Raw genomic sequence first — 230,686 nt, 5'->3', positions numbered from 1 at the left:
CTTACGCGTATGTAACCAGAGGCCCTATGCCTGGAGGTTTGGTGTGGATGCGTCAAGATAATTTGCGTTATAACCGCAATTTAAAGCCAGAAATCGGGCAAAATGTGGAATTTAATACCGAATACAGCAGTAAGTATTTTGATTTCAGGGCCGCAGGTTTTGTCCAACTGATTTCTAACTACATCAACCAATTTTCTTCAACGCTTTTTGTAACCAACTTGCCCGCAAAAGATATTATTTATGTGCCTGGTTATGAAGTTTCAGGGACGGCTAAATACAAGAGTTTTTCTTTAGGCTTGAGCGTGGCAAGATCATGGCCTTCTTTAAAAGGGCGCTTGATCGCTGATGTGTATGAATTGGCTGCCACAACAGGCAATGTGTTTATTTTAACGGCAAGCTATACAATCCCACGCACTGGCCTTAGCATCACTTGGCTTTCACGATTCGTTACGGATTTGAGTTATTGCTCTTATAGCCCCTATCGCAACGGCCCTACGGATATTGACAGACGGCCTAGCAATTGCCCTAAAACGCCCGGTATTTTTTATGTGCATAAGCCCGGCTATGGGGTGAGCAGTTTTTTTGTAACCTACAAACCCACCTATAAGAAGCTTGAAGGCTTGAGCTTGAATGCGGTGTTTAACAATGTTTTTAACCAACAATATATTGATCAAGCAAGCCCGGTGATGAGCCCTGATGAACCCAATCAAGACAAATACGCAAGAGGCATGGCAGAGCCTGGCTTTAACGCTAGGTTTGAAATTTCTTATAAGTTTTAATAATGGAGCTAAAAATGAGGGTTTCATGGGTGGCGAGTCTAATTAAAAATAAAACATTCTTTAGAAGTAACAAATATATGATTTTAATCCTTTAATTTTTAAACCAATTTACAATTAAGGGTTATTTTTTGTAAAATTTTGTAAAATAGGGTTGTGGATTTTAATTAATATTTTAACTTCATGCTGTTTTTTTTTTTTTTTGATTATAATTATAATCTCAACAAAAAAGATCATACAATTAAAATTAGGGAGAGTTTAGTGAGGCAAGAAAAATATTTTTTGACTTCTTCTTTATCGCTTTTATCGTTTTTGTTATGTCCTGCAGAAGCTTTTGATTATCGGTTTAGCGGTCGTGTGGAGAATTTTTCTAAGATTGGCTTTAACAATTCTCAAATCAATACTAAAAAAGGGATTTATCCTACTGAAAGTTTTATAGATATTGTAACTTTAGCGCAAGTCAAAGTCAATTTACTCCCTAAAGGCACCGAAAACCATAGGCTCTCTTTCTCTTTGGGTGGGGCGATTGCAGCCATTCCTTATGATAAGACTAAGAATGATATTAACCAAGCTAACGGGAAGATTTTTGGCTCAATTGTAGAGAATTTCATTGGGGGCTATCATGGATACTTTTTTAATAAATATCTTGGTCCTGCTTATGCGGGGACTTCTCAATCAGCGAGCTACCATGCAAGGCCTTATGTGGTGGATACCGCTTTTTTACGATACGATTACAAAGATGTTTTTGGGTTTAAGGCGGGGCGTTATGAAGCGAATATTGATTTTATGAGCGGTTCCAATCAAGGGTGGGAAGTGTATTATCAGCCCTATAAGACTGAAACGCAAAGGTTAAGATTTTGGTGGTGGAGTTCTTTTGGGAGAGGTTTAGCGTTCAACTCTTGGATTTATGAGTTTTTTGCGACAGTGCCTTATTTGAAAAAGGGAGGCAATCCTAATAACAGCAACGATTTCATCAATTACGGTTGGCATGGGATCACCACGACCTATTCTTATAAAGGTTTAGACGCTCAATTTTTTTATTATTTTGCACCTAAAACTTATAACGCTCCTGGTTTTAAGCTAGTCTATGACACGAATAGGAATTTTGAAAATGTAGGCTTTCGCTCTCAAAGCATGATCATGACAACCTTTCCTTTATACTATAGGGGGTGGTATAACCCAGAGACAAAAACTTATAGTTTAGAAGACAGCACGCCTCATGGCTCGTTGTTGGGGAGGAATGGCGTTACTTTAAATATCCGCCAGGTTTTTTGGTGGGATAATTTCAACTGGTCCATTGGCTTTTATAACACCTTTGGCAATTCAGACGCTTTTTTAGGCTCTCACACGATGCCAAGGGGTAATAACACTTCCTATATCAGTAATGAAATCTCCGTAACGACTAGGCATGCTGGAATGATTGGCTATGATTTTTGGGATAATACGGCTTATGATGGGCTGGCTGATGCGATCACTAACGCTAACACTTTCACTTTTTACACTTCTGTTGGAGGGATCCATAAGCGTTTTGCATGGCATGTTTTTGGGCGCATCTCTCATGCGAATAAAAATGCGTTAGGGCAGTTGGGGAGGGCTAATGAATACTCCTTGCAATTCAATGCGAGCTATGCGTTCACTGAATCAGTCTTTCTTAACTTTAGGATCACTTATTATGGGGCTAGGATCAATAAAGGCTATCAAGTAGGGTATTTTGGAGCGCCCAAATTCAATAACCCCGATGGCGATTTTAGCGCTAATTACCAAGACAGAAGTTACATGATGACCAACCTCACGCTGAAGTTTTGATTTTCAATCACAGCAAGTTAAAAACACTCCAAGGTATTTTTTAAAATCTGAATATAAAAGACTTTGTGCAAAGCTAGTTTTGTGAAGTGATCAAATGCTAAAGACGATTGGGCTTCCTAGGCTGATGTTGGGGGAGAGTTTGGTTCTTGTTCTGTGTGCCTAATGGATTTTACAGAGTTTGAGCTCCAACGCATTCCTTACAGCTCTCACGCATCATATCTATAAAGGCGTAACTTTGCACGCTTCCTACGCTAGATACAAATGTATGGTGGTATTATACTGCAAATTAGCGGCATTCACCCCAAACACTAAAGATGTTTAGGATTTCTGCTTGGGGGTTTTAAAAGCGGTTTTCTTGGGTTAGGGGGGATTTAGTTTTGGGGGGGTTCAAAATACTTCCTATCCCCTTAAAAAATGGGTTTTACCATAAAATTTAGAACCACAAAACAAAGTTTTAAACCACAGAAATCCTAAACGCCTTGAGCGTTTGATCACCTTTGCCATTAAAGCCGTTCTTGGGGGATAATCTCAATATTTGACAACATTTGATAAATATTTTGGGTTGTTTTTCTAAGTATAAAAATTTTGAAGCGCTAAAGCTTTTTAAAAGTTTTTAATCAAGCGTTTTAAAATCTCAATAAGCCTTGAATGTTAAGCTTTTTGTGAGTGGTAGCTTTTAATCAAGCGTTCTTAGGGGGTCAATTCCATTATTTGACTATTGGATAAGGGTTTTAGGGTTGTTTTAAAGCGGGAGTTAAAGGGTTCGTCAAAGCCTATAAAAGGCCTTGAGCTTTTTTAGAAGGCGTAGCCATAGACCCAATACACGCTATAAGGGCGGAAGTATTTCACTTCAGCGCCGCCAGCTTTATAATAAGTGTTGTAAATCGTAGGGATTTGCACACCGATTTCTATAGAATGCTGGTTATGGCTTTTCAAGTCTTTTTTCAAGATACCAAAGTTCATGCGTAACCCCACATCAAACAAGAATTGGAATTTTGTCGCTGTGGGTCTGCTCGCAAGCTGAGGGCTATTTCTTAGCGTGCTGATGTAAGTATCCCCTGCGAGTTGGATCCCCCCAAAGAAGCCCGCATTAAGACTTCGGCTACCAAAAGAGCGGCTAAACACATTGTAAAGCACATCAGTCCCCACCCCATAAGTGAGCAAATTGACTTGATTGTAAGTAGGACCATTACCCACGCCCGCACCGTTATAGCTGAAGAAGCCGTAGTAGCGTAAGCCCACATTCTTGTTTTCTCCAAAGAATTGCTTATAACCGATTTTAGTGATAAACCCGTTAAACGCATTCACTTGAGAGCTGTTACCGGCAGCAAAATTCCCAAGCCATGGGTTAGCTTTAAGCTCGTTATTCAAAGCGGTAACTTTAGCCAAAGTGTTTGTGGTGTTGTTTAATAGTTGGGTAGAGCGCGCTTGATCAATATTCCCGCCATAGCTCACTTGATAGCCTGTTGAATTGCTGATGTTAGCGTTGTTGGCCAGCGTTAAAGCGTTTTGAGAAGTATCAACGATATTTTGCACCAAGCTAGTAAATTCCTTAGCGCTCAAATCATTCCCAGCGTTAGCAGAGTTGAAAACATGTTGCGCTAAAGCGGCGTCCAAAAACGCACCGGCAACCCCACCATTACCGCTTGGCCCCATAGTGATTGAAGCTTGCTTTAGGACATAAGCGATTTGTTGGGCGGTAACACCATTTCCATAAGCTTGATTAGTGTTGTTTTGAAAAATCCCACCTGCTTGGTTATTGGCGTTTAAGAATGAGTTCATGTAAGTCAAATAAACGCTAGCGGTGTTAAGCTCACTGAGCTGATTGGAGAGGTTCGCACTCGTGGTGTTGTTGTTGCCTTGAAAGATATTGTTTTTGAGATCTTGACTCAAAGTTTTGATAGAGCTAACCATTTCGTTATAAAGACTCAGGTTACCTTGGAAACAAGAAGAACTACTAGTAGCAGCAGCAGTAGTTGCACCACCACTACCACTAGTAGTAGCACCACATTGATGAATGCTACTAGTGTTCAAAGTCGGATACAAATCAATCAAATTGCCTAATTGGTTCATAAAGAGGTTGCCTAAAGTCCCGGCGACATTGCCTCCTGTGCCTGCAATATTGATATTGGTGTTGTTTGTCGTGTTAGAGTTTAACAAGCCGGCTAATTCTTCGGCTTTGATTTTACCCGGGTTTTTCACTTGCTGGACTACCTGACCTAATTCATACCCAAAGGTCATAAAGCCCCCATCTTCTTCAGCGCCCACTTGATTGAAGCTCAAGCTTAACGCTAGGCTTAAAGGGGCTAAGAATCTTACTTTTTGAGATTGTGTCATTAAATTTTCCTTAATCATTTTGAATGGCTTTAAATTTTGTTTCATATTTGTCTGATCCCCCCTTTCTTAGAATGAATACCCATAAGACCAATAAACGCTATAAGGACGGAAATACTTCACGGTAGTCCCTGCTGATTTGTAATAAGTGTTATAAATCGTAGGCACCACGACGCCAAATTCCACCGTGTGCTGGTTGTGGCGGTTGGATTTCCCATCCAACTTACCGAAGTTCATCCGCATACCGAAGTCAAAGAGGAACTGGAAGTGCGTGTTATTGACTTTCCCATGCAATTTCACATTGGGGTCATCTCTGAGCGTGGATTGGAAGGTCTCACCGGCTAATTGGATACCGCTAAAAAAGCCCATATCCACAGAGCGGTTTTGATAGGAGCGACTAAAGATGTTATACAACACATCAGTCCCCACCCCATAAGTGTATAACCCTACATTATTTTGAGTGGATCTAAAGCCCACGCTCGCTCCGTTATAAGAAAAGAAACCATAATAGCGCAAACCGATATTCCTTTTCTTCCCGAAGAATTGCTTATAACCCACTTTAGTGTAAAACCCGTTTAAAATATTCGTCGCACGGCTGTTCCCGGCTCTGAATTGGGGCAAGTAAGGCATGCTTCTGACTTGATTATTGAGCGCATTGATTTTATCCAAAGTTACTTGCGCGTTATAAAGAGCGTTAGAGAGCTGATTAGCGCGCCCTTGCACAGCGTTAGCTTGGTTGCTATTTATCCCAGTGCTATTAACCGCACTCCCGCTAATGGGGTTTTTATTGAGTTCGTTATAAACCGATTGGGATTGATCAATAATGCCTTGCACCAAACCTGTAAAAACGGCTGAATTGAATTCCTTATTCCCAATGTTGGCGGCTACGGCAGAGTTGAAAGCTTCTAGGAGCAATTCATCTTGCTTGAGCAAGTTGGCTGCGTTATTGAGAATATTTTGTTGGCCTTGAAGGTATTGAATAGCTTGTTGGGAGTAAGTTTGACCATTTTGACCAGTCGCACCACTAGCTCCACTAGCTCCATTTTTGGCCTCTAAAGCCTTATTCATCGCATTAAAAAACACATTCGCCGCATTCAAGTAGGTGAGCTGTTGTTGCATGTTGGGGAAATTGGTGTTCGTGCCGTAGTTAGTCTGGCTGCCGATCGTGCTTAAAACCCTATCAGAAAGGCTAGGGAGCCAGTAATAGCCCGCAGCGGTGCAAGCGCTTTGGGTGTTAAGAGAGTTGCCACCAGCCGTCCCTGCAGCCGCACAAGTCCCACTGCCCACCGCACCCCCTAAAAGAGCGTTCGCAGACACATCGTTACCATTGAGTTTCTCTGGATACGCCCCTAAAAGCGAATAAAGGTATTGGGAGAAAGCGTTACTCAACGCCCCTGCGACATTGCCTCCGGTGTTGTTGTTTAAAATGTTGTTCGTTACATCAGCGTTAAGCTCTCTTGCGAGTTCATCTCTTTTAGTGCCGCCTGGGTTTTGGACATCTTGCATGACTTGCCCGAGCTGATAACCGACGGTGAAAAACCCTCCATCATCTTCGGCATAACTTATGCTAGCGCAAAGGGCTAGACTAAGAAACAGCGTTCTATTTTTCTTTATCATGATTTTCCTTATCAATGGGATGCTCCTTGATTGAGTTAAATTTGGGATTTAAGTTACATCAAAGCTTGTAAATAATGTTTAGTAATACAAATTGTTAGATGTAATTGTGATATTTTCACATAAGAAAAATTAAACTAACCTTAAAAATCCCCTTACAAACCCCTTATCAAGGAAATAAAGTTACAGCAATTGGAGCGTTTTTTACAAAAAAAAAACGGGATTTCATGGGGGGATTAGCCTTAAATTTTTGGGGTTTTAAAAACGCTTTTTGGCATTTTTGGGTTTTTTAAACTGTAATCATGCCAACGCAAATAATAATTTCTAGGTTTCTTTTTTGTTGTGAAAATTTGGAGCATGTTAGGGTCTAATAGTGGGCGGTTACCCCGAAAGGAGATAACCAACTATGAAATTACTATTAGCAATCATAGTTTTAATGGTTGCCACAATGCCATTATACTAAAATTTTAGCTCTAGCGCAAGCTAGAGCCAAAATCTGTGTTGCTAGCGTTTTAAACAAACAACACAAAAACCAATCTTATTTTAAATCAGGTTTCAAAAGCCCCGCTTCATACAAAAATACCGAGGGCTTATGCTCTTTAGGTTTGGCGTTTTCTCTCAATTCGTTTTTCGCATAAGAAAGCCATAAATTTTCCTTAGCCCTTGTGATAGCGACATAAAAAAGCCGCCGCTCTTCTTCAATGCCCCCACCGGTATTCATGAGCTTGTGGTTAGGGAAACGGCCCTCCATTAAATCTATAATATAAACATCTTTAAATTCTAAGCCTTTAGAAGCATGCACGCTCAATAGATTCACGCCCTCGCCTTGCGTGGCTTCACTAGAGCCTATTAAAGTGCCATTTAAAAAACGCCCTAAATTTTGGTAATTTTTCGCCAAAGAACTCAGCAAGTCCATTTTTTCATTGAAGCGTTTTTGCGCTTGGAGTTTTTTAAATTCGTTATAAGAGCCGTCCTTATTTTTGGAGCGTTCTTTTAAAAGGCGTGTTTTAAAGGTTTGAAAAAACGCGCTTTCTAGAATGTGTTTGATTAAAGTGCTAGGGGAATGAGTGGGGGCTTTGGTATAAAGAATGAAAAAATCGCTAAGCATTTTAGCCCCATTGAGTGAGATTTTAGGGTGCATCAACACCGGGTGCGAATGAAACGCTTTATTTATCACGCTATTAAACCTTGAGCTGTTTTCTAGGGCAAAAATTTCTTCAAAAAGCCCCATAGAGGTGATTTCTTTTTTCTTCGTGTAAATTTTAGCTTCTTTATTAGGCTGAATTAAAGCCGATTTGAGATCGCCATTGCCTAAAAGCATTAAGGCCTCATGAATGTCTTTAGCGGTGTTAGAGCCAATATCGCTGATATAGCTTAAAACATGGATTGCTGCCATAATGTCTTTAGGGTTAAAGATGAGCGCGCAAATGTCTAACGCTAACGCTACTTCTTTGGATTCAAAAAAGCTCGCGCTCCCTTTTCTTTTGCTAGGCACATTGTGGGATCTTAAAGCGGCTTCTAATTGATCCGCGCTCGCGTTATTCCTAAAAATCACTGCCACTTCTTTAAAATTCTTTCGCATGACAATGCGTTTAGCGATGTCTTGGCATTGCGCGATATTGTCGTTGTAATTTAAAAGCGCAGGTTTATTGAAATGCCCTGATTTCACCACTTCTAAATTTTTAGGGTAAATGCGCTCATTATGCTGTATCACTTGGTTAGCGAGATCTAAAATCTCTTTAGAAGAGCGGTAGTTTTTGGTGAGCGTGAAAACCTGGGCGTTTTTGTATTTTTGAGTGAAATTAGAAATGATAGAAATATCCGCCCCATTAAAAGCGTAAATGCTCTGATCGTAATCGCCCACGCAAAACAAACTGGGAGGGTTGATAGCGTCTAAAATGGATTCTTGTAAGGGGTTAGTGTCTTGAAACTCATCGCAAAGCACTTCTTTATAAGGGCTAGGTCTTTCTAGCATCGCTTGTTTAAATAGCAGCAGTAAGTCGTTATAGTCAATATAATTATGCTTTTTTTTGGTGTTTTCAAATTCGTCTAAAATGTTTTCATAAAAGGCGGCGTATGGCGTGTGTTCAGGGTTTTTATGAGAAAGCCATGCGCTAAAATCTTCTTGTTTTAGAGCGTTGGTATAAAGAGAATAGAGGGCGTAGAGATGCTGTGAAGTGTAGGGCTTTTTATCGTCATCTGTTAGCGCGTTTTTGGTATCCACAATGCTTTCTAAAAGTTTTTTTAATTCTTTAGGTTGCTTCAGGCTTAAATTGGGGTAATGCTCTTTTAAATAGCGATACGCCACCGCATGGAAAGTGCCCGCTTCAATTTTGGAGCTTGATTTAAAATATTTAGCCACCCTGGCAATCATTTCATTACTCGCTTTATTGGTGAAAGTCAAAAGCAAGATTTCTTCAGGCCTAATGCCGTTATCAAGCAGGTATAAAATGCGCCCCACAATCGTAGAAGTCTTTCCTGTGCCAGCGCTAGCAATCACTAAATTATACCCTTTCAAAGCCTTGGCCGCTTTGAGCTGCTCAGGGTTTAATCGCAAAGTTTCTAACAAGTTTTATCCTAATTGAAAAAGTCTTTAGGCAAAAGAGCGTTTTCTAAAGAGCGTTGCGAAAACAAAAAACGCCCATCGCACACAAAGCCTAATTCTTGCCAGTTGATAGCGTTGAGTTTGTCGCAGAGGTTTTGTAAATCTAGGTTTTGGTTATAAGGGAATAGTGCTAAAATAGAGCCGTCATAATTAGGGCATTGGTGGATGAAAAAGGGGTTTTTTTGGCGCGTTTTGGTGTTGACATAAATGCGTTTTTTAGGGGATATGTGATGCATCCTCCCCCATTGATACCAGTTGGCTTCATTGAATTTTTTAATCTTTCTTTGCATCAAGCTATCTTTATGCTGGAGTAAATAATCATTAGGCTCATTGACAAAAACCATTTTTTCTAAAACATTGGTTCTTTTCGTGATTGAGGTGACAAATTCTAAATTCCCGTATTTTTCATTTTTAAAAATCTTATCGCACCCGCTCACTGCCCCCACTTTAACCTTAAAAACCTCGCTTAATTTTTGCGTGTAAGATTGGTTGAGGAAATACAAAATGCCTTTTTTGCACACAAATTGCAAACCATCGTTGGTGATTCTACTGAAATTACCCTTACAAAAACGAAAAATCACGCAATTAGGCATGGCGTTTGGGAAAACCTTTTGATCGCCTAATTCAAAAAAATGCGTTATCGTGCCTTCTTTGTAAATCCATTCGTTTAATTTCACGCTAGAAGTGGATTTTAAAAAATCCCTTGGGGTGATGAAAATCAATTCGCCTTGAGGCTTTAAATGCCTGATCGCTTTTTCTATGAAAAACAAGTATAGATTGCTCCTTTCATCAAAAAGGCTGTAATGGAGTTTTTCTTTCGTGCTTGGTGCAATATCCTTGTGCTTGACATAGGGGGGGTTACCAATAATGGTGTCAAATTGATTTTCTAAAGGGTAGTCAAAAAAGTCCATGCAAAGGGCATTTTTAGGGCAGATTTTAGGATCGATTTCAATCCCTACAGCCTTTTTTAAGCGCTTTAAAAAACTCCCATCGCCCGCGCTTGGCTCTAAAACACTCCCTTGATTGTGTTTGAGAGTGAGCATGAAATCCACTATCTTTTTAGGGGTGAAAACCTGCCCTAAAGTTTTAATGTCTGATTGATACAAAAAACCCTCCAAAAAATTCTTTGAACGCTAAATAAACTCGTAACTTAACACTTTCAGCTAAAGCGCTTAAGATGAAGTTTTTACTCCCATCAAAGTCTCTTTGAACGATTTCTCTGTTGTTATCCCACTTGCATTGAAAAGGCAAGTTATTGCCATTTGGCTGAAGAGTTTGAATACCTTTTAAGGAATTGATAAAAATATCTTTAGGATCGTTTTTGTTGATAATTAAAAAATAATAGTCTCTATCGGTGTTTTTGCCTAAGCCTTTATGCAGTTTTTGAAAGTATTTTTCCCATGCAATTTCGTTATTAAATTCCGGTAATAAGCCGCACAACGCATAATAAATCCCTAATTTACCATTAAGATTGTCAGCGGTTTTTGTGGTGGTGATATTAACAGGATAAAAAATATCGTTTTCTTTAAAACTAAAATCCCACCACTCTCTGGCTTTTGGCAGTTGGATAGGAAAATGTTTGATGGCGTTTAAAATTTCTTCTTCATTGACAGATGGATTTAAACGCCCATCTTGTAAGGGTTGAGACAAATTATAAGGGTTTGTTTTTAAAAATTCTGCAATTTCATTAAGCTGTGTGGGTATCATTAAACATCCTTATTAAAAAGGATATTTTACCACACTCCTTATTTTAGCCCCTTATTTTTTCAAGCTAATGGCTTCTTTGATCATGTCATCGCCCGCGCCAAAGGCTCTAGCGTTCATAGAATAGCCTCTTTGCATTAAAATGAGATTGGTTAGGGCGTTCCCGGCATTCACATTGCTCGTTTCTAAATATTTATGCCTGATTTTCCCAAACTTGAGCTTGCCCTCTTCGTCCCACCCTAAAATGGGGTTACCGCTTAGGGGTCTGTTTTCGCCATTAATGGTGCCTCCTTGCATTTCATAGAGGTTACCGCCGATTTTCCTTAGGCCTTGATCGTTAGTGAAAGCTAAAATACCGATGCGAGCGACCGGCTCTACCACCCCATTACTAAAGGCCAGAGAAATCACGCCATTTTCTTCAATGCGCATGTCTCTAAAAATGCCCCTAGGCTTGCCGTCTTGACTCGCTTCTAAGAGTTTAGAATCTTGATAAGACAAATCGCTAGAATCATGGTTTTCGCTCTTGTCTAAAGAGTAGGTGAGCTTATTGCCCTTAAAATCCAAAGTCATGGGAGCGGATTTCATTTTATGCGTGGCTGAATCAAAGCCGACAATTTCCCAAGTAGGATCATTGATAGGGGTTTTGTTTTTGGGATCTGCGATGTAGCTTTTCACTTCCCAAGTTTGGTTTTTCCTTTTACTCGTGGGGCTTGATGTGGGATCGTTGGAATTGGTCATGTAATATTCGCTCTGGAGCAAGTATTTATCCCCGGCTTTATCATAAATATCCACTTCTGTGCTGTAATAAGGGATTTTAATTGCTACTGAATCCCTGCTAATGCCCTTTTTTAGTTCCATTCCGTCCGCGTTCAAGCCCAATTTATCCGCAATGCCCCCACTCAAGCTAAAGGTGATAGGCGTTTCGCTGGGATTAGCGATCTCTAATAAAAGGGGGGGGCTTTTGGCGTCTTTTTCGCTTTTGATGAGGTTTAAGTCTAGCCCGGTTTTTTCTTTAAGGAGTTTTTGCAAATCGCCTAAAGTTTTGAACTGGTTTTCGCCTTTTTCAGCGTCCCCGTAAGTGAAAACAAAATCCTCTTTTTTGCCATTTTCTTTTTGGATACTGATGTTTAATTTACGATTAGTGATCGCGTCTATGGGCTCGTTATCGTCATTCGCCAAAGCGTTAATATCCTGGTTTAAAAAACGCTCTTTAATGATTTCGCCCTTATCGTTTAAGAAAAAATCTTGCACGCCTTTTAAATGGTCTTTAGGGTTTAAATTCACGCTAATACCCACTTTCGTGCTAAGCACGGGCTGGTAAGTCAAATCTTGGGGGATTTGTAAGGGCGAAAGGGTGTTGCCATGCAATTTTTCAATATCTTCATCTCTAGCGGTGGAATTGAGCGTGCCGTCTTTGATTTTTTTCAAATCAATCCCATAAACATAATAGCCCTCAGGGGTTACTAAATAGCCATCAGCGTCTCGTGCGAAATTACCGGCGCGCGTGAGAAAATTATCCTGTTTTTTGCTAAAGCCGTCTTTATTAATGGTCATCTCTCCGTTTTTATTGGGCCCTATCACAAACCAGCCCTTGCCTTGATACGCCATATGAAATTCCCCCTCGCTTGGCATGTATTCCCCGTCTTTATTAGAAAGGACATTGCCTGAGCCTGTAACGCCGTAATTTCGGTCATTAGCCACAACGGATTTGGCGTTCAAAGCGTCTAAATGCGAAGAAAACAAGGTCTTAAACTCCGGATCATTAGAGCGATAGCCTAAAGTATTGACATTGGCGATATTATTTGAAAGGCTGTCAATACCAAACTGGTGGGTCTTAATCCCGCTATAAGCGTTTAATAAGGTGTCGTTCATGCTGTCTCTTTAGGGGGGGTTTGGGGTTTTTGATCAAGGGGTTTTTGATCAGAGAGTTTCTGTTCAAGCGGTTTTTGATCAATGGTTTTTTGATCAAGCGGTTTTTGATCAGAGAGTTTCTGTTCAAGCGGTTTTTGTTTAGAGAGTTTTTGATCAATCGGTTTCTGTTCAAGCGGTTTTTGATCCGGTTTGTAAAACTCTATCGCGCTGTCTATGGGTAAAATCATTTCGCCCATTCTTAGCATGGGCTTGCCTTTATCAAAAATCACGCTCTCCACTTCGCCCCTACCAATGCGCGTTTGCAAATACTGCTTGCTTTGAGAGTCTAAATTGTATTCAGCCTTGATCTTGTAATTGCCTTTAGGGACTTTTTCGCCCTTTTCGTTTGTGCCATCCCATTCAAAATTGATATACCCCTTTTGCCCGTTATAATCTTTTAAAGAAATCGTTTTGACTAACTCATTGTTTTCATTTAAGATTTGAATCGCTGGCACTCCTTTAGAAGCGTCAATTTTTTCATCAAAAAAGAGCGAAAAAGAAAGCTTGTTATTGCCATCAAAATTCGCCCCGCTCACATCGGTTTCAGCGATTTTGCCTATCATGCTCACAGAATTAAGCGCTGTTACTTCCCTTAAAGCGTTATTCGCTTTCAAGCTATCGTCCATGCCCTTATTCAAGTTTTCCATGGTGTCTTTTAAAGCGCCTTGAAAGTCTTTTAAAGACTCGTTAGTTTCTTTATTGGATTTCATCGCACTTGCGACTTCTTGCATGGTCTTTTTGTTTTCTTCTTGCATTTCCACTTGCGTGAGCTGCGCGGTTTGGGTGATGATTTTATCCGTTTCCATAGGAGCGGTGGGGTCTTGATTTTTCAATTGCTCTAAAAAGAGTTTCATGAAAGCGTTTTTATCCAACCCATTAGCGATGGTGGGCTGTTCTTTTTTCCTTTCTTGCGCGGCTTTAGCCCCTGTAACTTCTGCTAAATCAATGGCCATGATCTCTTCCTTATTAAAGATGTCTTATTATAGAGCAAACTTGCTTAAAATCACGCATAAAGAGTGATTTGCATGCTCGTTTCTTGGTTTTCATGGTCTGTATTCTCTTGGTAGCTTTTTAGGGCGTTTTCTTTTAAGGGGGTTAATTCCTGCTCTTTGAATGACTCTTTAAATGGCTCTTTTTCTTGCTCTTTAGAAGAATCTTGCGAAAAGCTCAAATCCACCCCTTCAAAGCCTAAAGCGTTCAGGCTGTTTTTGAGATCTTGTTGGTTGTCTAAAAAGGTTTGCAAGCTGTTGTTATGAGAAATCACGCTCACTTTAAGGTTTTTACCCACTTTTTGAATAATCACTTCAACCTTGCCTAATTCCTTAGGGAATAAATCCATAGAGATCCTACTCATGGGGGGTTTGTATTCTTGGATTTCTTGCTTTAATTGTTGGGTGAAATGCTTGATCGTCTCTTTAGGGGCAGTGCTTTTATTCTCGCTTGTCTTATCGCTAGCTTGGGCGTTTTGCGTGCTTTGAGCGCTGTTATTAGTTTCTTTAGTTTTTTCTTTATTGTCGCTTATTTCTTTAGTTGTTTCTTCTTTTTCTAGGGGCGTTGGAGCGTCATTATTATGGGGGTTAGCTCCTATTAAAGGCATTAAAGGGGGCGTTTTAAGAGGGATTTTAGGGGCATTTTCTGGCACTATGCTTGGGGCTGTAGTTTGGGCTTTAGTAGGGGTCTTTTCTGACTTTTTTTTAGAAAGCGTTTTATCCCTTTTAATAGCGTTCATTTGTAAAGCTTCCTTTAAAGGGGGCGTTTTTTTTTCGTTATTTAGGGGGTTTGCGTGTTCTTTATTGTGCGATTCTTTTTTTTCTAAGGATTGCAAAACGCTAGAAAGGTTGGCGGTGTTTTTAGCGTCGTTCTTTGCAAGGGTATTATTAATAGGCGCTTGCGTTGTTTTTAAAGCAAGATGATCGCTCGCGTTTAAGGGGGTTTCTTTTTTTTCTAACGGAGCGGTCGCTTGAATGTTGTTAGCATTTAAGTCATGCTTTTGGCTGAGCGTTTGGATGTCTTTAAGGGTTTTTGGCTCTTTAGCGTTATGAGTTGGGGCTGTGGGGTTTTTGTTAGCGTGGTTAGCATGATTAGTGGGGGTTAGTGGGTTTTTATGGGTTAAATTCGCTTGATGCGTGTTAGAAGTAACTCCATTAGGCTTTTTTTCATTCTTGTTTATTTCGTTAGGGGTTTTTGGGTTAGTTTCATGGTTCTCATGTTGAGCTTCATGCGAAGCGGTTGTTTTTGGGTGGTTGAGCAAATCTTTTAGAGTAGGGGCTTGTTGGTCTTTAGCGAGGTTTTGAGCGTGTTGGGGTTGTGGGGTAGGGGTTTTTTCAAGTTTGTCTTTTAGTGCGTTTTGTGGCGTGTCTTTTAAAGCACTAGGGTTTGAATTTTTAGGGGCGGTTTTGTCTTTAGAGATCTTTTGGTTTAAGATCTTACTGAAATCCTTTGATGTGCTTTTAGGGGCGTTTTTGGTGTCTTTGTTTTTCGCTCCGCTATTCAAAGCGTTTGCGTTGGCGCTTGCGTTGGTATGAATGGGATTAATAGGAGATGGCATGGTTATCCTTTAAAACAACTCTTTTATTTTACATGGTGGGAGTTAAGCAAAAAGAGTTCCTTAAGATGTGTGATCAAATCTAAAAATGCTAAAGGTGTTTTTTAAAACGAAAAACCCCATTTTTTAAAAATAAAAGTTGTCGTTATTCGCGCTTAATGAGAACAGAGATTTTCAAAACTATGGTTTCGTTTAGGTTTAATTAAATTTTGCTACAATTAAATAAAAACGATGATTTTAGGGAGATTGGCATGCAGGGTTTATGGATTTATCCAGAGGATACAGAAGTTTTAGGGGTTGCTTGCAGGAGCCTTTTAAAAGCGCTAACGCCACACTATCAAAAAATCGCCTTGTTTTCGCCCATTGATTGGGGGCGTGAGGGCTTGAACTCTTTAGAGTTTCATAGCGCCATAGACAAACAAAAGGCTTTAGAGCTTGCGAGCGCTGCTCAAGAAGAGTTACTCTTTGAAACGATTCTCAAACGCTATGATGAATTATAATCCACGCATGATTTTGTCATTAGTTTAGGGTATGCGCCGAAGTTTTTCTTAAATACTCTTTTAGATTTAAACACCATTTTAGCCAAGCATTTAAACGCTCCTATTGTGGCTGTCGTGCAAACGAGTTTGGAATATTTGAAAGCCATGCATTCTCATATCATTAAAAAAGAAGCCCCTTTCGCTGTAGGGCTATTTGTGGGCGAAATGCTTGAAAAAACCACATTTTTTGAGCGCGTCTCTTTGCAAGCAACAATGCGAATTAGAAGCGAGCGTGATTGAAAGCGTGTTGCAAACAAAAAGCGAGATTACCACTCCCTTAGCCTTTCAAAGGAGTTTGGAAAAAAAGGCTAAAAAACAGATTAAAAAAGTGGTTTTACCAGAGAGCGAAGATGAAAGGATTTTAAAAGCCGCGCATCGTTTGAACGCTATGGGCGCGGTAGGATTGATCTTATTAGGCGATAAAGAAGCCATTAATTCCCAAGCGAAAAACTTAAACTTGAATTTAGAAAATGCAGAAATCATCGATCCCAACACTTCTCATTATAGAGAAGAGTTCGCTAATCATTTGTATGAATTACGAAAATCAAAGGGCTTGAGTGAGCAAGAAGCTAAGCAATTAGTGTTGGATAAGACTTATTTTGCGACCATGCTCGTGCATTCAGGCTATGCGCATGCCATGGTTTCTGGGGTGAATCACACCACGGCTGACACCATTAGACCCGCTTTATAAATCATTAAGACTAAGCCCGGCGTGAGCCTGGTTTCAAGCGTGTTTTTAATGTGTTTAGACACTCAAGTGCTAGTTTTTGGGGATTGCGCGATTATCCCTAACCCTAGCCCTAAAGAATTAGCTGAGATCGCTATCACTTCCGCGCAAAGCGCTAAGCAATTCAATATCGCGCCTAAAGTGGCGATGCTTTCTTATGCGACAGGCAATTCCGCTCAAGGCGAAATGATAGACAAAATCAATGAAGCTTTAAAAATCGCTCATAGTATCGATCCCCAATTAGAAATTGATGGCCCTTTACAATTTGACGCTTCCATTGATAAAAGCGTAGCGAAGAAAAAATGCCTAACAGCCAAGTGGCCGGGCAAGCTAGCGTTTTTATTTTCCCGGATTTAAACGCCGGGAATATCGCTTATAAAGCGGTGCAACGGAGCGCTAAAGCCGTGGCGATAGGGCCTATCTTACAAGGTTTGAACAAGCCCATTAACGATTTGAGTAGGGGCGCTTTAGTGGAAGATATTATCAACACCGTTTTGATTAGCGCCCTTCAAGCGCAAGATTAATTGACTGGGAGAGATTATGGAAATTTTAGTGTTGAATCTGGGCAGTTCGTCTATCAAGTTTAAATTGTTTGACATGAAAGAAAACAAGCCCTTAGCGAGCGGTTTGGCCGAAAAAATCGGCGAAGAAATAGGGCAGTTGAAAATCAAATCGCATTTGCACCATAACGATCAAGAGCTTAAAGAAAAGCTTGTGATTAAAGATCATGCGAGCGGGCTTTTAATGATTCGTGAGAATTTGACGAAAATGGGGATCATCAAAGATTTCAATCAAATTGACGCTATAGGGCATCGTGTGGTTCAAGGGGGGGATAAATTCCATGCCACTATGCCCAGTTACGCTTACATGTATGCTTTACCTTATGAATTGTATGAAAAGTATCAAATCCGCCGTTATGGTTTCCATGGGACTTCACACCATTATGTGGCTAAAGAAGCGGCGAAGTTTTTGAATACCGCTTATGAGGAATTTAACGCTATCAGCTTGCATTTAGGGAACGGCTCAAGTGCAGCAGCCATTCAAAAGGGTAAAAGCGTGGACACTTCTATGGGGCTAACCCCTTTAGAAGGCTTGATCATGGGCACAAGGTGTGGGGATATTGACCCCACTGTGGTAGAATATACTGTGCAATGCGCGAACAAGAGCTTAGAAGAAGTGATGAAAATTTTAAATTATGAAAGCGGGCTCAAAGGCATTTGTGGGGATAATGAGAAACATAGAAGCCAGAAAAGAAAAAGGCGATAAAAAAGCCAAACTCGCTTTTGAAATGTGCGCTTATCGCATTAAAAAGCATATTGGGGCTTACATGGCAATTTTAAAAAAAGTGGATGCGATCATCTTTACAGGGGGATTAGGGGAAAACTACTCGGCTTTAAGAGAGAGCGTGTGCGAAGGCTTAGAAGATTTAGGGATCGCTTTAAACAAGCCCACCAACGACAATCCGGGTAGCGGATTAGTGGATTTGAGCTAGCCTGATTCTAAAGTTAAGGTTTTACGAATCCCTACTGATGAAGAGTTAGAAATCGCTTTACAAGCCAAAAAGGTTTTGGAAAAAACAGAATAAAGAATTGTTTAAGAAATCTATAAGAAATTTTTGGGTAAAAAATTAGCTTTCTTAAATTAAGTTCTAAATTAAGAAAATATCACACTAGGAGTTTTTGATGAAAGTGGTTCATTTTTTAGAGGGCGTTCATTTTGAGAAGCTCCACATTGAAACGCTGAGTGAAAATTCTTCTAATAAGGAAATACGCATTTGCATGCCCAAAGGAGCTGTCATGGACAAACACAAGGCCCCGGGAGCTATCAGCGTACAGGTTTTAGAGGGAAAAATCGTTTTTGAAGTGGGAGATGAAAAAATAGAAATGCTTAAGGGAGCGTTAATCAGCCTAGAAGCCCAAGTTTCGCATCGTTTGGACGCTTTAGAAAATAGCGTTATAAGGCTATCTTTAAGTAAAAAATAAGGAAAATGAAATGATGAAAGTTGTTTTTATGAATACTTGGTATTTGCTTTTAACCATCATTTTATTAATCATCATATGGAGGATCATTAAATTAGTGTTAAAAGATAAAAACGACAGCGACGATAAGGGGTTAGGGTAAAGCATGTTTCTGATCTAAAAAATGAGCCAAGAAGATAAAAAAGTTGTTGGATCACAGCCGTTTAATTAAGCACGCTACAATACGAAAATTTTAAAAGAAAGGAACAAGCATGAGCGAACAACGAAAAGAATCGTTACAAAATAACCCTAACTTGAGTAAAAAAGATGTCAAAATCGTGGAAAAGATTTTGAGCAAGAACGACATTAAAGCCGCTGAAATGAAAGAGCGCTACCTCAAAGAAGGGCTGTATGTGTTGAATTTCATGAGCTCTCCAGGCAGCGGTAAAACCACGATGCTAGAAAATCTAGCGGATTTTAAAGACTTTAAGTTTTGCGTGGTGGAGGGCGATTTGCAAACCAATAGAGATGCGGACAGATTGCGTAAAAAAGGCGTGAGCGCGCATCAGATCACCACCGGCGAAGCGTGCCATTTGGAAGCGAGCATGATTGAGGGGGCGTTTGATTTATTAAAAGATGAGGGAGCGTTAGAAAAAAGCGATTTTTTAATCATTGAAAACGTGGGGAATTTGGTTTGCCCTTCAAGCTATAATCTAGGAGCGGCGATGAATATCGTTTTACTCTCTGTCCCAGAGGGCGATGATAAGGTGCTAAAATACCCTACGATGTTTATGTGCGCGGATGCGGTGATTATCAGTAAAGCGGATATGATTGAAGTGTTTAATTTCAGGGTTTCTCAAGTCAAAGAAGACATGCAAAAATTAAAGCCTGAAGTGCCTATTTTTTTAATGAGCTCCAAAGACCCTAAAAGTTTGGAAGATTTTAAAAACTTCCTTTTAGAAAAAAAGCGTGAAAATTACCAGTCCACGCATTCGTTTTAATGTGTTTAGCGATCCCCTCTAAAGTCATAGCCATTAACGATAATGTGGCGCTTTTGGAAACTTTGGGCGTTCAAAGAGAGGCGAGCTTGGATTTAATGGGCGAGTCCGTTAAAGTGGGCGATTATGTATTACTCCACATCGGCTATGTGATGAGTAAGATTGATGAAAAAGAAGCCCTAGAGTCCATTGAGCTTTATCAAGAAATGATCGCCAAAATGAACGAAACGCATGAATAAACGCATGCATAAAAACAATGAGCGTTGATCACCTTATTTCGCCCTTTAGAGACAAGCAAACCCTTTTAGCACTCTCTAATGCAATCAAAAAACTCGCTTTTAAACTTGAAAAAAAATTAGTCATCATGGAAGTGTGCGGAGGGCATACGCATTCTATCATGAAATACGGGCTTTTAGATTTGATGCCTAACAATTTAGAGTTTGTGCATGGGCCAGGGTGTCCGGTATGCGTGATGCCAAGAGCGCGCCTTGATGAAGCTTATGAACTCGCTATGATCAAAGATAGCATTGTTTTGAGTTTAGGGGATATGATGAGAGTCCCCGGGAGCTATGGGAGTTTGATACAAGCCAGAGAAAAGGGGTTAGATGCGCGCTTTTTGTATTCGCCCATGCAAGCTTTAGAGATCGCTAAAGAAAACCCGCATAAAAAAGTTATTTACATTGCGATCGGTTTTGAAACCACCACGCCGATGAGCGCTAGCGTTTTATTGAACGCCAAAAAAGAAAAAAATAACAATCTTTTTTTCCACATCAACCACATTTTAGTGCCTCCCAGCGTGAGCGCGATTCTAAAAGATCCAGCATGCCAGATTAACGCCCTTTTAGCCCCTAGCCATGTGAGCGTGATCAGCGGCGCTCAAATCTACGCTCCTTTAGTGGATCGCTTTAAAATCCCTATTATCGTGAGCGGTTTTGAGCCGGTGGATATATTAGAAAGCGTGCTGATGCTTCTTAAACAAGCCTTAAAGAAAGAAGCCAAGCTAGAAATCCAATATAAAAGAGCGGTGAGTTTTGAGGGGAATGTGAAAGCGCAAGAATTAGTCAATGCTTGCATGGAAGTTAGGGAAAATTTTGAATGGAGGGGCCTAGGGAATATCAAACATTCCGCCCTCAAACTCAAAGAAACATTCGCCTCTTATGACGCTGAAAAAGTCTTTAAAGAACACTTAAGCCACAAAACCTCTAAAGAAAACAAGGCATGCAAGTGCGCCGAGATCTTAAAAGGCACCGCTAAACCCCTAGACTGCTCACTATTTGCCAAAACTTGCACCCCACAAAACCCGATCGGCAGTTGCATGGTCAGCTCTGAGGGGGCGTGCGCGGCGTATTATCGTTACAAGCGCGTTTGAGTTTGAGAAACTGCTTTTTAGTGAAATCGCTCAAACCTTCGCAATTGACATTCACGCTTTTAGGGGGTTTTTCTTTTTTTTCAACCGGTTTTTCATAAGCCCTTTTTTTCACGCCCGCTTGGATAGCCTTAAAATCAAAAGGGTAATCCAAGGCTTTTAGGGTTTTTTGCGTTTCTTTAAAATGGGCTTTCAGGTGGTTGGTGTAATGATCTTCTTCCATTTTAAAGGCTTTCAAATAGCTAGGGTGCGTGAAATAGATTTTTAGGATTTGATTCTCTATTTTAGCGTATCTAAACCCTTTTTTCAAATCCCCTAAAGCTTGAGAAACATAGCGCTTGATCGCTTCTCTTCGCTTGAGCTGGAGTTTTAAATTTTTAAACGCAGAAACTTGAGCGATTTTTTTAAAAAGCAAAAAGGTTTCTTTCTTTTTCAAATAGCGTTTGTAAATGAGGGGGTCAAATCCATTTTCCATGATGGAATTATAGCGTTTTAGCTTGACTTTTTTAAAAAGCTTTTGTATAATGCTTCTTTTATTTTATTGTTGGGGTGTCGCCAAGTGGTAAGGCACCAGGTTTTGGTCCTGGCATTCCGAGGTTCGAATCCTTGCACCCCAGCCATTTTTCCTTTATTAGCGTATTTTTTGGCGCGGAGTAGAGCAGTCCGGTAGCTCGTTGGGCTCATAACCCAAAGGTCAGTGGTTCAAATCCATTCTCCGCAACCATTCCCTTTTAAAAAATCCCCCCCTATCTTTTTAAACTATCCCTTTAAGAAAATGCTTTTTAACAAAATTCCAGCACCAACACCAAACGAACACCACCAAACGAAACAAAAAGCATTAAAATCAAAAAATGACAAAATTTTTAAGAAAATGACAAAAAAAAAAAAAAACGCTTTTATGCTATAATGCTTCAAATACATTCCAAATATCCAATGGATGTATGAAATCCCTAATATTCAATTCAATCTAAAAAGGAGAAAACATGAAAAAACACATCCTTTCATTCGCTTTAGGCTCGCTTTTAGTTTCCACTTTGAGCGCTGAAGACGACGGCTTTTACATGAGCGCAGGCTATCAAATCGGTGAAGCCGCTCAAGTGGTGAAAAACACCAAAGGCGTTCAACAGCTTTCAGACAATTATGAAAACTTGAGCAAGCTTTTAACCAGATACAGCACCCTAAACTCTCTCATCAAATTGTCCGCTGATCCGAGCGCGATCAACGCGGCGCGTGAAAATCTGGGCGCGAGCGCGAAGAACTTGATCGGCGATACCAAAAATTCCCCCGCCTATCAAGCCGTGCTTTTAGCGATTAATGCGGCGGTGGGGTTTTGGAATGTCTTAGGCTATGCTACGCAATGCGGGGGTAATGCCAATGGCACAAGAAGCACCCATTCAACCACCATCTTCAACAACGAGCCAGGGTATCGATCCACTTCCATCACTTGTTCTTTGAACGGGTATACGCCTGGATACTATGGCCCTATGAGCATTGAGAATTTCAAAAAGCTTAACGAAGCCTATCAAATCCTCCAAACAGCTTTAAAGAAAGGCTTACCCGCGCTCAAAGAAAACAACGGGACGCTCTCTGTAACCTACACCTACACATGCTCAGGGGAAGGGAATAATAACTGCACTATAACCGGGGTGGAACAACAAAACGGAAGCAAAACTGAAACCCAAACCATAGACGGCAAACAAGTAACCACCAAGATCAGTTCAAAAGTCGTTGATAGTAACGCATCAGGTAACACATCAAAGGTTTCCTACACCGAAATCACTAACGAATTAAACAGAGTGCCTGATAGCGCTCAAGCGCTCTTGGCGCAAGCGAGCACGCTCATCAACACCATCAACACGGCATGCCCGTATTTTAGTGTAACTAATACAAGTGGTGGCCCACAGATGAAACCGACTAGAGGGAAGTTGTGCGGTTTTACAGATGAAATCAGCGCGATCCAAAAGATGATCACAGACGCGCAAGAGCTTGTCAATCAAACGAGCGCCATTAACAGCAATGAACAAACAGCTCAAGTGGGAGGCAGTGGAGGCAAGCCTTTCAACCCTTTCACGGACGCTAGCTTCGCGCAAGGCATGTTCGCTAACGCTAGCGCGCAAGCCAAAATGCTCAGTTTGAGCGAACAAGTGGGGCAAACCCTTAACCCTGAAAGGCTTACCGGGGATTTTCAAAATTTTGTTAAAAACTTTTTAGCCACATGCAACAACCCCTCAACAGCTGGCACTGGTGGCAAACAAGGTTCAGCTCCTGGCACGGTTACCACTCAAACTTTCGCTTCCGGTTGCGCCTATGTGGAACAAACCATAACGAATTTAAACAACTCCATCGCTCATTTTGGCACTCAAGAACAGCAAATACAGCAAGCAGAGAATATCGCTGACACTCTAGTGCATTTCAAATCTAGATACAGCGAATTGGGCAACACTTATAACAGCATCACCACCGCGCTCTCTAAAGTCCCTAACGCGCAAAGCTTGCAAAATGTGGTGAGTCAAAAGAATAACCCCTACAGCCCGCAAGGCATAGAAACCAATTACTACCTCAATCAAAATTCTTACAACCAAATCCAAACCATCAATCAAGAACTAGGGCGAAACCCCTTTAGGAAAGTGGGCATCGTCAGTTCTCAAACCAACAACGGCGCGATGAATGGGATCGGTATTCAAGTGGGCTACAAACAATTCTTTGGGCAAAAAAGAAAGTGGGGCGCTAGGTATTACGGCTTTTTTGATTACAACCATGCGTTCATCAAGTCTAGCTTTTTCAACTCCGCTTCTGATGTATGGACTTATGGTTTTGGAGCGGACGCTCTCTATAACTTCATCAACGATAAAGCCACCAATTTCTTAGGCAAGAACAACAAGCTTTCTGTAGGGCTTTTTGGCGGGATTGCGTTAGCTGGCACTTCATGGCTTAATTCTGAATATGTGAATTTAGCCACCGTGAATAATGTCTATAACGCTAAAATGAATGTGGCGAACTTCCAATTCTTATTCAACATGGGAGTGAGGATGAATTTAGCCAGGTCTAAGAAAAAAGGCAGCGATCATGCCGCTCAGCATGGCATTGAACTAGGGCTTAAAATCCCTACCATTAACACGAACTACTATTCCTTTATGGGGGCTGAACTCAAATACAGAAGGCTCTATAGCGTGTATTTGAATTATGTGTTCGCTTATTAAAAGCTCGCATTAAACCCCTTTTGTGAAACTCTCTCTTTTAAGGGGTTTCTTTGAAGCCTTTCTTTTTTCTTTTTTTGAACTCTCTTTTTTAAGGGATTTCTTTTTGAACCCTTTGTTTTAAATTCTTTGTTTTAAATTCTTTTTTTGAAGTCTTTTTTTTAAATTTTTTTTTGGGGGGGTTTTGATCTTTTTTGCTGATCCCCACTGCTTTCGCTTTTTAATCTTTAGTTTTTTTGGGGGGTTTGATGCAAAACCCTTTTTAGTGTTTTTAGTTAGTGGAAAACTTCAGCGATAATTTTTAAAAAGCGCTATTTTATAGGGGGATTGATCTTTTTTTTACTGACTTTTTACTGATTTTTCAAAGCTTTCTTTTTAAACTCTTTCTTTTGGGGGGATTGATCTTTTTCTTTTTGCTGATTTTTTACGGATTTTTTCATTGACTTTTCAAAACGCTTTTTAATCTTTAAGTTTTTATTTCTAACCTTTCTCGCTCTATCGCTTGCGCTATAATGAAGTGGTATTTTTAATAAAGGATAAAGCATGCCTAATTCTCCCACCAAAAAAGACTACACACAATACAGCGAAAAACAGCTTTTTAATTTAATCCATCAATTAGAGCGAAAAATCAAAAAGATGCAAAATAATAGAGCTTCTTTTAAAGAAAAAATGGCTAAAGAATTGGAAAAAAGGGATCAAAACTTTAAGGATAAAATAGACGCATTAAATGAACTCTTGCAAAAAATCAGCCAAGCTTTTGATGATAAAAGAGATTGTTGTTTGGGGTATGAGATCCCAAACATTCAAACGCAACAAGCCATGAGAGATGCGCTTAACAAAGAAACCGATTTGATTATTGAGGATTTTTCTAGTTATAGCGATGAAAGAAAAAGGGCGTTAGGTGTTGAAACTCAACCTTAAAAAATCTTTTCAAAAAGATTTTGATAAATTACTTTTGAATGGGTTTGATGATAGCGTTTTGAATAAGGTCATTCTGTCTTTGAGAAAGAAAGAACCGCTAGACCCACAATTTCAAGATCATGCTTTAAAAGGCAAAAAGAAAGAACCGCTAGACCCACAATTTAAAGATCATGCTTTAAAAGGCAATTGGAAACCTTTTAGGGAATGCCACATCAAAGCTGATATTTTGCTTGTGTATTTAGTGAGAGATGATGAGCTTATTTTAGTAAGGTTAGGCAGTCATAGCGAGCTGTTTTAACCACCCGCACAACTTATAACGCTACCCCCTTTTTTAGGGATAAATTCATGGTTAAAACACCGCTTGTGCTTTTTAAATGCCCTCGTGCCTCCCGCTTTTCAAATACCCTCGTGTGCGCATTTCCTTACGCTTCAAAGCCCCTTCATAACGGCGGATTTCAACCTCTGTTTTAGGCTCGTATTTAGGCATGGGGGTGGGTTTGCCATTTTCTACAGCCACCATGGTGAAATAGCATGAATTGGTGTGCGTGATTTCACGAGTTTTAATATCTTCGCTCAAAACCTTAATCCCCACTTCGCACGAGGTGTTTCCTACATAATTGATGCTGGCTAAAAAAGTGAGCAAATTCCCTACAGGAATGGGGTATTTAAAAGTAACCCCATCCACGCTTAAAGTGACCGTTCCTTTAGCGCAATAACGAGTCGAACACACATAAGCCACTTTATCCAATAAATTCAATAATTCCCCCCCATGCATGACATTGTTGAAATTAGCGGTTGTAGGCACGACTAAATAGCTCATCAATAATTTAGTGCGATCCGCTGTGTCTAGGGTGAAATCAAAATGATTGGAATGCGATGATTGTATTTGAGGCATTGTTTCTCCTTAATTAAAATTGGTGTTAAAAATGTCTTTTGTAAAAAACATTCCAAGAACTATATATTAGTAAAAATTAAGTAATATTAAGTGAATATTAGAGGAATTATAAAAATAATAAGAGAGTTGGCGTTAGATAATGGGCGAGAAAAAAGAAAGCCAAAAGGTGGCGGTTATCACCGGGGCGAGTTCTGGGATTGGGTTGGAGTGCGCGTTAATGCTGCTAGATCAAGGGTATAAAGTCTATGCACTTTCTAGGCATGCGACTTTGTGTGTAGCGTTAAACCATGCGTTATGCGAGAGCATTGATGTTGATGTGAGCGATTCTAACGCTTTAAAAGAAGCGTTTTCAAACATCAGCGCTAAAGAAGATCATTGCGATGTTTTGATCAATTCCGCCGGTTATGGGGTGTTTGGGAGCGTAGAAGACACGCCAATTGATGAGGTTAAAAAACAATTTGGCGTGAATTTTTTCGCCCTTTGTGAAGTGGTGCAGTTTTGTTTGCCCTTACTAAGAAACAAGCCCCATTCTAAGATTTTTAATCTTTCTTCCATAGCGGGGCACGTGAGCATGCTCTTTTTAGGCCATTACAGCGCGAGTAAGCATGCCTTAGAGGCTTATAGCGACGCCTTGCGTTTAGAGCTTAAACCCTTTAACATTCAAGTGTGTTTGATTGAGCCAGGCCCGGTGAAAAGCAACTGGGAAAAAACCGCTTTTGAAAATGATGAGCGAAAAGATAGCCTTTATGCCTTAGAGGTGAATGCGGCTAAAAACTTTTATTCTGGCGTGTATCAAAAAGCCCTAAGCCCTAAAGCCGTGGCGCAAAAAATCGTTTTTCTTACCATGAGTCAAAAAATCAAGGCCCGCTATTTGATCGGCTTAAAAACCCAATTGTTGTTAGCGTTGTATCGAATCCTCCCGAGTAGTTGGTATGATTCTTTGTTCAGATTAATCGTTCTTAAAAGGAAGCGTGATGCTTAAAACCTATCATATTGCATTAGCTTGCATGATTTTAGCGGTAGTGGTGCTTTTGTTTGGAGGGGAGTCCTTGAGTTTGGAAGAGTGGAAAGAAGTGTGCCTTAATGTGAAAAACCACTTTTTGCACAATGAAGAACTGAGCTCTTTAAGTATTATTATTTTAGAAATACGACTACCACGAGTGATTTTAGCGCTCCTGGTGGGAGCGAGTTTGTCCGGGAGTGGGGTGGTGATGCAAACGATTTTTAGAAACCCCTTAGTGGATCCTTTTTTACTAGGGATTTCTAGCGGGGCGATGCTGGGCGTGGCGATGGCGATAGCGGTAGTGGAGTCTAATATTGCGATTTTAGCGTTTTTTGGAGCGATTTTAGCCAGCCTTGCTGTATTAGCGATGAATAGGGTTTTAGGCAATTCCGTCCTTTCATTGGTGCTTTCAGGGGTGGTGTTGAGCGCGTTTTTAAGTGCCTTAGCCGGAGCGATAAAATTCTTTGTGATCCCCCAAAAAGCGCAAGCGATTGTCGTGTGGCTTTTAGGGAGCTTGTCTTTGAGCAGTTATAAGGATTGCTTGATCGCTTTCATAGGGCTATCTTTAGGCTTTATCCCGCTTTTTTTGTTAAGGTGGCGTATTAATTTATTGAGCTTGAGCGATGCGCAAAGTTTGAGCTTGGGGATTAACCCGGTGTTGTTGCGATCGCTTTGTTTGGTGTGCGTGAGCGTGGCGAGCGCTTTAGCGGTGAGCGTGTCCGGCACGATTGGCTGGATTGGGTTGGTCATTCCGCATGTGGCTAGGTTGTTTTTTGGGGCGAATTTGCAAAAACTGCTTTTAAGCTCTTTGTTAATGGGGGCGTTTTTCTTGCTTTTAGCGGATGTGGTGGCTAAAACCATTACCCCCTATGATTTGCCGGTAGGCATTGCGACAAGCGTTTTAGGAGCGCCTTTCTTCTTGTGGCTTTTATTTAGGACTAGGGGGATGTGATGGTCTTAGAAGTTAAAAACCTGTCCTTTAAATATTCTCAAAAACTTATTTTAGATAAATTGAGTTTTAACGTGCCAAAAAACAGCATCACCAGCATTTTAGCGCCTAATGGCTCCGGTAAAACCACGCTTTTAAAATGCCTTTTAGGGCTTTTAAAGCCTTTAGAAGAAACCGAAATTAAAGCGTGTAACAAAGATATTTTACCCTTAAAGCCTTATGAAAAAGCCAAACTAATCGCTTATATCCCCCAAGTGGAATATTATGCGTTTAATTTCAGCGTGCTGGATTTTGTCTTAATGGGGAAGGCGACGCATTTGAATCTGTTCGCTATGCCTAAAGCCAAGCACATTAAAGAAGCCACTAGCGTTTTAGAGCGCTTGGATTTAGAGTCTTTAAAAGATCAAGGCATCAATGATTTGTCCGGCGGTCAAAGGCAAATGGTGCTTTTAGCCAGAAGTTTGTTGCAAAGAACGCCCTTATTGTTACTAGATGAGCCTACGAGCGCTTTAGATTTAAAAAACCAAGCCCTTTTTTTTGATGCGATTAAAGATGAGATGAAAAAACGAGAATTGAGCGTTTTAGTCAATATCCATGATCCGAATTTGGTTGCCAGGCACTCCACGCATGTGGTCATGCTCAAAGATAAAAAACTTTTTTTGCAAGCTTCCACGCCAATCGCTATGACTTCACACAATTTAAGCGCGCTTTATGACACGCCATTAGAAGCGATCTGGCATGATAATAAGCTTGTCGTGTATGCGTTGTAGGGGTTGAAAATAGGGATTTTGAGTTATAATGTCTCGTTTATTTTTATTTTCAAGGAGTTTGTATATGAAAATTAGTGCATCTGTGCAAGCTTCCACGCCAATCGCTATGACTTCACACAATTTAAGCGCGCTTTATGACACGCCATTAGAAGCGATCTGGCATGATAATAAGCTTGTCGTGTATGCGTTGTAGGGGTTGAAAATAGGGATTTTGAGTTATAATGTCTCGTTTATTTTTATTTTCAAGGAGTTTGTATATGAAAATTAGCGCATCTGTTACCCCCCCTCATTTCAAACTATCCCTATAGTAGTCGCTTTTGACAATAATTATTGCATCCCTGCGGGTGTGAGTTTATACTCCATGCTTTCTTCTTGCACACAAGAAAGAGATGGGGTAAAACTCTTTTATCAAATCCATTGTTTAGTGGATAGTTTGAGCGCTGAAAATGTAGAAAAATTAAAGCGAACTATAGCCCCCTTTAGCGCGTTTTCTGGTATTGAATTTTGTGATATTTCAAAGAATGACGCTTACCCTTTTAAATTGGTTTCTCAACTTTTCTTAAGACTCAATCCTTTCGCTAAAAAGCGTTTTTCTAAAATGATTTTATGCCGTTTGTTGCTAGCGAGTATTTTTTCTCAATATGAAAAAATTATCATGTTTGATGTGGATACCTTGTTCGTGGGCGATATTAGCGAGAGCTTTTTTATCCCTATGGATGGAGCGTATTTTGGAGCAACCAAAGAAGACTTCTCATTGATTGGCATTCATAGCGCTAATGATTTGTTTTCATCTCGCCTTAATTGGTCTAGGGGAATGGGTGTCAAACTCAATCATAAAAGCCTAACCTTTCAAGAAGTGGAAATTCTATATGAAAACCCTTTTAATGCAGGTTTTATGCTGGTCAATTTGGCGTTGTGGAGGGAGCATCATTTAGAAGAAAAGCTGATTGATTTTTTTAAAACAAGAGATGGAGGGCTGTTGCTACCAGAGCAAGATTTATTCGTGCTTGTTTGTCAAGGGTGTATTTTAGAAATACCTTGCAAGTATAATGTCCATCCACGCATGGTTGGGACAAGGATGATACCTAAAAAATCTGATGCTTGCATGTTGCATTTTTATGCTGATGAAAAGCCTTGGAAACATTTTCGCTACCCATATTCTAAAGAATGGCACCAAGTAGCTTTTAAAACTTCTTTTGACTCTTTAGTTTTTGAGAACTTAGTGGGTAAAATTGAAACTTTTACTGAACTCAATAACCACAACAAAAAGAGTTTTTTTGAATTTTTAAACACTAGGCTGAATAAAAAATTTCTTATACAATATGTTTTGTTTAAGATTTTTAAAAAGCTAGAGTCTTTTTGTTTGCGTTAGCGGAGTTTATTTTAAAGGCTAACCCCTTATTGGGGTTGGTTTGCTAACACGCTCCCCCTAATTATACTTTTTAAACCCATCACACCCCATGCCAAAGCATGGGTTTAAGAGCGGTATTTAGAGCGGTATTTAGAAACTATACCTCATTCCTAAATTGGAAGCGAAATGGCTTGCGTTGGAAATCAAATTGTGCAAATAAACAACGCCCAAATTCAAAAACACTTCTTTAGCCAATTGCAATTCCCCACCCATCATCACTCTCGCATGGGTATTTAAAGGGTTACGAGTGGCATTCACTTTAAAAGTGTTTAAAGACGCGGCGTTATTAGATCCAAAGCGAGCGAACTCTTGTAAAACTCCAGCGTTCATATAGAAGTATGAAGTGTCCCCATAATAATAGCGCGCTTCCATATTAGCGCTAGCGTTGAATAAATGCTGACTGCTAGAGCCATTACTCAAAGCCACTTTTTGATTGCTGTTGCTTTTAAAGTTGGTTGAGCCTAAATGGTTATAGCTCACGCCCACGCTTGGTTTTAACACTAAAGCGTTCCTAAAAAACGCAAAGTCATAACCATAGCTCGCTCTTGTTGCAGCGCTATAGGCTAAGTAATGATAGCTTTGATTCAAATCTTGCAGTAGAGTGCTTTTGAAATTCAAGCTTGATTGATCACTCCCTAGTGCCCCTTGAGCTTCAAAGTCAAATTCATGCTGGTTGGCAAAGAGACGGCTATACACGCCAAAATTAGTGTTATTGGCCCCAGAGTTAAGAGAGTTCGCTTGATTACTAAAGGAGCTATAACCATAGCTTCCAAAACCGCCCACAATGGCTTGTACTTCCCCGTTAAGGTAAGCATCTACGCCGGCGCTTGTGCCATACAATGAAGCGTTGGAGCCATTATTCAAGCTCGTTCCTCCAATAGCGTTAGCCCAAACATTGGTAGGTTTTTCATATTTGGGGGCAAATTGATACAACACTTCTGCCGCGCTTTCTAAAGAAGCGAATCTTTGGCCTTTTAAAGCTTGTAAGCGTTGAGCGAACGAGTCAATATGGTTGGTGTGCCTTCTAGAGAGATTGACTAAACGAGAATTTAAAATCATCGCATTACTCAAACTCAAAGTTTGTAAGCCGCTTGTCTTATGCTCTAAACTGGCTATGTTGCTTAAAGTGGTAGTGGCCGTATTCAATTGCTTGGTGATTTCATTAGCGCTTGTAGCATCAATCATTGTTCTGGCATAACCCGCATTATGGCTATCAATCAATAAGGTTTGTAAGAGATCCCTGCCTGTGCCGCCTGAGTTGGCATAAAGCGTGTCAATATCACTAGAGCGGTTAGCCAATTCAAACACGCTTTCAATGGTGCCAAAATCATGCTGATTGATAGCGACTAAATTAGGAGTAGCGCTATAACGAGCGAAAGGAGCGTTCTTTATGAGAGCGTAGCTAGCAAAACGCGCCTTGTTAGTGGTGTTTGTAGGTAAATTTGTGGTATTGCCACCATTCTCAGTAGGTGCAGAATTGTTGCCTAAATTGACAGCGATTGTGGTGTTGTTAGCCGTTTTATTGATCCCTGTATTTTTCCATGCCTTACCTTCAAGATACTTGTAATTTTCAGGGTTATTCACCATGCTTTGATTGCCGATAGCCATCCCGCATGCTTTAATATCATCGGTATTATTTTTTCGCACCACACAAATATCCATGCGGTTATTGTTGTTATAAAGGGCTAGGCGCTCTTTGAATTGATCTTGCAGATTGGTATTGCTTGCAGAAATATTGTCATAACTAGCGCCTTGCACTCCTACTAAATTATAATCAATGTTTCGCGCTTTCACTAAAACATGTTCTTTATTTTTAGTGAGGTTTTGAGCGTTATTGATCTTAATGAGTGGTTTGTAAAATCCGGTCGCGCTATCCACTACATTATTAAATATCATGCTTGCTTGATGGCCTGCATTTAAGGTCGCTACACGCCCATCTTGGACAAAAAGATTCATCGTGCCTTGATTATTGGTGAAATGCCCTTGAATGGTTAAATCCAAATCTTTACCATAATCCATGCTTGCGTTGCTGTTTAGGGTTAGGTTATTAAACATAAGCCCTGTTTTGCCAGCAATGTATCCTGGGGCTCCAAAAAGAATTTTTTTGTTGATTTCAACATCAGTAACATTCCTAGCGTCAAAATAATTCCAAGGGGCATGGTAAAGCTCATCTATAACCAGTTTTTTACCACCTTTAAAAGTAACGCCCCCAGAATAGGCCGGGCTATATCCCGTTTGCAAACTAACGACACCAATGCGAGACTTATCGCCTATATTTTCGCCAAAAATAGTGTATTGCCCAAAACTCTGAACACGGGTTGTAACCACTAATTCCTTAATGTCAAAGTTTTTAATGTTCACATTAGTGGCAGATGTAGTGAGCTTGTTGATATTGACTTTGTCTGTAACGCCGCTAAAATCCAAAGCACTAGTGTTTAGCCCGTTATCGCTCTTTGTGGCATCAATATTTTTAAAATGAGCGCTATGGCCATTCACTCTTAAATTCGTGGATTTTCCCAGATAAATATTGCCATTAAAATAAGCTGTATGAGCATCCACTCTTAAATTCACCGCTTTTCCTAGATGGATATCGTTATTAAAAGTGGCTGTGCCGTTGTTGGTATCAGCACCAGCCTTAAACTCAAAATTCGCGCTTGAGCCTGCCACAGCAGAACCGCCCACTTGATTATTCACCCTTAAAGCCCCCTCAACGGTGATATTCCCGGTTAGATTTTCCACTAAAAGGGTGCGCCCGCTCGCTTGATTGGACAGATTGACACCGCCTTCGCCGATATGCAAATGAGCCGCATTGGTGGTAAGAGAAGCTTTAAACCCTCCCACTCTAATCGTGCCATCAGCGTTAGTGTTCAAACGAAAAATATTGACCACCGTGTCTTTGGCGCCAGCAAAAGGCCCATCAATGACTTGCGTGGGCTCAGTTTCTGTTTTTTGCGTGTCATTTTTAGGGTTATTTTGAGGGTTATCTTTGTTTTTACTCTCATAACCGCCTTCTGGAGGAGCGATAATGTTTAACCCCGCACTTTGCCACAAATCTAACACACCAATATTAGTCTTTTTATTAGCGATAATGCCCGCTTGAGCGGCGTTTTGATCACCCACAGCGAGATGGCGAAAATTCATTTCCCCTTCTACTTTTGAAGTGTCTATCGTGCTGTATGAAGGGGCTAAATACGCTCCCACGTATTGCAAACGGCCCATCCACACCTTACCATAAAGATCAACGCTATGATTTGAGCTTGAAACCAAATTGAGCGTGGCACCATCATAAAGAGAAATTTCCGCGTTTTCACGGCTTGTAATTTTTTCTGAAGCTTGCAAAGTCAAAACCGTAGAGCTGGCTTTCCTCCCGGCTCCAGAACCCACACGATTATTGATTTCTACAAAATTATCAATTAAGATATTTTTAGCGTTAAAATCCACTCTCGTGGTGCGGTTAGCGCCATCCTTAAAGCTTGTGAAAGAATTGCCGTTGAATTGGCCCAAACGCAAAGTGGCTTTTTGCATATTGACATCTAAATCCCCACCGGTAAAGTTGATAAGGCCTGAGAGGTTATAAGTCCCTACAGCGTCTTTCATATCCACTTCAAGCTTGTTCCATTGCCCGTCTTTGACCCAATAATGCCTAGCGGCATTCCCCCAATCCCAACCTCCATCAATCTTACTGGATAAAAGGGATTTGTATAAGTCGTATTCCTTGTTAGGGAAATTATTAAAGCCTCTGCCTGCTTGAATGCGCCAAACTTTATCGGGTTTATCCGGGGTTTTATTGGCTTCTTCGGCTTGTTTTAGCCCCCAGCTAAGAAGCCCTGAGACCGTTCCTACAGCAGCGCCTGTAGCGATACCCCCAACAATGGCTGGAATGATCACGGTTGTGAAAAAGGCGGCATGACTTTGTTGCGGTGTGATGCTGACTAACGCTCCTACTAAAGCAAGAGAAACCAGAGGGCGATTGATTTTGCGGTGTGTTTGTTGTATTTCCATTTCTTTCCTTTCTTTTTTTGTAAAACGATTTTTGCACAAAGGGTGCGACTTTAGACTAGAAAATTTCTGTTGCATTTACGATTAAGGCTATAAATATGCAGTATCTACAACCGATGTTCAATTTCTATCAAGTTAAGATAAATGAATATAAAACCCATAGGATTAAAAAGTAACATGGCGGAAATTTGTGGCTGGAATGTGTAAAAAGGTAAAATTGGAGGCGTTTAAAAAAACTTCTCCCAAATCGTGCCTTGTGGGGTGTCCATCAAAGCGATTTTGTGGTTTAAAAGCTCTTCTCTGATGCTATCGGCTTTTAAAAAATCTTTTTGCTCTTTGGCGCGCTTCCTTTCTTCTATCTTGTTTTCAATTTCTTGTTTTTCGCTTTCACTCACGCCTAATTGGAAATAGGCACTAGGGTCTTTAAACCCGATGCCAAGCAGTTCTTCTATGAATTTCAAATTCGCTAAAATTTCGCCCTTTAGAGCCTTGTTTTTAGGGTTTTGATCCAGTTTTTCATTAGTAGAAGAAAGCATGCTTTCTAAAACGCTCAACGCTTTAGAAACGTTTAAATCATCTTGCATGCATTCTAAAATTTCTTTTTTAAAGTTTGGATTTATTCCTCCAAGAGTCCCTAAAACGCGCTGTTTTAAACGATAGATTTTATCCAGGCGTTTTTTACTCACCAACAAGTCTTCTTCATTGAAATTCAAAACAGATCGGTAATGCACCCCTAGTAAGTAATTGCGCAAAATTTCGCCATCATAGTTTTTTAGGGCGTCTTTAATAAAAAAGCTATTCCCTAAACTTTTAGACATTTTTTCATTATTGATATTCACAAAGCCATTATGCATCCAGTATTTGGCAAGCTCCACGCCAAAGGCGCAACGGGTTTGGCACGCTTCATTTTCATGGTGGGGGAATAACAAGTCCGCTCCGCCTGCATGGATATCAATTTGATAGGGGGTGTTAGTGAGCGCTAAAGTTTTAAAGATCATGCTAGAGCATTCTATATGCCAACCAGGGCGCCCTTTGCCTAAAGGGCTATCAAAGCCCACATCATTATCCCCCTTATAGCTTTTCCATAACACAAAATCCTGCTCAAGCCGTTTTTCTTGCACCAAACCAATACGGCCAAATTCAATGCTGCTATTATGCACGCTCAAAGAGCCGTAATCTTTATCCTTGCTCGTGTCTAAATAAATATCCCCATTAGAGACTCTATAAGCGATATTTTTTTCTAAAAGCGTTTCAATCATGTGCACCATAGCGTCTAAATACTCGCTCGCTTTAGGCTCTAGGCTGGGTTTTTTCATGTTCAAAGCGTTTAAATCCCTCGTGTAAGATTCAATATAAATGCTGCTTAATTCTTGAATGCTTTTGTTTTCTTTGAAGGCTTTGTTGATGATTTTATCGTCAATATCGGTGAAATTCCTTACTAGCATCACTTCATAGCCGCTTAATTCAAGCGTGCGCCTCAACAAATCAAAAGCAATCGCGCTCCTGGCATGCCCTAAATGAGCGTCATCATACACCGTAGGCCCGCACACATAAATATTCGCCTTATTTTGGACTAAAGGCTCAAAAGGGACTTTTTGTTTTAATTTGGTATCATAAATAAACATTTAAAAACCTTGAAAATAATAAAATAAATATAAATGTGTAACCCACGATTTGAACGCTAAGAGTAATAAGATTTCCACGCAAGCGAGGAAAAGGATTACAAGCCATGATTTTAAATTCTTGATTATACCCAAGAATAATTGAAAGCCAAACGCTTTTATCGTTAAAACAAATAAAAATAACCCGCTCAAACTATTCGCTAACGCTAAACCCAAAACCCCCAACAAAGGCATTAAACTCAAAGAAGCCACCAAACCTAAAAAAAGCGAAATTAAAGAGATTTTAGCCGCTTTTTTTTGCTCTAATTTCGCATAAAGCCACAAAGAAAAGAGTTTGGTTAGCCCAAAAGGGAGCAAGCCTAAAAGATAGAGCGAAAAGACTTGCGAAGTGATTAGGGTGTCTTTAGGGCTAAATTGCCCCCTTTCAAATAAAAGCTCGGTGATTTCTTTGCTTAACATTATCCCCCCAATGCTGCAAAGAAGCAAAACCCCCACCAAAAAAAACCACGCCTTTTGCAAGCGTTGCAAGATTAAATCCTGCTGATGGTTTTTAATGGCGATCGCAATGCTAGGGAAAAGGGCTGTGGATATGGCTATGGCAAATAAAGCTAAAGGGAGCTGGAAGACTCTATTAGCGTAATACAAATAAGACACGCTCCCGCTCGCTAAAAAAGAGGCGATCGTGGTGTCTAAAAAAGAAGCGATCTGAGCGCTAGAATTGCCTAAAACGCTGGGGAGGAATTGCTTGAAAAACGCTTTCAAATCCTTTTTAACTTGATTGAAGCGGTATTTTTTTTTGGGCGCGTTTTTAGTTTTAAAGCTCAACAACCCCTTAAATAATAAATTCAATAAGCCTAATTTTACTAAAGGATAAAAGTGCAATAAAATTTGAGCCACGCCCCCTAAAAGCACGCCATAGCTCAAATAATACAACGCTTCTAAATGCGTTTTTTCTTTAGAAATCAAAAGGGCTAAAATCATGCATAAATTGAGTAAGCTTGCACTATAAGCGCTGGCAAAAAAGCTGTGTTTGTATTGCAAAAGCGTTCCTAAAAAAGTGGTGATAAACACCAATAAAAGATACCAAAAATTGATCGCTACAATAGGGGCGCACAGTTTGAGTTTTTCTTCATCAAAGCCGTAAGCGAGAAGTTTAGTGAGCCATAAGGGATTTAATGCCACCAATAAGCACCATACCAATAAAACGCCACAAAAAATAAGCCCCACCAAACTCGCAAAGCTCCCTTTAATGGAACTCCGTATGAAGCTCGGTAAAAAGCTTTGTGAAAAAGAGCCCTCCGCAAAAATACGCCTGAATAAATTAGGCAGTTTGAAAGCCACAAAGAAAATATCGCTATACACCCCAGCCCCTAGAATATTAGCCATCATCAAATCCCGCAAAAAGCCAAAAATCCTAGAGCATAAAATCCCTAAGCTGTTGGTTAAAAATATTTTTTTTAGCATACTAGTTGTATTTATTACCTAATTTTCAGCGTTTTTTTGTTAGCATATTCCTTTTTTCAAATTCTTATATTATACCATTTAAGGATTAAAAAATGAGCTTGGAGCATTTTGCCCCTATAAAAGTTGAGCGGTGCAAAGACATTCAAAAAGAATTAAAAAAAGCGGCTGCTGAAAATAAATTGCAAACAGAAGATCTGTGGTTTGAGATTTTAAAAACTTCTATTTTTATCAAAAACAGTGCTAAAGACGATTTTAGCGAGGCTTTTGGTGGGGAATTGCAACAATTAGAAGAAGAGGAATACTATGAAAAAAAAGAGCTAACCCTTTATCAAACTCACGACATTAAAATCAAATCAAACGCTTACAAACGCTTTTTTGAGGTGGAAGTGGATGAAGATTTAAGCAAAATAGAAATTATTTTAGACGAGTGTTTTATTGTCCTAGACACTGAAGAGCATTACCAAGAAATGTTTGCGTATATTAAAGAGTGTTTAGCCTTTGAGGGCGTGGTGTTTCGCCACCTTTCACAAATGTATGAAAATTTAAAAACAGAATTAAGAAAATATCAAAAAGAAGCCCAAAACAAGCGCTTTATTTTATACGCTTCTTCAACCTTTATCCCTAATGTAGAAGAACAATCCCATTTTTTATTAGAAGAAGAATACCTTCCAACGCATACCATTTTTCTAAGCGATCAAGAAGAATCGTTTGTTAAAGAAAATAATTATATTGCTAAAGAAAACCAAAAAGTCGCTTGCGTGAATTACCCCAAACAAGGCAGAGACGGCCGTAACCTTAAAGGCCTTTATATTGAATTGCCTAAAGTTGCCCATTCGCCCACCCCCATAGGGCATGACAAAAACGCTTTTGAAGAGAGAGAAGAAAATAACGCTTTAGTGTATTACTCTAAAGCCTTACAAGGGGTTAAAATGGAAAAAGGGCGTTTGGTTTCTAAGCAAAATTTTATCTTTAAAAACGGGATCAAATCCATTGAAGTGCCTAATCTTTTAGGGGGAGTGGAGAGCGGGTTGGTTTTAGAGATTCAAGCTAAAGATGAATTGAGCGATGCGATTGATTCTAACCTCATTTTAGAAGCGAGCGCGATTAACATTAAGGGCAATGTGGGCAAGAATGTGATCTTAGTGGCTAAAGAAATTACTATAGAGGGGCAAATCCACCCTGAAAGCTATGTCTATGCCAATAAAGCGCGTATCACTAACCATAAGGGCGTGTGCTACGCTAAAGAGTTTGAGTGCAAGTATTTAGAGCGTGCTAAAGTGTATGCCAATAGCGTTAAAGTGGAAGCGAGTGCGGGGAGCGTGGTCTATGCGAAAGAAATCGCTTTAGAAAAGCTCAAAAGCGATAACAAGCTGTATTTTTCCAAGCAATGTTGGATTGATGAGGTGGATGGCAATGGCAACCGCTTTATTTTTTACGCTTTTGGGGGGCGAGAAAACCAAGAAGAATTGAAGATCGCTAAACAAAAACTCAATGCGTTAGGGTTAAAATCCAAAAAAATCATCGCTCAGCACCAGTCCTTAAACCATTTAGTCAAAAACCATCAAGCCATCATGGAAAAGCTTAAAAACGCCACTGAAGAAATCAAACGATCTTTAATGCAACAAGAAAGCGTGAAAGACGCTTATAGCGAGTTTATGTTTGCTCTAAAGCGTTTGAAAATCTTAAAAGCTCAAATGTTAGAATTGCAAAAAATCAATAACGAATGTTACGCTAAACTCATTAGCATAGAAAACAGCTTCCAGCATGCAAGCATTACGACTAAAAACCCTTTCAAGCAAGAAAATATCGTGATTTATCATCGCAATTACCCTAAAGTGAGCAACTTGAGCGCCATGTTAAGCCATAATGAAAGCGTGAATGTGATCTATGAAGACCATAAAATCAAAAAAGTCCCTAAAAGCGCTATAAAAGGCTAGAGCGAGAAATAAAAAAGGGATAAAATGATAGTGGGTTTGATAGGGGTTGTGGAAAAAATCTCTGCTTTAGAAGCGCATATAGAAGTGCAGGGGGTTGTTTATGGGGTACAAGTTTCTATGCGCACTTCTGCTTTGCTTCAAGCGGGCCAAAAAGCGCGTTTGAAAATCTTACAAGTGATCAAAGAAGATGCGCATCTTTTATACGGGTTTTTAGAAGAGAGCGAAAAAATCCTCTTTGAAAGGCTTTTAAAAATCAATGGGGTAGGGGGGCGTATCGCTTTAGCCATTCTTTCAAGCTTTTCGCCGAATGAATTTGAAAACATTATCGCCACTAAAGAAGTCAAAAGACTCCAGCAAGTCCCAGGTATAGGGAAAAAACTCGCTGATAAGATCATGGTAGATTTGATTGGCTTTTTCATTCAAGATGAAAACAGACCTGCGCGCAATGAAGTCTTTTTAGCCCTAGAGAGTTTGGGCTTTAAAAGCACTGAAATCAACCAAGTCTTAAAAACCCTAAAACCCAATCTCAGCATAGAAGCAGCGATTAAAGAAGCCTTACAACAACTGCGCTCTTAAAAAAAGCTTTTAGTTTAGCGGCTACGCTTTAAACGAAGCCACCGCAGGCGCAGCCTTAAAGTATCACATTAAAAGAGCGCTTGAACGAAGCCACACAATAAGCGATTTTAGTAAGAACTTAGAATTAAGCGCCAAAAACGCTAAATTTAGCAACAACACGCTTAAAATCATTGAAGAGCTTAATAACGGCGTTAAACAAGCGAGTGAGGAAATCAAAGAAGCCACTAAAACGAGTAATTTAGTCAAAAGCATAAGAGAGCAAGACACGCGCCCTTTTGAAGTGGTAGAAGCTAAAGACAAAGAAGCCTTTTTGCAAGGCATTGAAGAAAAGCTAAAAGATAGCGCCACACCATTACCTAAAGGCATGAGCGTTGCAGAGTTTAAACAAAGTTTAGAGAGCGTGGAAAACAAAGACAGGTTTTTAGAACATTTAGAAACAAGAGATAACTCACAAGACAGATTAAAATTTCTTAGCTTAATAGAACCTATTCTTAGAGAGCCTCACATTGAAATTTTTATTAAAGATAAAGATGGCACTCTTAAAAAAGAATATATCAAAGCGTTTAAAGATGAAAATAATACGCGCCTATATATGCTAATCACGCAAGATAACGATACGATTTTAAGGACTTTTATACCAAAATTGAATGAAAGGCATATGAGAAGTCATGTAAGAGATGCTGACATTATCCACTCTTTTATTCAGCCGAACAGAACCGCTAAGAGCGACAACGCGTTAAGCGATGTAGTGGTCTACGGAGAGAATAATACACCAAAACCGCTAAATAGTCAAGAGGATTTATTAAAAACAAGCGAAAATTTAAACGAAACCCCACCAAAACCTACCCATTTAAGCCCCTTAGAACAAGCCAACGCAAAAAATCTTCTTAAAGAACAACGCGCTACAACCCCACTCAAAGAGTTTGGCACTAATTACCCCGAGTTTGCCTTAAAGCCTAAGGAAGCGTTAGAGAAGTTATTACAAGAGAAAAACGGGCAAGTCGCAGGCGCAGCTTATAGGGAGGATTTAGGAGGGATTGATTTTGTGTGGGGAACGCCAAAGACTAAAGATAGCAACGGTTATGGGTTAGCACATATATTAGAAAAGAGAGAAAAACAATGCAAAAGGTTAGGATTAACAAACGAACAAGCCAAAGAAAGGACTAAAGAGTTATTAAAGCAAATACCGGAAGTTATAGAAAAAGGTATCAAAGATAATGATTATATAGGGCATGCAACTATAAGACATAATGGTATTGAAGTAGGTTTAAGTAGTCAAAAAGGAAATACACCTTTAAAAAATCATTATATGATTACAAGTTTTGAAACAGATGAAAAGGTTTTAAGGGAGTTAGAGACCATTGGGACACTCTCTAACAATTACAGAGATGGCATCAACTATAGCACCTCAAACCTTAACAATCCTAATCCTACCACAAACGCGCTAAAAACGCAAGAGCCTTTAAGCGAACAAGCCAACGCAAAAAAGCTTCTTAAGTTAGAAAGCGAGAAAGGGATAAAAGCTGAAGTGCTCAAAAAACTTGATTTTGATGAAATTAAAAAACTCATTGATGAAAGCCCACGAACTGGGAGCAGTATGCCTATTTTAGGAATGCAAAATTTAAACGCAGAAGCGGTTGAATACATTCAAAAAAATCATAAACGAATAGCTGTTGAAAAGATAGAGCCAAGTTTTGCTAAAGATTTGAAATTGAAATATCCAGATGATGTAAGAGCGGTTATTGACTATCAAGCTATTAACCATATACTAAAAGAACACAAAAACTTAGCGTTCGAAGACATAGCCAACTATAGAGAATTATCCAAACAAGCTAATGAAACTTTAAAACTAAAAGATAATCAAAACAGACCGGTAGTAGCGAGTTTTAATCAAATCAATGGATTTTTTGTAGTGGTGGAGCAAGTATCAAACGCTAAGAATGAACTAATGCTAAAAACAATGTATAAGGCAAGAGAAAATTATAAGGATAGTTTAATCTATAAAAAAACATTAGCAAAATCTCAGAATAGCAATTGACCATCAGTTATGAGCTGAGTGCTAGACATATTTGATAAAGCTAATGCGTTTTGAAACTATAAAACAAAAACTTGAAAAAGTCAAGGATTAAAAAATGATAATAAGAGCAATAGAAAAACCATTTGACATTATCTTAGAAGCGAGGGTCATGCTTAGCGAGAGAATGCTTTTTAGTTTTCTCTTTTTTTTAATGGTCAATAGAGAGCCAAACGAAAATAACCCTACCTTAAAGCGCTTGATAGAAGCCGTGAAGGACATGCAAAAAGAGAGCGAGAAAGGGAGTAAAAAACAAAAACTTGAAACGCCTAGCGAATGGGGACCTAATTATAGCGAGTTTAAAAATGATGGCTTAGGAGCGATTAACAAGCTATTAGAAACTAAAAAAGGTTTTGTAGCGGGAGCGTTTTATAAGGAAGGTTTAGGGGATATTGATTTAGTTTGGGGTAATAAAGATTACGGGTTAGAACACATTTTAAAACGCCGAGAAGATCAAGCGCTTAACAAAGGAATAAACGAAACAGAAGCCAAAGAATACGCCATGAGCGTAGTTAAAACGATACCGGAAGTTATAGAGAAAGGCGTTAAGGTAGAACGAAACGGCAGAATGGCTATTGAATACCAAAATATAAGAGTAGGTTTAAAAGATAAAAGATAATTGGAAAGGAGAAAAATTACCTAATCATTGAGTGATAAGTAGTTATGAATTGTATGATACAGAGAAGCAAGCGTTACGGTCTACTCCGCAAGCAATCACTAAAGAAAAGGCATTTAATTCTTTAAACTCCGTAGGACCTAATCCTACCACAAAAAACTAAATAAGGAATAAAATGAATTACCCCAATCTACCTAACAGCGCTTTAGAGATTACCGAACAGCCAGAAGTGAAAGAAATCACTAACGAATTATTAAAGCAATTACAGAGCGCTTTAAAATCTAACAGCTTTTTTACGGATCAAATACAGCTAAGCCTTAAAGGGATCGTTAGGATTTTAGAAGTGCTTTTGAGTTTGGATTTTTTCAAAAATGCGAATGAAATTGATAGCAGTTTAAGAAATTCCATTGAATGGCTGAGTAACGCCGGAGAGAGCTTGAAAGCGAAAATGAAAGAATACGAGGGCTTTTTTAGCGAGTTTAATACGAGCATGCATGCCAACGAGCAAGAAGTAACGAGCATTTTAAACGCCAACACCGAGAACATCAAAAGCGAAATTAAAAAGCTAGAAAATCAAATAATAGAAACCGCTACAAGGCTTTTAACGAGCTATCAAATCTTTTTAAACAACGCCAAAGAAAGCGCTAATAACCAAATCAAAGAAACTAAAACCCAAAGCCTTGAAGCGATCACGCAAGCTAAAACGCACGCTAATAATGAAATAAGCGAGAATAAAACGCAAGCGATAACTAACATTAACCAAGCGAAAAAAAGCGCTACAAATCAAATTAACACCAATAAGAAAGAAGTTTTAAATAATATCACGCAAGAAAAGCAACAAGCCACAAGCGAGATCACCGAAGCCAAAAAAACCGCATTTAACGAACTTTTAGAAACCTTGAAGCCGAAGTTTAGCACTCTATTCATAGGAGCTTATTATATTAGGAATGTGATCTATATTCAAGGCGGATGGGAGCAAAAGATCAAGGATTTGAGCGATTACACGCTAGAAAAAAGTAAGAAAGGAGAGTAAAATTTTAGGTTGGGAGATTGATGAAGATTTATTTTGCGCGGAATTTAGGGTAACGCTTCAAAAATGCAATGATTTAGGAAACCAACCACAGGACAAATTAAAACATGGTTTAAAATATTTTAAAAATCCTTTCAACAAAGAAGGCTTTAAAAGGGTTATAATTAACTCTCATTGAGCGTATGGGTGTGAGAAAAATAAGCCCAAAATCCGTTTAAATCTTGGATCGGTTCTCATCAAACATGAATGGCTAAAACTTTTTGACTAACGCCAAGCTCTTTGCTATTAATTATAAAAAATGTTTTTAGCATTTTAGATTTTATTATCCATATTTGATGAGAGCCAAGCTTTTTTATTTAAAAAGGGCTGTATCAATCACAAGGAAATGTAATCCACTTCTTTGGGTCTTTGATGGTTGGCAATGAGTTGCTTACAGGTCGCAACGCCTTCTGAAGTGCCAACCATTAATAGTTTGGATTCGCTTGCAATAATCGTTTCTCCATCGGGCATGGGGATGTATTTGCCATCTTTTTGAGTGATACCAATCACAAACGCTTTAGCGATCTCTCTAAAATGGGCTTCTTTTAATTTCCTTAACACAAGCCAGCTGGTTTTAGGGACAATCACTTCCTCTAAGTCTAAAAGCGTGTCTTTTTTATTGATAAAACGCTCTAAGATATTTTCCATATCCGGACGCACCGCCATAGCACTCACTCTCTGCGCCATGAGTTTTGTAGGGGAGACCACCATATCAGCCCCTAATTTTTTTAATTTTTCTAAGCCTTCATCGCTATGCGCGCTCGCAATGATGTAGTAAGGTTTGCGCTTTAATTCCTTTTCAAACAAGCGCACGCTCACCATTAACGCCACATTCACCGGTAAAATCTTAGACAAAGCCACAACACCCCTAGCGCTGCTTAAGTGGGTTTTTAGCATGGCTAAATTGGTTTGCGGATCGCCTATGATGTAGTAGGGGTATTTGTGCTTAATGGCTTCTTCTTCAAAACTAGGGTCATTATCCACGACCACAAAGGGGATTTGAGCGGAGCGGAACTGCTTGCTCAATTCAATGGTGTATTCGTTGTGGTAACAAATCACATAATGATCCTTAAGGCGTGCGATTTTATAAATCATACCTTTCTCCTTAATCAATCTGGTAAGCGTGCCTTTATTGACCACGCTAACTAAAATAGCCACGCTAAAGGCAATGATTCCTGCCCCAAAAAACATTAAAATGGAAGTTAAAAAAATACTTATAGGCCCGAACTGGCTTTCATTTAAAGCGCCAAACCCTGTAGCTGTCATGGTGTAAGTCGTTTGAAAGAAAGCTTGCATAAGGCTATAATTTTCTAGGGCGAAGTATCCCAGAGTGCCTAAAAGCACAAGCAATTGGATTAAAATAAGCGGGAGTCTAAAGACCTTAAATTGCTCATAGATTTCAGAATTTAAATTGACTTCTGGCTGGATTTCATCGTCTTTTTTGATTTTAAAAAATTTCAACTTTTCAAACAAAACCAATTCCTAGATCAAAATAAATTCTTTTGAAAGCGTTTCATTTTTAAACTCCCTTAAAATATCAAACCCGATCGCATAAAATTGATATTTAATAAAGAAGTTTAGTTTTAAGGGGAGTTTTAAAAAGGTTATCAAAAACACCAAAACCACCCCTACAATCAAAATGGACAGAAATTCTAAAAACTAAGCCCCTTTACGCATGGTTCTTAAAGTGGAAGCAGCCACTTTAATGCGTTTAGTCGTGCCGTCGTCTAATTGGATCTTAATCGATCGCAAGTTAGGGAGTAAGCGGCGTTTGTTTTTGTTGTTCGCATGACTGACATGGTTGCCTATCATAGGCCCTTTAAAAGTTAAAGCACATCTTTTTGCCATTGTGTATCCTTAATTATTGAAATAAATTTGGCATTATACTTAAAATAGCCTTTAAAAAGACTGATTTTAAGGCTAATTTTTAAATGGTTCGTTTAAGAACTACTTTTTTTGAGGCATAGAACTTTTAAAGCCTTTCATTCTATCAATAGCGTCTCGGTATTTGGCAATATTTTCTTTTGTAAGTTCTGTTACAGCTTTTTTCATGACAACCGCATACATTCTGTTTAAGATTTTATGTATCGCATCTTCTTTATTCTTTTCTAAATTTTCATGGATAATGCTGTTTGAAGAATTAAGCCCTCCAGAATTACTGTGTTTGTAAGTATAGGTCATTGCCTGAAAAGTCCCTACTTCCACAGCAAAATCATGGACTACACGATTGCTTTCTGGCTCATAAAAATTAAACCACACAGAGCCTGAGCTTTGATCCACTAGCGTGTCTAAATTAGGATTATTGGGATCTTTTAAATTCATTTTCAAATCTTCTAAGATTCCTACCCACCCTTTCAAATCCAAAACGGAAAAAATCTTTCTCTTATCTTGCGCATTTAAAGCTTTTTCATCTTGAAAACGCAACACTTGATAGCCTCTTTTTTCAAAAATAGTTTGGATTTGATTAATTAAAGCGTCTTGAAACTTATCAATATAGGGTTTTAGATTATCGCTCACTTGAATGCGTGGTGCTAAAATACCTACAACATGATGGTTTTGTGGGGCTTGAGCAATATGTATCGGATAATTAAAATCTAGCGGCGTAACATGTTCAGAGCTTGTTTTCATTCTTTCATGAGTTTGAACTTGATTTTTGGCGTCATTTGGTGTTTTTGTTTCAGCGTTTGGATTCATCGCACAACCGATCAACACGCTTGAAAGCCCTAAAGCCACTAACATTTTAGAATAAATTCTAACTTTTTTAAAAATAAGCGAACGCTCCATAAAAGACTCCTAAAAATTAAAATAAACTCCTATCTTACCCTATTTTCATGCTATTTTTAAGTAAATCAATTTGTGCTACAATTTTCTTTTTTCTAAATTTCAAGCATGGCGATTTTAGGGGATTTTATGCTCTATTCTTTACTATATGGCTATTTCAATATCAATCTTTTCCAGTATTTGACTTTTAGAGCAGGGTTAGGGTTTTTTATAGCCTTTTTCCTCACGCTTTTTTTAATGCCTAAATTCATTCTATGGGCCAAGGCTAAAAAGGCTAATCAGCCCATTTCTAGCTTCGTGCCAAGCCACCAGAATAAAAAGGATACCCCTACGATGGGGGGGATTGTGTTTGTTTTTGCAACCATTGTTGCGAGCGTGTTGTGCGCGTCTTTGGGTAATCTTTATGTGTTGTTAGGGATAATCGTGTTAGTGGGCTTTAGTTTTGTGGGTTTTAGAGACGATTACACTAAAATCAACCAACAAAATAACGCCGGGATGAGCGCGAAAATGAAATTTGGCATGCTTTTTGTCCTTTCGCTTGTGGTGTCTGTTTTATTGAGCCTTAAAGGGTTAGACACTTTTTTATACGCGCCTTTTTTGAAAAACCCCTTGTTTGAAATTCCAACGATGTTAGCGGTTGGTTTTTGGGTGTTGGTTTTTTTATCCACGAGCAATGCGGTGAATTTAACCGACGGCTTAGACGGCTTAGCGAGCGTGCCTAGCATTTTCACCCTTTTAAGCCTTTCTATCTTTGTGTATGTGGCAGGGAATGCGGAATTTTCTAAATACTTGCTTTATCCTAAAGTCATAGATGTGGGGGAATTGTTTGTTGTCTCGCTAGCGTTAGTGGGATCACTCTTTGGCTTTTTGTGGTATAACTGCAACCCGGCAAGCGTGTTTATGGGCGATAGCGGGAGTTTGGCTTTGGGAGGGTTTATCGCTTATAACGCTATCGTTTCGCACAATGAAATCTTACTCGTTTTAATGGGATCTATTTTTGTGGTAGAAACTCTGTCGGTGATCTTGCAAGTAGGGAGTTATAAAACCCGCAAAAAACGCCTTTTTTTAATGGCACCTATCCATCATCATTTTGAGCAAAAGGGTTGGGCAGAAAATAAGGTGATCGTGCGTTTTTGGATCATTTCTATGCTGAGTAATTTAATCGCTCTTTTAAGCTTGAAGGTGCGTTAAAATGAAAATCTCTTTATTGGGGCATGGAAAAACCACTCTAGCTTTGGGGCGTTTTTTTAAAAAAAACCATAACGAAGTCAAATTTTTTGATGATCAATTCACCTCATTTTTTAAGGATAGAGAGGGTTTTCTTTGCTACCCCAGTAAGGATTTTAACCCTAATGATTCCCAACTAGAGGTAGTCAGCCCTGGCATTAGTTTCACGCACCCTTTAGTCATAAAAGCCAAGCATTTAGTGAGCGAATACGATTATATTGATAGCTTGTTTGATTCTGTTTTCACGCCCACTATAATCAGTATTAGCGGCACTAACGGGAAAACCACCACGACCGAAATGCTCACCATGCTTTTAGAAGATTTTAAGGCTGTGAGTGGGGGGAATATCGGCACGCCCCTGATTGAATTGTTTGAAAAACAATCGCCCTTGTGGGTGCTAGAAACAAGCTCCTTTTCTTTGCATTACACGAATAAGGCTTACCCTTTAATCTACTTGCTCATCAATGTCAAAGCCGATCATTTGACTTGGCATTGCAATTTTGAAAATTATTTGAACGCTAAACTCAAGGTTTTAACATTGATGCCTAAAACTTCGCTCGCTATCCTCCCTTTAAAATTCAAAGAACACCCCATTATTCAAAACTCGCAAGCGCAAAAAATCTTTTTTGACACAAGCGAAGAGGTTTTAGAGCGTTTAAAAATCCCTTCCAACGCCCTTTTTTTTAAGGGAGCGTTTTTATTAGATGCGGCTTTAGCCCTTTTAATTTATGAGCAATTTTTAAAAATAAAGAATTTAAAATGGCAAGATTATAGAGAAAACGCCTTTAAAAGGTTGAACGCTTTTAAAATCGGCTCGCATAAAATGGAAGAATTTAGGGATAAAGAAGGGCGTTTGTGGGTAGATGACAGCAAGGCCACGAACATTGATGCCACCTTACAAGCCCTAAAAACCTTTAAAAACCAAAAAATCCATTTGATTTTAGGGGGCGATATTAAAGGGGTCAATTTAACCCCCCTTTTTGAAGAGTTTAAAAACTATAAAATAAGCCTTTATGCCATAGGATCAAGCGCTTCTATCATCCAAGCTTTAGCGTTAGAATTTAATGTTTCTTGTCAGGTTTGTTTAAAGTTAGAAAAAGCGGTTCAAGAAATTAAAAGCGTTTTATCGCAAAATGAAATCGCTTTGCTTTCACCCAGCGCGGCCAGCTTGGATCAATTTTCTTCGTATAAAGAAAGGGGTGAAAAATTTAAAGCGTTTGTTTTAAAGGATTAAAGCGTTTGAACCACTCCGTCCAATTGTGAAATTTTTTGAAAAATCTCGTTCCGTTCTGATTCGTTTGAAACTTCCATAGAAACATTAAAGCTATAAAATTTAGCGTTTTTAGAAGTGTTTTTAAATTCCAATTTAAAGGGGCGTTGGTAGGTTTCTAAAAGTTCTTTTAACATGCTTGTATCGTTAGTGGTCATAATCACCCTATAATCCCAAAGACAAGGGTAAATGATAGTGGGTTTTTCTGAATCAGACGGCACTAAGAAGCTCCTTAAATAATTTAGGAATGGCAATAGGGCTGTATGTAGAGCGATTGACAAAGCCAAACTTGATTTCTGAAGCAAAAACTTTAAAAGGCTTCATAGGCTCTAAAGAAGCGTTTTGGATGCAATAAATTTCTTGAAAAAGCACCACAAAAACCTTTCTTAATTCTTTAATTTGTGTTCTTATTTCTAAGACCTGCCCAAGACTCGCAGGGGTGAAAAAATCCGCTTTGATGGAGCGGATGACAAACACGCCTTCTTCATTTTCGGGTAAGACCTTTTGTTTAAAAAAAAACTCGCTCCTAGCCCTTTCGCAATATTTCAAATAATTCGCATGATAGACCACGCCTTCAGAGTCGGTATCTTCGTAATATACCCTACAGCGCATTAATTCCCCTTACTTGAATAATGAATTTTTCTTAAAATTATACAATATGTAACTTAACTATAGTATAATCTAGGGGCATTGCTCTATATTTTTTAGGTATTTTTGAAGTGGGTTTTTCCTTAAATCTTAAGATCTTTAAAGATTTTAAAAAACTAATACAGCAATAGTTGGGCGATTAAGGACATAGCTCCTTAATTTTAATCATTGATAAGGAGTTTGATAGTTAAGAATGGGTAATCATTTTTCTAAATTAGGATTTGTTTTAGCGGCTTTAGGGAGCGCGATAGGTTTAGGGCATATTTGGCGCTTTCCTTACATGACTGGGGTGAGTGGTGGGGGTGCTTTTGTTTTATTGTTTTTATTTTTATCTTTAAGCGTTGGCGCGGCGATGTTTATCGCTGAAATGCTATTAGGACAAAGCACGCAAAAAAATGTAATAGAAGCTTTTAAAGAGCTTGACCTTAACCCTAAAAAACGCTGGAAATACGCAGGGCTTTTGCTTATTTCTGGGCCTTTAATACTGACTTTTTACGGCACGATTTTAGGCTGGGTGCTTTATTATTTAGTGAGTGTTAGTTTTAATTTGCCTAACAATATCCAAGAATCTGAACAAATTTTTACTCAAACTTTGCAGTCTATAAGGTTACAATCCATAGGGCTTTTTAGCGTTTTATTCATAACCGGATGGATTGTTTCTAGGGGGATTAAAGAAGGCATTGAAAAACTCAATTTGGTTTTAATGCCCTTACTCTTTGCTACTTTTTTTGGTTTGCTTTTTTATGCGATGAGCATGGATTCTTTTTCTAAAGCTTTTCATTTCATGTTTGATTTCAAACCAAAAGATTTGACCTCTCAAGTGTTCACTTATTCCTTGGGGCAGGTTTTCTTTTCTTTAAGTATCGGTTTAGGGATCAATATCACTTACGCTGCGGTTACTGATAAAACGCAGAATTTGCTTAAAAGCACGATTTGGGTGGTTTTATCAGGGATTTTGATTTCTCTTGTGGCAGGGCTTATGATTTTCACTTTTGTGTTTGAATATGGGGCGAATGTCTCACAAGGCACAGGGTTGATCTTCACTTCTTTACCGGTGGTTTTTGGCCAAATGGGAGCGATAGGCATTCTTGTTTCAATTCTTTTCTTGCTCGCGCTCGCTTTTGCTGGTATCACTTCTACGGTGGCTTTATTAGAGCCAAGCGTGATGTATCTTACCGAAAGGTATCAATATTCTCGTTTTAAGGTTACTTGGGGTCTTGTAGCACTAATTTTTATCGTAGGCGTGTTGTTGATTTTCTCGCTCCATAAGGATTATAAAGACTATCTCACTTTCTTTGAAAAAAGTCTTTTTGATTGGTTGGATTTTGCCTCAAGCACCATTATCATGCCTTTAGGCGGGATGGCAACCTTTATTTTTATGGGCTGGGTTTTGAAAAAAGAAAAATTGCGTCTTTTGAGCGTGCACTTTTTAGGCCCTAAATTGTTTGCAACTTGGTATTTCTTGCTTAAATACATCACCCCTTTAATTGTGTTTTCCATTTGGTTGAGCAAGATTTATTAAAATATTCGGCATGGGAAAATTTTCTAAATTAGGCTTTATTTTAGCCACTTTGGGTAGCTCTATCGGTTTAGGGCATATTTGGCGCTTTCCTTATATGGTAGGCCATAATGGGGGGAGTGCGTTTGTGCTTTTATATCTGGTGCTAACCTTGAGTTTAGGCATTGCTATGCTTTTAGTGGAAATGCTGATTGGGAATTTGGGTAAAAAAGATGTTGTTTCTAATTATCAAATCTTAGATCCTAAAAGGAAAAAATACTACCCTTTCACTTCTTTTTTTATTTTAGGCGGCCCTCTCATTTTATCCTTTTATGCGGTGGTGTTAGGCTGGGTGCTTTACTATCTTTTTGTAGTAACTTTTGATTTGCCTAAAGATTTAGAGCAAGCTAAAATGCAATTTAGCATGCTCCAAAATGGCAGTTTAATCTGGCCTGTTATTGGCTTTAGCACATGCTTATTGCCGACAATATGGTTTGTTTCTAGGGGGATTGAAGAGGGGATTGAAAAATTAAATGTCGTGCTGATGCCGTTATTGTTTGTGATTTTCATAGGGCTTTTAATCTATGCGATGACTTTAGAAAGCATGCCTAAAGCTTTGCACTTTTTATTTAATTTTGAGATTCAAAAGATTGATTTTAAGGTTGTTATGGACGCTTTAGGGCAGATGTTCTTTTCTTTGAGTTTGGGGGTCGGCACGATTATTACTTATTCAGCTTTCACGCCCAAAAAAGAAAATCTATTCAAAAGCTCTTTATTTATTGTCTTGCCCGGTATTTTAATCTCTTTGATTGCCGGGGTGATGATTTTCACCTTTGTGTTTGAATACCATGCAGATGTGTCTCAAGGGCCGGGGCTTGTTTTTATTTCTTTACCTTTGACTTTTGCTAAAATGGGCATGAGTGGGCAGATCGTTTCGCTCTTTTTCTTTATGGCACTTGTTTTTGCCGGGATCACTTCTACGGTTTCTTTGATAGAGCCTTTAGCGCTTTATCTCATCAATCGTTTTAATTTCTCACGCCTTAAGGCGTCGCTATGGATAGGGGTTGTTGTGTATGTTTTAGGCGTTTTAGTCATTCTTTCTATGAATGAACGATACGCTAAGTTTTTGAGTTTTGCTCATAAGAGCGTGTTTGGGTGGTTAGATTTCATCACTTCTTCATTTTTAATGCCTTTGGGAGGCTTGTTTTCAGTCTTGTTTGTAGGATGGATTTTAAATAAAAAGCGCTCTTTTTTAGCCACGAAGCATTTCTTTAACGCAAACGCTTTTAAAGCGTGGCATTTTAGCGTTCGTTTTATCGCGCCTGTAGTGATTTTAGCGATTTTCATCTTGCAATTTAAGTGAAATAAAGATACTTGATGAAAAGCATTTTGCTCTTTATGATTTTTGTAGTTTGCCAATTAGAAGGCAAAAAATTTTCACAAGATAATTTTAAGGTGGATTATAACTACTATTTGCGCAAACAGGATTTGCACATCATTAAAACGCAAAACGATTTGTCCAATTCTTGGTATCTCCCTCCACAAAAAGCCCCCAAAGAACATTCTTGGGTGGATTTTGCTAAAAAATATTTAAACATGATGGATTATCTAGGCACTTACTTTCTGCCTTTTTATCATAGTTTCACCCCCATTTTTCAATGGTACCACCCCAATATCAACCCGTATCAACGCAATGAGTTTAAGTTCCAAATCAGTTTTAGAGTGCCTGTATTTAGGCATATTCTTTGGACTAAAGGCACGCTTTATCTGGCTTATACCCAAACTAACTGGTTTCAAATTTACAATAACCCCCAATCCGCTCCCATGCGAATGATGAATTTCATGCCTGAACTCATTTATGTTTATCCTATTAATTTTAAACCTTTTGGGGGTAAAATAGGGAACTTTTCTGAGATTTGGATAGGTTGGCAACACATTTCTAATGGCGTGGGAGGTGCGCAATGTTATCAGCCTTTTAATAAAGAAGGTAATCCTGAAAACCAATTCCCAGGAGGGCCTGTAATCGTTAAAGATTATAACGGGCAAAAAGACGTGCGCTGGGGAGGGTGTCGCTCTGTGAGCGCGGGGCAACGCCCTGTGTTTCGTTTGGTGTGGGAAAAGGGAGGCCTAAAAATCATGGTCGCTTATTGGCCCTATGTCCCTTATGATCAATCCAACCCTAATTTGATTGATTATATGGGGTATGGTAACGCTAAAGTTGATTACAGGAGAGGGCGCCATCATTTTGAATTGCAACTTTATGATATTTTCACGCAATACTGGCGTTATGATCGCTGGCATGGAGCTTTCCGCTTAGGCTATACCTATCGCATTAACCCTTTTGTGGGGATTTATGCGCAGTGGTTTAACGGCTATGGCGATGGCTTATATGAATACGATGTTTTTTCCAATCGTATAGGGGTAGGAATACGCTTAAACCCTTAAAAAAGCGTTCTTTTATGCTATAATTAAGACCAAAAATTCAAGGGGATTATTCAGCTATGAAAATCAGTGTTAGTAAAAACGAGTTAGAAAATGCTTTGCGCTACTTGCAAGCTTTTTTGGATAAAAAGGACGCTTCTTCTATCGCTTCACACATCCATTTAGAAGTCATTAAAGAAAAGCTTTTTTTAAAGGCTAGCGATTCCGATATTGGGCTAAAAAGCTATATTTTTACGCAATCTAGCGATAAAGAGGGCGTAGGCACGATCAATGGGAAAAAGTTTTTGGATATTATCTCATGTTTAAAAGACTCTAACATTATTTTAGAGACTAAAGATGACAGCTTGGTGATCAAACAAAATAAAAGCTCTTTCAAACTCCCCATGTTTGACGCTGATGAGTTCCCTGAATTCCCTGTTATTGATCCCAAAGTGAGTTTAGAAGTCAATGCCCCCTTTTTAATAGATGCGTTTAAAAAGATCGCTCCTGTGATTGAGCAAACCAGCCACAAAAGGGAATTAGCCGGTATTTTAATGCAATTCAATCAAAAGCATCAAACCCTTTCAGTAGTAGGCACGGATACCAAACGGCTTTCTTACACGCAGTTAGAAAAAGTCTCTATAAATTCCACTGAAGAAGATATTTCTTGCATTTTACCTAAAAGAGCTTTATTAGAAATCCTTAAGCTTTTTTATGAAAATTTCAGTTTTAAAAGCGATGGCATGTTAGCGGTAATTGAAAACGAAACGCACACTTTTTTCACCAAGCTCATTGATGGGAATTACCCTGATTATCAAAAAATCCTCCCTAAAGAATACACTTCTTCTTTCACATTAGGCAAGGAAGAATTTAAAGAGAGCATTAAGTTATGCAGTTCTTTAAGCTCCACCATTAAACTCACTTTAGAAAAAAACAACGCTTTGTTTGAATCTTTGGATTCTGAGCATAGCGAAACGGCTAAAACCTCTGTTGAGATTGAAAAAGGTTTGGATATTGAAAAAGCCTTTCATTTGGGCGTGAACGCTAAATTTTTCCTTGAAGCCTTAAACGCTTTAGGGACAACGCAATTTGTTTTAAAATGCAATGAACCTTCTTCGCCTTTTTTGATCCAAGAGTCTCTTGATGAAAAGCAAAGCCACTTGAACGCTAAAATTTCCACTTTGATGATGCCAATCACATTATAAAGGCTGATTTGAATGCAAAATTACCAGAGCCATAGTATTAAGGTTTTAAAAGGCTTAGAGGGGGTTAGGAAACGCCCTGGAATGTATATTGGCGATACTAATGTGGGTGGGTTGCACCACATGGTGTATGAAGTCGTGGATAACGCTGTGGATGAGAGCATGGCGGGTTTTTGCGATACGATTAATATCACTTTGACTGATGAGGGTTCATGCATCGTAGAAGATAACGGGCGAGGTATTCCTGTAGATATTCACCCCACGGAAAAAATCCCCGCTTGCACTGTGGTTTTAACGATTTTGCATGCGGGGGGCAAGTTTGATAATGACACTTATAAAGTTTCAGGCGGTTTGCATGGCGTGGGCGTTTCGGTTGTGAACGCTTTAAGCAAACGCTTGATTATGACCATTAAAAAAGAGGGTCAAATCTATCGCCAAGAGTTTGAAAAGGGTATCCCCATTAGCGAGCTTGAAATCATTGGCAAAACCAAAAGCGCTAAAGAAAGCGGCACGACTATTGAATTTTTCCCTGATGAAAGCGTGATGGAAGTCGTTGAATTTCAAGCGGGTATTTTGCAAAAACGCTTCAAAGAAATGGCGTATCTTAATGATGGCTTAAAAATTTCTTTCAAAGAAGAAAAAACCCAACTGCAAGAGACTTATTTCTATGAAGACGGCTTGAAACAATTCGTTAAAGACAGCGCTAAAAAAGAATTGCTCACCCCCATTGTTGCGTTTAAAAGCATGGACGAAGAAACGCGCACTTCTATAGAAGTCGCTCTAGCGTATGCTGATGATTATAATGAAAACACCTTAAGCTTTGTGAATAACATTAAAACTTCTGAGGGCGGCACGCATGAGGCGGGCTTTAAAATGGGCTTGTCTAAAGCGATTTTACAATACATTGACAATAACATTAAAACCAAAGAGTCGCGCCCCATCTCTGAAGACATTAAAGAGGGGTTGATCGCTGTTGTGAGCTTGAAAATGAGCGAGCCTTTGTTTGAAGGGCAGACTAAATCCAAACTCGGTAGCTCGTATGCGCGCGCGTTGGTTTCAAAATTAGTCTATGACAAAATCCATCAATTTTTAGAAGAAAACCCTAACGAAGCCAAAATCATCGCTAATAAAGCCCTACTAGCCGCAAAAGCCAGAGAAGCCAGCAAGAAAGCCAGAGAGCTTACAAGGAAAAAGGATAATTTGAGTGTCGGCACCTTGCCTGGAAAATTAGCCGATTGCCAGAGTAAAGACCCCTTAGAGAGTGAAATCTTTTTAGTGGAGGGCGATAGCGCGGGCGGGAGCGCTAAACAAGGGCGCGATAGGGTTTTCCAGGCGATCTTGCCCTTAAAGGGTAAGATTTTAAATGTGGAAAAAAGCCATTTGTCAAAGATCCTAAAATCAGAAGAAATTAAAAACATGATCACGGCTTTTGGGTGTGGCATTCAAGAGAGTTTTGATATAGAAAGATTGCGCTATCATAAAATCATTATCATGACCGATGCTGATGTGGATGGGAGCCATATCCAAACCTTGCTGATGACTTTTTTCTATCGTTATTTACGCCCGCTGATTGAACAAGGGCATGTTTATATCGCTCAAGCCCCTCTTTACAAATACAAGAAAGGCAAGACAGAAATTTATCTTAAAGACAGCGTCGCTTTGGATCATTTTTTAATTGAGCATGGCATCAATTCGGTGGATATTGAAGGGATTGGCAAGAACGATTTGATGAATTTGTTAAAAGTGGTGCGCCATTACCGCTATGCGCTTTTGGAATTAGAAAAACGCTACAATTTGCTAGAAATTTTACGCTTTTTGATTGAGACTAAGGACGCTTTAAGCCTTGATATGAAAGTTTTAGAAAAAAGCATTTTAGAAAAATTAGAGGGCTTGAATTATCAGATCTTACGCTCTTTTGCCACTGAAGAAAGCTTGCATTTGCACGCGCAAACCCCTAAGGGCTTGGTGGAATTTAACCTAGATGACAACCTCTTTAAAGAAGTGTTGTTTGAAGAAGCGCATTACACCTACCAAAAACTTATGGAGTATAATTTAGATTTCTTGGAAAATAAGGATATTTTGGCGTTCTTAGAAGAAGTGGAAAATCACGCTAAAAAGGGAGCGAATATCCAGCGCTATAAGGGATTGGGTGAGATGAACCCTAATGATTTATGGGAAACGACCATGCATAAAGAAAACCGCAGCTTAATCAAACTCAAAATTGAAGATTTGGAAAAAACTGATGCAGTCTTTTCGCTTTGCATGGGCGATGAAGTGGAGCCTAGAAGAGCCTTTATCCAAGCGCATGCTAAAGATGTGAAACAGCTAGATGTGTAAGGGATTTTAATCGCCACTCCTAAACATTTAAATCAGCGAGAGAGCGTGAATTTAGGGGCTTATTACACGCCTTGTTATTGAGTGCAGGAAACCGCTAGGCGATCATACCCCTTGATCGCAAGATACCCCTAGAGTATTCATCGGTGGGTTCGTAACCGCTTTCTAAAAGTTTGGTTGTGTATTGCTTGTTGTAGATAAATGCAAATACTATATTGGATAGAACAAAAGTAAAGAGTGTAACAACCACCATAACTATCGCCCATCTTGCATCGCCTCTGATAATGGGTACAAAAAAACCAAAAAATAAAGTTGTCCAAGAAAACCCCACCAATCCTTTTTTTAATGAGATGATCTTTTTTCAAACTGATAGTCGTAGCCACCATGCCTCCTTTTAATATTTGTTACATTATACGAGAGAGAGAAGTCAAGAGGTTTAATCAAAAAAGGCTTATTTTGATTGAATAAAATTATCGCTTGTCCACACAAGCTCTTTGATTATTGGATTGTAAAAAATACTAAAAAGCATTTTTTAACTTTTAGAAATGCTTAAAATTTTTGGACTTTTAAGTCAAGCGCACCATAACGATGTGTTAAAGATTTTAGAAAAAATACTTCAAAATTGACAATGATACGGATTGATTAAAAAGAAAATATCCAACGCTATAAGACGGGATAAAACCATTTATGAGAAACCACCATGCATCAATAAAACGTGCTTCATAAAGCTATAAAAACAAGGTTAGGCTTTAAACTTGTATCGTTTTTCTTTAATGGCTTATGTTATACTAATAAAATACAGATTCAATTGAAGGCATTAAACGACTGCATGGTATTTTTTCATAAGAAAATTATTTTAAATTTTATCTATTCTTTAATGGTTGCTTTTTTATTCCATTTATCCTATGGGGTTCTTTTAAAAGCCGATGGAATGGCTAAAAAGCAAACTCTTTTGGTGGGTGAAAGGCTTGTGTGGGATAAACTCACGCTGTTAGGGTTTTTAGAAAAAAACCATATCCCTCAAAAACTCTACTACAACCTGAGCTCTCAAGATAAAGAATTGAGCGCTGAAATTCAAAGTAATGTTACCTACTACACCTTAAGAGACGCTAACAACACGCTCATTCAAGCCCTTATCCCTATAAGCCAGGATTTACAAATCCATATTTACAAAAAAGGGGAGGATTATTTTTTAGACTTTATCCCCATTATCTTCACTCGTAAAGAAAAAACCCTCCTTCTTTCTTTACAAACTTCGCCCTATCAAGATATTGTCAAAGCCACCAATGACCCCCTTTTAGCCAACCAATTGATGAACGCGTATAAAAAAAGCGTGCCTTTTAAACGCTTAGCAAAAAACGATAAAATCGCTATCGTTTATACAAGAGATTATCGTGTGGGGCAAGCGTTTGGCCAACCAACCATTAAAATAGCCATGATTAGCTCTCGTTTGCACCAATACTATCTTTTTTCCCATTCAAACGGGCGCTATTACGACTCAAAAGCGCAAGAAGTGGCAGGGTTTTTATTAGAAACCCCGGTGAAATACACCCGCATTTCTTCGCCTTTTTCGTATGGGAGGTTCCATCCTGTCTTAAAAGTCAGGCGGCCTCATTACGGCGTGGATTATGCGGCTAAACATGGCAGTTTGATCCATTCTGCTTCAGATGGCCGTGTGGGTTTTATAGGGGTTAAGGCGGGGTATGGGAATGTGGTTGAAATCCATTTGAATGAATTGCGCTTGGTGTATGCTCACATGAGCATGTTTGCTAAGGGGTTGAAAAAAGGCTCGTTCGTTAAAAAAGGGCAAATCATAGGAAGAGTGGGAAGCACGGGTTTAAGCACCGGGCCGCATTTGCATTTTGGCGTGTATAAAAACTCCCGCCCCATTAATCCTTTAGGCTATATCCGCACCGCTAAAAGCAAATTACACGGCAAGCAAAGAGAGGTTTTTTTAGAAAAAGCTCAGCATTCTAAGCAAAAATTAGAAGAACTTTTGAAAACCCATTCTTTTGAAAAAAATTCATTTTATCTTTTAGAGGGTTTTTAATGTCTTATTTTAAGAACGCTTTCAACCAAAAATCTTTAATAGATGATTCTAGTGTGTATTTAGAGCCTTGTTCTAGCTCTAATTTCATAGAATTAAAACGCATGCATTATAATGAAGAGAATACTAAGAAAACATGGGATATTATTAAGTCTTTAGACAGCGTGGCGGTTTTACTCTATGAAAAAGAATCCGATTGCTTTGTGATTGTGAAACAATTCCGCCCAGCCATTTATGCACGCCATTTTCATTTTAAACATGAAATTGACGGATACACTTATGAATTGTGTGCGGGGCTTGTGGATAAAGCTAATAAGAGTTTAGAAGAAATCGCTTGCGAAGAAGCACTAGAAGAATGCGGTTATCAAATTAGCCCTAAAAATTTAGAAACCATAGGCCAATTTTATAGCGCGACTGGGCTGAGCGGGAGTTTGCAAACGCTCTATTACGCTGAAGTGCATAAGAATTTGAAGGTTTCAAAGGGTGGGGGGATTGATACAGAAAAGATTGAAGTGCTGTTTTTAGAGCGATCAAAAGCTTTTGATTTTATAATGGATTTTCAATACGCTAAAACCACCGGCTTGTCTTTAGCCATTTTATGGCATTTAAAAAAGTTTAAAAATGTTTAAAAGGAATTTTATGTTAAGGCTTTTGATAGGACTTCTTCTAATGAGTTTTATAAGCTTGCAATCAGCCTCTTGGCAAGAACCCTTAAGAGTGAGTATAGAATTTGTGGATTTGCCTAAAAAAATCATTCGTTTTCCGGCTCATGATTTGCAAGTGGGGGAGTTTGGTTTTGTCGTTACTAAACTTTCAGATTATGAAATCGTTAATTCTGAAGTGGTCATTATTGCCGTTGAAAATGGCGTCGCAACGGCTAAATTCAGAGCGTTTGAATCTATGAAACAAAGCCATTTACCCACTCCAAGAATGGTCGCTAGAAAGGGGGATTTAGTCTATTTTAGGCAATTCAACAACCAAGCGTTTTTAATCGCTCCTAATGATGAACTCTATGAGCAAATCAGAGCGACTAACACCGATATTAATTTTATTAGTTCTGATTTGTTGGTTACTTTTTTGAATGGGTTTGACCCAAAAATCGCTAATTTAAGGAAAGCGTGCAACGTTTATAGCGTGGGGGTGATTTATATTGTAACCACCAACACGCTCAATATTTTAAGCTGTGAGAGTTTTGAAATTTTAGAAAAAAGAGATCTGGATACAAGCGGTGTTACTAAAACTTCTACGCCGTTTTTTTCTAGGGTTGAGGGCATTGATGCAGGCACGCTAGGGAAACTTTTTTCAGGCAGTCAGTCTAAAAATTACTTCGCTTACTATGACGCTTTAGTGAAGAAAGAAAAACGCAAAGAAGTGAGGATTAAAAAGAGAGAAGAAAAGATTGATTCTAGAGAAATTAAACAAGAGTTCAAGCAAGAGGCCATTAAAGAGCCTAAAAAAGCCAATCAAGGCACAGAAAACGCTCCTACTTTAGAAGAGAAAAACTACCAAAAAGCAGAGCGCAAACTTGATGCTAAAGAAGGAAGGCGCTATTTAAGAGATGAAAGGAAAAAAGCCAAAGCCACCAAAAAGGCTATGGAATTGGAAGAAAGAGAAAAAGAACATGATGAAAGGGACGAAAAAGAGACTGAAGGAAGAAGAAAAGCTTTAGAAATGGATAAAGGCAATGAAAAAGTCAATGCCAAAGAAAATGAGCAAGAAATCAATCAAGAAGCCATTAAAAAGCCAAGTAATGAAAATAACGCCACCCAACAAGGCGAAAAACAAAACGCTCCTAAAGAGAACAACGCTTCTAAAGAAGAGAAAAAACCAAATTCTAAAGAAGAAAAACGCCGCTTGAAAGAAGAAAAGAAAAAAGCCAAAGCCGAACAAAGAGCGAGAGAATTTGAACAAAGAGCCAAAGAGCATCAAGAAAGAGATGAAAAAGAGCTTGAAGAGCGAAGAAAGGCACTAGAAGCGGGTAAAAAATAACATGTTAGAGAAGCAACACATCCAATATTTTAAAAACCTAGTGGGGGGAGAGGATTTTTTCACTGATTTAGCGCATTTGAACGCTTATTGTTATGACGCTACCAAAGAAAGGCATTTGCCTAGCGGTGTGATTTTCCCTAAAAACGAGCAAGAAATCAGCCAGATCTTAAAATATTGCAACGAGCATCGCATCATCGTTGTGCCTAGGGGGGCTGGGAGCGGTTTTACCGGGGGAGCGTTGAGCGTGAGCGGAGGGCTAGTTTTAAGCGTTGAAAAGCATTTGGATAAGATTTTAGAGATTGACACTAAAAATTTAATCGCTAGAGTTGAGCCGGGCGTGATTAACAAGTATTTCCAAAACGAAGTGGAAAAATTGAATCTCTTCTACCCCCCAGATCCAGCGAGCGAGAGTCAAAGCACTTTGGGGGGGAATGTCGCTGAAAATGCCGGTGGCATGCGCGCGGCTAAATACGGCATCACTAAAGATTATGTCATGGCTTTAAGAGTGGTTTTAGCGAATGGTGAAATCATAAGGGCAGGCAAAAAAACGATCAAAGATGTCGCCGGTTTTAATGTTGCAGGGCTGATGATCGCTAGTGAGGGGTGTTTGGGCGTGATTTCTGAAATCACTTTAAAGCTTTTAGCCAAACCGCCTCTAAAACAAAGCGCGATGGGGGTTTTTAACTATATTGAAGACGCCATGAACGCTGTTTATAAGACAATGAGTAGCGGCGTTACGCCTGTAGCGATGGAATTTTTGGATAATTTGAGTATCAAAGCGGTGGAAGAACGATTTTCTAAAGGCTTACCCAAAGACGCTGGAGCGATACTCATCACTCAAGTGGATGGCGTGGTTAAAGAGCAGATTGCATGGCAACTCAATGAGATAGAAAAGCATTTCAAAGCCAATGGGTGCGTGGATTTTAAGATCGCTCAAAACGAACAAGAAGAGCAGGATCTGTGGTTTTCAAGGCGTAACGCTTCTCAAAGTATTAGCGTTTATGGTAAAAAGAAATTGAATGAAGATGTAACCGTTCCTAGGGCGAGTTTGCCGAGTTTGTTGCAAGAAGTCGCTAAAATAAGCCAGAAATACGGCTTTAAAATCCCTTGCTTTGGGCATACGGGCGATGGCAATGTGCATGTGAATATCATGCTAGAAGATCCTAAAAGGGATTTAGAAAAAGGGCATCAGGCTATGGAAGAGATTTTTCAGGCCGCTATTAGTTTGGAGGGGACTTTAAGCGGGGAGCATGGCATAGGCTTGTCTAAAGCCAAATTCATGCCTTTAGCGTTCAATCATAGTGAAATGGAGCTTTTTAGGAATATTAAAAAAGCCCTCGATCCTAATAATATTTTAAACCCTTTTAAAATGGGGTTGTAAGGTTTAAAAGCAAGGAAAACGCATGAAAATCGGTGTTTATGGAGCGAGCGGTCGTATAGGGAAACTGCTTTTAGAAGAATTAAAAGAGGGTTATAAGGGATTAGCGCTATCTAGCGTGTTTGTCAGGCAAAAATGCGAAACAGATTTCAGCTCTTTTTTGCATGCCCCTTTAGTAACCAACGATTTAAAAGCGTTTGTGAGGGCATGCGAATGCGTGATTGATTTTTCTTTACCTAAAGGCGTGGATAATCTGCTAGAGGCTCTTTTAGAATGCCCTAAAATTTTAGTTTCTGGCACGACCGGTTTAGAAAAGGAAACGCTAGAAAAAATGCAACAATTAGCCTTAAAAGTGCCACTTTTGCACGCGCACAACATGTCTCTTGGGATTATGATGCTCAACCAATTAGCCTTTTTAACTTCTTTGAAATTAAAAGATGCGGATATTGAAATTATAGAAACGCACCACAATCTCAAAAAAGATGCCCCAAGCGGCACGGCGTTGAGTTTGTATGAAACTTGCGCTAAGGCTAGGGGGTATGATGAAAAAAGCGCTCTTACCACTCACAGAGGAGGTTTGCGCTCTAAAGAAAGCATTGGCATAGCCGCTTTAAGGGGGGGCGATGTCGCTGGGAAGCACACGATAGGGTTTTATTTAGAGGGCGAATACATAGAGCTTAGCCATACGGCGACTAACCGATCTATTTTTGCTAAAGGGGCTTTAGAAGTGGCCCTGTGGCTTAAGGATAAAGCCGCTAAAAAATATGAAATCAACGAGATGTTTGGTTGAATGTTTTAATTCTTTTTGTATAGATGCACGCTTCTATAATGAAATCACCGCCCTTTATTAGCCTTATTAAAGGGCTTTTACTGCTATAAGGGATATTGCTGACAATCAAGCTGTATTGGAAGGGTTTGTTTTTTTAAGGATTGATCTTGCCTTGTGTGGCTAAATCTTAACTATCCATAAATACATGATTAAAGTATTTGAGTTATTAAAAATTTTAAAACAAAAGGATATAAAATGAAAACCATTAGAAATAGCGTGTTCATTGGATCTTCTTTACTCGGCGGTTACGCTAGCGTTGAGACTTATTTTGACGCTTTGCGTGTTGCTTGCGTAAAAGACACTGTTATAGAGAAAGAAGCGCACCACACGCCCAAAGACTTTGATAGCCCTTACCACACTGACTAAACCGGCACTGGGTTTTAGGTGGGTTTCTTAAAAGATAAAAAATACTAAAAGCATTTTTATAATTAAGAATTAAAGAGCTTGATACCAAGTCAGGTGGTATCTTCTTAAGCGGTCTTGGGTTTTTAGGGGTGTTATTTTAGATACTCTCTGTTCCCTTAAAGAAAATAAATTTCTACCATAAAATAAAATTTTAAATTAAGGCGACTAAAACCCCACTTTTAAAAAATTAAAGAGCGTTAAGTAACTTATCCAAAAAACAAAGAAAATCAATTTTTCCAACCACTTTTTTGAGAACAAGGTATTTTTTCCTTATTCTAAACTTTTAGAGCGGGATTATTAACCCACTCATTGTTTTAGCATGAATAAGTGGTGATAAATTCAAAAGGATGGGGTTTGCTCTCCCATGGGAACACTTCAGCGTTGAATTTAAGAGACTGATAAGCTTGAATAAATTCTTCGCTAAAGACCTGACCCTCTTTTAAATACTGTTTATCGGCTAGCATTTCTTCTAACGATCGCCTTAAAGTGTGGGGCATTTGTTTGATACCCTTTTCTCGGATTTCATCTAAAGTCAATTTGAAAAGGTTAATATCCATCGCTTCGCCGGGATCAATCTTATTTTTAACGCCATCAATGCCCGCCATTAAAATAGCCCCAAAAGCCAAGTAGGGGTTTGATGAGCTGTCCGGGAATCTGAATTCAAACCTAGCACTATTTTTAGAAATCCCATAAGGGATACGCACGCTCGCGCTCCTGTTATTAGCCGAATAAGTTAAAATAGATGGGGCTTCATAGCCAGGAATTAGGCGTTTGTAAGAATTAGTGGAAGCGTTAGTGAAAGCGGCTAACCCTCTAGCGTGGCGCAACACACCCCCTAAAAAATGCAACGCCAACTCACTCAAGCCCTTGTAAGTTTCGCCGCTAAAAAGGTTTTCGTTGTTTTTCCAAACGCTCACATGGGTGTGCATCCCGCTCCCGTTATCCCCGTATAGGGGTTTTGGCATGAAAGTGGCGGTTTTCCCATTTAAATGAGCGACCATTTTAACCACGTATTTGAGTTTTTGGACATTATCAGCGGCTTCCACTAAATCCCCAAATTTCACGCCCACTTCGCCTTGCGCTTGCGCGACTTCATGATGGACGACAAAAGTTTCTAGCCCTACTTGGTTTAAGACTTTCACGATTTCTGTGCGAATATCCATCATCGTATCCGTTGGCGGCACAGGCATATAGCCTCCTTGCTTGCCTGGTCTATGCCCAAAATTCACGCCATTTTCAAAGCTCTTATCCCGATTCCATTCGCCCTCTTCGCTATCCACTTCGTAGTATTGGGAATTGGAAGCGTCTTTAATTTTAATGGAATCAAAGATGAAAAATTCGCTCTCTGCACCAAAATAAGCCACATCGCCCAAACCTGAATCTTTTAAATGCTGTAAGGCTTTTTTAGCGATACTTCTAGGGCATTTCTCATAAGGCTGGTTTTTATACACATCATACACATCGCAAAACACGACCACGCTCACATCCGCGCTAAAAGGATCAATGAAATAACGCACCAAATCGGGGGTTAAAATCATATCGGAGTGTTCAATGCCTTGCCAGCCTTTAAAACAACTCGCATCAAAAGGAATCCCCTCTTTAAACATGCCATGCGTTAAAGCCCCAAAAGAATAAGCAATGTGATTCCAAGTGCCTTTGATATCGCTGAATCTAAAATCCACAAATTCCACTTCATTTTCTTTGCAAAATTCAAAAAATTCTTTGATCTTGCTTTCACTATTTTGAGTTCTTACTATCATTAACTACCTTTAATTGTTATGAATTGAGTTTGATTGATAGGGGTGATTATAGCATTTATGGGGTAAAAAAGTAAAATCTGTATCAAGTTTGATTAAGATGCATGCGGTAAAATCCGCTAAATCAAGGAGTGTATTATGGAAGCAAAAGAAGCCACACTATTAAGATTTTTTGAAGAAAATCAAAACAATCAATTTGTCATTCCTATCTATCAGAGGTTGTATAGTTGGAAAAAGGAATAATGCGAACAATTATGGGATGATATTATAAAAATTGGTGGGAATGATAAGATGAACGGGCATTTTATCGGTTCTATTTTGTATGTGCTAGATGGTAATACGCACTCTAACAATCCATTACTCATCATTGACGGCCAACAAAGGCTCACTACTATCACGCTTTTGTTTATCGCTTTAAGGAATCACTTAAGCGATGAAGTTAAAATCTTGGAAAAATTTTCGCATAAAAAAATAGAGAGCTATCTTATCAACAGCGATAAGGACGGCGATAAGAAATTCAGACTCATCTTATCAGAGTCTGATAAAGACACCTTGCTGTCTTTGATTGATAAAGACAGAAGAAAACCGAGCGAGCCTTCGTTAAAAATAGTGGAAAATTTTAAATTATTTGAAGAATGGATCCGTAAAAACACCGACAAACTAGAAACGATTTTTAAAGGATTAGAAAAACTCATGATAGTTTGGATTGCTTTAAAGAAAGAAAAAGATGATCCTCAACTTATTTTTGAGAGCATGAACTCAAAAGGTATCGAACTCACGCAAACAGATTTGATCAGAAACTATATCATAATGGAAACAGAGGTTGAAAAACAAGAAGATTTTTATAATCAATATTGGAGGGCTATGGAGGAGGATTTTAAACAGAGTAAGAAACAGAGTGAGAAACAGAGTAAGAGAGAGGATTTGTTTAATAAATTTGTCCGGCATTATCTCACGATCAAAATAGGAAAGATTCCCAATGAGAAAAGAGTTTATGAAGCTTTCAAGGATTATCAGCAAAAAGAGGGGATAGAAATAGAGGATTTACTAAAAGATTTGCAAAAATATTGCGGGTATTTTTGCCAGATTGCATTCAAAAAAGAAGCCGATAAAGATTTAAACAAGGCTTTAAGTTTTTTGGTGGATTTAGAGATGGATGTGATCTATCCGCTATTACTAGAGCTTTATAGCGATTATAGCGATGGGGTTTTATCCAAGGCTGATTTTATCCCTACTATCTATTTAACAGAGAGCTATATTTGCAGAAGGGCGGTGTGCGGTATTCCTTCCAACGGACTCAATAAATTCTTTCCCTCTTTTACAAAAAAGATTGATAAAAAGCAATACCTTAAAAGCGTGGAGGAGCATTTTGGGTCGCTAACAGGGAATCAAAAATTTCCAAACGATTTTGAATTTAAAGATTCTTTTATTACGAAAGAACTTTATGGTCGAAATAAAACAAAGAAAAAGAAAACTAAATACTTTCTTGAAAGGTTAGAAAAATTTGACACAGAAGAGCCGGTCGATACTCAAGAATGCACTATAGAACACATCATGCCTCAAATACTCACAGAAGAATGGAAAAGGGATTTGGGTGAAAATTTTAAAGCAATACACGATAAATATCTCCACACAATAGGGAATCTTACTAAAACCGGTTATAACCAGGAGTATAGTAACAATTCTTTCCAAGAAAAAAGAGATATGGAGAAGGGCTTCAAACAAAGCCCGTTGAGACTCAATCAAAGTTTAAAAGATTTGGAATCTTTTGACGAAAAAAAGATTGAAAAAAGAGCTAATGATTTAGCGGATTGGGCTTTAAAGATTTGGACTTACCCCAATCTAGATGCAGAAACATTAGAGAAGTATAAACCCAAGAAAGAAAAAAAGGTTTATGATTTAAGCTCTTATAAGTTTGGTTCTCATTCAAGGGAATTATTTGATATTTTAAGCAAAGAGATTAAAGCTCTTGATGAAAAAAGGATCGTTGAAAATTTTAATCAAGATTATATCTCTTATAAGTTTGACAAAAATTTTGTGGATATTATTGTGCAAAACAAAGACTTAAAATTGTATTTAAATATAAAATTCAATGAACTGCAAGACGAAAAAAATCTGGCAAGGGATATGACTAATAAGGGTCATTTGGGGGAATGGGGACATAGAAGTCAAGCTAGAAACAAAAGAGGATATCCCTTATTGTTTGGGGTTGATCAAACAGGCTTTAGAAAAACAGATGGGTGGTAGGAACAGGCAATAAAAACCCAACTTATTAAAATAAAGAGTATAATCACAAATTACTTAAAACTTAAAGGGGATATGATGAAAGTTCTATTATTAGAAGATGTGAAAAATTTAGGCAAAGCGGGTGAAGTGTGTGAGGTTAAAGATGGCTATGGGAATAACTTTTTAATCGCTAACAAAAAAGCCAAACTCGCCACTAACGAAGTGATCAACAAATACAAAGCTGAAGTTAAAAAGAAAGCGGAAAAAGAAGCCCTAGAAAAGGCGCAAAAATTGCAAATGGTAGAAACCTTACAAACCATCACGCTGACTATCCACAAAAAAGTCGGCGCGAACGGCTCTTTATTTGGAGCGATCACTAAAGAAGAGATCACGGAGCGTTTGAAAGAACAGCATGCGAGTTTAAATTTAGATAAAAAAGACATTGAACTCAAACACCCGATTAAAAGCACAGGGATTTATGAGATTGAAGTCAAGCTTGGATCGGGGGTTGTGGGCGCGTTTAAAATTGATGTGGTGGCTGAGTAGAAAATGTTTGAAGCGACGACGATTTTAGGCTATAGAGGGGAGATGGGGGGTAAGAAGTTCGCGCTCATTGGAGGCGATGGGCAGGTAACTTTAGGCAATTGCGTAGTCAAAGCCAATGCGACAAAAATCAGAAGCTTGTATCACAACCAGGTTTTAAGCGGGTTTGCCGGGAGCACTGCGGACGCTTTTAGTTTGTTTGATATGTTTGAGCGCATTTTAGAGAGCAAAAAAGGGGATTTGTTTAAAAGCGTGGTGGATTTCAGTAAAGAATGGCGCAAAGATAAGTATTTACGCCGACTGGAAGCGATGATGATCGTTTTAAATTTGGATCACATTTTCATTTTGAGCGGAACAGGCGATGTTTTAGAGGCTGAAGACAATAAGATCGCTGCTATTGGGAGTGGGGGGAATTACGCCTTAAGTGCGGCTAGGGCTTTAGATAGTTTCGCTCATTTAGAGCCTAGAAAACTTGTAGAAGAGTCCTTAAAAATCGCAGGGGATCTTTGCATTTACACCAACACGAATATTAAAATTTTGGAGCTTTAATGTCTAAATTGAATATGACCCCACGAGAAATTGTCGCTTATTTGGATGAATACATCATTGGGCAAAAGGAAGCTAAAAAGTCTATCGCTATCGCTTTTAGGAATCGTTACAGGCGTTTGCAACTGGAAAAATCCTTACAAGAAGAAATCACGCCTAAAAACATTTTAATGATTGGCTCTACTGGCGTGGGTAAAACGGAAATCGCAAGACGAATAGCAAAAATCATGGAACTCCCCTTTGTGAAAGTGGAAGCGAGCAAATACACAGAAGTGGGTTTTGTGGGGCGCGATGTGGAGTCTATGGTAAGGGATTTAGTCAATAACAGCGTGCTTTTAGTGGAAAATGAGCATAAAGAAAAATTAAAAGACAAGATTGAAGAAGCGGTTATAGAAAAAATCGCTAAAAAACTCCTACCCCCCTTGCCTAGTGGCGTGAGCGAAGAAAAAAAACAAGAATACGCTAACAGCCTTTTAAAAATGCAACAAAGAATCGCGCAAGGCGAGTTGGATAGTAAAGAAATTGAAATTGAAGTGCGTAAAAAAAGCATAGAGATTGATTCTAATGTGCCGCCTGAAATTTTAAGGGTTCAAGAAAACTTGATTAAGGTTTTCCATAAAGAACAGGATAAAGTCAAAAAAACTTTAAGCGTTAAAGAGGCTAAAGAAGTCCTAAAAGCGGAAATTAGCGACACGCTTTTAGACAGCGAAGCCATTAAAATGGAGGGTTTGAAGCGTGCGGAAAGTTCAGGGGTGATTTTTATTGATGAAATTGATAAGATCGCTGTAAGCTCTAAAGAAGGAAGCCGTCAAGATCCCAGTAAAGAGGGGGTTCAAAGGGATTTGTTGCCGATTGTAGAGGGGAGTGTGGTGAATACGAAGTATGGCTCTATTAAAACAGAGCATATTTTATTCATTGCAGCCGGGGCTTTTCATCTTTCTAAACCAAGCGATTTAATCCCTGAATTGCAGGGGCGTTTCCCCTTAAGGGTGGAGTTAGAGAATTTAACCGAAGAAATCATGTATATGATTTTAACCCAAACTAAAAACTCTATCATCAAGCAATACCAAGCCCTTTTAAAAGTGGAAGGCGTAGGAATTGCGTTTGAAGACGATGCGATCAAAGAGTTAGCCAGACTTTCTTATAACGCCAATCAAAAAAGCGAAGATATAGGTGCTAGAAGGTTGCACACCACCATTGAAAAAGTGTTAGAAGACATTAGCTTTGAAGCGGAGGACTATTCTGGGCAAAAGGTTACTATCACTAAAGAGTTGGTCCAATCCAAGCTAGAGGATTTAGTGGCTGATGAAAATTTAGTGAAGTATATTTTATAATGAAAACTAAGGCGGGCTTTGTAGCTCTTATAGGCAAACCAAACGCTGGAAAAAGCACTCTTTTAAACACTTTATTAAACGCTCATTTAGCCCTCGTTTCACATAAGGCTAATGCGACAAGAAAATTAATGAAATGCATCGTGCCTTTCAAAGATAAAGAAGGCTATGAGAGCCAGATCATTTTTTTAGACACGCCAGGGCTTCATCATCAAGAAAAATTACTCAACCAATGCATGCTCTCACAGGCTTTAAAAGCGATGGGCGATGCTGAGTTGTGCGTTTTTTTAGCTTCTGTGCATGACGATTTAAAAGGCTATGAAGAGTTTTTGAGTTTGTGTCAAAAACCCCATATCTTGGCTGTGAGTAAGATTGATACCGCTACGCATAAGCAGGTTTTGCAAAAATTACAAGAGTATCAACAATACGATTCGCAATTTGTAGATCTAGTGCCTTTGAGCACGAAAAAATCTCAAAATTTAAACGCGCTTTTAGAATGCATCAGCAAGCATTTAAGCCCTAGCGCATGGCTTTTTGAAAAGGATTTGATGAGCGATGAAAAAATGCGCGATATTTATAAGGAAATCATTAGGGAGAGTTTGTTTGATTTTTTGAGCGATGAAATCCCTTATGAAAGCGATGTGATGATTGATAAATTTATAGAAGAAGAACGCATAGACAAGGTGTATGCGCATATTATCGTAGAAAAAGAAAGCCAAAAAAAAATCGTGATAGGCAAAAACGGGGTGAATATCAAACGCATCGGGACTAGTGCTAGATTGAAAATGCAAGAAGTGGGCGAAAAAAAGGTTTTTTTAAACTTGCAAGTGATCGCTCAAAAATCATGGAGCAAGGAAGAAAAGAACTTGCAAAAACTGGGTTATACCCATCAAAGGAATAGGGATTGAAAAAGGTATTACCGGCTTTATTAATGGGGTTTGTGGGCTTGAATGCTAGTGATCGTTTGTTAGAAATCATGCGTCTTTATCAAAAGCAAGGCTTGGAAGTGGTGGGTCAAAAGCTGGATTCTTATTTGGCGGATAAATCTTTTTGGGCAGAAGAGCTTCAAAACAAGGACACGGATTTTGGCTATTATCAAAACAAGCAGTTTTTATTTGTGGCGGATAAATCCAAGCCTAGTTTAGAGTTTTATGAAATAGACAACAACATGCTTAAAAAAATCAACAGCTCTAAAGCCCTTGTAGGCTCTAAAAAGGGCGATAAGACTTTAGAGGGCGATTTGGCTACGCCTATTGGGGTGTATCGTATCACGCAGAAATTAGAGCGCTTGGATCAATATTATGGCGTTTTGGCTTTTGTAACGAATTACCCTAATTTGTATGACACCTTGAAAAAACGCACCGGGCATGGCATTTGGGTGCATGGAATGCCTTTAAATGGCGATCGAAATGAATTGAACACCAAGGGCTGTATTGCGATTGAAAACCCTCTTTTAAGCTCTTATGATAAAATATTAAAAGGCAAAAAAGCGTTCCTTATCACCTATGAAGACAAGTTTTTCCCCAGCACCAAAGAAGAATTGAGCATGATTTTAAGCTCCCTTTTTCAATGGAAAGAAGCCTGGACTAGGGGCGATTTTGAACGCTACATGCGTTTTTATAACCCCAATTTCACTCGCTATGATGGCATGAAATTCAACGCTTTTAAAGAGTATAAAAAAAGGGTGTTTGCGAAAAATGAAAAAAAGAATATCGCTTTTTCTTCTATCAATGTGATCCCTTACCCCAATTCCCAGAACAAACGCCTATTTTATGTGGCGTTTGACCAAGATTACAAAGCCTACCAGCAAAACAAGCTCTCTTATAGCTCTAATTCTCAAAAAGAACTCTATGTAGAGATTGAAAACAATCAAGTGTCTATTATAATGGAAAAATAGGGTTTTGCTTTAATGAGGGCGGTCTAAACGGATTTTTAACCCATTCAGTCAAGCTTGATACAAATTTGATTAAAAAAATTACAGAGCTTCCATGGCTTTTTCATAGCCAAATTCTGCGGATTTTTGCAAGAATTTTTTAGCCCTACTTTTTTGTTTTCTGGTGCCAAGCCCTTCTTTATAAGCGATCCCAATTCTGTAAAGGATTTCCCCCATTTGTTGTTTGAGTAAAGTAATATTGCTTGAAATTTCAGCAATATCTTCCCAAAGAAGTGTCTTATCTTTGATTTGAGTGGATTTCTTAACAAGTATTCCAAATTTCTTTCCAAATTTTATAGGATTCGCGCTCAAACCTGAAAGATCAATGAATCGCGATCCAATAAGCATACTAGTGAACGCAAGGTTTGGTAATCTAAAATTGTTAGCAAAATAATTTGTGCTTTTATTAGAAAACATGCGAACCACATACCTGTAAGTCTTGAGCGCTTGTTTCAAATCCTTTTTCATCCCTAAGCCTTCTGCTTGCATGCGTCCTAAAATAAGAGCGCCCCCTAACAATCCGCTCCCATACCCTTTGATAGCGTTTTGTGCATAGAGTTGCGCTTTTTTGTAATCCACTTTCACGCCCTTTCCCTCCAAATACATTTTGGCTAAATAAACGCTGCCAAGCCCAATGCTGTATTCTTGCGCCAATTTAAAATCTTTAAAGGCTTGCTTGTATTGGCCTTGATTAAAATGGTCTAAACCATTTTCAAAATAATATGTCTTATGATTTCGCGCAATTTCATCCCATTGATTTCGCGCCCTTTCATCCCAATCATCACTTATGCTAATATATTCATCAGCTATACAAAGTGAAAACGGCAACAATAAAACTAGTAAAAGCAATAAAGGCTTTAAAAAAGAGAGGGTGGTGCGATAAAAATCTTTAAAAATGTCAGATCCTTTTACAATTTGAGCCATTCTTTAGCCTGTTTTTATCATCTTTTTTTAAATTACAAACAACAGCATAATGGCAACATGGAGATGGTTTTATATTTTTTGCTATAATAACATGGATTTGTTTCATAGTAACAAATTGAAAATATACCATTATGGAGGTAATGCTATGGCTGACACAATCAATACAACTGAAGCAACTCATGAAACAAAAAAACCAAACGCTTTTGTGATTTTTTTCAAAAACAATTTGACTGATAAGCGTTATGATGCATTAGGTCTCATTGGAGCAGGGGTTTTATGTTGTGTCTTGAGCGGTGCTATAGGGATTGTTGGGATAATCTTTGTCGCAATAGGAATCTTTTTGTCTTTTTCTAATATCAACTTAGTGAAATTAGTTGAAAAATTGTCCAAAAAACAACCTAAAGCGGCAACAACTGTCAATAACGAAACCCAAAAATCTCAAGCAACAAGCGTTACCAACAAACCAACTGAAGCTAAAGAGACGAAAGATTGAGGCAAAACAACGATTTTGACTAAAGAAAGAACAAGAGAAAATTTCAAAAATTTAGGTGCTCTAGTGGTTTATTACTCACTGCATGGCCCACACAAGTGGCCTATAAAATGATACAAAGAGAATTGAATAGTGTCTCATTTTATGGTTGCTCTAATTACATAAATAAAGGCGACTGTAAGGGCGTTTTACGAGAAATAAATGGCTTAATGAAAATGGTCTGCTTGGCTAGTGTAAAAGCTAATATTAAAGAAAATTCTTTTTTCTTAAGGTGTAAAAATTATCTTAAGTGCAAATGGATTGCTAGCGTGGATCCACAAGATCCTAAATATCCCAAATGCAATGGATTGATGAAAAGAAAAAAGAATTTCAAAAACAATGAGTTTTTTACAGCTGCATCGCTTACCTTAAATGCAATGGAATTTTGTCTCTATATCAATCTGAAAAAAAGGAAACTAATGTTTAGAAAACTAGCAACCGCTATATCGCTCATAGGCTTACTAACCTCTAACACTCTTTATGCTAAAGAAATAAGTGAAGCCGATAAGGTCATTAAGGCCACTAAAGAAACTAAAGAAACCAAGAAAGAAGCTAAACGACTCAAAAAAGAAGCCAGACAGCGCCAACAGATCCCTGATCATAAGAAACCTCAATATGTTTCTGTTGATGACACAAAAACTCAAGCACTTTTTGATATATACGACACCTTGAATGTGAATGACAAAAGCTTTGGGGATTGGTTTGGTAATAGCGCTTTGAAAGACAAAACCTATCTCTACGCTATGGATCTATTGGATTACAACAACTATCTATCCATAGAAAACCCCATTATCAAAACAAGAGCAATGGGAACCTATGCGGATCTCATCATCATCACAGGCTCACTAGAACAAGTCAATGGGTATTACAACATTCTAAAAGCGCTCAACAAACGAAACGCTAAGTTTGTCTTAAAAATCAATGAAAACCTGCCTTACGCCCAAGCGACTTTTTTGAGAGTGCCAAAAAGAAGCGATCCCAATGCCCATACGCTTGATAAGGGAGCGTCAATTGATGAGGATAAGCTTTTTGAACAACAAAAACGCGCGTATTTCAACTACGCCAACGATGTGATCTGCAGACCCAATGATGAAGTGTGTTCGCCCCTAAGAGATGAAATGGTAGCTATGCCCACTAGCGATAGCACTACTCAAAAACCTAATATCATTGCTCCTTATAGCTTGTATAGACTAAAAGAGACAAATAACGCCAATGAGGCTCAACCATCACCTTATGCCACTCAAACCGCTCCTGAAAACAGCAAAGAGAAGCTCATAGAAGAGCTAATCGCTAACTCCCAACTCATAGCCAATGAAGAAGAGAGGGAAAAGAAACTCTTAGCAGAAAAAGAAAAACAAGAGGCTGAATTGGCTAAATACAAGCTCAAAGACTTAGAAAATCAAAAGAAACTAAAAGCTTTAGAAGCAGAGTTGAAAAAGAAAAATGCTAAGAAACCTAGAGTAGTGGAAGTGCCTATTTCTCCTAGAACAAGTAATCCTGATGAAACAATGAGAGTTGTCAAGGAAAAAGAAAATTATAATGGATTGTTAGTGGATAAAGAAACCACGATCAAACGAAGCTATCAAGGGACTTTGATTAGTGAAAATTCTTACAGCAAAAAAACACCTCTCAACCCTAATGACTTGAGAAGCTTAGAAGAAGAAATTAAGAGCTACTATATTAAGTCTAATGGCTTGTGTTATGCTAATGGCATCAGTCTCTATGTCAAAATCAAAAACGACCCCTATAAAGAGGGAATGCTGTGTGGCTATGAGAGCATTCAAAATCTGCTCTCACCTCTAAAGGACAAGCTCAAGTACGACAAGCAAAAGTTACAAAAAGCGTTACTGAAAGATTCAAAGTAAGTTAAAGTTTTGTTTGAAAAATGGATTGGTCTCTTTTTACTTCTTAATTCTTTAGCCTATCCATGCCAAAAAGTAACCATTAGTTTCAAGCAGTATGAGAATCTTATCCATATTCACCAAAAAGGTTGCGACAATGAAGTGGTGTGCAGAACGCTCATCTCTATCGCTTTATTGGAAAGTTCTTTAGGGTTGAACAACAAGCGCGAAATTTCCCTAAAAGACACTTCCTATTCCATGTTTCACATCACTTTGAACACCGCTAAAAAATTCTACCCCACCTATTCTAAAACGCTTCTCAAGTTCAAATTGCTCAATGATGTGGATTTTGCGATTTCATTGGCTAAAAGAATTTTGAAAGAAAATTTTGATTATTACAAACAAAAACACCCTAATAAAAGCGTGTATCAAATAGTAGAAATGGCAGTAGGCGCTTACAATGGGGGAATGAAACACAACCCTAATGGCGCTTATGTGAAGAAATTCCGTTGCATTTATTCTCAGGTGCGCTATAACGGGTAGAGCATACTAATTTTACAAACAATCTTAGTGATACACTTCTACGATCTTATGAATTTATAATAATATCATTTACATCATTATCTTTTAATTTTTCTAAAATATATTTCGCTTCTTTTTGTTAAGATATTTTGTCTTAATCACAGTTCGCTTGAACCTACAGGCACTAAAGATTTATCATAGCTCAATTCACCTCTAGTTTTAGCGGCTTGCAAATCATCATAGAATGTTGCCTGATTAGGCACTTTCCCCAATTTGTATTTCTTGCTCAAGCTTGGACTCACCTTGATGAGTTCATCGGTGAAGAATGGATCATCATAGTAAAGCGCCTTGTGGCATTTGATGGGTTTGAGCGTATTCTCTAGAATGATAAGCTCATCGCCCATAGTCATCAATTCATCAGGGGTCATCAAAAACCGCTCTTTATTGCTGATAGAAGTGTTGGTCTTACCTGTATTGTCATCAATGCTTCGGCTCACATCTTGCCTTGTGTATTTCCCTAACACCTTAGAAAGTTTTTCAAAATGTTCATAGTAGTTATCGTTGTTAATCCCATAATACATATTCAAAGAAAGGTTGTCTAAAATAGTTTTAGCGCCATTCCTACCATAACCAAGTGGGGGGTCATTCTCTAGTTGCGCCTTACTTTGAAACACAAAAGCGGGGCGCATGTTGTATTCTGCCATAATTCCTACCGCTTTAACAAAGGTCTCTAAATAGCCACACAAAGTGAATTCGTCCATGAGCATTAAACAACTTCTTTTGCATTGTGGATCATGGATTGGCAGAATAAGGTTGCTATAAATCATCACATTGAAAAACAGCTCTAATATCGGCCCAACAATAGTGCTTTCTTTAGGATTAGCGATCACGCCAATACTCACTTCATCAATCCTTAAACGCCTGAAATCAAAATCATTAGCGCTCGTGAAATTTCTGATCATGGCGTTATTGTAGGGGGCAAACGCTGAAGTATAGACCCCTTGAACAGAGCTGTAAGTTTCTTTAGCACCACCCATTGTCTTGAAATTATTCCACATGTTTCTAGTGGCAGGACTAAGCACTCTTATATTATCGCCACTCTTATCTTCTTCACCTCCAAAAAATTCCATCAGAGACACGACTTTTTCCATGTTTGTGTCTTCATCAATCAAGTTGATACCGCTTGCCATAGAACCTATGAAAAACATCGTGGGGGTTTCAGGCATGATGATTTTTTTTCTTTTGACAAACTCAAGCCCCTTTTTAGTCCACATGAGATCCCTATAAATATTGCAATTGATGACAAAAAGGTTTCGCGCTTGATTGCTAAAAAAAGGATCTTTTTCATTAGGTCTTTCAGGGAACACGAGCTTTGCCAATCCAAAGATTTGAGTGGAAAAATCCCCCCCACTAGCCACCATGCCATGACCTTTTAGGCGTGTGTCAATTTGAGAGAGTATGTCTTCAGTTAAAACCACATCATTACCAAAATCCACATAAGCGAAAGGATTAAATCGGTGTGTTTTTAAGGAGAAAGGTTCATAGATGAACACTTTTTGGTTGAAGCGTTTTTCTCTGATTTTTCCGCAAGTTTCCATAGTGTCCGCCTTAGGGTCAAACACAACGATATTTTGAGGATAATTGATCATATTGGGCATGATGAAACCCACACCTTTACCGCTTCTAGTAGGAGCAATCAAGCCAATGAACGCCTGTCCTGCGTAAGCGATAAAATCCCCTAAACCACGCCTGCCTACAATAACCTCTCGTTTGTCAAAGGCGCGTTTTTTATTATTGGGTGTGATAAGTTTAGCTTTGATCATTTTCTCTTCAGTTTCCCAACTCGCGCTACCAAAGAGATCATCAACTTTTTTATTCGCTCCTATGTCTCTAGTCCGAGTTAAGTATTTTAAGAACCACACAAAAAAGGTAATGAAGATATAAGAGCATAAAATAGAACTATATACGACTAAGGATATATTGAACCCATAAATTTTGAGTGAACTAAAACAAAGTGCTTTAAAATAGTATGCAGGAAAATCTTGTATCGCATAGATCCATATATCAAAAAGATCATCATCGCTCTCAGGCAATCTATTTTCATCATAAAAATTACCTAAGAGAATCAAGAAAAATAACCCTGATGTGATAAAAGAATAGGATAGTAATAGTATAGCTTGTAACCAAAAGCCAAAGGTTTTAACCCTTTCTTTCAGCCCATCTATAATGATTTCTTTAAAGCTTTTTTTCTTTTGAGGTTGGTTAGCTTTATCTTTAAAAGCCTTTTTTTGAGCTTTTGTGAATTTGTAGAGAAAAAATAACGCTATTAACCCTATGAAACTAAAAATAACAACCAACTTATAATCCTCTATGAAATATAAGGTGTTATACAAAAAGTCTTCCATTGTGCCTGCTACCTATGTTTGATATAAAATTCATCACACTGTTTGTGGTGGTTGATATGGACAATCATATCAATTAAATCTTTAAAGCCCTCAATAAGACTTTCAAACTTGATATTCCTTGCTGCACTATTAGATGAACTCATGTTGGCTAAACGGATAAACGCCTCTTCACTGCTCCCTGCATGTAGAGTGGTTAGCGTGCCTTTATGACCGCTACAAAGCACATTATAAAAATCGTATGCCTCACTGCTTCTGAGTTCTCCTAAAATGATTCTATCAGGCCGCATTCTCAAACATGACTTTAAGCAATCAGCAGAGGTGATATTCCCCCCAAAAAAAAGCTGTGTGTAGTTCTTGTGGTGTTTGAATACAATCTCTTCGGTGTCTTCAATGGATATGATCCTTTCTTCTTTGGGGATAAACTCCATGATGCTTTTGATATAAGTCGTTTTACCGCTTCCTGTGCCACCACAAACAATCACATTCTTACCAATAGCAATACCATCTTTAATCGCACTGATCGCTTGTTCTTTGTTATCTAGTAGATTATAAAAACCCTGCTCTTCAAAGAAGCTATGAGGATAGGTTGTTTTGCTGGGTATCCTTATGGATATGGAAATGGTTTCATCATTAACTGTAACAGGGGAAAGGACAATCTGCACCCTTTCACCATTCGCTAAATTGCTGCTCAAAATAGGATTTTCATAGTTGTCTATTGTTTTTTTCTTAAAACTTGCACAACACCGAGCAAAATGCATTAAACGAGACAGACTAAAGGCTTTCCTATCTCTCACATCAAATGGTTGCCATTCGCCATTATTTTTTAAAACCCACACAACCTTGTTCCCATTGTAACAAATCTCAGTGATATTTTCCATTTTTAAAAAATCACCAAAAAGTTCTTCAGTAGCATGCCTTAAAGGATTTAATGCCGCTTCTTTTAAAGCTCTTTCTACTTCTAGAAATTTTTTATCTTCTGCACTCAATCTGTCTTCAGTCATGTTCTTATTCCAAATTTAATTTTAATTGGGTTATCAATTTAGCTCTTTCTAAAGAAGTGAGATAAGTCTTATTTTTGCTCAAAATAATATATTTAGTCCCTATATCTTGGACAATCTCATTGAGCTTTCTCCCAAAATCATCTATCCCTAGAATCTGAAACGCCACGCCCATCATATTGCCATCTATGAATGGCGGTAAATACTCTCTTGGCAGATAAGAAGCCACTAGGTCTGAAATTCTTGCCACTTCATCACACATAAAATTATTGAAGTTGTCAGAAATTTCTGCAACAAACTCCCCAAGCGTTAGTTCATTTTTGATCGTGCTTTCTGCAAAAGTCTTTTCTTGTTTGCAACGATTGTAACTGGCTAACACAAGGTTGTTCAAATAGTTGTAATAAGCATCAAAACTAATAAAATTCTTTTGCATATTGATTCTTAACTCTTGAACTCTTCTCAAAAAATCTTGCGGATCGTTGCTATCTTTTAAAGAAGAGGCGTAATTTTGAATAAACTTATCCCTTACTTCATTTGCATTTCCCATAAGAGATCTGTTGCTATCTAAGATCTTTTGCCTTTCTGCTTCATTGAAACCGAGTTCCATTGCTGTTTCCTTTCATTGTTTTTGCTTGGTTTTTTCCGCCACTACATCCTCTAGAAGAGCCTGTTGTTGGTTTTGTTTTTTATTTTGTAAAGAACCGAGTTTAATAACATAAATATATTTTATCCTTTCTCTTGAATTAATTGCCACCTTTGGGGCTTGTGGTGATTTCTTCATGTTCTCTAGACAAAGTTTTAGTGCTTTGTTTGATGATTTCATCTACCACAGATTTGTTGGTAATTTTAACATCATACACGCCACTAAAATCAATATCGTCCATTGTGAGAATCTTGATACTATCGCCCTCGTTTTTGTAAAAACTTGGGGGGATATTCATCAGTTGCCCTAGAATTTGATTAGACATTTGAGCTGAACTTTGCATACTACCATTGATAGCTTGACCCAAAGCGTAATTAAATTCAGGTGTCCTTTCACTTCTGCCTTTGCCAAGGCCTATGAGTTTATCTAGAGCTATGATAGGCGCAGTTTGTAAGAAGCTATTAACCACGCTTGCTATCACAGCAAAGCCTATGCGCTTCATAAAGTGATTATTCACATAGCCATCTACCCCTGCTTCACCCAACATGCCTGCTGCTTGAGCGTTTGCTAGAGGTATTATCACACCATCAGGCGTAATGGCTTTAGTAAAGACTATCATTAAGCGTGTCATAATGGGTGTGCCACCTTTCACGCTTTGATAATTCCCATACACCTTAGTGCCTTTGTCTAGTAAGATCATAGTGCCGTTCATGTTCCATACATCTTTGGCTACAACCCCACTCACTATACCTGTGAGAGTGGCATCTACTTTAGAAGTCAGAGTGATTTCAATGGGGGTGTATTGCGCTAAAACAAATGTGGGATCACTCTTGCCTATAAAGGCTTGTTTGACAGGGCTTGTTTCATCTTGTTTTTCTGCTTTCTTTTTGTCATCAATGGGATTACCATTTTCATCTACAAATTCCCCACTCTTTTCTTTTTTGTTCTTAAGAGCGATTTCACTGATATTCTTAGCAGTTTCTGCGACATCTTTGTCTATCTTATTGCTTTCTGCTTTAGCTTCTGCTGTGGATTTTTTACTTTTTTCTTTATCGTCATCTTTTTTATTGCCACCTAAAGCCTTAGCCAATTTAGCTTCTAAATTCTTATCCTTAATGGTTTTTTCTGTTTCGTATTGCTTGGTAATATCAGGCTCTATGGAAGCATAAATAGGATTATCGCTAGCTATTTTGTCCGCATCAACATTAGTAGCGTTAATAGTGGCAATATCGCCGCCATTTTTGAAATCCATTGGCAATAACGGATAACCTTTAGCCGCCATGTTATCAAAGGTTTTGCGGTTTCTTAGATCGCTATAAATCAGATCCACTTCATCAGCTTGTCGTTTAATTCCTAGAATTAGCGCCCTTTCACTATCGCTCAAGCCCTCTAAACATTGCTCTATGGCTTGCTCATCAGTAGGGTCATCTAAGTTATCCAAGCACTCGCTTGCTTGATGCAATCTTTCTGTTTTACTCAATTGATTTTGTTTATTTTGTGTCCTTTTATTTTGGATTTCTTGGATCAAATCGCTATAAAGGTTTTGGCATTTCCTTTTTTCTTCATCAGTCCTAGCCGTTTTCAAACAATCCAAGACGGCTTTTTCTCTAGCTTCTTGCAGATATTTGAGCTTCTCTTCATCGCTCAAACCATCCAAACACTTCATAATAGCCGCTCTGTCGTTAGGATCGGCGTTTTTCAAGCAATCTTTGATCGCTTTATCTTTTTGTTGGAGTTCTTTTGCTAAAAATTTCCTCGCTTCAGGGGTGAGTAATTTTTCGCATTCCTGTTTCTCTTTTTCATTCCTAGCTCTTGAAACGCAGTCCAAATAAGCCTTAACGCTCTTCTTAACTTCTTGCTCTAAGAGTTTTTTCGCTTCAGGGGTGAGCAATTTCTCGCAAGCTCTCCTTTCTTCTTCATTTCTAGCTTGAGAGAGGCAGTCTTTATAAGCTTTCAGACTCTCTTTGGCTAAAACATTTTCTTGTAAGTCTTTAGGGAGATTCTTAAGACATGCTTTTCTTTCTTCTTCATTCCTAGCTTTTTCCAAACAGCTTAGCACTTGCTTCGCTAAAAATTTCCTCGCTTCAGGCGTGAGCAATTTCTCGCATTCTTGTTTCTCTTTTTCATTCCTAGCTCTTGAAACGCAGTCTAAATAAGCTTTAACGCTCTTCTTAACTTCTTGCTCTAAGAGTTTTTTTGCTTCAGGGGTGAGTAATTTCTCGCAAACTCTCCTTTCTTCTTCATTTCTAGCTTGAGAGAGGCAGTCTTTATAAGCTTTCAGACTCTCTTTGGCTTCTTCTAAGAGTTTTTTCGCTTCAGGCGTGAGCAATTTCTCGCATTCTTGTTTCTCTTTTTCATTCCTAGCTCTTGAAACGCAGTCCAAATAAGCCTTAACGCTCTCTTTGGCTAAAACCTTTTTCTGCAAGTCTTTAGGGAGATCTTTGACACACCTTTTTTTATCAGCTTCGGTTTTAGCGTTTTTCAAACAATCTAGCGCTTGTTGCTCTAAAAGTTTTTTCGCTTCAGGGGTGAGCAATTTCTCGCATTCTTTTTTCTCTTTTTCATTCCTAGCTCTTGATACGCAGTCTTTATAAGCCTTAACGCTCTCTTTAGCTTCTTCTAAAAGTTTTTTCGCTTCAGGCGTGAGCAATTTCTCGCATTCTTTTTTCTCTTTTTCATTCCTAGCTCTTGATACGCAGTCTTTATAAGCTTTCAGGCTCTCTTTAGCTTCTTCTAAAAGTTTTTTTGCTTCAGGGGTGAGTAATTTTTCGCATTCTTTTTTCTCAGCTTCAGTTTTGGCTTGAGATACGCAGTCTTTATAAGCTTTCAGGCTCTCTTTAGCTAAAACCTTTTTCTGCAAGTCTTTAGGGAGATCTTTGACACACCTTTTTTTATCAGCTTCGGTTTTAGCGTTTTTCAAACAATCTAGCGCTTGTTGCTCTAAAAGTTTTTTCGCTTCAGGCGTGAGCAATTTCTCGCATTCTTTTTTCTCTTTTTCATTCCTAGCTCTTGATACGCAGTCTTTATAAGCTTTAACGCTCTCTTTAGCCTCTTCTAAGAGTTTCCTCGCTTCAGGGGTGAGTAGTTTCTCGCATTCTTTTTTCTCAGCTTCAGTTTTGGCTTGAGATACGCAATCCAAGTAAGCCTTAACGCTCTCTTTGGCTAAAACCTTTTTCTGCAAGTCTTTAGGGAGATCTTTCAAACACTTTTTTCGTTCTTCATCAGTTTTAGCACTTTTCAAACAATCTAGCACTTGTTGTTCTAAAAGTTTTTTCGCTTCAGGGGTGAGTAGTTTCTCGCATTCTTTTTTCTCAGCTTCAGTTTTGGCTTGAGAGAGGCAGTCTTTATAAGCTTTCAGGCTCTTTTTAGCTTCTTCTAACTTTTTTTTCGCTTCAGGGGTGAGTAGTTTCTCGCATTCTTTTTTCTCAGCTTCAGTTTTGGCTTGAGATACGCAATCCAAGTAAGCTTTAACGCTTTTTTTAGCTTCTTCTTCTAAAAGTTTTTTCGCTTCAGGGGTGAGTAATTTCTCGCATTCTTTTTTCTCAGCTTCAGTTTTGGCTTGAGATACGCAGTCTTTATAAGCTTTAAGACTCTCTTTAGCTAAAATATCGCTTTGTAAGTCTTTAGGGAGATCTTTCAAACACTTTTTTCGTTCTTCATCAGTTTTAGCGTTTTTCAAACAATCTAGAACCTGTTGTTCTAACTTTTTTTTCGCTTCAGGGGTGAGTAGTTTCTCGCATTCTTTTTTCTCTTTTTCATTCCTAGCTTTTGATACGCAATCCTTGTAAGCCTTGACGCTCATATCAGCTAGTAGTTCTTTTTGCAAGTCTTGGGGAATATTTTTCAAGCACTCGTTTCGTTCTTCATCGGTTTTAGCGTTTTTCAAACAATCTAGCGCTTGCTGTTTCAATCTTTCTATAGCTTCTTTAGACAAGCCTTTCAAGCATTCGTTTTTCTCAGCTTCTGTTTTGGCGTTTTTGATACAATCCTTATACTCTTGAATCTCTTTTTGAAGCCCTAATTCCTTACGGAATTTCTCTCTAATCTCAGGGTCATTTATGAGTTTTAGGCACTCGTTTCGTTCTTCATCGGTTTTAGCGTTTTTCAAACAATCTAGCGCTACTTGAACTTTTTGTTGGTTCAGTAAGCTTTTTTTTAGGTTTTCATCTTTGATTAAATCTAAACACTTGATCCTTTCTTCTTCAGTTTTGGCATTTTTGATGCAGTCATTATAAGCCTCTAAAGTCTTTTTCATTTGATCTTGAAGTTTTTTGTCTTTGATAAGCTTCAAACATTCTTCATAGTTGCCACCATTACTAATACATTCATAAAAGGCTCTCAATGGGTTTTTGTCCTCAATTTCTGCAATATTCAAATAGTTGTATAAGGTTCTATTGGGATCGTCATTGAAGAAAAGATTCTTATCGATCATATTGCCTTTTTCATTCCGTTCTTTCAGCAATCGGTTATACTCTTGCCTTATTTGGATTTCATCATTGACATAAAGATTCCTATCTTTGCTAAAACGAGAGCTTTTATCTTCCAAAGGTATGAAGTAATGAAAAATGCTTCTAGAAAATAAAATAATCAAGATAAGAACAGCGACTACAATGCCACCAATAATGTATTTCTTTTTGCTTCCTTTGATAATCTCTTGATCGTTAGAATCGTTAGTTATTTCTTCTGACTTGTCTTCATCAAAATTGGTTTTAGTTTCTGTGGGGTTGTCAAGATAATGATCTGATCTTTCTTCGGATTCTTTTGAAGAATCTTCAAAGCGATTGACTTCTGTCGCTTCTTCATTGGATAAATCTTGGGGTGAATGTTGTTGGGTTTTTTGAGAAGTTTCATCATCAATTAAGTCTATTTGAGTTTCTTCTTGATACCCATTATTTTCTTGATCGTCTTCTTCGTTCAGTTCTTGGGTTTCTTCATCTAAATTCTTTTGCTGAGTGAAAGGTCTTTTATTATCAACTAATTTTCTGGCTTTTTTGAATAACTTGTCTGCCAGACTGCCATTGCTAGATTCTGAAGTTTCATTACCTCCAGAATCCATTTGAGTTTGGGTTTCTTCTGACTCGTATTCATCAAAATTGGTTTTAGTTTCTGTGGGGTTGTCAAGATAATGATCTGAATTTTCTTCGGATTCTTTTGAAGAATCTTCAAAGCGATTGACTTCTGTCGCTTCTTCATTGGATAAATCTTGGGGTGAATGTTGTTGGGTTTTTTGAGAAGTTTCATCATCAATTAAGTCTATTTGAGTTTCTTCTTGATACCCATTATTTTCTTGATCGTCTTCTTCGTTCAGTTCTTGGGTTTCTTCATCTAAATTCTTTTGCTGAGTGAAAGGTCTTTTATTATCAACTAATTTTCTGGCTTTTTTGAATAACTTGTCTGCCAGACTGCCATTGCTAGATTCTGAAGTTTCATTACCTCCAGAATCCATTTGAGTTTGGGTTTCTTCTAACTCGTATTCATCAAAATTGGTTTTAGTTTCTGTGGGGTTGTCAAGATAATGATCTGAATTTTCTTCGGATTCTTTTGAAGAATCTTCAAAGCGATTGACTTCTGTCGCTTCTTCATTGGATAAATCTTGGGGTGAATCTTGTTGGGTTTTTTTAGAAGTTTCAAGTTTATCGTTTTCTTCATTCATGCCTTAACGCCTTTTTATTTATCTCTGACAAGAGGGAGCTTTTTAATCACACGCTCCAATTCACCATAGTTTTTGATATTGTAATTTTTTGTCAATGGATTTTTCCCATAGCCTTTATTTATCACTGTTACAAGGGCTTTGTCTTTAATGAGCTTAAATTTTTCTGCAATTTCATTAACTCTATACCATCTCAATCCTGAATTGGTCATGTTAGGATCAATGGCAGCATCAGTCATGCTTAATTTCCCATCAGGTTGAACCACAAAAATAGCAGGTTGGAGAGTGATGTTTTTGAAACCAAAATAAGTGAATGTGCCATCATCAAAAATTTCAGAGGGCATAATATGTTTAGAGCGTTTTTCAGGCGCTTGGTAGTAATTGTAGTTTCTAGGCACAGGGTTTCTTTTTAATGCATTATGCACATATTGAGTCTCTAGCGCCTTTGCTTGATCTAAGATAATTTTTTGTTTTTCTTCTCTTATTTTTTCTTTGTTGATAATCTGTTCATTGCTCGCCATCATTACTCTATTGATGTAGGCTGTGGTATTAAGATTTTCTTGCTTGATCAATTCTTTCTGCCTCTTTGCTTCTTCTCTCTTTTTTAGCTCCTCTTCAATAACGCTAGAAACTTCGTGTCTTTGTGGGTATTCTAGTTTGACTGTTAGATACGCCGAAGCAAAATTGTCTTTTTGAGCTATTCTCAAAATGAATTGATACAAGGCTTTATTAGTCCGCACAACAAGATTAGTTCTCCAAGCACTATCGCTAGGAGATAATTCTATGGAGTTATCCTCAGGGCTTTTTTGAGGCTTATCTGTCTTAATACTGATTTTATCTTTGGCTCTTTGCTTGATTGTCTCTTCAGCTTGTTTCTTGTTGAGTTCTTCAATTTGTTTGAGCGCATTAGCTTGAGCCTGTTCTTGCATGTCCTCTAGTCGTTCCATTTGGTCTAATTCATTTTCTCGTTGTTGCTTGATAAATTCGCTAAGATTTTTGTTATTGCTCAAATTTTGTGGGTTACTCATAGCGTTAGTGAGATTTTCTAAATTGGCTCTATTTTTCGCGCGTTCTTCCTTTCTTTTTTCTCTTTTATCTTTTTGCGCTTTTTGCGCCTGTTCTTTAGCTTCTTTTTCTTTTTCTAGAGCTTTTTTTTGTTCTTCTAATTCTTTAGGGTCAGGCGCATCTACGATAAGTTTTTTTGTTTTTAAAAATTCTTGGTAATCTCTTGTCATTAGGGCAAAATTCACTGCTTCTTTTTCAAACATGAGATTACTTTTTACCGATTTAGGTTGAATGAATATATGATTAGAATTAGGCACAATACTCCAACCTTTATTGAAACCTGTTGTGATGTAAGAAATAGTTTCATCTTTTTCAAGTTGGATCACAGTAACATTGTCTAATGAAGTCCAAATCGTAATAGGTTTTTCATCTCCCAAATAAGCAATCTTCTTATTCACCACTTTCACCCTACCACGATTAAAATTTTTAATGTCAGGTGCTGCTGCTTCTATTACGCTAGATAAAAATAAATAACTAAGACAGAAACAGCCAACAATTTTTTTAAAAAATGCCTGCTCCATCAACAATTCCTCTTAAAAAATATTTGTAATTGTAGCACAAGAATAAAGTGGCTTATCCTTTAAACATAGATCCACCAACTCTTCCCACCATTAAGGCATCTCTTTCTCTATCCATTCTGCTACCATCCATAGAAACAGAGCTGAAAATGGTATTAACGATCGCATTGACACTCTCAATAATTGTCTCTATGAAACCTTTTAAAATAAATAGAGTGATCAAACTCGCAATAGTTGAATCGATACCTAGTCCCCCTTGATTGATGTTTTGTATAGCAACAGAGGGCGTTATGGTCAAATTGAATGCCAATAATGCCAAAACACCAAAGAGCAAAATAGGAATAGCTAGAACCAGGATAAACAAATTATTAACAAACCATATCAATATGTTTTTCATAGAATCTTTGAACCAATCTAGCACGATCAAACATACCGCAATAGGGAACACAATACCGCTAAAAGCCCCCGCTATCAAAGGTTTCACAACCACAGTGCTTATTCTCATAATGATAGTTACTTGCATAAAAATAGCGAATAAAGAAATACCTGCCACTTGCAAGCCTTGTAACAAACTGGGAGCGTTGTTGCCAACATTAGAAAAAACAGCTCTTACCGCAGGTAAAATTGAATTAACAGTGTAATTCAGCACTAAATCTAAAGCCCAAAAAAGAACTTGATTCAGCCCAAAAGTGCCTGCTAAACCAAAATAAATAGAATAAGAGATTTTATAAAGATAACCAAAACCTGCATAGGCGATAAAAGAGACCATCGCCATTTTGAATAATGTCCCCCCAACAAATCGCATGTATTCAAAACCTATGTTAAGCTGAATGCCGTTTGAAATATCCCTCAATTTCATAAAAGAAATAAAAACAAAAATCCCAAAAACAATATAAATCAGGTAAGAAACAAAATCAAGATATGACCCTTGCCCTATGATAATATCAGGCAGATTGACTACACCATATGCAGGAAGAACAGCAGCGTCCGCTCCTTTGACAACAGATTCTAGTGCGGCAAAAGCGAGCATGGCTGTGGTGTTGTTTTGCAGTTTATTTGCAGTGAATTCTTTACCAATCAGCCAAATTAAACCATCAGCTGTAATATTCGTAGAAGCTTGAGCGGTTATTGAGCCAATTATTTGCAAAAGAATATTGCCTTTCACATTGTCCTCAACACCGCCTTTGGTAAAATTCTGAATCTTGTTGCTCAAATTGTCTAGCACGCTATCCATGGATACATCTATGTTTTTATTTATCAATGCGTTCCAACCAAAATTGCAGCCACTTGATGGCGTTAGAGCAAAACCTTGTATAGCTGTAGCAACACTTGCCCACGCCGATCCCCATAAAGGACCTAAAGTATTCAAATATTTCACCAGATTGCTAGCGGCTAAACTTGTGGCTAATGGTGTGGTAAGTGCTTCGATCACACCCTGCCCTGAACTCTTTCCACTCCCTGATGCACCAATAGATGTATAGCCTGTCAAAATATCTGCAAAACTTTTGTTGGTTAAAACATAACTCGGTATCAGCATGCAATAAACTGTTTGGTAAATTTTGAGATTTGAAACAATGGGCAAATCAATAGCTTTCAACCAATTAGGAACAATGAGAAAAAAACTTATGATCGTTACTAAAAAAGTCCTTTTAATATTAAACATGCTCTTATTGCTTTAATGCCTTATTTTTTGATTCCACTTCTTTAATCTTTCTCAAAATTTCGCTTACCGTCTGTTCGTTTTGTAAATCTGTGATTTGAATGTCAAACACTTTGAAGCCAAAAGGATTGATGATAAGATTTTCTTGAGAAGAGTTACCTCTAGCAAAATCATAATAAATAGTTACTTGTTTTTTAGTAATATATTCATAATTTTCCATTGTATCCGGTGTGATTTTGATGGTAATAAAAAATGTTAATCTCGTTAAGGGACTATTTTTGACTTTTTCTCTTTGTATGTTAGAGCTAATGATAGCTTCTGCTCGGACTTTATCTACGAATTGTCTGATATTTTCATTGAACATTCTCATTGCTTGGGTTTGGAAACTCACATCGCAATACTGCATTAGTTGATCCTTGCGATCCCTCAAAGAATTTTTGCTATAACCAAACAGCAATGAAATAAATTTTGAAGTTGCACTATCCACAACAGCTTCAGAATTGACAATTTGTCTAGCATCGGAGCGTTTGACAATTTTAAATTCTCCTGTGTATCGATCAATGCCATAAACAAATATATCCGTTTTCTTCAAAGGCATCATCATCACAATACTCGTTACAGCGGCGATATTGAGTGCCATAGAGAGATAAAAAGCCCTCTTGAAAGTCCTATTGGCCTTATTGAGTTTTGCCAATCTATCAAGGGCTATCACACCCCCAACCAAATTTTCATCAATCAAGACTTCCTCGTTTTTTTTCCCTAACATGCGACAGCTTTATTGTTTAATTATTGGTTTGTTGGTTGTAAAACTTGAGAGACTTTTCATTAAAAACTCCTTAAAATAACTCTAATTATAGCAAAATTTCTGTAAAAATATGTATTTGAAAAAACCTTATAATAAGAATCTTTTTGGATAAGGTGTTGAGCAAAGATTCCTTATAAGCAATGTAAGCAGCGAATTGCTTCAAATAAGAAGCAAGATGAAACACGATGCAACTCAAAAAGTAAGAGCAATGAGTAAGCAGTCGTAACTTAGTAATGAAATTTTAGAAGCGCCTAATTTAAAGAGATAAGACAATCGCAACCCAGAGAGAGAATGGTATAATATCAAAATAAGTTCTCAATTTAATTCTTGAAAGGAGCTTCATGAACGATACAACAGAGCATCATGGACCTAATCCGCTAAACGCCCCACCACCTAGCAACTCACAGAGCAATGATCTCTTAAATTTGCTAGACTCATTATATCCCAAAGGGAGTTTAGGGGAGCAAAGATTTCACGAAGCTTTAAAGAATCAAGAAGAGTTGAAAAATATCCTAATAGAAATAGGAAAGCTACCGCAAGAAAAAAGGTATGAACTTCTGATGCAGATAGGACAAGCCAAACAAAGAATAATGGAAGCATATGCTCATTCATTCTTAGGATATATAGGGGGACTAGAGCATCTGTTAGGATTATGTATGGGTGGGATATTTGTTTTGTTTGCAATCTATTTTGTATTTTTAAGAACTAGCAAAAATGTGGATTTGGTGGAAAGTCTAAAAACAAAACTAAAACTTCAGTATTTTTACTATGCCTTTGGTGCAGGTGCGGTTTTGTTTTTTGGATTAGAAACAATTAGATCTATTTATGAACTATATATATTAGGAATTGGTAGCACTAACGACAAGGTGCTCTTTGTTTTGAAAAACATTTGTTTTATAGGTATGGGCTATTTGATTTATAAAGTTATTAAGGTTATTGGTATAAAAAATTTTATCAATGGTCTTTTCACTTCAAAGAAACAAGAGCAATAAGGAGAAACAACAATGAAACTGAGAGCAAGTGTTTTAATCGGTGCGGCAATTCTGTGCTTAACTTTAAGTGCATGCAGTAATTATGCGAAAAAAGTGGTGAAACAAAAGAACCATGTTTATACGCCTGTGTATAATGAACTGATAGAGAAGTATAGTGAGATACCCTTAAATGACAAACTCAAAGACACACCATTCATGGTGCAAGTGAAGTTGCCAAATTACAAGGACTATTTGTTGGATAATAAACAAGTTGTACTAACTTTCAAACTTGTTCATCATTCTAAAAAGATTACGCTCATAGGCGATGCCAATAAGATACTTCAATACAAGAATTACTTCCAAGCTAATGGAGCGAGATCTGACATTGATTTTTACTTGCAACCCACTTTGAATCAAAAGGGTGTGGTGATGATAGCGAGTAACTACAATGATAATCCTAACAGCAAAGAAAAACCACAGACCTTTGATGTGTTGCAAGGAAGTCAGCCAATGCTAGGAGCTAACACAAAAAACTTGCATGGCTATGATGTGAGTGGAGCAAACAACAAACAAGTGATCAATGAAGTGGCAAGAGAAAAAGCTCAACTAGAAAAAATCAATCAGTATTACAAGACTCTCTTACAAGACAAGGAACAAGAATATACCACTAGGAAAAATAACCAACGAGAAATTTTAGAAACATTGAGTAATCGTGCAGGTTATCAAATGAGGCAGAATGTGATTAGTTCTGAGATTTTTAAGAATGGCAACTTGAACATGCAAGCCAAAGAGGAAGAAGTTAGGGAGAAGTTACAAGAAGAAAGAGAGAATGAATACTTACGCAATCAGATCAGAAGTTTGCTCAGTGGTAAGTGATTGAAAGAAAAGGAGAGAGTAGATTTTTCTAATGGTAGAGAGAAACGCCAACGGGCATTAGCCTTACTTGATGGGTAAGGCGATCAATTAGGTAATCTTTTTAAAGCACTCATCATTTTTTAATCCTGTCTCTGCCTGAGACGAATACTTTTCAAACTGAATTTTGTTAGTTACACCGAGATTTTTTGTTCGTTTTCCACATCAAGCATTTTGCACTCCTTTTTCTTTCATGTATTTTTCAAGATCAAATTTCATCAGCAAATCCCTAACATAGTCGTTATACTGTTCAATAGTTTTTAGATTAGCGTAGAAATTCACTTCTTCATCTGTCATCACAAACAATTTCAATAGTGGGAGCTTAGTGCCATACAATTCTATTTGCGAGTCCATTTCTCTAATACTCATCTTGAACATGATAGGCTTACTGAAGAAAGGCAGAAATATTCCAAGAATTGATCGATCAAATTTAGAGAATAAGAAATTAGGATTCTTTGCAATCGCATGCAACAGCTCCATAGTTTCACTCTCAAGCAATTGATAAACCTTTTTAAACTTATCAACACCAATGCTTTTGATAACAGCGCGATAATCTTTCATGTAATTTCTTAGAACCTTATCTAACGCTCCCTTGTTTGTATGCATCTGTTTGAAAAAATCATGCATGGTTTTTATTTGATCTATGATTTTCTTTTTTTCATCAGTGTTTAAAAGTTCGTTCTCCTGCAAACTCTCAATAAGTTTTTCTTTCTTATCTTTTGAGTCAGCAATCATTGAGAAGAGTTTTCGCATGTTATTACTCATATCGTTCTTGATCCCTTCAATGGATTTTGTTTCTCTTTAGATTGTTCAAATCGTAAAGTTTTATATTAAAATTATACAATATCTGTTGTGTGAAAATTTCAGAGCGGTCATAATTCAAAGAGCAAAAAACTATTTTTTAACCATAAAATATTGTTTCAATCACTCTTATATCTATTTTTCAAAACTTACAAAAAACGCTTTTACAAATAGCCCTAAAAACCGATTTAAAAAGTTTTAATATTATAATTATTTAAAAAAAGCAAGATCGGTCGTAAAAATGCGTTACAACTAAAATAAAGGGTCAAGATAACTCATTTTCAAAAAGGAGTCTTAAGTTACCATTATTACGATGTTAAACAAGTTTTTAATTAAAATGGATTAGAAAAATCCGCTTTAAGTTGTCTTGACACAAATTTTAATTCTGTCTTGTTACGAATATTTAAAAAGGCTTTGTAGCATTCTTTAATTTGAGCAAATAAAATACAAATTTTTTAGGGTATCGTAAATTTTCTAAACTTTCTTTATTTTTAAAAACCCATAGCAATTTTAATCCTAAACTCCATGATTTTAAATTTAAAGGAGCGTTATTTAAAAACAACTCTGCGTTCAGTGTGTTGACAATTTTGTTTTTGGTATGGTGGTGGTTTTCCAATTAATATTAAGAAATTTGCTATAATGGGAGATAAGAACAAAAAGAATATGAATGCTTGGTGGCAAAAAATGTTTGATTTGTTTGTGGTTGGTGATTATTATAGCACTTGATTTCGTGGATAATTTTAGGATTAAAGGATTTTCTTAGTGTTTTAGGTATACTGCTGTGGGATGCTCTCTGCTAAAACACGCATTAGAACTCCGAGCAAGCGAGAACTTGTGCAACCAAAAATAATAGGAATCCAAAAATAAAAGGACTGATTATGGGAAAAATTTTAGCTTCTTTGTTGGGTGGCGGAACAAATCTTTTTGCAGGTTTATCTAGTGATTTGTTTTCTATGGTATTAAATTTTTTGTTCTTTCTAATGTTAATGATGGGACTTAATGAAATATTAGAGAAGAAATTCAACTTGCCCATGGATAATATCAAGAATTTTATGACGGAAGTGCTAAAGAATGGATTTGGTAGTATGAAAAACATGGGATCTGCTTTGATTGGCAATGGTTTTAGCAGTAGCAAATCAGACAGAACCGCTAATAAAATGAGTGTCCCCCAAGTAAAACTTTAGTGGTGCATTAACCATCTAAAGATGGAATTTTTTCATCTTTCACGGAGAGATTTATTTGGTCAACAAGGTTTTTACTGTCCTTAATTTTCTACTCGCTTCAAAAGAAACTTTAGAACAACAAGACAAAGAATTTTCACTCAGTGGAATCAGAGAATTAAAAGAGAAGTGCTTGTATCCATCAGATAAAAACGATTGCAATATCAATAACTAAACCATCGCAATACCCACTAAAAAATCTGTCTTTTCACTACAAAAATCTTGAAAAACCAATGATTTCCCACCTAAAAACACGCTAAAAACACATACTCTTTTTATGATTTTAATCTTACTTAAACAACCTTTTTAATATGATTGATTTTTGCTATTTTGAAAAGCTCAATACCCATTGAAAAATATTGAATAATCCCTCTGAATTTGGTCTTGAAAATTTTAATTACGAACTTGTTTAACATCGTAATAATAGTAACTTAAGACTCCTTTTTGAAAATTGAATTATCTTGACCCTTTATTAAATGATAGGATTGGTTATAGACAAAAGGAGTGTTGTAATTTATACGGAATTTAAAACCTTTATTGGATTTCATAGAAGCATCTTAACACTTTTTAATTTAAATTGATCTATTGTTAGGAGTTGTGGGGGATACTCTATTGTTTAGCAGAATACACTAAAAATTAAATGGATTAGATAGAACGATACTAAAAATAGTCTAATGGGCTAGGCGCTTACATATGGTGCCTTAAAGGACGGGGTTTTTCGCTAGTGGGATAAAGTTATCATTAGAGCTTGAGATACTTACAAGAACCAATTTTGCCATTGAGTCATAAGCATGATTAGCTTCATTGTGAAATTTGCGTGGCTTAAGAGATAGTATTTGCTTATTACGCTGAGAGAAACGAGTAGCAAAAGATAAGTAGTGTAATAAAAAAAGCTAGGTTTTATTATAAGAGCAAATAAGAATAATATTGGATAAACTAAAATCACCCCTGCCCCATAAGAAAAAAGCCCTATTAAAAAACCTATAACGATAGAGCTGATATTGAACAGCTTATAATAAAGGCTGTACTTATCTAAATGTTTGTTGAAAGAATGTTTGAATTGTAAGAAGTTTTGTTTTAATTTGCTAATTCGGTTGTTCCATTTTGGTTTTTAAAGAAATAGTCCAGGGCGGTGAACTTACAAAGGAGCATAAAATAATAAATATTTTACAAAACCACCCTAATCTAACTCCAAATTTCAAAGAATACCCCACTTGCTGATACTAGCATGTGGTATAGCACAAACCAACGATTTGTTTGTTTATGCCAAAAAAAGAACAGAAAACATCTGTTAAAGAATAAAGGAGTTTTCCATCCAAAAAACACAGATCTATTGTATAAAAATAATCTTAAGAGAAACTTAAAAAATACCAATAAGCCGCATACAAGCAAGAAAAACATAACACTATAAGACCTAGATTTACTTACCTTATTACATGGAAAAATTTTGATTCATAGTTTTGTAAAAATTGTGGTAAAATGTGTTGATATTTTTTGAAATTAGGTTACAAAAACTATAAGATGCTTGCAAAAATCGTTTTTAGCTCATTGGTTGCGTTTGGAGTTTTGTCGGCTAATGTGGAGCAGTTTGGTTCATTTTTCAACGAGATAAAAAAAGAACAAGAAGAAGTGGCCGCAAAAGAAGACGCTCTTAAGGCTCGCAAGAAGCTCTTAAGCAATACGCATGATTTCTTAGAAGACTTGATTTTTAGGAAACAAAAAATCAAAGAGCTTATGGATCATAGAGCTAAAGTTCTTTTAGACTTAGAAAACAAATACAAAAAAGAAAAAGAGGCTCTAGAGAAAGAGACAAGGGGTAAAATTCTCACTGCTAAGTCAAAGGCTTATGGTGATCTAGAGCAAGCCTTAAAAGATAACCCTCTCTATAAGAAACTTCTTCCTAACCCTTATGCCTATGTTTTAAACCAAGAAACATTCACCAAAGAAGATAAAGAGCGTTTGAGTTATTACTACCCTCAAGTGAAAACGAGCAGTATTTTTAAAAAAACTACCGCTACCACTAAAGATAAGGCTCAGGCTTTGCTTCAAATGGGTGTGTTTTCTTTAGATGAAGAACAAAACAAAAAAGCGAGCCGATTAGCTTTATCTTATAAGCAAGCGATTGAAGAATATTCCAATAACATTTCTAATTTATTGAGCAGAAAAGAATTGGATAATATAGATTATTACTTACAGCTTGAAAGAAACAAGTTTGACTCTAAAGCAAAAGATATTGCTCAAAAAGCTACTAACACGCTTATTTTTAACTCGGAACGCTTGGCGTTTAGCATGGCGATTGATAAGATCAATGAGAAATACTTAAGGGGCTATGAGGCTTTTTCTAACTTGTTGAAAAATGTCAAAGATGATGTGGAATTGAATACTCTGACTAAAAACTTTACCAATCAAAAATTGAGTTTCGCTCAAAAACAAAAATTGTGTTTGTTGGTTTTAGATAGCTTCAATTTTGATACCCAATCCAAAAAATCTATATTAAAAAAGACTAATGAATACAATATTTTCGTAGATAGCGATCCTATGATGAGCGATAAAACAACTATGCAAAAAGAACACTACAAGATATTTAATTTCTTCAAAACAGTACTTTCTGCATACCGAAACAATGTTGCCAGGAATAATCCCTTTGAATAGGAAAGGAGACGCTCTTGAAAAGTATCTTCAAAAAACTAGGTTCTGTCGCTCTTTATTCTTTAGTTATTTATGGGGGCTTAAACGCTATCAATACAGCATTATTACCGAGTGAATACAAAAAATTAGTGGCTTTAGGCTTTAAAAAAATCAAAACACTCCATCAAAGACATGACGAAAAAGAAGTTACAGAAGAGGAAAAAAAATTCGCCACTAACGCTTTGAGAGAAAAATTACGAAATGATAGAGCGAGAGTAGAGCAAATTCAAAAGAATATTGAAGCGTTTGAAAAAAAGAACAACTCTTCTATTCAAAAAAAAGCGACTAAGCACAAAGGATTACAAGAATTAAACGAAACTAACGCTAACCCTTTGAATGACAACCCTAATAGTAATTCTTCCACTGAAACCAAATCTAATAAAGATGATAACTTTGATGAGATGATCAATAAGGTGAATGAAGCTTTTGTGAAACCTGCTACTCCGCTTGTGCCTAATGAGTGGAGAACACCTGAAATTGAAACCATTATCAATGAGTGTATTATTTCAAGCAACGATTACGATGGGTTAAGAAAGTGTTTGATCAAAGGCATCAAGGATCAAAAAATTCTTGCCCCATTATTAGAGAAAATTCAAGAAATAGAGACAGAAAATAACAAGTTTTCTAGACAACACTTGAGTGGTTTAAAACTTGCTCTTAATAACAGCAACAATAGAACCTTTCTTATAGCTTCGTGCGCTATTTGTGAGAAGAGAAAAAAAGAAATGGAGCAAGAAAACAACTACCAAGATACTACAAATGCAAGTGGGTTTGGAGCTACTGATACAAAAGAAAATGAAGCAAAAGATGCAACATTCTCAAACAATCGCTCTAAATCTGAATTGCCCAATAGCGTCATTAATCAAATAGAACAAAGCATCGCTCATGGAAAAAAATAGCGATCAAAATTATTAGATCAAAAAACAACTAGAGAAACAAATCCCAAAAGTTAGAAATCATAGCTTGTTGTCTCAGAAAAATCATTTAACAATGATCTTACTTGATTGCCTTTCTTGTAGGTATTGCTGCTTACTTTGTTCTAGGGATATTTCTAATGCATCCAACTTCTCTAAATAATTTAAAAAGACCTTGTTGTGAGCTAACATAAGCTTTTTGATTCCTTTGATGAAATTTTTATTCTTTAGGCTTTCTACAAGCGTCTGTGAAGCAGTGATTAAGGAAGTTGTACCTCCAATGTTGCTCTGATACGCCTTTAGAGAAGTTTCTAAGTGCTCTCTTATATTTTGTTTTTCTTGTTCGATTTTCAGCTTCCCCTCACAATAAAGAACTAAAACTTTATCGGATATTCCGCATTGTTGCTCAGCAGTGTTTTGGTCTAAGGGATTGATTTTCATATAGGTTAATAAAAGTTCAGGGTTAGACATATAAGTCTTGAAAATCACATCTTCTGAGATGAAAAATAACTCATTCGCTTCAAAATTGGCTTTCAATAACGCTAAATCTCCCCTCAAAGCAATGGCCGCTTTTTTGATGTTTAAAGCATCTTCTTTACCTATTTTATCATTAGCGCTAGGGCTAGTGGTTGAAAAAATCTCATCTAAGTTTTTGAGCACTTGTTGGTTGGTCTCTTTATAGGTGCTATCAAGTTGCTTTAAGCCGCTTGTTATATCTTCTGCCATCAAAACAGACAATAGTAAAAAAGAAGATATAGTATTTTTCACGAGTGTTTTCATTTGACAATAACTTTAGAGCTAGCAATGTTTCTTGCTGTCGTTTCTCTCTCTAATTTCAGTTGTTCTTCCCAAAGGTCGGCTTTTTTTTCAAGATTCTCTATATAGTTTAAATGATTTTCTGCGTTTAAGATCGCAACTTCTATGAGCGCGTTCAAATCTACTGATCCTTTTAAGGTTTTGATTTCTCCATTGATCCCATTCAAATAAGCGATATTTTGAAAATCTGCATCACTCAGTTTATTTTGAATAAGGGCTACAATCATTCTGTAATTCTGAATAACCTGTTCCATAAGGCATGCTGAAATTTTTAGCCCATCAAGATAGGGGCATTTTGTGGGTACTAGAGTAAATGTTTCAATGATTCCAAATGGTGCACCCATGCTTGAAAAAAAACTAAGAGCAGGCGCATAGATGGCGCTTTGAAACAAAGCCTGACCCGTTAGGGAATTATAATCAATAAGGGTCGCTTTTTGCATAGCCACTTTCAACCATGTTTCAAAACCTTTTAAGGTTTCTTCAAACGCCTTGATACCAATCGTATTGTAAGCGATGTATTGAGCATTGTCAGAAGAACTTCCCAGAGCTTGAGAAAGCATTTCCATTTGTGTTTTTAGGGTAACGCTTGGTTCAAAGCTGTTTTTTAGTGCTTCTAAGAGAGCGTTTTGCTGGTTCATTTTGAGCTTGATTATTTCGTTATTTTTTTGGAGCGCGATTTGCATGTTTTGGATTTCTGTTTGGGTATTAATTTTTTGTTTTTCCACGATCATTTTGACATTCCCCCCCAATGCGCTAAGCGCGCTTGAATACCCTTCCATGACGCCAAGCAAGATGTCTGAACCTGCAAAAAACCCCCCTGTCATGCTATTGACACCATTAATAACGCCATTAGCCCCTTTTAACATAGCGCTCATAGTTGCAAGCTGAGTTCTCAATTCTCCCTCTATTTGCGCTTGAATGGCTTTTTCTTTGGCATTAGATTGAGCCTCTATGACTTTTAATTCGGCTTGAGCGGTTTTTTGTTTGGCTTGTGCATCCGCCTGAATGGCTTTTAAGGCAGGTTCAAGCGTTATTACTGCCTCTGCACCATTCAGAGACAAGCCACAAAAAGTTAAGAAAGAAAATATGCTTAAAAAACATTTCACATCTCTTTCCTCACTTTATGATTATTTTAGTTTGCACCCTTTTTGTTAAGTAGCTATCTTTTTGCCCCTTAAGTTTGTCTTTGATGTAATCAAGATAAGTCAAATGCGATTTCAAAAAAGATTTATTCGCTATTATATTGTAATTATATAGCGAGCTTATGTTAGAAATCGCTTGAGTGTCATAGGTGCTAGTAGCTAATCCTGATTGATTAAGTATCATTTGAGAAGCGTTCTGCAACAAATTGGTATTGTTTTTCACAAATTCTATATAGTATTTTCTCAAAATTTCTGCTACTTTTTCAGCATAGCAATAAACGACAAGAACTTTGTCCCCAATAGGGCATGCAGGAGTGGTCATAGGATTAACGCCTGAAGTTAGGGCATTAGCGGCTAACGCTTGGTATTTGGCATAAACAGTGGGCATAGAAACACTCATAGGAGTCATAGAAATTTGCATGCAACTAAAAAACACTTTTGATGAGCCAACAAGTGCACCTAAAGCGGTACAGCTATCAAGGGAATCGGCTGTATCATTCATTGAGCTGTTGCTTGCTTGAGAACGCAGTTGCTCTTGTAGAGCTAGGGCGTATTTTGGTGTTGCACTTGTAATATTGCCTAATATACCGCTCATTATTTCAACCGTTGTTGGCACACTAGGAACAGCGATTTGATTCGTCGCATAAGCTTCAATAGCGCTGGGATTTTTAGGGGTAGTGTTACTCGCTAAAATGCTTGCAATCTGACTATTAACAGCACTAATTTGCACGCCTTGCGTGTTGCCTTGCGCGTTAAATTCCCCTGTTAATTTGCTGATATTTAGAATATTGTTCCCCACAGCCATGCTTTGATCGTTAAAACCTTGATACAATTGGTTGTATTGTTGGTTAGCGGCTTTCATAGGCATGCTTACGGCTTCAGCGATGCTCTGATTGTATTGGGTCATGATAGCGGTCATTTGCGGATTAGTAAATCCCACAACAATAGGAATAATCGCTGCTGACATAGCACCCGCTACTATTCCTGCAAATGGCCCTGCAACACCACTTGTGCTTGAGATGATTGAGGAGATTTCCGATAAGAATCCTGCGGAAGATGATTCATATATAGCTTGTGTACCTGCCATGTTAATACCTCCTAGTTAATACCCTAAGATCGGTGGTAAAAACGATGAATCTGAGTATGTTGGCGCATAGCCATACATGAAAGGATTGTTTGGACCGTAATCGCCCATCATTTGGCTCATGAGAAGATTTTGAATGCCCCACATCGCATTGATACCTAGATTATCATTAGGTTGAAAACTCCCTAAACTTATGTCGTCAAACTTGATATTAACATTCTTATCGTTATAGTCATTGAGTATGGCCACTTTTTGTTCTAGGGTTTCTTTAGGGATCTCTATTTTTAGTTGATCTCTAGAAACAAGCCCCACGCTATTTAGCGCCATATCTTCAGGACTAATATCTTTTATATCAGTGTTTTGGTCAGCGTTAAGCGGAGCGTTAAACATGCTAATGATAAGACACCAAGCAAATAGTAATTTAATTTTATAAAAATTCGTTTTCATACTTTTGACTCCTTTATTCTTATTTTTAGCACCATTCTAGCGCATTAACGCCACTCAATCGTTATTTTTGTTTTGATTTTTTTGATCGAGCATTTTGTTTGTTACTTCATCAATGTTTTGAAAATATTTTTCAAAAAGCTCTTTCTTTTTAGCTTCAACGCTCATATCAATTTGAATCCAATTAGGAACAATGGAGTCCATGATTAAATGCATGAAGTCATAGGCATGATTTGTTGGGTATATTTTGTTCTGAACATAGTATTCTAAAAAATTCGCTTGAACAAAAAAATTCTCTATATCGCTCTGCATATCCTCGCTTATGTTGTTATTGATAGGTTTTTCTAGTAATCTGAGAATCCTATACGACTGCATGATAGTTTCTAGCATGAAGTAAGCATAAACATAAACTAATGATACAAAAGAATTATTTGCTTTAAACGAGCTTGCGTCATTTTTCCCACTTTGAAGAGGAATCAATTTTGATAGTGTTTTCTGGGGATCTTGCCCATCGTTTATTTCTTTAAAAAAGCTGAAGTCTAAATCCTGATTACTGAGAAATGACTTGACAAAGTGAAGATTAGCATTGAGACTATCTATGAGACTTGAATAAAGGTGTTCTGTTTTGACATCATCTATATTCAAAACATTCTCATAAAACACATTGACATGGTCTTCTAAGAAATTAGAAAAATCATAAAGAGTGGTAAGGTTTTGTTCAGTGATTTCGCCTTCCATTTCTTCTTCTATGAAGTCCAATTCTTCTCTCAGTTCAAAAAGGTAATTAGAAAAACTATCCAAAATCGTCAAGACATCATTTTCTAAAATTTTCAATAATTTTTGTTCACGCAAATTTTGTTTCATTTTAATACTCCTCTATTTGTTGATACATTTGTCTCAAGGCCTGATATTTATCTATGATACTATGGTTTTGGATAATCTTATCAATTTCTTTGACAAATACAGTATCTGTGGATAAAATTTTCAAATATTCTTTAGGAATGCCTCTCAAATTAAAACTAGCGATAACGCTAGGGCTTCCATCCTGTTTGTAGAGAATTTTCCTATCTAGCCCTTTAGTGATGATTTCAAATTCTTTTTCTGTAACATTAGCCAATCTTTGGTAATCAGAAAGATTGCCCCCATCGTTTCTCAAAAAAATCTTTGTAGGGCATTGTTCTCTAATCGTATCAGCAATAGGGCAAGCCAAAAGATCAGTGATGCTTTGAGTCGCAAGTCTAACAATAGCGTTTCTTTTCCTTGCAGTTTTTAGCATGTCTCTTACAAAATAAGCGACCTTTGGATCGCCTAAATATTTCCAGGCTTCATCAATATCTAAGACAAATCTACGCCCATCCATTGCCTCTTGGATACGAGCGAAAAGGTAAAAACAAATAAAGGGCGAAACATCATTATTGTCTAAGAAACTTGACCCATCAACGCCAATAATCGTTTTTGAAAAATCTAAGCGATCCGTTGCTTTATTATCAAAAAGCCATTGAAATTCACCATTGGTTGATTTGCAAAAAGGCGCTAATCGCGCGACAAGCCCATTGGGATCATTGTGGTCTTTCCCGAAAGCATTAATAAGTTGAGTGATGGGATAATCTAGGTTCATATCTCCTGTGATAAGGTTGGTTACTGCCGCTGCAAGCGTATTAGAATCTGCTAGGCTAAAAGAGAGGCTGTTGCCATTTTCATCTTTTTCATCGCTTTTGGTTGCTAAGTTTTTCACAAGCTCTTTGACAACAGAAATAGCTGTTTGTTTTTGCTCCATTGTTGCATTGGATTTTTGCACACAAGCCGCCCAAGCAAAAGGATTTAATCCCGTATCTGTCCCTAGCTCAATCTTGACATACTCCCCACCCATTGCGACAATATTCCCATAAGCGCCATAATCTTTATCCATATAGACCATAGTGAGCTTTTGCTTGTCTTTGCTGACATTAGCAGGAAAATTGTGAGCAAATTGTCCCATAGCGTTCAAGGTCATTGACATAAACACTGTCTTACCTGAACCGGTTGAACCAAGTATCAAAGTGTGTCCCGCTGAAGCTGAACCAAAATCAGTAGGCATGTGGAAGTTCAGATAAAAAGGCGAATTGATCTCGCTTTTTAGCGTCATCACACTATTGCCCCAAGCGTTATTCTCTTGATTGCCATCAAAACTCATAGCCCTCATAGCGATGAAATCAGCAAAATTATTAGAGGTTACATCAAAAATAAAAGGAAGCGTGATAAAAGAGCAATGTTTGGCAAAAAAGTAATTTTCCATAGAGAAAGTCGCTGCGTTGGCTAAAAAACCTTTAGCGTTAAGACTAGAGACGCATTCCTTAACGCTTTGTTTCATTTTTTCAAAGCTATCAGCAAACAACACTAAAGAATTACCATAACTGCCTAGCGTAATATCACCATTACCCACTAATTCGCTCAAGCAACCTAAAGTCATGCCCTGCTCTTTAGAGCCTCCACTAATAATAATTCTTCTAGAGGTGAAAGCTAGTTTGTCCTTTAAAACCTGTGAGTTTTTAGGCGAATAAGCATGCATAAAGATGAATTCGCTGTCTAGAGCGTTGATTTTATCAAACAAATCGCTCTGTGATTTAGGGGCGTATTCACTAATCTCAATAGCGCTAAAATATTTTTCACTCAAATCGTCATTTAAGATTTTTCCATGCTTATTGGCAAAATAAACTTCTTTCACCCCACCATGCATTTTTTCCTTGAGATACAAGTCTTTTCTGTTGCAAATAAAAGGGGCTTCATTCATTCCCACAAGAAAATTGTAAAACTCGCATTGTTTGGAGTAAATAACCCCATCTTTGGTGTATTCTTTCAATCTGGTGGGGTGGTATTTACTCAATAGCTCTTCTATGAGCTCTATCCTATCCTTGAAGTTTTCAAGCTTGGCTCTAATAATCCTTTGAAACTCTTCAAAATTATTGTCTGCAAAATGCTTTTTATTCATAACGGGTTCATTGAGAGTGTCTAATAAATCTTGCTCTATGGTCAGAAAAAAACTAATGTCATAAAAACTTTCTCTCTTTTGCTTCTCATTATAGGCTCGCATAAAATCATTAGAAAAAGCAAGACTATAGTCCCTATTGGTTTCATCAATAACGATTTTCTTTTTAACAGTGTGAAAATAAAATTTGAATTCAGGGGTAACAAAATTCCTAAAAACGCTATAAATAGAAGCGTGTAACTCTATGAGATCTTTTTTGGAAGTGGTTAAAAAATCAATGCCCCCCAATTTGATTGTGCCTAAAAGAGAATAGTTGTTAGTAAGGATCACCCCATCATCTAAAAAACATTCATAGTTATTCGCTAGATAGGAGTTTGCAGCGCTCACAAGTCTGTCTTCTCTGTTTGGATTTAAGTGGATGTCATTAGCCATTTCTTTACTAGGCTTCATGGAAAAAATGCTCATGAATGCTTTGTTTTTCACGCCCTTAAACAAAAAAGGTTTTTTAAATTTCATCGCTCGCTCCATTCTTTGATAAAGCCTATAATCTTTCTTGAATCCAAGAGCTACAAGCACAATAACAATCGCTATAATCAAAACAGGTTCATAGGCTTGAAAAAGAATAACAGATAATACAATGGTTACAAACAATATAAATATAGAGGAATAAATAAAAGTTTCAGGGAAACCAAACAACCTATTCCCCCCATCAAACAAGACTTTAAAAAAGGGATTGACACCTTTTTGCATGTCTGCTTTAAGCTCTTCTATTTTTTGAAACTGCCGCTTTTGAACCTCTTGCTCTATGATTAGCTTTTTTTGTTCGTCAGCTTGTTTGCTTGCCACAAACACCCCTCTCTTTATAGATATACCGCTTCACATGTAATCGTATAAAAGATTTTTTTGAGAGACTCTATGGTGCTAATATGTTTCAAAAGATCATTAGGGTCATAAGAATTGAATACGGCCAATAAAACATTATATAGCTTATCATCGCATAAAATTTCTCTTGTTTCTCCGCGCAATGACAGAAAGCAGCGTTGTTTATTGGTCGTGCTGATGCTTTTAAAAGTAAAAAAGTCTTTTACTTCAGGATTGATCTGTAATTCTACATTCAGTCCCATTTCTTTACCCTTTTCATCAAAGATTTTTTCAATGATTGGATCGTAATGCTTCAAATCCTTTATTTTTTTAAGGACTCTATTGACAATCACGAAGTCAAAAACTTCATCTTTGATAATATCGGGATTGACTTCTTTGAAAGTTACTTTCTTGTCTTTCAAATTTTTGATAGTCGCCTTGAAACTATCAAAATCTAAATTCGTATAAACAAGCCCATTGGGAGTGTTTTTTTCTTTTTCTTGCACTTCTTTTTTGGCTTGATTATCGTCATTTGCTGACCCATACGAACTGAAAACAACGAGACTTAAGAGAACTTTCAAAAAAAAGCCTCTTAGTTTTTTATTACTATTATTGTTGATCAATTTAGCTAGCTCCACTTTCGCCAATATTGAAGCCAAACTTAGTGCTCAAATAGATAATACCGCCTGCCACCGCTAACATAGCTATGGGTTGCGCATAAGCAAAAACAGTCGCCTGACCTCTTTTGATGTCATCAGAGATTTTCCAAATATCTGCTATGCCTTTGACCCCTAGAGCGCAACCACCTACGATCGCTAGAACAGAAATGATCTGAATAACCAAACTTTTAGTTTCAGTGATGCCTGTTGTAGGACTGTTGACCGCCATTAAAGGATTGGTTGTCATCACTAGCCCTAAAGTTACTACAACTTTCTTGTAGTTGTCAGTGATTCTTGTAAAAAATTTCATGCGTTTCCTTTCAAATTGAAATCAATCGTTTGAGTATATCAAAAAAAAGTATTTTTATACTATTCATACAAGCACTACTTCATAATTTAAATCAAAACCGACGCTTTTGTTTGACAACTGACATAATTTAGGAACAATAAACCTACTTGTCCCAACCATTTTTCTTTCTCAAGTCGTTGTAGAATTGTAGATCTTTAGGATCTTTGATGTATTTTTTAATCGTCTCAGGTTGAAACCTAAAAACAAGCAGAAACAAACCCAAGCTGATCAGAGTGAGAATAAAGCTCCACTTTAAGCAACTCCATAGACCACTAAAGAAACTTTTTTTGAAGCTGTCTTTGAAAATCTGTCCTATTGATTTGTTTTCCATGTGAATCACAAACACTTAATTGCAAATACACACTTCATGGTAAGCATGACACACACAAACCAAACTATTTTTAGAACGCTTCATGCACTCACCTTGCTTCCAACCATAACTTTAGCATTGCATTTGATTTCTTCTTGAAGGCTCATTTCTTATTTCTTTATCTTGTTAAAATTTGTCTATTTTAACAAGTTTTTGTTAATTATGGGTAAAAATGTGAATCGTTCCTAGCCTTTAGATGCTTGCAACGACTGGAATTTTTCAATGTTATTAATGATTAATGAAAAAATGCCTAATATTGTAGTATAATAAGAATGTTCAAAGATATAAACTGACCACTCAAGCGTGTAGTGATTTTTAGCAGTCTTTGATACCAAATTTAGGTAAAGGAGAAACAATGGTTAACGAAACTATTGATCAAACACCAAGCCAAACAGCTTTTAACCCGCAGCAATTTATCAATAATCTTCAAGTAGCTTTTCTTAAAGTTGATAACGCTGTCGCTTCATTTGATCCTGATCAAAAACCAATCGTTGATAAGAATGATAGGGATAACAGGCAAGCTTTTGAGAAAATCTCGCAACTAAGGGAGGAATTCGCTAATAAAGCGATCAAAAATCCTGCCAAAAAGAATCAGTATTTTTCAAACTTTATCAGTAAGAGCAGTGATTTAATCAACAAAGACAGTCTCATTGATACAGGTTCTTCCATAAAGAGCTTTCAGAAATTTGGGACTCAGCGTTACCAAATTTTTATGAATTGGGTGTCCCATCAAAAAGATCCATCTAAAATCAACACCCAAAGAATCCGAAGTTTTATGGAAAATATCATACAACCCCCTATCTCTGATGATAAAGAAAAAGCGGAGTTTTTGAGGTCTGCCAAACAAGCTTTTGCAGGAATTATCATAGGAAACCAGATCCAATCAGATCAAAAATTCATGGGCGTGTTTGATGAATCTTTGAAAGAAAGGCAAGAAGCAGAAAAAAATGGAGGGTCTACTGGAGAGCCTACTGGTGGGGATTGGCTTGATATTTTTTTATCATTTGTGTTTAACAAAAAACAATCTTCCGATCTCAAAGAAACGCTCGATCAAGAACCAGTTTCTCATGTCCAACCAGATATAGCCACTACCACCACCGACATACAAGGCTTACCGCCTGAATCTAGGGATTTGCTTGATGAAAGGGGTAATTTTTCTAAATTCACTCTTGGTGATATGGAAATGTTAGATGTTGAGGGTGTCGCTGACATTGATCCTAATTACAAGTTCAACCAATTATTGATTCACAATAACGCTCTGTCTTCTGTGTTAATGGGGAGTCATAATGGCATAGAACCTGAAAAAGTTTCATTATTGTATGGGGGCAATGGTGGTCCTGAAGCTAGGCATGATTGGAACGCCACCGTTGGTTATAAAAACCAACAAGGCAACAATGTGGCTACACTCATTAATGTGCATATGAAAAACGGCAGTGGGTTAGTCATAGCAGGTGGTGAGAAAGGGGTTAACAACCCTAGTTTTTATCTCTACAAAGAAGACCAGCTCACAGGCTTGAAACAAGCATTGAGTCAAAAAGAGATCCAAAACAAAGTGGATTTCATGGAATTTCTTGCAAAAAACAACGCTAGATTAGATAACTTGAGCAAGAAAGAGAAAGAAAAATTCCAAAATGAGATTGAAGATTTTCAAAAAGACTCTAAGGCTTATTTAGATGCCCTAGGGAATGATCACATTGCTTTTGTTTCTAAAAAAGACAAAAAACATTTAGCTTTAGTTGCTGAGTTTGGTAATGGGGAATTGAGCTACACTCTCAAAGATTATGGGAAAAAACAAGATAAAGCTTTAGATAGGGAGACAAAAACCACTCTTCAAGGTAACCTAAAACATGATGGCGTGATGTTTGTTAATTATTCTAATTTCAAATACACCAACGCCTCCAAGAGTCCTGATAAGGGTGTGGGTGCTACGAATGGCGTTTCCCATTTGGAAGCAAATCTTAGCAAGGTAGCTGTCTTTAATTTGCCTAATTTAAATAATCTCGCTATCAATAGTTATATAAGGCGAGACTTAGAAGATAAACTGAGGGCTAAAGGATTGTCCCCACAAGAAGCTAATAAGCTCATCAAAGACTTTTTGAACAGCAACAAAGAATTGGTTGAAAAAGCTTTAAACTTCAATAAAACTGTAGCTGAAGCTAAAAACACAGGCAATTATGATGAAGTGAAAAAAGCTCAGAAAGATCTTGAAAAATCTATAAGGAAACGAGAGCATTTAGAGAAAGAAGTAATGAAAAAATTGGAGAACAGAAACGACAACAAAAATAGAATGGAAGCAAAAGCTCAAGCTAACAGCCAAAAAGATAAGATTTTTGCAATTATCAATGAAGAGGCTGGTAAGGAAGCAAGAGCGGCCACTTGCGTTCAGAATCTTAAAGGCATCAGAATGGAATTGTCTGATAAGCTTGAAAACATCAACAAGAATTTGAAAGACTTTGATAAATCTTTTGATGAATTCAAAAATGGCAAAAATAAGGATTTTAGCAAGGCAGAAGAAACGCTAAAAGCCCTTAAAGACTCGGTGAAAGATTTAGGCATCAATCCAGAATGGATTTCAAAAGTTGAAAACCTTAATACAGCTTTGAATGAATTCAAAAATGGCAAAAATAAGGATTTCAGCAAGGTAACGCAAGCAAAAAGCGACCTTGAAAATTCCATTAAAGATGTGATCATCAATCAAAAGATAACGGATAAAGTTGACAATCTCAATCAAGCTGTATCAATAGCTAAAGCAACGGGTGATTTCAGTAGGGTAGAGCAAGCGCTAGCCGATCTCAAGAATTTCTCAAAAGGACAATTGACTCAACAAGCTCAAAAAAATGAAGATTTCAATACTGGAAAAAATTCTAAACTATACCAATCCGTTAAGAATGGTGTAAATGGAACCCTAGTCGGTAATGGGTTATCTGGAATAGAGGCCACAGCTCTCGCCAAAAAATTTTCGGATATCAAGAAAGAATTGAATGAGAAATTTAAAAATTTCAACAACAATAACAATAATGGACTCAAAAACGAACCCATTTATGCTGAAGTTAATAAAAAGAAAACAGGACAAGTAGCTAGCCCTGAAGAACCCATTTATACTCAAGTTGCTAAAAAGGTAAAAGCAAAAATTGACCGACTCGATCAAATAGCAAGTGGTTTGGGTGGTGTAGGGCAAGCGGGGTTCTCTTTGAAAGGGCATACTAAAGTTGGTGATCTCAGTAAGGTAGGGCTTTCAGCTAACCATGAACCCATTTACGCTACGATTGATGATCTCGGCGGACCTTTCCCTTTGAAAAAGCATGATAAAGTTGGTGATCTCAGTAAGGTAGGGCTTTCAAGGGAGCAAGAATTGAAACAAAAGATTGACAATCTCAATCAGGCGGTATCAGAAGCTAAAGCATGTCATTTTGACAACCTAGATCAAATGATAGACAAGCTCAAAGATTCTACAAAAAAGAATGTTATGAATCTATATGTTGAAAGTGCAAAAAAAGTGCCTACTAGTTTGTCAGCGAAATTGGACGATTATGCTACTAACAGCCACACACGCATTAATAGCAATGTCAAAAATGGAGCAATCAATGAAAAAGCGACTGGTATGCTAACGCAAAAAAACCCTGAGTGGCTCAAGATCGTGAATGATAAGATAGTTGCGCATAATGTGGGAAGCGTTTCTTTGTCAGAGTATGATAAAATTGGCTTCAACCAGAAGAATATGAAAGATTATTCTGATTCGTTCAAGTTTTCCACCAAGTTGAACAATGCTATAAAAGACATTAAGTCTGGCTTTGTGCAATTTTTAACCAATACATTTTCTACAGCATCTTATTACTGCTTGGCGGAAGAAAATGCGAAGCATGGAATCAAAAATGCTAATACAAAAGGTGGTTTCCAAAAATCTTAAAGGATTAAGGAATACCAAAAACGCAAAAACCACCCCTTGCTAAAAGCAAGGGGGCTTTCTAACTAAAGCATTCCGTTGAATGCTAACAAGAAAGGCTTTATCCTTTAAAGTCTGCATGAATATTTCCTACCCTAAAAAGACTTAACCCTTTACTCAAAATGTTGTTCGCAGCGTTAATGTCTCTGTGTTCTTTATGCCCACAATCAGGACACAAATATTGCCTGTGATTCAATTTGAGCTTATGGTTGATGCTCCCACAATGATAGCAAGTTTTGCTGGTGTATTGTGGGGGAACTTTCACTAACAATTTGCCATTATGCTGTTGTTTGTAGTCTAAAAAGCTTGTAGATAGGTAATTCTTTTCCAAATATAAAAACGCTTTTCTAGATCTCTCTAAAGCGCTTTATAATCAACGCAATACCCTTATAGTGTGAGTTATAGCCCTTTTTTGGAATTGTGTTATTTTGACTCTAAATTTTTATTAGCGTTACAATTTGAGCCATTCTTTAGCCTGTTTTTCTAGCCAAACCACATCGCCGCTCGCATGAAATTCCACTTTAGGGAATGCGCATGCGTTTTTCTTAAGGGCGTATTTTTGGTGCAAATATTCCACAATAGCATCGCCAGAATGGATGAGTAGGGGAGGCGTTGAAAGGGCAAAATGTTCCATAAAATAGCCCTCAATTTGGTGAGCGATTAAGGGAAAATGCGTGCAACCTAAAATAACCACTTCAGGCAAGATCTTTAATGGAGTGAAATAATAACGCATGCAAGTTTCTAGCAATTCGCCCTCTAAAATATTTTCTTCAATCAAAGGCACAAAAAGAGAAGTGGCTAAATGCGAAACATTCAAATAGCCTTGTTGTTTCAGGGCGTTGTCATAAGCGTTGGATTGAATCGTCGCTTTTGTCCCTAGCACTAAAATAGGGGCGTTTTTATCTTTTACTTGTTGTTTGATCGCTAAAATGCTTGGCTCAATCACGCCCACAATAGGGATTTTGGAATGCTTTTGCATCTCTTCTAAAGCTAGAGCGCTCGCTGTGTTGCATGCCACAATCAATAATTCAATCTTGTGCGGTTTGAAAAAATCCAAAGCCTCTAAGCCAAATTGCTTGATCGTGGTGGGGTCTTTAGTGCCATAAGGCACTCTAGCGCTATCGCCATAATAGATGATTTCATCAAACAATTGCGCTTTTAAAAGGCTTTTTAAAACGCTAAAACCTCCCACACCGCTATCAAAAACACCTACTTTCATGACACTTTTTTAATTTAATGGGATTTAATAAGGGATTTTATTTTTCATTCATTAAATTTAAAAATTCTTCATTGTCCTTAGTTTGTTGCATTTTAGAATACACAAAGCTTAAGGCTTCTATGTCATCCATTTGTTGCATCACATTCCTTAAAACCCACACTTTAGTCAAGCGGTCTTTGCCAAGCAAGATATTATCTTTTCGTGTGCCGGATTTTAAAATATCAAAGGCCGGGTAAATGCGCCTGTCTGCAATATTCCTCGCTAAAACGATTTCGCTATTCCCGGTGCCTTTAAATTCTTCAAAAATCACCTCATCCATTCTGGATCCCGTTTCAATCAATGCAGTAGCGATAATCGTCAAGCTCCCGCCTTCTTCAATATTCCTTGCGGCTCCAAAAAAGCGCTTGGGCCTGTGCAAGGCGTTCGCATCCACGCCCCCACTTAAAACCTTACCGCTTGAGGGCGTTACAGCGTTATACGCTCTGGCTAAACGGGTGATAGAATCTAGTAAAACCACCACATCTTTGCCCATTTCCACTCGCCTTTTAGCCCTTTCTAGCACCAACTCAGCGATTCTTATGTGATTGTTTGCGGGCAAATCAAAAGTGGAGCTAAAAACTTGACCTTTAACGCTTCGTTGCATATCCGTAACTTCTTCAGGGCGCTCATCCACTAAAAGGATAATCAGTTCCACTTCAGGGTGGTTAGAGGTGATGCCTTGGGCGAGTTCTTTCATGAGCTCCGTTTTCCCAGTCCTTGGTGGCGCGACGATCAAAGCCCTTTGACCTTTCCCCACAGGGCTGAATAAATCTAGCATTCTGCCGGTAACTTTAGTGGGTTCGTATTCTAATTTGATTTGTTCATCAGGGAATAGGGGGGTTAGATTGTCAAACAAAGGGCGGTTTTTAATCTCATCTGAAGGCAAATAATTGATGGCTTCTATTTTTAAAAGGGCGTAGTATTTTTCCTGGTCTTTGGGGGATCGCACTTGACCGGTAACAATATCTCCATTCCTTAAAGCAAAACGCCTGATTTGAGAAGGGCTGACATAAGTGTCGTTATGCCCGTCTGAAAAACTCCCATCAAACCCTCTTAAAAAGCCATAGCCATCAGGCATGATTTCTAAAATCCCGGTAAAAAGAATGTATCCGCCTTGCGTAACTTGGGTTTTTAAAATTTCAAACATCAAGTCTTGTCGTTTGAATTCTTGGGGGTTTTCCACTTTGAGCTTGTTAGCGATTTCTAAAAGCTTTTCAGTAGGGTAGGTGCGTAAATCTTCAATGTGATAACCACTCACTGGCGTGTGTGTTTTGACTTTGTGCGGACTTTTATGCGTAGGCGCGTTTTCGTTCATTAAATTTCCTTTTAATTAAAAAGAGGTTTCTAGTTTGTTGCAATTAAGATAAAAATACAAAAAGCTAAAGCATTCTTAAAAAATTAGTGTAACCAAAAGATGCTAATAAGTGGCACATGCCACAAGTGTTGGATTTCGTAATGCTTCGCTATGCTATCATAATTTTTTTAACAAAGCAAATTTTTGTTTTAATTTTAGAGTGTTTTAATTTATTGTTACTTATGCTATAATTTTAAGTTTAAATTTAAAAATAAAGGATACTTGATGAAAAAAGGCATTCACCCCGAATATATCCCATGCAAAGTTACTTGCGTAACTAGCGGGAAAGAAATTGAAGTTTTAAGCACCAAACCTGAAATGCGTATTGATATTTCTAGCTTTTGCCACCCTTTCTATACCGGTAGCGATAAAATCGCTGACACTGCAGGGAGAGTAGAGAAATTCAAGCAACGCTACAACTTGAAGTAACTCTTTTAAAAAGCGTGGCTTTTTGTGCTGTATTTTTTGCCCACTCCTATAGGTAATCTCGCTGACATTACGCTACGCACATTAGAAGTTTTAGAGCGTTGCGAGGTTTTTTTATGCGAGGATACAAGGGTGGGTAAGAGGTTGTTGCACTTGCTTGCACAAAACCCTATTATTAGCCATTCTTTCCCCAATATCGCTACTCAAAAAAGGGAGTTTATCGCATTCCATTCGCACAATGACCGGGAATTTTTAAACAAAATAGAGCTTTCTTTTTTTGACAAAGAAATCGCTGTGATGAGCGATGCGGGCATGCCAAGTTTGAGCGATCCAGGCATGAGTTTAGTCGCTCACGCTTTAAAACATAACATTCCTTACGATGTTTTGCCCGGGGCTAACGCGCTCACTACGGCGTTTTGCGCGAGCGGGTTTTTAGAAGGGCGGTTTTTTTACGCCGGCTTTTTACCTCATAAGAGTAAGGAAAGGCGCTTAAAAATCGCTAAAATTTTAAACGCTTTAGCGTATTTAGAAGAAAAAACCCCGGTGGTTTTTTATGAAAGCCCGCACCGATTGCTAGAGACTTTAAAGGATTTAAACGATTTGGCTAAAGGCATGCATTTGTTTGCGGCTAAAGAGCTTACCAAACTCCACCAGCAATATTATTTAGGAGAGGTTTCTCAAATCATAGAGCGGTTGCAACAAAATAATATCCAAGGGGAGTGGGTTTTAGTGCTTTTGAATGAGAAAAAAATAGAGCCTTGCATGGGGCTATCGGCGTTATTGGAGTTGGATTTACCTCCTAAAATTAAGACTAAAATTGAAGCCGCTATGACACAAAAAAACGCTAAAGAGCTTTATTTCCAGCGTTTGTTAGAAGAAAAAAATCAATAAAAGGGGTTTAGCATGCAGGCAGTAATTTATGGCAAGCAGGTGGTTATGCACATTCTAAACTCTCATCAAGAAAAATTGCAAGAAATCTATCTTTCTAAAGAAATAGACAAAAAGCTTTTTTTCGCGCTCAAAAAAGCATGCCCTAATATCATCAAAGTGGATAATAAAAAAGCACAAAGCTTGGCTAAGGGAGGGAACCATCAAGGGGTTTTAGCTAGGGTGGAATTGCCATTAGCGGTTTCTTTAAAAGAGGTTAAAAAAGCTCAAAAACTTTTAGTGCTTTGCGGCATTACGGATGTGGGGAATATTGGGGGTATTTTTAGGAGTGCGTATTGCTTAGGAATGGATGGCGTTATTTTAGATTTTGCTAAAGAATTGGCTTATGAGGGGATTGTGCGATCCAGCTTGGGGCTTATGTATGATTTGCCTTTTAGCGTTGCACCTAACACGCTGGATTTAATCAATGAATTGAAAACGAGCGGGTTTTTATGTTTGGGCGCGAGCATGCAAGGCTCTAGTCAAGTAGAAAATCTATCTTTAAAAAAATGCGCTCTTTTTTTGGGGAGCGAGCATGAGGGGTTGTCTAAAAAAATCCTTGCTAAAATGGACGCTATATTGAGCGTAAAAATGCGAAGAGATTTTGATTCGCTCAATGTGAGCGTGGCAGCAGGGATCTTAATGGATAAAATCAACTAGGTGGTCAATTGAATGGAACAGAATAAAAAAAGTTTAGAAAATTTAGATCTTTCTGATGTTCAAAACATTTCTAAAGATATTTCTGGTGCGGCATTAGAAGAATTATCGCTTAAAAATTTAGATAAAAATTTGCAGATTTTAAAAGAAGTTGGAGTAACAGAAATTTGCAAGGCGACTAAAATCGCTTCTAAAAATATCAACTACATATTAGAAAAACGCTATGAGTCTTTATCAAGGGTGCATGCTAGGGGATTTATACAAATTTTAGAGCGCGAGTATAAAATTGATTTGAGCGCATGGATGAAAGAATTTGACAAAGTGTGTGTTTTTAAAGAGAGCGTAAGTGAAGAGAAAAATCAAGAAACAGATCCTGAAGAAACAGCAAAAAAAACCCCTTAAGGTTGAATTGGATTACAGCATCAATCAAGCCAACACTTCATTATCCAAAAAATCTTCCAAATGGAAACCCTTTGTTTTGGTTTTAGGGGTGATTGTCATTGTTTTAGCGGTCGTTATCGTTCAAAACAGCTCTTCTTTAAAAGAAGAAAGAGGGCAAGAAAGCGCTATTAAATCCGGCACTAAAAATAGTTTTTCCAATGACGCTAATCTTGCAGAAGAAAACAAGCCAGAGACAACGCCTAAACTAGAAGAAAAACAAGAAAAACCAAAAGAACAAGACAAGCAAGAAAAAGAAGCGATCAAAGAAGATCCTAATACCATTTATATTATCCCTAAACGAGATATTTGGGTGGAAGTGATTGATTTAGATGAGAAAAAAAACTCCTTTCAAAAGGTTTTTAAAAAAAATTATTCTTTAGAAACCAAAAACCACCGCTTGTTGTTGCGTTTTTGGCATGGGCATCTTAGTCTTAAAAACAACCATCAAGAACAAGAATATAACGATGGCAAAACCAAACGATTTTTATACGAGCCAAATAAAGGCTTAACGCTCATCAACGAGGCCCAATACAAAGAACTCCAGCAATGAAAAACCTTTTTTTAGCCTTTATTGTTGGGGGGACGCTATTAAGCGCTGATGCTTTAAACGATAAGATTGAGAATTTAATGGGGGAGCGGGCTTATCATACGAACAAGCTTTTTTTAGAGCGTTTGTTTAAAAATCGTAAGGATTTCTATGCAATGGGGCGTTTGGATTCCTTGAAACTGCTCAACACTCTCAAAGAAAACGGGCTTTTGTCTTTTAATTTTGACAAGCCAAGCATGTTAAAAATCACTTTCAAGGCTTCAAGCAATCCCCTAGCGTTTGCCAAAAGCATCAATAATTCTTTGAGCATGATGGGGTATTCGTATGTTTTGCCTATTAAAATGCAAAGTTCTTCAGGCGAGAATGTTTTTTCATACGAGCTTAAAACGGAATATGTTTTAGACCCTAACATTTTGATAGAGACGATGAAAAGGCATGGTTTTGATTTTACAGATATTAGACGCATATCCTTGAAAGAGTGGGAATACGATTTTTCTTTACAAGAAGTCAAGCTCCCTAACGCGAGAGCCTTAGTTTTAAGTAGCGATCCTGTGGAGTTTAAGGAAGCGAGCGGGAAATACTGGCTGAGCGTGAATCAGAATGCGTATTTAAAAATAAGCTCTAATAACCCTTTATGGCAACCCAAAATCATTTTTTATGACGAAAACTTAAAGATTATTCAAATCATTGCTAAAGAAAACAAACAACAAGAAATCGCTCTTAATTTGCTTGATGGCGTGCGTTTTATCCATATCACTGATGCGAAAAACCCTATCATTTTAAAAAATGGGATCAGCGTGGTTTTTGATGCGATGCCTTAAGTAGGGGTAATCTTATCCAATTTAATTGGAATATGAGAAAATGCGCTTTTAGACTTAAAAAAAGAGAGCCTTAATAATAGCGATCCACCCAATATTTACCAAAAAAAATCTTTTGTATCACACAGCCCACCAATAGATCAGCTCCCGCTTCTATAAAAAAGACAGCCCACCAATTAATAAAACCAAACCATACAAAAAATAAATGCGCTGGTAAAGCGCCAAGCAATAGTGAAACGCCGCTCACAATAGAAATTCCAAAGCGGGTTTTAAAGATCTTACTTTTTTTGCCAAACGCCATGTCTGCTACAAATTCCCCACTAAAAGAAATCAAAAACCACCAAATCAAATGTTCAGGCATCAATAACCAAGCAACTGCGCTACTTCTATTAACCGCTGTAATGACAAGAAGTGAGAAAAAATACACGCTTGCAGATGCAAAATGCCTACCCCTATCCCTTAAAGACCAATTCCTAGAAAAGCGGCTTTTGATTTTTTCATGTGTAACCATGGGATTTCTTTCTTTTTTAAAATACCATTAGACCTAACTTTTGTATTGTAAAATAAGAATGCTTTCATTCAATACTCTGATCATGATGATTGTCTTTTTATATTCAAACAAAAGGAGAGAGATAGCAGATTAGTAACACAATGATGTTTTTATATTATTATGCAAACTATGTAAAATATCTGCTTTTTTCTAAAATAATAGCAAGCAGTGAAAAATTTGGCTTTGTTTTTATTGAGCGTTGGTTATCAAAAAAATATTGCATTTTTTAAGATTGGATAGTAGAGAGTTTGATTTTATTCAAGCGGTATTTTTAAAGCGGTCTTTAGGGGGGATTTTAGTTGGGGAATTATTTCAAAATACCCCTTATTTCTTTAAGAAAATGGGTTTAATAAAGTTTAAACACACAAAGTTTTTTATAGATCTAATTCATGCCCTCCACAAACGAGCCAAGCGACATCAATTTTTGATAGCGGTTGTCAAGGAAATGAGGGTCTTGTTGGATAGTCCTTAGAGCGTCTAAAAAATATTCTTTGATCGTGTTAGCCGCTGAAAATTTGTCTCTATGAGCCCCTTTGCTAGGCTCTAAAATAATATCATCAATAAGCCCCGCCTCCTTTAAGTCTCTAGGCGTGATTTTCATCGCTTTAATGGCCACTTCAGTCTTGCTAGGGTCATCCCAAAGAATCGCCGCACAACCTTCTGGGGATATAACGCTAAAAATGGAATATTCCATCATAGCTAATTTGTCAGCCACTGCAATCGCTAGCGCACCACCACTGCCCCCCTCACCGATAATTACAGAAATAGTAGGGACTTTTAAGGAAGCGAACTCTTGGAGGTTTTTAGCGATCGCTTCACTCTGGCCTCTTTCTTCTGCGCCAATCCCCGGATACGCCCCGGCTGTATCTACAAGCATCAAAATAGGCAAATTAAACTTTTCAGCAAATTTTGCCATTTTCAAAGCCTTACGATAGCCACAAGGGTTAGGCATGCCAAAATTCCTTAAGAGCTTGTTTTTAGTCCCTCTGCCTTTTTCTTCTCCGATCACCACAACCGGGACATTATCAATTTTCCCTATAAAACACACGATCGCTTTATCATCGTTATAGTGCCTATCCCCAAAGACTTCATACTTATCTTTTAAGATGAGATCAATGTAATCCATAGCGTAGGGTCTGTCAGGGTGTCTTGCTAACTGGAGTTTTTGAAAATCAGTGAGATTGGAATAAATGCTTTTAACTTCCTTATCCAATCTTTTTTCTAAGATTTCTTTAGCGTCCTCATCGCCTCTAATAAGGGCTAATTCAATTTCATTTTGAATCTCTTTAATATGATTTTCAAAATCTAAATAAACGGCCATTCAAAATCCTAACTTTGTAAAACTAGGCTTTTTTGAAAATCACAACACCATTAGTGCCACCAAAACCAAATGAGTTACTCATCACCGCATCCACTTGTTTTTCTCTGGCCGTATTAGGGATATAATCCAGATCGCATTCTGGGTCAGGCGTTTCTTGATTGATGGTAGGAGGTAAGATCCCTTGATTCATGGCCATGATAGAAATAACGGCTTCCAACGCACCCGCAGCGCCCAAGCAATGCCCAATCTGCCCTTTAGTGGAGCTAACAGGAGGGACTTTTTCTTTAGAACCAAACACATTTTTTAGAGCGATGCTTTCATACCAATCATTATAATGCGTGCTTGTCCCATGAGCGTTCACATAGCCTACTTCCACTTTTGCCATTTCCAAAGCCATTTTCATGGCTCTAAAAGCCCCTTCGCCCTCAGGGGCTGGGGCTGTGATATGGTTAGCATCGCCGCTCTCGCCATACCCAGCAAATTCTGCATAAATTTTTGCTCCTCTTTTTTTCGCACTCTCGTATTCTTCAAGCACCAAAGCCCCAGCGCCTTCGCCCATCACAAAACCATTGCGATCCTTATCAAAAGGTCTTGAAGCTTTTTTAGGCTCATCATTCCTTGTAGAAAGGGCTTTAATGCTCGCAAACCCTCCAATCCCTACAGGACAAATGGTGGATTCCGCTCCCACGACTAGCATTTTATCAGCCCCATTAAGCAAAATGGTTTTAACCGCTTCAATAATGGCATGAGTGCCTGCTGCACAAGCCGTTACGCTAGAGAGATTAGGCCCTTTAATGCCAAACTCAATGGAAGTGAAACCACCAATCATATTCACTAACGCAGAAGTGATAAAAAAGGGATTGACTTTTCTAGGGCCTTTTTCAAAACAAAAAATGGAATTCGCTTCAATATTACCTAACCCGCCAATCCCAGAGCCAGAGCTTACGCCCATGCGGTTTGCCAATTCTTCAGGGCATCTATTGTGAGCGTCTAAAATCCCACTATCTTTCATCGCCTCTCTTGTGGCTTTCAAGGCTAATTGAATGAAACGACCCGCCTTTTTAACATCTTTGGGATTCATCACCTCTGTAGGGTCAAAGTCAGTGATTTCTCCAGCAATACGCACAGGAAACGCGCTCGCATCAAAACTTTCTATGTGTTTGATACCGCATTCTCCCTTAGCGATCGCTAAAAAAGAATCTTCTTTATTTAAACCTAGCGAATTGATCATTCCCATTCCAGTTACCACAATCCGACGCACCAATAGCTCCTCATTTCAAAAACTTTCATTCAGTGAAACCACCCCTTGCTAAAGCAAGGAGCTTCCTAACTAAAGCATTCCATTGAATGCTAACACGAAAGGCTTTGTTCTTTAAAGTCTGCATGGATATTTCCTACCCCAAAAAGACTATTTTAACCTCTTTTAGCTTGAATATAGCCTAACAGCTATGCACTTATATCTCTGACCTAAAGGATGGAGTTTTTCGTGCTGTTGGGATAAAACCAAATTTTAGCTAAAGCTAAATTTTTACTAAAACCTGGAGACAAACGCTCCAAGTTAAAAAGATTAAGCCAGTTTATTGTCCTCAATATACTTCACCACATCGCCCACATTGACGATTTTTTCCGCTTGCTCATCAGGAATCTCAACGCCAAACTTTTCTTCTAACGCCATGATTAATTCCACGACATCTAAAGAGTCCGCACCCAAATCCTTCACAAACTCCGCCTCTGGCGTAACTTGCGCCGCATCCACATTCAATTGCTCAGCAATAACTGCCTGAATATCTTCAAATAAAGCCATAATTAAAACTCCCTTGTTTTGTAAAAATTAAATCAACCATTATTGGAGCGTTTATTTTTGCTCCAAAACATCTAAAATCCTATACAACAAATAAATTACAATGAGAAACAATATTAAGTAAATAATCCCCATTTGATAATAACCTCTTTGTTTTAGAATAACCTCATAATGTTAGCATGATTTTTGCTACTTACAAACTTTTATCGCTAAAAAAATCCTTTGTTTAGGACTACATATAAAGCCCGCCATTGACTTTGAGAGTCTCTCCAGTGATGTAACTAGAGTGATCACTCAAAAGAAACGCTACCGCTTCTGCCACTTCCTTAGCAGACCCTAGCCTGTTTAAAGGAATGTTTTTAACATAATCCGCTTTGAGTTCATCTTTCAAATTGGCGTTCATGTCGGTTTCTATAAAACCGGGCGTCACAGAGTTGAAACGAATATTCCTTAAAGCTCCCTCATAAGCAAAGGACTTGCTCATCGCAATCATCCCCCCCTTACTCGCTGAGTAGTTTGTCTGCCCCATATTGCCTCTTTCACCAATGATAGACGCGATATTGACTACGCTCCCAAAACGGCTTTTGCTCATCACTTTTAAAGCCTCTCGGCAACCTATAAACGCTGAAGTGAGGTTATTGTCTATGACATGGTGAAAATCTTCTGTTTTCATTTTGATCGCTAATTTATCGCGCACCACACCGGCGTTATTTACCAAGTAAGACAAACCCCCATCGCTTTGGACAATGGTTTGTATCGCTTCAATAAAACCGCTTTCAGAAGCCGCATCAAATTTAATGACAGCTGCCTTATAGCCTTTTTCTTCAAGCTCATTTTTCAAAGCGTCAGCCACTTCAGCATTACTGCGGTAATTGATCCAAACTTTCAGCCCCATAGAAGCGAGACTTCTAGCAATTTCAGCCCCAATGCCTTTAGAAGCCCCAGTAATGAGAACATTTTTCCCTGTGAATCGCATGATTATCCTTAATTTTTAAATTTTTCTCAAAGCTTATTATAGTCTTGACTCATAACGCCTTAACATATAAAGACGCTTTAAAATCTTCTTTTTAGCACTGATTTTTTGTTTTTTGCGTTTTTCAGTCTTAGACTCAAAGAACCTTCTAGCACGACATTCTGTTACCACCAAATTGCGATCGGTTTGCTTTTTGAATCTCCTATAAGCTTCATCAAACGCATCGCCTTCTCTAACCTTAATCCCTGGCATACTGCTATCACCTCTTTTCCATAGCTTAAAATCATTGCTCAAACAATGGCTACAAATGAAATAGAATTATATAAGACGAATTAACTGGTTGTCAAGAATTTTCACTTTTTTCTAGCAATTTTGTTAATAAGGTTATAAGGATCAAAGGCAACCGTCATATACACTTGATAAGATTCTGACCAAGGCAAGCTCCTATCAAAGCCCCCACGCATCGCATTAAGCACGAAGTTGATGCGGACGGATGCGAAGTCGTTTTTCCAATTGTAATACAAATCAAAACGATTATACATGTTGGCTTGAAAGAATGGCACGCCACGATAAATAGGCGTGGGGCAATACGAAGGCGTGCAATACATTTCAACATACTGGTATTGGTTATAAAAAGGCATTTCTGGGGTCTTGGCGAAGAAAAATAAATTGTGTATTCCAAAGCCTTTGTATTGGATCTCCACATCCAATTGTCCCCCCACGCTATTCATAAAAGGCACATTGTTGTGAATTTGCCTTAATCGGCTTGATTCAGAAACCATACCAAAACTGGCGTTGAGTTTTTCCATAAAGGGGGCGATGTCTAAAAGGCTTGTCCCTATGTAAGCGTTAAAGTAGAGGCGATCCATAAGATAAATATTATTATTGTCAATCGCTTTTTTTTCATTAAACTGCATGCCATCAGCCCCATTCAAAAGGTATTTGTCTTCGTTATGGAACAAAACAAAATACCCTCCAATACCCAATAAATCCTTAAAGAAATTATAAGCGACAGAGCCGTTCATTTGAAACCTGTCCATTGCGTTCCCATAAGGGTTTCTCCCGAATTTGCAAGTGTTGTAACAATTGCCTCCAAACCAATCTAGCATGAACTCCGCATGCCCATAATAGGGTTTTGAAGGCGAATAATGGTTTTGAAATTGCAATAAAAACCCTCTAGCGTTTGGATCTATAAACCAATAATAAGGGGCAAAAATATTCAAACCATACCTTCCTAAGAGGTTTTTCCTGGGAAAAATCCCTCCATAAAAAGTAAAACGCTTCCCCCTAGCCTTATAATACATAGTAGGCCCCCAGCGGTAGGGAAAATTAGTGCTGTAGTTATGGAAGTTTTGAAAAAAATACGCCCCTACAGTAAGGCTTTGCTCCACACCTTTTGTATAAAATTGGATCCCAAAATTTGGAGTCAAACGGGTTTTAAGATTGGTGTTAGTATTGACCCAATAAGGCGTTGAACCTTCATGGTCCATGATAAACATATTGAAACCCAGATTGTATTTAAAAATGTTCCAATCAAAAGCGTAAGAATTAACCGCTAACAAACAGACCAGAAAAGAATGTTTTAAAAAGGTGTTTATTGCCACTTGTTGCCCCTATGCCATCATTATTTTTGATAAAAAAGCTTATCTTGTAACAAATGGGTATTCTAGCACATCTAAAAATATTTTTCTTTAGATTTAATATAAAATAGCGCTTATTTCATGTTAGAATAGCCGTTATGATGTTACTTACATACTAACTAAAAAAGGAAATTTTAATGGAATTAGAAAATAAAAATATAAAGCCCGGTCGTAAGCGTGTCGCTGTAGATGAGTTGAAACGCAATTTTTCAGTGACTTTTTATCTCTCTAAAGACGAGCATGATGTTTTAAGACGATTGGCTGATGAAGAAGTAGAAAGCGTTAATTCCTTTGTCAAACGCCACATTTTAAAAACAATCATTTATAAAAAAGGCACTAACCAAAATTCTTCTATCAATTATGATTCTTCTAGTAGGCTTTAAGCCTACTTTAAGGTGTTCGCTCTTTAAGAGCAACACCCACTAGAGCATTTAGTTTTAACCCCCACTGATGAGCGATCCATCAAGCAAAACCCTTTCCCCTCTAAATAGCGTTTCGCATCAAATCCGGCCACAAACAAGCCTCCAGCAAATAACGCCAAGTCTTTAACCACTAACCTTCCAGCTCCAGAAAGCCATGGGAAATGCTGATTGACAAACACTTCTGGCGTTGTGAATAAAAAAGATAGAGTCGTGATCGTCATTCCAGCGACAAGCAAGCCCCCAATCACGCCCATTAAAGGCATCCAAAGCCCTAAAAGCACCAAAATACCTAGGATCATAATCGTGATTCCTAAAGCTTCGGCCACTAAATAAGTGCGGTTTTCTTTATGCCATTCTTTGTTTTCAACGATTTTAGGGTCATCTTGCATTTCTTCTTGCATAGATTGGGATTCAGACATTTTGTGCTGTTTGTATGCGGGTTTTTCAAATTGATACATGAAAGAAAAGAAAGGGGAGTTAGCCACAAAAGGAGCGATCCCTTCGGCTTCATACGGCACAAACTTAAGCCCTCCAATCCAAATAAAAATGATAAAAATAGCTATATGCATCAAATAGCCGCCTAGATTCTGGAGTTTTGTAATCACTTCAAGTAATGATTTTAACGCTTGCATGGTTTTATTCCTTTAGGATATTTTTTATATTGCTAAAAACAACTCGCAAATGATAGCGCATTATGTTTAATTGCAACAAAATCATTACTATTACAAGAAATAACGATCAAAAACACTCATGCCCAAAACACTCATGCCCAAAACACTCATGCCCAAAACGCTCATGCCAATATAACGCACCGCGCCTTTATAAAAAATTCCATCATTTTTTAAAGAAAGCTCTAAAGATTCGTTGCTTTTAGGGATGAGAGCGGCTTTTTTAGGCGTGTTATAAAAAATATGTGCAGCGATAAAAACCGCCGCCATGCCCGTCCCGCAAGCCAGCGTGAAATCTTCAACCCCTCTTTCATAAGTTTGTAAAAAAATCGTTTCTTTATTTTCTATAAAAGCGATGTTAATATTAGCGTTAAACGCATGCCTTAAAGCCCTTAATTCCAGCGTGTTAAGGGAATTTAATAACCCTTTATTTTTCACAAATCCCACTAAATGCGGCACTCCTGTATCTATGAGGTAGAAAGTAGGGATATTTTCTAAAACGCTGTTATTGGTAAAAAATTTTTCGCATCTTAAAGCGGGTATTGCATCTAGGATTTTGTAGTTACCAAGATTGCTCTCTATGATATTGGGCTCTTCTACGCAAATAGAAATCTCTCTTTTTCCGGCTAAAAAAACATGGTTTTTAGAGGCTATAGCATGTTGGTAAGCAAATAACCCCACGCAACGGCTCGCATTCCCGCACATGCCAGCTTTAGAGCCGTCTGAATTGTAAAAATCCCATTCGTAGTCATAATCCTTACTCGGTAAGACGACTACAAGCCCATCAGCCCCAAAACCCTCATGCCTATGGCACACCTGCTTGGCTAAATTGGAAAAATCTTTTTTTTTGAAACTTTGAATGATTAAAAAATCATTCCCGCTCCCTGAATATTTGTAAAACACCATCTATGATAAGCCTTTTTGACTTTAATTATAAGTTAAAAGAGATTTTTTATCCTTAAAAGAGCGTTTTTTAGCTAACATTTGATAATTTTTGGTTCAGTTTAATGGGGATAATTTCATGAAAGCTCAGTATTTCTTTTGGATTCTTTTTTTGATTGGTTTTTATTGGATGATCTACTTGTATCAAGATTTTTTAATGGATGCATTGATTGCTGGGCTTTTGTGCGTGGGGTTTTTTCAAGTGAAAGTTTTTTTGGATAAGCGCTTTTTTAATGTTGTCAGTTCGTTTTTATGCGTTTTGGTTTTAGCGAGCGTTTTGATCGTGCCGTTGTATTTTATTGTTTATAAAAGTTCTAATATTATTTTTGAAATCAATTTTGAAAAATTTTCAGCCCTAATCAAATGGCTTAAAGGGACAATCACCGAAAATTTATCGCATTTTCCTACCATTCATGATGGAGCGAGCAAGTTTTTAGAAAATTTTAGTGCCGCTTCAATCACGGGCTATTTGTTGAAAATAAGCAGCTATGTGGGAAGATACAGCTTGAAACTCATTACAGACGCTTTGTTTATCTTGGGGCTGTTGTTTTTCTTTTTTTATTACGGGGAGAGATTTTATCGTTATTTTTTAGGGGTCTTGCCTCTTGGAATCAATCAAAGCAAAAAGATTTTTGAAGAAGTGGCTGGGATTTTACGCATCGTGCTTTTAACTTCCCTCATCACGGTTATTTTAGAGGGCGTGGCGTTTGGGGTGATGATCGTATGGTTTGGGCATGACGGCTGGTCTTTAGGGATTTTATACGGCTTGGCGTCTTTGGTGCCGGCTGTTGGGGGGGCTTTGATTTGGATTCCTATAGCGATTTATGAGCTTTATCATGGGAATGTGAATGAGGCTATTTTTATCGCTTTGTATTCCATTTTATTGATTAGCGTGCTGATTGATAGCGTGATCAAGCCAATTTTAATCGTCTTCATCAAAAAAAGAATCTTTAAAACCACCCTTAAAATCAATGAAATGCTGATTTTCTTTTCCATGATTGCTGGGATTTCACAATTTGGTTTTTGGGGGATTATTGTAGGGCCTACTATCACGGCGTTTTTTATTGCGTTACTGCGATTGTATGAAAATTACTTTATCCAAAACGATCAAAAAGCATGCGAATAAGCCCTATGGCTCACAACGAAATTTTTAAAAATGATAAGAGTGAGTTATAGAAATAACCATTGAATAATTTTCAAACACTTCATTCAATGCGAACGCAAAATTAAACCCATAATAGATACAAATTTTATTTTTTATAGCGGATCAAAGGGTAGGAGCAGTTTTTGCATAAAAGTTCTAACGCTTCGCCCTTTAAAAAATGGGTTTTGATAGCCATAGCTTTTTGGCTCTTTAAAACATCTTTTAGGGGCGTATGGTTTAAATCGCCAAGGCTGATATTAGCTTGCGTGTCCATGCAGCACGGCACGACAACGCCATTAGATAAAATAGCGATTTGCTTGATTAGGCCGTAACAATAGGGGATTTTTGATTCTTGGTTTAAAGGATTTTGGGCGTTCAAATTCGGCCATTTAAAGGTTTTTTGGATATTCAAAAAGCTTTTTTTAAACAAACGAGCGTGCCCTTGCGTTTTTAAATCCTCTAAAGAAACACATTCAAAGCTTTCTAAAAAAGGCTTGATCAAATTCTGGTGTTTGTCAAGGGTGCTGTCTTGAATGCGTAAATTCAAAAACACTTCGCTATTTTTTTCAAATTTGTAGCGGCAAAATTCTAAAATTTTTTGGATGTAGCGGTGCTGGTTGATTTTGTTGTGATGGTCTAGCCCTGCGTCCAAAGAAATAGAGATTTGATAGATTGCATCGTGTAAAAGCGCCTCAAAATCGTGCAAATACACCCCGCTAGTAACCAAATCCACTTTTAAAGAAAAGCGTTTAGCGGTGCTTAAATAATGGTTTAAATTTTTGAGCTTGCAAGGATCACCTAAGACATGCAAGGTGATAATTGGGGTTAAGGGGGCCGCTTCTTTGCAAACTTTTTCAAATAATTCTAAAGGCATCACGCCTCTGATATTTTTGGGGTTAGGGCAAAAACTGCATTGCAACCCGCAAATATCGCTTAACTCTATATAGATTTTTTTAAAAAGTTTCTTGTTGGGTGTCAATTCTTATGAGAAATTAGTAATAAGACAGACTAAACATTGAAGCGAAAATGCAACACATCGCCATCTTGAACGATATAATCCTTACCTTCAATGCGTAACGCTCCCTTTTCTTTCGCTCCGGCTTCGCCCTTATAAGCGATAAAATCATCATAACTGATGGTTTCAGCTCTGATAAAGCCTTTTTCAAAATCCTTATGGATCACCCCAGCAGCCACAGGCGTGCTAGAGCCTTTTTTAATCGTCCATGATCGCACTTCCTTGACTCCAGCGGTAAAATAATTGATCAAACCTAATTCCTTAAAACTCAAACGAATGGTCTTTTCTAGCCCACTTTCTTCTACGCCTAAACTTTGCAAAAATTCTTTGACTTCATCTCCACTCATAGAAACCATTTCTTCTTCCAATTTAGCGCACAAGGCGACAAACTCGCTATTTTGGGCTTTCGCATGGTTTTTGACTTTTTTGGCATGCTCATTGAGCACGTTTAAATCTTCTTCGCCCACATTAGCGACATAGATCATTTTTTTATGAGATAAAAAACGCAATTCCTTGTCCAACTCCAAAAAAGCCTCGCTTGTATTCAAGGGGAAAGTTTTCGCCGGCTTTAATTCTTCTAAATGCGTTTTTAAACTCAAAGCGCATTCTAAAAGATTTTTAGCGTCTTTTGAGCTTTTTAAGGCTTTTTGCAAGCGATCGATCCTTTTGTCTAAAGTGGCAATATCCGCTAAAATCAACTCCAATTCAATGGTCTCTATATCATTCAAAGGATCAATCTTGTCGTTCACATGCGTGATATTGTCATCTTCAAAACAGCGCACCACTTGCAAGATCACTTCGCATTCCTTGATATTGGCTAAAAACTGATTGCCTAAACCCTCCCCTTTGCTCGCTCCCTTAATCAACCCAGCAATATCCACAAATTCCACCACAGAATGCAAAATGCGTTCAGGCTTTACGATTTGAGCCAACGCATCAAGCCGTCTATCAGGCACATTCACGATGGCTTTATTGGGTTCAATGGTGCAAAAAGGGTAATTCGCACTCTCTGCGTTTTGGGTTTTAGTGAGTGCGTTAAAGGTGCTGGATTTGCCCACATTAGGCAAACCCACAATGCCTACAGACAAGCCCATTTCAAGCCTTTTTCAAAAGCTCTTCCACAAAAGCTGTGCATGCTCTCACGCCGGCCCCACTCGCTCCAAAGCTATTCACATCCCATTCTTTTTCCACATAAGCAGGACCTGCAATGTCAATGTGCAGCCATTTGTCTTTAAATTCATCTCTAATAAATTCATTTAAAAACAAGCCAGCTGTGATCGCACCGCCATAGCGTGAAGAAGAAATATTGCACACATCAGCGATTTTAGATTCAATCAATTTCTTTAAATGGCGGTTAAAGGGGAGTTTGGCTAATAATTCGCCGGATTCTAACCCTGAAGTTTCAAAGAGATTTTTTAACTCTTCATTATGCCCCATGATCGCTGAAGTGAATTCGCCTAAACCTACAACGCATGCCCCAGTAAGGGTCGCAAAATCCACGATCACATCAGGGCTTAAATCTTGAGCGTAGCTCAAACAATCCGCTAAAACCAAACGCCCCTCAGCGTCAGTGTTACGGACCTCTATGCTCTTGCCTTCTTTGGAGATCAAAATATCATCTGGTTTATAAGCGGCTGGGCCTATCATGTTTTCTGTAGCCCCAATAATGCCATGCACTTCAGCCTCCACGCCTAGTTTGGCTAATGCGTTTAAAAGCCCGATCACCGCAGAGCCACCGCCTTTATCCGCTTTCATGGTAACCATGTAATCGGCCGGTTTCAAGCTCAACCCTCCGCAATCATAAGTCAAGCCCTTACCCACTAAAGCGATTTTTTTCTTCGCTTTTTTAGGCTTATAAACTAAATGGATCAAGCGAGGAGGATTGACGCCAAGAGAGGCTTTATTGACCGCTAAAAAGGCGTTCATTTTCTTTTCTTCTAAAAATTTTTCATCATGAACATGGATTTCCAAATGGTTTTCTTTAGCCACTTTTTGCGCCACTTCAGCCATATAAACCGGAGTGCCAATCATAGGGGGGGTATTGACTAGATTTTTAACGATATTCAAGCTTTCTGTCATGATTTCAGCGTATTTTAAAGCTTCTTTAGCACTCTTTTCTAAAGAATTTGCGCAAGTTTTTTCGCAAGGTTTGTGCAATTCTAAAGCGACAACCGCTTCTTTTAAAACGCTTTCTTTTTTGTTGGATTTAAAAGTGTCGTATTCATACAAGCCTAATTTCAAGCCCAAAAACAACGCTTTCAAATTTTCTAAAAGTGCATTATCTTTAGAATGCGTCCCGCAAGTATAAACGCCCACTTTAACGCTTTTAAAAGCGAGTTTTTTAAGGGTGCGAACGGCTAAACACGCGCTCTCTCTCAATAAATGCACATCATCTTCTTTAACGCCCACATACAGGATTTTATTTTCTTGGTCTAAAAATACGCCTTCGCCTTCGTATTTAAAGGTTTCTAGCAATTCTTTATTTTTGACCCAAGCGTGGCTAAAATCCTTATTGACAATAAAAACTAAACTGCATTCAGCTTTTGCGTTTTCAAAAGTGGTTTTTTCTAATTTGATTTTTAACATAAAGTCTCCTTTTTTAATTTCATATCTTTCAAGAATTGTATTGCACTCTAGCGGTTTTTCTTACTATAGTATTGGAAATACCACAGCACTAACGCCAAGAAAGATACTAATAGTAATATTAGCGCATAAGGGTGTTTTTTAAGCCACCCTAACGCATGCAATAATTCTTCTCCTAAATACCACGCTAGAATAATAGTAATGCTCGCCCACACCATCGCGCTAATGAGGTTGATGATAGCGAATTTTAAAGCGCTATAACGCGTGAGGCCTATGCTAATGGGAATGATGGTGCGCATGCCATACATGTAGCGTTGGATAAAAATGATAAACCAGCCGTGTTTTTGCAACAATAAATGGGCTAGGGCTAGTTTTCGGCGTTGTTTTTCTAGCTTTTTTTGGATGTAAGCTTTATTGGTGCGACCGATGTAAAAATAGATCTGATCCCCCACAAAGCCCCCAATCCCTGCGACTAAAATGGCTAACCCTAAATGCATATGACCGGTATAGCTGGCAATCCCTGCTAAAATCAGCCCGATTTCGCCCTCTAAAATGCTCCACCCGAATAAAATGAGATACCCCCAAGTCGCTGCATGCTGATTCCATAAGTTAATGATGTATTCTTCCAAAATTCACCCTTATTTTAGCACTCTAACAAACAAAAGGTTTTCACTCGCTCTTCTAAAAGTTGGATACCCGGTAATTCTTTTAACCCTATCAAAAAGCATGCTTCTATGCATTCGGCTTGTAGGGCTTTGATAAGTTCAAGGCTCGCTAAAGCTGTGCCTCCAGTGGCTAAGAGATCATCAATTAAGACCACCCTTACCCCCTTAACCCCCCTAAAAGCGTCAGAGTGGATCTCTATGCTGTCGCTCCCGTATTCTAGGCTGTAGCTTTGAGACAGGGTGTGTGCGGGGAGTTTGCCCTTTTTCCTCACAGGCACAAAACCCACCCCAAGCGCATAAGCGAGAGCAGATCCTAAAATAAACCCCCTCGCTTCAATACCCACGATAAAGTCTATATTGAGAGCGAGATAGCGTTTTTTGAGCGCGTCAATGAGTTTGTTAAAGAGTTTAGGGTAGTTGAGTAGCGTGGTAATATCTTTGAATAAAATCCCTTTTTTAGGGTAGTCTTTCACTTCTCTGATGCTTTGTAAAAGTTCTTCTTTGAGCGTTTCATTCATTTTGATTTCCTTTAATATAACGGATTGGTTGTAGAATTTTGATTTATTATAGCGTTTTTAAAGGAGAGCTTCTATTTTTTGCTCCAATTCTTTAATACGATTTTTATATTTATCCGATTCGCCTTTGTATTCAGAGTTGCGTTGTTTAAGGGCTTTTAATTCTGTTTTTAACGAGCTCATTTCTTGGGTAAGAATATCAATATTACCCAAAGCTCTTTGGAGTTGCAATTGGTGTTTTTGGATCAAAATTTCAGCTTCTTGTAAGGTGAGCTTCATGGATGCGTTGGTGCGTTCTTGCCGTTTAGCCACGGTTTTAAAAAAGAAAGTACGCACACCCATATAAAGGATAAAAACAATAGCGATAGTGATGATAAACCATTGGGTAAACATTCTATTAAAATATCCTTTTAGCGAAACGATGTAATTATACTACATTAGGTTGATGATTTCAGCGATTCATCTAGCTTTTGGATGCGCAACACATGGCGGCCTTGTTCAAATTCTGTAGAGAAAAACGCTTCTAAAATGCTTTCTGTTACGCCAATACCGCTAATCTTTTCACCCAAGCACAAGACATTAGCGTTATTATGCAAGCGAGTCATTTTAGCCATGTAGGCATCAAGGCACAAAGCGGCTCTAATACCCTTAAAGCGATTAGCGCCCATGCTCATGCCTATCCCTGTGGCGCACACTAAAATGCCATAGCTTTGCGCATTTTCTAAGACCTTTTGGCACACTAATTTGGCGTAATCAGGGTAATCCACCCTCATGGTGGGTAAAAAAGCTTGGATCTTAAAATCCTTGTCTTCTAAAAAATGTTTAACAAACTCTGCAAGATGCACCCCTGCATGATCGCTTCCTATAAAAACTTGAGAAAACTTTAAGGGCTTATTCATAAACTCTCCTTGATGAAAGATTAAGAAAGGAGTAAGGAAAATAAAAATCTTGTAGGTGCATGGATAAAAAACTCCGATAAAGGGGGGATAAACAAAAAAATAAACACTACCAACAAGCCGTAGCGTTCCATTTTAGAAAACCATTCCAATAGAAACGCGCTTTTAAAATGCAACGCCAAAAAGCCTAACGCTTTGGAGCCGTCTAAAGGCGGAATAGGGAGGCTGTTGAAAACGCCTAAGACAAGATTATAAAGAATGCCTTGAATGAGAAAGGTTACTAAAGCGAGCTGATAAAGATTCAATTCATCAACGCTTAAAGCATTGATTCCTAGTTGTTGGAAGCTCCAATGCGTGATGGAAGCGAGCAGAACGGCCAAGGTGAAATTATAAGCCACCCCGGCTAAACTCACCACTACGCATGCTAGAGAACCTTTTTGAGAGACAATATAGCGCATATCCACCGGCACGGGTTTAGCCCACCCAAACAAAAAAGGGGCTTGAAAAATGAGTAATAAAGCCGGTAAAAGCACCGAACCCATCATGTCTAAATGCCTGATAGGGTTTAAACTCAAACGATTAGCGTTTTTAGCGCTCCTGTCCCCAAATAAAAACGCGCTCAAGCCATGCATGATCTCATGCCCTATGATAGCGATTAAAAGGGCTAGGATTTTCATTAAGGTGGTAATAAAACTTTCTAAAGAGGAATCAAAAAATTGCACAAAAAACCTTAAGGCGTTGCTTTTTCTTTTTTAATGATTTTTTCTAAGCCTTCAACGCTTTTAAACATGCGTTCCCAACGCACCAGATAGCGTTTTTTGGGGTTGTTTTCTGCATCCATTTCCAGGCTATTTTTTAAACTCAAACTGAAATAAACAAACCATGGCGAACCCACGATGTTTTTATAAGCCACACTCCCCCAAAAGCGCGAGTCGCTAGAATTGTCTCTGTTATCGCCGATCATGAAAAATTCATCGTCATTGATTTTTTTATAAAACACCTTTTCGCCCTCCATTTGAATGAGTTGCATGCTGATATTAGCTTCTGCACCTTGAGTGGCTAATTGCTCCATTAAGTGGAAAGTTTCATTGTCTTTTTGGTAATGGATACCTGGATGATCACTTTTATAAGGGTTTAAAACAAAAATTTTACCCATAAATTCTTTAGTCATGGCGTTAGGGTAATGTTTAGCAATGTAATTTTTGTCCATGTCGCTCTCAAAAGGGTGCAAATAAAACCCCTCATTAGTGAATAACACCTCATCGCCTCCAATGGCAAAATTCCTTTTGACATAGTAAGATTTTTTTTCATGGGGAGGGACAAACACCACCACTTCGCCGCGCTTAGGGCGATCCCCCTCTATCAAATGCCCGTTATTTTTAAAATCAGGCATAACAGGAAGCTCAATCCATGGGATTTTAGGAATGGGTATGCCGTAAGAAAACTTTTTGACAAAGAGCATATCGCCCTCATAGAGCGTGCCTACCATAGAGCGAGAGGGAATGATAAAGGCTTGCGCGATAAAAAAGATAACCAACAGCACAATAACAATCGTCCCCACCCAACTGGAGCAAAATGCATAAACAGAGCGTAAAAATTTCATTAAAATCCCTTCCTTTGTTGTTTTTCAAAAGCGATGAGAGTGTTTTCTAAAAGCGAGACGATCGTCATAGGCCCCACGCCTTTAGGCACAGGGGTGATAAAACCGGCAACTTTTTGCGCATTTGTAAAATCCACATCGCCCACGATACGCCCATCATTCAAATGATTGATCCCAATATCCACCACTACAGCCCCTTTTTTTAACATGCTCGCTTTAATCAAATCAGGCTTACCCACGCCCACGCAGACAATATCAGCGTTTTGGGTGTAAAAACTAATATCTTTAGTCAAAATATGGCACACGCTCACGCTAGCCCCAGCGTTTAACATGAGCATGCTCAAAGGTTTTCCAATGATATTGCTCGCTCCAATAATCGCCACATCCTTGCCCTTGATTTCAATATGATAATGCTTTAAAAGACGCATCACGCCCATAGGGGTGGCTGGCAGAAACGATTCTTTTTGAGTGCAGAGCTTGCCGATATTAAGGGGGTGGAAACCATCCACATCTTTGTTTGGGTCAATGGCTTCTAAAATCATTTTAGTATCAATGTGTCTGGGCAAAGGGAGCTGGACTAAAACGCCTGAAATGTTTTGATCGGTATTGTAATCTTTAATGAAGGACAGCAATTCGGCTTCAGTAATATTTTCTTGGAGGGTTTTTAAATCAAAATCCATGCCCACCCTTTCGCACGCTTTGATCTTCATATTGATATAAGTGATACTCGCAGGGTCTTTTCCCACTAAAATCACGGCTAGTTTGGGGCTTTTATGCGTTTGTGCGGTTATCGTTTGGATTTTATTTTTCAAATCTTTTTCTATATCATAAGCTAACGCTTGCCCGTCTAATAAAACAACGCCCCTATTTGGCATGCCCATTTATCCTTTATATAATTAAAATCCTATTATTGTAGCAAAAATCATGCGTTTAAGGGAATAAAAACCCAGTTTGTCAATCTTTAAGATTAGCCCCATGATAGAGCAAGTAAAAACTAAGGGCTTTTAAGGATTCTAGTTGCTGGTAAAACTTAGAAGCTTCTGTTTTGTCGTTTTGTTTCTTGTCGTTTTGTTTATCCTCTGGCTCTTTAGGGCTTTCGTTCAAATACCTTAACCCCAAACTTGGGTTATAAAAATAATCTTTGGTAGCGATCGCTTCATAACCTAGCGCGTAATTGGGGTGGCTTGGGGGGTTTGTTGTATTGTTAGAAAATAAAGGCTTTCCAAAACTCACAAATGGAAAACCTTCAGGAGCGACTAATTCAACAATCGTAGGGGCGATGTCTAAATGCGATCCGACTTGACTGATTGTTTCAGGCTTTAAAGTAGGGGCATATAAAATAAGCGGCACGGATTTAATCGTATATAAATCGTTTTTAGCGTATTCATAGCTCCTGTCAAAATGATCTCCTGTGATGATAAAAAGCGAGTTAGGGAATTTTTGGCTGGCTTTTTTAATGAAATCAACTACCACTTTGTCATACCAGTAAATATGCCCTAAAGAATTAGCGTCCGGTAGATTTTCTGATTTGGGGGTATTTTCTACAAATTTTTGGATTTTTTCTAAAGGCACGCCAAAGGCTTTGAGATTCACGTTTTTGATCGCATGATTACTTAAAGTCATGACCATGCTGAAAGTTTTTTCATTGGGGTTGGTGTTTTCTAAAATATAGTCAAATAAAATATTATCATGCACTCCCCAGTTGCTCTCTATGGGCTTAGGGTAGGGCTTGTTCTTGGCAAATTCTAAGAGATGGTTATTGAAATAGAGGGCGTGAAAACCTTGTTTTTTGGTGAAACTGGTTAGTTTGTTCCAAATCCCGCTACCCCCATAATAAAAGTTGTTTTTATAACCCAGAGTTTTTGTGATATTGCCAATTGCCATAGGAAAGCTAGGAAGAATCACTCCTGAATTGACTAAATTGTTATCATTAATATAAGGCAAGCCTGTGATTTGGACATCCAGGCTTTTAACGGTTCGTGGGGCGCTTTCAATAAAAGCAGAAAGCATATAGGCATGCTCTTTTTTAACCAGATCTTGTAAAGCGCTCGTTAGCCCGATGGCGTCAAATTTTGGATCAAAATGCCATGAACTCAAAGACTCTGAAACGATATAAAAAACATGTTGAATGGTTTGAAGAGAATCGTTGTGGCTTGTCTGAGTTAGCAACTCATAGAGGTTGTTTGAAGGGTTTTCTTTAAGATGGAAATAATTTTTCGCCACTTCTAAAGGCGTTTCTTTAGCAAAATCGCTGAATTTAAGGTTATGGCTTTGTCTGTAATTGCGCGCCAAAAGATAAAGGTTGCGAAACGCCCCGGGGGTAATTTTCATTAAAAAAGGATCTTTGGCTGGCTCTATGCTGAGATCTAAAGACGCGCCAACAAAGCTCAATTGCGCGTTAATGTAAAACATTTGCGTGAGCGAAAAAAGAATGAATAAAATGAAAGTTTTAAGGGGTTTGATGGTTTGATGAACATTTTTGGACTTAAAAAGGGCGTTTTGGAGTTTGAAATAGATAAAAGAAATTAAAACGCTAAGGATTACAAAGAGTGAAAAACTAGAAAGAATAGGGTATTCCCCACTCATTTTTAAAATCGTGAGCGTGTCTTCATGCAAAAATTCCAATAAATTTTCATCAAACACATTCCCATAAATGCCATAATAAACAATGTTCGCAATATTTAAAAACAGAATAATAGCGATAGAAAAACACGCCATAATATTAAGCATTCTGGTTTGGTGTTTGGGGGCCAATAACCCTAATAACCCGATGAGGATAAAAAGAATCGATAAGCTTGAGACCACACGATTATCGTATCTGGCTCCATTGAATAGGGTTTTGATGATTTCATCAAAAATAGGGTTTTTTAAGGCATGCTTATAATAGCCTGTATAAAGGATAAAGCCGATACGATTAAACACAAACAACAAGCTCATAAAAAAGGTGAAATAAAAACCTTTTAAAAAGAGCGAAAAAAGGGCATGGGATAGGGATTTCATAAGCGTTACTATAACCTTTTTTTAACAAGAGATAAAGTCTTAAAAAAGACAAAAAGAAGCAAGGGGAAATCCAATAAAGAATCTAAGATTTGAAAATGAGAACGCATCAAAAGCGAACTGGATAACGCTACTAAAGCGATCACGCCTAATAAGGGGCTGCTCAAAAACAAACTGCTACAAAAAAGCGCGCTAAAAATCAGAGAAGCCATGAAATGATGGTAGATTGAAAAAGGCAAAAACCCTAAAATGTCTATAAGGAGCAACAAACTAAAAAATAGCATGACGCTATAAGATTGCAAGGTTTCTAAAGGGGGCTTTTGGAGGAGACGGCAAGAAAAGAGTGCATAAGCAAGGATCAAAAGACAGCTAAAGGGGCTTAAGGGGGCTGTAAAACTGCTTAAAAAGGCGTTGAGCGATAGAGAGTCTTTCAAAGCGATATTGCTTAAAATCACGATTATAAACGAGAGCGAAAACCTCAAACCCAATGGCTTATTTTTGAAAAAAAAGAAAATTAAAAAAAGCCATATAAAACTCAGCGTGTAAGAAGAATGTATAAACATGATTAATCACTTGAGAAGGGATTTTAAATAAGCCATATTAAAACGGATGTGTTTGATATGAGAGCGGTTGTAGGTATAGACAATATCTATAAAATGAGGATTAAGACTATAGCTTGGGTAACTCACTTCATTCGCTTTATCTAAAATCTTTAAGGTTTTAAACGAGTTGGAGTTTTCTAATTTAGAAAGCAGGAGTTCTTTACGGCGCAGTGATAAATCGCTAGGGTTGTGGATCAAATACAATTCTTTGTTTAAATTGATCAAATTCAAAGCGTCATTCAAGTTTTTCAAATTCGTAAGCGTGGGTTTTTGCCAAGCAGTGGGGGTTTTACAGGTTTCTAGCATGAGGCTATCTTTAAAAGAATGGTTTCTAAACGCCATGATAGCGCAATCTTTAAAGGGGGTTAGGCTTGGCTGGAGCTTGTGGTTTAGGGCATTAGGCCTTAAAAGCTCTCTTGGGTTATTTTGTTGGTCAAATTTCAACAACAAGGGGTATTGGGTGGCTAATTCGTGATAGAGCGGTAGCATAAACCCGCCATCAGTGGTGCTTAAAGGCTTATTCCTTATCAAATGGCTTAAGTTTAAAAAAGGGCTTAAAGAGAGTTTTTGCACAAATTTAAAACGAATCGGCTCTAAAGCGCTTTCAAGTTGATAGATTTTAGAAGTGGCCCACCCGCCCATGCTCACCCCTACAACAAACAACAAAATTTTATCGTCATGCAAAAAAAGCAAGGGGTTACCTAGTTTTTTGATGTATTCATGCGAATAAAAAGAAAGCTCTTCTTTGGTTAAAATAACGAAGGCTTCGCTCCAGCGATTGATCTTGCTATCAAAAAGATTCGCGCTGATTTTCACATCCCTTGCCCCTTCTTTAGTGCCGCTAAAATAAGCGCTCAAAAGGTTATCGTTAGGCAAGCTGATTAAAGCGCTCGCATGCACGCTTAAAGCGTCATTTGGTTTAGGGATAGTGAGCTGTGTGAAATAGGGGGGGCTTTTGGTTGAAAGGGTTTGATTGTGCACAAAAGCATAGGGGGGGGTTTGGCGCTTCATTATCATTAAAAATAAAACGATAAAAAGCCCCACAAAAAAGGCGGCATGTTTTAGGCGATTTCTTGAATGTTCCAAGATAGCGTTTCGCCCCCTCTTAAGATAGCGATTTTTTCATTCAAACAAAGCGTGTGCGTGGGGACTATAAAGGGTGTTTTACTCAGACGCACCTTTTTAGCTGGCAAATTGTCTAGCGCGTAGATTTTTTTAGCGTTGTCGCTGATAAAGGCTTGCAAGTTTTCTAAAGCGTTGTGTTTTTCAAAAAGTTCGCACAACGCAGGCAACAAAATAGGGGCAGAAAAGATGCCTGCTGGGATGTTAGCGCTATGCTTTTTAGAGACAAAATGTGGGGCGCTATCAGAGCCAAAAGAGATTTTAGGGTGGGCTTTTAAAGCAAGGGATAAAAGCCTTTCTTGGTCTTTTTTGGTTTTGATTAAAGGTTTGCAAAAACAATGCGGGTTCAAACTCCCCCCTAATAAATCATCTAAGGTCATGCTGATATGGTGTAAGGTTAAAGTCGCATAGAGGTTGGTATGCTTTTCAATTAAAGCGATACTGCGCCAATCGCTCAAATGCTCTATAATGATTTTGAGTTTAGGGAATGAAAGCGCAAAAGTTTCTAAAACGCTATGGCATAAAAATTCTTTATCCAGACAAAACCCGGCTTGTTCTGCGTGGATGCATAAAATAAAGCCTAATTTTTGGGCGTTTTCTAAAATCTCTAAAGTTTTTTCACCCAACAAATCCGAAGTGCCGTTTTGCGCGTTTGTGGTCATGCCTTTGGGGTAGAGTTTTAAAAACCTGATTCCTTTTTCTTGGGCGCGTTGCAACTCTTCTAAAGTCAAGCCATCATTAAAATACAAACTCATTAAAGGCTTGAAGTTTGAAGAATGGTTTAAAATTTCCTCTTCGTATTCAAGGGTGGTTGGAGTGTCAATCAAGGGCTTACTGAGATTAGGCATGATCACCGCAGCGCTAAAAGGCTCGCTAGAATATCCTAACACGGCTTTTAAAAGCGCGTTTTCTCGCACATGCAAGTGGGCGTCTATGGGGTCAAAAAGCGCGATTTCCATTTTTTAATTGCCCCCTAAGTAATAACGCACTCTAATGCGAATGAGGGTTTTAGTTTTGGGGCGTGGGTAATCCTTATAAGCGATCTGAATGGTCTTTAAGGTGTTGTCATCAAGCATTTTATATTCAGAGCCAATGATGATTTTAAGATCGCTAATATCGCCATTAGGGTGCAAGTAAAACTCTACCGCATTCGTCCCGTCTTGCCCTAAATAAGCCGCCACTTGAGGGTATTCTAAATATTTTTGCGTGATGCGCCCAATATCCCTTAAATTATTCCTGATGAAATCTTTTTCGGCTGTGCCTAAATCCCCAAATTCTTCGCCATACAATTCATCAATATCCCTTCTGGTTTGGTTATCCAAGCCTTTATTATTTTCTTGTCTGGGTGGCGCAACTTCTTTAGGCAAGAAAGAAAGCTGGTTAGGGTCAAATTCTTTTTTGACAGGTTTTTTCTCTTCCACTTTTTTATGCTCTACTTTTTGTTCTACTACTTTTTTCTCTTCTTTTTTCTCCTCTACTACTTTTTTCTCTTCCACTTTTTCCACTTTTTTAAGAGCCTTATGTTTGTGGTTGGGCTTTTTGGGTTCAGGTTTGGGTTTTGGCTTTGGTTTAGGCTCAGGCTTAGGCTTTTCTATAGGTTTTGGCGGGGTTGGCGGGGTTGGCGGAGTTGGGGGTGTGGGAGGCGTTGGAGGTTTTTGGGGGCCAGCCAGCGTGGGTTTAGGAGCGCCTGGGGTGTTTTTACTGGGATCTTGCGAATGGCCTCTTTTTAAAACCAATAAATTTTCAGGATTTAATTTAACGAGCTTGGGTTTTGAAGGAAAAAAATCTTCTCTGTGTTCAAATAAAAAATAAATCAACCAATGCAACAATACAGACAGAATGAGAGAAAAGAAAAAATTCCTATTAGAATGATCCACAGGGTCAAAATTTTTCCCTAATTTAGCAGGTTGTAGTTTAGAATTTTCCGGCATATAAATTTCCTAATTTTGAATTCTTTATATTATTTTCAGCTTCTTTAATCAGTTCTTCTTTAGATGTTTTTGGGCTTATTTTGTCTAAAAGCAGGCCGTATTTATCGCTTAGTAAGACCAAGTAACGCTCCTTATTAGTTTCTATGGAAATGATTTTATGGTTCGCACCAACACGACCCAAAACACTAATTTCTAACTTAAAATCTTTTGTAGAAAAAGACCCTTGTGTGGGAACAATTTTTTTTTTGATTATATACAATATTAAGAGTAAGGCAACAATAACCGCTAGCGCCTTATAAGCATGGCTTAAATCCAGTGGGGGTTTTAACTCTAGAGTGTTTAAAGGGCTTTGGGGTTGCTCGTTGGTGTCTTTTTGTGCAAGGTTAGTTTGCTGAGATTTTTCTTTCAGGTTAGGCGGTGGGGCTAAATGAAAACCTTTAGGTAAAAAAAGAAAGCGGAGTTGCTTTTTGTCCTTGCTGTTTGAGGCTTGGATTTCTAATTCCACTTTAGCTTTTTTAGACAAGAGGTAGATGTCATTTTGGTAGGAAAACATTTCTAATGCATTCAAAGAGGCTTCTTTAAAATCCATCATTTTTTTAGAATCTAGTTTAGCGTTTTTTAAAACGATCACCTTTTGCCCTTCAACTTCCATGATTTTAGGCGTTTTGTTAAAAGGCGTTTCAAAAGTGAGCGTGGTTTGCACGGCTTTTATAGGTGGTGTTGCTGGAGCGTTTGAATCAGGTTGGATTTCTTTTAGTGCATTTTGCCAATGCGCTAGTTTAATGGGGGCGTCATCGTTTAAAGGTATTTTTTCTTCAGCCAGTAACATAAAAGCAGCGCTCAATAACAAGAATAACAATCTCATGAATTTTTAGCGAGATAATACACAATGGCGTTAGAATCAAGGATTTCATTCAAACGAATGGCTAAATTCCTTTCAAAAACCATCACCTCACCCTTACCAATCACCCGCCCGTTCACAAAAGTATCCACGCTTTCTCCGGCGGGTTTTTGCAAATCAATCACAGAGCCTTTTTCAAAACGCAAAATTTGCAATAAAGGGATTTGCGTAGAGCCAAGTTCGGCGCTAAAAACAATCTCCATGTCTAAAAGGTTTTTATAATCGCAAATGAGTTCTTCTAAATAAGTGGAAAGCTCTAGTTCTCTTTCTTTATTCGCTTTCTCTTTTTCTTTTTCGGCTATTTTCAACTTATTAGCTTCTGTTTCTGACATAAAACCCTACTCTTTCAAGAATGATTTGACTTTGATTATAAAATCTTAATTTTACTATAAATTTTATAACAAATAAAGCCACTACGCTTTAAAGCTAGCCTTAGAAACGCAAAATTCTTTTAAAAAACACGCATCGCATAAGGGGTTTTTAGCCTTGCAGGTGTAGCGGCCAAACAAGATTAAGGCATGGTGGAGTTTGGACAGGTTGTCTTTAAACAGATCGCTGAGTTCTTCTTCGGTTTTAATAGGCGTTTTAGCGTTGCTTAAGCCTAAGCGGTGTGTTGCGCGGAACACATGGGTATCTACGGCTATATAATTTGCATCAAAGCACACTGAAAGCACCACATTAGCGGTTTTTTGCCCCACGCCATCTAAACTCATCAATTCTTTTTGCGTAGAGGGGATAACGCCCTTAAAATCCCTAACCACTTTTTGCGCCATACTGATTAAATGCTTGCTTTTGTTGTTGAAATACGAAACGGATTTAATAATCTCTTTAACCTCTTCTAAAGAAGCGAGCGCTAAATCGTTCACGCTCGGGTATTTTTCAAATAATTTGGGCGTTACTTTATTCACTCTAGCGTCCGTACATTGAGCACTTAAAATGGTAGCCACTAATAATTCATAGGGGTTTTTATGGTGCAATTCGGTGGTTTGGTTGGGGTAATGTTTTAAGAGCAACTCTTTGATTTGTTGGGCTTTTGTTTTAGTGCGTTTTAAGCCCATTTTCACACGCTTTCTTTGATGACAAGGTATTGCGCTTCATGGGATCTTAAAGCCACTTGAATGCGGTTGATTTTAACCGAAAGCGTGGCTTTTTTCATGGAATAATGCAAAAGAATGCATTGAACCCCTTCATGGATACCAAAAGAGAGGAAGCGTTTTTTAAGGGCTTCATCGCAGTTAGCGATTTCTACGATTTCATAAACTTTGTCTTTAATGGCTTCATTGAGCGTCATTTTACTTCCTTTTTGAATCAATGTTTTTTTTGACTTCATCCACGATGATGTCAATAGGTGTGAAAATACGGCGTAAGATTTTGAAAGGTGCTTGGATAATATCTGACGCTAAAGTGACTTGAGTTTTAGGTTTATCCAGCGTGCCTTTGACATTCACATTAGTGGTGATTTTACCTCCTTTTCCTAAAACGAGATAGCCCACAATAGGGATTTTATTTAAGACATTACTCAAAGCCTTGATAGTGGAAACTTCTAAATTCAAATCCAATTTGTTTTTGTCTAATTCAATGATCCCATTGCCAGCAATATCAAGCGTTTTGCCGATAAGATCAATTTTTTCTAACCCTAAATATTCTTTAGTGATCCCAAAAACAACAGACCCCTTTTTGATTTGATAGCCATTAGCCCCTAAATGAGGGTTCCTAAAGACAATGAGAGAGGGAATGGTGTTGATGAGATTGATCATGTTTTGCATGAGGGCGAAATTCTTTAAGCTTGTGTTTTGGAATTTCAATTCGCCGTTGAAAACCTGATCTTCAAGAGCCCCAATAAGCGTGAATAAGCCCCCTTCTACGAAATCTTTTTGGAGGATAGTGTTGATATAATCCCCGCTAAAATTATGGGCTTTAAGATACAAAGCCCCATGCACTAAATCCGCCATGATCATGGCGTTTTTATAATTGCCATCAATTTTCACTCTGTCATCTTGAGCGACAATATCAAGATTTTCTAAAGGAAAAGGCATTTTTTTATAGATTAACACGACATCTTTAGCATGGATGCGTGTAGAGATAGGGATAATTTTGTGGGCTTTTTCATAGCGTTGTTTGGCGCTAATGAAAATATCTTCATCTTGGATTTCTTTAGAGCTAGGCTTTTCTTTTCGTTCTTTTGAGAATAATCCCGCAATAGCTGGTATCTTACTATCTAAAAAATCGTCAATACTCAAATCAATATTATTAAGGGTAATATCCTTTTGATCCCCCTTAACTTTTATAGATATGCTTTTGCTTGGAGTATAGACAGAAATTTCATCTTTATTAATAGAGCCAAATAAAGAGAGGGAATTAAACTGCTTGCCGTTGCTATGATAGATGGGTAAAGTGATTTTCAAATCTTTAGCAAAAAAATCAATATTGATAAAATCGCTCGTAGAAACTTCTAAAGAGCCATCTTCTAAGGCGAAATATTTCATAATAGGGGAATAGGGCTTGATTTTTTTCAAATCTTTGATTCTAAAAACATAGGCGTTATCTTTAAATTCGCCATCTAATAAGAGTTGTGGCACGCTCCATTGCATGTGGTTGGGGTTAGAAAAATCAAAATTCAAAGAAAGGTTTTTAAGAGTGTCTCCTGTAGCGTAGAAAACATCTTTGGTGAATTTGTCTTCACTTTGGGCTTTAATGGTGTCTATGATTTTTCTTCTAAACACTTCTGAGTTTTCACCTTCTTGAATAATAGAATGCAAACTTTTTAAATCTAAAGAAAATTTAGTAGGCTGTGGGTTATCTTGGTCGTTGTTCAAGCCATAAGAACGCATGTTGACATTATTGTTAGTGTTGAATCGTATTTTATGGACTAAAGAATCCAAAGAAAGGGTTTTTTTATTCAAATCTAAAGCGATTTTAGCGTCTAAATCCAGCATGTTTTCATAGCGGGTGTGGGTAGTTTCTATGTAAATGTATTGGTATTCTTGGGTAATATCTAAGCTTATATTAGCGTTTTGCGTATAAAGGGGGATATTATAGAGCGAGAGAGTGCCTTCTTGCAAATTAACGCTGCCTTGAACGCTAAATAAGGGGGCGGTGTTTTTCAAAAATTGTAAGGTGAGTTTCAAATCCGCACTAGATGGCATGCTGATTTTATCCAAAGGTAAAACGACTTTATAAGCGCTCAATAAATCCTTAATGCTATCGCCATAATAATTAGGGGTCGTTTTTAAAAAAATCTCCAACTTGGGGGCTTCTAACAAATTGGAAAAAGTGGCGTAAGAGCCGGTCAATTCCATGGTTTCATAAGTGATTTTTTGGGGCTGTATGAGGAGCTGTTTGTTTTTGAAGATCAATTCGGTTTTATCCATTTTAATGGGCGATAAGCCATCATTAAAAACGACTGAAGGTTTAATCAAAGTGGCTTTAACTACAGAATTTTCCAAAAGCGATGGGACAAACTCGCTAGGAGTGAAATTGGCTTTGATTAAAGCGTTATCAATCTTAAAGCTAGCAAATTGGATCTTATCAAAAATCCATGTTTTTAAATTTTTTTGCGATTGGCGTTGGAAAAGAGGCTTTAAAAACGCCAGGCTTTTCATTGGAGAAGTGTTAATTTTTAATTCTATGGTTTTTAAATCGGTTAGCCCTTGCAAATAAATTGCAGCACTGGGTTCAATTAAAGGCTTGACAATCAAATTGAACGCCATTTTCCTAGCTTTAGGTGAATAGTGGGCGTTGCCATCCACTTGGACTTTAATGTCTTTAAAAAGCAAATTGATGATTTTAAGCTTGATATTTTTATCGTCTTCTAGGGAAAATTCCCCTTTGACTCCTGGAAATTCCAACTCGTATTTATTCCCATCAAAAAAGATATTGGCTTTATTTTTATCGTCTAAAATAATTTCTTTGACTTTAAGTTTTTCAAAATAAGACACCGCCCAAATGCCATAACGGATATTTTTAATCAGATCAGAAACTTCTAAACGCTTTTTAGTGGGTTTTTGATGGAAGAAAGAAGAGAGATCAATGCGTTCAATTTCTAAAGAAAGCTTGTTGTTAAGTTTTAAGTATAATTCAGAAATGCCAAGCTTCCCGATTTTTAAATTTTGTATGTGAATGCCGTTTGAAAGGGTTTTGTGAATGACAACTAAAAGAGTGAATACTGCCACAAACAAGATAATGACATTAAATACTTTCTTGGATACATGTTTTCTTTTGTTCATTAGTATTCTTTTTTATTTAAGTATACCAATTTATCCTAACAAAGTGGTGGTTGTCCCGCAAGGTTCGCTCAAAAAAGTGTTTTTTTCTTTAAAAGATCAGGGCGTGGATATTAACGCTTTGGATTTGTTTTTTTTACGCTTAATGGGCATGCCTAAAAAAGGCTATATTGACATGGGCGATGGGGCTTTAAGAAAGGGGGATTTTTTAGTCCGTTTGATCAAAGCAAAAGCGGCGCAAAAAAGCGCGACTTTAATCCCTGGAGAAACCCGCTATTTTTTCACGCAAATTTTGAGCGAGACTTACCAACTAGAAACAAGCGATCTCAATGAAGCTTATGAAAGCATCGCTCCACGATTGAACGGCGCTGTGATAGAAGATGGGGTGATATGGCCAGACACTTATCATTTACCCTTAGGAGAGGACGCTTTTAAAATCATGCAAACTTTGATCAGTCAATCCATGAAAAAACACGAAGCCTTAAGCAAACAATGGCTTGGATACTACCATAAAGAAGAGTGGTTTGAAAAAATCATTCTCGCTTCCATTGTGCAAAAAGAAGCCGCTAATACTGAAGAAATGCCCTTGATTGCGAGCGTGATTTTTAACCGCTTGAAAAAAGGCATGCCTTTACAAATGGATGGGGCTTTGAATTATCAGGAATTTTCACACGCTAAAGTGACCAAAGAGCGCATTAAAACCGATAACACCCCCTATAACACCTATAAATTTAAGGGCTTGCCTAAAAATCCTGTAGGGAGCGTGAGCTTAGAAGCAATCAAAGCCGTAGTTTTCCCTAAAAAAACGGATTTCTTGTATTTTGTGAAAATGCCGGATAAAAAACATGCTTTCAGCACGACTTATAAAGAGCATTTAAAAAACATTAATCTTTCTAATAATCATTTTTAAGATTAAGGTAAATGGGGCGTTTTTTCTTTTAAATTAAGTAAAAAGTGTTTAGTATTTTCTCATTTCAATTTTAAGTTCCTACTATTAAAGCATTTTAGATTTTATTAAAAAAGGCTTGCTACAATTTTAGGCAAATTTTGATTGCTAGGGCTTAAAACAGCTTTTAGCACAAAGGAGAATGAATGGCTAAAATGAGCGCTCCAGATGGGGTTGCCGTTTGGGTGAATGAAGACAGGTGTAAGGGTTGTGATATTTGCGTATCGGTATGCCCTGCTGGGGTTCTTGGCATGGGGATTGAAAAAGAAAGGGTGCTTGGAAAAGTGGCCAAAGTAGCCTATCCAGAGAGCTGTATCGGTTGTGTGCAATGCGAGTTGCACTGCCCGGATTTTGCGATTTATGTGGCTGACAGGAAGGATTTCAAATTCGCTAAAGTTTCTAAAGAAGCCCAAGAAAGAAGCGAAAAGGTTAAAGCCAACAAATACATGCTCTTAGAAGAGACTATTTTAGAAGGGAGAGGCAAATAATGCGTGAGATTATTTCTGATGGGAATGAATTAGTCGCTAAAGCGGCGATTGAAGTGGGGTGTCGGTTTTTTGGGGGCTATCCTATCACGCCAAGCTCGGATATTATGCATGCGATGAGCGTGGCTCTGCCCAAATGCGGCGGCCATTTTATCCAAATGGAAGATGAAATCAGCGGGATTAGCGTGTCTTTAGGAGCGAGCATGAGTGGGACGAAGTCTATGACAGCCAGCTCTGGGCCTGGTATTTCATTGAAAGTGGAGCAAATCGGTTATTCTTTCATGGCAGAAATCCCTTTAGTGATCGCTGATGTGATGCGTTCAGGCCCATCAACCGGAATGCCCACTCGTGTGGCTCAAGGCGATGTGAATTTCTTAAGACACCCCATACATGGGGATTTTAAAGCCGTTGCACTCGCTCCTGCTAGTTTGGAAGAAGCTTACACAGAGACCGTTCGCGCGTTCAATTTGGCTGAAATGCTTATGACTCCTGTATTCTTGCTCATGGATGAAACCGTGGGGCATATGTATGGCAAGGTGCAAATCCCAGATTTAGAAGAAGTGCAAAAGATGACCATTAATCGTAAGGAATTTCTAGGCGATAAAAAAGACTACAAACCTTATGGGGTTGCACAAGATGAGCCGGCCGTTTTGAACCCTTTCTTTAAAGGCTATCGCTACCATGTTTCAGGCTTGCACCATGGGCCTATTGGCTTTCCTACTGAAGACGCTAAAATCGGTGGGGATTTGATTGACAGATTATTTAATAAGATTGAATCCAAGCAAGACATTATCAACGAAAATGAGGAAATGGATTTAGAGGGTGCTGAAATCGTTGTTATCGCTTATGGTTCGGTTTCTCTAGCGGTTAAAGAGGCCTTGAAAGATTACCATAAAGAAAGCAAGCAAAAAGTCGGCTTTTTCAGGCCTAAAACCTTATGGCCAAGCCCGGCTAAACGCTTGAAAGAAATAGGGGATAAATACGAAAAAATCCTTGTGATTGAATTGAATAAAGGGCAGTATTTAGAAGAGGTTGAAAGGGCTATGCAAAGAAAGGTGCATTTCTTTGGGCAAGCCAATGGGCGCACGATTTCGCCCAAACAAATCATCGCAAAATTGAAGGAGCTTTAAAATGGCGTTTAATTATGATGAATATTTGCGTGTGGATAAAATACCCACTTTGTGGTGTTGGGGCTGTGGCGATGGCGTGATTTTAAAATCCATTATCCGCACGATTGACGCTTTAGGTTGGAAAATGGATGATGTGTGCTTGGTGAGCGGGATTGGTTGCAGCGGGCGCATGAGTTCGTATGTGAATTGCAATACCGTTCATACCACGCATGGTAGGGCTGTGGCGTATGCGACAGGGATTAAAATGGCTAACCCCAGTAAGCATGTGATCGTGGTTTCTGGCGATGGCGATGGCTTTGCGATTGGAGGCAATCACACCATGCATGCGTGCAGAAGAAACATTGATTTGAATTTTATTTTAGTGAATAATTTCATTTATGGTTTGACCAACTCCCAAACTTCGCCCACCACGCCTAATGGCATGTGGACGGTTACGGCTCAATGGGGGAATATTGACAACCAATTTGACCCATGCGCTTTAACCACCGCTGCTGGGGCGAGTTTTGTGGCCAGAGAGAGCGTTTTAGACCCTCAAAAATTAGAAAAAGTGCTTAAAGAAGGTTTCACGCATAAGGGCTTTAGCTTCTTTGATGTCCATAGCAATTGCCATATCAATTTAGGGCGTAAGAATAAAATGGGCGAAGCGTCTCAAATGCTAAAATGGATGGAAAGCCGATTGGTGAGCAAACGCCAGTTTGAAGCCATGAGCCCTGAAGAAAGGGTGGATAAATTCCCTACAGGCGTTTTAAAGCATGACACGGACAGGAAAGAATATTGCGAAGCGTATCAAGAAATCATTGAAAAAGCACAAGGAAAACAATAATGGAAGCGCAATTACGATTTACGGGCGTTGGAGGGCAAGGCGTGCTGTTAGCGGGAGAGATTTTAGCTGAAGCGAAAATTGTGAGTGGGGGCTATGGCACTAAGACTTCCACCTACACTTCGCAAGTGCGTGGAGGGCCTACTAAGGTGGATATTTTGCTAGATAAAGATGAAATCATTTTCCCTTATGCTAAAGAGGGCGAGATTGATTTCATGCTTTCAGTCGCTCAAATCAGCTACAACCAGTTTAAAAGCGATATTAAAAAAGGCGGTATCGTTGTCATTGATCCCAATCTAGTAACCCCCACTAAAGAAGATGAAGAAAAGTATCAGCTTTATAAAATCCCCATTATCAGCATCGCTAAAGATGAAGTGGGTAACATTATCACGCAATCTGTGGTGGCGCTAGCCATTACCGTGGAGCTTACCAAATGCGTAGAAGAAAATATCGTGCTAGACACCATGCTTAAAAAAGTCCCTGCAAAAGTCGCTGACACGAACAAAAAAGCCTTTGAAATTGGCAAAAAACATGCTTTAGAAGCTTTGAAAAAATAAGGGGGTAACTCCTTATCTTATTTTTCTTTAGCTATAGCTTTTTCCCCTTTTTTTGTATTTTTGAAAAAAAAAAAAAATGGTATAATGCTCAAATTTTACAAAGGATTCTTGTATGCGCAAATTTTTGGATGGGGCAAAAAGTGAGATTTTAAAATATGATGTGATTTCTTTTGATATTTTTGATACCCTTCTTCTAAGACCTTTCATTAAACCCACAGATTTATTTTGGTATATTGAGACTAAATATAATATTAAAGGTTTTCATCAAGCAAGAATCCTGGCAGAAATGCAATCTAGAGAAATCAGTAAAAGACAAGACATTACTCTAGATGAAATTTATCATCAAATCCCAAAAGAGTTTCATTCATATAAGGGAGTAGAAATTGCCACTGAAAAAGAGGTGCTTATTCCAAACTTAGAGATGTTAGAACTCTATCGTTTCGCTAAAGAGAACAATAAAAGAGTGATTATTGTATCAGATATGTATTTACCTTTAGAGGTCCTTGAAGATATTTTAATTTCTAAGGGTTTTGATGGTTATACAAATTTCTATCTCAGTAACCATATAATGCTTACTAAGCATTCGAAGGATTTGTTTAAACATGTTTTAAAACAAGAAAATATTACTAACACACAAATGTTGCATATTGGTGATAATTCTTGGGCAGATGACGCTATGCCTAAAAGTTTAGGTATAGCAACGCTATTTAGAAAAAGCGTATTGAAGCAATTTGAAGAAATTTTTCCTAAATACAAAACATTTAGTCCAACCAGTGTTGCACAAAGTTTTATTTTAGGATCTTTATGCGTTTTTTATAAAAATTATATTCAAAAACATGAAAAATTTGATTATTGGTTTCTTTTGGGAGCGATGCAGGCAGGAATTGTAGCCGTTGCTTATTGCCAGTTTATCTATAAAGAGATTCATAAAAGAAATATTGATACTTTAGTGTTTGTTGCACGAGATGGTTATTTATTGCAAAAAATTTTTAATATTTTATATCCAAATTCATATAAAACTACTTATATTTATGCTCCCAGAATTTTAAAAAAAGCGGTATTTTTAGAAGTCGTAGAGGGCGAGAGTTTGGAAATTTTGCGTATTTTAGAAGGCGAAGAAGAAATTAAAAAGAAACAAATCACCACCAACCAACAAGCATATATATACATATATAGTAACTTTGAATACTGCCGCCATTTAGCGTTAAAATGTTTAGATAATTACAGAAAATACTTGTCTTCATCAAATTTAGAGGGAAATATCGCTATTGTAGATACGATTACTTTAGGCTATTCTTCGCAAGGGTTAATCCAAAAAGCTTTAAACAAAGAAGTTTTTGGGTGCTATGTGGATCTCCTAAGAATTTTAAATTATGATTGCGTGAGTTTCTTACCTTTTTCACACCCTAAATCCGTTTATTTTCATAATTGGGATTTTATGGAGTTTTTGCTAACAAGCCCTGAATACCCTATTTTAAATGTAGAAAATGGCGTTCCAATTTATCAAAAAGACGTTTCATCTTGTGAAAAACACCGCTCTAAAGCTTATGAAAAAATAGTAGAAGGGGCTGTTGGATATGTTTCATATTTTAAAGAAAGTCAAATTTCTTTAGGCATTTATGATGTGATAGAATGGGTAAATTTCTTTATTGACAATCCTAGTATTCAAGATCAAGAGCAATTTAAACAAATTTATTTTCTTCCAGACGCGACGCATAAAAACGCTCTGCCCTTGTTTTGCAACGATGTTTCTTTATTGTCTTGTATTTTAAAACCTTCACAAAGTTATGGTATATTAAAAAGAAGCCTTAGGACAAACAAGCAAGAGAGATTGTTTAAAATATTATCTCTAATTAAAAAAATCTATGGGAAGTTAAAAAAGAAATGATAAAATTGGCTCTGTTTTTAATCAAATATAGATAGCTAGGGCTTTCTCCCTTAATATAATTCTCTCAAAAATTATTCACTAGATATTTTTCATTTATCCAATAGTTTGTTTTTGAGTATAATCCTACGAAAACTTTAAGGAACGGCATGGAGTTTTTAGGACTGATTTTGAGTCTAGCTGCTATTTTGATAGCGTTTAAAAAGCCTGAAAAAGAAAATTGGGCGTTTGGGATTTTGATTGTGGTGTGGTTGGTGGAGCTTATTATTTTTATAGCCCACAGCTCTAGCGTTTTGCCTAACATGAATCTATAAGGGGGATGCATGAATAAAGAAACCCGATTTTACAATCTTTTTTCTTTGGCGGTTTTAGGGATTTTGATCTTTCCTGTGGGTTTGGCGAATTTTTATTTTGGCTATGTTTTGAAAGATTCGCCTTGTATTTTTTGCTGGGCGCAACGCATTAACATGATTTTAATAGGGGCGGTGGCGCTTTTGGTGGTGCGTTTTGGGTTTAAGCCTAAATACATTGCTTTGCTGTTGCTCATGGCTAGTAGCGGGTTATATGAGAGCTTTTATCATACCGGTAGCCATGCCTTAGAAGATGTGGGGCAGGGATTCGCGCTCGCTATTTTGGGCTTGCACACGCAGTTTTGGGCGCTTTTTGTCTTTTTTAGCGTGGTGGCGCTTTTAGCGGTTTTGCTCTTTTTTGCCCCTAATACCCAACTTTTTAAAGATTATTCATTAAACACGCTCCAAAAAAGCGCTTTTTATGTTTTCTTTATAGTGGTGGGTTCTAATGCCGTGCAAGCGTTTATTTCTACCGGGCCTTTCCCTTACATAGGGCAAAGCGATCCGGTGCGTTTTTCGTGGAATTTGAAAGAATCTGTCTGGTCTATGGAAAATTGGAATCATTTGAAATTCCCAAGAAGCGTTTTAGGCAGAAGAGATGTGGGTGAGCCTTTGAAATTGAGCGCTTTGCCTAAAGATAATGATTATGAGCATTCGCCTTTAGAAATTACAAAAGCGTTGGAGATTGAAAAAAAAGAAGAGCTTTTTTTAAAACTGAACGGAGCGATCACGGATTTGAGTTTCAATGAAGACAAGGCGATCTTTACCACAGAAAACCAAGGCCTTTATCTTGCGGGTAACGATTTGAAAACTATTCATAGCCATATGGTGCTAGATAGCTATTATAGCGCGACGGTGGGGTCGTTCGTGGGGGCGGATTTTAACGAAGATGAAAACATTGTGATCATGGGCAATAATAAAACGAGCGTAGAAATCACCCCTAACAAAAACGCTAACGCGCTTAAAAACTTCCCTTATTTTTTAGAAGGGGCTAACTCTTTTGATGAAGTGGAGCGCAGCCGCTTGAAAACTTCTAGGGCGAAAAACTATTATGTTAGCGTTGCAAGAAGAGGGGCTAAATTCACTTATTTGATCAGCGCTCCTAACAAGCGTTATAAGGATTTGATTATCATCTCCATGCTTAATAGCGACAAACAAGTGCATGGGGAGTTTTTACTTGAATTGGGCAATGCCAAACTTAAAGAAAAAAGGAAACTGGGCGAGTTAGTCATTAGCGCGTTAGCTTTAAAGGATGATAAGCTTTATGCGTTCAGTAAGGAATTTAACACGCTTTTAGTCATAGACCCCACAAAAGAAGAGATCCTTGAAGTTTATGGCTTGCCTAAAGAGATTAAAAATATCAGCGCTGGGGGGTTTAGGGATAATGAGCTTATCCTTGTGAGCTATGAGAATCATAAAAATATTCTCTATACTCTTAATTTTTAAACTCTTTTAAAGCTACTTTTTTCTAATATATTAACGCATTAGAAGATGGTCGCTATTTTAGAATAGAGGAAAGTCCGGGCTACATTAGACAAAATTCCATCTAACGGATGGCTAGCGTAAGCTAAGGGAAAGTGCCACAGAAAGCAAACCGCCTTTTTAAGGTAAGGGTGAAAGGGTGGGGTAAGAGCCCACCAAAGCTAAAGTAATTTAGCTTGTTTGGGCAAACCCAATTTGTAGCAAGAAGTGCATGGTAAGTCTAAATTGATACGCGCTTCGCTTGAGGAATATTGCAAAATATTTCCCAGATAAATGGCCATCCATTGACAGAACCCGGCTTATTCTAATGCTTAACTGCGTGTTGATTTTTTAAATAAAGTTTTAATCATTTTATTTTTTTTATTTTTTACCTAATTATTGCTTAAATCTTAAAGATTTGTGTTACACTCTGTAAAATCAAAATTAAAGGGGATAGCGTGTTAGAAAAATCTTTTTTAAAAAGCAAGCAATTGGTTTTATGCGGATTGGGTGTTTTGATGTTGCAAGCTTGCACTTGCCCAAACACTTCACAAAGAAATTCTTTTTTACAAGATGTGCCTTATTGGATGTTGCAAAATCGCAGTGAGTATATCACGCAAGGGGTGGATAGCTCGCACATTGTGGATGGTAAGAAAACAGAAGAGATAGAAAAAATCGCTACCAAAAGAGCGACAATAAGAGTGGCGCAAAATATTGTGCATAAACTCAAAGAGGCTTACCTTTCCAAATCCAATCGCATCAAGCAAAAGATCACTAATGAGATGTTTATCCAAATGACACAGCCCATTTTAGACAGCTTGATGAATGTGGATCGTTTAGGGATTTATATCAATCCTAACAATGAGGAAGTGTTTGCGTTAGTGCGCGCGCGTTCTTTTGATAAGGATGTTTTGAGCGAGGGGTTGCATAAAATGTCCTTAGACAATCAAGCGGTGAGTATCCTTATTTCTAAAGTGGAAGAAATCTTTAAAGATTCTATCAATTACAGCGATGTGAAAGTCCCTATAGCCATGTAGGTTTAGAACAATAAGGGTTCTTCGCCATCGTCGGTTTTTTGTGGGGTAGGGGTGATGGAATTAGGGGTTGAGTAGTAGGGGATTTTATCCACGATTTCTTTACGCAAGTCTTTGGGGACATCAAACTTTCTTTTTAAAGAAGGTTCGATCGCTAAAATATTACGCATGAAATACGAATACACAGGCGCACTCACAACGCCTCCTGTCGCTCCTTTGCCAATAGGCGTGTTATCGTCCCTCCCAAACCAGATCACGCTTTGTAAGGTGGGGGTAAAGCCAATGAACCAAGCATCCACATTATTATTGGAAGTCCCGGTTTTACCGGCGATTTCTAAACCTTTAATGCGAGCCAAACTCCCTGTGCCATTTTCTACCGCATTCATCAGCACTGAAAGGGTTAAAAAAGCCTGTTCTTTAGAGGTGATCTTTTTGGTTTCCATGGGCGTGAAAGTTTTGACATTGTTTTGCTGATCGGTAATGCTTTCAATGAGCATGGGTTTGAGCATGGTGCCGTAATTAGAAAATAAAGAATACTTTTCAGCCGCTTCAATCGGTGAGATAGTAAAGCTCCCTAACACAATAGACAAGTCTTTAGGGAGGTTTTTAAACCCCATATCGCTTAAAGATTGATAAATTTTTTCAAAGCCAAGCTGATCGCTTAAATTGATCGTGGCTAGATTTAACGAATGGCTCAAAGCTTCTTGTAAGGTTACAAGCCCTAAAAACTTGCGAGAATAATTGCTAGGGTGCCATGCGTGGTTTTGTCCGCTGTTTTTACTATAATTGCCATTTTCAAAATTTCGCGCGGTATCAGGGATTTTAGAAGTGGTGGAATAGCCATTATCAAAAGCGATTTGATACACAAAAGGCTTTATCGCGCTTCCAAATTGCCGTTTGGCTTGCGTGGCGCGATTGAAAGCACTTTTTTTATAATCAATCCCCCCCACTAAAGCTAAAATCTTACCGGTGCTTGTGTCTGTAACTATCATGCTGGCGTTCAAGTTGTCTTCATCTTCATTAGAGGCGTTAGTTTTTGGCTTTTCTTTAGCGATTTTTTCTAAGATTTTTTGATACCCAAAACGCAAGGACTCTAACGCTAATCGTTGGTAATCCAAATCTATCGTGAGCTTTATGGTATAGCCTTGAGTTTTTAACCCGTCTAATTGATCCAATTGTTTCAACACTTCATCCACGACATAGGGAGCGATGTTTTGCGTGGAAGTCTGGTTATAGATAATTGGCACTTCATTGAGAGCGCCTTTGAACTCGTTAGAAGAAATCCAGCCTAAAGAATACAACCGCCTTAAAATATCATTAGCCCTAGAGAGTGAAAATTCTAAATTTTTGGTAGGGTCATAAAAACTTGGAGCCCTGGGCAAGGCGACTAACATGGCGATTTCTTTAAGCGTGAGTTTGTCAAGGGGTTTTTTAAAATACCCTAAACTTGCGGTTTTCACGCCATAATACCCATGCCCAAAAAAAGTTTGGTTCAAATAGCGCTCTAAAATTTCTTCTTTGCTTAAGACTTTTTCAATGCGTATGGAAATGATAGCTTCTTTGAGTTTTCTGGTTAGGGTTTTTTCTCGTGTGAGCACCATGTTTTTAACGAGTTGTTGGGTTAGGGTGCTACCCCCCTCGGTGTAACGACCGCTTTTAGCGTTTTTAATCATGGCGCGCATGATAGCGTCTAAATTGATCCCCCCATGTTCAAAAAAGAGGGTGTCTTCTACCGCTAAAAGGCTTTCAATAAATCGTGGGGGGATTTCTTCAAAACGCGCATAAAAACGGAATTCCTTATCATAGATATTAGCGATCAAACGCCCTTTTCTGTCTAAAATCTGTGAAGCGACGCTTGGGCGATAATCTTTAATTTTAGCAATATCCTTATTGGTATTCACCCAAACTTGAGCGATAAGAATGGCTAACAACCATATGACAATCAAAAATAAAACGATAAAACCATAAAAAATCTTTTTTAGCATTTAATCACTCTTAAAAAAAGATTGTATTTTAGAATAATTTAAAAGGGTGTTTGCAAGCTCTTTAGTGTCTTCTAAGCTGTTTTTAAGGGATAAAGAGACTCGTAAAAGGGGTTTAGAAACCGTGGGGGGGCGGATAGCTCCCACTAAAAACCCCTTTTCTTTCAAAAAACGATGAGCGTTTAAAAGAGCAAGATTGTTTTCAAATTCTAAAGTAAAAAATCCTGCGAGCGTTCTAATACCTAAGGTTTCAAAAATAATCTGTTGGTGTTTGCTAAGCTCATTTTTTAATTCTTGTTTTTGCACGATAAAGTATTCTAAATGGGCCAAAGTTAAAGCGGTGTCTAATAGGCTTAAAGCGGTGGTGTAAATCACGCTTTTAGCACGATTGATTAAAAATTCTATGGTTTGTAAAGGGGCTAAAATACAAGCCCCATAGCTCGCAAGCGCTTTAGAAAAAGTGCTGAGTTTAATGATTTTGTCTTTTTCTTTGATGCGATAATATTCTAAAAAACCCAATAAATTCTCGCCGATAGTCCCAAAACTATGGGCTTCATCAACGATTAAAAAAGCGTTAGGAGTCTCTTGAGTGATTGCATAAAAATCATAGGGAGCGACGCTCGCATCCATAGAATAAACCCCCTCAATGGCTATGAATTTGAGTTTATTTTTAGGAGCGTTAAAGAGTTTTTGTTTCAAATCCTTAGCGTCATTGTGCGAGAAAAAAACCACTTGATTAGGTTTAGCTTTCGTGCTAAAAATCCCGCTTGCATGGTAGTGTTCGTCCATGAATAAGAGGGCGTTTTTGACTAAAAGGGTGTCTATTAAAGCCAGATTACCCAAAAAACCACTCCCCACTAAAAGAGTGCTTTCAAATTCTAACAAATCCGCTAGTCGCTCTTCTAATTCTGCATGCAAAGGGTGGTAGCCATTCACTAGCATGGAAGCCTTGGGGGAATGAGAAACAAAAGACTGGAGCTTATTAAAAGCGTTTTGAAGCAAATCTTTTTTAACGCTCAAACCCAAATAATCATTAGAAGCGTAATCCTTTAATAAAGGGTCAAACAATTCTCTTTTGCGGTATCGTTTGGCATGGTGTAGGGCTTCTAAAGATTTAGAAAACATCAAAACACTTCATTGAATAAAATCATTCGCCTTTTTGAATTTTTTCAATGATTTTATTGAGTTCGTCTTGTTTTTCGTAAAACATCTTATCAATATTTTCTTTGACATGTTTAGCGCTATCTTCCATTAAATGCACTTTATGCTCTAGGTATTTTGAATCGGTAATGTGATCTTCTTGAACGGCTTTAACCAAATCATTAGCTTCAGCATGCACGCTCGCATGGTGGCTTTCTAAAGCTCTATAACCTGAAGTGTTGGAAAAATTCTCTTTGCCCGCGCCCTCATAATACCATTTGCCTAAGCGGCAATTCTTATGGCTGGTAATGTCAAAGGAGTTAAGACCAAAAATCATGCCATAAAGATTGTTTTTAAAGACCACATGATCAAGTTTGGCCAGACCGCAAAACACCCGGTTATTGATATTGTAGATGGTGTATTTTGCCGCTTGTGCGACAATCATGTTATTTTTCACGGTGGATTTCAGCTCTTCTACATCGCCCTTAATAGAACTTACAATAGAATTAATATCGTGGGTATTGGTTTGAATGTCGTTCGCTTCTTGTTGCATGCTTTTAACCACGACAGCGATTTCTTTAGTGGCTTTTTGGGTTTTTTCAGCGAGTTTTCTCACCTCATCAGCCACCACCGCAAACCCTCTCCCATGCTCGCCCGCTCGTGCGGCCTCAATAGCAGCATTTAGGGCTAATAGATTGGTTTGTTCTGCAATATCATCAATCAAAGAAATGACTTGAGTGATTTCATTGCTCCGTTGGTTGAGAGAGTCCGCTAACGAAGTGGCGTTTTGCATCTTTTCATAAAGCGATTCAATGTCTTGCCCCGTTTTATTAACCGTCCCTAATCCTTCAGCAGAATGCTCTTCACCATTTTTAGCCGCATTTAAGAGTAAGCCAGTTTCTTGATGGAAATACTGCATGCTTTCTTGTGCGTTCTCTAAGCCTTCTTTTAAGCTCGTGCAAAAAGTCTTAAACAAATCATTTTTATGGTATTCCCCCACACCCCCTGTTTTTTTGGCTAGTGAAAAATACTGCACGCCATCAATATTTTGGCTTTTTAAAGAATAAGAAACCCCTTGTAAATTAACGCTCTCTGCATTCTCTTTAAAATGAACGCTTTGTTCTTCTAAATTGTTTAAGTTTGCAAGATTCCCACTCTTAAAAACGACTTTATTGTTTTTAATACCTACAAAACCTTCATGCAAGCACAAATTTAAAAGGCTTTGATAGAGATTGATTTCTTTTTTTAACTCCGTAATTTCAGAATCTTTTTGATGGATTTGAAGTTGCAACTGCTTATTCCCAAACATGGTGGCATTCCTTATTTAAATTTGAATCTTTTGAGATTATACCCAAAATTACCAAACATTTTAAGCGCTCGTTAGTGTTGTTGCTTCAAATACAATTCAGAAAATAAGCCTTGTTTCTTTATAAGGGTTTCAAAGTTGCCCTGTTCTATAAGTTTGCCTTTGTCTAACACGATAATTTCATCAGCCTGTTTGACACTATTCATGCGGTGTGTAATGATTAAAGCCATCTTAGATTGCGATTGTTTAAAAATAAAATCTAAAAACTCTTTTTCTATAATGGGGTCAATAGCGCTACTTGGTTCATCTAAAACAACACAATGACTTGGTTTTAAAAAGGCTCTTATAGTGGCTATGCGTTGCTTTTGACCCAGAGAAAAATCTATTCCATTATATTGGGTTCCAAATAATGCGTTGCTATAATCATTAAGACAATTTTGAAAATTTTCATCAAAAGATTTTAGCATTTCTCTCTTTTGCTTTAGTTTCTCTTTTGTGGGGTTGTTTTGCATGAAGAGATTATCATCAATGCTATACCCAGCATAAAGAGAAAAATCTTGGAATATGGCGCTCATTTGTTGGTGGTAGCTGTTTAGCTCTAAATCTTGTAATGAGTATTATTGATAATAATTTGACCTGAATTTGGGGTATAAAACCCTAGTAATAATTTAATCAGCGTGGTTTTTCCGCTAGCATTCTTGCCGACTAATGCATAAATTTTATCAGAGTGTAAAGAGAGATTAAAGTTTTCAAAAATAAGTTTTGAATTAGGATAAGAGAAACTAATATTTTCAAATGTAATGCTATGGATTTTTTCTTCTAATTTGATTTGTGTTTCTGGTTTCGGTATTTTGTAATCTAAAATACAGAAATAATTTTCAAAGTATTTATTGATAGCAAAAAACCACTTTCCATAAAATGATAAATCTTGTAATTGCTGCCTAGTAGAGCTAAATGCTTGGATATACCCAGCAATTGCTCCCACACCAATTAATTTTGAAAGGATAATAAAAACCATTAGAAAAAATAGTGCAATACTTAGAGTGGTGATTAAAACATCAGCATATATGGTAAATATTAAGTTTTTTTGGGCTACTTTCACAAAATTATTGAGATACAATTCTTTTGTTTCAATAAATTTATGGTGAAAATTTAGCATGAAGTTAAATAATAGGTTGTCCTTGTTCTTTTGGTTATCTAGTCCAGAGTATAGGTAATTTTGCATGCTTTCTTTTTGGTCTTGAAGCTTATCTATGGAAGCGCTATGTTTTTTTGCTATATGGTTGGAGATGAGAATACAAGGCACTGTTGCAAAAATCATTATAAAGGGTAGATAAATACTAATGGAAAATAATATCCCAAACAGACTGATAAGCCCTATAATGCGTTGTAGATTGAAAAAAAGATTACTGATATAATTTATGGGGCGGATGTGCAGTCCGTTATGGATAGTGTTAAGCTTGATAGTATAGTCTTTATTCTCAAAAAAATTTAGATTTTTAACTTGTGTGAGTTTATTAGCAAGCTGAGTGATGATGTTTATAGAAAATTGTTCGGCAATAATGGTTTGCAAGCTTGATAAAATTCCTGAGAACACATGCGTTAAAAACAGCAAGGTTCCCCATAGTAGTAAAGTTGGTAACAGCAAGCTGTATTCAAAGTGCATATGATTTTGCAATAGATTCACCACAATATCAATCAATTTTATCATAACAAGGATATTTAGAGATGGAATAATGCCAATCAATAGCACTGTAATTGATGCCAACACAACACATTTTGGTGAGCTTTTATAGAGTAAAATAAAAGTCCTTAGGGGAATGTTTTTTATGGTATCCATTGGTGCTTGCATTCAATAAGATTTGGTATCAACTTTTTTTATTATAGCCCATTTTCATGCTCTTTTTTAAATTTTGTTTTTAAAATAAAGCCCTTTAAAATTTCAAACTTTAACCGATAATAGTTTCAACCAAAAGCAAGGATGCCTTTGGGTTTTTTATAACAAGGAGTTACAACAATGGCTTTTCAGGTCAATACAAATATCAATGCGATGAATGCGCATGTGCAATCCGCACTCACTCAAAATGCGCTTAAAACTTCATTGGAGAGATTGAGTTCAGGTTTAAGGATTAATAAAGCGGCTGATGACGCATCAGGCATGACGGTGGCGGATTCTTTGCGTTCGCAAGCGAGCAGTTTGGGTCAAGCGATTGCCAACACGAATGACGGCATGGGGATTATCCAGGTTGCGGATAAGGCTATGGATGAGCAGTTAAAAATCTTAGACACCGTTAAGGTTAAAGCGACTCAAGCGGCTCAAGACGGGCAAACTACAGAATCTCGTAAAGCGATTCAATCTGACATCGTTCGTTTGATTCAAGGTTTAGACAATATCGGTAACACGACTACTTATAATGGGCAAGCGTTATTGTCTGGCCAATTCACTAACAAAGAATTCCAAGTAGGGGCTTATTCTAACCAAAGCATTAAGGCTTCTATCGGCTCTACCACTTCCGATAAAATCGGTCAGGTTCGTATCGCTACAGGTGCGTTAATCACGGCTTCTGGGGATATTAGCTTGACTTTTAAACAAGTGGATGGCGTGAATGATGTGACTTTAGAGAGCGTAAAAGTCTCTAGTTCAGCAGGCACAGGGATTGGCGTGTTAGCAGAAGTGATTAACAAAAATTCTAACCGAACAGGGGTTAAAGCTTATGCGAGCGTTATCACCACAAGCGATGTGGCGGTCCAGTCAGGAAGTTTGAGTAATTTAACCTTAAATGGGATCCATTTGGGTAATATCGCAGATATTAAGAAAAATGACTCAGATGGGAGATTGGTCGCAGCGATCAATGCGGTTACTTCAGAAACCGGCGTGGAAGCTTATACGGATCAAAAAGGGCGCTTGAATTTGCGTAGCATAGATGGTCGTGGGATTGAAATCAAAACTGATAGCGTCAGTGATGGGCCTAGTGCTTTAACGATGGTTAATGGCGGTCAGGATTTAACAAAAGGTTCTACTAACTATGGGAGGCTTTCTCTCACACGATTAGACGCTAAGAGCATCAATGTCGTTTCGGCTTCTGACTCACAGCATTTAGGCTTCACAGCGATTGGTTTTGGGGAATCTCAAGTGGCAGAAACCACGGTGAATTTGCGCGATGTTACTGGGAATTTTAACGCTAATGTCAAATCAGCTAGTGGTGCGAACTATAACGCCGTGATCGCTAGCGGTAATCAAAGCTTGGGATCTGGGGTTACAACCTTAAGAGGTGCGATGGTGGTGATTGATATTGCCGAGTCTGCGATGAAAATGTTGGATAAAGTCCGCTCTGATTTGGGTTCTGTGCAAAATCAAATGATTAGCACCGTGAATAACATTAGCATCACTCAAGTGAATGTTAAAGCGGCTGAATCTCAAATCAGGGATGTGGATTTTGCTGAAGAGAGTGCGAATTTCAATAAAAACAACATTTTGGCGCAATCAGGCAGCTATGCGATGAGTCAAGCCAACACCGTTCAACAAAATATCTTAAGGCTTTTAACTTAGTTTTAAGAAAGGTGTTTGTATGGGGCTAACGCTTTAAGCGTTGGCTTTTCGCTTTAATTTTTGCTTCTTTTTCAATAAAATATTCTTTTTTATTTCTTTTTATTACAGGCGGTTATTGTGTTGGATAGTTTTGAGATTTTAAAGGCTTTAAAGAGCTTGGATTTATTGAAAAATGCCCCTGCTTGGTGGTGGCCTAACGCTTTAAAATTTGAAGCTCTATTAGGGGCGGTTTTAACGCAAAATACTAAATTTGAAGCCGTTTTGAAATCTTTAGAAAATCTAAAAAACGCTTTCATTTTAGAAAATGATGATGAGATCAATCTTAAAAAAATCGCTTATATAGAGTTTTCAAAGCTTGCAGAGTGTGTCCGCCCTAGCGGGTTTTATAATCAAAAAGCCAAACGACTGATTGATTTGAGTAAGAATATTTTAAAAGACTTTCAAAGTTTTGAAAATTTTAAACAAGAAGTAACCAGAGAGTGGCTTTTAGACCAAAAGGGCGTTGGCAAAGAAAGTGCGGATGCGATTTTATGCTATGCGTGCGCTAAAGAAGTAATGGTGGTGGATAAATACAGCTATCTTTTTTTAAAAAAATTAGGCATAGAGATAGAAGATTATGACGAATTGCAACATTTTTTTGAAAAAGGCGTTCAAGAGAATTTAAATTCCGCCTTAGCGCTTTATGAAAACACCATTCCTTTAGCGCAACTTTATGCGAGATTTCATGGAAAGATTGTGGAATTTTCCAAACAAAAATTGGAATTAAAGCTTTGATTTTTAGATTTTTCTTAATCTTAAGCCTTTTAAAAGGGGTTTTACTAGCCAAAAGGGATGGGGATTTTTTTAAACCTTTAGAGCCTACTAAAAAATATTTTGGCTCTTTTAAAATCGGCTATCTTTACCAGCATGCAAAGACGACTAAAAGATCCCCCATCCGCCTTAAAAACCGCCCCCCTATTTTAATGGATAAAATTTACCATGACGCTTCTTTGGGCTTTGAAGCGGGTTATACTTTGAAAAAGAAAATTTTGTTAGGGGGGTATTTGGATGCAGGAATGGGCGATTCGTATTTCATGAGCACTGGGTTTATGGCTGGGGTGAGGCTTTTTAAGGGGTGTGTTATCCCTAAAATCGCCTTAGGCTACCAACTTCAAATTTTAGGGGCTAAGATTGATAAGTATCAATTCAATATCCAATCAGCGGTGGGGAGTGTGGGCTTGTTTTTCAATGCGGCTAAAAATTTTGGCTTGAGTGTAGAAGTAAGGGGTGGTATCCCTTTTTATTTTATCCAAAGCAAATTTTCTAAAGCCTTTGGCACGCCACGATTGAATATCTATTCTGTTGGTATCACATTCACTTTTTATGACTTTACGAGATTTTTAGGGTAAAATATTCATTTTAAAAAACAACTATAGAGTATAAAAACCATAATTAGACAAACCTTTGAGGATTTATGATGATTTTCATTGACGCATGTTTTAGAAAAGAAACGCCTTACACGCCCATTTGGATGATGAGGCAAGCGGGGCGTTACCTTAGCGAATACCAAGAGAGCCGTAAAAAAGCGGGGAGTTTCTTGGAATTGTGTAAAAATAGCGATTTAGCCACAGAAGTTACCTTACAGCCAGTAGAGATTTTAGGCGTGGATGCGGCTATTTTGTTTAGCGATATTTTAGTAGTGCCTTTGGAAATGGGCTTGAATTTGGAATTTATCCCTAAAAAGGGACCGCATTTTTTAGAGACTATTACGGATTTAAAAAGCGTGGAAAGCCTAAAAATAGGGGCTTATAAACAACTAAACTATGTCTATGATACGATTTCTCAAACGCGCCAAAAGCTTTCTAAAGAGAAAGCGTTAATCGGTTTTTGCGGATCGTCTTGGACTTTAGCGACTTACATGATAGAAGGAGAAGGGAGCAAATCGTATGCTAAAAGCAAGAAAATGCTTTATAGCGAGCCTGAAGTTTTAAAAGCGCTTTTAGAAAAATTGAGCCTTGAGTTGATAGAGTATTTGAGCCTTCAAATCCAAGCAGGGGTCAATGCAGTGATGATTTTTGACTCATGGGCTAGCGCTTTAGAAAAAGAAGCGTATTTGAAATTCAGTTGGGATTATTTGAAAAAAATCTCTAAAGAGCTTAAAAAACGCTATGCGCATATCCCGGTTATCCTTTTCCCTAAAGGGATTGGCGCTTATTTGGATAGCATAGATGGGGAATTTGATGTGTTTGGCGTGGATTGGGGCACGCCTTTAGAAGTGGCAAAAAAGATTTTAGGCGGTAAGTATGTTTTGCAAGGGAATTTAGAACCCACCCGCCTTTATGATAAAAACGCTTTGGAAGAAGGCGTTGAAAGGATTTTAAAAATCATGGGCAATCAAGGGCATATTTTTAATTTAGGGCATGGGATGTTGCCGGATTTGCCTAGAGAAAACGCCAAGTATTTAGTGCAATTAGTGCATGCTAAAACCAGGCGATAGGGGGATTGATGAACACTCTTATAAGATGCATGAGCTTATTAGGCTTGTGTGTTACTCTAACTCTAGCCCAAACCCCCTCTAAAACCCCAGATGAAATCAAGCAAATCCTTAACAATTACAGCCATAAGAATTTAAAGCTCATTGATCCGCCGACAAGTTCTTTAGAAGCAACACCGAGTTTTTTATCCTCGCCTAAAGAAACAGCGACCACGATCAATCAAGAGATCGCTAAATACCATGAAAAAAGCGATAAAGCCGCTTTGGGGCTTTATGAATTGCTAAAAGGGGCTACCACTAATCTCAGTTTGCAAGCGCAAGAACTCAGTGTCAAGCAAGCGATGAAGAACCACACCATCGCCAAAGCGATGTTTTTGCCTACTTTGAACGCGAGTTATAATTTTAAAAATGAAGCTAGGGATACTCCAGAATATAAGCATTATAACACCCAACAACTCCAAGCTCAAGTCACATTGAATGTGTTTAATGGCTTTAGCGATGTGAATAATGTCAAAGAAAAGTCTGCGACTTACCGCTCCAATGTGGCTAATTTAGAATATAGCCGCCAGAGCGTGTATTTGCAAGTGGTGCAACAATACTACGAGTATTTTAACAATCTCGCTCGCATGATCGCTTTGCAAAAAAAATTAGAGCAAATCAAAACGGACATTAAAAGGGTTACCAAACTCTATGACAAAGGGCTAACCACGATTGATGATTTGCAAAGCCTAAAAGCGCAAGGGAATTTGAGCGAATACGATATTTTGGACATGCAATTTGCTTTGGAGCAAAACCGCTTGACTTTAGAATACCTCACTAACCTCAGTGTGAAAAATTTGAAAAAGACCACGATTGATGTGCCTAATTTGCAATTGAGAGAAAGGCAGGATTTGGTTTCTTTAAGGGAGCAGATTTCCGCAATCAGATACCAAAACAAGCAACTCAATTATTACCCCAAGATAGATGTGTTTGACTCATGGCTTTTTTGGATTCAAAAACCCGCTTATGCCACAGGGCGTTTTGGGAATTTCTACCCCGGTCAGCAAAATACGGCTGGGGTTACTGCGACTTTGAATATTTTTGATGATATAGGCTTGAGCTTGCAAAAACAATCCATCATGCTAGGCCAATTAGCGAATGAAAAGAATTTAGCGTATAAAAAATTAGAGCAAGAAAAAGACGAACAGCTTTACAGAAAGTCGCTTGATATTGCCAGAGCCAAGATTGAATCTTCTAAGGCTAGTTTGGATGCGGCTAATCTTTCTTTTGCCAATATTAAAAGGAAATACGACGCTAATTTAGTGGATTTCACCACCTATTTAAGGGGCTTAACCACGCGCTTTGATGCAGAAGTGGCTTACAATTTAGCGCTCAACAATTATGAAGTGCAAAAAGCCAATTACATTTTCAACAGCGGGCATAAAATAGACGACTATGTGCATTAAGGGATAAAAATGATACGAAAAATTTTAATAGGACTTTTTTTGAGTTTTTTGAGCATGGAAGCTGGCGAAAGAGTGTATGCGATTTTCAATGTGAAAGCGATGCAAGATTCCAAACTCACCTTAGATAGCACAGGGATTGTGGATAGCATTAAGGTTACTGAGGGGAGCGTGGTCAAAAAGGGCGATGTTTTGTTGCTTTTGTATAATCAAGACAAACAGGCTCAAAGCGATTCTACCGAGCAACAACTCATTTTCGCTAAAAAGCAATACCAACGATACAGCAAAATTGGGGGCGCTGTGGATAAAAACACTCTAGAGGGTTATGAGTTCACTTACAGGCGCTTGGAGTCTGATTACGCTTATTCTATTGCGGTATTGAATAAAACCATTTTAAGAGCCCCTTTTGATGGCGTGATAGCGAGTAAAAACATTCAAGTGGGCGAAGGGGTGAGCGCGAATAACACGGTGTTATTGAGACTGGTCAGCCATGCTAGGAAATTGGTCATTGAATTTGATTCTAAATATATTAATGCAGTCAAAGTGGGGGATACTTACACTTATTCTATAGACGGGGATTCTAATCAGCATGAAGCTAAAATCATTAAGATTTACCCCACCGTTGATGAAAACACCAGGAAAGTGAGCGCTGAAGCCCTTTTATCTAAGCCCATGGCAGTGGGGCTTTTTGGCGATGGGTTTATCCAAACGAAATAATAGGATATTTTGATGTATAAAACAGCGATTAATCGTCCTATTACGACCTTGATGTTTGCTTTGGCGATTGTCTTTTTTGGGACTATGGGTTTTAAAAAATTGAGCGTGGCGCTTTTCCCTAAAATTGATTTGCCTACAGTGGTGGTTACTACGACTTATCCTGGGGCTAGCGCTGAAATCATAGAGAGCAAGGTAACCGATAAGATTGAAGAAGCGGTGATGGGGATTGATGGGATCAAAAAGGTTACTTCTACGAGTTCTAAAAATGTGAGTATCGTCGTCATTGAATTTGAGTTAGAAAAACCTAATGAAGAAGCCTTAAACGATGTGGTGAATAAAATTTCTTCGGTGCGTTTTGATGACTCCAACATTAAAAAACCCTCTATCAATAAATTTGATACCGACAGCCAAGCCATTATTTCATTGTTTGTGAGCAGTTCAAGCGTGCCGGCTACAACCCTTAATGACTACGCTAAAAACACCATCAAACCCATGCTCCAAAAAATCAATGGGGTAGGGGGCGTGCAACTCAACGGCTTTAGGGAGCGCCAGATTAGGATTTATGCAGATCCCACTTTGATGAATAAATACAACCTGACTTATGCAGATCTTTTCAGCACGCTTAAAGCGGAGAATGTGGAAATTGATGGAGGGCGTATTGTCAATAGCCAAAGGGAATTGTCTATTTTAATCAATGCGAATAGTTACAGCGTTGCGGATGTGGAAAAGATTCAAGTGGGCAATCATGTGCGTCTTGGCGATATTGCAAAAATTGAAATCGGTTTGGAAGAAGACAACACTTTTGCGAGCTTTAAAGACAAACCCGGTGTGATTTTAGAAATCCAAAAGATTGCCGGAGCGAATGAAATTGAAATCGTGGATAGGGTGTATGAAGCTTTAAAACACATTCAAGCCATCAGCCCCAGCTATGAAATCAGACCCTTTTTAGACACCACGAGCTATATCCGCACCTCTATTGAAGATGTGAAATTTGATCTAATATTAGGGGCGATTTTAGCGGTTTTAGTGGTGTTTGCGTTCTTGCGTAACGGCACGATCACCCTTGTTTCAGCGATCTCTATCCCTATTTCTATCATGGGGACTTTTGCGCTCATTCAATGGATGGGCTTTTCATTAAACATGCTCACCATGGTGGCTTTAACGCTAGCGATAGGGATTATCATTGATGATGCGATCGTGGTGATTGAAAATATCCATAAAAAGCTAGAAATGGGCATGAACAAACGCAAAGCGAGTTATGAGGGGGTGAGGGAAATTGGCTTTGCTCTAGTAGCGATTTCAGCGATGCTACTCTCTGTTTTTGTGCCTATAGGGAACATGAAAGGCATTATCGGGCGCTTTTTCCAAAGCTTTGGGATCACGGTGGCTTTAGCGATCGCTCTGTCGTATGTGGTGGTCGTTACGATTATCCCCATGGTAAGCTCAGTCGTGGTCAATCCCAGGCATTCTCGTTTTTATGTGTGGAGCGAGCCTTTTTTTAAGGCTTTAGAGTCTCGTTATACCAAGTTGCTCCAATGGGTATTAAACCACAAGCTCATTATCTCTATAGCGGTGGTTTTGGTGTTTGTAGGTTCGCTTTTTGTGGCTTCTAAGCTCGGCATGGATTTCATGCTGAAAGAAGATAGGGGGAGGTTTTTAGTGTGGCTTAAGGCTAAACCGGGCGTGAGCATAGACTACATGACACAAAAGAGTAAGATCTTTCAAAAAGCGATTGAAAAACATGCTGAAGTGGAATTCACGACCTTGCAAGTGGGTTATGGCACCACACAAAACCCTTTTAAGGCTAAGATTTTTGTGCAACTCAAGCCTTTAAAAGAGCGCAAAAAAGAGCATCAATTGGGGCAATTTGAGTTGATGAGCGCTTTAAGGAAAGAGTTGAGAAGCTTGCCTGAAGCTAAAGGTTTAGATACTATTAATCTTTCTGAAGTTGCTCTTATAGGGGGCGGTGGGGATAGTTCGCCCTTCCAAACCTTTGTGTTTTCCCATTCTCAAGAAGCGGTGGATAAAAGCGTGGAGAATTTGAAAAAATTCTTATTAGAAAGCCCTGAATTAAAAGGCAAGGTTGAAAGCTACCATACAAGCACGAGCGAATCGCAACCGCAATTGCAACTCAAAATCTTAAGACAAAACGCTAACAAATACGGCGTGAGCGCTCAAACCATTGGATCAGTGGTGAGCTCTGCTTTCTCTGGAACTTCTCAAGCGAGCGTGTTCAAAGAAGATGGCAAAGAATACGACATGATCATTAGAGTGCCTGATGACAAGCGCGTTTCTGTAGAAGACATCAAACGCTTGCAAGTGCGTAACAAATACGATAAATTGATGTTTTTAGACGCTTTAGTGGAAATCACAGAAACTAAAAGCCCGTCCAGTATTTCTCGTTATAACCGCCAACGCAGCGTTACGGTGCTTGCTGAGCCTAATAGGAATGCGGGCGTTTCTTTGGGCGAGATTTTAACGCAAGTGAGTAAAAACACTAAAGAATGGCTGGTTGAAGGGGCGAATTACAGATTCACCGGTGAAGCGGATAACGCCAAAGAGAGCAATGGGGAGTTTTTAGTCGCTTTAGCGACAGCGTTTGTGCTGATTTATATGATTTTAGCGGCGTTGTATGAGTCCATTTTAGAGCCTTTTATCATCATGGTTACCATGCCTTTAAGCTTTTCAGGGGCGTTTTTTGCTCTAGGTTTAGTGCATCAGCCTTTGAGCATGTTCTCTATGATAGGCTTGATCTTGCTCATTGGTATGGTGGGTAAAAACGCCACGCTTTTAATTGATGTGGCGAATGAAGAGCGTAAAAAAGGTTTGAATATCCAAGAAGCCATTTTATTTGCCGGCAAAACCCGTCTAAGACCGATTTTAATGACGACCATTGCGATGGTTTGCGGGATGCTGCCTTTAGCGTTGGCGAGTGGGGATGGAGCGGCGATGAAATCCCCTATAGGGATTGCGATGAGTGGAGGCTTGATGATTTCTATGGTGTTAAGCTTACTGATTGTGCCGGTGTTTTATCGTTTGCTCGCTCCCATAGACGACAAAATCAAGCGGTTTTATCAAAACCAAAAAGCTTTAGAATGAAAAAGATTGTTTTCATTTTGGCTTTATGGGTGGGCTTGTTAGGGGCGTTTGAGCCTAAAAAAAGTCATATTTATTTTGGGGCTATGGTGGGTTTAGCCCCCATTAAAATAACCCCAAAACCCGTTAGCGATTCTTCTTATACGGCTTTTTTATGGGGGGCTAAAGGGGGGTATCAATTCGCTTTTTTTAAAGCTTTAGCGTTAAGGGGTGAATTTTCCTACCTTATGGCAATCAAACCCACCGCACTGCACACGATTAACACTTCTTTATTGAGCTTAAATATTGATGTGTTAAGCGATTTTTACACTTACAAAAAATACAGCTTTGGGGTGTATGGGGGGCTTGGGATAGGGTATTTTTATCAAAGCAACCATTTAGGCATGAAAAATAGTTCGTTTATGGGTTATAACGGCTTGTTTAATGTGGGGCTTGGCAGCACGATCGATCGCCACCACCGCATAGAGCTTGGGGCTAAAATCCCTTTTTCAAAGACTAGAAATTCTTTTAAAAATCTTTATTTTTTAGAGAGCGTTTTTATCCATGCGAGTTATAGTTACGCTTTTTAAAGGAGGTGTATTACAGAAAGTAACTAACTGATGGTTTTTATAATAAGATTGGTTACTAACATATAAAAGGATTTGTTTTGTTTTCTTTTAGTTAATATAATGAAAATTTCGTTGTGAATAGTGTTAATAAATGTAATTATATAATATAATATGAAAGGGTTCAAAATATGACTTATAGAAGTAGCAAAACAGATTTAAAGAATGAACGCTTTAGTAAAAACCGCTCGTTTAAGGGCGTTAAAAAGAAAATCGCTAAAAAATATACAATCAAAAACTCGCCTTTGACAATTTACTCCTTAAAAACGCATTCAAATTCTTCTCTATCCATTAATAAAAAAATCTTCTTAGGGCTTGGGTTTGTTTCGGCTTTGAGCGCTCAGAGTGAAGATTATAAGAGTTCGGTGTATTGGCTCAACAGCGTGAATGAAAATAATAACAACAAATCCTACTATGTCAGCCCTTTACGCACTTGGGCTGGGGGGAATAGGAGTTTTACGCAAAACTACAACAACAGCAAATTGTATATAGGGACAAAAAACGCTTCCGCAACGCCCAATAATTCTTCTGTGTGGTTTGGGGAAAAGGGCTATATCGGTTTTATTACAGGGGTTTTTAAGGCAAAAGACATTTTTATCACAGGGGCTGTTGGCTCAGGTAATGAGTGGAAAACCGGTGGGGGGGCGATACTGGTTTTTGAAAGCTCAAACGAATTAACCACTAACGGAGCTTATTTTCAAAATAACAGAGCCGGGACACAAACTTCTTGGATCAATTTGATTTCCAATCATAGCGTGAATTTGACAAACACGGATTTTGGCAACCAAACCCCTAATGGGGGCTTTAATGCTATGGGGCGAAAGATCACTTATAATGGCGGGATCGTCAATGGCGGGAATTTTGGCTTTGATAATGTGGATAGCAATGGCACAACCACCATTAGCGGAGTAACTTTCAACAATAACGGTGCGCTCACTTATAAGGGTGGGAATGGTATCGGGGGGAGCATCACCTTCACTAACTCTAATATCAATCATTATAAACTCAATCTTAACGCTAATAGCATTACTTTTAATAATAGCACTCTAGGGAGCATGCCTAATGGCAACGCTAATACTATAGGAAATGCCTACATTCTTAATGCAAGCAATATCACCTTTAACAATTTGACCTTTAATGGGGGTTGGTTTGTTTTTAATAGACCTGATGCTCATGTTAATTTTCAAGGCACAACCACGATCAACAATCCCACTTCACCCTTTTTCAATATGACCGGTAAAGTTACCATTAATCCTAATGCGATTTTTAACATTCAAAATTACACGCCTAGTATAGGGAGCGCTTACACGCTCTTTAGCATGAAAAATGGCAACATCACTTATAATGATGTGGGTAATTTATGGAATATCATCAGGCTTAAAAACACGCAAGCCACAAAAGACAACAGCAAAAACGCCACTTCCAATAATAACACCCACACTTACTATGTAACCTACAATTTAGGCGGCACGCTTTATCATTTCAGACAAATTTTTAGCCCTGATTCTATTGTTTTACAATCCGTCTATTATGGCGCGAACAATATTTACTACACCAATAGCGTGAATATCCATGACAATGTTTTTAATTTAAAAGACATTAAGGATAATAGAGACGATACGATTTTCTATCTCAACGGCTTGAACACTTGGAATTACACTAATGCGAGATTCACTCAAACCTATGGCGGGAAAAACAGTGCTTTAGTCTTTAACGCTACGACCCCTTGGGCTAATGGCGCGATCCCTAAATCTAACAGCACAGTGCGTTTTGGGGGGTATGAGGGGGTCAATTGGGGGAAAACAGGCTATATTACTGGCACTTTCACAGCCGATAGGGTTTATATCACCGGTAACATGATGTCTGGGAACGGCGCTCAAACCGGTGGGGGGGCGAATTTGAATTTTGTGGGCGCGACTGAAATTAATATCGCTGGAGCTGATTTTAAAAACCTAAAAACCACTTCACAAAACTCTTACATGACTTTTATCGCTTTAGGGAATGGCTCTGGGAGCGCTAAAATCAATGTCTCTCAGTCTGATTTTTACGATTGGACGGGTGGGGGGTATGATTTTACTGGTAACAGCACTTTTGATAGCGTGAATTTCAACAAGGCTTATTATAAATTTCAAGGTGCTGAAAATTCTTACCATTTTAAAAACACGAACTTTTTAGCAGGGAATTTTAAGTTTCAAGGCAAGACCACCATTGAAAAATCCGTTTTAGATGACGCTTCTTATTCTTTTGATGGTGCGAATAACACCTTTAATGAAGACAAATTTAATGGCGGTTCGTTTAATTTCAACCATGCAGAGCAGACAGACGCCTTTAATAACAACTCGTTTAATGGCGGATCGTTTAGTTTTAACGCTAAGCAAGTGGATTTTAATGGGAATATTTTCAATGGGGGCGTGTTTAATTTCAATAATACCCCTAAAGTTAGTTTCACTGGTGACACTTTTAATGTGAATAACCAATTTAAAATAAATGGCGCTCAAACAACTTTTACTTTCAATAAGGGCGTTATTTTTAACATGCAAGGGCTTTTGAGTAGCCTAAGCGTAGGCACGACTTATCAATTACTTAACGCTAAAAGCGTGGATTATAAGGATAACAATAACGCTTTGTATCAAATGTTGCGTTGGATTAGTGGGGAAAACCCTAGCGGCACGCTAGTAAATAAAGATCAATCCACGCCAAACAACGCTAAAATTTATAATGTTCAATTCACTGATAACGGCTTGACTTACTACATCAAAGAAAATTTTAATAATGGGATCACGCTCACTCGTTTATGCACTCTAGGCTATACGCATTGCGTGAATATCCATAATGAGGTATTTCATCTTAAAAATATCAATAATAACGCCAGTAACACCGTGTTCTATCTCAACGGCATGACGACTTGGAAGACTGCTGGCACAGGCGTTTTCACGCAAGATTATAGCGGCGCTAACAGCGTTTTAGTGTTCAATCAGACCACCCCTTTTCTTGCTGGGGCGAATCCCACTTCCAATAGCGTGGTGGGTTTTGGGAAAACTTCAGGAGCTGAATGGGGGCTAGTGGGCTATATTCAAGGCGTTTTTAAAGCCAATCAAATTGATATTGCCGGCACGATTCGCTCTGGTAATGGCGCTAAAACCGGTGGGGGTGCGACTTTAGTGTTTAACGCTCAAAAGCGTTTGAATATCGCTAACGCTCATTTGAATAGCGATAAAGCCGGTTTGCAAAATTCATGGATGAATTTCATTGTTAATAATGGTAATTTGAATGCAACAAACGCAGATTTTAGCAACCAAACCCCTAATGGAGGCTTTAACCTTAAAGCCAATAATATCACTTGGGATAAAGGCTCTGTGAGTGGAGGGGGGAATTTTGGCGTGGATAACGCTAGTGCTAACGGAAATGCCGTGATTAAGAATGTTAATTTTAGCGATAACGGCACTTTGATTTATAAAGGGGGTGAAAACAGCACCGGAAATTCCCTAACCTTAGAAAACAACACCTTCAATTCTTATAATATCAACGCCAAAGCGCAAAATCTAATTTTTAACAATAACTCGTTTAATGGCGGTAGTTATTCGTTTAATGACACTAAAAACACCACCTTTAAAGGCACAAACACACTCATTAATAGCGATCCTTTCAGCCGCCTTAAAGGATCAGTCTCTATTGAAAATGATAGTATTTTTAACATTGAAAGGAATTTGACCGATAAAACCACTTACACGCTTTTAAGCGGGAATAGCATTAAATACAATAATGAAATTGTGGCGGATAATGTTTTTTCAAAAAATTTATGGAATTTGATCCATTATGGTGGCGAGAGAGGGACTTTATTAAGAACGGAGAAAAACACTTATTTTGTGCAATTCACCCAAAGCAACGGCCAAAAATTTGTCTTTGAAGAGACTTTTAATCCGGGCTCTATCACTTATAAATATTTCACTATCCATTCTTCGCCTTTCCACACAGACGCTGATTCTAAAGACATTTGGAATCAAGTGAGGAAGCAATTTGATTTCATTCCAGGAAAAACCCCTGTGTGTGTTGGCGTGTGCTATATCGCGCCTTATAAAAATCAAGACCTTATCGGCTCTAGCGCTTTTGCGTGGTCGCTGAACTTTGGGGCTACGGTGGTAGGGACTTTGCTTTTAGGGAGCGCTCAAGAAAAGGCTAATGACAATGGCGGCTCGATCTGGTTTGGTAAGAATAATTTGCTGTATTTGCATGGCAATTTCAACGCGACTAATATCTTTTTAACGAATAATTTTAATGTCGGCAACCCTAACGCTGGCGGTGGGGCGACGATTGATTTTAACGCTGATGAAACCTTGAACGCTGACGGGTTAAATTACACGAATTTCCAAACCGTGGCTATGGGCTTACAAACCAGCGCGAGTCAGCATTCATGGGCGAATTTTAATTCCAGGCTTTCTATGGAGATTAAAAACTCTAACTTTAGGGATTTCACATGGGGAGGCTTTAATTTTAATTCAGGGCGTATCGCTTTTGAAAACACCACTTTTAGCGGCTGGACCAATATTAACGGAGCGACTGAGAGCGGCTCATCGTATGTGAATATGGTTGCAAATACGGATTTGATTTTTTCTAATTCCATTTTAGGGGGGGGCATCCGTTATGATTTGAAAGCTAATAACATTATTTTCAATAACTCTCAAATAGTCATTGATGTGTCTAAAAATGTGAATCAGTCTTCATTGAATGGGAATGTTACTTTCAATCATTCCAGGCTTTCAGTCAAGCAAAACGCCTCTATTAATATTGGGGGTAGCCAAACCCAAACGACTTTAGAAAACGCTTCAAGCCTTTCTTTTTACAACAACAGCGTGGCGAATTTTAACGGCACAACCGCTTTTAACGGGGTGTCTTATTTGAACTTGAACCCTAACGCTCAATTAAGTTTCAACCAAGTGAATTTCAATAACGCTAATGTCACCTTTTATGGCATCCCGTTATTTGGTAAAACGCCTGATTTTGGTAACTCTGTGCGTCTTATTAATTTCAATGGGGATACGAATTTCAATCAAGCCACACTCAATTTAAGGGCTAAAAATATCCATATCAATTTCCAAGGCGCTTCCACTTTTGAAAATAACTCTACGATGAATCTAGCTGAAAGTTCCCAAGCGAGCTTTAACGCTCTCAAAGTGGAAGGGGAAACGAATTTCAACCTCAACGGATCAAGCTTGTTGAATTTCAATGGCGATAGCGTTTTTAACGCTCCTGTGAATTTTTACGCTAATCATTCTCAAATTTCTTTCACTAAATTAGCGACTTTTAATTCTGACGCTTCTTTTGATTTAAGCAACAACAGCACCCTGAATTTTCAAAGCGTTCTTTTAAATGGCGCTCTAAACCTTTTAGGCAATGGCGCTAACGCTCTATCTATTAATGCAAGCGGGAATTTCAGCTTTGGATCTCAAGGCGTTTTGAATCTGTCTAATGTGAATTTGTTTGATGCAAAAAACAAGCCCTTAGTTTATAATGTTTTACAAGCTCAAAACATTCAGGGTTTAATGGGGAATAACGGCTATGAAAAGATCCGTTTTTATGGCATACAGATTGACAAGGCTGATTACTCGTTTAATAACGGCATTCATTCTTGGAGTTTCACTAACCCGCTCAATACGACTGAAACGATTACAGAAACCTTGCATAACAACCGCTTAAAAGTGCAGATCTCTCAAAACGGCGTTTCCAATAATGCAATGTTTAATCTCGCTCCTAGCTTGTATGATTACCAAAAAAACCCTTATAATGAAACCGAGAATTCCTATAATTACACAAGCGATAAAGCCGGCACTTATTATTTAACGAGCAATATCAAAGGCTTTAATCAAAACAATGAAACACCTGGGACTTATAACGCACAAAACCAACCATTACAAGCCTTACACATTTATAATCAGGCTGTCACTAAGCAAGATTTGAATGCGATTGCCAGTTTGGGTAAGGAGTTTTTGCCTAAAATGGCTAATCTTTTATCTTCAGGGGCTTTAGACAATCTCAATCTCAATAGCCCGAATGGTTTTGAAACTCTTTTTGACATTTTAAAGAAATATGGTATTGCTTTAAACCAAGCAAATTGGAAGAGCTTATTGGGTATTATCAATGGTTTTTCCAATATGGCTAATTATGATTTCTCTCAAGGCAATCTCGTTATAGGAGCGATCAAAGAAGGGCAAACGAACACGAATAGCGTGGTGTGGTTTGGAGGCGATGGCTATAAAGAGCCATGCGCGGTTGGGGATAACACTTGCCAGATGTTCAGACAGACTAATTTAGGGCAATTGCTCCATTCTAGCACGCCTTATTTGGGCTATATTAACGCTAATTTTAAGGCTAAAAACATTTACATTACCGGAACCATCGGCAGCGGGAACGCTTGGGGGAGTGGAGGGAGTGCGAATGTGTCTTTTGAAAGCACGACAAATTTGGTGCTCAATCAAGCCAATATTGACGCTCAAGGGACTGATAAAATCTTTTCTTATCTAGGGCAAGGTGGCATTGAAAAGCTTTTTGGAGAAAAAGGCTTAGCGAATGCGCTTTCTAATATTGTTTATGAAGAGAGCTTGAATGATAACGCTATCCCCAAAGATTTAGCCAACATGATCCCTAAAGATTTGGGATCTAAGACTTTAAGCTCATTGCTTAGCCCTACTGAAGTGAATAACCTCTTAGGCGTGAGCGCTTTTAAAAACGCGATCATGGAAATTTTAAATTCTAAAACGGTGGGCGATGTTTTTGGTGAAAACGGGCTTTTAAACGCGCTAGATCCTATAAAAAGAAAAGAAATCGATCAAATGCTTTTAGAGCAAATCCAAGCCCATTCTTCAGGGTTTGAAAAATTCATCGTGAAAACTTTAGGGATTGAAAATGTAGAGAATTTCATCAATACTTGGTATGGCAAACAAAGCTTGAGTTCTTTTGCCAATAATTTTGTGCCTGGAGGTTTGAATCAAGCCCTGGATAAAATAGGCTCTAGCACTGATGCCAAAGAATTACAGAGTTTCTTGGATAAAACGACTTTTGGGGATATTCTCAATCAAATGATCAATCAAGCCCCCCTAATCAATAAGCTCATTTCTTGGCTCGGCCCACAGGATTTGAGCGTGTTAGTGAATATCGCTTTAAATAGCATCACTAACCCCAGCGAAGAGCTGACTAACACCATTTCTAGCATAGGTGAAAAAGCGTTAAATGACTTATTGGGCGAAGGCGTAGTGAATAAAATCATGAGCAATCAAGTTCTAGGGCAAATGATTAATAAAATCATCGCTGATAAGGGCTTAGGAGGCGTTTATCATCAAGGTTTGGGATCCATACTCCCTAAATCTTTACAAAAAGAATTGGAACAATTTGGCTTGGGATCTTTACTAGGCTCTAGGGGCTTGCACAATCTTTGGCAAAAAGGGAATTTCAATTTCGTGGCTAAAAACCATGTGTTTGTGAATAACAGCTCGTTTAGTAACGCCACAGGGGGGGAATTGAATTTTATAGCGGGTAAGTCTATTATCTTTAACGGGAAAAACACGATTAATTTCACGCAATATCAGGGCAGGCTTTCTTTTGTATCTAAAGATTTTTCTAATATTTCATTAGATACCTTAAACGCTACCAATGGTTTAATTCTTAACGCACCACGAAACGATATTAGCGTTCAAAAAGGTCAAATTTGCGTGAATGTCTTAAATTGCATGGGCGAGAAAAAAGCTCATTTTTCAAGTGCGCCAACCCCAACCGATGAAACGCTAGAAGTGAATGCCAATAACTTCGCTTTTTTAGGAACCATTAAAGCTAATGGATTAGTGGATTTTTCACAAGTCTTGCAAAATACGACTATTGGGACTTTGGATTTAGAGCCAAACGCCACTTTTAAAGCCAACAACTTGATCGTGAATAACGCTTTTAACAATAATTCTAATCATAGGGCTGATATTAGCGGTAATCTCAATGTGGTAAAAGGAGCGGCTCTCAGCACGAATGAAAATGGTTTGGATGTGGGGGGGAATTTTAAGAGCGAAGGGTCATTAATCTTTAATCTTAATAACCCCACCCATCAAACGATTATTAATGTAACGGGTGCTTCTACGATCATGTCTTACAACAATCAGGCTTTAATCCATTTTAACACTCAAAAACAAGGCGCTTACACGCTTATAGACGCTAAACGCATGGTTTATGGCTATGATAATCAAACGATTCTTGGAGGGAGCTTGAGCGATTATCTCAAGCTTTACACCCTCATTGATTTTAACGGCAAACGCATGCAATTAAAGGGCGATTCACTAAGCTATGACAACCAACCGGTCAATATTAAAGATGGGGGTCTTGTGGTAAGCTTTAAAGACAATCAAGGGCAAATGGTGTATTCATCTATCCTTTATGATAAAGTTCAAGTTAGCGTCTCTGATAAGCCCATGGATATTCATGCCCCTAGTTTGGAGTATTACATTAAATACATTCAAGGCAGTGCTGGTTTGAATGCGATCAAATCTGCGGGCAATAATTCCATTCTGTGGTTGAATGAGCTTTTTGTGGCTAAGGGGGGTAATCCCTTGTTCGCTCCTTATTATTTGCAAGACAATCCCACTGAACACATTGTTACTTTAATGAAAGATATTACCAGCGCTTTAGGCATGCTTTCTAAACCCAATCTTAAAAACAATTCCACCGGTGCTTTGCAGCTCAACACCTACACGCAACAAATGGGCCGTTTAGCCAAGCTTTCTAATTTCGCTTCCTTTGACTCAACGGATTTTAGCGAACGCTTGAGCAGCCTTAAAAACCAAAAATTTGCTGACGCTACCCCTAACGCGATGGATGTGATTTTAAAATACTCTCAAAGGGATAAATTAAAAAACAACCTTTGGGCAACCGGCGTTGGGGGCGTGAGCTTTGTGGAAAATGGCACAGGAACGCTCTATGGTGTCAATGTGGGCTATGACAGATTCATTAAGGGGGTGATTGTTGGAGGGTATGCGGCTTATGGGTATAGCGGGTTTTATGAACGCATCACTAATTCTAAATCCGATAATGTAGATGTGGGCTTGTATGCGAGGGCTTTCATTAAAAAGAGCGAGCTGACCTTTAGCGTTAATGAAACTTGGGGGGCTAATAAAACCCAAATCAGTTCCGCAGACACTTTACTCTCTATGATCAATCAGTCTTATCAATACAACACATGGACGACAAACGCGAAAGTTAATTACGGGTATGATTTCATGTTTAAAAACAAAAGCATCATTTTAAAACCTCAAATTGGTTTAAGGTATTACTATATTGGCATGACCGGTTTAGAAGGGGTGATGCATAACGCGCTTTATAACCAGTTTAAAGCGAACGCGGATCCGTCTAAAAAATCCGTTTTAACGATTGATTTTGCTTTGGAGAACCGCCATTATTTTAACACAAACTCTTATTTTTATGCGATTGGCGGCATTGGTAGGGATTTATTGGTGCGATCAATGGGGGATAAATTGGTGCGTTTCATTGGTAACAACACTTTGAGTTACAGAAAAGGCGAGCTTTATAACACCTTTGCGAGCATCACTACAGGCGGGGAAGTGAGGTTGTTTAAAAGTTTTTATGCGAATGCTGGGGTGGGGGCTAGGTTTGGATTGGACTACAAAATGATCAACATCACCGGAAATATTGGAATGCGTTTAGCGTTTTAAGGGGTGGGGGCTTACCCCTTTTTGAGCCATTAAATAAATCAATGGTGGGATTAAGGATTTAACGCATGCGTTCTTTTGGTGTTAGTAACATGCGATTAGCGCTTAGTAAAAATAAAATAATGCCACCAATAATGAAAAATGTTGAAGTTGCTAAAACCAGTATAGTATCAATCCCTTGAAAAGCTTTGATTAGAAGTTGATTAAGGTAGTAAAAAATAGATGTTTTGATAAATAATTGACCAATATTAGGTAGGTATTCTAAAGGAACAAAAACATTACAAGACATTAGTGCATAGAGATTGATGATATTACAAAATCCTAAGATGCTTTGTTCGTTTTGAAAAATTCTAGCTACAAAAATTGCCAAGCAAAAACAAAACAATGCGCTTGAAAAAACACTAACAAACCCCAAAATAAGCGCTTTAAAATTAAGAATAGTGATGATATTGAGCGCATAAAAAGAGAGAACAATAAAGATAAAAGCATATAGGATTACAACGATTAGTCTTGAAGCGATTAATGCTAGAGTTATTTGTTTGAAAGTTGCTGGTGATAGCATGTAGAACAAGAATATATTATGCGATCTAGAGCTTGTTATAGCTTGTGTGAGACCAAAGATCGCACTAGAAATAATAAGAAGTCCCATTAGACCTATAATGTTATTAAAGTAAAAAATTTCAGTGGTATTTTTTGAAAAAACAAAAATTAGTAATAGGAGCATTAAAATAGGATAAATAAAAGTCCAAAATAGCGCACTTGTATTGGTGAGATAAGATTTGATTTCAAGTTTTAGGATAGATAGAATTGCTCCCACTAAATATCCTTTAGTAATGCTAATAAGTCTTTTGTGGTTGGTTTTTCTTTAAAGTTAAAAGTTTTAGCTACAGATTTTAATATGGAATCTAAAGGTTCGTATTTGGCAATGTTGCCATTCTTAAGGAACAATACCCATTCGCAACTATCTAAGACAATAGGATCATGAGTGGCGATGATACTTGTAAGTTGTTGGGTGTTGCGCAAGCTTATGAGATTTGATAGTCTTATAAGAGCGTTTTGCTCTAAACTGGTTTCTGGTTCATCCATAATAATTAATTGGGGGTGATGACTAAGAGCTAAGTCAATCTTTAAGCGCTGTTTTTGTCCATCGCTTAGGTGTTCGTAGGTTTTATTCAAAAGATTTTTTTCAAATAGATTTGGAGTGCAGTTTTTGTGAAAAAATTGATAGAATTTAAAAAGGTCGTTTGCGTTTAATCCAGGTGGGTAGTTGAATAGGTTAGAGACAACTCCCAATTGTTTGCGTTGTGGTATAACATTGTCGTGGTATGGAATATTATTGTTTTGTGCTTTAAAATGATAGTCTGATCTAATGCCTAGAATAGTGTTGATAAGCGTTGATTTTCCAGCACCATTTGTGCCAATAATGGCTGTACTAGTATGACTTTTAAATGAAAAATCTTGTATATTTTAAAGCGTTTTTAAACATGGTTTTTGGGTGTATGCTGATGTTAGAAATCATAAAATCCCCTTATATGGAAATGATTTAAAATCCCATTTAAGGTTATTATATTCAAATGATGGTTTTATTTAGTGCAGTGTTACTAAAAAATTAACTGATCTTTGTTAAAACGAGCCAAAAGCGTTACTGATAGATACGCTCTAAGCGAGTGAAACGATTTTAAAAAGCGTTCCAACCCCAAAAAATAGACAAAGCCAAGGCTTTAAATAAGAAAGACCTTAAAAGAGAAACGGAGCTTTTGATTTTTCATTATCAAAACCCTAAATATCCTCTCGTTTTTGTCTGTTATTGGTTTTATGGGTGTTTTAACATGTAAAATTCCAACGCTTTTTCAAAGAGGAGCGAGCGGTTAGGAAAACCTTTCTCTTTCATGTATTCATCCACTTTAGCCATAAAACTGGGCGAAAGTAAAACGCTGTGATTGATTCTTCGCTCTTTGCTTGTTTTTTCTTCGTATTCTATCTCTTCTATTTCAGCTAACAAACTCGGCGAAAGCGAAATGTTAAAACTGCTCCTTCGTTCGCTGCTCACCTTTATTTCTGCTTCTAATTCGGCTAATTCGGTTAGCAACCTTTTGCGTTTGGCTTGTAAAGCCTGAATGGTTGTGTGTGCTTTATGGTGTTCCATCATTGTTCCTTAAAGTATCTTTATTTTTCGCATTCTACTATAAAATAGGATTTTGTGAGTAAATTCATTAAGAATGAAAATTGGAATTTTTCTTTAGAATTTAACTGGATATTTGATTTTAATTTTAATCCAATTCTTTAAGGCGCTTTAACAATTCTTCTTCATTCAAAACGCTCACGCCATGTTTTTTTGCTAGAGCGAGTTTTGAGCCGGGGTTTTCTCCAGCGATTAAAAAATCGGTTTTAGCGCTCACGCTTGAAGCAATTTTTGCCCCTAAATTTTCTAATGTTTGAGCGTATTCTTGCCGTGGTTTAGAAAGCGTGCCGGTTAAAACAATCGTTTTATTATTGAAAACAGAAGAGCTTTTTTGCTTTTCTTCAGCCATATCGCTGTTTTTAGGGTTTAACAAATCAAATAACGATCGGATAAATTCCTGATTGCTCGCATAAAAATTGACTAAAGAGTGCGCCATTTCCACCCCAAAGCCTTCCATTTCTAAAAACTCGGCTTCGCTTTTTTCTAACACATTTAAGCCGTATTTGGCCAGCGTTTTACTCGCTCCCTTACCAATATGCTCAATCCCTAAAGCGTTAATCAAACGCCATAAGGGAGAGTTTTTGCTCTTTTGAATAGCGTCTAATAGATTTTGAGCTTTTTTGATTTTGAATTTTTCTAGCCGCATTAAATCTTCTAATTTTAAAGCATACAAATCCAAAGCGTTAACAATGAGTTTTTCTTCAAAAAGTTGCTCTATGACTTTATCGCCTAAGCCTTGAATGTTTAAAGCGTCCTTAGAAGCGAAATGAATCAAGCTTTCTTTCAACCTTGCCGGGCAATTAAGGTTTTGACAATAAGTAAAAATCTCTTCGCATAAAAGCTCATGCGAGCATATAGGGCAAACTTTGGGGCGTTCAATTTTGTGTTGTGAGCCGTCTCTATAAGTTTCTAAAGGTTTGATGATTTTAGGGATCACATCGCCACTTCTAATGACGACAACCCTATCATTGAGCATGATATTCTTTTTTTCAATTTCAGAATAATTGTGTAAGGTCGCTTTAGTAATCATGGCTCCAGCAATTTCTACAGGCTCTAAAAGAGCGACCGGTGTGATCGCCCCGCTGCGCCCCACTTGGTTAATGACTCCTATGATTTTGGTGTGTTTTTCTAAAGCCGGGAATTTATAAGCGCAAGCGAATTTAGGGGATTTTTGCGTGTAGCCTAGCTCTTTTTGAATATCCAATTCATTCACAACGATCACCATGCCGTCTAAAAGGGCAAAAAAGCCCTCCCTTTCTCTAATCAGGGTGTGGTAATTGTCTTCTATTTCTTGGTGGTTTTTGTTTAGGCTTAAGTATTGAATAGAATTAAAACCCAGCGAGACGATAAAATCCAAACACTCCTTAAAGCTTAAAAAATTTAAAGAATGCTTGCCCACGCCCCAAGGAATGAATTGCAATTTACGCTTTTTAGTGATTTCGCTATCAAGTTGCCTCAAACTCCCTGATGCGGCATTTCTAGGGTTAGCGAATAGGGGTTCATTAGCGTTTAAGCGCTCTTTGTTTAAAGCGTCAAAATCCTTTTTAGAAATGATCACTTCGCCTCTGATTTCTATTTCTCCATTATAAGCGATAGAATGGGGGATATTAGCGATGTGTTTAGCGTTGTGGGTAACAAGCTCTCCTTCTAAGCCATTACCCCTAGTGGTCGCCTTCACTAACTTGCCATGTTGATACAAAAGATTGAGCGAAACCCCATCAAGTTTGGGCGAACACACGAACGAAGCGCTAGGGTAGGTTTTTAAAATGCGTTGCAACCACGCCTGCAATTCGTTTTGATTGAACACATCATCTAAGCTCCACATCCGCATTAAATGGGGGTTTTTATTGAACGGATTGGTGGTAGTAGCCCCCACTTTTTGGGTAGGGGAATTAGCTTGAATGTCATTAGGGTTTTTTTCTTCATAAGCTTTTAATTCTTGGTAAAGTTCATCATAGATCGCATCGCTTACGATTGACTCATCAAGGTTGTAATAATGGTGCGATAGGGTGTTTAAATATTCAATTCTTTCTAAATATTCTTTTTGGCTTTTTATCATTTTTGTAAAAACCTTTTAAACTAAATTAGGGTAGTATTATAACATTTAATCTTTGATAGGGCTTTAGGGGAAAATAGGTGGTAAGAGACATTGACAAAACGACTTCGTTACACTTAAACAACGAAGCACAATTTCTGTGCTTTAGATTAGATGAAAAAAAAGACGCCCAACTTTATGGCATGAATATTTTTAAGATCCGAGAAATTATCCATTATGACGGGGAGGTTACAGAGATTCTTGGGGGGAGCGATGGCGTGATGCTCGGGTTTCTTAGCGTTAGGGGCGAATCCATTCCTTTAGTGGATGTGAAAAGGTGGTTGCATTATAACGCTAATGATCCGAGCCGTGATTTAAAAGAATGCAGCGTTAAAGATGACCATAATTTGGTGATTGTGTGCCATTTTTCTAACCATTCCATCGCTCTAAAGGTTTTAAAAATTGAAAGGATCATCCATAAAAATTGGTCTGAGATTAGCGCTGGGGACAAACAAGGCATTAATGAAGAGAGTAAGCTTAGCGCTATCACCCGTTTTGATGAAGAACGAGTGGTGCAGATCTTAGATGTGGAAAAAATGATTAGCGATGTTTTCCCTAGCTTGAAAGATTTAGACGATTTGACTTTGCGTTGCATAGAAGCCATTCAAAGCCAAAAACTCATTTTAATCGCTGAAGATTCCTTGAGCGCTCTTAAAACCCTAGAAAAAATCGTTCAAACTTTAGAATTGCGTTATTTAGCCTTTCCAAACGGGAGGGAATTGTTGGATTATTTGTATGAAAAAGAACATTACCAACAAGTTGGCGTGGTCATTACGGATTTAGAAATGCCCGTTATTTCAGGGTTTGAAGTGTTAAAAACCATTAAAGCTGATCATAGAACTGAGCATCTTCCTGTGATTATCAATTCGTCCATGAGCAGCGATTCTAACCGCCAGTTAGCCCAATCTTTAGAAGCGGATGGTTTTGTGGTAAAATCTAACATTCTTGAAATCCATGAAATGCTTAAAAAAACGCTTTCATAAATTTAATTTTTGTTTTAATTTAAAGGGATAAAACATGCGAAGTCATTTCTGCACAGAAATTAGTGAAAAAGATGTGGGTAAAACCATCAAAGTGGCCGGGTGGTGTAACACTTATAGAGACCATGGAGGCGTGGTTTTTATTGATTTAAGGGATAAGAGCGGTTTAGTACAACTGGTTTGTGATCCTAGCTCTAAGGCTTATGAAAAGGCTTTAGAAGTCAGGAGTGAATTTGTGCTAGTGGCTAAAGGAAAAGCGCGTTTAAGAGGGCCTGATTTAGAAAACCCTAAACTAAAAACGGGTAAAATTGAAATTGTTTTAGAAGAGTTAGTCATTGAAAATAAAAGCGCTACCCCACCGATTGAAATCGGCAATAAAAGCGTGAATGAAGATTTGCGCTTGAAATACCGCTATTTGGATTTGCGCTCTTTGAGTGCTTATGAAATCTTTAAATTGCGCAGCGAAGTGGCTTTAATTACTCGTAACGCTTTAGCTCAAAAGGGCTTTTTAGAGATTGAAACCCCCATTTTGTCTAAAACCACGCCTGAGGGGGCTAGGGATTATTTAGTGCCAAGCAGGGTGCATGAGGGCGAATTTTTCGCGCTCCCTCAAAGCCCGCAATTGTTCAAACAGCTTTTAATGGTGGGGGGAATGGACAGGTATTTTCAAATCGCTCGTTGTTTTAGAGATGAAGATTTGAGGGCGGACAGGCAGCCAGAATTCACGCAGATTGATGCGGAAATGAGTTTTTGTGATGAAAATGATGTGATGGGCGTGGTGGAAGATTTGTTGCAAGAGATTTTTAAAGCGATTGGGCATACTATTTCTACACCTTTTAAACGCATGCCTTATAAGGAAGCGATGGAAAATTACGGGAGCGATAAACCGGATTTACGCTTTGAATTGCCCTTAATAGAAGTGGGGGATTGTTTTATGGACAGCTCAAACGCTATTTTTTCTAATATCGCAAAAGATCCTAAAAACCAACGCATCAAAGCTTTGAACGTTAAGGGGGCTGATGCGATTTTTAGCCGCAGCGTTTTAAAAGAATTAGAAGAATTTGTGCGCCAATTTGGGGCTCAAGGCTTAGCGTATTTGCAGATTAAAGAAGATGAAATTAAAGGGCCTTTAGTTAAATTTTTGAGCGAAAAGGGGCTTAAGAATATTTTAGAAAAAACTGGTGCAAAAACTGGGGATATTGTCTTTTTTGGAGCTGGGGATAAAAAAATCGTGTTAGATTACATGGGGCGCTTGCGCTTGAAGGTGGCTGAAACGCTTGATTTGATTGATAAAGACGCTTTGAATTTCTTATGGGTAGTCAATTTCCCCATGTTTGAAAAAACCGAAAACGGCTATCATGCCGCGCACCACCCCTTTACGATGCCTAAAAATATAGAATGCGAAGATATAGAAGAGGTTGAAGCGCATGCGTATGATGTGGTGCTTAATGGCGTGGAGCTTGGTGGGGGGAGCATTAGGATTCATAAAGAAGAAATGCAAAAAAAAGTCTTTGAAAAGATCAATATCCACGAAGAGGAAGCGCAAAAGAAATTTGGCTTTTTATTAGAAGCACTAAAATTTGGCGCTCCTCCTCATGGGGGCTTTGCGATAGGCTTTGATCGCTTGATCATGCTAATGACCAAATCTCATAGCATTAGAGATGTGATCGCTTTCCCTAAAACGCAAAAAGCTTCATGCTTATTGACGAATGCGCCTAGCCCCATTAATGAAGAGCAACTAAGAGAATTACACATTCGCTTGAGAAAATAATTTAAAAGGATATGATATGAAACAGCTATTTTTGATTATTGGAGCCCCAGGGAGTGGTAAAACCACTGATGCAGAGCTTATCGCTAAGAATAACAGCGAAACAATCGCTCATTTTTCTACTGGGGATTTACTAAGGGCTGAGAGCGCTAAAAAGACTGAGCGAGGCTTATTGATTGAGAAATTCACTTCTCAAGGCGAATTAGTGCCTTTAGAAATTGTGGTAGAAACGATCCTTGCAGCGATTAAAAGTTCTAGCAAAGGGATCATTTTAATTGATGGCTATCCTAGGAGCGTGGAACAAATGCAGGCTTTGGATAAGGAATTGAACGCTCAAAACGAAGTGATCTTAAAAAGCGTGATTGAAGTAAAAGTGAGTGAAAATACCGCTAAAGAAAGGGTTTTAGGGCGCTCTAGGGGGGCTGATGACAACGAGGTGGTGTTTCATAACCGCATGCGGGTGTTTTTGGATCCGTTGGGCGAGATCCAAAATTTTTACAAGAATAAGAAGGTGTATAAAGCGATCGATGGGGAGAGAAGCATTGAAGAAATCGTGAATGAAATGCAAAAATATATTTTGTCTTTTGCGAATTAAAATGCGTTCCAAAGAGAATGATCTGTGATTTCTGTCTATATCATTTCTTTAAAAGAAAGTCAAAGGCGTTTGGATACTGAAAAACTCGTTTTAGAATCCAATGAAAAATTTAAAGGCCGTTGTGTTTTCCAAATCTTTGACGCTATTAGCCCTAAACATCAAGATTTTGAAAAATTACTTCAAGAGCTTTATGACGCTCAAAGTTTATTGCAATCTGATTGGTATCATTCTTATGTTGGCGCTGGTTTGACTTTGCCTGAATTAGGGTGCTATTTAAGCCATTATCTTTTGTGGAAAGAATGCGTCAAATTAAACCAACCGGTCGTTATTTTAGAAGATGATGTAGCCTTAGAGTCTAATTTCATGCAAGCCTTAGAAGATTGCTTGAAAAGCCCTTTTGATTTTGTGAGACTCTATGGGTGCTATTGGTATTACCACGAGACAAAATTCCATGTTTTACCCAAAGAATTTGTATTTCCTCCCTTTGATTATCCTTTTAAAAATAACCCTATTTTAGAAAAATTTAAAAAATTTTTTGATGTTTCTAGATTTTTGAATCTTTCTACCCATAAAGTCATCCACTATATTCTCAAAAAAATACAAAAAAGCTATTACGCAACGCATGAAAAAGAAGCCTTTTTTTTAGAGCATTTTTACCTCACCAGCGTGTATGTGGCTTCTACAGCCGGTTATTACTTAACCCCTAAGGGCGCTAAAACTTTTATAGAAGCCACGGAGCGTTTTAAAATCATAGAGCCGGTGGATATGTTTATGGATAATTCTGCTTATCATGATGTGGCGAATCTGACTTATGTGCCTTGCCCTGTTTCTTTAAGCGAGCATTCTTTAGACAGCACCATTCAAAAGCCCCAAAAAAAGAGCTTGAAATCTTACCCGCCTCCGCCTAAAAAATCAACTTTTAGGGAGCTTTTCTTTTATAGCCTCAACGCTAAAAAGCGTTTAAGAGCCTTTCACAAATACAGCAAACAATACGATCATTTAAAAACCCCTAAAGAGGTTTAAAAAGAATGAAAAAACTTTATGGTAGAATGGAATACCATATTTAGGAGTTCATTTGATACAAGTTTATATCATCTCGTTAAAAGAAAGTCAAAGGCGTTTGGATACTGAAAAACTCGTTTTAGAATCCAATGAAAAATTTAAAGGGCGTTGTGTTTTTCAAATCTTTGACGCTATTAGCCCCAAACACGAAGATTTTGAAAAATTCGTTCAAGAGCTTTATGATGCGCAAAGCATGTTAAAATCCGATTGGTTCCATTCTGATTATTGTTATCAAGAATTGTTACCCCAAGAATTTGGGTGCTATTTAAGCCATTATCTTTTATGGAAAGAATGCGTTAACACAAACCAACCCGTCGTCATTTTAGAAGATGATGTAGCACTAGAATTTAACTTTATGCAAGCCTTAGAAGATTGCTTGAAAAGCCCTTTTGATTTTGTGAGACTCTATGGGCATTATTGGGGAGGCCATAAAACCAATTTGTGCGCTCTCCCTATCTATACAGAGGCTGAAGAGGCTGAAGTGCTTATTGAAAACCATGAAGTTACCCCCCCCCCCCCAATCCCGCACAAGATACGCAACAAGATTTGATTATTAAAACGCAACAAAACCCTAAAGAACCATCCGATCCTTGCAAAATAGTGCCCCCAAAAATCTCTTTTAATCAAGTGGTTTTTAAAAAAATTAAAAGAAAACTCAACCACTTCATTGGAAATATTTTAGCTCGGACAGAAGTGTATAAGAAACTCGTGGCCAAATACGATGAACTCACAGGAAAATACGATGAACTCACAGGAAAATACGATGAACTCACAGGAAAATACGATGAACTCACAGGAAAATACGATGAACTCACAGGAAAATACGATGAACTCACAGGAAAATACGATGAACTCACAGGAAAATACGAATCCTTATTAGCAAAAGAAACAAATATCAAAGAGACCTTTTGGGAAAGGCGTGCTGATAGTGAAAAAGAAGCCTTTTTTTTAGAGCATTTTTATCTCACCAGCGTGTATGTTTCTACTACAGCCGGCTACTACTTAACCCCTAAGGGCGCTAAAACTTTTATAGAGGCTACGGAGCGTTTTAAAATCATAGAGCCGGTGGATATGTTCATAAACAACCCCACTTACCATGATATTGCTAATTTTACCTATGTGCCTTGCCCTGTTTCTTTAAATAAGCATGCTTTCAATAGCACCATCCAAAATGCGAAAAAGCCTGATATTTCATTAAAGCCCCCTAAAAAATCTTATTTTGATAATCTTTTTTATGATCAATTAAACACCAAAAAGTGCTTAAAAGCCTTTCACAAATACAGCAAACAATACGCTCCTTTAAAAACCCCTAAAGAGGTTTAAAAAGAGCGGGCTTTATGTTAGAATAAGTCTTTTTTATTAAAGGAGATTGCAATGAATTTAGAAAAACTAGAAATTAGCCATGACGCTAACGCTTTGTGCGTGGTGATTGAAATATCCAAGCATTCTAATATCAAGTATGAACTGGATAAAGAAAGCGGGGCTTTAATGGTGGATAGGGTGCTTTATGGGGCGCAAAATTACCCCGCAAATTATGGCTTTGTGCCTAACACTTTAGGATCTGATGGCGACCCTGTAGATGTGCTTGTTTTAAGCGATGTGGCTTTTCAAGCCGGGAGCGTGGTGAAAGCGCGCTTGGTTGGGGTTTTGAACATGGAAGATGAAAGCGGAGTGGATGAAAAATTACTCGCTCTACCCATAGATAAGATTGATCCCACGCATTCCTATGTCAAAGATATTGATGATTTATCCAAACACACTTTAGATAAAATCAAACATTTTTTTGAAACTTACAAGGATTTAGAGCCTAATAAATGGGTGAAAGTCAAGGGGTTTGAAAACAAAGAGAGCGCGATTAAGGTTTTAGAGAAAGCCATAAAAGCCTATCAAGGCTAAAGATTTAAGGGTTTTGGCTCAATTAAGCTTAAACCTCTTTTCAACGCTCTTTTAAAAGGCTTTGTCCTCATTGGGCGTTGGTGTAAAATAGGGTAGTTTAAAGCGGATTTTTATATTCCCCATAAAAAAGCGCCAAAAACTACAATTTAACGATTTTAACCCCACTACCGCCTAAATTAATGGGAGCGTCGCTAAAGCTCACCACTTTAGGGTGGTTTTTTAGAAATTCTTTCACGAACTTTTCTAAAATCCCGCTCCCCTTGCCATGGCAAATAAGCACTTCTTCAAAGCCCCCTAAAAGCGCGTCGTTTAAAAAAGCGTCTAGTAAATCCAAGGCTTCTTCGCTGCGTTGCCCCCTTAAATCAAGGCGCAAGCTCGCTTCTTTGGGTTTAGGAATGGTTGTTTTAGGGGGTTTGAATTTGTTTTTAGGGGGTTTTTGGATTTTTTTCAACCAACTCCCATGTGCTTTTAAACGCATGCCAAGCTCGGTTTCTATCAAATAATAGCCCTTGTCTAAAATTTGTATAACCATCACGCTTTCATTTTTATAGCGCGCTTTTTCGTTAATTTGAAAGCTTGTTATCGTTTGTGGGATTTCCTGGTCTGTTTTATGCTTGTTTAAAATCTCGCTCGCTTTATGGATTTCTTTATGCATGGAGCTGGTATCTTTTGAAGCGACTTCGCTTTTTAAGATGTTTAGGGCTTGCTGGTAGGATTTTTCCAATTCCAATTTTTTATGGTGAAAGATTTCTTTTTGTTTTTCCATTTCTAAAAGCCATGCGTTTTTTAAATCTTCTTGCTCTTTTAAAGCGTTCTCTAAGCTTTCATTTTTTTGTTTTAATTCCCTTTCTAGCGCGCTGGAATTTTCAATCAAAACATTCAATTTTTCCTTATCTTCGCCATAGAAGGCTTTCGCTTTTTCAATCAAAAAATGCGGCACGCCATAGCGCAAAGCGGTTTCAAACGCATAGCTTTTGCCAATAACCCCTTTTAAAAAAGTGTAAGTGGGCCGTTCTTTTTCCTCATCATAAAGAGCGGCTAGTAATTCCACTTCCTTGTTTTCTGCCATTAACACGCTTAAGCGTTTGTGGTGCGTGGTGATAATGATTTGGTTGTTTTGTTTAAGCAATTTTTCTAACAGGGTTTTATACAAGCTGCTCGCTTCATCAGCGTCAGTCCCTAGCTCTATTTCATCAACGCCTAAAAGCATGTTTTCTTTGGATAAAAGAGCGCTAAATTGCTTCATTCTACCGGCAAAAGTAGAAATATTGTTCGCGCTGTTTTGGGGGTCATTAATAATGGCGTGGATTTCTTTAAAATAGGGGATAATGGAATGATGGGCGTTGATTTTCATAGGAATGAGATGTTTGCTTAAAAAAGCCGCGCTTAAAAGCGATTTTAAGAGCATGGTTTTCCCGCCCGCATTCACGCCGGTAACAGCGAGCATGGATTTTTCAAACTTCAAATTTAAGGGCTTTGGTTCTTTTAAAATGGGGTGTGAAAAGTTTTCTAAAACCATTTTTTTTTGAGTAAAGCTTGGCATGACAAATTCTAAATTGTAAGCTTTAGCGAAATTAAGTCTGGCTTGCAAGCTGTCTAAAAAATCAAATTCTTTAAAAAGGAATTTTAAAAATAAAAGGTGTTTTTGCAAGCTATGGCTTAGAGTTTGGCACATTTCAACAATACAGCAATCTATTTCATTATCAATTTGCGCGATTTTTTGCACGATTTTTTGCGCGCTTTCAGGCAAAAGATAGAAATAACCATTAGCGCTCCTTTCTAGCACAACGCCTTTAATTGCGCTAGAAAACCCGCTCTTTAATAAAAGGCATTCATAGCCATGCTTAAGGTGGCTTTGCGTATCCACTAAATAAGGGGCAAGCTCTTTAGAGTGGGCGTAATGGTGAATGATTTTTATACTCTCTTTTTTAAGGCGGTTCAAGCTTTCATTCAAAGCGTCTAGGGTAGCGTTCGCCCCTTGTTTGATCTTTCCTTCATCATCTAATAAAGCGATCAGATCATTAAAAAAAGGGGGCAGGACAATAGCGTTAAGGCGTTCATGAAATTTTAAATGCGTGAAAGTTTTAAAAGCGTTTTGTAAAACGACAATGTAGCGCAATCGTTTGATAATCTCAAAAATTTCATCTAAATGGAGCGTCCCTAATTTGGTGAGTTTAATAACAATGAGATCGCTTTCTTTCACGCTTTTAGGGGTAGGCAAACCGATCGCATCCACTTCGTTTAAATAAGTGAAAGTTTGCTTGAGATCGTTTTCTAGAGTGATACCCCCTTCTTTGGCAAAAAAGGTTTTAAAAAGAGCGATAAACTCTTTTAAATCCAGGTTTTCTTCTAGAGGTTTGGGTAGGGTATTATTATTATTATTCATCATTAGATTAGGGTTGGATTAAGGGATCTTTTTGGAGCGTCTGACAAGAATCCAAATCCACAAGAACATCTTTCATAGGGGTTTGTTTTTTGCCTAAAAAGCTCAAAGTTCCGCTCACTAAATTAAAGGTTTGGTTATTGACTTTAATGCCTTTACACAACAAAGTTTCCCCCCTTAAAAACGCTCTTTGCAAAGCGATTTCTTGTTGGTTTTGTTGGTTTTGTTGATAAGTATAAACGCTGATGCTTGCCCCTATAATCCCTACGATTAAAAAAGCTACAAGTTTTTGTTTAGGACTTGCTAAACCAAAATCCCTTAAAACTAAAAACAATAAAACTAGCGTTAAAAATAAAACAACTGCTGCACCCATTACATTTCGCCTCTTAATTGATAGGTAATATCCCCCGCTCCAAAGCCTATCACAAAGCCTTTTTCAATCGTTTCTACCACATTATCATTGACTAAGAGCTCTAAAAAATCCCCCTTTTTACGCACCCTGTCTATAAAGGTGGGGTTATAATGCTTAAAATGGGCTTTCAAATCAATATCTCTTTTAACTTCACTCGCGCTATAAACGGGTAAAATGATCAATCTGTCGCAATGCTCTAAAAAACATTTTTTAAATTCTTCTAAATTGTCCATTAAGCGGGAGTATTTGTGTGCTTGCCAGATGACTATAATTTTTTCTTGCGTGTTCAATAAGTTAGCATAAATCCTAGCGCTTTTTAAAGTGGCGCTGATTTCAGTGGGGTGGTGGGCGTAATCATCAATGAGAATGAGCGCGTTTTTTTGCAAAATGTCAAAGCGTTTTTTAATGCCTTTGAAATTCAACAAATTATTTCTAATTTCTTCTAAATCCAATTCATCTAAAGCGCTTAAAATGGCCAAACTCGCATTCGTGGCGTTGTGTTCGCCTAACCCCCACACCAAAAAAGCCCCCAAATCTTTCAATTCAAATGAAGTGTAAGGCTCGCCGTCTTTTAAAATGTATTGGATATTATAAATGTCTTTTTTTTCTAAAACAATGGCGTCTTTAGAATAGTTTTTTAAAAAAGGATCTTCTTTATAGATCACTCTTTTTTGAGCATGGTCTAAAAAATATTCATAAGCGAAGAAAAAGCGTTCTAAATCGTGGTCATAATGCTCCAAATGTTCTGGCTCTGTGTTAGGCACAATCGCGCAATAAGGGTTAGAAAATAAAAAACTTGAATCGCTCTCATCGGCTTCAAAAACTAAGCTATCATTTGCGCTCTCTCGCACATTGGAATCAAACTCTTTAGAATGCGCCCCAATAATCGCTCCAAACGATGGGCAAATCGCGCTCAACATGGCCGTGATACTGCTTTTTCCATGAGCCCCGCACACGCTAAAAACGCGCTTGTCTTTAAGGATAGAATACAAAGCGTCCTTGCGAGACAAAATAGGGATTTCTAGTTCCTTAGCCCTTTGTATTTCGGTGTTGTCTTCTTTGATAATGGCTGAATGGATAATGACATCTTGATGGTTGATCGCTTTTGGATCATGCGGGATATTAACCTCTACGCCTAAAGCTTTCAAATACTTAACGCTAGGGCTTATGGCAATATCAGATCCGCTGATTGTAGCCCCTTGCGCTTTAAGGTATTTGGCTAAGCCTGAAATGCCAATCCCCCCTATACCGATGAAATGGATCTTGCAATCTTGTAAGTTTTTGAGTAAAACTTTTGGGGTTTCAAGCATGATTTTCTCGATAAGTTTCTATGATTTCTAAAGGCTTTTCTAAAAGGGGGGTGTCATAGACAAGGGCTAAACGCACATAGTCAGTGCCGATATGATTACGCCCTAAATACAAAGCCGGTAAAGTAGTAATGCCTTCATTTTGATAAAGTCTTTTAGCAAAATTTTCGCCGTTTTGAACGGGCAGATACACATAAAAACTATAAGGATAAATGAGCGTGTCTTTAAAGATTTTTCGCGCCAGTTTCAAATTATTCGCATAAATATTGCGGAAAAATTCTGCATGCTCATCATCTAGCCAAGCGATTTCACTAGCCTTTTGGATCGCATTAGCGCTCGTATAGCCTAAATAGGTGCGAAACGCTTTGTATTTTTCTAAAAGGCTGCTATCCCCAGCGATAAAACCACTCCTTAGCCCTGGAGCGCTAGAGCGTTTGGAGAGCGAATGGATCACTAAAACATTTTTAAACGCTTCATTACTAATAAGCATGCAAGCTTCTAAAAGCGAAGGGGGAGGCGTATTTTCATAAATTTCACTATAGCATTCATCATTAATTAAAATAAAATCATGTTTTAAAGCGAGTTTGACCCAACTAATCAGCTCTTCTACAGAAAGGGTTCTTCCGGTGGGGTTGTTAGGGGAATTTAAGATCACTAAATCCACTTCTTGCAACTCTTTTTCATTCAAGCTTGGCGTGAAATCATTTTCTTTAACTAAAGGCATTAAAAGGCTTTTGGCTCTAGCGAATTGGGCTGATCCTTCATAGATTTGATAAAAGGGGTTAGGGTAGGCGATAGTGGGGTTTGGATAGTCAAATAAAACAAAACTAGGGAAATTGAATAACACTTCCCTAGATCCTAGCGTGGAGATGAGTTCGTTTTCTTTCAATTCTATCTTAAAACGGCGTTTAAAAAAACCCCTTTGAGCCTCTCTCAAACCCTCTTCAAACGCGCTTTTAGGGTAGATATTGAGCGAATGGGTGTGCTGTTTGAGAGCGTCTTGAATGAATTTGGGCGTTTCAAATCGTGGCTCGCCGATGCCTAAATCTAGCCCCCTTTTTTTAGGGGTGATCTCTTTAAACAAGGCTCTTAATCGTTCAAAAGGATAAGGCTCAAAGGTCATAGGTCTACTTTAATCTTAAAATGGAATGGTTAATCTTATCTAAAATTTAAGCGTTTATCATTGAAAGCGCTAAAAAAGAGCGAAAGAGAACATAAAAGAGAGCGCATAAAAGAGTATAATAGAGCATAAGAATTTAACTGATGAAGAGGTTTAATGCTGGAAAATAGAGTTAAGACCAAGCAAATTTTTATCGGTGGCGTGGCCATAGGGGGTGATGCTCCTATTAGCACGCAAAGCATGACCTTTAGTAAAACCGCTGATATTGAAAGCACTAAAAATCAAATTGACCGACTCAAACTCGCCGGGGCTGATTTAGTGAGGGTAGCGGTGAGTAATGAAAAGGACGCCCTAGCCTTAAAAGAATTGAAAAAAGTGTCTCCTTTGCCCTTAATTGCTGATATCCATTTCCATTATAAATTCGCTCTCATTGCCGCTCAAAGCGTGGATGCGATAAGAATTAACCCCGGAAATATTGGCTCTAAAGACAAGATCAAAGCGGTGGTTGATGCTTGTAAAGAAAAAAATATTCCTATAAGAATTGGCGTGAATGCCGGGAGTTTAGAAAAGCAGTTTGATCAAAAATACGGACCCACCCCAAAAGGCATGGTAGAAAGCGCTTTGTATAACGCCAAACTTTTAGAAGATTTGGATTTTACCAATTTTAAGATTTCTTTAAAAGCGAGCGATGTGATGCGCACCATAGAAGCTTACAGGATGCTACGCCCTCTTGTGATCTATCCTTTCCATTTGGGGGTTACTGAAGCGGGTAATCTTTTCAGTTCTAGCATCAAATCCGCCATGGCTTTAGGGGGGCTTTTAATGGAGGGCATTGGGGATACGATGCGCGTATCCATCACAGGGGAATTAGAAAATGAAATCAAAGTGGCTAGAGCGATTTTACGCCATAGCGGGCGCTTGAAAGAAGGGATTAATTGGATTTCTTGCCCCACTTGCGGGCGCATTGAAGCCAATTTAGTGGATATGGCGAGCAAGGTAGAAAAACGCCTAAGCCACATTAAAACCCCTTTAGACATTAGCGTGATGGGGTGCGTGGTGAATGCTTTAGGTGAAGCCAAGCATGCAGACATGGCGATTGCTTTTGGGAATCGTAGCGGTTTGATCATTAAAGAGGGTAAAGTCATTCACAAACTGGCTGAAAAGGATTTGTTTGAAACTTTTGTGATAGAAGTGGAAAATTTAGCTAAAGAAAGAGAAAAGAGTTTAAAGGATTAGGCATGATGAATAAGTTTAAAAATTTTGTGAGCAACTACCAGCAATCTAACCACTATAAAGAGCCTTTAGGCTTTGGCATTGCCAGAGTGGATATTGCCCCTATTTCCAAAAAGATTTTATGTGCCACTTACCCCGTTTTGAACTGGAAAGATGAAAATCTAGGCTCTTATGCGGTGTTTTGCAACTCGCTTTCAAAAGAAAAAATCCTAAAAGAGAGTGCGAGCGAGTGCGTCATTGAGATTGATGAAAGTTTTGTGTTAAAAGCACTGGATTTTTATACGCCCTTTTTGAATGAAGCCTATTCTAATAAAATGGCTCATAAAAACATTCAAGTGGTTTTAGAGCTTTTAAAAGCTTTAGAAGAAAATCGTTTGAAAAATAATAATGGGGAGTCTCTTTATCGCTTGGTGATCTTGTATGAAGACAAGCCTTGCGAGAGCGTGGAGAGCGCGTATATGAAACTTTTAGCGCTCTCTTTAGGGAAAGCCCCTTTGAGGAGTTTGAATTTAGAGGGTATTTTTAACCAGCTTTCTAATGCAGCCTGGAGCGGCAACAAGCCTTATGAATTAGAATGGCTTAGAATGAACGAAGTGGCTTTAAAAATGCGAGGCCATTTCCCTAGCATTGATTTTATAGATAAATTCCCGCGCTATTTGATGCAATTAATCCCTGAGTTTGATAATATCCGCTTACTGGATAGCTCAAAAACGCGCTTTGGGGCGTATTTGGGGACCGGTGGTTACACTCAAATGCCTGGGGCTAGTTATGTGAATTTTAACGCAGGGGCTATGGGAGTGTGCATGAATGAGGGGCGCATTTCTTCATCGGTGGTGGTGGGAGAAGGCACTGATATTGGTGGAGGTGCGAGCGTTTTAGGCGTTTTAAGCGGAGGGAATAACAACCCCATTAGCATTGGGAAGAATTGTTTGCTAGGGGCTAATAGCGTTACCGGCATTAGTTTAGGCGATGGCTGTATTGTGGATGCAGGCGTTGCAATACTAGCCGGGAGCGTGATAGAAATTGAAGAAAATGAGTTTAAAAAGCTTTTAGAAGTGAATAGCGCTTTAGAAAAACATGCCAACAACCTTTACAAAGGTAAAGAGCTTTCCGGAAAAAATGGCGTGCATTTTCGCTCCAATAGCCAAAATGGTAAGCTGATTGCTTTTAGGAGCGTGAAAAAAATTGAGTTGAATCAAAACCTGCATTAAGGATTAAAAGAATGCTCAAAAAAAGTTTGTTATTGCTTGTTTTTTTAGTCTTACAGATTAGCGGTGCTGAAGAAAATAATCAAGCCCCAAAAAACACGCCCCCTGAATTAAACCCCGCTAACGCTAAGGGTGCACCAAACCCTAACACCCAGATCACCCCTAAAAACGATAACTCTAATTTATTAGACAAATTAGGATCGCCTGAAAACGCTCAAACCGAGCTTTCTGCCGGTATTGATTTGGCTAAAAAGGGCGATTATCAAGGGGCTTTCAAGCTTTTTTCCCAATCGTGCGATAACGGCAATGCGGCCGGGTGTTTTGCGGTAGGGGCGATGTATGCTAATGGGGTAGGGATCCAAACCAACAGACTAAAAGCCGCTCGCTATTATGAAATGGGTTGCAGTGGGGGCGATGCGACCGCTTGCGCGAATCTGGCTCAAATGTATGAAAATAAGAAAAACGCTGATTCCAACGATAAAGAAAACGCTTTGCAATTGTATGCGGTGGCTTGTCAAGGGGGGGATATGCTCGCATGCAATAATTTGGGGTGGATGTTCGCTAACGGGAGTGGGGTCCCAAAAGATTATTACAAAGCGATAAGTTATTATAAATTTTCATGCGAGAATGGGAATGATATGGGGTGTTATAATCTGGGCTTGATGTCTAATGTGAATAATATCTATGGCATTGATAAAGCGCAACTCAGTCAAGTGGATTTGAATTATTTGGCGTGTAACGCTGGGGATATGATGGGGTGCGCGAATTTAGGCTGGATTTATGCGAATGGGGATTTAGGGGCTCCTTTGAATAACCACTACGCGGCGAAGTATTTCCAAATGGCATGCGATGGGGGGATTTTGGGGAGCTGTAACAATTTAGGCGTGCTGTATCAAAAGGGCTTAGGCGTGCCTCAAGACGATCAAAGGGCTTTGGATTTATTCTCGTATGCGTGCGACAATGGTTTTGAGTCAAGCTGCCGTAATTACGGGAATTTCAAAGAGCATTTATTGCGCGTGAATCCTAATTACGGGCGCTTGTTCATGCCATACAATTCTTATGAGATACCCTAGTAATAGCAATTTCTTAAGGGGATAGGGGGGTATTTTGAAATCATTCTCGCTCCAATTAACTTAACCCCCTAAAGATCGCATTTTTAAGAGATTACTACTTGCTTTGTGCAAAGCTCTTTTATTTTTTTGAATAAATTCAGCCACAAATTGCGACTTTTTCAAAAATTTAAGCTATCTTTTTTTTTTGATTTAATACTCGGTGCGATTGTAATTTAACTCAAAAGGAAAAGCGATGAGAGTGAAAGAAAGCACCATTAACGACTTTTTTGCCTTAACAGGCACGATATTTTCTATCCCTGTATACCAGAGGAACTACACTTGGGAAGAAAAAAATTGTGAAAAATTACTGCAAGATATTATCGGTATTTCTCAAAATAAGAAAACGCATTTCATGGGTTCTGTCACTTATATTTTGCATCATATTGATGATGAAAAGAGCTTAAGACAACTGCAAGAATTTGTCATCATTGACGGGCAGCAAAGGATTACTACCATCATGCTTTTGCTTAAAGCCATAGAGACCAAGATACCAAATGAAGAGATAAAAAAAGAGATTGGTAATCTGCTCAATCTTTCGGAACAAAAGTTGCGCTTAAAACCCATTAAAAGCGACAAAGAAGCCTTTGATCTGGTCATGCAAAATCGATCGCATGAAATACAAGGCGTATCACACATCAGGAATAATTATAAATTTTTCACCAAAGAGCTTGACAATTATATCAGCAAAGGGTATCGCATAGAAGAGATTTATGGCGCGTTTTTGCGGCTCAAAATCGTAGCCATAGGCTTAGAGTTAGGCGAAGACGATCCGCAAGTGGTGTTTGAAAGCATCAACGCTACCGGCGTGCAATTAAAAGGGTTGGATCTCATCCGCAACTATTTGATGATGGGGGAAAATTCTGACAACCAGAATCGTCTTTATGAGACTTATTGGGTTCCTTTAGAAGATTGGCTTGGTGAAAAGGATTTGAATGATTTCATCAAAACCTATTTGAGAATCTACCTTGAAAAGAAATTAAGTGAGGGAGAGCTTGAAGTGTATTACGCGCTAAAAGACCATCACAGAGACAATTTCTCTGATGATATACAAGGTCTTATGAGCGATATGCGTGAATATGGCAGAATCTATCAAATCTTTTTAGACAGAGATCATTATTTTTTACATCGTGGAGACCCGCAACAGTTAGCGAATTTACGCTTGTGCATTAAAGATCTTGTGAAAATCAAATTTGGCGTGGCAAAGCCCTTTGTTTTGCGTTGCGCTAGAGACTTTGAAGAGGGCAAATTGGATTATGAAAACTTCCATGAAATCTTGCAAATCCTTATCAGCTACTTCGTGCGCCGAAGCGTGTGCGGGGATCCTGCCCCTGCACTTGCTGAACTTCTTTATTCTTTATACAGACAGCTAGGGGAAGATGTTTCAGCCGATGCACTCAAGCGTTATCTGGGCAAGAGCGTTGGACGAACGGCGTTCCCTAATGACGATAAAATTAAAGTGGCGTTTCTTGTGCGTAACGCTTATGCAGCAAATCAAGTGTGCAAATTTATTTTGCTTGAGATAGAAAAGCTAAGCAACGCCGAACCGCCAAGAGAAGAAAATCTAGAAGTGGAGCATTTCTACCCCAAAACCCCCACCCAAGAATGGCGCGATAGGGTGGGGAACTATTTCACTTTTGAGCAAGACTACCTCAATAATTTTGGGAATCTGACTTTATCAGGGCAAAATCAAAGGCTTGGCAACAAACCTTACGAGGCAAAAATTGCGCTTATGGAAGAATACAGCTCCTTGCATTTAAACGACTATTTCATCAATAACACCCATTCTTGGGGGATAGAGGAAGTGAAGGCTAGGAGCGGATATTTAGCGGATCAATTTTGTCAAGTGGGGTTGTTTAAAGATTTGCCTAAAGAATACCGCATAAGAGAGCTTAACAAAACCCTTGATGATGACTTAACTAAACATAATCTTCAAAGCGTCAAGCTCCCCAATGGCCAAAGGCGCATGGCAAGAAACGCTAAGGAATTAGCTAGCGCTGTCATAGACTACTTATTAGAAAACGCCAGAGAAGCCTTTGAAAGCTACACAGATGAAGAGCCAAGATATATTTGTTGGGATAAAGCAAAAGCGCAATTAAGGGATAGAGATGGCACTCTTGTTGTGCCTTTTGAAAAATACGGATTCTACTTTGTGAGCAATGCGAGTTATCAAACGGTGGGCAGTAATCTTAGGGATCTTATCTTAGGTTGCAAACTCAATCCTAAAGACTTTATTGTGTAACAAACAAGTCCCCCCAAAAAATGGGGGGGTTAAAAAAATTTTAAAATCACTTGCCAAAAGCTTGGCACAAATGCGTGGTTAGGGAGTTGAGATACTGCTCCACTTGGGGGTTTTTCACCACATCGTTGCAAATAAAAGTGGGCAACGCTGAAAGCCCTAAAAATTGGAACGCTTTATGCAAATGCAAATACACAACATCCACACCCACCCCTTCAAAAAATTCACTAGGATCGTTAAAGGCTTCAATGGGAGCGTTCCAGGTCAAGCTCAACATGTATTTTTTGCCTTGCATCAAGCCCCCTTTCCCGTAGTTTTTAGTGGGGTTTTGCGAACTCCTGCCATCGCTAGCATAAAGTTTCCCATGCCCTACGCTAAAGACTTCATCAATGTATTTTTTCACAATCCAAGGCTCTCCCATCCACCAGCCAGGCATTTGCCAAATCGTCGCATCAGCGCTAAAGACTTTCTCCACTTCTTGAGCATGTTCATAGCCTTTATCCACGATCGTTGTATCCACTTCTAGCCCCAAAGATTCTAAAGTCTTTTTTGCATGTTGGGTCAAAGTTTCATTGAGTTTCCCTCCAGAGCTCCCGAACGCTTTGGCCCCATTAATGATGAGTACTTTTTTCATTTTGTTCCTTTTTTAATAAAATAAGTGGGAATTCTATCCAAATGAAACTTAATATTAAAGAAATTCCCTCAATCTCAATAAAAACTAAAAAACAATCAATTGCCACTACATTATTTTTATTATGTTAAGATAATGAAAATTTCTAATTAAGGAGTGGTCATGTTCTACGATGAAAAAAAGACCTATCAAAAGATTGAAGAACGCCTTGAGATAGTCAGTTCGTTTAACGCTCACAACGAGCATAAAAACTTGCAAGACGAGTTTAAGGGGGCGGGCATTTCTAGGCGCGATTTATTGAAGTGGGCGGGCATGATGAGCACGACTCTAGCTTTGCCGGCTAGTTTTGCTCCCTTGACTTTAAAAGCGGTAGAAGTGGCTAACAGGTTGCCTGTGATTTGGTTGCACATGGCAGAATGCACCGGTTGCAGCGAGAGCTTGTTAAGGAGCGCAGACCCCACCATTGATAGCATTATCTTTGATTACATCAACCTAGAATACCATGAGACCATTATGGTAGCGAGCGGTTTTCAAGCCGAAAAAAGCTTGCATGACGCCATAGAAAAGCATAAAAACAATTACATTTTAATGGTAGAAGGGGGTATCCCCCAAGGCACAGAATACTTTCTCACTCAAGGCCCAAACGCTGAAACGGGGGCTGAAGAGTGCAGGAAAGCCGCCCAATACGCAGCCGCTATTTTTGCCATAGGCACATGCTCAAGTTTTGGGGGCGTGCAAGCGGCTTACCCTAACCCCTCTAACGCGCAACCCTTACACAAAATCATTGATAAACCCGTGATCAATGTTCCTGGTTGCCCGCCTAGTGAAAAAAATATCGTGGGCAACGTGCTTTATTACTTGATGTTTGGGGCTCTCCCTAAACTTGATGCGTATAACCGCCCCTCTTGGGCTTATGGGAACAGGATTCATGATTTGTGCGAAAGGAGAGGGCATTTTGATGCGGGCGAATTTGTGGAACATTTTGGCGATGAAAACGCTAAAAGGGGCTTTTGTTTGTATAAAATGGGCTGTAAAGGGCCTTACACTTTCAACAATTGCTCCAAACTCCGTTTCAATTCACACACTTCTTGGCCCATAGGTGCAGGGCATGGGTGCATAGGGTGTTCTGAGCCTAATTTTTGGGATACGATGAGTCCTTTTGAAGAGCCTTTAGCGAATCGTTCCATTAAAACCGCCTTTGACGGATTAGGGGCTGATAAAGTGGCCGATAAAGTCGGCACGACTTTACTCAGTGCAACCGCTATTGGCATTGTTGCGCATGCGCTCCTTTCTAAAGCGATCAAAAACAAAGAGTAAGGGATTAACATGTCAAAAAAAATCGTAGTCGATCCTATCACTAGGATTGAGGGGCATTTAAGGATTGAAGTGATCGTAGATGATGATAATGTGATCACTGATGCATTTTCTTCTTCTACGCTTTTTAGGGGGCTAGAGACGATCATTAAAGGCAGAGACCCACGAGATGCAGGCTTCATCGCTCAAAGGATTTGCGGGGTATGCACTTATTCGCATTATAAGGCTGGTATCACGGCGGTAGAAAACGCTCTAGGCATTACCCCCCCATTAAACGCGCAATTGGTGCGATCTTTGATGAACATGGCGTTGCTTTTTCACGATCATGTGGTGCATTTCTATACTTTGCATGGGCTTGATTGGTGCGATATTATGAGCGCTTTAAAAGCCGATCCTTTTGAAGCGGCAAAACTTTCTTTCAAATACAGCCCTTATCCCATTAATACCGGTGCCGGTGAATTAAAAGCGGTTCAAAAACGCTTGAGCGATTTCGCTAAAGGTGGATCTTTGGGGCCTTTCAGTAACGGCTATTACGGGCATAAAACCTATCGTTTAAGCCCAGAGCAAAATTTAATCGTCTTAAGCCACTATCTCAAGCTTTTAGAAATCCAAAGGGAAGCGGCGAAAATGACCGCTATTTTTGGGGCCAAACAGCCTCACCCACAAAGCCTAACGGTGGGGGGTGTTACGAGTGTTATGGATATATTGGATCCGACAAGATTGGCTGAATGGAAGAGCAAGTTTGAAGTGGTGGCCAATTTTATCAACCATGCTTACTACCCTGATTTGGTGATGGCGGGCGAAATGTTCGCTAACGAACCATCCGTTATTAAAGGCTGTGGCTTAAGGAATTTTATCGCTTATGAAGAAGTGTTGCTTGGGAGGGATAAATACCTTTTGAGTAGTGGGGTGGTGCTTGATGGGGATATTTCTAAACTGCACCCCATTGATGAGAGTTTGATTAAAGAAGAAGTTACGCATTCTTGGTATCAATACGAAGACACTAAAGAAGTGCAACTCCACCCTTATGACGGGCAAACGAATCCGCATTATACCGGTTTAAAAGACGGCGAGAGCGTGGGGATTGAAAATAAAATAATCCCTGCTAAAGTGCTTGACACTAAAAATAAATATTCTTGGATCAAATCGCCCAGATACGATAGTAAGCCCATGGAAGTAGGCCCTTTAAGTTCCGTAGTGGTAGGTTTAGCGGCGAAAAACCCTTATGTTACTGAAGTGGCTACTAAGTTTTTAAAAGACACTAAACTGCCTTTAGAGGCGTTGTTTTCAACGCTTGGACGCACAGCTGCAAGGTGTATTGAAGCTAAGACAATCGCTGATAATGGCCTTTTGGCGTTTGATGCGTTAGTGGAAAATCTAAAAAGCGATCAGAGCACTTGCGCTCCTTATCATATTGATAAAAATCAAGAATATAAAGGGCGCTACATTGGTCAAGTGCCAAGGGGCATGCTAAGCCATTGGGTGCGTATTAAAAACGGCGTGGTGGAAAATTATCAAGCGGTGGTGCCTTCTACTTGGAATGCGGGGCCTAGAGATTCTAAAAATCAAAGGGGGGCTTATGAAATGAGCTTGATTGGCACTAAAATCGCTGATTTAACCCAGCCTTTAGAAATCATTAGGACTATCCATTCTTTTGACCCATGCATTGCATGTTCTGTGCATGTGATGGATTTTAAAGGGCAGTCTTTAAACGAGTTTAAAGTAGAGCCTAATTTCGCTAAATTCTAAAAAGGGTTACGCATGGATAAAATGAATAAGGTCGTTTTACACAAAGAATATTCCGGTTTTGTGCGCTTTTTCCATTGGGTTAGGGCTTTGAGTATTTTCGCTTTAATCGCTACAGGGTTTTACATCGCTTACCCTTTTTTGCAGCCTAATTCCAGCTTTTATAAAGGGGTGTATCTTTTACAAGCTTATGTGCGCTCTTTTCATGTCATGTTTGGGTTTTTGCTCATTAGTGCCTTAATCTTTAGAACCTATCTTTTTTTCACTAAAGAAAGCTTGATGGAACGCAGGAGTTTTAGCCAACTTTTAAGCCCAAAAGCCTGGATCGATCAGATGAAAGCGTATTTTCTTATCAGCGGAAAAACCCACACTAAAGGAGCGTATAACCCTATCCAACTCGTGGCTTATTCCACTTTGGTTGTTTTGATAGTGTTGATGAGTTTGAGCGGGGTGGTGCTGTATTATAATGTCTATCATGCGGGGCTTGGAGCGTTTTTAGGAAGCGCTTTTAAGTGGTTTGAAGCGCTTTGTGGGGGGTTAGCGAATGTTCGTTTCATCCACCACTTAGCGACTTGGGGGATTATTTTGTTTGTCCCTGTGCATGTTTATATGGTGTTTTTCCATTCTATCAGGTATGAAAGTTCGGGGGCGGATTCTATGATTAATGGCTATGGTTATACCAAAGAATGAGTCAAAAAATCCTAATTCTAGGCATTGGCAATATCCTTTTTGGCGATGAAGGCATTGGGGTGCATCTAGCCCACTATCTCAAAAGAAATTTTTCTTTTTTCCCTAGCGTGGATATTATAGATGGGGGGACTATGGCTCAGCAACTCATTCCTTTGATCACTTCGTATGAAAAGGTTTTGATTTTGGATTGCGTGAGCGCTAAAGGCGTTGAAATAGGATCGGTTTATGCTTTTGATTTTAAGGACGCCCCTAAAGAAATCACATGGGCTGGGAGCGCGCATGAAGTGGAAATGCTACACACTTTAAGGCTCACGGAGTTTTTAGGGGATTTGCCTAAAACTTTTATCGTGGGGCTTGTGCCTTTTGTGATAGGGAGCGAGACCACTTTCAAGCTTTCAAGCGAAATTTTAAACGCTTTAGAAACAGCCTTAAAAGCCATAGAAACCCAACTCAACGCATGGGGAGTTCAAATGCAACGCACCGATCATATCGCTTTAGAGTGTATCGCTGAACTCTCTTATAAGGGTTTTTGAATTGGCGTTTGTTTTTCTTTTTAAATGCGCTAATGAAGAAACAAGTCTGAATTTTACGCCCCTTTTAGAGCAAATGGCACTCCATTTGCAAGCGTGTTTTTATAGCGTTTATAAGGATAATACGACTTCTTTCTATCTCCAAGCGAGCGCTGAAACCACCTTAGAGTTCGCACAAAAATTAAGCGAGATCTTGCCCTTTTCTTTAGATTTTAGCTTTTTGTCTTTAAAGGAAATCACAGAGCCTTTAGATGAAAATCTTTTCCAAGCAACAAGCCTTTCAAAGCCCCTTTTTATGAACGCTAAAGAGCATCAAGATTTTTTAGACAAAAATGCGTCTTTGTATGCCAATGCGTTGGGTTTTGTCAAAAACACCGCTTTTAAGGGGGCTATAATCCATAGCCCTAAAGAGCTTATAGATTGCTTAACGCAATTAAAAGAGATGCTTAAAACACAGGATTTTATCCCTATTTTCACTTCTAGAGGAGCATTATCCCTTTCTTTAAAAAATCCCTCTCCAAGCGTTATTTTTAGCGATCTTTCTAGCATTTTGAGCTGCACTAAACTGCCTTTAGAGGACGCTAAATATTTGGCTAGTTTGGAAAAACCCTCCATCAAAGCCCCATTAAAAAGCGTGTTTAAGGACACTTTTAAAAACGATGAAATCATAGTCCAACTACCCTATGACCCCATATTGAATTTATTGTGTCATATTTTACAAGATGAGGGGATAGAATTTGTTTTTATCCATGCAAATGATCCGCAAGAAGCGCTTTTGTATTATGAAGCGCTTTTTAAAACCCCTAAACGCTTGATCACGCCTACTAAAAAATTCGTGTTGGAAAACCATCTTTCTGCCATTGCTTTTAAAGATGAGCTAGAGTTTTTAAAAGAAACGCCGCATTCTATCGTTTTGTATCTCAGTTTCAAGCGCCCTACAAGGTTGTTATTGCATGCTAATGGTTCTTTAAAAACGCTTTTAAGCGTTAGTTTTGATTTCAATCAAATATTTAATCTCCTCAAACAAGATGAAAAAGCCTCCAGAATGCTACAAAACTACGCTACTAAATTCCCTGATTTTTACGCGCGCATTGTAGAGCTTTCTAAATACAATCTAGGGGGTGCGAATTTATTGGATTTTTTTCGCATTTTAGGGTTTGTTTTGGGTTATAGCGAGGATTTTTGCGCACAGAGCGTTATTCCTTTGGCTAAAGAATGCTTACGCCCTAAAGGCCCTAGGATTGATTATAAAATCCTTAAAGACGACTCTTTCAAAATGGCTTTAAACTTTTCAAAGATCATGCACAGTGCGATGAGTTTCAGGCTCGCAGGCGTGGAAAATGAAATCTTGAGTTTGGGGATTTTGGATTCTTTAGCGGAGTTTTTAGGGAATTTCATTTGGGATAACGCACAAAATTTTAGTGTCCAAGAAGTAACGATCGCTGGGGATTTCTTTGGCGAGAAAGTGTTCTTGGATTTGTTTGTGCGGTATTTCCCTAAAACCCTTGCTCTTAAAGCACATGCGTTTTTGGATTATGAATAAGGGCTTAAAAGCGGATGTGCATCATCAACCCGCCGTCCATGTATTGGGTTTTTTTGCTTTTAGTCCTTTCAAAATAAGGCCCAAAAGACAGAGCTTTATTGAAATTAACAATCGGCACGCTCACCCCTTCGGCGATATTGTTTTTAGCGAGTTGCTTGTAAAACTTTTTGTCGCTTTTTTTATGGCTTTCAAGGCTAGGGCTTTTTTCTAAATCTATGCCTTCTAAAGCACTATTTTTAGTGAAATCATAAAGCTTTTTGTCGTTTTTAGCCTCGGTTTTTAATCCATGGTTTTTATGGAGTTTGTAAAACTTTTTACTGCTTTTTTTTTCGCTTTTAGTCTCGGTTTCTAAATCCACTGCGAACGCGCTACTATAAGCCACAAGCGATACAAGAAATAAATTTCTAACTATACGCATAAGAATATCTCCTCTTAATATAGTCTTTTTCTATCACACCACCATAGCATGTTAGAAATAACCATTAGAAAATATAAGGGCGTTAATATGAAAACGCCAACACGCTTATTGTTTAGCGCAAGCTGTTTTAAGCTAATCAATAAAAAACGTAAGGGAAGTATCCAGGCGCTCCATACCCATAAGGCCCATAAGGCATAAGACCTGACCCATAAGGCATGAAACCATAGGGCATGTAATAATAGGGCATGTAATAGCCTCCATACATCCCGTTTTGCATGGGCGAATTGAGATTATCCACTGAATTGTAGAAGCCGTTTAAAGAGCCATAAGCGTTATAATTAGTGAAACGATTGATTAAAGGCGTGGTGCGTGCATCAATAGTGGCGTTTTCTTGCTGGATGGCCTTTTCTTCTCTGGCGACTTCTTGGGCTTTAGTCTCTTTAGGATCTTTAACTAGCACTTCTTCTATGGGTACATTCGCCCCACAAGCGCTTAACAGATAGGCTAAAAAGCCGGTGTTTAAAAAAAGAACGATTTTAGAAAGATGAGCGGATTGGTTGGGTAAAAAAGTTTTATTGTTTTGATGCATGGGACTTCCTAATTTAAAAATAACTAAAGATTAACATGTTTTTGATTTAATGTTGATTAAGCGGTGGTTTTGTGGCTATTTTATTATTTTAATTGTGTTTTTCATTAAAACCCAATCACTAAAATCTTATTTTTATGATAAAATACCTAGTCATAACATCAAATCTTAAACCAAAGAAAAATAAAGAAAAATCATGAAAAAAGCTCTCTTACTAACTCTTTCTCTCTCGTTTTGGCTCCACGCTGAAAGGAATGGATTTTATTTAGGTTTAAATTTTGCAGAAGGAAGCTATATCAAAGGGCAAGGCAGCATCGGCGAAAAAGCTTCAGCAGAAAACGCCTTAAATGAAGCGATCAATAACGCAAAAAATTCATTATTCCCCCAACAAAACACAAAAGCCATAAGAGATGCGCAAAACGCTTTAAACAAAGTGAAAGATTCAACAAAGATCGCTAACCGATTCGCAGGAAATGGTGGATCGGGCGGTCTTTTTAACGAACTCAGCTTTGGGTATAAATATTTTTTGGGTAAAAAAAGGATTATAGGGTTTAGGCACTCTCTTTTTTTCGGTTACCAACTTGGTGGCGTTGGTTCTGTTCCTGGCAGCGGTTTAATCGTTTTTCTACCCTATGGTTTCAATACGGATTTGCTCATTAATTGGACTAACGATAAGCGAGCGTCCCAAAAATATGTTGAACGAAGGGTAAAAGGGCTCTCTATATTTTACAAAGATATGACCGGCAGAACGCTAGACGCTAATACATTAAAAAAAGTATCAAGGCATGTATTTAGAAAATCTTCAGGGCTTGTGATTGGCATGGATATAGGGGCTAGCACTTGGTTTGCAAGCAACAATCTCACCCCTTTCAATCAAGTCAAGAGCCACACGATTTTTCAGTTGCAAGGAAAATTTGGCGTTCGTTGGAATAATGATGAATACGATATTGATCGCTATGGCGATGAAATATATCTTGGAGGTTCTAGCGTGGAATTAGGGGTTAAAGTGCCAGCTTTTAAAGTCAATTACTACAGCGATAATTATGGGGATAAATTGGATTATAAAAGAGTGGTGAGCGTTTATCTTAACTATACATATAATTTTAAACATTAAAACATGCTTTTTACCGCTCTTTGATTGTTTGTCTTAAACATGCTTTTTGAGTGTTTTTACCAACACTTTATTGAAACAAAATCTTAGTTTGAAACTCTTCAAAGCCTTTTTTTCTCAACTGGCATGCCGGGCATTCATCACACCCATAACCATAGGCATGCAAAATCTTTCGCTCTCCTTGATAGCAGGTGTGCGTTTCTTTGATGACTAAATCCAAGACGCCCAAATCTTTAGCCATTTGAAATTCTTGCGCTTTATTCAAAAACATTAAAGGCGTTAGGATTTTAATCGCCGTGTTTGATCCTAAATTTAGGGCATGCTCAATGCTTTTAATAAAATCTTCTTTACAATCCGGATAGCCGCTAAAATCCGCTTGCGAAACCCCTAAAGCGATGTTACTGGCCCCTATTTTTTGCGCGTAAGAATGCAAAAGGGTGATAAAAATAGCGTTACGATTAGGCACAAAAGAATTGGGTAAATCTTTATTTTGCGCATGCGAATGCCCCATTAAATCGTTAGAGTTTTTAAAAAGCGCGGAGTGGGTGATATTCTCTAAAAAATCTAATGAGATGATTTCATAAGGGAGTTGTAAAAGAGAAGCGATTTTTTGAGCGCATTCTAATTCCACAGAGTGTTTTTGCGCGTAATCAAACCCCACTAAACAGACTTTTTTAAAACGCTTTTTCGCCCATACGGCTAAAGTGGTGCTGTCTTGCCCGCCGCTAAAACTGATCACGCAAATTTCTTGTTCCATCAACATTCCTTAAAAATTCTAAAAAGATATAATAACACAAAGAAATTTTAAGAGTAAAAAGCGTGTTTGAGTTAGAAAAAGAATTAAAAGAATTGTTTGACATTTATGAAAAATCCCCCTATGAGCTTTACTTGGTAGGGGGGTGCGTGCGCGATTGTTTGATGGGAATTACCCCAAAAGATTACGATTTGACCTCAAACGCTTTAGTCAATGAAAGCAAAGAGCTTCTTTTAAAGCGCCATTTTAGGGTGCTAGAAACCGGTATCAAACATGGCACGATCACGGCTCTTAAAAACGATCAAAGCTATGAAATTACAACCTTTAGAATTGAAAAAGGGCATATCAAACACCGAAAGCCTAAAGAATTGGTTTTTAGCGCTCGTTTGACAGACGATTTAAAGCGGCGCGATTTTAGCATGAATGCGATCGCTTATAGCCCTACAAAAGGGATTATTGATCCTTTTAAAGGGCAGAATGCGATTAGAAATCAAACGATTGAATGCGTGGGGGAAGCGCGATTGAGGTTTTTTGAAGACGCTTTAAGGATTTTAAGATCGCTGCGATTTAGCGCGACTTTAGGCTTTAAAATAGCGCCAAGCACTAAAGAAGCGGTTTTTGCGTGTAAGGATTTGTTAAAACACCTTTCTAAAGAACGCTTACAAAGTGAATTGAATAAGCTTCTTATGGGGAAAAACGCCTATGAAGTGGCTAAAGAATATCAAGAAATTTTAGAGTTGGTTATTCAAGAAAAAATAGAAAATTTAGGGTTTTTAAAAAACGCGCCTTTCAATTTGGAATTAAGATTATTGGGGTTTTTTAAGCATCAAAAAAGTTTAGAAAATTTACGCTACCCTAAAAAAACTTGTGTTTTATTTTCAAAAGCTAAAGAATGCCACAAAGCTTTTTTAAATATTCATAATAAAACAGAATTAAAATTTTTATTAAAAAACTACGATTTAGAGCCTTTTAATTTGGCTTTAGATTTTTATGCGCTCAAAAACCCCAAACACGCTTTAAAAATTAAAAGCTTGTTAAAAGAAATATTTAACGCTAACGAACCTTTTAAAAAAGAACACCTAGCCCTTAAGGGCGGGACGCTTCAAAGCTTGGGTTACCAACACCAACAAATCGGCGAAATTTTAAACGCATGCCTAAATTTAATCATCGCTCACCCTAAAAACAACGCTTTAGAGTGGCTGATTGAATGGGTTAAAGATAATTATTTACCTAATGATGTTATAAACTTTTCGCCAATAGGCAGAAAAAATTAAAAACAGAGAAAATATGATAACGATGAATGCGATTCAATGGCCTAAGAAATGGGTTCCAGGAGAGACTGATAATTTTGTGTCCAATGAAGTCATTGTCAAATGTTTGGATTTTAATAAAGTGGTGCAGCATTTAAGAGACGCGTCTTGTTGGGAAAAGTATTACAAAAATTCAGGGAATGTCCACATGCATAATCAAGACAATACCATTCTTAAAGACAAGACTCGTTTTTGTTTTGAAACTTTTGGCTTTTTAGTGGAGGCACAGGTGGAAGAGTTTGAATTGAAAGACACCATACTGCGTTTGGCTTGGAGAGGTTGGAATGAAGCTAAAGGCGATGAGTATCTTGAAGTCTATCACGCATGGATTGTTGAAAAATTAGATAATGATCGTGTGCGTATTCTAACCCAAGAAAGCCAATTGGGAGTCCCTGCTAAAGCTTTAGCGAAATCTGTGCCTAATGCGATGCTAAATGGCCATCAGGCTTGGTTAGATGGTTTAGTGGCGTATTCACGCTAATAAGTGAGGGTTAAATGAAAATCGGATGGATTGGACTTGGGGCTATGGGGACTCCTATGGCGGCTCGTTTGTGCGATGCGGGTTTAAAAGTATCGGTTTATAACCGAACAGAGAGCAAAGCAGCCCCCTTAAAGGAAAAGGGCGTAGCGGTTTATACTAACCCTATAGATTTGGCCGCTAAAGTTGATCTGATTTTTACCATGCTTTCGGATAAAACGGCGATTGATGCTGTTTTAGTGCCAGAATTTTGGGAACAGATGTCTGAAAAAATCGTGGTGAATATGAGCACCATCGCTCCTTTGGAGAGCTTATCTTTAGAAAAAACCGCTCAAAAGCATCAAGTAACTTACCTTGAAGCGCCCGTTTCAGGATCGGTTGGCGCGGCCAAAGCCGGGGCTTTATTGATTTTAGCGGCAGGTGAAAAAGAAGTGGTTGCTCAACTCAAACCTATTTTGGCGCATTTAGGGAGTCAAACCTTTTATTTGGGTAAGATTGGTCAAGGGGCAGGGGCTAAATTATCCATTAATAGCCTTTTAGCTCAAATGGGGGTCGCTTATTCAGAAGCTTTTCTATTAGCCAAACATTTAGGGGTTGATGCAGAGCCATTTTTGCAAATTATTGGCCAATCTGGCATGAATTCGCCTCTCTTTCAAGCTAAAAAAGGCATGTGGCTACAAGATAGCTATCCGGCCGCTTTCAGTTTGAAGCTCATGCTCAAGGATATTCGCTTAGCCAACAATGAAGCAGAAGAGGCGATTCAATTGCCATTTTTATCCAAAGCGCAAGAGCTTTATTCTCAAGCAGAAAAATCCGGTTTAGGCGAAATGGATATGGCAGCCGTTTATCATTATTTAGAAAAAGGAGAACATTAAAATGGACAGAGAACAAGTGATTGCTTTACAGCACCAACGATTTGCTGCAAAAAAATACGATCCTAATCGTCGTATTTCCCAAAAGGATTGGGAAGCTTTGGTTGAAGTGGGGAGATTAGCCCCTTCTTCAATCGGGCTTGAACCATGGAAAATGCTTTTATTAAAGAATGAACGCATGAAAGAAGATTTAAAACCGATGGCCTGGGGGGCGCTTTTTGGTTTAGAGGGAGCGAGCCATTTTGTCATTTATCTTGCGCGAAAAGGCGTTACTTATGACAGCGATTATGTTAAAAAAGTGATGCATGAGGTTAAAAAAAGGGATTATGACACCAATTCCAGGTTCGCTCAAATCATCAAAAATTTCCAAGAGAACGATATGAAACTCAATAGCGAACGATCTTTGTTTGATTGGGCTAGCAAGCAGACTTATATCCAAATGGCGAACATGATGATGGCAGCGGCCATGTTAGGCATTGATTCTTGCCCGATTGAAGGGTATGATCAAGAAAAAGTGGAGGCTTATTTAGAGGAAAAAGGCTATCTGAACACGGCGGAATTTGGCGTTTCGGTAATGGCTTGTTTTGGTTATCGCAACCAAGAAATCACCCCTAAAACCCGCTGGAAGACAGAAGTTATTTATGAAGTGATTGAATAAAAAACGCTTTTAGCTTTTTGATAACCAACCATAAAGAGCTTGGCGTTAGCCAAGCGCTAATCTCTTAAATGATGCCCATTCATGTTTGATAAAAACAGAACTACCACAACACAATTAAGTATTCTTTAGGTATAATCAAAAATTATTTTTAAATAAAGGGTTTTTATGCTTCGTTTTGCGCCTTCGCCTACAGGGGATATGCACATAGGGAATTTAAGGGCAGCCATTTTCAACTACATTGTGGCCAAACAGCAACACAAACCCTTTCTCATTCGCATTGAAGACACGGACAAAGAGCGTAACATTGAAGGCAAAGATCAAGAGATTTTAGAGATTTTAAAGCTTATGGGGATAAGTTGGGACAAGCTCGTGTATCAAAGCCATAACATAGATTACCACAGAGAAATGGCAGAAAAATTACTGAAAGAAAATAAAGCATTTTATTGTTATGCGAGCGCGGAGTTTTTAGAAAGAGAAAAAGAAAAAGCCAAAAATGAAAAACGCCCTTTCAGGTATTTAGACGAATGGGCCACTTTAGAAAAAGACAAGCACCATGCCCCTGTGGTGCGTTTAAAAGCCCCAAATCATGCGGTGTCTTTCAACGATGCGATTAAAAAAGAAGTGAGATTTGAACCTGATGAATTGGATTCTTTTGTGCTTTTGAGAAAAGATAAAAGCCCTACTTATAATTTCGCTTGCGCATGCGATGATTTGCTCTATGAAATCAGTTTGATTATTAGAGGCGAAGATCATGTGAGTAACACCCCTAAACAAATTTTAATCCAGCAAGCTTTAGGCTCAAACGATCCGATTGTTTATGTGCATTTGCCCATTATTTTAGATGAAACAAGCGGTAAAAAGATGAGCAAAAGAGATGAAGCGTCCAGCGTGAAATGGCTTTTGAATCAAGGGTTTTTACCGGTTGCGATCGCAAATTACCTCATCACTATCGGTAATAAAGTGCCTAAGGAAGTTTTTAGCCTTGATGAAGCGATAGAGTGGTTTGATTTAGAAAATCTTTCCAGTTCCCCGGCTCATTTTAATTTAAAATATTTAAAACACTTAAACCACGAGCATTTAAAGCTTTTAGACGATGAAAAGCTATTAGAACTCACTTCAATAAAAGATAAAAACCTTTTAGGGCTTTTAAGATTGTTTATAGAAGAATGCGGCACGCTTTTAGAATTGAAAGAAAAAATTTCGTTGTTTTTAGAGCCAAAGGATATTGTTAAAACTTACGAGAACGAAGATTTTAAAGAGCGTTGTTTAGCGCTTTTTAACGCTCTAAAAAGCATGGATTTTCAAGCGTATAAGGATTTTGAAAGTTTTAAAAAGGAAGCCATGCGATTAAGCCAGCTTAAGGGTAAGGATTTTTTCAAACCTTTGCGCATCCTTTTAACCGGGAACTCGCATGGCGTTGAATTGCCTTTGATTTTCCCCTATATCCAAAGCCATCATCAAGAAGTTTTAAGGCTCAAAGCATGATTTTTTCTACCCTTATTAATGCGATAGCGGTGATTTTAAGCTCGCTCATTACGATTTATATGTGGGTGGTGATCATTTATTCGCTTATCAGTTTCGTGCAGCCTAACCCCAATAACCCCATCATGCAAATCCTCGCTCGCTTGTGTGAGCCAGTGTTTTATTTTTTACGCTCTAGATTCAAGCTAGTGTTTAACGGGTTGGATTTCGCTCCTTTAGTGGTGGTCATTGTTTTGAAATTTTTAGATTTAACTCTCATCCAATGGCTTTTTGCGCTCGCCAAAAGCCTCTAAAGAAAATCATGCGTTTTTTTATTTTATTTTTTATGGGTGCGCTTGGCGTTGGTTTTTCTCAAACCGAGTTGAGTTTAAAGGATTTAGAAAAAAAGCCCGCCGGGATCGTTAGGGATTATTATTTATGGCGTTATATTAGCGATAAAAAAACCACTTTAGAAAACGCTAAAAAAGCCTATGAATTGACTCAAAATAAAAATACCGCCCTACAAAAAGCCATGCAAGAAAAAGGCGTAGAAAATTCAGAAAAAAACCCTGATGTTAAATTGCCTGAAGATATTTATTGCAAACAAATTACCCTAGAAAGCATGTTAGAAACAACAGACACTTTCCAAGCAAGCTGTATCGCTATCGCTTTAAAATCAAAAATCAAAGATTTTGATAAAATCCCCCCTCAGACCATCAAGCCCTTACAAGAAAAAATCAAAGAGGCTTACCCCGTTCTTTATGAAGAATTAGAAATCTTGCAAAGTAAGCATGTGAGCGCTTCTTTATTTAAGGCTAATGTGCAAGTGTTTAGCGTGCTTTTCAATCATTTGAGTTATGAAAAAAAGCTCCAAATTTTTGAAGAGCATATCCCCATTAAAGAATTAAACCGCCTTTTAGATGAAGATTACCCGGCGTTTAACCGTTTGATCTATCAGGTTATTTTAGATCCTAAATTGGATCATTTTAAAGACGCTCTCACTAAAAGTAACGCTACCCACAGCAACGCGCAAACCTTTTTTATTCTAGGGATTAATGAAATCTTGCGCAAAAAACCCTCTAAAGCACTCAAGTATTTTGAACGATCAGAAGCGGTTGTCAAGGACGATGATTTTTCAAAAGACAGAGCGATTTTTTGGCAGTATTTAGTCTCTAAAAAGAAAAAAACTTTGGAACGCCTTTCACAAAGCCCTGCCTTAAACCTCTATAGTCTTTATGCGAGCCGAAAACTCAAAACCACGCCCAGTTACCGCATCATTTCTCATATCCAGAATTTAAGCCAAGAAGACCCTCCTTTTAACACTTATGACCCTTTTTCGTGGCAAATTTTTAAGGAAAAAACCTTGAGTTTGAAAGATGAGGGCGCGTTTAATGCGATGCTAAAAAGCCTGTATTATGAAAAAAGCGCTCCTGAATTGACCTATCTTTTAAGCCAACGCAATAAAGACAAGATTTATTATTATTTATCCCCTTATGAGGGCATTATTGAATGGCAAAATACAGATGAAAGGGCTATGGCGTATGCGATCGCTAGACAAGAAAGCTTTTTGCTCCCGGCAGTCATTTCGCGCTCGTTCGCTCTAGGGCTTATGCAAATCATGCCCTTTAATGTAGGGCCTTTCGCTAAACGCCTTGGCATGGATAACATTGATCTAAACGACATGTTTAACCCCAACATCGCTCTCAAACTTGGCAATTATTACTTGAACCATTTGAAAAAAGAATTCAACCATCCCCTTTTTGTCGCCTACGCTTATAACGCTGGGCCTGGGTTTTTAAGGAGGTGGCTAGAAAGCTCCAAACGATTTAAAGAAAAAAATCATTTTGAGCCATGGCTTAGCATGGAGCTTATGCCTTATAGCGAGACTCGCATGTATGGCTTTAGAGTCATGCTCAATTACTTGATTTATCAAGAAATTTTTGGGAATTTCATCCCTATTGATGCGTTTTTAGAACAAACTCTTAACTCAAAGGACAAACCATGATTAAAAAATGCCTTTTTCCTGCCGCTGGCTATGGCACGCGCTTTTTGCCGATCACTAAAACCATTCCTAAAGAAATGCTGCCCATTGTGGATAAGCCTTTAATCCAATACGCTGTGGAAGAAGCGATGGAAGCAGGCTGTGAAGTGATGGCGATCGTTACAGGAAGAAACAAGCGCAGTTTAGAAGATTATTTTGACACGAGCTATGAAATAGAGCATCAAATCCAAGGCACTAACAAAGAAAACGCCCTAAAAAGCATTCGTAACATTATAGAAAAATGCTGTTTTTCCTATGTGCGCCAAAAGCAAATGAAAGGCCTAGGGCATGCGATTTTAACCGGAGAAGCCCTCATAGGCAATGAGCCTTTTGCGGTGATTTTAGCCGATGACTTATGCATAAGCCATGATCACCCAAGCGTGTTAAAGCAAATGACTTCATTGTATCAAAAATACCAATGCTCCATTGTAGCCATTGAAGAAGTGGCGTTAGAAGAAGTTTCAAAATACGGCGTGATCAGAGGCGAATGGTTAGAAGAGGGGGTGTATGAGATTAAAGACATGGTGGAAAAACCAAGCCAAGAAGACGCCCCAAGCAATCTAGCCGTGATAGGGCGCTACATTTTAACCCCGGATATTTTTGAAATTTTAAGCGAGACGAAACCGGGTAAAAACAATGAAATCCAAATCACAGACGCTTTACTCACTCAAGCCAAAAGAAAGCGCATCATCGCTTACCAATTCAAAGGCAAACGATACGATTGCGGGAGTGTGGAAGGCTATATTGAAGCGAGCAACGCTTATTATAAAAAACGCTTATAAATCTTATCAACATGGGCAATTTGACTTATTACGCTTACATGTATTTGATTCTCTTTGTATGCTTGCTGCCTGTGTTATTGGTGGGGCTTGTTTGGAGGTTTTTTCGCCCCCCCTTAAAGCAAAATATTCCTAATAAAAGCCTTTCTTTAGAAGATTTGAGCGAACAAGTTAAAAACCTTAAAAGCGTGCCAGCTTTAGAAAAACTGAAAAACAGCTTCAATGAGCGTTTTAAAATTTGCCCCAAAGATAAAGAAACTCTGTGGTTAGAAACGATCCAAAAATTAGTCGCTTCAGAATTTTTTGAATTAGAAGACGCTATTAATTTTGGGCAAGAATTAGAAAACGCTAACCCCAGTCATGCACAAAAAATCACTAACGCTACCGGCTTAGCCCTTAAGAATAAAAAAGAAAAAGGATAGAATTGGATTTTTTAGAGATTGTAGGACAAGTCCCTTTGAAAGGGGGGGTAGAAATTTCTGGGGCGAAAAATTCCGCGCTCCCTATTTTAGCCGCCACGCTTTTAAGCCAACAAGAAGTCAAAATCAAATCTTTGCCCCAAGTGGTGGATATAAAAGCGATGGCGTTATTGTTGCAAAATTTAGGTGCAGAATTAGAATGGCTTGATCCTAACACGCTTCAAATTGGCGCCAAATCCCTGCACCACACCGAAGCCACTTACGATTTAGTGCGTAAAATGCGCGCTTCCATTTTGGTTTTAGGCCCACTATTAGCGCGTTTTAAAAAATGCTTAGTGAGTTTGCCCGGTGGGTGCGCTATAGGAGCAAGGCCTGTGGATTTGCACTTAAAAGCGATGCAACAACTAGGGGCTGAAATCAAAATTGAGCAAGGCTATATCCATGCAAAAGCCCCTAAAGGCTTGAAAGGGAATGATATTTTATTTGATAAGATCAGCGTTACAGGCACAGAAAACGCCCTCATGGCAGCAAGCTTAGCTAAAGGGATCACGCGTATCATTAACGCCGCTAAAGAGCCAGAAATCGCTCAATTGTGCGCGTTTTTACAGAGTGGGGGCGTAGAAATTGAGGGCGTTGGCAGCAGCGAGTTAAAGATTAGGGGGGTAGAAAATGACGCTTTGAATTTAAAAGACATTCAAATCATACCCGATAGGATTGAAGCAGGCACTTATTTATGCGTGGGGGCTATCACTAACAGCCAGCTTAAAATCAATCATATCATCCCTAACCATCTTCAAGCGATCACCGACAAGCTTATAGAAATTGGTTTTTCGCTAGACATTCAAGAAAATTCTATAGAAATTTATCCGGCCAAAAAACGACAAGCCTTTGAAATCACCACGAAAGAATACCCAGGCTTTCCCACAGACATGCAAGCGCAATTCATGGCGTTAGCCACGCAGTGTTTGGGGACGAGCGTGATTGAAGAGACGCTTTTTGAAAACCGCTTCATGCATGCAAGCGAGTTGCAACGCTTGGGGGCTAATATCAGCCTAAAAACCAATGTGGCTACCATTAGCGGATCCACAGAGCTTACCGGAAGCGATGTGATGGCGACTGATTTAAGGGCTTCTTCGGCTCTCATTTTAGCCGCTTTAGTGGCTAAGGGCGTGAGTAGGGTGCATAGGATTTACCACTTGGATAGGGGTTATGAGAGATTAGAGGATAAAATCAACACCTTAGGGGCAAAAGTTGCGCGCTTAAAAGAAAAATAATCCAAGATTTGGTTACAATAGCTAGAATATTTTTCAATTATTACATAAGGAGCTTTTATGCGTATTGAGCATGATTTCATTGGGCAAATGGAAATTAGCGATGAAGTTTATTATGGGATTCAAACTTTAAGAGCGAGTGAAAATTTTTTCATCACCAACGACAAGCTTTGCAGTTATCCTGTTTTTATCAAATCTTTCGCTCAAGTCAAAAAAGCGGCTGCTTTAGCGAACGCGCAATTAGGCTTGATTGATGAAAAGCTTAAGATTGCGATTTGCCATGCGTGCGATTTGTTGATTGATGGCAAATACCATGATCAATTCATTGTGGATATGATTCAAGGGGGGGCTGGCACAAGCACGAACATGAACATGAATGAAGTGATTGCTAATTTGGCTTTAGAATACATGGGGCATAAAAAGGGCGAGTATCAATTTTGCCACCCAAACGACCATGTCAATCGCTCTCAATCCACCAATGACGCCTACCCTAGCGCGTTAAAAATCGCTATTTATGAGCGCTTGAGTAATTTAGTCGCTCCCATGAAGGCTTTAAGGGACGCTTTCGCTCAAAAAGCTAAGGAATTCGCTCATGTGATTAAAATGGGGCGCACCCAACTTCAAGACGCTGTGCCTATGACTTTAGGCCAAGAGTTTGAAACTTATGCGTTGATGGTTGATAGGGATATTGAGCAGGTTTTAGACGCTAGGAATTGGGTAAGAGAGCTTAATTTAGGCGGCACGGCTATTGGCACAGGGATCAATTCGCACCCGGATTATCGCAGTTTGATTGAAAAGAAAATCCAAGAAGTAACAGGTCGCCCCTTTGTCATGGCTAATAACTTGATAGAAGCCACTCAAAGCACCGGGGCGTATGTGCAAGTGAGTGGGGTGTTAAAGCGTATTGCAGTGAAACTTTCTAAGGTTTGTAACGATTTAAGGCTGCTCAGCTCAGGTCCTAGGGCTGGGCTGAATGAAATCAATTTGCCTAAAATGCAGCCGGGTAGCTCTATTATGCCCGGTAAAGTCAATCCGGTGATCCCTGAAGTGGTCAATCAAGTGTGCTTTGCGGTGATTGGGAACGATTTGAGCGTGGCGTTAGCCGCAGAAGGAGGGCAATTGCAACTCAATGTGTTTGAGCCGGTTATCGCTTACAAGCTTTTCCATTCCTTTGTGATTTTAGGGCGCGCGATTGAAACCTTAACGACTAAATGCGTGGAAGGCATCACGGCTAATGAAAAGATTTGCCACGATTATGTCTTCAACAGCATTGGCATTGTTACTGCACTAAACCCGCATATCGGCTATGAAAAATCCGCTATGATCGCTAAAGAAGCCTTAAAAAGCGATCGCTCTATCTATGACATCGCTTTAGAAAAGAAAATCTTAACCAAAGAGCAACTGGACGATATTTTCAAGCCAGAAAACATGCTAAGCCCTCACGCTTTCAAAAAGCATAAAGACTGAACGCTTTGCAACTTTCACGCCTTCAAACTTTACGCTCCCTTTATATGGAGCGTTTTTTGGGCGAAACTTACACGGATATTAGCCTTACCAAGCCCCAAAACAAACCCCTTAACAAACAAGTTCATGAGGGTATAGAAAATTGCAATCTGTGCAAACGCCATCAACATTCAAAACCGGTGATCGGGCTTTTTAACCCCACTTCCAAGCTCGCTTTTATCACGCTCACCCCCATGCTGGATAGCCAATTAAACTTTTTAAACAATTTAAAAGCGGCCATGTTGGAGAGCATTATCCAAAAGGTTTTTAACTACCCCTTAAAAGATTGCAGTATTTTATCGCTCCTTAAATGCGACTCTAACAGCCTTAATTTAGAAGAAGAAATCAACGCATGCCTACCTCATTTAACCTGGCAATTAGACAATAGCGCTTCAAAAGTCATTGTGGTATTTGGCGAGATTTTGCCCAAACACCTTTTAAACCTTTCTAAAGAAGAATCCTTTGGGCGCATCGTGTCTTTAAAAACCAAACATTTTTTAAGCACCCATGCTTTAGAGGACATGCTCAAAAACCCCACGCTCAAAAAAGAAGCGTTAGCACATTTTAAAATAGCGCTCCAGTTTCTCAATCAGTCTTAAAATGCACCTTATTTTTTAACCCATCTCCTTATGGCGCGCAACAAAGGTAAGGATTTTTGATAAATTTTGCGATAGATTTTAAAAGTGGTGTTTTGAGAGAGTTCTAATAAAGGTGAAGCGTTTTGTAAAAGGTGCTCATAATTAACCCTCAAATCATCATAATTAACCCTCAAATCATCATAATTAACCCTCAAATCATCATAATTAACCCTCAAATCATCATAATTAACCCTCAAATCATCATGATCTCTTCTCAACCCATCAACAGACACTAACGGCTCATTCAAATCACGATGAAGAGCAGAATAATGGGCATCATTGCAATGATAAATCGTATCGTTTTCTAAAATCGTTTTAAAAAAATCCAGGATCTTTTCAAAACTCAAATCTTGGTAAAAACCAGCTTTCCCATCAATGGTGTTTAAAGGGTTTTCATAGAGCATGTCTAAATAAGCGTTTTGGTGCGCGTGCAAATATCTGATATAGTCAATCGCTTCATCAAAGTTTTTAAAATCATGCACATTCACAAAACTTTTAGGGTTAAAATCTTTCGCCACGCTGGGACTCCCCCAATAAATAGGAATGGTATGGCTGAAATACGCGTCAAGGATTTTTTCGGTTACATAGCCATAGCCTTGTGAATTTTCAAAACAGAGATTGAATTTGTATTGGCTTAAAAATTCGTTTTTGTTTTTGACCTTATAGCCTAAAGTGTTTTTCACGCTTCCTCCCCCAGCCACTGGCTCTATAGAATTTAAAGCGTCATAGAAAGCGTTCCTAACAGGAGCGTTAGCGTTGCTCGCAACAAAACTGGCAAACCCTCTTTTCAAAGGATCGCTTTCATTATGGATTAGCGCGCATAAATTGGGGTGGTTTTCTTTAAATTTATGGGAGGGTTTTTTTAAAGTATAAAGGCTGTCAGCTTTGAGTTTATAGGGTGAAGTGGTGTCATTAACGATCTCGGCTTTATAATGCAAATAGGCGTAATACAAAGGCATTCTCAAATAACGATCGTTAAAATCTAATTCATCAAAGCCTATGGCGTAATCAAAAAGGTTGAAATTGGGCGCTTCATTTTCGCCGGTGTAAAACACTCGTTTGGTGTTTTGATAGGATAAGATTTTTCTGGCTTGTTCCAAAGGATTGCCAAAGACTAGATCTGAGGGTTCATTGGGGTTGTTGTGTAGAATGATTTTATAGCGTTGTTTTAGGATGAAATAAAGAATGTTCGCTTTAAATTCTTTAATTTCTTCATCTCCCCACCAATTCGCCACAGCGATTTTTAGGGGGGGGGGAGATTTAGAGGCCATTTTTTCAATGGAAGCGCTTTCTATAAAGGCGTCTAGTAAGGGCTGGAACATGATTATCCTTTTAAAGGAGTATTTTACAAAAAAATTTTTTTAAATCAAAGGCTTAATTAGGGCTAAATCAGGCTCATTGATGCAATGCGTGGCGTGCTGTTTTAAAACCTCTTTAGCGTTGAAAGCGATTTTGATATGGGCATGTTTGAACATGCTCAAGTCGTTCGCTCCATCGCCCACGACTAGAGTGCGATCTTTACTGATATTTAGCAAGCGTTGTAGGGCAAGGAGCATTTCGCCTTTAGAGTGTGAAAACATCATATGCCCAGTAACCAAGCCGTTTAGAGCGTTATTTTCCACGATCAGCGTGTTACTGAAAGCCGCGTCTAAATGCAATAAATCCCTGTAATGATTGGTCGCTAAATCAAAGCCCCCACTGAAGCAAACCACCTTGTAATTTTTCTCTTTTAAGGCACTAATAAGCTCAAGCACCCCATCAAATAAAGGCAGACTTTCACAAACTTCTTTGGCTAGTTTTAAGGGCATGTTTTTGAGTTTAGAAACCCTTAAAATAAGACTTTTATGAAAATCTGTTTCGCCATTCATAGCTTGCGAAGTGATCTCTTTCACTTCATCAAACACCCCCCACGCCCTCGCTAAAGACTCAATCGTCTCAGCATTGACTAGCGTGGAGTCAAAATCAAAAACGGCTAGTTTTTGCACCCAATACCCTAAAATTAAGATTTCCTGCTTTTAGCGATCCCTTTGACATACTGATCAGCCAAATACAAGCCATGGTTTTCATTACCAATCAACTCAATTTTATCCAAAATATCCTTGAAAAGCACTTCTTCTTCATGCTGTTCAGCCACATACCATTGCAAGAAATTGAAAGTCGCATGATCTTTGCTTTTTATGGCGTGATCGACGATATTATTAATAGACTCGCTGATGTGTTGCTCATGTTCATAGGCTTTTTGGAAAATTTGAGTCAAACTTTCAAACTTATGCTCAGGCGCACTGATACTAGTCAATTGCACAGGCACATTGTTTTCATTCAAGAAAATGATAAGCTTTTTGGCATGCTCGTATTCTTCAGCCGCATGATCAAACAAGAAAAGCCCCGCGCCATCTAAGCTATGGGTATAGCACCAAGAACTCATGCTCATATACAAGTTGGAAGAGTTCATTTCCTTATTCACTTGTTCGTTTAGCAACTTAATGATGTCTTTTGATAACATAGTATCTCCTTTGTGTTGGTTTAAGTTGTCCCATAATTATAGCATAAATGATAATGAAAAAGTAAACAAGAGTATGAAAATTTTTAAAAACTTATAAAAATGAGAAAGAACGCCAGCTAATGGCTTGATAAGGCTTAGATTTTATCATAAAATTGCTTTTAATGAGAATTAGGTCAAAAAAAGGGACTGGTATCAATAGGGGGGGATTAAAAGGGATATTTTTATATTATATAAAAAGCATTCTTAAATCTAAAAATGCTACAATGTTCATCTTTAAAACGAAAGGGCAATTTAACCATGGACTTTTTAGAAAAAGTATTAGACAATCAAATTACTGAAAGTAAAGAATTAGTCAGGCTTTATGATTATGATTTATACACGCTGGGGGAAGTAGCGGATCGCATGCGCCAAAACATGCATCAAAAAATCGTGTATTTTAATGTCAATAGGCATTTAAACCCCAGCAATATTTGCGCGGACGCTTGCAAATTTTGCGCTTTTTCAGCCCACAGAAAAAACCCTAACCCTTATGAAATGAGCTTAGAAGAAATCCTAGAAAAGGTTAAAAATTCCTACAATAAGGGGATTAAAGAAGTCCATATCGTGAGCGCTCATAACCCTAATTACTCTTATGAATGGTATTTAAAGGTGTTTGAAACCATCAAGCAAGAAATGCCTAATTTGCATTTAAAGGCCATGACCGCTGCAGAAGTGCATTTTTTAAGCGCCAAATTCAACAAACCTTTTGAATTGGTGCTAGAAGACATGCTCAAAGCCGGGGTGGATTCCATGCCGGGTGGGGGGGCAGAGATTTTTGATGAAGAAATTAGGCGTAAAATCTGTAGTGGTAAGGTGGGATCTTCTCGGTGGTTAGAAATCCATGCTTACTGGCACAAATTAGGCAAAATGAGTAACGCTACCATGCTTTTTGGGCATATTGAAAATAAAATCCATCGCATCGATCACATGCTGAGAATCAAAAAAATCCAAAGCCCTAAAAATCAAGTAGAAAATAAAGAGGGGGGCTTTAACGCATTTATTCCTTTGCTGTATCAAAAAGAAAACAATTATTTGAAAGTGGAAAAATCCCCTAGCGCGATAGAAATCTTAAAAACCATCGCCATATCTCGCATTCTTTTAAACAATATCCCCCACATTAAAGCTTATTGGGCGACTTTGGGCTTGAATTTGGCTTTAGTGGCTCAAGAATTTGGTGCTAACGATTTAGACGGCACGATAGAGATAGAGAGCATTCAAAGCGCAGCAGGCGCGAAGAGCCGGCATGGTTTAGAAAAAGAAGATTTGGTATTTAAAATCAAGGACGCTGGTTTTGTTGCGGTAGAAAGGGATAGTTTGTATAATTTTATACAGAAATTTTAATAATTTTTAGCGTTTTTAAGAATGATTAGTTATAATAACACTACTAACAACACTCAAGCTAAAATCTATTAAGGAAATCAGTATTAAAAAATTTATTCTATCTTCTCTTGTTTTCGCATATATGAATACCAGCGTTGAAGCTTTAGAAAATGACGGCTCTAAACCAAACGATTTGACTCCACCAAAAGAAGCCAAATCTCAAAGAAATGAAGCTCAAAACGAAACTTCTCAATCCAATCAAACGCCTAAAGAAATGAAAGTCAAATCCATTTCTTATGTCGGGCTTTCTTACATGTCTGACATGCTCGCTAATGAAATTGTAAAAATTCGTGTGGGCGATATTGTGGATTCTAAAAAAATAGACACCGCTGTTTTGGCTTTGTTCAATCAAGGGTATTTTAAAGACGTTTATGCCACTTTTGAAGGTGGCATATTAGAGTTTCACTTTGATGAAAAAGCCAGGATTGCCGGGGTAGAAATCAAGGGCTATGGGACTGAAAAGGAAAAAGACGGCTTAAAATCCCAAATGGGAATCAAAAAGGGCGACACCTTTGATGAGCAAAAATTAGAGCATGCTAAAACGGCTTTAAAAACGGCTTTAGAGGGGCAGGGCTATTATGGGAGCGTGGTGGAGGTGCGCACAGAAAAGGTCAGCGAGGGTGCGTTATTGATTGTGTTTGATGTGAATAGGGGGGATAGCATTTATATCAAACAATCCATTTATGAGGGGAGCGCGAAATTAAAACGCCACATGATTGAATCTTTGAGCGCGAACAAGCAAAGAGATTTCATGGGCTGGATGTGGGGCTTGAATGATGGGAAATTGCGTTTAGATCAATTAGAATACGATTCTATGCGTATCCAAGATGTGTATATGCGTAGGGGTTATTTGGACGCTCATATTTCTTCGCCTTTTTTGAAAACGGATTTTTCTACCCATGACGCTAAGCTTCATTATAAAGTCAAAGAGGGGATCCAATACAGGATTTCAGACATTTTAATAGAGATTGACAATCCGGTAGTCCCCTTAAAAACCTTAGAAAAAGCCCTTAAAGTTAAAAGGAAAGATGTCTTTAATATTGAGCATTTGAGAGCGGATGCGCAAATTTTAAAAACCGAAATCGCTGATAAGGGTTATGCGTTTGCGGTGGTGAAGCCAGACTTGGATAAAGATGAAAAAAACGGGCTTGTGAAAGTCATTTATCGTATTGAAGTGGGCGATATGGTGTATATCAATGATGTCATCATTTCAGGGAACCAACGCACGAGCGATAGGATCATTAGGAGGGAATTGTTACTAGGGCCTAAGGATAAATACAACTTGACCAAACTGAGAAATTCTGAAAATTCTTTAAGGCGTTTAGGGTTTTTCTCTAAAGTCAAAATTGAAGAAAAAAGGGTGAATAGCTCGCTTATGGATTTATTAGTGAGCGTAGAAGAGGGGCGTACTGGGCAGTTGCAATTTGGGTTAGGCTATGGCTCTTATGGAGGGCTTATGCTTAATGGGAGCGTGAGCGAAAGAAACCTTTTTGGCACAGGCCAAAGCATGAGCTTGTATGCCAACATCGCTACAGGGGGGGGTAGATCTTATCCGGGCATGCCAAAAGGAGCGGGGCGTATGTTTGCGGGGAATTTGAGCTTGACTAATCCAAGGATTTTTGACAGCTGGTATAGCTCTACGATCAATCTTTATGCGGATTATAGGATAAGCTATCAATATATTCAACAAGGCGGGGGCTTTGGGGTGAATATTGGGCGCATGCTGGGTAACAGAACCCATGTGAGCTTAGGGTATAACTTGAATGTTACCAAGCTCCTTGGTTTCAGCAGCCCTTTATACAACCGCTACTATTCCTCTGTTAATGAAGTGGTTTCTCCAAGACAATGTTCTACCCCCGCATCGGTGATTATCAACCGCTTATCAGGCGGTAAAACCCCCTTACAGCCTGAAAGCTGTTCTAGTCCTGGAGCGATTACCACTTCACCAGAAATAAAAGGTATTTGGGATAGGGATTACCATACGCCTATCACCAGCTCTTTCACTCTTGATGTGAGTTATGACAACACCGATGATTATTATTTCCCTAGAAATGGGGTTATCTTTAATTCCTATGCGACAATGTCTGGTTTGCCAAGCTCTGGCACGCTCAATTCGTGGAACGGGTTAGGCGGGAATGTCCGTAACACTAAAGTTTATGGTAAATTCGCCGCTTACCACCATTTGCAAAAATATTTATTGATAGATTTGATCGCTCGCTTTAAAACGCAAGGGGGTTATATCTTTAGGTATAACACCGATGATTACTTGCCCTTAAACTCCACCTTCTACATGGGGGGCGTAACCACGGTGAGAGGCTTTAGGAACGGATCGGTTACGCCTAAAGATGAGTTTGGCTTGTGGCTTGGAGGCGATGGGATTTTCACCGCTTCTACTGAATTGAGCTATGGGGTGTTGAAAGCGGCTAAAATGCGCTTAGCGTGGTTTTTTGACTTTGGTTTCCTAACCTTTAAAACCCCAACTAGGGGGAGTTTCTTCTATAACGCTCCCTTCACGACAGCGAATTTTAAAGATTATGGCGTTATAGGGGCTGGGTTTGAAAGAGCGACTTGGAGGGCTTCTACAGGCTTGCAGATTGAATGGATTTCGCCCATGGGGCCTTTGGTGCTCATATTCCCTATAGCGTTTTTCAACCAATGGGGCGATGGCAATGGCAAGAAATGTAAAGGGCTATGCTTTAACCCTAACATGGACGATTACACGCAACACTTTGAATTTTCTATGGGAACAAGGTTTTAAAATGCGCATTAACAGAGAAGAAATTTTGGATTTAATGAAAAACGCGCCCTTGAAAGAATTAGGGCAAAAGGCTTTAGAAATCAAGCAACGCTTGCACCCTGAAAACTTGACGACTTTTATTGTGGATAGGAATATCAATTATACCAATATTTGTTTTGTGGATTGCAAGTTTTGCGCGTTCAAACGCACCTTAAAAGAAAAAGACGCCTATGTGTTGAGCTATGAAGAAATTGATCAAAAGATTGAAGAATTGCTCGCCATTGGCGGCACGCAGATCCTTTTTCAAGGGGGGGTGCACCCGCAGCTCAAAATAGACTATTATGAAAATTTAGTCAGCCATATCGCTCAAAAATTCCCCACCATTACCATTCATGGTTTTAGCGCGGTTGAAATTGATTACATTTCTAAAATCTCTAAATTGTCTTTAAAAGAAGTTTTAGAAAGGTTGAAAAACGCCGGGTTAAGCTCCATTCCAGGAGCGGGAGCAGAAATACTAAGCGATAGGGTGCGCGATGTCATTGCTCCTAAAAAATTGAGCAGTGATCGGTGGATTGAAGTGCATAGAATGGCCCATCTTTGCGGGATTAAAAGCACGGCTACCATGATGTTTGGGAGCGTGGATAATGAAGAAGATGTAATAGAGCATTTACAAAGGGTGCGCGATTTGCAAGATGAAACCGGCGGCTTTAGGGCTTTTATTTTATGGAGTTTTCAGCCCAACAACACCCCCTTAAAAGAAGAAATCCCAAGCATCAAAAAAGCGAGTTCCAATCGGTATTTACGCTATTTGGCATGCAGTAGGATTTTTTTGGATAACATTCAAAACATACAAAGCTCATGGGTTACTCAAGGCTCTATGATAGGGCAGTTAGCCTTATTGTTTGGAGCGAATGATTTAGGGAGTGTGATGATGGAAGAAAATGTAGTGAAAGCAGCCGGAACGAGTTTTTGCATGAATGAAGCGGGAATGATAGAGCTTATTGAAGACATTGGGAGCGTGGCGGCTAAACGAAACACCGCCTATGAAATCTTAAAGCGTTATCCGGCAAAAGCAAAGGTATAAACAGCATGAAAAAAATTTTAATCATTTTATTATTAGGAGTTTTTATGGGGTTACAAGCGAGCGCTTTGACACACCAAGAAATCAATCAAGCTAAAGTCCCTGTGATTTATGAAGAAAACCATTTGTTGCCCATGGGGTTTATCCATTTAGCTTTTAGAGGGGGTGGGAGTTTAAGCGATAAAGATCAGTTAGGCTTAGCGAAATTGTTCGCGCAAGTTTTAAACGAAGGCACTAAAGAGCTTGGTGCAGTAGGATTTGCGCAACTTTTAGAGCAAAAAGCGATCAGTTTGAATGTGGATACCAGCGCAGAAGATTTGCAAATCACTTTAGAATTTTTAAAAGAATACGAGGATGAAGCCATAATGCGTTTAAAAGAGCTTTTAAAATCCCCTAATTTCACGCAAAACGCTTTAGAAAAAGTCAAAACCCAAATGTTGGCCGCGCTTTTACAAAAAGAAAGCGATTTTGATTATTTGGCTAAACTGACTTTAAAACAAGAACTTTTTGCTAACACCCCTTTAGCTAATGCAGCTTTAGGCACTAAAGAGAGTCTCCAAAAAATCAATCTAGAGGATTTGAAACAGCAATTTGCTAAGGTCTTTGAACTCAATAAACTCGTGGTGGTGCTTGGGGGCGATTTGAAAATCGATCAAACCCTTAAGCGTTTGAATAACGCTCTTAATTTCTTGCCGCAAGGTAAAGCGTATGAAGAGCCTTATTTTGAAGCGAGCGATAAAAAAAGCGAAAAAGTCCTCTATAAAGACACTGAGCAGGCTTTCGTGTATTTTGGTGCGCCCTTTAAAATCAAGGATTTAAAACAGGATTTAGCGAAATCTAAAGTCATGATGTTTGTGCTTGGTGGGGGGTTTGGCTCTCGTTTGATGGAAAAAATCAGGGTTCAAGAGGGCTTGGCTTATAGCGTGTATATCCGCTCTAATTTTTCTAAAGTGGCGCATTTTGCGAGCGGGTATTTGCAAACCAAGCTCAGCACTCAAGCTAAAAGCGTTGCCTTAGTTAAAAAAATAGTCAAAGAATTTATAGAAAAAGGCATGACACAACAAGAATTAGACGACGCTAAAAAGTTTTTACTAGGCTCTGAGCCTTTAAGGAATGAAACGATCTCTAGCCGCTTGAACACCACTTACAATTATTTTTATTTAGGTTTGCCTTTAAATTTCAACCAAACGCTACTCAATCAAATCCAAAAAATGAGTTTGAAAGAAATTAATGATTTCATTAAAGCCCACACCGAAATCAATGATTTGACTTTTGCCATCGTGAGCAATAAAAAGAGTAAGGACAAATAATGCCATTTGAAGCTGTAATCGGGCTAGAAGTCCATGTCCAACTCAACACCAAAACCAAAATCTTTTGCTCTTGTTCTACAAGCTTTGGAGAAACCCCCAATTCTAACACCTGCCCTGTGTGTTTGGGCTTACCGGGAGCTTTGCCGGTATTGAATAAAGAAGTGGTCAAAAAAGCCATCCAATTAGGCACAGCCATTGAAGCTCATATCAACCAGTATTCCATTTTTG

At 38.3% G+C, this 230,686-nt stretch carries 193 protein-coding genes, 2 tRNA genes, 1 other RNA gene and 13 pseudogenes (2 of these 209 running past the window's edge); 118 read left to right on the top strand and 91 right to left on the bottom strand.

Features of this window, described 5'->3' with window-relative positions; genetic code table 11:
* Both HPOKI112_RS04640 and hofG read left to right on the top strand, forming a co-directional pair.
* Positions 1–779 carry the 3' end of a TonB-dependent receptor domain-containing protein gene (locus HPOKI112_RS04640; protein ID WP_025309863.1) on the top strand. Its footprint begins 1,663 nt before the window's first position, so the window shows 779 of its 2,442 coding nt (coding positions 1,664–2,442); the start codon falls outside the window, past its left edge; the stop codon is at positions 777–779.
* Between the two features lie 258 nt (positions 780–1,037).
* Entirely contained in the window at positions 1,038–2,582 is a 1,545-nt protein-coding gene (gene hofG / locus HPOKI112_RS04635; RefSeq protein WP_025309862.1) for an outer membrane beta-barrel protein HofG, read from the top strand.
* A gap of 795 nt (positions 2,583–3,377) precedes the next feature.
* On the opposite strand, the gene alpB is transcribed toward hofG, so the two are convergent.
* The 8 genes from alpB to fliK all read right to left on the bottom strand — a co-directional run bounded on the left by alpB (position 3,378) and on the right by fliK (position 15,298).
* Entirely contained in the window at positions 3,378–4,964 is a 1,587-nt protein-coding gene (gene alpB / locus HPOKI112_RS04630; protein ID WP_025309861.1) for a Hop family adhesin AlpB, read from the bottom strand.
* Positions 4,965–4,985: 21 nt separating this feature from the next.
* Entirely contained in the window at positions 4,986–6,533 is a 1,548-nt protein-coding gene (alpA, locus tag HPOKI112_RS04625; protein WP_025309860.1) for a Hop family adhesin AlpA, read from the bottom strand.
* Positions 6,534–7,068: 535 nt separating this feature from the next.
* The gene (locus tag HPOKI112_RS04620; RefSeq protein ID WP_025309859.1) at positions 7,069–9,099 is read right to left on the bottom strand and encodes an ATP-dependent helicase; all 2,031 of its coding nucleotides are present in this window, start codon (positions 9,097–9,099) and stop codon (positions 7,069–7,071) included.
* 8 nt (positions 9,100–9,107) lie between these two features.
* Positions 9,108–10,253 carry an Eco57I restriction-modification methylase domain-containing protein gene (locus HPOKI112_RS04615; RefSeq protein ID WP_025276973.1) on the bottom strand — a complete coding sequence of 382 codons (1,146 nt, stop codon included), beginning with the start codon at positions 10,251–10,253 and terminating at the stop codon, positions 9,108–9,110.
* Positions 10,222–10,842 carry a hypothetical protein gene (locus HPOKI112_RS04610; protein ID WP_025309858.1) on the bottom strand — a complete coding sequence of 207 codons (621 nt, stop codon included), beginning with the start codon at positions 10,840–10,842 and terminating at the stop codon, positions 10,222–10,224. Before HPOKI112_RS04610 ends, HPOKI112_RS04615 begins: the two co-directional genes overlap by 32 nt.
* Before the next feature lie 51 nt (positions 10,843–10,893).
* Entirely contained in the window at positions 10,894–12,711 is a 1,818-nt protein-coding gene (locus tag HPOKI112_RS04605; protein WP_025309857.1) for a flagellar hook protein FlgE, read from the bottom strand.
* Entirely contained in the window at positions 12,708–13,703 is a 996-nt protein-coding gene (flgD, locus tag HPOKI112_RS04600) for a flagellar hook assembly protein FlgD (protein WP_015428000.1), read from the bottom strand. The genes HPOKI112_RS04605 and flgD overlap by 4 nt, the downstream gene beginning before the upstream one ends.
* A gap of 50 nt (positions 13,704–13,753) precedes the next feature.
* Positions 13,754–15,298 carry a flagellar hook-length control protein FliK gene (fliK, locus tag HPOKI112_RS04595; RefSeq protein ID WP_025309856.1) on the bottom strand — a complete coding sequence of 515 codons (1,545 nt, stop codon included), beginning with the start codon at positions 15,296–15,298 and terminating at the stop codon, positions 13,754–13,756.
* Between the two features lie 248 nt (positions 15,299–15,546).
* On the opposite strand from fliK, the pseudogene pta reads away from it, so the two are divergent.
* The 7 genes and pseudogenes from pta to hypD all read left to right on the top strand — a co-directional run bounded on the left by pta (position 15,547) and on the right by hypD (position 20,886).
* Positions 15,547–17,085: pseudogene (pta, locus tag HPOKI112_RS08470) on the top strand (phosphate acetyltransferase).
* A 16-nt stretch (positions 17,086–17,101) separates the two neighbouring features.
* Positions 17,102–18,146 (top strand): annotated as a pseudogene (locus HPOKI112_RS04575) (acetate kinase).
* 97 nt (positions 18,147–18,243) lie between these two features.
* On the top strand, positions 18,244–18,543 hold the full coding sequence (locus HPOKI112_RS04570; protein ID WP_015427992.1) for a cupin domain-containing protein: 300 nt from the start codon (positions 18,244–18,246) through the stop codon (positions 18,541–18,543).
* 10 nt (positions 18,544–18,553) lie between these two features.
* Positions 18,554–18,682 (top strand): hypothetical protein, encoded by a 129-nt coding sequence (locus HPOKI112_RS08570; protein WP_000978792.1) that lies wholly within the window; start codon positions 18,554–18,556, stop codon positions 18,680–18,682.
* A 109-nt stretch (positions 18,683–18,791) separates the two neighbouring features.
* Positions 18,792–19,520 carry a hydrogenase nickel incorporation protein HypB gene (gene hypB / locus HPOKI112_RS04560; RefSeq protein ID WP_000003592.1) on the top strand — a complete coding sequence of 243 codons (729 nt, stop codon included), beginning with the start codon at positions 18,792–18,794 and terminating at the stop codon, positions 19,518–19,520.
* Positions 19,520–19,756 (top strand): HypC/HybG/HupF family hydrogenase formation chaperone, encoded by a 237-nt coding sequence (locus HPOKI112_RS04555; protein ID WP_000335461.1) that lies wholly within the window; start codon positions 19,520–19,522, stop codon positions 19,754–19,756. Before hypB ends, HPOKI112_RS04555 begins: the two co-directional genes overlap by 1 nt.
* 17 nt (positions 19,757–19,773) lie before the next feature.
* Positions 19,774–20,886 carry a hydrogenase formation protein HypD gene (gene hypD / locus HPOKI112_RS04550; protein ID WP_025309855.1) on the top strand — a complete coding sequence of 371 codons (1,113 nt, stop codon included), beginning with the start codon at positions 19,774–19,776 and terminating at the stop codon, positions 20,884–20,886.
* Here hypD and HPOKI112_RS04545 read toward each other — a convergent pair.
* Positions 20,837–21,409, bottom strand: coding sequence for a helicase DnaB modulator (locus HPOKI112_RS04545; RefSeq protein WP_327062198.1), 573 nt, complete (start codon positions 21,407–21,409; stop codon positions 20,837–20,839). The two genes, hypD and HPOKI112_RS04545, sit on opposite strands and share 50 nt — an antisense overlap.
* 19 nt (positions 21,410–21,428) lie before the next feature.
* Here HPOKI112_RS04545 and HPOKI112_RS04540 point away from each other — a divergent pair.
* The 5 genes and pseudogenes from HPOKI112_RS04540 (at position 21,429) to HPOKI112_RS04510 (ending at position 25,318) form a co-directional block, all read left to right on the top strand.
* Positions 21,429–21,503, top strand: a tRNA-Gln gene (locus HPOKI112_RS04540).
* A gap of 27 nt (positions 21,504–21,530) precedes the next feature.
* Positions 21,531–21,607 (top strand) — tRNA-Met (locus HPOKI112_RS04535).
* Between the two features lie 259 nt (positions 21,608–21,866).
* Complete coding sequence (babA, locus tag HPOKI112_RS04525) at positions 21,867–24,083, top strand: Hop family adhesin BabA (RefSeq protein ID WP_025309852.1); 2,217 nt, start codon at positions 21,867–21,869, stop codon at positions 24,081–24,083.
* A gap of 540 nt (positions 24,084–24,623) precedes the next feature.
* Entirely contained in the window at positions 24,624–25,001 is a 378-nt protein-coding gene (locus HPOKI112_RS04515) for a type II toxin-antitoxin system HP0895 family antitoxin (RefSeq protein ID WP_025309850.1), read from the top strand.
* Positions 24,982–25,318: pseudogene (locus HPOKI112_RS04510) on the top strand (type II toxin-antitoxin system RelE/ParE family toxin). The gene HPOKI112_RS04515 and the pseudogene HPOKI112_RS04510 overlap by 20 nt, the downstream one beginning before the upstream one ends.
* A 53-nt stretch (positions 25,319–25,371) precedes the next feature.
* On the opposite strand, the gene HPOKI112_RS04505 reads toward HPOKI112_RS04510, so the two are convergent.
* Positions 25,372–25,896, bottom strand: coding sequence for an acyl-CoA thioesterase (locus HPOKI112_RS04505; RefSeq protein WP_025309848.1), 525 nt, complete (start codon positions 25,894–25,896; stop codon positions 25,372–25,374).
* 139 nt (positions 25,897–26,035) lie between these two features.
* Between HPOKI112_RS04505 and HPOKI112_RS04500 the strand changes: the two genes are divergently transcribed.
* The 5 genes from HPOKI112_RS04500 to HPOKI112_RS04485 all read left to right on the top strand — a co-directional run bounded on the left by HPOKI112_RS04500 (position 26,036) and on the right by HPOKI112_RS04485 (position 29,990).
* Complete coding sequence (locus HPOKI112_RS04500) at positions 26,036–26,878, top strand: SDR family oxidoreductase (RefSeq protein WP_025309847.1); 843 nt, start codon at positions 26,036–26,038, stop codon at positions 26,876–26,878.
* Entirely contained in the window at positions 26,871–27,851 is a 981-nt protein-coding gene (locus HPOKI112_RS04495; RefSeq protein WP_025309846.1) for a FecCD family ABC transporter permease, read from the top strand. The genes HPOKI112_RS04500 and HPOKI112_RS04495 overlap by 8 nt, the downstream gene beginning before the upstream one ends.
* Positions 27,851–28,618, top strand: coding sequence for an ABC transporter ATP-binding protein (locus tag HPOKI112_RS04490; protein ID WP_025309845.1), 768 nt, complete (start codon positions 27,851–27,853; stop codon positions 28,616–28,618). Before HPOKI112_RS04495 ends, HPOKI112_RS04490 begins: the two co-directional genes overlap by 1 nt.
* Before the next feature lie 64 nt (positions 28,619–28,682).
* The gene (locus HPOKI112_RS08250; protein ID WP_412127274.1) at positions 28,683–28,811 is read left to right on the top strand and encodes a hypothetical protein; all 129 of its coding nucleotides are present in this window, start codon (positions 28,683–28,685) and stop codon (positions 28,809–28,811) included.
* 168 nt (positions 28,812–28,979) lie between these two features.
* Entirely contained in the window at positions 28,980–29,990 is a 1,011-nt protein-coding gene (locus tag HPOKI112_RS04485; protein WP_025309844.1) for a glycosyltransferase family 8 protein, read from the top strand.
* A gap of 129 nt (positions 29,991–30,119) precedes the next feature.
* Here the strand turns inward: HPOKI112_RS04485 and HPOKI112_RS04480 are convergent, their stop codons facing one another.
* From HPOKI112_RS04480 to murJ, 3 genes are all read right to left on the bottom strand, one after another.
* The gene (locus tag HPOKI112_RS04480) at positions 30,120–34,031 is read right to left on the bottom strand and encodes a vacuolating cytotoxin autotransporter (RefSeq protein WP_025309843.1); all 3,912 of its coding nucleotides are present in this window, start codon (positions 34,029–34,031) and stop codon (positions 30,120–30,122) included.
* Positions 34,032–34,255: 224 nt separating this feature from the next.
* Positions 34,256–35,653, bottom strand: coding sequence for a cysteine--tRNA ligase (gene cysS / locus HPOKI112_RS04475; RefSeq protein ID WP_025276956.1), 1,398 nt, complete (start codon positions 35,651–35,653; stop codon positions 34,256–34,258).
* Positions 35,654–37,114, bottom strand: a complete 1,461-nt coding sequence (murJ, locus tag HPOKI112_RS04470; protein ID WP_025276075.1) for a murein biosynthesis integral membrane protein MurJ — start codon at positions 37,112–37,114, stop codon at positions 35,654–35,656.
* A gap of 92 nt (positions 37,115–37,206) precedes the next feature.
* Between murJ and HPOKI112_RS04465 the strand changes: the two genes are divergently transcribed.
* From HPOKI112_RS04465 to HPOKI112_RS04440, 5 genes and pseudogenes are all read left to right on the top strand, one after another.
* On the top strand, positions 37,207–39,051 hold the full coding sequence (locus HPOKI112_RS04465) for a FapA family protein (protein WP_025276074.1): 1,845 nt from the start codon (positions 37,207–37,209) through the stop codon (positions 39,049–39,051).
* 24 nt (positions 39,052–39,075) lie between these two features.
* Positions 39,076–39,627: a Holliday junction branch migration protein RuvA gene (gene ruvA / locus HPOKI112_RS04460; protein WP_001916667.1), complete on the top strand. Its 552-nt coding sequence runs from the start codon at positions 39,076–39,078 to the stop codon at positions 39,625–39,627.
* A gap of 67 nt (positions 39,628–39,694) precedes the next feature.
* Entirely contained in the window at positions 39,695–41,665 is a 1,971-nt protein-coding gene (locus tag HPOKI112_RS08060; protein WP_080275993.1) for a DUF3519 domain-containing protein, read from the top strand.
* A 181-nt stretch (positions 41,666–41,846) separates the two neighbouring features.
* Positions 41,847–42,480: pseudogene (locus HPOKI112_RS08465) on the top strand (putative barnase/colicin E5 family endoribonuclease); the annotation flags it as partial.
* A 12-nt stretch (positions 42,481–42,492) separates the two neighbouring features.
* Positions 42,493–43,350 carry an ATP synthase subunit B family protein gene (locus HPOKI112_RS04440; protein ID WP_025309841.1) on the top strand — a complete coding sequence of 286 codons (858 nt, stop codon included), beginning with the start codon at positions 42,493–42,495 and terminating at the stop codon, positions 43,348–43,350.
* Between the two features lie 372 nt (positions 43,351–43,722).
* Here the strand turns inward: HPOKI112_RS04440 and HPOKI112_RS04435 are convergent, their stop codons facing one another.
* The 4 genes from HPOKI112_RS04435 to HPOKI112_RS04425 all read right to left on the bottom strand — a co-directional run bounded on the left by HPOKI112_RS04435 (position 43,723) and on the right by HPOKI112_RS04425 (position 46,170).
* Positions 43,723–44,859: a potassium channel family protein gene (locus HPOKI112_RS04435; RefSeq protein WP_025309840.1), complete on the bottom strand. Its 1,137-nt coding sequence runs from the start codon at positions 44,857–44,859 to the stop codon at positions 43,723–43,725.
* 9 nt (positions 44,860–44,868) lie between these two features.
* The gene (locus HPOKI112_RS08565; RefSeq protein WP_268744236.1) at positions 44,869–45,003 is read right to left on the bottom strand and encodes a hypothetical protein; all 135 of its coding nucleotides are present in this window, start codon (positions 45,001–45,003) and stop codon (positions 44,869–44,871) included.
* 42 nt (positions 45,004–45,045) lie between these two features.
* A complete protein-coding gene (rpmB, locus tag HPOKI112_RS04430; RefSeq protein ID WP_001118998.1) occupies positions 45,046–45,234 on the bottom strand; it encodes a 50S ribosomal protein L28 in 189 nt (62 codons plus the stop codon).
* A gap of 99 nt (positions 45,235–45,333) precedes the next feature.
* Entirely contained in the window at positions 45,334–46,170 is an 837-nt protein-coding gene (locus HPOKI112_RS04425) for an HpaA family protein (RefSeq protein ID WP_025276953.1), read from the bottom strand.
* Between the two features lie 126 nt (positions 46,171–46,296).
* Between HPOKI112_RS04425 and mraY the strand changes: the two genes are divergently transcribed.
* Positions 46,297–47,358 (top strand): phospho-N-acetylmuramoyl-pentapeptide-transferase, encoded by a 1,062-nt coding sequence (gene mraY, locus HPOKI112_RS04420; RefSeq protein WP_025276952.1) that lies wholly within the window; start codon positions 46,297–46,299, stop codon positions 47,356–47,358.
* A 1-nt stretch (position 47,359) separates the two neighbouring features.
* On the top strand, positions 47,360–48,628 hold the full coding sequence (gene murD, locus HPOKI112_RS04415; protein ID WP_025276951.1) for a UDP-N-acetylmuramoyl-L-alanine--D-glutamate ligase: 1,269 nt from the start codon (positions 47,360–47,362) through the stop codon (positions 48,626–48,628).
* On the opposite strand, the gene HPOKI112_RS04410 is transcribed toward murD, so the two are convergent.
* Both HPOKI112_RS04410 and ybgC read right to left on the bottom strand, forming a co-directional pair.
* Complete coding sequence (locus HPOKI112_RS04410; protein ID WP_025276065.1) at positions 48,625–48,885, bottom strand: HP0495 family protein; 261 nt, start codon at positions 48,883–48,885, stop codon at positions 48,625–48,627. The genes murD and HPOKI112_RS04410 overlap by 4 nt on opposite strands.
* Entirely contained in the window at positions 48,875–49,276 is a 402-nt protein-coding gene (ybgC, locus tag HPOKI112_RS04405) for an acyl-CoA thioesterase YbgC (protein WP_001203786.1), read from the bottom strand. Before ybgC ends, HPOKI112_RS04410 begins: the two co-directional genes overlap by 11 nt.
* Positions 49,277–49,505: 229 nt before the next feature.
* Here ybgC and HPOKI112_RS04400 point away from each other — a divergent pair, with 229 nt between their 5' ends.
* The 12 genes and pseudogenes from HPOKI112_RS04400 (at position 49,506) to HPOKI112_RS04345 (ending at position 63,376) form a co-directional block, all read left to right on the top strand.
* The gene (locus HPOKI112_RS04400; RefSeq protein ID WP_025276064.1) at positions 49,506–50,834 is read left to right on the top strand and encodes a sodium-dependent transporter; all 1,329 of its coding nucleotides are present in this window, start codon (positions 49,506–49,508) and stop codon (positions 50,832–50,834) included.
* A gap of 10 nt (positions 50,835–50,844) precedes the next feature.
* Positions 50,845–52,173, top strand: coding sequence for a sodium-dependent transporter (locus HPOKI112_RS04395; protein WP_025309839.1), 1,329 nt, complete (start codon positions 50,845–50,847; stop codon positions 52,171–52,173).
* A 14-nt stretch (positions 52,174–52,187) separates the two neighbouring features.
* Positions 52,188–53,255: a phospholipase A gene (locus HPOKI112_RS04390; RefSeq protein WP_025276062.1), complete on the top strand. Its 1,068-nt coding sequence runs from the start codon at positions 52,188–52,190 to the stop codon at positions 53,253–53,255.
* A gap of 56 nt (positions 53,256–53,311) precedes the next feature.
* Positions 53,312–54,436 carry a DNA polymerase III subunit beta gene (gene dnaN / locus HPOKI112_RS04385; RefSeq protein WP_025276061.1) on the top strand — a complete coding sequence of 375 codons (1,125 nt, stop codon included), beginning with the start codon at positions 53,312–53,314 and terminating at the stop codon, positions 54,434–54,436.
* A 12-nt stretch (positions 54,437–54,448) separates the two neighbouring features.
* Positions 54,449–56,770, top strand: coding sequence for a DNA topoisomerase (ATP-hydrolyzing) subunit B (gene gyrB / locus HPOKI112_RS04380; RefSeq protein WP_025276060.1), 2,322 nt, complete (start codon positions 54,449–54,451; stop codon positions 56,768–56,770).
* A gap of 536 nt (positions 56,771–57,306) precedes the next feature.
* Positions 57,307–57,393 (top strand): annotated as a pseudogene (locus HPOKI112_RS08245) (R.Pab1 family restriction endonuclease); the annotation flags it as partial.
* A 203-nt stretch (positions 57,394–57,596) separates the two neighbouring features.
* Positions 57,597–58,817, top strand: coding sequence for a peptidoglycan DD-metalloendopeptidase Csd3 (csd3, locus tag HPOKI112_RS04370; protein WP_025309838.1), 1,221 nt, complete (start codon positions 57,597–57,599; stop codon positions 58,815–58,817).
* Positions 58,817–59,443, top strand: a complete 627-nt coding sequence (locus HPOKI112_RS04365) for a Uridine diphosphate glucose pyrophosphatase (RefSeq protein WP_023592077.1) — start codon at positions 58,817–58,819, stop codon at positions 59,441–59,443. Before csd3 ends, HPOKI112_RS04365 begins: the two co-directional genes overlap by 1 nt.
* Before the next feature lie 10 nt (positions 59,444–59,453).
* Positions 59,454–60,803 (top strand): plasminogen-binding protein PgbA, encoded by a 1,350-nt coding sequence (gene pgbA, locus HPOKI112_RS04360; RefSeq protein ID WP_025309837.1) that lies wholly within the window; start codon positions 59,454–59,456, stop codon positions 60,801–60,803.
* Position 60,804: 1 nt separating this feature from the next.
* Positions 60,805–62,184: a glycolate oxidase subunit GlcD gene (gene glcD, locus HPOKI112_RS04355; protein WP_025276056.1), complete on the top strand. Its 1,380-nt coding sequence runs from the start codon at positions 60,805–60,807 to the stop codon at positions 62,182–62,184.
* A gap of 22 nt (positions 62,185–62,206) precedes the next feature.
* Positions 62,207–62,971 (top strand): 4-hydroxy-tetrahydrodipicolinate reductase, encoded by a 765-nt coding sequence (gene dapB / locus HPOKI112_RS04350; RefSeq protein ID WP_025276945.1) that lies wholly within the window; start codon positions 62,207–62,209, stop codon positions 62,969–62,971.
* Positions 62,972–63,205: 234 nt separating this feature from the next.
* Positions 63,206–63,376, top strand: coding sequence for a hypothetical protein (locus HPOKI112_RS04345; RefSeq protein WP_038416832.1), 171 nt, complete (start codon positions 63,206–63,208; stop codon positions 63,374–63,376).
* Between the two features lie 353 nt (positions 63,377–63,729).
* Here the strand turns inward: HPOKI112_RS04345 and glnA are convergent, their stop codons facing one another.
* Entirely contained in the window at positions 63,730–65,175 is a 1,446-nt protein-coding gene (gene glnA / locus HPOKI112_RS04340; RefSeq protein WP_025276054.1) for a type I glutamate--ammonia ligase, read from the bottom strand.
* Between the two features lie 135 nt (positions 65,176–65,310).
* Between glnA and HPOKI112_RS04335 the strand changes: the two are divergent.
* The 6 genes and pseudogenes from HPOKI112_RS04335 to csd6 all read left to right on the top strand — a co-directional run bounded on the left by HPOKI112_RS04335 (position 65,311) and on the right by csd6 (position 71,715).
* Positions 65,311–67,432 (top strand): annotated as a pseudogene (locus HPOKI112_RS04335) (GmrSD restriction endonuclease domain-containing protein).
* 62 nt (positions 67,433–67,494) lie between these two features.
* Positions 67,495–67,944, top strand: a complete 450-nt coding sequence (gene rplI / locus HPOKI112_RS04330; protein WP_025276052.1) for a 50S ribosomal protein L9 — start codon at positions 67,495–67,497, stop codon at positions 67,942–67,944.
* A gap of 3 nt (positions 67,945–67,947) precedes the next feature.
* A complete protein-coding gene (gene hslV, locus HPOKI112_RS04325; RefSeq protein ID WP_000461054.1) occupies positions 67,948–68,490 on the top strand; it encodes an ATP-dependent protease subunit HslV in 543 nt (180 codons plus the stop codon).
* Positions 68,490–69,821 (top strand): HslU--HslV peptidase ATPase subunit, encoded by a 1,332-nt coding sequence (gene hslU, locus HPOKI112_RS04320; RefSeq protein WP_025276051.1) that lies wholly within the window; start codon positions 68,490–68,492, stop codon positions 69,819–69,821. Before hslV ends, hslU begins: the two co-directional genes overlap by 1 nt.
* Complete coding sequence (era, locus tag HPOKI112_RS04315; protein WP_025276050.1) at positions 69,821–70,726, top strand: GTPase Era; 906 nt, start codon at positions 69,821–69,823, stop codon at positions 70,724–70,726. Before hslU ends, era begins: the two co-directional genes overlap by 1 nt.
* A complete protein-coding gene (gene csd6, locus HPOKI112_RS04310; RefSeq protein WP_025276049.1) occupies positions 70,723–71,715 on the top strand; it encodes a cell shape-determining L,D-carboxypeptidase Csd6 in 993 nt (330 codons plus the stop codon). The genes era and csd6 overlap by 4 nt, the downstream gene beginning before the upstream one ends.
* A 78-nt stretch (positions 71,716–71,793) precedes the next feature.
* Here csd6 and HPOKI112_RS04305 read toward each other — a convergent pair whose 3' ends face one another.
* Positions 71,794–72,648, bottom strand: a complete 855-nt coding sequence (locus HPOKI112_RS04305) for an SEL1-like repeat protein (protein WP_025276048.1) — start codon at positions 72,646–72,648, stop codon at positions 71,794–71,796.
* A gap of 172 nt (positions 72,649–72,820) precedes the next feature.
* Here HPOKI112_RS04305 and HPOKI112_RS04300 point away from each other — a divergent pair, with 172 nt between their 5' ends.
* The 5 genes and pseudogenes from HPOKI112_RS04300 (at position 72,821) to cag4 (ending at position 75,588) form a co-directional block, all read left to right on the top strand.
* Positions 72,821–73,168, top strand: a complete 348-nt coding sequence (locus HPOKI112_RS04300) for a hypothetical protein (protein ID WP_025276047.1) — start codon at positions 72,821–72,823, stop codon at positions 73,166–73,168.
* Positions 73,169–73,183: 15 nt separating this feature from the next.
* A pseudogene (locus HPOKI112_RS08615) lies at positions 73,184–73,273 on the top strand (cag pathogenicity island protein); the annotation flags it as partial.
* 2 nt (positions 73,274–73,275) lie between these two features.
* Positions 73,276–73,631 (top strand): annotated as a pseudogene (locus tag HPOKI112_RS08610) (cag pathogenicity island protein).
* The gene (gene cag3, locus HPOKI112_RS04295; protein ID WP_025309836.1) at positions 73,624–75,069 is read left to right on the top strand and encodes a type IV secretion system outer membrane cap subunit Cag3; all 1,446 of its coding nucleotides are present in this window, start codon (positions 73,624–73,626) and stop codon (positions 75,067–75,069) included. Before HPOKI112_RS08610 ends, cag3 begins: the two are co-directional and overlap by 8 nt.
* A 9-nt stretch (positions 75,070–75,078) precedes the next feature.
* Complete coding sequence (gene cag4, locus HPOKI112_RS04290) at positions 75,079–75,588, top strand: VirB1 family T4SS lytic transglycosylase Cag4 (RefSeq protein WP_000462164.1); 510 nt, start codon at positions 75,079–75,081, stop codon at positions 75,586–75,588.
* 137 nt (positions 75,589–75,725) lie between these two features.
* On the opposite strand, the gene cag5 is transcribed toward cag4, so the two are convergent.
* The 7 genes from cag5 to cagV all read right to left on the bottom strand — a co-directional run bounded on the left by cag5 (position 75,726) and on the right by cagV (position 89,272).
* Entirely contained in the window at positions 75,726–77,972 is a 2,247-nt protein-coding gene (cag5, locus tag HPOKI112_RS04285; RefSeq protein WP_025276044.1) for a VirD4 family type IV secretion system ATPase Cag5, read from the bottom strand.
* An 8-nt stretch (positions 77,973–77,980) separates the two neighbouring features.
* On the bottom strand, positions 77,981–78,973 hold the full coding sequence (gene virB11, locus HPOKI112_RS04280) for a cag pathogenicity island type IV secretion system ATPase VirB11 (protein WP_000133885.1): 993 nt from the start codon (positions 78,971–78,973) through the stop codon (positions 77,981–77,983).
* A gap of 4 nt (positions 78,974–78,977) precedes the next feature.
* Positions 78,978–79,577, bottom strand: coding sequence for a cag pathogenicity island translocation protein CagZ (cagZ, locus tag HPOKI112_RS04275; protein ID WP_000418795.1), 600 nt, complete (start codon positions 79,575–79,577; stop codon positions 78,978–78,980).
* A gap of 136 nt (positions 79,578–79,713) precedes the next feature.
* Complete coding sequence (locus HPOKI112_RS04270; protein ID WP_025309835.1) at positions 79,714–85,266, bottom strand: CagY family CD-EC repeat-containing protein; 5,553 nt, start codon at positions 85,264–85,266, stop codon at positions 79,714–79,716.
* 14 nt (positions 85,267–85,280) lie between these two features.
* Positions 85,281–86,849, bottom strand: coding sequence for a type IV secretion system apparatus protein CagX (cagX, locus tag HPOKI112_RS04265; protein ID WP_025309834.1), 1,569 nt, complete (start codon positions 86,847–86,849; stop codon positions 85,281–85,283).
* Positions 86,850–86,901: 52 nt separating this feature from the next.
* Positions 86,902–88,509 (bottom strand): cag pathogenicity island VirB6 family T4SS protein CagW, encoded by a 1,608-nt coding sequence (gene cagW, locus HPOKI112_RS04260; protein WP_025309833.1) that lies wholly within the window; start codon positions 88,507–88,509, stop codon positions 86,902–86,904.
* Between the two features lie 4 nt (positions 88,510–88,513).
* Positions 88,514–89,272 (bottom strand): cag pathogenicity island type IV secretion system protein CagV, encoded by a 759-nt coding sequence (gene cagV, locus HPOKI112_RS04255; protein ID WP_025309832.1) that lies wholly within the window; start codon positions 89,270–89,272, stop codon positions 88,514–88,516.
* A gap of 380 nt (positions 89,273–89,652) precedes the next feature.
* On the opposite strand from cagV, the gene cagU reads away from it, so the two are divergent.
* Both cagU and cagT read left to right on the top strand, forming a co-directional pair.
* Positions 89,653–90,303, top strand: coding sequence for a cag pathogenicity island translocation protein CagU (gene cagU, locus HPOKI112_RS04250; protein ID WP_025309831.1), 651 nt, complete (start codon positions 89,653–89,655; stop codon positions 90,301–90,303).
* A 12-nt stretch (positions 90,304–90,315) separates the two neighbouring features.
* Complete coding sequence (gene cagT, locus HPOKI112_RS04245) at positions 90,316–91,158, top strand: type IV secretion system apparatus protein CagT (RefSeq protein ID WP_025276038.1); 843 nt, start codon at positions 90,316–90,318, stop codon at positions 91,156–91,158.
* A gap of 201 nt (positions 91,159–91,359) precedes the next feature.
* Here cagT and cagS read toward each other — a convergent pair whose 3' ends face one another.
* Together cagS and HPOKI112_RS08455 are read right to left on the bottom strand one after the other, a co-directional pair.
* On the bottom strand, positions 91,360–91,959 hold the full coding sequence (gene cagS / locus HPOKI112_RS04240) for a cag pathogenicity island protein CagS (RefSeq protein WP_001848730.1): 600 nt from the start codon (positions 91,957–91,959) through the stop codon (positions 91,360–91,362).
* Between the two features lie 407 nt (positions 91,960–92,366).
* A pseudogene (locus tag HPOKI112_RS08455) lies at positions 92,367–92,554 on the bottom strand (CCA tRNA nucleotidyltransferase); the annotation flags it as partial.
* 104 nt (positions 92,555–92,658) lie between these two features.
* Between HPOKI112_RS08455 and HPOKI112_RS08450 the strand changes: the two are divergent.
* From HPOKI112_RS08450 to HPOKI112_RS08345, 3 genes and pseudogenes are all read left to right on the top strand, one after another.
* Positions 92,659–92,845, top strand: a pseudogene (locus tag HPOKI112_RS08450) (hypothetical protein).
* A gap of 28 nt (positions 92,846–92,873) precedes the next feature.
* The gene (locus tag HPOKI112_RS04230; protein ID WP_025276036.1) at positions 92,874–93,179 is read left to right on the top strand and encodes a hypothetical protein; all 306 of its coding nucleotides are present in this window, start codon (positions 92,874–92,876) and stop codon (positions 93,177–93,179) included.
* A gap of 55 nt (positions 93,180–93,234) precedes the next feature.
* Positions 93,235–93,390 carry a hypothetical protein gene (locus tag HPOKI112_RS08345; RefSeq protein ID WP_171923952.1) on the top strand — a complete coding sequence of 52 codons (156 nt, stop codon included), beginning with the start codon at positions 93,235–93,237 and terminating at the stop codon, positions 93,388–93,390.
* Positions 93,391–93,972: 582 nt separating this feature from the next.
* Here the strand turns inward: HPOKI112_RS08345 and cagP are convergent.
* Positions 93,973–94,305, bottom strand: coding sequence for a cag pathogenicity island protein CagP (gene cagP / locus HPOKI112_RS04225; RefSeq protein WP_038418654.1), 333 nt, complete (start codon positions 94,303–94,305; stop codon positions 93,973–93,975).
* Positions 94,306–94,736: 431 nt separating this feature from the next.
* Between cagP and cagM the strand changes: the two genes are divergently transcribed.
* Both cagM and cagN read left to right on the top strand, forming a co-directional pair.
* Positions 94,737–95,867, top strand: a complete 1,131-nt coding sequence (gene cagM / locus HPOKI112_RS04220) for a type IV secretion system apparatus protein CagM (protein WP_025309830.1) — start codon at positions 94,737–94,739, stop codon at positions 95,865–95,867.
* Positions 95,868–95,881: 14 nt separating this feature from the next.
* Positions 95,882–96,802, top strand: coding sequence for a cag pathogenicity island type IV secretion system protein CagN (gene cagN / locus HPOKI112_RS04215; RefSeq protein WP_025309829.1), 921 nt, complete (start codon positions 95,882–95,884; stop codon positions 96,800–96,802).
* An 81-nt stretch (positions 96,803–96,883) separates the two neighbouring features.
* On the opposite strand, the gene cagL is transcribed toward cagN, so the two are convergent.
* From cagL to HPOKI112_RS04200, 3 genes are read right to left on the bottom strand one after another with little or no spacing between them, the layout of a single operon-like run.
* Positions 96,884–97,597, bottom strand: coding sequence for a cag pathogenicity island VirB5 family T4SS-associated adhesin CagL (gene cagL, locus HPOKI112_RS04210; protein ID WP_025309828.1), 714 nt, complete (start codon positions 97,595–97,597; stop codon positions 96,884–96,886).
* Positions 97,594–98,739 carry a cag pathogenicity island type IV secretion system translocation protein CagI gene (gene cagI, locus HPOKI112_RS04205; RefSeq protein ID WP_025276032.1) on the bottom strand — a complete coding sequence of 382 codons (1,146 nt, stop codon included), beginning with the start codon at positions 98,737–98,739 and terminating at the stop codon, positions 97,594–97,596. Before cagI ends, cagL begins: the two co-directional genes overlap by 4 nt.
* Positions 98,740–98,749: 10 nt before the next feature.
* Positions 98,750–99,694, bottom strand: a complete 945-nt coding sequence (locus HPOKI112_RS04200; protein ID WP_038418652.1) for a hypothetical protein — start codon at positions 99,692–99,694, stop codon at positions 98,750–98,752.
* On the opposite strand from HPOKI112_RS04200, the gene HPOKI112_RS08445 reads away from it, so the two are divergent.
* Entirely contained in the window at positions 99,681–99,881 is a 201-nt protein-coding gene (locus HPOKI112_RS08445) for a hypothetical protein (RefSeq protein ID WP_000562355.1), read from the top strand. The two genes, HPOKI112_RS04200 and HPOKI112_RS08445, sit on opposite strands and share 14 nt — an antisense overlap.
* On the opposite strand, the gene cagG is transcribed toward HPOKI112_RS08445, so the two are convergent.
* The 6 genes from cagG to cagB all read right to left on the bottom strand — a co-directional run bounded on the left by cagG (position 99,878) and on the right by cagB (position 105,468).
* Entirely contained in the window at positions 99,878–100,306 is a 429-nt protein-coding gene (cagG, locus tag HPOKI112_RS04190; protein WP_025276030.1) for a cag pathogenicity island type IV secretion system translocation protein CagG, read from the bottom strand. The genes HPOKI112_RS08445 and cagG overlap by 4 nt on opposite strands.
* 54 nt (positions 100,307–100,360) lie before the next feature.
* Entirely contained in the window at positions 100,361–101,167 is an 807-nt protein-coding gene (gene cagF, locus HPOKI112_RS04185; RefSeq protein WP_025276029.1) for a type IV secretion system chaperone CagF, read from the bottom strand.
* 1 nt (position 101,168) lies between these two features.
* Positions 101,169–104,120, bottom strand: a complete 2,952-nt coding sequence (gene cagE / locus HPOKI112_RS04180) for a cag pathogenicity island type IV secretion system ATPase CagE (protein WP_025309826.1) — start codon at positions 104,118–104,120, stop codon at positions 101,169–101,171.
* An 8-nt stretch (positions 104,121–104,128) separates the two neighbouring features.
* Positions 104,129–104,752: a cag pathogenicity island type IV secretion system protein CagD gene (gene cagD, locus HPOKI112_RS04175; protein WP_014419573.1), complete on the bottom strand. Its 624-nt coding sequence runs from the start codon at positions 104,750–104,752 to the stop codon at positions 104,129–104,131.
* A 1-nt stretch (position 104,753) separates the two neighbouring features.
* The gene (locus tag HPOKI112_RS04170) at positions 104,754–105,098 is read right to left on the bottom strand and encodes a CagC family type IV secretion system protein (protein ID WP_025309825.1); all 345 of its coding nucleotides are present in this window, start codon (positions 105,096–105,098) and stop codon (positions 104,754–104,756) included.
* Between the two features lie 142 nt (positions 105,099–105,240).
* Positions 105,241–105,468 carry a cag pathogenicity island protein B gene (gene cagB, locus HPOKI112_RS04165; protein ID WP_000428886.1) on the bottom strand — a complete coding sequence of 76 codons (228 nt, stop codon included), beginning with the start codon at positions 105,466–105,468 and terminating at the stop codon, positions 105,241–105,243.
* Positions 105,469–105,862: 394 nt separating this feature from the next.
* Between cagB and cagA the strand changes: the two genes are divergently transcribed.
* On the top strand, positions 105,863–109,414 hold the full coding sequence (cagA, locus tag HPOKI112_RS04160; RefSeq protein WP_025309824.1) for a type IV secretion system oncogenic effector CagA: 3,552 nt from the start codon (positions 105,863–105,865) through the stop codon (positions 109,412–109,414).
* Positions 109,415–109,511: 97 nt separating this feature from the next.
* Here the strand turns inward: cagA and HPOKI112_RS04155 are convergent, their stop codons facing one another.
* The 3 genes from HPOKI112_RS04155 to rho all read right to left on the bottom strand — a co-directional run bounded on the left by HPOKI112_RS04155 (position 109,512) and on the right by rho (position 112,023).
* A complete protein-coding gene (locus tag HPOKI112_RS04155; RefSeq protein ID WP_080276269.1) occupies positions 109,512–109,781 on the bottom strand; it encodes a zinc ribbon domain-containing protein in 270 nt (89 codons plus the stop codon).
* A gap of 120 nt (positions 109,782–109,901) precedes the next feature.
* Positions 109,902–110,669: a glutamate racemase gene (murI, locus tag HPOKI112_RS04150; protein ID WP_025309823.1), complete on the bottom strand. Its 768-nt coding sequence runs from the start codon at positions 110,667–110,669 to the stop codon at positions 109,902–109,904.
* A gap of 37 nt (positions 110,670–110,706) precedes the next feature.
* The gene (gene rho, locus HPOKI112_RS04145; protein ID WP_001004691.1) at positions 110,707–112,023 is read right to left on the bottom strand and encodes a transcription termination factor Rho; all 1,317 of its coding nucleotides are present in this window, start codon (positions 112,021–112,023) and stop codon (positions 110,707–110,709) included.
* Between the two features lie 264 nt (positions 112,024–112,287).
* On the opposite strand from rho, the gene rpmE reads away from it, so the two are divergent.
* The 5 genes and pseudogenes from rpmE to HPOKI112_RS04120 all read left to right on the top strand — a co-directional run bounded on the left by rpmE (position 112,288) and on the right by HPOKI112_RS04120 (position 115,881).
* Positions 112,288–112,491: a 50S ribosomal protein L31 gene (gene rpmE, locus HPOKI112_RS04140; protein ID WP_000715278.1), complete on the top strand. Its 204-nt coding sequence runs from the start codon at positions 112,288–112,290 to the stop codon at positions 112,489–112,491.
* 24 nt (positions 112,492–112,515) lie between these two features.
* Positions 112,516–113,379, top strand: a complete 864-nt coding sequence (rsmI, locus tag HPOKI112_RS04135) for a 16S rRNA (cytidine(1402)-2'-O)-methyltransferase (protein ID WP_025309822.1) — start codon at positions 112,516–112,518, stop codon at positions 113,377–113,379.
* Positions 113,380–113,391: 12 nt separating this feature from the next.
* Positions 113,392–114,075 (top strand): 23S rRNA (guanosine(2251)-2'-O)-methyltransferase RlmB, encoded by a 684-nt coding sequence (gene rlmB / locus HPOKI112_RS04130; protein ID WP_025309821.1) that lies wholly within the window; start codon positions 113,392–113,394, stop codon positions 114,073–114,075.
* A 12-nt stretch (positions 114,076–114,087) separates the two neighbouring features.
* A pseudogene (locus HPOKI112_RS04125) lies at positions 114,088–115,063 on the top strand (sialidase).
* Complete coding sequence (locus HPOKI112_RS04120) at positions 115,060–115,881, top strand: hypothetical protein (RefSeq protein ID WP_025276931.1); 822 nt, start codon at positions 115,060–115,062, stop codon at positions 115,879–115,881. The pseudogene HPOKI112_RS04125 and the gene HPOKI112_RS04120 overlap by 4 nt, the downstream one beginning before the upstream one ends.
* Positions 115,882–115,951: 70 nt before the next feature.
* Here HPOKI112_RS04120 and HPOKI112_RS04115 read toward each other — a convergent pair whose 3' ends face one another.
* From HPOKI112_RS04115 to HPOKI112_RS04085, 7 genes are all read right to left on the bottom strand, one after another.
* Positions 115,952–116,389 (bottom strand): hypothetical protein, encoded by a 438-nt coding sequence (locus HPOKI112_RS04115; RefSeq protein ID WP_025309820.1) that lies wholly within the window; start codon positions 116,387–116,389, stop codon positions 115,952–115,954.
* A 421-nt stretch (positions 116,390–116,810) separates the two neighbouring features.
* Positions 116,811–117,749 (bottom strand): acetyl-CoA carboxylase carboxyl transferase subunit alpha, encoded by a 939-nt coding sequence (gene accA, locus HPOKI112_RS04110; protein ID WP_000312020.1) that lies wholly within the window; start codon positions 117,747–117,749, stop codon positions 116,811–116,813.
* A gap of 22 nt (positions 117,750–117,771) precedes the next feature.
* Positions 117,772–119,010, bottom strand: coding sequence for a beta-ketoacyl-ACP synthase II (locus HPOKI112_RS04105; protein ID WP_001864351.1), 1,239 nt, complete (start codon positions 119,008–119,010; stop codon positions 117,772–117,774).
* A 306-nt stretch (positions 119,011–119,316) separates the two neighbouring features.
* Positions 119,317–119,553: an acyl carrier protein gene (gene acpP, locus HPOKI112_RS04100; RefSeq protein WP_001163094.1), complete on the bottom strand. Its 237-nt coding sequence runs from the start codon at positions 119,551–119,553 to the stop codon at positions 119,317–119,319.
* Between the two features lie 229 nt (positions 119,554–119,782).
* Positions 119,783–120,526 (bottom strand): 3-oxoacyl-ACP reductase FabG, encoded by a 744-nt coding sequence (fabG, locus tag HPOKI112_RS04095; protein WP_025309819.1) that lies wholly within the window; start codon positions 120,524–120,526, stop codon positions 119,783–119,785.
* Between the two features lie 36 nt (positions 120,527–120,562).
* Entirely contained in the window at positions 120,563–120,775 is a 213-nt protein-coding gene (rpsU, locus tag HPOKI112_RS04090) for a 30S ribosomal protein S21 (protein WP_001117775.1), read from the bottom strand.
* A gap of 101 nt (positions 120,776–120,876) precedes the next feature.
* On the bottom strand, positions 120,877–122,127 hold the full coding sequence (locus HPOKI112_RS04085; RefSeq protein WP_000996926.1) for a hypothetical protein: 1,251 nt from the start codon (positions 122,125–122,127) through the stop codon (positions 120,877–120,879).
* A gap of 173 nt (positions 122,128–122,300) precedes the next feature.
* On the opposite strand from HPOKI112_RS04085, the gene HPOKI112_RS04080 reads away from it, so the two are divergent.
* On the top strand, positions 122,301–122,546 hold the full coding sequence (locus HPOKI112_RS04080; protein ID WP_025309818.1) for a ribbon-helix-helix domain-containing protein: 246 nt from the start codon (positions 122,301–122,303) through the stop codon (positions 122,544–122,546).
* A gap of 23 nt (positions 122,547–122,569) precedes the next feature.
* On the opposite strand, the gene HPOKI112_RS04075 is transcribed toward HPOKI112_RS04080, so the two are convergent.
* Positions 122,570–123,217, bottom strand: coding sequence for a YkgB family protein (locus tag HPOKI112_RS04075; protein WP_025309817.1), 648 nt, complete (start codon positions 123,215–123,217; stop codon positions 122,570–122,572).
* 90 nt (positions 123,218–123,307) lie between these two features.
* Positions 123,308–124,159, bottom strand: coding sequence for a diaminopimelate epimerase (dapF, locus tag HPOKI112_RS04070; RefSeq protein ID WP_025309816.1), 852 nt, complete (start codon positions 124,157–124,159; stop codon positions 123,308–123,310).
* Positions 124,160–124,274: 115 nt separating this feature from the next.
* Here dapF and HPOKI112_RS04065 point away from each other — a divergent pair, with 115 nt between their 5' ends.
* Positions 124,275–125,321, top strand: a complete 1,047-nt coding sequence (locus tag HPOKI112_RS04065; RefSeq protein ID WP_000647352.1) for an AI-2E family transporter — start codon at positions 124,275–124,277, stop codon at positions 125,319–125,321.
* A gap of 124 nt (positions 125,322–125,445) precedes the next feature.
* On the opposite strand, the gene HPOKI112_RS04060 is transcribed toward HPOKI112_RS04065, so the two are convergent.
* The 20 genes from HPOKI112_RS04060 to HPOKI112_RS03965 form a co-directional block, all read right to left on the bottom strand.
* On the bottom strand, positions 125,446–126,318 hold the full coding sequence (locus tag HPOKI112_RS04060) for a radical SAM/SPASM domain-containing protein (RefSeq protein WP_025276014.1): 873 nt from the start codon (positions 126,316–126,318) through the stop codon (positions 125,446–125,448).
* Positions 126,319–126,347: 29 nt separating this feature from the next.
* The gene (ychF, locus tag HPOKI112_RS04055) at positions 126,348–127,448 is read right to left on the bottom strand and encodes a redox-regulated ATPase YchF (RefSeq protein ID WP_025309815.1); all 1,101 of its coding nucleotides are present in this window, start codon (positions 127,446–127,448) and stop codon (positions 126,348–126,350) included.
* A gap of 1 nt (position 127,449) precedes the next feature.
* The gene (locus HPOKI112_RS04050; protein WP_025276925.1) at positions 127,450–128,940 is read right to left on the bottom strand and encodes a leucyl aminopeptidase; all 1,491 of its coding nucleotides are present in this window, start codon (positions 128,938–128,940) and stop codon (positions 127,450–127,452) included.
* Between the two features lie 47 nt (positions 128,941–128,987).
* Positions 128,988–129,566 (bottom strand): DedA family protein, encoded by a 579-nt coding sequence (locus tag HPOKI112_RS04045; RefSeq protein WP_000393426.1) that lies wholly within the window; start codon positions 129,564–129,566, stop codon positions 128,988–128,990.
* A gap of 14 nt (positions 129,567–129,580) precedes the next feature.
* On the bottom strand, positions 129,581–130,120 hold the full coding sequence (gene apt, locus HPOKI112_RS04040; RefSeq protein ID WP_001006117.1) for an adenine phosphoribosyltransferase: 540 nt from the start codon (positions 130,118–130,120) through the stop codon (positions 129,581–129,583).
* Positions 130,121–130,177: 57 nt separating this feature from the next.
* Positions 130,178–130,510, bottom strand: coding sequence for a hypothetical protein (locus tag HPOKI112_RS04035; protein WP_000495089.1), 333 nt, complete (start codon positions 130,508–130,510; stop codon positions 130,178–130,180).
* A gap of 44 nt (positions 130,511–130,554) precedes the next feature.
* Positions 130,555–131,016 carry a ribose 5-phosphate isomerase B gene (rpiB, locus tag HPOKI112_RS04030; protein WP_025276923.1) on the bottom strand — a complete coding sequence of 154 codons (462 nt, stop codon included), beginning with the start codon at positions 131,014–131,016 and terminating at the stop codon, positions 130,555–130,557.
* A 20-nt stretch (positions 131,017–131,036) separates the two neighbouring features.
* Positions 131,037–131,735 (bottom strand): site-2 protease family protein, encoded by a 699-nt coding sequence (locus HPOKI112_RS04025; RefSeq protein WP_025276922.1) that lies wholly within the window; start codon positions 131,733–131,735, stop codon positions 131,037–131,039.
* A gap of 8 nt (positions 131,736–131,743) precedes the next feature.
* On the bottom strand, positions 131,744–132,616 hold the full coding sequence (gene lepB, locus HPOKI112_RS04020; protein ID WP_025276009.1) for a signal peptidase I: 873 nt from the start codon (positions 132,614–132,616) through the stop codon (positions 131,744–131,746).
* Positions 132,616–133,488: a bifunctional methylenetetrahydrofolate dehydrogenase/methenyltetrahydrofolate cyclohydrolase FolD gene (gene folD, locus HPOKI112_RS04015; RefSeq protein ID WP_025309814.1), complete on the bottom strand. Its 873-nt coding sequence runs from the start codon at positions 133,486–133,488 to the stop codon at positions 132,616–132,618. Before folD ends, lepB begins: the two co-directional genes overlap by 1 nt.
* Before the next feature lie 79 nt (positions 133,489–133,567).
* Positions 133,568–135,613, bottom strand: coding sequence for an LTA synthase family protein (locus tag HPOKI112_RS04010; RefSeq protein WP_025276007.1), 2,046 nt, complete (start codon positions 135,611–135,613; stop codon positions 133,568–133,570).
* 8 nt (positions 135,614–135,621) lie between these two features.
* Positions 135,622–136,173 carry a 3-deoxy-d-manno-octulosonic acid hydrolase subunit 1 gene (locus tag HPOKI112_RS04005; RefSeq protein ID WP_015427742.1) on the bottom strand — a complete coding sequence of 184 codons (552 nt, stop codon included), beginning with the start codon at positions 136,171–136,173 and terminating at the stop codon, positions 135,622–135,624.
* A 6-nt stretch (positions 136,174–136,179) separates the two neighbouring features.
* Complete coding sequence (locus HPOKI112_RS04000) at positions 136,180–137,298, bottom strand: 3-deoxy-d-manno-octulosonic acid hydrolase subunit 2 (RefSeq protein ID WP_025309813.1); 1,119 nt, start codon at positions 137,296–137,298, stop codon at positions 136,180–136,182.
* The gene (pyrC, locus tag HPOKI112_RS03995) at positions 137,274–138,293 is read right to left on the bottom strand and encodes a dihydroorotase (protein WP_025309812.1); all 1,020 of its coding nucleotides are present in this window, start codon (positions 138,291–138,293) and stop codon (positions 137,274–137,276) included. Before pyrC ends, HPOKI112_RS04000 begins: the two co-directional genes overlap by 25 nt.
* A 3-nt stretch (positions 138,294–138,296) precedes the next feature.
* On the bottom strand, positions 138,297–139,265 hold the full coding sequence (locus HPOKI112_RS03990; RefSeq protein ID WP_025309811.1) for an energy transducer TonB: 969 nt from the start codon (positions 139,263–139,265) through the stop codon (positions 138,297–138,299).
* Positions 139,249–140,130: a hypothetical protein gene (locus HPOKI112_RS03985; RefSeq protein ID WP_025276002.1), complete on the bottom strand. Its 882-nt coding sequence runs from the start codon at positions 140,128–140,130 to the stop codon at positions 139,249–139,251. The genes HPOKI112_RS03990 and HPOKI112_RS03985 overlap by 17 nt, the downstream gene beginning before the upstream one ends.
* Positions 140,127–140,498: a flagellar motor switch protein FliN gene (gene fliN, locus HPOKI112_RS03980; RefSeq protein ID WP_000004825.1), complete on the bottom strand. Its 372-nt coding sequence runs from the start codon at positions 140,496–140,498 to the stop codon at positions 140,127–140,129. Before fliN ends, HPOKI112_RS03985 begins: the two co-directional genes overlap by 4 nt.
* Before the next feature lie 81 nt (positions 140,499–140,579).
* Positions 140,580–141,224, bottom strand: coding sequence for an endonuclease III (gene nth, locus HPOKI112_RS03975; RefSeq protein WP_025276001.1), 645 nt, complete (start codon positions 141,222–141,224; stop codon positions 140,580–140,582).
* A 2-nt stretch (positions 141,225–141,226) separates the two neighbouring features.
* Entirely contained in the window at positions 141,227–141,457 is a 231-nt protein-coding gene (locus HPOKI112_RS03970) for a FeoA family protein (protein ID WP_000174130.1), read from the bottom strand.
* 1 nt (position 141,458) lies between these two features.
* Positions 141,459–144,392, bottom strand: a complete 2,934-nt coding sequence (locus tag HPOKI112_RS03965; RefSeq protein ID WP_025309810.1) for a DUF3971 domain-containing protein — start codon at positions 144,390–144,392, stop codon at positions 141,459–141,461.
* Here HPOKI112_RS03965 and mltG point away from each other — a divergent pair.
* The 10 genes from mltG to HPOKI112_RS03920 all read left to right on the top strand — a co-directional run bounded on the left by mltG (position 144,310) and on the right by HPOKI112_RS03920 (position 153,060).
* Entirely contained in the window at positions 144,310–145,299 is a 990-nt protein-coding gene (mltG, locus tag HPOKI112_RS03960) for an endolytic transglycosylase MltG (RefSeq protein WP_038418644.1), read from the top strand. The two genes, HPOKI112_RS03965 and mltG, sit on opposite strands and share 83 nt — an antisense overlap.
* A 182-nt stretch (positions 145,300–145,481) precedes the next feature.
* On the top strand, positions 145,482–145,823 hold the full coding sequence (locus tag HPOKI112_RS03955; RefSeq protein ID WP_001096895.1) for a 4Fe-4S dicluster domain-containing protein: 342 nt from the start codon (positions 145,482–145,484) through the stop codon (positions 145,821–145,823).
* Entirely contained in the window at positions 145,823–146,950 is a 1,128-nt protein-coding gene (locus HPOKI112_RS03950) for a 2-oxoglutarate synthase subunit alpha (protein ID WP_025275996.1), read from the top strand. Before HPOKI112_RS03955 ends, HPOKI112_RS03950 begins: the two co-directional genes overlap by 1 nt.
* A 1-nt stretch (position 146,951) precedes the next feature.
* Complete coding sequence (locus HPOKI112_RS03945) at positions 146,952–147,773, top strand: 2-oxoglutarate ferredoxin oxidoreductase subunit beta (protein ID WP_000885326.1); 822 nt, start codon at positions 146,952–146,954, stop codon at positions 147,771–147,773.
* The gene (locus HPOKI112_RS03940; RefSeq protein ID WP_000388017.1) at positions 147,773–148,327 is read left to right on the top strand and encodes a 2-oxoacid:acceptor oxidoreductase family protein; all 555 of its coding nucleotides are present in this window, start codon (positions 147,773–147,775) and stop codon (positions 148,325–148,327) included. The genes HPOKI112_RS03945 and HPOKI112_RS03940 overlap by 1 nt, the downstream gene beginning before the upstream one ends.
* A 112-nt stretch (positions 148,328–148,439) precedes the next feature.
* Entirely contained in the window at positions 148,440–150,215 is a 1,776-nt protein-coding gene (locus HPOKI112_RS03935) for an HAD-IA family hydrolase (protein ID WP_025309809.1), read from the top strand.
* A gap of 146 nt (positions 150,216–150,361) precedes the next feature.
* The gene (locus HPOKI112_RS08340) at positions 150,362–150,526 is read left to right on the top strand and encodes a hypothetical protein (RefSeq protein WP_000394803.1); all 165 of its coding nucleotides are present in this window, start codon (positions 150,362–150,364) and stop codon (positions 150,524–150,526) included.
* 9 nt (positions 150,527–150,535) lie between these two features.
* A complete protein-coding gene (locus HPOKI112_RS03925) occupies positions 150,536–152,008 on the top strand; it encodes a disulfide bond formation protein B (RefSeq protein WP_025309808.1) in 1,473 nt (490 codons plus the stop codon).
* Positions 152,009–152,043: 35 nt separating this feature from the next.
* Positions 152,044–152,359: RNase P RNA component class A (gene rnpB, locus HPOKI112_RS07890), an RNA gene on the top strand.
* A gap of 182 nt (positions 152,360–152,541) precedes the next feature.
* Positions 152,542–153,060 (top strand): tumor necrosis factor alpha-inducing protein, encoded by a 519-nt coding sequence (locus tag HPOKI112_RS03920; RefSeq protein ID WP_308438819.1) that lies wholly within the window; start codon positions 152,542–152,544, stop codon positions 153,058–153,060.
* 2 nt (positions 153,061–153,062) lie between these two features.
* Here HPOKI112_RS03920 and pbp1a read toward each other — a convergent pair whose 3' ends face one another.
* The 4 genes and pseudogenes from pbp1a to HPOKI112_RS03900 form a co-directional block, all read right to left on the bottom strand.
* Positions 153,063–155,042, bottom strand: coding sequence for a penicillin-binding protein 1A (pbp1a, locus tag HPOKI112_RS03915; RefSeq protein WP_025309806.1), 1,980 nt, complete (start codon positions 155,040–155,042; stop codon positions 153,063–153,065).
* Entirely contained in the window at positions 155,043–156,164 is a 1,122-nt protein-coding gene (locus tag HPOKI112_RS03910; RefSeq protein WP_025309805.1) for an aminotransferase class I/II-fold pyridoxal phosphate-dependent enzyme, read from the bottom strand. It abuts the gene before it with no gap.
* Positions 156,165–156,186: 22 nt separating this feature from the next.
* A complete protein-coding gene (tlpD, locus tag HPOKI112_RS03905) occupies positions 156,187–157,488 on the bottom strand; it encodes a chemotaxis chemoreceptor TlpD (RefSeq protein ID WP_025309804.1) in 1,302 nt (433 codons plus the stop codon).
* A gap of 71 nt (positions 157,489–157,559) precedes the next feature.
* A pseudogene (locus tag HPOKI112_RS03900) lies at positions 157,560–159,325 on the bottom strand (ATP-binding cassette domain-containing protein).
* A 177-nt stretch (positions 159,326–159,502) separates the two neighbouring features.
* Between HPOKI112_RS03900 and HPOKI112_RS03895 the strand changes: the two are divergent.
* From HPOKI112_RS03895 to HPOKI112_RS03855, 9 genes are all read left to right on the top strand, one after another.
* A complete protein-coding gene (locus HPOKI112_RS03895) occupies positions 159,503–161,035 on the top strand; it encodes a flagellin A (RefSeq protein ID WP_000885490.1) in 1,533 nt (510 codons plus the stop codon).
* Positions 161,036–161,152: 117 nt separating this feature from the next.
* Positions 161,153–161,809, top strand: a complete 657-nt coding sequence (locus HPOKI112_RS03890) for a 3-methyladenine DNA glycosylase (protein ID WP_025276912.1) — start codon at positions 161,153–161,155, stop codon at positions 161,807–161,809.
* Positions 161,806–162,423, top strand: coding sequence for a hypothetical protein (locus HPOKI112_RS03885; RefSeq protein WP_025309803.1), 618 nt, complete (start codon positions 161,806–161,808; stop codon positions 162,421–162,423). The genes HPOKI112_RS03890 and HPOKI112_RS03885 overlap by 4 nt, the downstream gene beginning before the upstream one ends.
* A gap of 68 nt (positions 162,424–162,491) precedes the next feature.
* Entirely contained in the window at positions 162,492–163,511 is a 1,020-nt protein-coding gene (hemE, locus tag HPOKI112_RS03880) for a uroporphyrinogen decarboxylase (protein ID WP_025309802.1), read from the top strand.
* A gap of 8 nt (positions 163,512–163,519) precedes the next feature.
* Complete coding sequence (gene hefA / locus HPOKI112_RS03875) at positions 163,520–164,953, top strand: efflux RND transporter outer membrane subunit HefA (protein WP_025309801.1); 1,434 nt, start codon at positions 163,520–163,522, stop codon at positions 164,951–164,953.
* Between the two features lie 9 nt (positions 164,954–164,962).
* The gene (hefB, locus tag HPOKI112_RS03870; RefSeq protein ID WP_025309800.1) at positions 164,963–165,667 is read left to right on the top strand and encodes an efflux RND transporter periplasmic adaptor subunit HefB; all 705 of its coding nucleotides are present in this window, start codon (positions 164,963–164,965) and stop codon (positions 165,665–165,667) included.
* 12 nt (positions 165,668–165,679) lie between these two features.
* Positions 165,680–168,766, top strand: a complete 3,087-nt coding sequence (gene hefC / locus HPOKI112_RS03865; protein WP_025309799.1) for an efflux RND transporter permease subunit HefC — start codon at positions 165,680–165,682, stop codon at positions 168,764–168,766.
* The gene (locus tag HPOKI112_RS03860; RefSeq protein WP_000724722.1) at positions 168,763–169,332 is read left to right on the top strand and encodes an outer membrane beta-barrel protein; all 570 of its coding nucleotides are present in this window, start codon (positions 168,763–168,765) and stop codon (positions 169,330–169,332) included. The genes hefC and HPOKI112_RS03860 overlap by 4 nt, the downstream gene beginning before the upstream one ends.
* Before the next feature lie 167 nt (positions 169,333–169,499).
* A complete protein-coding gene (locus HPOKI112_RS03855; protein WP_025309798.1) occupies positions 169,500–179,069 on the top strand; it encodes a vacuolating cytotoxin domain-containing protein in 9,570 nt (3,189 codons plus the stop codon).
* A gap of 58 nt (positions 179,070–179,127) precedes the next feature.
* On the opposite strand, the gene HPOKI112_RS03850 is transcribed toward HPOKI112_RS03855, so the two are convergent.
* The 4 genes and pseudogenes from HPOKI112_RS03850 to ligA form a co-directional block, all read right to left on the bottom strand.
* Positions 179,128–179,883 (bottom strand): ABC transporter permease, encoded by a 756-nt coding sequence (locus HPOKI112_RS03850; RefSeq protein ID WP_000500917.1) that lies wholly within the window; start codon positions 179,881–179,883, stop codon positions 179,128–179,130.
* Positions 179,883–180,585: pseudogene (locus HPOKI112_RS03845) on the bottom strand (ATP-binding cassette domain-containing protein). Before HPOKI112_RS03845 ends, HPOKI112_RS03850 begins: the two are co-directional and overlap by 1 nt.
* A 294-nt stretch (positions 180,586–180,879) precedes the next feature.
* On the bottom strand, positions 180,880–181,212 hold the full coding sequence (locus HPOKI112_RS03840; protein WP_000399920.1) for a hypothetical protein: 333 nt from the start codon (positions 181,210–181,212) through the stop codon (positions 180,880–180,882).
* A 124-nt stretch (positions 181,213–181,336) separates the two neighbouring features.
* The gene (ligA, locus tag HPOKI112_RS03835) at positions 181,337–183,307 is read right to left on the bottom strand and encodes an NAD-dependent DNA ligase LigA (RefSeq protein WP_025275981.1); all 1,971 of its coding nucleotides are present in this window, start codon (positions 183,305–183,307) and stop codon (positions 181,337–181,339) included.
* 77 nt (positions 183,308–183,384) lie between these two features.
* Here ligA and HPOKI112_RS03830 point away from each other — a divergent pair, with 77 nt between their 5' ends.
* The 7 genes from HPOKI112_RS03830 to ppa are packed head-to-tail and all read left to right on the top strand — an operon-like array spanning position 183,385 to position 189,644.
* On the top strand, positions 183,385–184,326 hold the full coding sequence (locus HPOKI112_RS03830) for a chemotaxis protein (protein WP_025276905.1): 942 nt from the start codon (positions 183,385–183,387) through the stop codon (positions 184,324–184,326).
* Between the two features lie 34 nt (positions 184,327–184,360).
* Positions 184,361–186,094 carry an aspartate--tRNA ligase gene (gene aspS, locus HPOKI112_RS03825; RefSeq protein WP_025276904.1) on the top strand — a complete coding sequence of 578 codons (1,734 nt, stop codon included), beginning with the start codon at positions 184,361–184,363 and terminating at the stop codon, positions 186,092–186,094.
* A 16-nt stretch (positions 186,095–186,110) separates the two neighbouring features.
* Positions 186,111–186,686, top strand: coding sequence for an adenylate kinase (locus tag HPOKI112_RS03820; RefSeq protein WP_025276903.1), 576 nt, complete (start codon positions 186,111–186,113; stop codon positions 186,684–186,686).
* A gap of 24 nt (positions 186,687–186,710) precedes the next feature.
* Positions 186,711–187,709 carry a glycosyltransferase family 25 protein gene (locus tag HPOKI112_RS03815; RefSeq protein ID WP_025309797.1) on the top strand — a complete coding sequence of 333 codons (999 nt, stop codon included), beginning with the start codon at positions 186,711–186,713 and terminating at the stop codon, positions 187,707–187,709.
* 52 nt (positions 187,710–187,761) lie between these two features.
* Entirely contained in the window at positions 187,762–188,298 is a 537-nt protein-coding gene (locus HPOKI112_RS03810; protein WP_025309796.1) for a glycosyltransferase family 25 protein, read from the top strand.
* 50 nt (positions 188,299–188,348) lie between these two features.
* Positions 188,349–189,071: a glycosyltransferase family 25 protein gene (locus HPOKI112_RS03805; RefSeq protein ID WP_235181155.1), complete on the top strand. Its 723-nt coding sequence runs from the start codon at positions 188,349–188,351 to the stop codon at positions 189,069–189,071.
* A gap of 51 nt (positions 189,072–189,122) precedes the next feature.
* Positions 189,123–189,644 carry an inorganic diphosphatase gene (ppa, locus tag HPOKI112_RS03800; RefSeq protein WP_025309794.1) on the top strand — a complete coding sequence of 174 codons (522 nt, stop codon included), beginning with the start codon at positions 189,123–189,125 and terminating at the stop codon, positions 189,642–189,644.
* Positions 189,645–189,783: 139 nt separating this feature from the next.
* Here the strand turns inward: ppa and HPOKI112_RS03795 are convergent, their stop codons facing one another.
* From HPOKI112_RS03795 to HPOKI112_RS03780, 4 genes are read right to left on the bottom strand one after another with little or no spacing between them, the layout of a single operon-like run.
* A complete protein-coding gene (locus tag HPOKI112_RS03795) occupies positions 189,784–192,030 on the bottom strand; it encodes an endonuclease MutS2 (RefSeq protein ID WP_025309793.1) in 2,247 nt (748 codons plus the stop codon).
* Positions 192,031–192,037: 7 nt separating this feature from the next.
* On the bottom strand, positions 192,038–192,400 hold the full coding sequence (locus tag HPOKI112_RS03790; RefSeq protein WP_000500525.1) for a hypothetical protein: 363 nt from the start codon (positions 192,398–192,400) through the stop codon (positions 192,038–192,040).
* Positions 192,400–193,749: a UDP-N-acetylmuramate--L-alanine ligase gene (gene murC, locus HPOKI112_RS03785; RefSeq protein ID WP_025309792.1), complete on the bottom strand. Its 1,350-nt coding sequence runs from the start codon at positions 193,747–193,749 to the stop codon at positions 192,400–192,402. Before murC ends, HPOKI112_RS03790 begins: the two co-directional genes overlap by 1 nt.
* On the bottom strand, positions 193,742–194,869 hold the full coding sequence (locus tag HPOKI112_RS03780) for a succinyldiaminopimelate transaminase (RefSeq protein ID WP_025275971.1): 1,128 nt from the start codon (positions 194,867–194,869) through the stop codon (positions 193,742–193,744). Before HPOKI112_RS03780 ends, murC begins: the two co-directional genes overlap by 8 nt.
* A 153-nt stretch (positions 194,870–195,022) precedes the next feature.
* On the opposite strand from HPOKI112_RS03780, the gene ispG reads away from it, so the two are divergent.
* The 4 genes from ispG to HPOKI112_RS03760 all read left to right on the top strand — a co-directional run bounded on the left by ispG (position 195,023) and on the right by HPOKI112_RS03760 (position 200,658).
* Positions 195,023–196,102: a flavodoxin-dependent (E)-4-hydroxy-3-methylbut-2-enyl-diphosphate synthase gene (ispG, locus tag HPOKI112_RS03775; protein WP_000892473.1), complete on the top strand. Its 1,080-nt coding sequence runs from the start codon at positions 195,023–195,025 to the stop codon at positions 196,100–196,102.
* 2 nt (positions 196,103–196,104) lie between these two features.
* Entirely contained in the window at positions 196,105–197,310 is a 1,206-nt protein-coding gene (locus tag HPOKI112_RS03770; protein ID WP_025276898.1) for a 2,3,4,5-tetrahydropyridine-2,6-carboxylate N-succinyltransferase, read from the top strand.
* 11 nt (positions 197,311–197,321) lie between these two features.
* Positions 197,322–198,380, top strand: coding sequence for a tetratricopeptide repeat protein (locus tag HPOKI112_RS03765; RefSeq protein ID WP_015427777.1), 1,059 nt, complete (start codon positions 197,322–197,324; stop codon positions 198,378–198,380).
* Positions 198,381–198,612: 232 nt separating this feature from the next.
* Entirely contained in the window at positions 198,613–200,658 is a 2,046-nt protein-coding gene (locus HPOKI112_RS03760) for a DUF262 domain-containing protein (RefSeq protein WP_025309791.1), read from the top strand.
* A gap of 46 nt (positions 200,659–200,704) precedes the next feature.
* On the opposite strand, the gene HPOKI112_RS03755 is transcribed toward HPOKI112_RS03760, so the two are convergent.
* Entirely contained in the window at positions 200,705–201,289 is a 585-nt protein-coding gene (locus HPOKI112_RS03755) for an NAD(P)H-dependent oxidoreductase (RefSeq protein WP_025276895.1), read from the bottom strand.
* Positions 201,290–201,448: 159 nt separating this feature from the next.
* Between HPOKI112_RS03755 and HPOKI112_RS03750 the strand changes: the two genes are divergently transcribed.
* From HPOKI112_RS03750 to hydE, 5 genes are read left to right on the top strand one after another with little or no spacing between them, the layout of a single operon-like run.
* Positions 201,449–202,603 carry a hydrogenase 1 small subunit gene (locus HPOKI112_RS03750; RefSeq protein WP_000499067.1) on the top strand — a complete coding sequence of 385 codons (1,155 nt, stop codon included), beginning with the start codon at positions 201,449–201,451 and terminating at the stop codon, positions 202,601–202,603.
* 9 nt (positions 202,604–202,612) lie between these two features.
* Complete coding sequence (locus HPOKI112_RS03745) at positions 202,613–204,349, top strand: nickel-dependent hydrogenase large subunit (RefSeq protein ID WP_025276894.1); 1,737 nt, start codon at positions 202,613–202,615, stop codon at positions 204,347–204,349.
* Between the two features lie 12 nt (positions 204,350–204,361).
* Complete coding sequence (gene cybH / locus HPOKI112_RS03740) at positions 204,362–205,036, top strand: Ni/Fe-hydrogenase, b-type cytochrome subunit (RefSeq protein WP_025275965.1); 675 nt, start codon at positions 204,362–204,364, stop codon at positions 205,034–205,036.
* Positions 205,033–205,569 (top strand): hydrogenase biosynthesis protein HydD, encoded by a 537-nt coding sequence (gene hydD, locus HPOKI112_RS03735; protein ID WP_025275964.1) that lies wholly within the window; start codon positions 205,033–205,035, stop codon positions 205,567–205,569. The genes cybH and hydD overlap by 4 nt, the downstream gene beginning before the upstream one ends.
* Before the next feature lies 1 nt (position 205,570).
* Positions 205,571–207,109 carry a hydrogenase biosynthesis protein HydE gene (gene hydE / locus HPOKI112_RS03730; protein ID WP_025275963.1) on the top strand — a complete coding sequence of 513 codons (1,539 nt, stop codon included), beginning with the start codon at positions 205,571–205,573 and terminating at the stop codon, positions 207,107–207,109.
* 4 nt (positions 207,110–207,113) lie between these two features.
* Here the strand turns inward: hydE and HPOKI112_RS03725 are convergent, their stop codons facing one another.
* Both HPOKI112_RS03725 and HPOKI112_RS03720 read right to left on the bottom strand, forming a co-directional pair.
* Complete coding sequence (locus tag HPOKI112_RS03725; protein ID WP_025309790.1) at positions 207,114–207,527, bottom strand: hypothetical protein; 414 nt, start codon at positions 207,525–207,527, stop codon at positions 207,114–207,116.
* A 136-nt stretch (positions 207,528–207,663) separates the two neighbouring features.
* Positions 207,664–208,116 (bottom strand): hypothetical protein, encoded by a 453-nt coding sequence (locus HPOKI112_RS03720; RefSeq protein WP_000554093.1) that lies wholly within the window; start codon positions 208,114–208,116, stop codon positions 207,664–207,666.
* Between the two features lie 193 nt (positions 208,117–208,309).
* Here HPOKI112_RS03720 and oipA point away from each other — a divergent pair, with 193 nt between their 5' ends.
* Complete coding sequence (gene oipA, locus HPOKI112_RS03715; protein WP_025275962.1) at positions 208,310–209,227, top strand: outer inflammatory protein OipA; 918 nt, start codon at positions 208,310–208,312, stop codon at positions 209,225–209,227.
* 67 nt (positions 209,228–209,294) lie between these two features.
* Here the strand turns inward: oipA and queC are convergent, their stop codons facing one another.
* Complete coding sequence (gene queC, locus HPOKI112_RS03710; RefSeq protein ID WP_025275961.1) at positions 209,295–209,981, bottom strand: 7-cyano-7-deazaguanine synthase QueC; 687 nt, start codon at positions 209,979–209,981, stop codon at positions 209,295–209,297.
* A gap of 62 nt (positions 209,982–210,043) precedes the next feature.
* Here queC and HPOKI112_RS03705 point away from each other — a divergent pair, with 62 nt between their 5' ends.
* The 12 genes from HPOKI112_RS03705 (at position 210,044) to HPOKI112_RS03650 (ending at position 221,369) form a co-directional block, all read left to right on the top strand.
* Positions 210,044–211,252, top strand: a complete 1,209-nt coding sequence (locus HPOKI112_RS03705; RefSeq protein WP_025275960.1) for a CCA tRNA nucleotidyltransferase — start codon at positions 210,044–210,046, stop codon at positions 211,250–211,252.
* 13 nt (positions 211,253–211,265) lie between these two features.
* Positions 211,266–211,769, top strand: a complete 504-nt coding sequence (locus HPOKI112_RS03700; protein ID WP_025275959.1) for an SRPBCC family protein — start codon at positions 211,266–211,268, stop codon at positions 211,767–211,769.
* 14 nt (positions 211,770–211,783) lie between these two features.
* On the top strand, positions 211,784–212,641 hold the full coding sequence (locus HPOKI112_RS03695; RefSeq protein WP_025309789.1) for an NAD(P)-dependent oxidoreductase: 858 nt from the start codon (positions 211,784–211,786) through the stop codon (positions 212,639–212,641).
* 1 nt (position 212,642) lies between these two features.
* On the top strand, positions 212,643–213,296 hold the full coding sequence (gene frxA, locus HPOKI112_RS03690; RefSeq protein WP_000373505.1) for an NAD(P)H-dependent flavin oxidoreductase FrxA: 654 nt from the start codon (positions 212,643–212,645) through the stop codon (positions 213,294–213,296).
* Positions 213,297–213,461: 165 nt separating this feature from the next.
* A complete protein-coding gene (gene gltX / locus HPOKI112_RS03685; RefSeq protein ID WP_025309788.1) occupies positions 213,462–214,781 on the top strand; it encodes a glutamate--tRNA ligase in 1,320 nt (439 codons plus the stop codon).
* Positions 214,778–215,071, top strand: coding sequence for a YggT family protein (locus HPOKI112_RS03680; protein ID WP_000577930.1), 294 nt, complete (start codon positions 214,778–214,780; stop codon positions 215,069–215,071). The genes gltX and HPOKI112_RS03680 overlap by 4 nt, the downstream gene beginning before the upstream one ends.
* Positions 215,072–215,079: 8 nt before the next feature.
* Positions 215,080–216,762 (top strand): lytic transglycosylase domain-containing protein, encoded by a 1,683-nt coding sequence (locus HPOKI112_RS03675; RefSeq protein ID WP_025309787.1) that lies wholly within the window; start codon positions 215,080–215,082, stop codon positions 216,760–216,762.
* Positions 216,759–217,580, top strand: coding sequence for a UTP--glucose-1-phosphate uridylyltransferase GalU (gene galU, locus HPOKI112_RS03670; protein WP_000591485.1), 822 nt, complete (start codon positions 216,759–216,761; stop codon positions 217,578–217,580). Before HPOKI112_RS03675 ends, galU begins: the two co-directional genes overlap by 4 nt.
* 11 nt (positions 217,581–217,591) lie before the next feature.
* Complete coding sequence (locus HPOKI112_RS03665; RefSeq protein ID WP_025275955.1) at positions 217,592–217,999, top strand: hypothetical protein; 408 nt, start codon at positions 217,592–217,594, stop codon at positions 217,997–217,999.
* A gap of 2 nt (positions 218,000–218,001) precedes the next feature.
* A complete protein-coding gene (gene murA / locus HPOKI112_RS03660) occupies positions 218,002–219,270 on the top strand; it encodes a UDP-N-acetylglucosamine 1-carboxyvinyltransferase (RefSeq protein WP_025309786.1) in 1,269 nt (422 codons plus the stop codon).
* Positions 219,271–219,327: 57 nt separating this feature from the next.
* A complete protein-coding gene (aspA, locus tag HPOKI112_RS03655) occupies positions 219,328–220,734 on the top strand; it encodes an aspartate ammonia-lyase (RefSeq protein WP_001217480.1) in 1,407 nt (468 codons plus the stop codon).
* 44 nt (positions 220,735–220,778) lie between these two features.
* Positions 220,779–221,369 carry a uracil-DNA glycosylase family protein gene (locus tag HPOKI112_RS03650; RefSeq protein ID WP_025309785.1) on the top strand — a complete coding sequence of 197 codons (591 nt, stop codon included), beginning with the start codon at positions 220,779–220,781 and terminating at the stop codon, positions 221,367–221,369.
* Between the two features lie 8 nt (positions 221,370–221,377).
* Here HPOKI112_RS03650 and HPOKI112_RS03645 read toward each other — a convergent pair whose 3' ends face one another.
* The 3 genes from HPOKI112_RS03645 to HPOKI112_RS03635 are packed head-to-tail and all read right to left on the bottom strand — an operon-like array spanning position 221,378 to position 223,911.
* Positions 221,378–222,730 carry a glycosyltransferase family 10 domain-containing protein gene (locus HPOKI112_RS03645; protein WP_025309784.1) on the bottom strand — a complete coding sequence of 451 codons (1,353 nt, stop codon included), beginning with the start codon at positions 222,728–222,730 and terminating at the stop codon, positions 221,378–221,380.
* Between the two features lie 39 nt (positions 222,731–222,769).
* Positions 222,770–223,393 (bottom strand): phosphoserine phosphatase SerB, encoded by a 624-nt coding sequence (gene serB / locus HPOKI112_RS03640; protein ID WP_025276881.1) that lies wholly within the window; start codon positions 223,391–223,393, stop codon positions 222,770–222,772.
* A gap of 14 nt (positions 223,394–223,407) precedes the next feature.
* Positions 223,408–223,911 (bottom strand): ferritin, encoded by a 504-nt coding sequence (locus tag HPOKI112_RS03635; protein WP_001935600.1) that lies wholly within the window; start codon positions 223,909–223,911, stop codon positions 223,408–223,410.
* 297 nt (positions 223,912–224,208) lie between these two features.
* Between HPOKI112_RS03635 and mqnE the strand changes: the two genes are divergently transcribed.
* The 5 genes from mqnE to gatB all read left to right on the top strand — a co-directional run.
* Complete coding sequence (mqnE, locus tag HPOKI112_RS03630) at positions 224,209–225,291, top strand: aminofutalosine synthase MqnE (RefSeq protein WP_025309783.1); 1,083 nt, start codon at positions 224,209–224,211, stop codon at positions 225,289–225,291.
* A gap of 121 nt (positions 225,292–225,412) precedes the next feature.
* Positions 225,413–228,088: an outer membrane protein assembly factor BamA gene (gene bamA, locus HPOKI112_RS03625; RefSeq protein ID WP_235180722.1), complete on the top strand. Its 2,676-nt coding sequence runs from the start codon at positions 225,413–225,415 to the stop codon at positions 228,086–228,088.
* 1 nt (position 228,089) lies between these two features.
* Complete coding sequence (locus HPOKI112_RS03620) at positions 228,090–229,151, top strand: dehypoxanthine futalosine cyclase (RefSeq protein WP_025276879.1); 1,062 nt, start codon at positions 228,090–228,092, stop codon at positions 229,149–229,151.
* 5 nt (positions 229,152–229,156) lie between these two features.
* On the top strand, positions 229,157–230,458 hold the full coding sequence (locus tag HPOKI112_RS03615) for a M16 family metallopeptidase (RefSeq protein ID WP_025275947.1): 1,302 nt from the start codon (positions 229,157–229,159) through the stop codon (positions 230,456–230,458).
* Positions 230,458–230,686, top strand: partial view of an Asp-tRNA(Asn)/Glu-tRNA(Gln) amidotransferase subunit GatB gene (gene gatB, locus HPOKI112_RS03610; RefSeq protein ID WP_025276878.1) — the 5' portion only. 1,196 nt of this gene lie beyond the right edge of the window; only the first 229 of its 1,425 coding nucleotides appear in the window; the start codon lies at positions 230,458–230,460; the stop codon falls past the right edge of the window. Before HPOKI112_RS03615 ends, gatB begins: the two co-directional genes overlap by 1 nt.

Source organism: Helicobacter pylori oki112 (assembly GCF_000600085.1).
Lineage (GTDB): Bacteria > Campylobacterota > Campylobacteria > Campylobacterales > Helicobacteraceae > Helicobacter > Helicobacter pylori_CY.
This window is presented reverse-complemented; position numbering and strand designations above follow the sequence as displayed.

What these genes read in the sequence shown, in the direction of transcription:
- alpB (WP_025309861.1), bottom strand. Translation starts at nt 4,964, where the DNA reads ATGAAACAAAATTTAAAGCCATTCAAAATGATTAAGGAAAATTTAATG.
- alpA (WP_025309860.1), bottom strand. Translation starts at nt 6,533, where the DNA reads ATGATAAAGAAAAATAGAACGCTGTTTCTTAGTCTAGCCCTTTGCGCT.
- HPOKI112_RS04610 (WP_025309858.1), bottom strand. Translation starts at nt 10,842, where the DNA reads ATGATACCCACACAGCTTAATGAAATTGCAGAATTTTTAAAAACAAAC.
- HPOKI112_RS04605 (WP_025309857.1), bottom strand. Translation starts at nt 12,711, where the DNA reads ATGAACGACACCTTATTAAACGCTTATAGCGGGATTAAGACCCACCAG.
- flgD (WP_015428000.1), bottom strand. Translation starts at nt 13,703, where the DNA reads ATGGCCATTGATTTAGCAGAAGTTACAGGGGCTAAAGCCGCGCAAGAA.
- fliK (WP_025309856.1), bottom strand. Translation starts at nt 15,298, where the DNA reads ATGCCATCTCCTATTAATCCCATTCATACCAACGCAAGCGCCAACGCA.
- HPOKI112_RS04570 (WP_015427992.1), top strand. Translation starts at nt 18,244, where the DNA reads ATGAAAGTGGTTCATTTTTTAGAGGGCGTTCATTTTGAGAAGCTCCAC.
- HPOKI112_RS08570 (WP_000978792.1), top strand. Translation starts at nt 18,554, where the DNA reads ATGATGAAAGTTGTTTTTATGAATACTTGGTATTTGCTTTTAACCATC.
- hypB (WP_000003592.1), top strand. Translation starts at nt 18,792, where the DNA reads ATGAGCGAACAACGAAAAGAATCGTTACAAAATAACCCTAACTTGAGT.
- HPOKI112_RS04555 (WP_000335461.1), top strand. Translation starts at nt 19,520, where the DNA reads ATGTGTTTAGCGATCCCCTCTAAAGTCATAGCCATTAACGATAATGTG.
- hypD (WP_025309855.1), top strand. Translation starts at nt 19,774, where the DNA reads ATGAGCGTTGATCACCTTATTTCGCCCTTTAGAGACAAGCAAACCCTT.
- babA (WP_025309852.1), top strand. Translation starts at nt 21,867, where the DNA reads ATGAAAAAACACATCCTTTCATTCGCTTTAGGCTCGCTTTTAGTTTCC.
- HPOKI112_RS04515 (WP_025309850.1), top strand. Translation starts at nt 24,624, where the DNA reads ATGCCTAATTCTCCCACCAAAAAAGACTACACACAATACAGCGAAAAA.
- HPOKI112_RS04505 (WP_025309848.1), bottom strand. Translation starts at nt 25,896, where the DNA reads ATGCCTCAAATACAATCATCGCATTCCAATCATTTTGATTTCACCCTA.
- HPOKI112_RS04500 (WP_025309847.1), top strand. Translation starts at nt 26,036, where the DNA reads ATGGGCGAGAAAAAAGAAAGCCAAAAGGTGGCGGTTATCACCGGGGCG.
- HPOKI112_RS04495 (WP_025309846.1), top strand. Translation starts at nt 26,871, where the DNA reads ATGCTTAAAACCTATCATATTGCATTAGCTTGCATGATTTTAGCGGTA.
- HPOKI112_RS04490 (WP_025309845.1), top strand. Translation starts at nt 27,851, where the DNA reads ATGGTCTTAGAAGTTAAAAACCTGTCCTTTAAATATTCTCAAAAACTT.
- HPOKI112_RS08250 (WP_412127274.1), top strand. Translation starts at nt 28,683, where the DNA reads ATGAAAATTAGTGCATCTGTGCAAGCTTCCACGCCAATCGCTATGACT.
- HPOKI112_RS04485 (WP_025309844.1), top strand. Translation starts at nt 28,980, where the DNA reads ATGCTTTCTTCTTGCACACAAGAAAGAGATGGGGTAAAACTCTTTTAT.
- HPOKI112_RS04480 (WP_025309843.1), bottom strand. Translation starts at nt 34,031, where the DNA reads ATGGAAATACAACAAACACACCGCAAAATCAATCGCCCTCTGGTTTCT.
- cysS (WP_025276956.1), bottom strand. Translation starts at nt 35,653, where the DNA reads ATGTTTATTTATGATACCAAATTAAAACAAAAAGTCCCTTTTGAGCCT.
- murJ (WP_025276075.1), bottom strand. Translation starts at nt 37,114, where the DNA reads ATGCTAAAAAAAATATTTTTAACCAACAGCTTAGGGATTTTATGCTCT.
- HPOKI112_RS04465 (WP_025276074.1), top strand. Translation starts at nt 37,207, where the DNA reads ATGAGCTTGGAGCATTTTGCCCCTATAAAAGTTGAGCGGTGCAAAGAC.
- ruvA (WP_001916667.1), top strand. Translation starts at nt 39,076, where the DNA reads ATGATAGTGGGTTTGATAGGGGTTGTGGAAAAAATCTCTGCTTTAGAA.
- HPOKI112_RS04440 (WP_025309841.1), top strand. Translation starts at nt 42,493, where the DNA reads ATGAATTACCCCAATCTACCTAACAGCGCTTTAGAGATTACCGAACAG.
- rpmB (WP_001118998.1), bottom strand. Translation starts at nt 45,234, where the DNA reads ATGGCAAAAAGATGTGCTTTAACTTTTAAAGGGCCTATGATAGGCAAC.
- HPOKI112_RS04425 (WP_025276953.1), bottom strand. Translation starts at nt 46,170, where the DNA reads ATGGAGCGTTCGCTTATTTTTAAAAAAGTTAGAATTTATTCTAAAATG.
- mraY (WP_025276952.1), top strand. Translation starts at nt 46,297, where the DNA reads ATGCTCTATTCTTTACTATATGGCTATTTCAATATCAATCTTTTCCAG.
- murD (WP_025276951.1), top strand. Translation starts at nt 47,360, where the DNA reads ATGAAAATCTCTTTATTGGGGCATGGAAAAACCACTCTAGCTTTGGGG.
- ybgC (WP_001203786.1), bottom strand. Translation starts at nt 49,276, where the DNA reads ATGCGCTGTAGGGTATATTACGAAGATACCGACTCTGAAGGCGTGGTC.
- HPOKI112_RS04400 (WP_025276064.1), top strand. Translation starts at nt 49,506, where the DNA reads ATGGGTAATCATTTTTCTAAATTAGGATTTGTTTTAGCGGCTTTAGGG.
- HPOKI112_RS04395 (WP_025309839.1), top strand. Translation starts at nt 50,845, where the DNA reads ATGGGAAAATTTTCTAAATTAGGCTTTATTTTAGCCACTTTGGGTAGC.
- HPOKI112_RS04390 (WP_025276062.1), top strand. Translation starts at nt 52,188, where the DNA reads ATGAAAAGCATTTTGCTCTTTATGATTTTTGTAGTTTGCCAATTAGAA.
- dnaN (WP_025276061.1), top strand. Translation starts at nt 53,312, where the DNA reads ATGAAAATCAGTGTTAGTAAAAACGAGTTAGAAAATGCTTTGCGCTAC.
- gyrB (WP_025276060.1), top strand. Translation starts at nt 54,449, where the DNA reads ATGCAAAATTACCAGAGCCATAGTATTAAGGTTTTAAAAGGCTTAGAG.
- csd3 (WP_025309838.1), top strand. Translation starts at nt 57,597, where the DNA reads ATGGTATTTTTTCATAAGAAAATTATTTTAAATTTTATCTATTCTTTA.
- HPOKI112_RS04365 (WP_023592077.1), top strand. Translation starts at nt 58,817, where the DNA reads ATGTCTTATTTTAAGAACGCTTTCAACCAAAAATCTTTAATAGATGAT.
- pgbA (WP_025309837.1), top strand. Translation starts at nt 59,454, where the DNA reads ATGTTAAGGCTTTTGATAGGACTTCTTCTAATGAGTTTTATAAGCTTG.
- glcD (WP_025276056.1), top strand. Translation starts at nt 60,805, where the DNA reads ATGTTAGAGAAGCAACACATCCAATATTTTAAAAACCTAGTGGGGGGA.
- dapB (WP_025276945.1), top strand. Translation starts at nt 62,207, where the DNA reads ATGAAAATCGGTGTTTATGGAGCGAGCGGTCGTATAGGGAAACTGCTT.
- HPOKI112_RS04345 (WP_038416832.1), top strand. Translation starts at nt 63,206, where the DNA reads ATGAAAACCATTAGAAATAGCGTGTTCATTGGATCTTCTTTACTCGGC.
- glnA (WP_025276054.1), bottom strand. Translation starts at nt 65,175, where the DNA reads ATGATAGTAAGAACTCAAAATAGTGAAAGCAAGATCAAAGAATTTTTT.
- rplI (WP_025276052.1), top strand. Translation starts at nt 67,495, where the DNA reads ATGAAAGTTCTATTATTAGAAGATGTGAAAAATTTAGGCAAAGCGGGT.
- hslV (WP_000461054.1), top strand. Translation starts at nt 67,948, where the DNA reads ATGTTTGAAGCGACGACGATTTTAGGCTATAGAGGGGAGATGGGGGGT.
- hslU (WP_025276051.1), top strand. Translation starts at nt 68,490, where the DNA reads ATGTCTAAATTGAATATGACCCCACGAGAAATTGTCGCTTATTTGGAT.
- era (WP_025276050.1), top strand. Translation starts at nt 69,821, where the DNA reads ATGAAAACTAAGGCGGGCTTTGTAGCTCTTATAGGCAAACCAAACGCT.
- HPOKI112_RS04300 (WP_025276047.1), top strand. Translation starts at nt 72,821, where the DNA reads ATGGCTGACACAATCAATACAACTGAAGCAACTCATGAAACAAAAAAA.
- cag3 (WP_025309836.1), top strand. Translation starts at nt 73,624, where the DNA reads ATGTTTAGAAAACTAGCAACCGCTATATCGCTCATAGGCTTACTAACC.
- cag5 (WP_025276044.1), bottom strand. Translation starts at nt 77,972, where the DNA reads ATGGAAGACTTTTTGTATAACACCTTATATTTCATAGAGGATTATAAG.
- virB11 (WP_000133885.1), bottom strand. Translation starts at nt 78,973, where the DNA reads ATGACTGAAGACAGATTGAGTGCAGAAGATAAAAAATTTCTAGAAGTA.
- cagZ (WP_000418795.1), bottom strand. Translation starts at nt 79,577, where the DNA reads ATGGAACTCGGTTTCAATGAAGCAGAAAGGCAAAAGATCTTAGATAGC.
- HPOKI112_RS04270 (WP_025309835.1), bottom strand. Translation starts at nt 85,266, where the DNA reads ATGAATGAAGAAAACGATAAACTTGAAACTTCTAAAAAAACCCAACAA.
- cagX (WP_025309834.1), bottom strand. Translation starts at nt 86,849, where the DNA reads ATGGAGCAGGCATTTTTTAAAAAAATTGTTGGCTGTTTCTGTCTTAGT.
- cagW (WP_025309833.1), bottom strand. Translation starts at nt 88,509, where the DNA reads ATGTTTAATATTAAAAGGACTTTTTTAGTAACGATCATAAGTTTTTTT.
- cagV (WP_025309832.1), bottom strand. Translation starts at nt 89,272, where the DNA reads ATGTTAGGGAAAAAAAACGAGGAAGTCTTGATTGATGAAAATTTGGTT.
- cagU (WP_025309831.1), top strand. Translation starts at nt 89,653, where the DNA reads ATGAACGATACAACAGAGCATCATGGACCTAATCCGCTAAACGCCCCA.
- cagT (WP_025276038.1), top strand. Translation starts at nt 90,316, where the DNA reads ATGAAACTGAGAGCAAGTGTTTTAATCGGTGCGGCAATTCTGTGCTTA.
- cagS (WP_001848730.1), bottom strand. Translation starts at nt 91,959, where the DNA reads ATGAGTAATAACATGCGAAAACTCTTCTCAATGATTGCTGACTCAAAA.
- HPOKI112_RS04230 (WP_025276036.1), top strand. Translation starts at nt 92,874, where the DNA reads ATGGGAAAAATTTTAGCTTCTTTGTTGGGTGGCGGAACAAATCTTTTT.
- cagM (WP_025309830.1), top strand. Translation starts at nt 94,737, where the DNA reads ATGCTTGCAAAAATCGTTTTTAGCTCATTGGTTGCGTTTGGAGTTTTG.
- cagL (WP_025309828.1), bottom strand. Translation starts at nt 97,597, where the DNA reads ATGAAAACACTCGTGAAAAATACTATATCTTCTTTTTTACTATTGTCT.
- HPOKI112_RS08445 (WP_000562355.1), top strand. Translation starts at nt 99,681, where the DNA reads ATGATAGCGGTCATTTGCGGATTAGTAAATCCCACAACAATAGGAATA.
- HPOKI112_RS04200 (WP_038418652.1), bottom strand. Translation starts at nt 99,694, where the DNA reads ATGACCGCTATCATGACCCAATACAATCAGAGCATCGCTGAAGCCGTA.
- cagG (WP_025276030.1), bottom strand. Translation starts at nt 100,306, where the DNA reads ATGAAAACGAATTTTTATAAAATTAAATTACTATTTGCTTGGTGTCTT.
- cagF (WP_025276029.1), bottom strand. Translation starts at nt 101,167, where the DNA reads ATGAAACAAAATTTGCGTGAACAAAAATTATTGAAAATTTTAGAAAAT.
- HPOKI112_RS04170 (WP_025309825.1), bottom strand. Translation starts at nt 105,098, where the DNA reads ATGAAATTTTTTACAAGAATCACTGACAACTACAAGAAAGTTGTAGTA.
- cagB (WP_000428886.1), bottom strand. Translation starts at nt 105,468, where the DNA reads ATGGAAAACAAATCAATAGGACAGATTTTCAAAGACAGCTTCAAAAAA.
- cagA (WP_025309824.1), top strand. Translation starts at nt 105,863, where the DNA reads ATGGTTAACGAAACTATTGATCAAACACCAAGCCAAACAGCTTTTAAC.
- murI (WP_025309823.1), bottom strand. Translation starts at nt 110,669, where the DNA reads ATGAAAGTAGGTGTTTTTGATAGCGGTGTGGGAGGTTTTAGCGTTTTA.
- rho (WP_001004691.1), bottom strand. Translation starts at nt 112,023, where the DNA reads ATGAACGAAAACGCGCCTACGCATAAAAGTCCGCACAAAGTCAAAACA.
- rpmE (WP_000715278.1), top strand. Translation starts at nt 112,288, where the DNA reads ATGAAAAAAGGCATTCACCCCGAATATATCCCATGCAAAGTTACTTGC.
- rlmB (WP_025309821.1), top strand. Translation starts at nt 113,392, where the DNA reads ATGCAGGCAGTAATTTATGGCAAGCAGGTGGTTATGCACATTCTAAAC.
- HPOKI112_RS04120 (WP_025276931.1), top strand. Translation starts at nt 115,060, where the DNA reads ATGAAAAACCTTTTTTTAGCCTTTATTGTTGGGGGGACGCTATTAAGC.
- HPOKI112_RS04115 (WP_025309820.1), bottom strand. Translation starts at nt 116,389, where the DNA reads ATGGTTACACATGAAAAAATCAAAAGCCGCTTTTCTAGGAATTGGTCT.
- accA (WP_000312020.1), bottom strand. Translation starts at nt 117,749, where the DNA reads ATGGCCGTTTATTTAGATTTTGAAAATCATATTAAAGAGATTCAAAAT.
- acpP (WP_001163094.1), bottom strand. Translation starts at nt 119,553, where the DNA reads ATGGCTTTATTTGAAGATATTCAGGCAGTTATTGCTGAGCAATTGAAT.
- fabG (WP_025309819.1), bottom strand. Translation starts at nt 120,526, where the DNA reads ATGCGATTCACAGGGAAAAATGTTCTCATTACTGGGGCTTCTAAAGGC.
- rpsU (WP_001117775.1), bottom strand. Translation starts at nt 120,775, where the DNA reads ATGCCAGGGATTAAGGTTAGAGAAGGCGATGCGTTTGATGAAGCTTAT.
- HPOKI112_RS04080 (WP_025309818.1), top strand. Translation starts at nt 122,301, where the DNA reads ATGGAATTAGAAAATAAAAATATAAAGCCCGGTCGTAAGCGTGTCGCT.
- HPOKI112_RS04075 (WP_025309817.1), bottom strand. Translation starts at nt 123,217, where the DNA reads ATGCAAGCGTTAAAATCATTACTTGAAGTGATTACAAAACTCCAGAAT.
- dapF (WP_025309816.1), bottom strand. Translation starts at nt 124,159, where the DNA reads ATGGTGTTTTACAAATATTCAGGGAGCGGGAATGATTTTTTAATCATT.
- HPOKI112_RS04065 (WP_000647352.1), top strand. Translation starts at nt 124,275, where the DNA reads ATGAAAGCTCAGTATTTCTTTTGGATTCTTTTTTTGATTGGTTTTTAT.
- ychF (WP_025309815.1), bottom strand. Translation starts at nt 127,448, where the DNA reads ATGGGCTTGTCTGTAGGCATTGTGGGTTTGCCTAATGTGGGCAAATCC.
- HPOKI112_RS04050 (WP_025276925.1), bottom strand. Translation starts at nt 128,940, where the DNA reads ATGTTAAAAATCAAATTAGAAAAAACCACTTTTGAAAACGCAAAAGCT.
- apt (WP_001006117.1), bottom strand. Translation starts at nt 130,120, where the DNA reads ATGAATGAAACGCTCAAAGAAGAACTTTTACAAAGCATCAGAGAAGTG.
- HPOKI112_RS04035 (WP_000495089.1), bottom strand. Translation starts at nt 130,510, where the DNA reads ATGTTTACCCAATGGTTTATCATCACTATCGCTATTGTTTTTATCCTT.
- rpiB (WP_025276923.1), bottom strand. Translation starts at nt 131,016, where the DNA reads ATGAATAAGCCCTTAAAGTTTTCTCAAGTTTTTATAGGAAGCGATCAT.
- lepB (WP_025276009.1), bottom strand. Translation starts at nt 132,616, where the DNA reads ATGAAATTTTTACGCTCTGTTTATGCATTTTGCTCCAGTTGGGTGGGG.
- folD (WP_025309814.1), bottom strand. Translation starts at nt 133,488, where the DNA reads ATGCCAAATAGGGGCGTTGTTTTATTAGACGGGCAAGCGTTAGCTTAT.
- HPOKI112_RS04010 (WP_025276007.1), bottom strand. Translation starts at nt 135,613, where the DNA reads ATGAAATCCCTATCCCATGCCCTTTTTTCGCTCTTTTTAAAAGGTTTT.
- HPOKI112_RS04005 (WP_015427742.1), bottom strand. Translation starts at nt 136,173, where the DNA reads ATGTTTATACATTCTTCTTACACGCTGAGTTTTATATGGCTTTTTTTA.
- pyrC (WP_025309812.1), bottom strand. Translation starts at nt 138,293, where the DNA reads ATGGAAATCGCGCTTTTTGACCCCATAGACGCCCACTTGCATGTGCGA.
- HPOKI112_RS03990 (WP_025309811.1), bottom strand. Translation starts at nt 139,265, where the DNA reads ATGCCGGAAAATTCTAAACTACAACCTGCTAAATTAGGGAAAAATTTT.
- HPOKI112_RS03985 (WP_025276002.1), bottom strand. Translation starts at nt 140,130, where the DNA reads ATGAGATTGTTATTCTTGTTATTGAGCGCTGCTTTTATGTTACTGGCT.
- fliN (WP_000004825.1), bottom strand. Translation starts at nt 140,498, where the DNA reads ATGTCAGAAACAGAAGCTAATAAGTTGAAAATAGCCGAAAAAGAAAAA.
- nth (WP_025276001.1), bottom strand. Translation starts at nt 141,224, where the DNA reads ATGGGCTTAAAACGCACTAAAACAAAAGCCCAACAAATCAAAGAGTTG.
- HPOKI112_RS03970 (WP_000174130.1), bottom strand. Translation starts at nt 141,457, where the DNA reads ATGACGCTCAATGAAGCCATTAAAGACAAAGTTTATGAAATCGTAGAA.
- mltG (WP_038418644.1), top strand. Translation starts at nt 144,310, where the DNA reads ATGACAACTAAAAGAGTGAATACTGCCACAAACAAGATAATGACATTA.
- HPOKI112_RS03965 (WP_025309810.1), bottom strand. Translation starts at nt 144,392, where the DNA reads ATGAACAAAAGAAAACATGTATCCAAGAAAGTATTTAATGTCATTATC.
- HPOKI112_RS03955 (WP_001096895.1), top strand. Translation starts at nt 145,482, where the DNA reads ATGGCTAAAATGAGCGCTCCAGATGGGGTTGCCGTTTGGGTGAATGAA.
- HPOKI112_RS03950 (WP_025275996.1), top strand. Translation starts at nt 145,823, where the DNA reads ATGCGTGAGATTATTTCTGATGGGAATGAATTAGTCGCTAAAGCGGCG.
- HPOKI112_RS03945 (WP_000885326.1), top strand. Translation starts at nt 146,952, where the DNA reads ATGGCGTTTAATTATGATGAATATTTGCGTGTGGATAAAATACCCACT.
- HPOKI112_RS03940 (WP_000388017.1), top strand. Translation starts at nt 147,773, where the DNA reads ATGGAAGCGCAATTACGATTTACGGGCGTTGGAGGGCAAGGCGTGCTG.
- HPOKI112_RS03935 (WP_025309809.1), top strand. Translation starts at nt 148,440, where the DNA reads ATGCGCAAATTTTTGGATGGGGCAAAAAGTGAGATTTTAAAATATGAT.
- HPOKI112_RS08340 (WP_000394803.1), top strand. Translation starts at nt 150,362, where the DNA reads ATGGAGTTTTTAGGACTGATTTTGAGTCTAGCTGCTATTTTGATAGCG.
- HPOKI112_RS03925 (WP_025309808.1), top strand. Translation starts at nt 150,536, where the DNA reads ATGAATAAAGAAACCCGATTTTACAATCTTTTTTCTTTGGCGGTTTTA.
- HPOKI112_RS03920 (WP_308438819.1), top strand. Translation starts at nt 152,542, where the DNA reads ATGTTGCAAGCTTGCACTTGCCCAAACACTTCACAAAGAAATTCTTTT.
- pbp1a (WP_025309806.1), bottom strand. Translation starts at nt 155,042, where the DNA reads ATGCTAAAAAAGATTTTTTATGGTTTTATCGTTTTATTTTTGATTGTC.
- HPOKI112_RS03910 (WP_025309805.1), bottom strand. Translation starts at nt 156,164, where the DNA reads ATGTTTTCTAAATCTTTAGAAGCCCTACACCATGCCAAACGATACCGC.
- tlpD (WP_025309804.1), bottom strand. Translation starts at nt 157,488, where the DNA reads ATGTTTGGGAATAAGCAGTTGCAACTTCAAATCCATCAAAAAGATTCT.
- HPOKI112_RS03895 (WP_000885490.1), top strand. Translation starts at nt 159,503, where the DNA reads ATGGCTTTTCAGGTCAATACAAATATCAATGCGATGAATGCGCATGTG.
- hemE (WP_025309802.1), top strand. Translation starts at nt 162,492, where the DNA reads ATGATTTTCATTGACGCATGTTTTAGAAAAGAAACGCCTTACACGCCC.
- hefA (WP_025309801.1), top strand. Translation starts at nt 163,520, where the DNA reads ATGAACACTCTTATAAGATGCATGAGCTTATTAGGCTTGTGTGTTACT.
- hefB (WP_025309800.1), top strand. Translation starts at nt 164,963, where the DNA reads ATGATACGAAAAATTTTAATAGGACTTTTTTTGAGTTTTTTGAGCATG.
- hefC (WP_025309799.1), top strand. Translation starts at nt 165,680, where the DNA reads ATGTATAAAACAGCGATTAATCGTCCTATTACGACCTTGATGTTTGCT.
- HPOKI112_RS03860 (WP_000724722.1), top strand. Translation starts at nt 168,763, where the DNA reads ATGAAAAAGATTGTTTTCATTTTGGCTTTATGGGTGGGCTTGTTAGGG.
- HPOKI112_RS03855 (WP_025309798.1), top strand. Translation starts at nt 169,500, where the DNA reads ATGACTTATAGAAGTAGCAAAACAGATTTAAAGAATGAACGCTTTAGT.
- HPOKI112_RS03840 (WP_000399920.1), bottom strand. Translation starts at nt 181,212, where the DNA reads ATGGAACACCATAAAGCACACACAACCATTCAGGCTTTACAAGCCAAA.
- ligA (WP_025275981.1), bottom strand. Translation starts at nt 183,307, where the DNA reads ATGATAAAAAGCCAAAAAGAATATTTAGAAAGAATTGAATATTTAAAC.
- aspS (WP_025276904.1), top strand. Translation starts at nt 184,361, where the DNA reads ATGCGAAGTCATTTCTGCACAGAAATTAGTGAAAAAGATGTGGGTAAA.
- HPOKI112_RS03820 (WP_025276903.1), top strand. Translation starts at nt 186,111, where the DNA reads ATGAAACAGCTATTTTTGATTATTGGAGCCCCAGGGAGTGGTAAAACC.
- ppa (WP_025309794.1), top strand. Translation starts at nt 189,123, where the DNA reads ATGAATTTAGAAAAACTAGAAATTAGCCATGACGCTAACGCTTTGTGC.
- HPOKI112_RS03795 (WP_025309793.1), bottom strand. Translation starts at nt 192,030, where the DNA reads ATGAATAATAATAATAATACCCTACCCAAACCTCTAGAAGAAAACCTG.
- HPOKI112_RS03790 (WP_000500525.1), bottom strand. Translation starts at nt 192,400, where the DNA reads ATGGGTGCAGCAGTTGTTTTATTTTTAACGCTAGTTTTATTGTTTTTA.
- murC (WP_025309792.1), bottom strand. Translation starts at nt 193,749, where the DNA reads ATGCTTGAAACCCCAAAAGTTTTACTCAAAAACTTACAAGATTGCAAG.
- HPOKI112_RS03780 (WP_025275971.1), bottom strand. Translation starts at nt 194,869, where the DNA reads ATGACCTTTGAGCCTTATCCTTTTGAACGATTAAGAGCCTTGTTTAAA.
- ispG (WP_000892473.1), top strand. Translation starts at nt 195,023, where the DNA reads ATGCTGGAAAATAGAGTTAAGACCAAGCAAATTTTTATCGGTGGCGTG.
- HPOKI112_RS03770 (WP_025276898.1), top strand. Translation starts at nt 196,105, where the DNA reads ATGATGAATAAGTTTAAAAATTTTGTGAGCAACTACCAGCAATCTAAC.
- HPOKI112_RS03765 (WP_015427777.1), top strand. Translation starts at nt 197,322, where the DNA reads ATGCTCAAAAAAAGTTTGTTATTGCTTGTTTTTTTAGTCTTACAGATT.
- HPOKI112_RS03760 (WP_025309791.1), top strand. Translation starts at nt 198,613, where the DNA reads ATGAGAGTGAAAGAAAGCACCATTAACGACTTTTTTGCCTTAACAGGC.
- HPOKI112_RS03755 (WP_025276895.1), bottom strand. Translation starts at nt 201,289, where the DNA reads ATGAAAAAAGTACTCATCATTAATGGGGCCAAAGCGTTCGGGAGCTCT.
- HPOKI112_RS03750 (WP_000499067.1), top strand. Translation starts at nt 201,449, where the DNA reads ATGTTCTACGATGAAAAAAAGACCTATCAAAAGATTGAAGAACGCCTT.
- HPOKI112_RS03745 (WP_025276894.1), top strand. Translation starts at nt 202,613, where the DNA reads ATGTCAAAAAAAATCGTAGTCGATCCTATCACTAGGATTGAGGGGCAT.
- cybH (WP_025275965.1), top strand. Translation starts at nt 204,362, where the DNA reads ATGGATAAAATGAATAAGGTCGTTTTACACAAAGAATATTCCGGTTTT.
- hydD (WP_025275964.1), top strand. Translation starts at nt 205,033, where the DNA reads ATGAGTCAAAAAATCCTAATTCTAGGCATTGGCAATATCCTTTTTGGC.
- HPOKI112_RS03725 (WP_025309790.1), bottom strand. Translation starts at nt 207,527, where the DNA reads ATGCGTATAGTTAGAAATTTATTTCTTGTATCGCTTGTGGCTTATAGT.
- HPOKI112_RS03720 (WP_000554093.1), bottom strand. Translation starts at nt 208,116, where the DNA reads ATGCATCAAAACAATAAAACTTTTTTACCCAACCAATCCGCTCATCTT.
- oipA (WP_025275962.1), top strand. Translation starts at nt 208,310, where the DNA reads ATGAAAAAAGCTCTCTTACTAACTCTTTCTCTCTCGTTTTGGCTCCAC.
- queC (WP_025275961.1), bottom strand. Translation starts at nt 209,981, where the DNA reads ATGGAACAAGAAATTTGCGTGATCAGTTTTAGCGGCGGGCAAGACAGC.
- HPOKI112_RS03700 (WP_025275959.1), top strand. Translation starts at nt 211,266, where the DNA reads ATGATAACGATGAATGCGATTCAATGGCCTAAGAAATGGGTTCCAGGA.
- HPOKI112_RS03695 (WP_025309789.1), top strand. Translation starts at nt 211,784, where the DNA reads ATGAAAATCGGATGGATTGGACTTGGGGCTATGGGGACTCCTATGGCG.
- frxA (WP_000373505.1), top strand. Translation starts at nt 212,643, where the DNA reads ATGGACAGAGAACAAGTGATTGCTTTACAGCACCAACGATTTGCTGCA.
- gltX (WP_025309788.1), top strand. Translation starts at nt 213,462, where the DNA reads ATGCTTCGTTTTGCGCCTTCGCCTACAGGGGATATGCACATAGGGAAT.
- HPOKI112_RS03680 (WP_000577930.1), top strand. Translation starts at nt 214,778, where the DNA reads ATGATTTTTTCTACCCTTATTAATGCGATAGCGGTGATTTTAAGCTCG.
- HPOKI112_RS03675 (WP_025309787.1), top strand. Translation starts at nt 215,080, where the DNA reads ATGCGTTTTTTTATTTTATTTTTTATGGGTGCGCTTGGCGTTGGTTTT.
- galU (WP_000591485.1), top strand. Translation starts at nt 216,759, where the DNA reads ATGATTAAAAAATGCCTTTTTCCTGCCGCTGGCTATGGCACGCGCTTT.
- HPOKI112_RS03665 (WP_025275955.1), top strand. Translation starts at nt 217,592, where the DNA reads ATGGGCAATTTGACTTATTACGCTTACATGTATTTGATTCTCTTTGTA.
- aspA (WP_001217480.1), top strand. Translation starts at nt 219,328, where the DNA reads ATGCGTATTGAGCATGATTTCATTGGGCAAATGGAAATTAGCGATGAA.
- HPOKI112_RS03650 (WP_025309785.1), top strand. Translation starts at nt 220,779, where the DNA reads ATGGAGCGTTTTTTGGGCGAAACTTACACGGATATTAGCCTTACCAAG.
- HPOKI112_RS03645 (WP_025309784.1), bottom strand. Translation starts at nt 222,730, where the DNA reads ATGTTCCAGCCCTTACTAGACGCCTTTATAGAAAGCGCTTCCATTGAA.
- HPOKI112_RS03635 (WP_001935600.1), bottom strand. Translation starts at nt 223,911, where the DNA reads ATGTTATCAAAAGACATCATTAAGTTGCTAAACGAACAAGTGAATAAG.
- mqnE (WP_025309783.1), top strand. Translation starts at nt 224,209, where the DNA reads ATGGACTTTTTAGAAAAAGTATTAGACAATCAAATTACTGAAAGTAAA.
- bamA (WP_235180722.1), top strand. Translation starts at nt 225,413, where the DNA reads ATGAATACCAGCGTTGAAGCTTTAGAAAATGACGGCTCTAAACCAAAC.
- HPOKI112_RS03620 (WP_025276879.1), top strand. Translation starts at nt 228,090, where the DNA reads ATGCGCATTAACAGAGAAGAAATTTTGGATTTAATGAAAAACGCGCCC.
- HPOKI112_RS03615 (WP_025275947.1), top strand. Translation starts at nt 229,157, where the DNA reads ATGAAAAAAATTTTAATCATTTTATTATTAGGAGTTTTTATGGGGTTA.